Origin of the sequence: Parapedobacter koreensis (genome assembly GCF_900109365.1) — a bacterium.
GTDB lineage: Bacteria > Bacteroidota > Bacteroidia > Sphingobacteriales > Sphingobacteriaceae > Parapedobacter > Parapedobacter koreensis.
This window is the reverse complement of the sequence record NZ_FNZR01000001.1, coordinates 461,374-692,059: the sequence shown is the minus strand read 5'-3', so window position 1 is coordinate 692,059 and position 230,686 is coordinate 461,374. Positions and strand designations below refer to the sequence as shown.

Here is a 230,686-nt window from a genome sequence, read left to right as displayed (position 1 = left end):
ATAATCGGTTGCTGATAAAATGTGCTGAACCGTCAGGTATAAGTGCCTGACGGTTTTTTTATGGGACGTCATCTGTCTAATGTCTAACGTCTCATGTCTCAAACTTATCTCGTATCTTTGCACCATCATGGGGACGCTATTGGACATTGGGAAAAAACCTTACAATCATTATGGTGCATACTTGCGTGCTAAGTATGATGGTAAACGTGTATTCAAGATCATCGTGGATGGTAATTTCACTTGTCCGAACCGTGACGGTAGCAAGGGGTACGGTGGATGTGCCTATTGCAATGTGGATTCGTTCACACCTGATTCGGCGCGTAAATTGCCTACTATTCGTGAACAGGTGGAAGAAGGGATTCAGCGCGCAGTAAAGGGCTATGGGGCGGAGAAATTCGTGATTTACTTCCAGCCCAATACCAATACCTATGCGCCAGCCCACTACCTCAAAGCCTTATATGATGAAGCCCTTAGCGTAGCGCCTGAACACGTGGTGGGGCTTTCGGTGGGCACGCGACCGGACTGTATCGACTTCGAAAAAGTGGCACTGCTCGAAAGCTATACCGACCGTTATGATGTGGATCTGGAGATGGGTATGGAATCCATTTATGATAGCACGTTAGCCCGGATCAATAGGGGTTGTACACATGAGGAACTGCAAAAAGCGCTCGGATTGGTCCAGCATAGCCCATTGGATATATGTGTGCATACTATTTTTGGATTCCCTTGGGAAACTAGGGAAATGATGTTGCGCTATGCTGATGAAATTAATCGGTTTCCGCAAATTAAATTCGTGAAACTACACCATCTTCATATTGTGGAAGGTTCTATCATGGGGGTGCAATACAAACGCCAGCCTTTCCATGTGTTCAGCTTGGAAGAATATACGGATTTTCTCTGCGAATTCATTCCATTGTTGCGCCCTGATATCATTATCCAGCGCTTGTTTGGGTTGGCCGACCAGGAACTGCTCATCGCCCCCAATTGGGGTAAAGGGAAGTCTGCCATCCAAACTTATATCGATAAGGAACTTGAGCGGCGTTGCGCTTATCAAGGAAGTAACTACCAAGTATAAGGGAGCTAAAAAGAAATTACGCTTCCAGAATTCCCTTCAAATCGGCCGGTGAATAGTAGATGGACTTTAGCGTTTTGCGGTCTTCTGTGCGGTATACGAGGTAATGGCCATCGGCCTGCTCGTAAAAGCACTCTACACCTTTTTGTTTGTAGTGAGCTACGGTCTCTTTGGCCTCCTGTTCGGTTTTGCAGGCCTTGCTCATGTTTGATCGCTGCACTTCGTCAAAAAGCTGGGTGAACTTATCGGCCAAACCAAATTCCAGAACCGCGCCAGATAACACATATTGGAGATCACATAATGCATCAGCAACTTCCGTAATATTCTTGTCGGCGATGGCTTCCTCAAGCTCTTTAAGCTCTTCCGCCAGCAGTGCTATCCGCAGGCCACAACGTTTTTCGTCTGGAATAGTTGGTCTGGATAATATTGGATGCTTGAATGTTTGGTGGAACTCGGCAACGGCCGTCAATGTTTTGGGATCGGTCATGTTTTAGTAGTTAGTATTGAGTACTTAGTATTGAGTACTTAGTATTGAGTAGCTGATTACTTCCTTATCTGCGGATTAGGCTCGATTCATTTGATGAAATGCTTGAGCTGAATGATTTCTTTCTCTTCCAGGTAGCGCCAGCGCCCACGGGGCAGATCTTTTTTGGTAAGATTGGCATAGACAACTCTATCCAGCTTAATAACGTCATAACCCAAATGTTCAAAAATACGTCTGACAATGCGGTTTTTTCCACTATGTATTTGAATGCCTATTTCCCGTTTACTTCCGCCCTGTACGTAGCTTACCGTATCAGGCTTGACCAATCCATCTTCTAATTCGAGGCCAAAAGTGATTTTGTTGAAGTCGCCCTGTGTCAGGTTCTTATTTAGCTCTACATTGTATAGCTTAACGACATTGTTTCGTGGATGAGATAATTTTTCGGCGAGATTGCCATCATTTGTTAACAAAAGTAGCCCCGTCGTATTGCGATCAAGCCTGCCGACTGGATATATGCGCTCTTTGGAGGCCTTACTGACGAGTTGCATTACTGTGCGTCTTTCCTGTGGATCGTCAGTGGTGGTAATGTAGTCTTTCGGCTTGTTCAACAACACATATATCATTTTTTCGCGCTTTAGGCGCTCGCCATTATAACGGATATCATCCTTGGCAGGATCTACCTTCACACCTAATTCGGTGACGACATTGTCATTTACGGTAATGACGCCGGCCTGAATCAACTCGTCGGCTTTGCGCCTGGAGCAAATACCAGCGTTGGCTATATAGCGGTTGAGCCGTATCAGCCCTTCATTTTCCGGCTCCCAATTGGATTGTTTTGGGCGAACATCTGTTCGTTCTCGGCGTTTCTTCGATGGATCATAAGGTTTATGGTTGCTAAACGAATTTTTTTTAGCTCCATAAGAAGATGGTTTCTGCCCACTCGAAAATGATTTCCGCTCACTATTTTTATGTGTCCATTGCCGATCTGAGTCGGATGACCGACCTGATTCGACGTTGTCTTCTCTGTAATCGCTTGATTTTCTTTGGAATCTTTTTTCGGTATCCGATGTGTTGCGGTCACGGTATTTTTTGTGTCCATTTGCTGTCGAAAAGCGAGTGCTTGATTTACCTGGACGTTTGGACTTGTCGTCACGACTGTTCCTGTTGTTACTAAAGGGCATGATTTTTATATAAAAATATAGACCGCAAAGATAGGCAAAAATATATGTTTAACTACCTGAAAGCTTGGTTTTTTACGCAAAAATTAGCGAAGGAAACATGTTAAATTGTGTTAAACGTCCAAGGTGTTTTGGGTAACTGTTTGTAAATTAACAGTATAATTTCTATTTTTGGCCCCAGCTTTTTGGATCAAGTAATACCATGGTATAAATTATTTGTATGCCATACATTACAGAAAAGGTTATAAATGATAAAAAAACAACTGCTCTGTTTTAGTGCAGTTTTATTATTGGTGTTAATTTCAAAGTTATACGCTTATCGTATAGCAACCAATATCGAAACATCTGCACTATCACAAGACCCCTTATCCCAGGGAGTAATGTTGCAAGAAGATATAGCCAATATCCGCAACACTCCGTACTTTGCATCATTAAATTTTGCTGATGAAAACCTGCCTTTAGGCGACCAGCAAATCGAACGCAAGATGATGCGTTACCTTAAAGAATATTCATACACGAAACGGCGGTCGCATCTGTTGCACAATAGGGCGTTGAGCGCATTGCCCAAAGTCGCCGCTATTTTACGTGAATATGGAATTCCTGAGGATTTTAAATATATCCCTTTGGTCGAAAGCGGCTTGGTTGATGGTACCACTTCACACCGTGGTGCATCGGGCTACTGGCAGTTCATGCCGAGCACGGCACGGGCCTTTGGATTGCGTGTGGATGCCAACGTGGATGATCGGCACCATATTGAGAAGTCGACGATAGCTGCGGCCAAATACATTAAGGCGTTATATCATGAGTTTAATAGCTGGACGCTGGTCGCTGCTGCTTTTAACATTGGTGAAGGGAATCTTCGACGAGCTATTGACAAACAGCACGAAGACAACTATTTTCGGCTAAAGCTCAATAGAGAGACGGGAAGCTATGTCTACAAGCTTATTTCTGTCAAGGAGATCATTGAGAACCCGGTTGCATTCGGTTATCGTAAACAAAATCACTTATTGGCCGATGCTATGACCGGCACATGGGAACCAAATGCATTATAATAAATAATGGAGCAGGCGTCTTTACCTGAGATCTACGATTTCCATCCCTGGATAATCACCTTGTTTAAAAGTAAACTTTTCTGAAACAATTGGTATATTGGCCTTTGTGTTTTTGATGGTGTAGCTGTATTTAACTCCGCCTTTATCAAAAATGGTTGCATCATGAATCAAGCTGCTTGCTTTATTGATACGCAGTTTAATCTTGAAATAAGGTGTGCTGGCATCTTCAGGTGAAAGCTCCACTACCTCCAGCTGGGTGTTGCCTAGTCGTTCATCCGGTGCAGATACATATTTATATCCTTCATTGTAGAACGAAAAAATATTAATCGGAGAGATGGATGCCGAAGTATGGTCAACTTCGGTTACTTGGACTTCTTGTGCTTCCTTAAGCACCATCCATTGGTTCTTTCCGTCACTGATGACATCTTGACTGGTTGTGGTGATGTGGTATTTGCCTGTGGAGGCCTCCATATAAATGGTGCCTGATTCGGTATAACTATTCGTTTGCTGCGGCTGCTGCACGGCCAGGGTAAAATCGGCCTGAAGTGTTTTATACCCTTCATAGGTTTTGCTTACCTTATTGAGCAAAGATTTTGCCGCAGCATCTGTTTGGCCATAGCTTGGTATGGTCCCAATTATAGTTAGCGACAAGAACAATGTATGCGTGGCATATGTCAACCTATTCATTTCCTACTCTTCTTTTTTTAATCCATCCAAAAACTGTTCCAATGAATATTCATCCGGGAATAATACTTCCCGGGCTTTGCTCCCTTCGAATGGACCTACTATACCCGAAGCCTCCAATTGGTCAATTATCCTGCCAGCCCGGTTGTAACCGAGTTTTAGTTTACGCTGGATAAGCGAAGTGGATCCCTGTTGATGCAAGACAACCAGACGGGCCGCATCTTCAAACATTGGGTCGCGATCGCGCATGTCAAAATCTGCGGTACCACTCTCTCCATCTTCACCCACATATTCCGGTAAAAGAAGGGCTGATGGATAGCCACGTTGATTGCCTATAAAGTCAGATATTTCTTCTACTTCAGGCGTATCTACAAAGGCACATTGTATCCGTATCAAATCACTTCCCGTAGCCAACAGCATATCTCCACGTCCGATTAATTGATCAGCGCCGCCAGAATCAAGGATAGTACGCGAATCTACTTTGGAAAGCACTCTAAAGGCTAAACGAGCGGGGAAGTTTGCCTTAATGGTGCCTGTAATGATATTCACGGACGGACGTTGCGTGGCAATGACCAGGTGAATACCGACAGCGCGGGCCAGCTGTGCCAGCCGGGCAATGGGCGTTTCCACTTCCTTGCCGGCAGTCATCATCAGGTCGGCAAACTCGTCGATTATAAGCACGATAAAGGGAAGATACCGATGCCCTTCTTCTGGATTGAGGCGACGGTTGATAAATTTGGCATTGTACTCTTTGAGGTTGCGCACTTGGGCATTTTTCAGCAAATCGTATCGTGCATCCATTTCGATGCATAGCGAGTTAAGCGTATTGATGACCTTCTTCGTGTCGGTAATAATCGCGTCTTCCTCCCCGGGTAACTTGGCCAAAAAATGCCGTTCGATTTTTTTGAACAATGACAACTCCACTTTTTTGGGATCCACGAGCACGAATTTAAGCTCAGCGGGATGTTTTTTGTAAAGTAGCGACGTGAGGATTGCGTTAATACCCACAGATTTTCCTTGACCCGTAGCCCCGGCGACTAATAAGTGAGGCATTTTGGCTAGATCAGCGATGTAGACCTCGTTGGAAATGGTACGGCCCAATGCGATAGGTAAATCCATATCTGTGTGCTGGAATTTTTCTGTAGCCAGCACCGAACGCATGGATACCATCTCGGGATGACTATTTGGCACTTCGATGCCGATGGTGCCTTTCCCGGGCATAGGAGCAATAATACGGATGCCTAATGCCGCCAAGCTCAATGCAATATCGTCTTCCAGGTTTTTGATTTTGGAGATGCGCACCCCCGGTTTGGGAATAATCTCATAAAGCGTGACCGTAGGGCCGATGGTTGCTTTGATCTTGGCTATTTCAATGTTGTAATTGCCGAGTGTCTCTACAATTTTATCTTTATTGGCTTCGAGCTCGTGGTTGTTGACCGTGATTTTGCCAGAACCGTAATCACGGAGCAGATCAAGGGTAGGATACTGGTAACCCGATAGATCTAATTTCGGGTCGTATTGCCCAACCCTTTCAACCAGTTCATCTGCAGTGCTTGGTTTCTCTTCCTTGATAGCGGAAACCATCAAGGGCGGCGTTATGAGTTCATTCTTGGGCTTTTCCTGGGGCCTTTCCACAGCGAAATCGAGTGTTTCGTTAGATTCGTGCTGCATTGTTTTCGGAGGGACGGTCAACTGTTGTGAAAGTTTTTCCGTCGTTTCTGGTTCCGAAACGGTTTTTAATCGGTTTGTAGTCGCTTCGTTTGCAGCAATGCCTTTGTTTTTATTGAGGCTGAATTCGACCGGATCAATCCGATACTCCGATTCATGGACGTATCGCTCACCTTGCAGGTGATTGGCCGAGTCTTTTTCTTGGTCATCATCAACAGTTGGGTTTCGGTTGCTGCTTAATTTAAAGTCAATGTTGAAAAAGACAATCAGAAGAGTAAGTATGGTGAAAAGAAGCAACCCGGCTACTCCCGGTGTTCCAATCTGTGCTTCAAGCAGCCGGTTAGACCAAAACCCAAATTCGCCCTCCAGAAAATGTGGATAGTCACTGACGAATCCATGGATAAAACCCAATGCTACGGAGATAAGAACCAATGCGCATGATGTGTAGAGTAAAAGTTTCCAAGTGGCAACGATCTTGATCTTGAATAAAAGCCTATATCCAATTGTAAACAGTAGGGCTACAAAAAGGAAAGAGGCTATTCCAAACCATTTGTAGATAAATTGGTGGGCAAGCAAAGCCCCGAATTTGCCCATCCAGTTTTGTATAACTGGAGGTTCGATGCCTGCAATGGCGAGTTCCTCTCGGGTTTTAAACAAGGTGTGCCATCCGCCATTGGCGGCCGAAACGTAGCTTTGATCTTCTTTCCAGGTAAAGAGATACGAAATGAAAGCGATGAGGAAATATACAGATAATATCAGTAGAAATAACCCTGTAATCTTTATCGCTTTGCTGCCAAATGCGCGACCGGAAGGAACATTTGACTTTGGTTTTCGCCCGTTTTTCTTCCGCGGGGAAGAGCCGCCTTCCGTATCATGCTGTATATTCTTTCTGAATGAATTCCCTTTTCCAGCCATCTAAAACACGCATTTTTTCTTGAGACAAACTTACGGATTTTTTATAGATAATTGATTGTGCCAATGGTGGGCGAGATTTCTCCAATTTTTTTGATGAGATGTAGCATTCTTTAGGATACGTTCGTTTTTATCATTGTTGGGTAACAATAACGATGCCTGAAGTAAACTTGTATAGGAATTACGAAAATTGAATGAAACGATTTGAAAAATTAAAGAGCAGCCGATTGCTTCTTTTTGGAATTTTTGTGGGGGGTATGATGACGTTGGCCAGCTGCCTTAAGGATGATGAGCAGGGAAGCTATCAGATTTCGGCAGTGCGCGCGTTAAATGCGGTACCTGGGTCGGCATCGCTGGATATCGGGTTGGATGGTAAGCAGCTCAACTTTGATAATGCAAGCGGGGAGGATGAAGACTTTGCTTTCGGAGATACCTTAGCCTATAAAAACGCCTGGCCAGGAAACCGGTGGGTAACAGTATTTAATCCGGCAGATTACCCCAATGCAGAACCATTGGCTCAAGGGACAGTCTATTTCACACCCGGTAGGTTCTATTCGCTGTATGTCGTAGGATACGACGAAGATACCGAACTAATGGCAACCGAAGATAATTTGTCGGCGCCGGGCGCAGGAAAAGCTAAAATTCGGTTTATAAACTTGAGTCCCAATGCCCCGTCACTGGATTTTCGCGTGGATGATGCGGATACACTAATCGCCAGTAATAAGGCGTTTAAAGAAGTAGCGGACTTCTCTGCTATCGACGCTGAGGAAACCTATATATTCAACATCATCGAACATAGTAGCGGCAATGTCGTGCACACATTTGAATTTACGCCAAAGCAGGATATGATATATACCATATGGGTCAAGGGGTTGTTTGAAAATACAGGTGATGATGCCCTGGACTTTGGCCATGATATCATTACCCACTAGCATAGGACATTTTATTCTCCATAAAGTTTAGGTTGATTGAAATCCGTCGATAGGCGGATGCCGCTCCCTCCCCGGGAGCGGTTTTTTTTTGCCGCTTGGTATTGTTACTCAACGATGAGCAGGTAATAATTCTTTTTTCCCCGTTGGACAATCAGGTATTTGTCGTTGATGAGGTTTTCCGCGTGGAAATCTTGTTCGCTATTCGCAATTTTAGTCCTATTAATGGATACGCCCCCACCTTGTATCATTTTACGTGCTTCTCCTTTAGACGGGAAAATTGAGGAGTTGACTGCCAATAGATCCAAGACATTTATTCCGGCAGCCAGTGATTCTTTATGGATACGAAACTGGGGTACACCATCAAAGACATCCAGTATGGCCGAATGGGTCAGTTCCTTTAAGAAGTCCAAGGAGCCATTCCCGAAGAGAAACTCCGACGTTTTTAACGCAGTTTCGTAGTCTGATGCAGAATGTGTGCGGATAGTGATGTCTTTGGCAAGCGCCTTTTGCACGATGCGGAGGTGAGGCGCGGCGTCATGTTCAGCGATGATGGCGGTGATTTCCGCTTTGGATTTTAGGGTAAAAATCTTAATCCAAGTTTTTGCATCTTCATCGCTGGCATTGAGCCAGAATTGGTAGTATTTGTAAGGAGAGGTTTTATTGGCGTCCAGCCACACAGCACCGCTTTCAGTCTTCCCGAACTTATTGCCATCAGCCTTTTTTATAAGCTGGGTCGTAAGGGCGTAGGCCGTGCCTCCGTCTTTGCGGCGGATGAGTTCGGTACCTGTAACGATATTACCCCATTGATCTGAACCTCCCATTTGCAGGATACAACGCTGGTTTTTCCATAGGTAGTAAAAGTCATAGCCCTGTACCAACTGGTAAGTGAATTCGGTAAATGACATGCCACTTTCTCCATCAAGCCGTTTTTTGACGGAATCTTTGGCCATCATGTAATTAACTGTAATATGTTTGCCCACATCACGGATGAAATCCAGGAAGCGGAAGTCTTTAAACCAGTCATAATTGTTGACCATGGTGGCGCCATGGCGAGGGTCTGAGAAATCCAGGAATTTTTCCAGCTGATTTTTAAGGCAAGATATGTTGTGGTTTAATGTTTCCTCATCCAACAGATTGCGCTCTGCGGACTTCCCCGAAGGGTCTCCTACCATACCTGTTGCACCTCCAACCAAGGCAACCGGCCTGTGGCCTGCCTGCTGGAAATGTATCAACGTCATGATCTGGGTAAGGTGACCTACGTGCAACGAATCACCCGTGGGATCGAAACCGATATATCCGGCTGTTTTCTCTTTGAGTAATTGCTCTTCTGTACCAGGCATGATATCATGCAACATGCCCCTCCAACGTAATTCCTCAACAAAACTCATCGTTTTAACTTGTAATAAAGCGTAATTAATAATGGTGGCAAAGATAGTAGAATATGCCGTAATTGTTGCCAGAATTCGTTATCTTGGCACAATAAGTGTTCAACAATTTGCAAATCGGCAGGATGAATTTCCTCTCACATTATTATTTCGAGCGGTATAGCCATGACCCTGAATTGGTGCTGGGGAGTGTATTGCCCGATTTAATTAAAAATGCCGACCGGAACATTAACATATGGCCCCAAAAATATGAAGATCGCTTCGGCAATAACCCCAAACTCCAAAGTATTTACCACGGTTGGATGCGGCATATAGATACCGATCGGTATTTTCATAACTCCTCGTTTTTCTATAGCCATACCCACGCACTTAAGATTTTGCTTGCACCAACTGTTGACGGTACGCCGATTAGGCCTTCTTTCTTGTCACATATTGGTCTTGAACTGCTATTGGATCATCTATTGCTTCGCAATAATTGGGTGCATGAGTCAGATTTTTATGCATATTTAGCTGCCATAGATTATGAAATGGCCGATCGGTTTTTGAGATTATGTGACGTCAATGATACCGAATTTTTTTTTGTGTATTTTAGTGGCTTCATGCGTACCCAATATATTCAGGGCTATTGGGAAATTGGAGAAATTGCCTCAGCTATGGTCAATATATGCCGTCGTTTATGGGATGTGCGGGCCGAGGATGTGCATATGGAAAGGATAGTGGAGGTGATTAGTGAGTATACGGCCAAACTGGATGGAAATTTTCATCCGATTTTCGACGAAATCCGGTCTAAGCTTTTATAAATCGTTTAGCTATTTTGCAAAATAATCGGGTAAAACCCTACTATCCTAATTTTTTTTTATAAGTTTGGCCGGTTGTTGACCAACCAGGCCGCAATTGGTTATCCGTATATGGCAAACAGACTTTTTCGCAAAAAAACCGTAGCACATATTTTAAGTTCGGCCCAATCCGCCAAATCCGGTGAGCTTGAAAAAGTGCTGGGTGTACGTGATCTGGTATCATTGGGAATAGCTGCTATTGTTGGAGCTGGGATTTTCAGCACGATAGGGTTAGCTAGCTTCAACGGCGGGCCAGCAGTTTCGTTGTTGTTCGTGTTTGTTGCTGTTGCGTGCGTATTTACTGCATTGTCCTATGCGCAATTTGCCAGCACGGTGCCTGTGTCTGGCAGTGCTTACACGTATGCGTATGTAGCGTTTGGTGAATTGTTTGCTTGGATTATCGGCTGGGCGCTTATTTTGGAATATGCGGTATCCAATATGGTGGTGGCTATTTCGTGGTCACAGTATTTTGTAAGCATGCTCGAAGGATTTGGCATCCATTTGCCAGGGTGGCTTACCATGGCGCCTGCTTATGCTTCAGAAGCGTACGTGAAATTACAGGAGCAAGGGATTGAATCATTGACTAAAGTAGAGCAAACCGCTGCCTTGGCTTATGAACACGCTCCACGAATAGGAGATATCCCACTCATATTTGACTTACCTGCCGGACTGATTACTTTCTTGGTGACTTGGCTGGTTTACATTGGGATAAAAGAGTCCAGGACAGCAAGTAACATCATGGTCGCCATTAAAATAGGCGTCATCTTATTTGTGATTTTTGGAGGTGTTTTTTTCGTGAAACCCGAAAACTGGACGCCCTTTGCCCCTAATGGCGTTGAGGGTGTCTTAAGCGGTGTGGCAGCTGTATTCTTTGCTTTTATTGGATTTGACTCGATATCTACTACGGCGGAGGAATGCAGGAATCCGCAACGGGACTTACCTAGGGCGATGATATTATGCCTGCTGATTTGCGCGGTATTGTATATCTTGATTACACTGGTATTGACCGGTATGGTAAACTATACGGAATTGAACGTAAAAGATCCATTGGCCTTCGTCTTTGAGTATGTAGGAGTAGACTATATGGCAGGGATTGTATCGGTCACTTCTGTGGTAGCGATCACCAGCGCACTATTGGTTTTCCAACTTGCGCAACCCCGGATATGGATGACGATGAGCCGTGATGGGTTGCTTTGGAAACGATTTGCCAAAATACATCCAACCTATAAAACGCCTTCTTTTGCTACCATCATCACCGGATTTATGGTAGCTATACCTGCGCTGTTTTTTAAGATGGATTTCTTTGTCGATTTGACAAGCGTCGGTACATTTTTCGCCTTTATCTTAGTATGCGCCGGGGTATTGTACATGGATTATTCCGGTATTTCCAATCAATCCAGGTTCAGGGTTCCTTATATTAATGGACGGTACCTCATCACTTTGGGATTACTGATAGCCATATTTGGTATTTATTATTATGGGACGGATATCATTGAAGAATGGCGGCAATTGACATGGCTGGATATTCTGGAACACAAGTTACTTATCGTTATTTTTTGGTTGGTTTGGGGAATATTGTGTGTCATGGGCTATATTTATCGGTTTTCGTTGCTGCCTGTGGCGGGAATCCTTGTAAACCTATACCTAATGTCGCAACTCGGTGCCAGTAATTGGTTTATTTTTCTTGTATGGTTAGGAATCGGCCTCTTAGTTTATTTTGGTTACGGCTATAAGCATTCTAAACTCAACAAGGACGAGAGCGCGGCCAAATAGCATCAGCTAATTTTTTTCATTTTCTAAAAACAAGTTTCAATTTCTTTTGTTAGGCCTATTGAATAACGTTTTTCGGAAGCGTTTTCTAATAACAACGACCTTAATAGCTAAACGTGTTAAAAATTGTTAAATCAATGAAAAAGTTATACTTTTATCTGTGTGCATTGGGCACTTTATTCTACCTTTGTACCACGTGAGGTGGGTAGTTAAGTGATTTTAAACTTAAATTAAAACTACACGTCTCTCGAATCAGATACTATATGAGGAAGTTTTTACACCACATAGTCATTATGTTAGCAATAGGTTCCGCAGCATTTGTTGGGAATGCGGGTGCTGCACTGGCATCTACGGCTATGGCGGATACAAGCCGTGTGGTGAAAGCCAGTGAAGTGAAGACAAGCACTGCTGTAGAGCTTTCCACAGAGAAACGTGTACAGCGTTCTTTTTTCTCGTCGTTTAGGAATTTCTTTCCGTTTCGGAATGTTACCCAAGATGATAAAGTATTGAGCGGTGTAAAAGTTTTCCCGAATCCCATTGTTGATCAAATTAGCCTTTCATACCGCTTGGGCAAACAAAGTTCGGTGTCTATTAAAGTCATGGACGCATTGGGCAATGAAGTAATGACGTTGTTCAGTCAGGAGTTGGATGCCGGGCCCCAAAGCCATGTTTTTGAAACCAATAACAAACTGACTAACGGATTTTATTTTATCCGGGTGTCAGCGGGGAGCGAAACCGTTGTGAAACGGATCTCCGTATTATAGGATTTGGGATTATTCAGGGTTTACCCACCGACCGTCTCCACATATAATTTCAATGAGTTCGTCAAGCGCATTGGTTGAACTGACATTGCGTTTTACCACTTCTTTACCCCGATATAGGGTGACTTTGCCTGGCCCGGCACCCACGTATCCATAATCTGCATCAGCCATTTCGCCGGGGCCGTTCACAATGCATCCCATAATACCTATCTTAAGTCCTTTGAGGTGATTAGTACGGCTCCGTATCATTTGGGTGGTTTCCTGTAGGTCAAACAACGTACGGCCACAACTTGGGCAGGAGATGTATTCAGTTTTAGAAATACGTGAACGCGTAGCTTGCAAAATGGCAAAGGATGCGGATACCAATTTGTCAACGGGAATACTTGGTGCATCTATCCAGATACCATCCCCCATGCCGTCGATAAGTAGCCCGCCCATGTCGGTAGCAGCATATAATTGCAGTTTGGATACCGGTTCTTCAGGATTCATAAGGTCATTTTGCGGACCGGTGAATTCCTCGACTGGATATTGGCGGCGGATGATGACGGGGTTTTCGAGACCCAACTCAGCTAATAAGGAAAAAAACAAACGCTGATCAGCCATGCCATGCAGTTCGTTGGTCTCCAGCACGAAAACGATAGTACTATCCAATGGTAAGGCCTCGAAGCGTGACGTGCTTAGATCTGCACGACATATCCGTACCAGATTGATTTGCGTGTCTCGTAAATTAGCTTCGACAAATTCGGCCAGTGTATATACCGGGTGGATGTTTGTTTTGTCGTTGATACCTACCCAAATCCGGTAATCATAGAGCTGTTTAAGGTTGCCGGGCATGGCAAAAGAGGGTAGCTTATCAGCGAGGTAAACAAAATCTACGGATTGCTCACCCATGTGATACTTGTCAAGCAAGATATCGTACTTGTATCCAACATCCGTGAGTATAGCTGGATCTTTCAGGTTTTTGCCAGAAATATCAACAACTACCCGGGGAACCAATGAACCACCAATGAATGTGTTGACTTCAGTTGATACATGGGCGGTAGGTGCTGGAGAATAAGGATATTGTCCAAGGGATGATGATTCCTGATCGTAGGCCGCTGCTTGCCGGGTTTTATAGCGATTTACTAAAGCTATAGCCACGGGGGCTTCAAATTCAGGTTCTTCGGTAAGGGACACGCGTACGGTATCTCCCAAGCCATCTTCGAGTAGTGTGCCGATGCCTACAGCAGATTTAATGCGTCCATCCTCACCATCCCCTGCCTCGGTGACACCAAGGTGCAACGGGTAGTTCATCCCCTCGGCTACCATCTTCTCTACCAGTAATCGATACGCACGTACCATAACCTGCGGATTGCTGGATTTCATGGAAATGACGAGGTTATAATAGTGCAGATCTTCACAAATACGGATAAATTCCAAGGCCGATTCCACCATGCCTTCTGGGGTATCGCCATAGTGGCTCATGATGCGATCCGAAAGTGAACCATGATTTGTGCCAATGCGCATTGCGGTACCGTACTCCTTACAGATTTTTACCAGCGGCGCAAATTTGGTGTATATGCGTTCTAATTCAGCTTGGTAAGCTATCTGCGTATAACTAAGCTGGTCGAATTTTTTCTTGTCCGCATAGTTGCCGGGGTTGATGCGCACTTTCTCTACGATGCGGGCCGCAACCTCGGCGGCATTAGGTGTAAAATGAATATCGGCCACCAAAGGCACGGTGTATCCCCGCTTACGCAGTTCTTTCTTGATTTCAGCAAGATTATGGGCTTCTTTAACGCTAGGCGCAGTAATGCGTACATATTCGCATCCCGCTTCTACCATACGGATCGTTTGCTCCACAGAACCGATGGTATCCATGGTATCTACGGTAGTCATGCTTTGGATGCGAATGGGATTGCTGCCACCCATGGGCACGCTACCGATAGTGACCTCGCGTGTATGCCACCTTGAATATTCCGTCAGCGAATTGCAATAGCCTCCCGGCAGTGTATTTCCGATTTTCATGTCCATCATGGAATGCAAAGTTAGGTATAAATTGCAAGAATTGTGGAACCTACGATTTCAAATCAACCGGTCTTTAATGACCAACGTACCCGCAATCTTGTCGTGCAGGCATTGCTGTCTGCGGTCGAGGAACCCAATAAAAAAGCCGATACCGAGCGTCAATACTCCTATCAGCTTTGCCAGGTTGCGCAACAGGGCTTTGCCATAGCCAATCGGACGCCCCTGCTCATCCGTCACTTTGATGCCGATAAGCATCTTGCCGATGGAGGCATGCTTTTTAGAGCCTTCCATGGCGACACATAATATGAATTTGAATACGGGAACGAGTGCTAACCCGGCTAACAATACAGGGACGCTTTCCTGTGCATTTGGTGCACCCCCCAGGTATACCGCAGCCAGTACAGCATACATGCAGAGCGCAGTAAAATAATCGATACCCGTGGATAGCATCCGCATATCCAATGAAGCGAAATATTGAGGTTGCGCGATTTGATGTGTCACACCAAGGAGCCTGGACAGTTCAGCAAGTTCACGGAGTTCTTTAAACTCCGAATAGCCAGCAGGTTTTACAAAGTCGGTTGGGCGAAGGTTCATGCCCTGTAATTCCGCCAAGGTAAATGGCCCTTGTGGCTTCCCTTGAATGACAACTTCATATCGGTCGGAAGACGTATCCACGGGGTCAGTAACGCTTAACCGTAAAGGAACTCAGTCCACCTTGTAGGTCTATCCTGAATTTATTATTGGCTTGTTCATAGCCTTCCGTGATATAGGAACCATCGCCTTGTTTGATAAAGCCCGGGAAATCACGCGAAGAAAGCCCTGACTTTGCGACGATTCGGCAGGCCGCAGCACTCGGTATTTCGATTTCGATGCTGGAGACGCCCGATGATGCCGAGATTGTCGTTTCTTCTAATGGCATACCCAATTTGGCCTCGACAGATGCCGCGCCGCCTTTGAACCTAAGGTTAGCTACCTTATATTCCGTCAGGTCAAATTCTGCCGAACCGGCACCCATTTCGAGATCAATATCCCATACCGGATTGCGATTGAGGCTGATTTTGGCCCAGTTTTCGTCGCCATCGATATTCCAGGTACCTTTTTTGTTGTCCTGCATTTTAAATGTAAGCTCCGCGCTGGATCCTTTTGTAGTGGTTTCCAATTGATGGGCACCGATGGTGCTGGTGGCTTGAGCGCTGAAGAGCTGATCGGTTAGGCCTTTAATTTCATATTCCACGGCACCACCTCGGATACGAAGACGAGCGGTGGTAACGGAACTGTCGTATTCATGCGTAAAGGTTCCCTCTGATTTTTCACGACGCACCCTATCGTTGCTATCCGAAGACGTTCTCCGTTCAATACGCCAATCCCTATTGTTGAATGCCCACCAATCGCTGCGTGGATGAAAAGTGCCTCGATAGGCAAGGAAGGCCAAAGCAGCCACGGTAACCACGATAGAGACCGCATTGCCAATACCCTGCTTCGGTACGAGCAGGTTGACACCGATAATAATAAGGATGATTGGCCACATGCTGAAGACAGAACGCCAGTAGAAGTCGATAACATTCAAGTTATCTAATAATAAGACTCCTCCCACAAACAACAGGATGAGCCCCCAACACAATTTTTCTTTGTTCATAACCTTAGCTTATTTGGTATAAGAATGCGCAGATTCGTCATCATCGGTTGGTGATTCGGATTGCTGCTCATTTCCATTTTCTTGTTCATAGGGGAATGTGGAGGTTTTCTTGCTATTAAAAGCACTGAAAATGCTACCTAACCCCATAAGGATAAGCAATACGGGCCAATAGCGGGCAAAATCGCGCCAATGGATGATATCTAGTTGGTGTAGCAGAAAAAATAAGCCCACCACCAAAAGAATTAGACCAGCTATATACCGGTCTTTTGAAGGACTTGCCGATGCACTGGTTTTATCCATTGGATTCCAAGCATAGGCGTTGGTATAATCAACTGCTGTGTTGGGGGCTTCGGGACTCTCTGGTGCCCGGTAATTTACGTCGAATGGATCTTGAGGCAAGGAGAATACTTTCACGGGCAAGACAATCCACAATATAATGTAAACAATCGGCCCCAACAAACCGATACCGATATAACCCGAAAAGAAAACGCTGATGACAAAGACAAGCCTGAACCATGTCTTGTCTACGGCAAAATATGCACCCAAGCCCGCACAAACACCTGCAATAGCACCCTCGTGCGGTATCCGTTGAAGTTTCTTATCCATCGTTATACTATTTAAATGTTACCAAATTTTGGTGTTACCACGATTTCATCTACGTTGGCACCTGGACTCATCTGGAGACAGGTAGCGATTGCGTCAGCGATATCCGTCGGTAGCACAAATCGATCCGCAGGAACTGTTGTGCCTTCCCATGAGGATGTCAACGTTGAACCGGGGATGACTTCGGTTACCTTTACACCATATGGCCCTAATGCTTCCCGCAGTATATGGGTTAGACCCATCACCGCATATTTTGTTACAGTATAGGTGGCCGCGGATGCTACAGGCTTTCTACTGGCGATCGAGCTGATATTAAAGATATGGCCCTTTCGATTTTTTTGCATATTCCGGCCTACGATACGCGATAGTAAGTGCGGAGTATGATAGTTGACATGCATCTGCATCTCAAAATCTTCCGTTGATTCGTCGAATAACGATACAGGTCGGAATATACCCGCATTATTGATGAGGATAGTTAAATCCGGAGCGACACGGTCAATCCATTCGGTGAGTTGCTCAAGCTGAGTGCCGTCAGCAAAATCGCACGCCAAATATTGCACCTGGATATTGGGATAGTCGTTTTCCAATGTTGCTTTAAGCGCCCCAAGCGCTTGGCCGTCCCGGGCGGAAAGCAGTAAATGGCAGCCAAGGCTGGCGAGTTTTTCAGCGATAGCGAGCCCCATGCCTTTCGTGGCACCTGTGATTAAGGCCTTTTGATTGACAAGCGTAGACATATGTTGTGTTTCTATAATGTCAAAGTTAAGAAGTTTATTAGCGAGATGGCCAAACAATGGATTGCTTATTTTCGTTCATATTCGTAAAATGGGTATCTTTAGCCGGAGCTTTATACCCTATTTGGACTACGCATAGCTTATTATATGTTTTTTACTTATTTTGGACAATACTTGCTGCTACTGAAGTCGGTCTTTAGACGGCCTGAAAAATGGCGGATTTATTGGAAAGAGATTATCCATGAAATGAATGAAATCGGTGTTGGATCACTCGGATTGATAGCCATCATTTCTACGTTTGTGGGAGCTGTAATGACGATGCAGATTGCTTTTCAACTGGTGTCTGACTTGATTCCTACGTCGGTCATCGGACAAATCAATCGTGATTCAAGTATTTTGGAATTAAGTCCCACCATCACCGCTCTGGTACTTGCGGGAAAAGTGGGATCGGCTATTTCCTCGCAGATCGGCTCCATGCGTGTTACCGAACAAATTGATGCGCTTGAAATCATGGGCATCAATGCACCGGGCTATCTCATTCTTCCCAAAATACTAGCTGGTATCACCATGATTCCGATATTGGTGGTCGTGTCCATTTTCCTTGCATTGACGGGGGGGCTAGCGGGTGGTGCACTGTCCGGTGCAGTCACTCCAGCGGATTATATAAGTGGTATCACAGACGGGTTTATCGGCTATACGGTGGCCGTGGCCTTGGTTAAAGCATTCGTGTTTGGATTTGTCATTACTTCGGTATCTGCATTTAAAGGATTTTATGTGCGGGGTGGGGCGTTGGAAGTGGGGCAGGCCAGTACCCGGGGAGTGGTCATCAGTTGTATTTCCATCCTGGTCATGGATTATATTGTCACCGCCTTGATGCTTTAACAATTTTTTCTGTTGATGTCGTATGATTGAAGTTCAGCATATTCATAAATCGTTTGGAGACAACCATGTTTTGAGGGGCATTGACGCCCAGTTTGAAGCAGGAAAAATCAGCTTGATAATCGGTGGTTCGGGTTCGGGTAAGAGTACGCTATTGAAATGCATGGTGGGATTGCACAACCCGGAACAAGGGAAGGTACTTTATCAGGGGGAAGACTTCACACGCATGAATTTTGAAGATCGCATTCCTATCCGAAAAGAAATCGGCATGCTGTTTCAAAATTCTGCTTTGTTTGATTCGATGACCGTGGAGCAGAATATTATCTTCCCTTTGGAGATGTTTACCGATATGAGCCGAAGCGAGAAGGTAGACCGGGCAAACTTCTGCTTGGAGCGTGTAAACCTCGCTGGCCGAAATAAGTTGTATCCCGCTGAACTTTCGGGAGGTATGAAAAAACGCGTGGGGATTGCACGCGCTATCAGCATGAGCCCAAAATATCTTTTTGTGGACGAGCCCAATTCCGGACTTGATCCCGAGACAGCGATTCTCATCGATGAGCTGATATCAGAACTCACGGAAGAATACCAATGCACGACTGTGGTGGTGACACACGATATGAACTCCGTGATGGGGATCGGGGATTATATTCTTTTCTTGTATAAAGGCCAAAAATGGTGGGAAGGCTCCAATAAAGAAATTGCCCATTCCGATGTCCAAGAGTTGAATAATTTTGTTTTTGCCAGTCCATTCATGAAAGTCGCCAAGGAGCGTTTTTAATCCTTATCTTTGCCACAAAGCATTTTTATCTTGACAAACGGCAATATCCAACTCCTGACCCCGCAGTATTGGGAAGATTATGAACTTATTGACTGCGGTGATTTCGAAAAACTCGAACGCTTTGGCAATATCGTATTAATACGACCGGAACCCCAAGCCGTGTGGCCCAAAGGATTGCCGGAAGTGGAATGGGTTCGCCGCCACGACATCCGTTTTAAAGGTCGTTCGGCCACCAGCGGAGATTGGATTAAAAAGAAGCCCCAATTGCCCGATCGTTGGCATATCGAATACAGCAATCCAATCATCACTATCAAGCTACGCCTTGGGCTTACATCGTTTAAGCACGTGGGGGTTTTCCCCGAGCAGGCGGTCAATTGGGACTACATCTCGGAGACCATCAAGTCGTTTAACACGGCACAACCGAAGGTACTGAACCTGTTTGCCTATACGGGGGGGGCTTCTTTGGTAGCCCGCGCTGCGGGGGCAGACGTTACCCACGTAGATTCCATCAAACAAGTGGTCACTTGGGCAAACGAAAACCAGGAACTCTCAAGATTATCAGGCATCCGCTGGGTAGTAGAAGACGCCTTAAAGTTTGTAAAGCGCGAGCTGAAGCGCGGCAACCGCTATCACGGTATCATTCTTGACCCCCCAGCCTATGGGCATGGACCCAAGGGGGAGAAGTGGAAGCTGGAAGATCACATCGCTGAAATGATGCGCGATGTGGTTCAGTTGCTGGACCCTCGCGAACATTTTCTGATGCTAAACACCTACTCGCTGGGCTTCTCGTCTGTAATTGTAGAAAACCTGATTAAGTCAGCCATGCCCAATGTGCAAAACCTGGAAACAGGTGAGTTATTTTTGCAAGCCACTGCGGGGAGTAAGCTACCCTTAGGTGTTTTTGGCAAGTTTAGCAAGCACGAAAAGCGGGGTAAGTGATTTCAATCGCATATCGCATCTTCTTTTAGCTGGATGGCTGAAAACTGCAATTTGGCTTTTTCAAGGTGGAGCATCGTATTTTGTGAAAATATAGCGGTGATGCCGTTGGCATAGTTACACAACTGTTCGTAATAGGCAATCCCTTCATTCAGCTGGGCCTTGAATCGTGCTACATACTGCTCCTTTTTATCGGTTATGCTATGGCAATTATCTTCAACGAATTTTTTAATGTGCTGGACATATAGATTTAATTCATTGATGAATAAATTGGGGCGTTGGGGGACGTGTTCCAACAGGTTTTTGCGGCCATAAATATGACCAATCATTTCTTCTAATGTGTATGTTCGATTGAACCAGGCAAGATTCGGCCCTGGACATATGGCCACAGCACCGTTTTCCTTCGCTTTAAGCAAATGGTTTTTGATATACGCACTTGCTGCAAGTCCTTCACAAAGGCAAGTCTTTTCCGTTATCTTGTTCAACTGGCGAAGGTATTCATCAAGGGGTAGCCCCATGGCTTTTAGCTGTTTTATTTTTTTGTTCTGATACTGCCTTGATGCTGTACATATCGGCTGGTTAGTAAATTCGGTATTGGAAACCAAGTATTTTTTCGTGCAAGGACTGCCTGGACGGTCAATGGCTATGCGCTCGATGCGTTGTTGTTCGGCAGCGCTTTTCCTGAAATTGTTGAATGGGATGCCTAGCGGAGAGGCACCGCTGACATAAAAATCTTCATGGTCTGCATTGGCTAGCTTGTTTAGTGTATCGTCATCCACCGTTGTTGCTTCCGGTACGAGGAGGAAAGGGCTACCCCATCCGGTGCCGTCCAGTTGGTAATAGTGGATAAGGAAATTGTGTTCTTCAGCCGTGCCGATGCCTCCTTGTACCGTGAAACGCGTCCGCGGTATGCTGTCACTTTTTTTCCCCAACGCTGCGATGCTTTTGGTATATAGTTCTGCCAGTTCGCCGAGGAGCAATTCCTTTTTTGTCTTAAATTCTTCCAGTATCGGGCCTAAGAGGAACCCTTCGGTGGCAAAAGCGTGGCCACCACAGTTAAGCCCAGACTCTATGCGGAATTCAGATACCCAAAGCCCTTTCTTGGCAAGGAATTTGGCTTGTATCAGTGCGGATCGGTAATCACTTACTTTAAGGATAATCCGTTTTTTCAGCTTGCCGTCCCTGTCGGGCATGAAATCGATAAATTCGCCGAGATAGGTATAGAGCCTCGGATTCATCCCGGCGGAAAGCACGATTGAAGTTTGGAGCTTGCTATTCGCTGCTCCCCGCAAGGCTGCCAAAGCATCGGTATATTTTTCATCGAGTGGAAGTCCATTGTTCCCAAAGTTCAATTTGTCTACCTTAGCCATGATATTGACATCTACCGACCCGGGTTTGATATGCATACGCAATGTCTCCTGCAGCTGTCTTTTTTTCTCTTCGTCATGTTCCTCCAGCATAGACTTGTAGAGCTCCTTGAGTTTGGAATGCTCAGGCAACCACTCAAAATATCGTTGGATATCCGTGCCGGCCTCGAAAGGCTGGTGTTTTAATTCATTTGTACGCACCGCTACCAACTCATCGATCAAATCGAGGTATGCCGTAATGCGCAGTGCGCGGCAATCGGGTGTTTTTTTGTTGATGGCTGTATAAGATATTCCCGCTTGTTGGCAGTGAAATTGCCTCATTCGTTCGATAAGCTCATCGTCCACGATGGAAACGACAGAAGAAATACCATAATGAGCCACTTTAAGCGGGGTATCAATAGAAAAAGCTAATCCCAATACGGGAATATGAAAAGAATGCGTCATGTACATAGTCTATACAACAGCAAAGTACATGATATTCTGCTTGCTTTTCCGTAATCAGGGTAATGGAAAAATGTGACAGGCGTTATTTTTTTATTCGAATACCACCGTTTTGTTGCCCGTAATGATCACCCGATCTTCGATAATGAGAGCAAGCGCTTTGCTTAATACCGACTTTTCTACTTCTTTCCCCGCCCTTATCATATCCTTTACGGTATGGCTATGATTGACAGGTTTGATGTCCTGCGCGATGATGGGCCCCTCATCCAGATCATTTGTCACGAAATGGGCCGTTGCGCCGATAAGTTTGACACCTCGGGCATGGGCTTGCTTATAGGGGTTTGCTCCAATAAATGCCGGGAGGAAGGAATGGTGGATGTTGATAATCCGTCCGGGATATCGAATGACAAACTCAGGCGAGAGGACACGCATGAACTTGGCCAGCACAACATAATCAGGTTGGTAAAGTTCAAGTGTATCCGCGATTTCGGCTTCAAACTGTTCCTTGCTTTTCCCTTCGTGGCTTACATGGTGGAAGGGGATGTTGAAACGTTTGGTAAACGTGCTTAAATCGTCGTAATTGCCGACCACGCAGCAAATTTCTGCGCCCAGGGTATCAAAGAAATGACGGATAATGATGTCGCCGAGGCAATGGTGCTCTTTAGTCACCAATACCGCGAGTTTTTTTTGCTGGGGTGGGTTTACCGTCACGATAGCCCCTTCCGGCAGTGCGTGGGTCAAGTCTTCGGCCAGCTGTTCGCTGCTTTTGGCCTTACCGGCACACACGATGCGCACATAAAACCGGTTGGCGGCTTCATCTACATATTCGCGCATCGTCACAATGTTGAGCCGATGCCCAGCCACCGTATTGGCGATAAGTGCCACCAAACCGACGGCGTCACGGCACTGGATGAGAATGAGGGTTTGGTTTGTCATTTGCTTTTCAGGCCACCAGTTCCGTTGCTGCTGCTTTTTGTTCCTCGGCAATATCCACCTCTATGCGCAGGTTATTTACAATATGTTTCTGCCTGTCGGGAGTATTCTTTCCCATGTAATATTCAAGCAATTGGATGATCTTTTGGTCTTTGGAGAGGATTACCGGATCCAGGCGCATATCCTTGCCGATGAATAGTCCAAACTCTTCTGGCGAGATCTCGCCTAAGCCCTTGAAACGGGTAATTTCCGGCTTACCACCCAATTTCAGGATGGCGCGCTGGCGCTCTTCATCGCTGTAGCAATAGATGGTTTCTTTCTTGTTGCGTACCCGGAATAAAGGGGTCTGCAGGATAGACACATGTCCGGCCTTGACCAGATCCGGGAAAAATTGGAGGAAAAACGTCATCAGTAACAGACGGATGTGCATGCCATCCACATCGGCATCGGTGGCGATGACAATGTTGTTGTATCGCAGGCCGTCTAATCCATCTTCAATATTGAGCGCGTGTTGCAAGAGGTTGAATTCCTCGTTTTCGTACACGACTTTTTTGGTGAGGCCAAAGGCATTGAGCGGCTTACCCTTGAGGCTGAATACCGCTTGCGTCTGTACGTCACGCGATTTGGTAATGGATCCACTGGCTGAATCGCCCTCAGTGATGAATAAGGTGGTCTCCTGCGCCAGTTCGTGCTTGTCGCCGTAATGAATTTTACAGTCCCGCAATTTGCGATTGTGCAAAGACGCTTTCTTTGCCCGCTCATTGGCCAGTTTTTTGATGCCCGCGATATCTTTGCGTTCGCGTTCCGATTGCAGGATACGTTTCAGCAGTGCATCAGCGGTATCGGGCGATTTATGCAGGTAATCATCAAGCGCTTTTTTGACGAAGTCGTTGATGAAGGTGCGCACGGTCGGCCCTTCGGGCCCCATGTTCTGCGAACCAAGTTTGGTCTTGGTCTGCGACTCAAATACAGGCTCCTGTACCTTCACGGCGATGGCACCGATAATCGACGCGCGGATATCAGAGGCCTCAAAATCTTTTTTGTAAAACTCACGGATAGTTTTTACCACCGCTTCACGGAATGCCGCTTGGTGGGTACCGCCCTGTGTGGTATGCTGCCCATTGACGAAAGAATAATATTCTTCGCCGTATTGCTGGCCGTGCGTGAGGGCTATTTCGATATCGTCTCCCCTGAGATGCATGATGGGGTAACGCATGGATTCAGCGTCGATATTGCGTTCAAGTAAATCTTTAAGGCCATTCTCCGAGACAAACTTCTGTCCATTGAAATTGATGGTCAATCCCGAATTGAGGAAAACATAATTCCAAATCATGTTTTCTACAAATTCCAACCTATAGTGGTAGTGCCTGAAGATGCTATCATCCGGATAGAAGGTTACCGCGGTACCATTGCGCTGGGTAGTGGTTTTTTCCTCATCCTTTAATAACTCGCCTTTGCTGAATTCGGCAATGCGGGTTTTTCCGTCACGGTAGGACTGCACCGTAAATGACGAGGAAAGCGCATTGACAGCTTTTGTGCCCACCCCATTGAGACCTACGGATTTTTGGAAGGCTTTGCTATCATATTTGCCGCCCGTATTGATCTTTGATACCACATCCACCACGGAACCAATAGGAATCCCACGGCCATAATCCCGTACAGTTACTTTGTATTCATTCACGGATATCTCAATGGTTCGCCCAGCCCCCATTACAAATTCATCAATGGAGTTATCTACCACTTCCTTGAGCAATACGTAGATGCCATCGTCATAGGCCGAGCCATCGCCCAGCTTACCGATGTACATGCCGGGCCGTAGTCGGATATGTTCCTTCCAGTCCAGCGAACGTATGCTGTCTTCGTTATATGCTGTCATGAGTTCGTACTTCGTACTTAGTTATTCGTATGTTCAAAGATTACGCAGTGCAATAATACGTAATTTTGTTTTATTCCACCATGACCAACTGCTTCCGAACTCATCATTGATCGCCAGCTACCCGCACCCGTATTCCTTCGCTATGGCTACTGAATGCCGGTGCATACATGCATTGTATCGTGCTAATGCCGTTGGAGAAGTCGCCCGCCTGAGACACAAATACAGGATATTCAAATACATAAGTGCCTTTGCGGAGGTAGTTGAAGAAAAAGTTAGTTGCCGCATCGCGGGTGCTTTCATAGTATCCCAATCCACCTTGGTATCGGTATCCGCTCAGCACGTTGACGGGTTCAAAACATGCTGCCCGCATGTCTTTTAAATGAACATATTCCATGTCACGATCCACATGTAGTTCGATGCGTACGTTCACTTTATCACCCACGTGCAGCGTGTTGGCCGCGTTGATTTCTTCCAACACCGGGCCGTTGTCCGTATTCCGTTCAATATAAAGTTGCTTGCGCAAGCTCAACGGTGTCTCGGCTGCGGTAATTTTATCGAGATCCTCAAAGTATTGCCAATATACCGCGCCCCAGGCTACGCCTTCGTTGGTCGCCTTATCTACTGTTATGGAGATATTGCCCATTTCAGGGGTTATCACGTCGCCGTCGAAACGCTTCTTAAAATATCCGGTGCCCGCTTCGGTTTTCACATCCGTGGTGCGGATCGTTTCCTTGCCAAGCGTGATGGTCACCGTAGGCTCATTTATCAGCCAATCACTTCCTTGCAACAGCAATGCGTAGATGGCGTCAGCCGTTGCTTTGGTGGTATTCCAATGCTGTGTTTGCTTTTGTTTGAGTAGCCATACCTTGAGGTCATCCACAACCCGGGTATCGTTTCCCACTTCGGCAAAAGCTTCAATAAGTAGCGCCTGGGCTTCTATTGGTGCTTCATACCACCAATACCCCTGGGGCATGGATTTCCAATACATCCCCAATTCGGGGCTGTTAATCGCGGTCTCACGGAGGGATGTGATGATTTCGGCAGCAGCCTTATTGTTGCCACGACGATTTAGTGCAAGCGCCAGTTGGCCTTTCAGATAAGGGTTGAATTGCGGCCAATGATTGGTGGCTTGTGATACATAATAATCATACGCCGCTTGGGTTTCGGCGGGAATGGCAATATCCCGTGTCAGGCTGCGTAAATAGAGTTGCTGGATTTGAATGGAGCTGATTTGTTGGGTTTCCAATTCAGCTTTGCTTTTGACCAATAGATCGTAGTTGGCTTTAAGCTCGTGGTCAAGGTAGCCCATCGCTTTCACGAGTATCCCTTCAGCCACCTCCGATTGCGCAGCCGCTATACCGAGGTGCTGTAGGCGGGCGATGCCTGTCGCGATATACTGTGTAATGTAGCGGTCGCTCAGCATACCTCGGAACCACGGAAAGCTACCGTCGGGCAGTTGCATTTCGGCTAACTTGGCCAGGTTTTGCTGAAGGCCCAAGGCCAATTTATGGCTATCGAACAGCCGAGCAATGCGCCGCTTTTGCTCACTTTCATCTTTGGCCTCCATGACCCAAGGCGTCTCTTCAAGCAAAGCTGATTTTAGTTCTTGGTTTTTCTCCAGGTTGGATAAAAGGGCTGTTGTATCGCTCCCTTTCCATTGGTCAAAGATAGCCTTCACGCGCGGTGCCTGTGCTATGATGTGTGCCGCCAAGGCATTGGCATAAAAGCGGTTGTATACTTGTTCAGCACATTCATACGGATAATCCATCAAATAAGGGAGCGCCTGCACGGCGTACCAAGCCGGATTAGCTGTAAATTCCACGGTCAGCGCATGGTTTATGCGCGTACTGCTTGTCGTCTGTGCCAGCTTTTCCAGTTCAAAGGCCTTACGTTCATTGCCGCGGGTGGGCATCGGCAGTGTTTCGGTCACCAACATTCGATTGGTAATCACAGGCAAGGTGTTTTCCTCCCCGTCGGTGAAATTGCCTGCCCTTGCCGTGATGCGTACCACTATTGGGTTGAAATGGGTTGTTGGTATGTGGAGCGTCCAAGCTGCGGTCGTGCTTTGGTTGGCGTTTGCTGCAAAATCCCTTGACGAAATCTCCTTGACTAAGCCCCTTACCGGTTGTAATGTAGTGGCATCCAAAAGCTCCAAGTTGGCCGTACCTTTGAGGTTCGTTGTACCGATGTTGCTGATTTTAGCGCTGATACGGACGGTATCGCCCTGGCGGACAAAGCGGGGCAAGTTAGGCATTACCATCAACTCTTTTTGGGTTTTCACGCTGCCTTCGAGGTAACCGGTTTTCCAATCCGGTGTATGGGCAAAAGCCATGAACTTCCATTCGGTAAGTGCCTCCGGCATGGTAAACTGAAGTGACACGTTGCCCTCGGCATCGGTTTGCAGTTGCGGGAAAAAGAAAGCGGTTTCCTGAAGGTTCGTGCGTAACGGAATATTTTCAAGCTGTTCGGGATCATCCTGCATTACCTTTCCGCCACTCGCGGAGTCTTCGTAGCCGGAGATCTGTTCTTCATCTTCCATTGCCTTTGATGCAAAGGCATCCGTTGCCTCCAAGCGTTCGGCTTGCGGTGCAGCCGTTCCATAGGCATTAGCCACCCCGCGTATCATTATTCTCCCGCCAACTGGATAAATCAAGCGGGCTAATTCGTCGAGTTCGTCATAGCGCTTGTCATAACCAGCAGGCGGTGGAGCTTGGAGACTGTTTAGCCAATTGTAGCCTACAGACTGCCCGAATCCCGAACTGCCATTCCAATAATTTGTTAAAAAAGTTGTCTCCGTCAATGCATTCCAATGCCATTGGTGATGATTCAGTGCATCAAGTGACGCATCGTAAAGTCCGGCCAGCAACTCTGCAGCTACTTGTTCTTTTTTTGCCCCCTTGATGGTTAGCCGCCATTCTTCGGCATCACCCGGGAGTAGTTTGTCACGATGGGTCGCCCATTCCAGTTGGAGATCCCTGTCTGACCAAGGCACCATGATATGCTGCGATGTGGTGTACACGCGATTGTTGTATACATACAACCATGAGAAAGCTATTCCACCCCGATCTTGTTCCACAATCGCACGATTGACGAGCCGTGAGGTGGAGAAAGCCGTAAATTCCTGAGCCGTGTCAGTATTGGTTTCCAATACATAGGTGCTGTCGCTACCTGTCTTTATCATCAGCTGCAGCGACTCTCCCGGTTCCAGCGACGTCTTATTGTTATACACCAGCAAATTGGCTTGCGGTCTGGCTCGTCCGGCGGTATCAACGGCATAGACATATTTCTTTTCGGTAATGACGTTGCCCTGTGGATCCTGTGTAGTCAACTCAATGACGTGCCAGCCTTCCTGCTTCCACACCTTCGCAGGCACTATTACTTCGTTGGTCTTTTCCGTATTTATTGAAGCCGACCACAGCATGTCTTCCGGAGCCCATTGGAGGTGATCCGCTTCATCGTTGTACTCATCGTCGGGAAACGCTGTACGAAATTCCGCTTCGCTCATGAGGTGCTGGTCGGGTTTCTCCCACAATCGTTTCCTGTACAGTCTTCCGGGAAACCGGAGTGGGCGGATAGCTATGGCAACCGTTGCCGGGGTAGCTGTACCATTGAGGTTTTGGGTATGCACGAGCAATCGTTGCTGCTGGTGTAAGTTCAGTTGCTCATCAATTGAAGCCATCAGTTGCAGGGAGCGGTAGCCCGCACTGATGGCTATGGAATTACGTTGGGTTTCGCCGTTGATGTCCGTGATGTCCGCATATACCGTATAGGTGAATACCGGTAACGTTTCTGGGTTGAGCTGCCTGTCGGGTATTGTACTGAAAGACACATCAAAAGTGCCCTCAGCGTCGGTAGTTAACGTTCCGCTGGCAATTTCCATTTCAGGTGAATGAGGTTGTCCCCACCGATAAAATGCCCAGAAATATGGAAACCGCGCACGTCGTACCACCCGGTACCGAACTTCAGCCCCATCGATCGTGTTACCAGCATACGCTTGTGCCTTGCCGCTTACCGTGACCTCCTTGCCGAGGGCGATATTGGTCTTCAGCGTGTCAAACACGACCTGAAACTTTGGTCGTCGGTATTCTTCCATGACAAAGTAGACCGATCCTTGGTCATTACCTAGGCGCATCTGGCCGGTAAGGCCATTTTCAGGGGCGACAAATTGGCCTGAAAATGAACCGTATTCATTCGTGGTGACAACCAATTTTGTCACCTCTTGTCCGTTTACATCATAAAGGGTTACCGTGTCCTGTTGATTTGGCAATACGTTGGATGCCTTGCTCAGGGGGTTGTATTCCACCAATATTCCCTTGAAGTAAATGGGTTGTCCGGGGCGGTAAATAGCACGATCAGTAAAGAAAAAAGCGTGCTTACGATTTTCGGGTTGCTTGTCGTCGCTATTAATGGGATAATAGTGACCAGGTAATTGGAGCGAATCTCCGTGATGGATGAGGGTGATTCGCGTTACCCGAGTATAGTTTGAGCCGTATATTGCGGCCTGTTTTGCCCCCTCATTGCGTATTGCCGCTTTGCCATCTTCGTCCGTCGTGGTTTCTCCTAGTTTTATGTGCTGATAGTCTTTTTGCCCGGCGTTCCAGACACTTGCCCAATAGATAACCTTGGCACCACGCAGCGGCATGCCTGATTTGCGGTGCAAGGCAAACAGCCAATGACCGTTTTTGCCCGTGTTCGTCACCATGCTCAACGAGGAGACTTGAAATGGCGTAGCATGTAAGATGTTTTTGTCCGCTTGCAATTCCGGGGCTGCTGAAGCCACCAACAGGTATGAACCTACGGGGAGCGAGTCGATTTTCAACTCGGCACGGTGTTCATAATGGTCATCGGCAGCCGGCAATGTTTGCTCCCACGTGCGTAGCGGCTGGGTTTGGCGTATTTTGGTTTGCTCCGCTTCACTCGGCCTGAGCCGTTGAGCATCTATTGGTGAAGAGATTTTGAATAAGCTCAGGTATATTTTGTTGAGATTCCGGTACGTTACCAGGGCCTTGCTGTTTTCCCGAGGCAGTACGACTTCTTCTGTTTGTAGGCTCAACGATTGGCTAGTAAGCTCATGGCGTAGCCTAGCGGCATTCGCTGCCCCTTCGGAGTGGGGGAAACGGGAGATCAGCGCATCCAACCGCTCTTTCAACAGGCGGAGATCTACCTTTTCGTCGCCTTGGTTAAATCGGTGATCATATAACCACTGGATAATTGCGAAGGAAACCTGCGCAGCGGCAGGCGTATTCGAATAGCGTTGTTCCAATCTAGTCAACCCACGCAGGTATAAACTGTCTTTTTCAGGATGTACAGCATACCGGTGCACAAAAGCAAGCCGTTGCAGATCGGCATCAATGAGCGCGTCCGGTTGTTCATCATGGAGGTGGAAGGCAAGTACCTGTTGGTAGGTATGCAATGCCCGGAAATGCAGGGCCTCCGGTTGTGCAGGATTCACCTTTACATCGGCAAAAAGTTCTACGGGCTCAAACCATAAGGTACCGCTGATTTCGAATTGATAAGCCGGGCGGACAATGTCCTTTTCATCATTTTCGAAAAAGGCGATGGCACGGAAGGCAAGGAAGTCATACAATGTGGGGCGTAGCTGGCGGGTGTTTTCACCTTCGGCGATGAGGGGAATGTAATGCTCCACGGGTATGGCCTTGAGTGGTTCACTGTCTAAGATCGACGCTTGATAGAGCGCACTTGCTTTGGCGATGAAGGCGCCTGCATCCCACATAGCAATGTCTGCTGGAGGCACTCCAGCTACTGGTGTACGGCCAAGGATGGTCCAGCGATTACGTTGGTAATACTGCCAGTAGAGTTCGGCGTTGATGCTTTGCCAAATTGCTTTTTCAGGCCCTTCACTCACTTGGATGACCGAATCGATTCGTTGGATGTTGTGAATAGTAGCGTTTTCTTGAATACGTTCATCCACTCCCATTAGGAAGAGCTGCGCCTTAATCGTGTGAGCCCTGTTGCCATCTTTCTGTGCAGCAGCCAATACCGATCGTGCAATCACGGCGGCTGATTCCGGCCGCCCTTTTTCCATCAGGGTGTCTACCTGCTGCCATTGCTGTTTGAATGGGTCGTCTTTGTGTGGATGCTGGGCTGAAGCAACCGCAGCGGAAAACAATAGCAATGATAAGAATGCATTACGAATCATGGTGTTAGAATTAAAGTCCCTCAATGGTTTTACAAACTTAGTGAAATAGCATGTACGCTGTAATGACGCATTGTTGTACACAGATGCTACAAGCATGCCAAATCCATAAGTTTTTGAGATTTTTCTATTCTAACAATGTCACAGCCGCTCGATTGTCCGACGTGTTGCGATCCGCTTTGGGGCTTGTACGCCATTATCGTAGGTTTTGGATAGTTGGGAGATGGTTAGTTGCCTGTGCTTTTTCGATTTTAGGTATCACCATGACTATCAATGGTCACAGTGGTTTTTGTAAAGGTAAGAAGAAAAACGATTTACCCAAGATTTTTGACAAGATTGGCATAAATAATCCATACATTCGCCCTTATTTAATTTTATTTTTAGATTACCCATGCAAGAAGGTGTAGTAAAATTCTTCAATGAGACCAAAGGTTTCGGATTTATCACCCCAATAGGAGGCGGTGAAGATGTTTTCGTTCATGTATCTGGTCTGATTGACAAGATCCGCGAAAAGGATGATGTGTCTTTTGAAATCGCAAAAGGTAAAAAAGGCCTCAATGCGGTGAATGTCAGGCTCATCTAACAGAAAGTCAATTCGATTGGTTTTTGTTGAAGCTGCCCCTTGAGGCAGCTTTTTTTATGGTGTCTGCTTATGGCTATTTCAGCGGTATCCATTATCTTTATTCTCATGAAACTAAGATATGTTGCCGCGATTGCGCTATCGCTGTCATCTATGGTTACGCTAGAAGCCTGCTATCAGCAAGCTGGTGACCAACAGATCGTCACGGCTCAGGATACTTCCTGGGCACTGCCCGATTGGGCTTTCGGAGGCTTTGAACGCCCAGCGGGTATAAATCCGGTAATCTCACCGATAGCTGCTTCCCTTTTCAAAGATCCGATGACTGATACCCTCGTCGCCTGGGAATCAAATGATACATTCAATCCCGCAGCCACTGTAATAGACGGCCAGATCGTCGTGTTGTACCGAGCCGAAGACAAATCCGGCGTGCGTATCGGCCACCGCACATCCCGGCTTGGCTATGCCGTGAGTAATGACGGATTTTATTTCGAACGTCAAAGCACACCGGTCTTTTACCCCGCTGACGACAATCAGAAAGCTTATGAATGGCCGGGCGGGACAGAAGACCCCCGTATCGCGCAGACCATAGACGGTATGTATGTCATGTTTTATACCCAATGGAACAGGGAGATCCCACGATTGGGAGTCGCTACTTCCCACGATTTGGTTACTTGGGAAAAACATGGGTCTATCTTCAAGGGCAACAACACTTACCCGGCAATCTTCAATACCCCACATAAATCGGCCGCTATCCTTACCAAGGTCGTGGATGGACGCCAGGTCATCACGAAGATTAATGGCAAATACTGGCTGTATTGGGGAGAACATGGTGTATATGGCGCGACTTCCGATGATCTAATCAAATGGGATCCGGTGGTCGATGAAAACGGCCAACTGAAAGCCTTCATTTCACCACGGAAAGGATATTTCGACAGCAGCCTGACTGAATGTGGCCCTCCGGCAATCCTCACTGACAAGGGGATTGTACTGCTTTACAACGGCAAGAACGACCCCGAGAAAGGTGATCGGCGTTTTAACAAAGGCACTTATAGCGCCGGCCAGGTGCTCTTCGATAGCAACGATCCCGGCAAAGTTATCGACCGCTTGGATGCACCATTTCTCCGTCCGATGGAATCTTTCGAAAAAAGTGGGCAATATGTTGATGGTACGGTATTTATTGAAGGACTGGTCTACTATGGCAATAAGTGGTTTTTGTATTATGGTTGTGCAGATTCACGGGTGGCGGTAGCAGTCTATGATCCTGCCAACCCGGCTGCACCGGATCCCTTACCGTTTGATATCGAATAAATTTTGTATTATTGAAGACCAAATGAATGATGAACTATGAATCGTAGATCGGCAGTACGTACGTTACTGTACATTGCTGGGGGTACACTGGTACTTCCTGCGTGTTTCCATGAGTCACGCAAGGCCACCATCGCTTTGGCCAACCTCTCGGTAACGGAAGCCGACGAAGCGTTGTTGGAGGAGCTGGTCGAAACACTGGTTCCAGCCACAGATACTGCGGGAGGAAAAGAATTGCTCTTACATCTTTTCGTACTGAAGATGATAGATGATTGCCACAGCCCTGAAGACCAACAAGCATTTACTAAGGGATTAGCGACGTTTTCAAGTTGGTCACAAAAGGAACTGGGGAGATCGTTTGCCGAGGCGGGCATAGACGAACGCACGGCGTTGCTCGGGAAAGCGCCGGACAGCGGGGATAGTAATCTCGTACAGTTTTATGGCCTGGTTAAACGTAGAACCATCCAAGGTTATATGAATTCTCAGTACGTGATGACCAACTTGGTAAAATATGAGCTGGTACCCGGTAGATATAACGGCTATTTCCCGGTATAAGACAGCCTAACTAACTAAACAACTAAAATACACATGGCTAATATCGCAGTAGATAGTGTGAAGGATCGGACATTTGATGCCATTGTCATCGGATCCGGTGCAAGCGGCGGGTGGGCTGCTAAGGAATTTACAGAGAAAGGCTTGAAAACACTGGTGTTGGAGCGGGGGCGTGATGTTGTGCACGTGAAGGATTATCCCACGACCAACCTCTATCCCTATGAGTTGGAACATCGAGGGGAAATGACCTTTCAGGATAGGCAGTTGAACCCGATAGCCAATCGTTGTTATGCCTATCGTGAAGATTCAGCGCATTTTTTCGTGAAAGACGAAGAGCATCCCTATATACAAGATAAAGAATTTGATTGGCTAAGAGGATATCAGGTGGGGGGAAAATCGTTGCTTTGGGCCCGCCAAACACAACGATGGAGCGCGTACGATTTTGAAGGCCCCGCTCGTGACGGGTTTGCAGTGGATTGGCCGATACGCTACAACGATATTGCTCCTTGGTATAGCTATGTGGAGCGTTTTGTGGGCATTTCGGGCAATCGGGACGGCGTGGCCACACTACCGGATGGCGAATTTTTGCCCGCATACCCGCTCAACGCAGCAGAAGACCATTTCCGGAAAGCCGTGGATAACCATTATAAAGGGCGCCATGTGATCAGCGCTCGGTGTGCCCATCTTTCGCAGCCACAGCCAATCCATATTCAGCAAGGCCGGGTGCAATGCCAAAATCGCACCCTGTGCCAGCGCGGGTGCCCTTTTGGGGGATATTTTAGCAGCAATTCATCCACCTTACCTTGGGCGCAGAAAACTGGTAACCTTACGTTAAGACCCTTTTCGGTTGTGCATTCCATCTTGTACGACAAGGATACGGGCAAGGCTACCGGCGTGAAAATAGTGGATACCAATAGCAAAGAAGAGCTGGAGTTTTATGCTAAAGTCATTTTCGTAAATGCTTCGACCCTAAATACCAATTTGATTTTGCTAAACTCTACCTCTGAACGTTTCCCCAATGGATTGGGGAATGACAATGGGTTATTAGGCAAATATGTTGCATTTCACAACTATACAGCGCGTATCAGTGCTGAATATGACGGGCTGCTGCAATATAAAACGGATGGTCGTAATCCCGCTGGTGGGGGTTATATACCAAATTTCAGAAACGTTGATCGGCAGGAAACGGATTTCTTACGCGGATGGGCGGCAGCTTTTGGTGCCAGCAGACAAGAAATGCGGGATACCAACGGTGTCGGTACAGGCCTTAAAGAGGGCCTATTGACGCCAACACTCAGCAATTGGAGGGTTCATTCGCACATGATGGCCGAAACCATTCCCAAGGAAAGCAACCAAGTTTGGCTAGATAGTGACAAGAAGGACGCTTGGGGCGTCCCGATGCTGCATATTTCTGTAGCATATGATGACAGTGATTGGCAACGCCGCCAGGACTACTATGATCGAATGACTGAAATGTATGAGACAGCCGGTTTCACAAACATCCAAACTATGGATGACAATCGCCGGCCCGGCAACGATATCCATGAAATGGGCGGTGTACGTATGGGCCATGATCCGAAAACCTCGCTGGTCAATAAATGGCATCAATTGCACCTGTGCAAAAACGTCTATGTGACTGACGGTGCTTGCATGACTTCTACAGCCACACAAAATCCTACGCTTACCTATATGGCCTTTACAGCACGCGCGGTGGATCATGCCGTAAATGAGTTAAAAAAAGGTGATTTGTAAAAATATTTAACTGTAAAACAGGTATTTGTGTGTTTTGTAAAATAAAGTATACTATTTTAGTATACTTTATTTTATATTTGTATCATGAAAGCAAAAACACTGAAAATGAATAAATCTGTTGCGATCAGCTATATGTCGATGTGTAGCATGGATCATTGAAGGTGCTTTAAGAAATACACTAGCATGAATGTAAAAGCCCCTTCACGTAATGAAGGGGTTTTTTTGTATCAATAGTCTCTTCTCATATCATATAGGTTTATAATTGGTTAGCAAAGCGGACTCCTGCCCATCAGGAGTTCCGCTTTATCTTGAGAAGGCTATTTGTTCAGGAGGTGTCGGCTAAAATAAAATAAGGAAAAGTCATGCGGATATTGCATCTTTGGCTATCGGTGTCGGTGATGCGTTACCCGTTAATTTTACTGCTAAATATGGAGCGAATGCTACTTTTGCGAAAGGTTTTATGGTCTGTAATACTGTTTGTTGGAAGCATTGTGATAAGCTATGCGCAGACGTACAGGGATAGCGTACTCATGCTGCGGCAAGACAAGATGGCGGGCTTTTTGAAGGAACCATCCACACCGTTGAACGAAGCGGATACCCCATATCTCCATTATTACGAGCCAGACAGCACCTATCGGATACGTGCAAGCGTGGAGCTCCTTCATGACGAGCAGCCGTTTAGGATGCCTACTTCCGATGGCACCAGCAAAGCCTATGTGCGGTATGGTAAAGCTCGTTTCCAGCTCCACGGTGAGCCTGTTGAATTGACGTTGTACCGAAGCGCGGATTTGTTTGTCAGTCCTATTTATCGTAATCATTTGTTTTTGCCCTTTACAGACATGACCAACGGTAGTGATACGTATGGCGGTGGGCGATACTTGGATTTGTCGGTGGCCGATATCCGGGATGGCCATATCCTTATCGATTTTAATGACGCTTACAACCCTTATTGTGCATATAGCAGCGGCTACCGTTGCCCGGTACCGCCAAAAGCGAATAATTTGTCCATCGCTATCCCAGCGGGAGAAAAAAAATATACCGGCCCCATGAAACAGCGACCACGCCCGAATGTCCCGCCTAAGCCCCTGACGGAAGCGGAACGGAACTTGATTCGTTCAGGAGACACTACGCAACTGCTACGCGTCATCCAGGATACGGTGCCGGATGAAACGCGGATACTCAAAAGCCTATCGGAAGATATCGATCCCAAGGATGCACTTTTGCCGCTACTGGCTCAGCGGATGTACCTCGCGGTAACGGATTCAACCCATCCAGGTGTGGGTATCGCTGCACCGCAGGTGGGTATCAATCGCAACCTGATTTGGGTGCAGCGTTTTGATAAAGCTGGCGAACCACTGGAGTTATACGTGAACCCAAAAATCACATGGCGCTCTAAATTGTTGCGTAAAGGCGTGGAAGGCTGCCTTTCCATACCGGATACTATGGGGCAGGTATTGCGCAATTACACCATCCGTCTTACCTATCAGGACACTGATGGGGAAGAGCATGAGGAAATGGTTGAAGGCTTTACAGCTGTTATCTTTCAGCATGAAACCGATCATCTTTACGGTATCCTTTTTACCGACCGCTTAGCCGAGCAGGCAGCCGGAACCTACCAGCTCATCAATGGGGAAGTGGATTTGTATCTGGAGAAGCGTTTAAGACGGCAATAGTCTTCGATAAATGAAAGAGATAATAGTCATTGTTGTTTTGATTGGGGCATCATTTGTTCGCTGTATGTCACACCAGCAGCAATCAGCACGCAAACCACCTAATATTGTATTTATCTTGGCCGATGATCTTGGCTACGGCGATCTTGGCTGTTATGGCCAGCATAAGATACATACACCCTACATCGACCGACTTGCTACCGAAGGCATGCGATTTACGCAATTCTATGCTGGGACTGCGGTATGCGCCCCATCTCGGTCGGCATTGCTTACCGGTCAGCATACGGGCCATACGTATGTACGGGGCAATAAAGAGATTCAACCAGAGGGGCAGGAGCCGTTGGCAGACTCTGTACAGACATTTGCCCAGCTGCTACAATCGGTCGGATATGCAACTGGGGCTTTTGGGAAGTGGGGATTGGGTATGGTAGGGACCAGCGGCGATCCGATTCGTAAAGGCTTCGACGAATTCTTTGGCTACAACTGCCAGCGCCAGTCACACCGGTATTATCCCACTCATTTGTGGCATAATGCCGAAAAAGTGGTGCTGGAAGGTAATGACCTGTCGCAGAAGAAACACTATGCACCGGCTATTATTCAAGAAAAAGCATTGGCTTTTATCGAGGACAATAAAGACAATCCTTTTTTCCTGTTCATTCCCACCGTCTTGCCCCATGCCGAACTACAAGGGCCGGAAGATGAACATTACAAGCGGTATGAGCATGCGTTTGGAGAAACCCCGTATAAAGGCAATGGCTACGGGTCGGATGCCACGGTAGGCGGGTATGCTTCCGTGTCTAAGCCCCGCGCTACTTTTGCAGCAATGGTATCGCGTTTAGACGCGTATGTCGGTGAGGTGCTGGACCAATTGGATAAGCTGGGCCTATCGGATAATACGATAATTATTTTCGCCAGCGACAATGGACCACATCGTGAAGGTGGTGCCGACCCGCAATTTTTCAATAGCTCCGGCGGCTTACGTGGTGTCAAACGTGATCTCTACGAGGGTGGCATTCGCACACCGTTTATCGTAAGGTGGCCGGGGAAGGTAGCTGCAGGCAGCATTTCAGACCACCTCGGCGCGTTTTGGGATATCATGCCTACGTTGGTGGAAATTACCGCCGCTCCACAACCCCGTTATACGGACGGACTGTCATTCGTGCCCACATTGCTGGGGCGTAGCGGCCAACGGCAACATCCCTATCTGTATTGGGAATTTCATGAAGATGGAGGTCGGCAGGCCGTACGCATGGGGCGCTGGAAAGGTGTGCGATTGCAGGCAAAGAAAAGTGCCGATGCGCCCATTGAACTTTATGATCTTTCCACCGATGTTATTGAGCGCTACGACATCGCAGATAAGCATCCTGATGTCGTAACGCTACTCAGGCAGGCAATGGATGAAGCCCATCAAGAAAATTCAATATTCCCATTTTATTATCAAGGATCGGAAGTCTACTGACAAACCTTACCGTCCGAAGTCGTCCTGAACCCGTACGATATCTTCTTCGTCCGACGGATTGTCGGCATCGGTATGCTGCCATATTTCAGCAAGCACGCCCCATTCATCAAGCCCTACAAGGCGATGGCGTTCTCCCTGGTTGAGCCGGATGACGTCCCCGGGGTTCAGGATTTGCAACTCATGTTCCTCATCCGTATCACTGGTCACCACACCGACGATGCCGCGTACCACTTGCCAGATTTCCGCGCGGCGGTGATGATATTGCCAGGAAAGGCGTTTCCCGGGAGCCACAACGAGGATTTTGGGGCTGAGTTTGCCGGATATCTTAAGTTCCTGCACATCAAGCCCATTGAAGTAAGTGTTGGCAAACGCTTGGGCCTGCGATTCTTCAATTACAAAGAAACCACCCCAAGGGCGGGTTTGGTCCTGTTGCACGATTTGGAATCCTTGGCCGGTGAGAATTCCTGCTATTTCGTCAAAAAGTTCTTCCTTTGTTTGGTAAGTCATTGGTTTTTTTATTTGAATCGGCTAATATAATAGAAACCTGACAGGTTTTCAAAACCCTATTCGGTTTTAAGCGTTTTTGTTTTCTCACTAAATTCACATCCGCAGCCTTTCGAACAGCCTTTGCTTCCGCTTAGCGAACGCCTTGTCCGCCGAATCAGGTAAACCAATGCCACTAAAAATAACGCGCCGACCGCCAAGTATTGAATCGTAATTGCATCCATCGCTTATTTCAAAAGTTGATATGCTACCAAAGCTGCAAGGTACGCAAATCCGGTCATAAATGTCAATTGTATCAACGTCCATTTCCAGGAATTTGTCTCTTTCCTGACAATAGCGATGGTGCTCATACATTGCATGGCAAATGCATAAAACAACAGCAGGGAGATGCCCGAAGCAAAATTGTATGCTGGGCGATTCGTGTTGGGGTTGATTTCGCTGGCCATACGCTCACGGATGGTCAGCTCATCATCGGTGCCACCCAGGCTGTAGACAGTCGCCATCGTGCTGACGAATACCTCCCGTGCTGCAAAAGAGGATATCAGTCCGATGCCCATCTTCCAATCATAACCCAAGGGCGCAATTGCCGGTTCGATGAACCGTCCCATTGTGCCAAGAAAAGAATATTCCAATTGCTGTGACTGCACTTCATTTTCAAGTGCTTCACCGTCAAGTTCCGGATGTTCCATGTGTACGACATCCGCCGCATTAGTAAATCGTTCGCCTACGCCAAAAGATCCCAATACCCATAAGATGATGCTGATAGCCAAAATGATTTTCCCTGCCCCCAATACGAAACCCATGGTTTTATCCCATACGTTTAATAGCACGTTTCGTATCACGGGGTATTTATAGGTGGGCATTTCAAGGATTAGAAAACTCTTGTAGTTGGTTTTCATCAATTGCTTCAGTATCCAAGCACTTCCCAAGGCTGCCAATATGCCCAATACATACATACCAAAGAGGACAAGCCCCTGTAAATCCAATCCCACGAAACGTTCCTGGGGGATAACCAAGCCAATGATGACGATGTAAATAGGGAGCCGTGCGGAGCAGGTCATAAACGGCGTGACCAATATCGTGATCAATCGCTCTTTATCGTTTTCGATGGTACGGGCAGACATGACGGCGGGAATGGCACATGCTGCACCCGACATGAGGGGCACAGCGCTTTTTCCACTGAGCCCGAAGGGGCGCAACCACCGATCCATCAGGTAGACCACCCGGCTCATGTAGCCCGATTCTTCCATGAGCGAGATGAATACAAATAAGATGGCAATCTGGGGAATGAAGATGACAATGCCACCGATGCCAGTAATGATGCCATCTGTCAGCAATCCGTTGATGGGACCATCCGGCAATCGTTCGCCTGCACTGGCCGCTAGCCACGTAAAGGTACTGTCGATGGCGTCCATAAAAGGGCCTGACCACGTATAGATGGCTTGAAAAATCAGCATCAGCAAAGCGAAAAACATGATGTATCCCCAAAATGGATGGATCAGCAGGTTGTCCAGGCGTGTCGTAAAACTTTCCCGCTTTTTGGCTGGATCTTTCACTACGTTGGCCAACTGGCGGTCTAGCATATTATGCCTCGCCATCGTCTCATGTATCTGTAGCCGATGATAATTGATGTGGTGCTCCCCCCGGATGGCTGTGATTTTGGCAGCTAACGCCGGATCTAAATGTTTGCTATGCTTCTGAGATAAGTACAGCCATGCGATGTAATCGTTGGTATATCCAAGCTGCTCCTTCACCTGTTGGGTAATGGCGGCATATTCCTCCGGTATACTGAATGACGGTGTATACCCATTGGGCTTGTCTTGCAGGGCGGCTTTCAGGGCGTCGATGCCCTTGCCTGAGCGTGCATCCGTAAGCACTACTTTGGTTGATAGTGTTTTTTCCAGCTGGCTTACATCAATGGAGATTCCCGCACGCTCGGCCGCATCGATCATGTTAATCACAAAAATGGCAGGCAACCCCATCTCCCGTATCTGCTGGTAGAGCAAGGCCGAACGTTTCAAGTTGAATGGATCGCCTATCACGACTACCAGTTCAGGATGGTTGGGGTTATTTTTATTGGCGAGTACCTCATAGACGATTTCCTCATCCAAGGACGATGGATGGATGCCATATGCCCCGGGCAGATCGATAAGTTGGTATTTGGTATGCTGATAAGTAAAGCTCCCCGTTTTCTTCTCCACCGTGATACCCGGGTAGTTGCCCACTTTTTGGCGTAGCCCGGTCAGTTTATTGAACACCGTGGATTTACCTACATTGGGGTTTCCCACCAAGGCGATTTTGATCTCGGTCATAGTTTATGATAGGGATTCGATTAAAATAAGGTCTGCCTCGGAACGGCGCAATGCGATGGCATTGGGGTTGTCCTGGATATGGATACAAACAGGCCCGTTGAATGGTAACTGCTGCTTCATCGTCAGCACCACCCCAGGCAAAAGCCCCATTTCATAGATTTTGATGGGCACTTCACCTGCAAGGTACCCAGTGATGGTCGCCATCTCTCCTTTTCTTAAATGATTAATGGATTTGTGCTGTGACATTACATGGATGTTTGCTAATCGTTGCCAAAGGTACTAATTATAATGAATCTAAACATTAGGAAATTGCTTTAGCGAGCAGTGGCAGCAGATATGGAAAAAAATAGTACTTTTGTTTGTTTACCTGCTGTTCTGAGATTGACAGCTAAACCTCCTTCAGCGTTATGGCCGAATTAGATGTGCAAAATACGGCGTTTATGCAAGCGGTATCGTTTGTAAACCAGACCAACCGCAACATCTTCCTCACCGGTAAAGCCGGTACAGGAAAAACGACGTTTCTGAAATACATCCGGCAGCATAGTTACAAGAAAATGGCTGTGGCGGCACCCACGGGCGTAGCGGCGATGAATGCGGGTGGCACTACATTGCATTCCTTATTTTGGTTGCCTTTTGGAATGTATATCGAAGACTATGCACTGGCATGGAATGATGACGATAGCCATATCTACAACCGCCGCCGTCTATTCGGCAAGGTGAAACTCACCAAGCAGCGGCGTGCCCTGCTGCAGGAAATTGATTTGTTGGTCATTGATGAAGTGTCCATGCTGCGCGCTGATACGTTGGATGCCATTGATGCTATCCTGAAATCGGTACGGCGCGATGCACGTCCTTTCGGCGGATTACAGGTATTATTTATCGGAGATATGTACCAGTTGCCACCCGTGGTAAAAGAGCGGGAGCGAGAAGTCATGAATCACCATTATCCGACCCCATTTTTCTTTGATGCCAAGGTGCTGCGTGAATACCCCCCGCTGCTGTTGGAACTGAAGAAAATATACCGTCAAAGTGAGCAGACATTTATAGACATCCTCAACGATATTCGCAACAACTGCTGCTCTACGGAACAATTGGAATTGCTTAATACCTATTACAACCCTGATTTCGTACCGGCTAAAGACGAACCCTATATTACACTCACCACCCACAACCACCGGGCTGATGCGATCAATCGGCGGGAACTGGAGGCTCTTCCAGGTAAAACGACGGCACTGAAGGCCAAGGTGTCAAACGATTTTCCCGAAAGCTTATACCCGGTAGAGGTCGAACTGGAGTTGAAAGTCGGCGCACAGGTGATGTTTATCCGTAATGACAGTGGCGACGAACGCCGCTATTATAATGGCAAAATCGGTTATGTCAAGCACATTGATGAATCGGGTGATGCGTTGATTGTCGATTTCACGGATGGTGGTGAGGCCGTTGAAGTGAAGCGCGAGGCGTGGGAAAACATTCGGTACCGTTATGACAAGGTGGAAGATAAAATCGAAGAAGAAGTGTTGGGCACCTTCGCGCAATTCCCTTTGCGGCTGGCCTGGGCGATTACCATCCATAAAAGCCAGGGGCTTACGTTTGATAAGGCCATTATCGATGCAGGTGGCTCTTTTGCTGCTGGGCAAGTGTATGTGGCCCTGAGTCGCCTGCGCACGCTTGATGGGTTGGTATTATATTCCCGCATTCCAGCGCACAGCATCCGTACCGATCAGCAGGTAGCCCTTTTTTCGAGCAATATGCTTGCAGAAGAGGATGTGCCTGCCCTGTTAGAGGCCTCACAGCGCAATTATATCGGGCATATGCTCCTCCAAGCGTTTAAATGGGACACCGTGGTCGAAACATTGGCAACATTGAGTACGGATTTGACTACCCGTAATATCGCTGATCAGGCCGAAGCCATGCACGTTGTGCAAGCGTTGTTCCGTACCTGTGAAAATTTGCGGGACGTGGCCAACAAATTCAGAAACCAATTAGATGGATTGCTCAATAAGCAAACGCATCCCGATTACGTCCGGATACACGAACGTACCACGAAAGCCGTAGCTTGGTTTTTACCTCAGATAGATGCCGAATTGGTTACAGTACTTGAAGTGCACCTGACCATGTGGGCGATAAAAAAACGCACCAAGAAGTATGTGGAAGCGCTGAAAGAATCGTTGGTAGCTATAAAGCGCAAGCGGGAGCAATTGCGGCAATGCGCCACCATTGCCGAGGCGCTGGTCAAGGGGGATGCCCTGCAAGCGATCGTGACCAAAGCAGACGGGCTGGCCGCCATTGCGCTAGATCCATCCGAAATACCCGGCACGTCCGCAGCCCCAAAAGCAAAAAAGGGCGAAACGAAACGCATTAGTTTTGAGCTCTTCCAGTCCGGCAAATCCATAGGCGAAATTTCCACTGAGCGGGGGCTCACCAGCGGTACCGTCATCGGCCATCTGCTCGAATTCATCGGCAACGGTGTTGAGGCCACCCAACTGGTGGATGCCGCTAAATTGGAAACCATCTTGGACACCTTGCGAAAAAATCCGGGTAAACCTTCATCAGCAATTAAATCCATCTTAGGCCCCGACGTCGAATACCACGAAATCCGAGTTGCCCAAGCCTCCATAAAAAAATAAAAAGCCGAAAACGCCTAAGTCTTAACAAAAGGCAGTGCGATTATTGCATAGATTTCTGTATCTTTAGTGCCTTTTTCAGATACCACAGTTGTTAGATGCAGCAAGTCGATACTACACAGTCTTACGAATTGGTCTATTCCCTTTGCGAACACCCCTATCTGGGTTACCTGATAGAGCCGCATGTGGTACAGCTCAATCCCAATGGTGGGTATTCATTGACACACCGGCGGGTATTCAGCAACACATCAGCAGACTACGCCGATGTATTAGATGAAACCGATCATAAGCTTATTAAATTGCTGGAAGAGGTAGAGCAAACCAATATTATTAAGCGCTATCATAAAAAACCTGTCAGGCCGGTCGATTTTTTCGCTAAGGTGTTTAACCAAAAATTTTTCGAGTACATCCGGCCCAAAATTGAACGTCGGCTGCTACAGGCGCTGGAACTGCTCAAAAACAAACCGTTGTTTTTGATGAGTAAGGATGGATATGCTGCCGAACAGCGACTTGAAATCGCTCCCCAAGCAGCTTCTGTGTTGTTTCACTTCCGGCGTAATGGCGAAGAAACCCGCTATTTTCCTACCCTTAAGTATGAAGGCCATCGCATCGAATTTATGTATAAAGACGCACAGGTGGTCATCAACCAGCAAGCTTGGCTCTTGCTAGAAAACGTGTTGTATCATTTTGATCAACCATTGGAGGGGAAGAAGCTGTCGCCATTTATGCAAAAGCGATACATCTCCGTGGCACGGGTGACAGAGCACAAGTATTTTGAAACCTTTGTTCGCGGATTGATTGAAAAGCACCATGTATATGCGGAAGGGTTTGCCATTGAAACACACCAGCACAACGCGGCTCCCGTCATCAAATTGCTTTACGTTGAAAATGGTACTTCGCAATTGCAATTGAATTTCCGTTACGGTCCTTACCTTTTTACGTCCGGTGGCGAAAATAAGGTGACAGTACGGATGCAGTATGATGAAGCCACAGACCAGTACACCTTCCATCGCATCAAGCGTTCGCTGCAATGGGAAGAAAACCGGTTGCAGGAGCTATTGGGCATGGGCTTGCAGAAGACCAGTACGCTTTTCAGTGATCTTGAGCCCGAGCTGAATGGCGCAGGCACAGTGTCTGCGATGGACTGGCTGCGTGACAACAATGAAGAACTTCATCGCTTGGGCTATGAAATCGTACAGGAAGACCCCAACAAGCGGTTTTTCTTTGGCCGTACGGAGTTGGATCTGTCTGTCAATGAAAGCAACGATTGGTTTGATGTGCAGGCTATTGCCCGGTTCGGTCAGTATGAAATACCATTTACCCAGCTGCGTAACCATATCCTGAACAATGTCAAGGAGTTCATGCTGCCAAATGGCGAGGTGGCCACTATTCCCGAAGAGTGGTTTGCGCGTTACAATCAACTGTTCCATTTCTCGGAAGACAAAAAGAGCATTCGGCTAAGTAAATATCACGTAGGGTTGCTTAGCGATATTTCCGAACATACCGCGTTGACGATGGACCGCAGACTGGCCCAATTAGCAGGGTTTGAAACCATAGCAGATGTCGATGAACCCCGGCAATTCAAAGGCTCTTTGCGACCCTATCAGCGGGCTGGATACAATTGGTTCCACTTCTTGCAGCAATATCGGTTTGGGGGTTGCCTTGCCGATGATATGGGGTTGGGAAAGACCATTCAGACATTGGCCTTCCTTCAGAAGCAGAAAGAGGAGGTAGAACATATAGCGGGACCATCCACCTCCCTCATTGTCATGCCTACTTCACTGGTATACAACTGGCAAAACGAAGCGGACAAATTTGTGCCTGATCTACGCATTTTGGTGCATACCGGTATAAATCGGCATAAAGATGCCGCGGGATTTGAAAATTACGACCTCATCATTACTACATACGGCATCGTCCGCAGCGATGAAGAGCTGCTGAGCGCATTTTATTTCAACTACATCATTCTTGACGAAAGCCAAATCATCAAGAATCCCACATCCAAATCGTTTAAGGCCGTGAAAAGCCTCAAAAGTAAGCACCGGCTGGTGCTTAGCGGTACGCCCGTGGAAAATTCCGTAGCTGATTTATGGTCGCAGATGTCTTTTCTCAACCCCGGTTTGCTGGGGAGCTATCATTATTTCCAGCAGGAGTTTGTGCAGCCCATCGAAAAGAAAAAGGACGAGGAAAAGGCCAGGCGTCTGCAAGCCATCATCAAGCCGTTTGTCCTGCGGCGTACCAAGAGCCAGGTAGCCACAGAGCTGCCGCCCAAATCGGAGCAGGTTTTTTATTGCGCCATGGGGGAGGAACAAGCGGAGCGTTATGAACGGATAAAATCAGAATACCGCAATGCGATATTGGAGAATCTCGGTGACGAAAAGACTAAAACCCCTCAAATTACCTTATTGCAGGGGCTGACCAAGTTACGGCAGCTGGCCAATCACCCCCGAATGGTAGACAGTGCCTTCAAAGGTGAATCTGGCAAGTTCGAGAGCGTTATTCATACGCTTGAAAGTGTACTACGGCGTGGCAATAAAGTGCTGGTATTTTCGCAGTTCGTGAAGCAATTGGTGATTTTCAAGCAATATTTCGATAAACACAGCATCGGCTATGCCTACTTGGATGGGGCTACCAAAAATCGCGAAGAAGTAGTCAAGCAGTTCCGGGAAAACGAAGACACCCGATTGTTTCTCATTTCCATCAAAGCAGGGGGGGTGGGGCTGAATCTCGTGGAGGCAGACTATGTGTTTATCCTTGATCCATGGTGGAACCCAGCGGTAGAGCAGCAAGCCATTGATCGCACGCACCGCATCGGGCAGACACGTAATGTGTTCATCTACAAATTCATCACCAAGGATACGGTCGAAGAAAAGATACTGGCCTTGCAAAACCGTAAAAAAACCATTGCCGATGCGCTTATCACCACGGAGGAAAGCTTCATCAAGTCACTTACCCAGGACGATATCAAGGAATTACTTGGGTAAAAGCCTCTAGCCCTTTTTTCATCCGCGCTACAGTCTCTTCACGTCCCAGCAGCGCGGCAATGTCAAATACATGTGGCCCGAACTTACCACCCACCAGCATGATGCGGAAGGGTAGCATCAGTTCACCCATCTTCATACCAGAGGCATTGATGGCCAGCTTATAGAAGCTCTCCAGCTCGACGCTGTGCCAAGGGTCGAAATCTTCTAGCTTAGCTATCATGTCTGTGAAGAATGCAGTCTTTTCGGTACTCCACTTGGGTTGTACAGCAGGTAGGTCATAACCCTCGGGGCGCTTAAAGAAATAAGACGCTTGCTCCCAGAAATCAGAGGTGTAAGTGAGCCGCTCTTTCACCAGTGCCAGTATGGCCAGGAGGTATTGCTCATTGGTGTCATGGATGCCGTTGGCCACCAATATCCCATAGAGTCCTGGCAGCAAGGCGCTATCATCACTCCGTTTGATCCATTCGTGGTTAAACCATTTGGCCTTCTCAAAATCGAATTTGGCACCGGCCTTGCTGATGCGGTCTATTGAAAACTTCGCTACCAGCTCATCAAGGGTGAAGATTTCCTGGTCGGTGCCGTCATTCCAGCCCAGCAAAGCTAGCATGTTTACAAAGGCTTCGGGCAAGAAGCCCATTTCGCGGAATCCCTTGGTAAGGTCGCCAGTTTTGGGATCATGCCAATTCATCGCGTACACTGGAAAGCCCAATCGATCGCCATCGCGTTTGCTAAGCTTGCCATTGCCGTCAGGCTTGAGGATGAGTGGCAGGTGTGCCCACCGTGGCATGGCATTGCGCCAGCCGAGGTATTCCCACAGGAGGATGTGTACAGGTGCAGAGGGCAGCCATTCCTCACCACGGAAGGCATGGGTAATGGCCATGAGGTAATCGTCCACCACTACTGCAAGATGATAGGTGGGCATGCCATCGGCTTTGAGCAGTACTTTATCGTCTACCAACGACGAGTCAAAGCTCACCATCCCACGGATGAGGTCTTCGAAGCCTATGGTTTCACCAACGGGCATTTTAATGCGGATCACGTGGGGATGACCCTCGGCAAGCAACTGCTCCGTTTCGGAGGCAGGTAAGTTCAGTGAGTTGCGCAATTGTAGCCGGTTTTCGTGGCTGTACTTGAAGTTTGCTTGTGCAGTGCGTTGGATGTCAAGTTCTTCTGTGGTATCGAAGGCATAGTACGCATAGCCATTGGCTACGAGCTGCTCCGCATATTTCCGATAGTTAGCTTTACGCTCACTCTGGCGGTAGGGGCCGTATTGGCCACGATGAATGGGGCTTTCATCCGGCTCGATGCTGCACCAGCGGAGGCAATCTTGGATGTATTCCTCAGCACCGGGTACAAAGCGGGTCTGGTCAGTATCCTCGATGCGCAGCACGAATGTACCGCCATGTTGCTTGGCAAACAAGTAGTTGAATAATGCCGTGCGTACACCGCCTAAATGCAATCCCCCTGTAGGGCTTGGTGCGAATCGCACCCTTACGTTCCTGTCCTGATCCATGGGGCAAAGATAAAAAATGCGGCACCGAAACTACCATTTAAGGTAGAATTATGTATTTTGGCGGTGGCTATAAAATTATCAAGGATGACAAAACAGGAGAACATAACGGCAGAAGGATGAACCTCACTCCTTACCAATACAACCAGCAGCGGTGGAAATTCGCTTTGCTGATATTTGCGGCCCTTATTGCGGGGGCTTCGCTGCTGTACACCAATTATTTGGTGAGAAACCTTTCCAAGTCTGAGCGGACTAAGGCCGAGGTATGGGCGATGAGTACCCGAAATATCATTACCATGCCCGACTTGGATGACGAGGCCATTACGTTTATTTTTGCCGTGCGTGATAGCCTTTCCTTACCTGCCATCATTGCCGATGCGCGCGACAGTATTATCTACTGGCGTGATTTGGATTCGACAAGAACCATTGAATTGGAGGAAAATGGCAATGCAGACTTGCTGTATGATCCGGCATATTTTAAAAGGCAGTTGACTATTATGAAGGAAAGCCATCCGCCGATTATCATTGATCTTCCTGTTGGGGGGCAGTGGTTTGTGTATTATAAAGATTCACTGTTGCTAAACCAACTGCGCTTTTTTCCTTATGTCCAACTTTCGTTGATTGCGATATTCTTGGGTATCGCGTATACGGTATTCAATTCCATCCGCAAGTCCGAGCAAAATTTGGTATGGGTGGGGATGGCCAAGGAAGCCGCCCACCAACTGGGTACACCTATCTCCTCGCTCATGGCATGGCTGGAATTGGTGCGTGCTAAGTTTTATGCAGAGAATGACCCGCTGCTCACCGAAATGGAGAGCGACGTGAAGCGGCTGGAAGTTGTGGCCGACCGATTTTCTAAAATCGGCTCAGCTCCTGTACTGCAAAGCCAGGCTGTGTATAAGGTAGTAGTCGATTTCGTCAATTATTTCAAGGTACGGACAAGCGATAAGATTATTTTTAATGTCTCCGGTGATACTAAGGTGGAAGCCATGTTGAATGTGCCGTTATTTGACTGGGTGCTGGAAAATTTATTGAAAAATGCAGCGAATGCCATTGAGTCTGCCGGTAGGATAGACATCGTTGTTTCGGAGAATATTGCAAAAGAGCAAATTTTTATAGACATTAGTGATACGGGAAAAGGAATCCCCCGCACCAAATTTGATGCAGTCTTCCAGCCGGGCTTTACGACCAGGAAACGAGGATGGGGGCTTGGATTAAGCCTTACCAAGCGGATGATCGAATACCATAAGGGACAGATTTTTGTGAAGGAATCAGAGATAGACAAAGGAACCACATTTAGAATTGTATTACCAAGTAGCCAAACGTATGAACCCGCTGAAATCTGATGAATATCCGGCAATCTATTCCGCCTACATAGAGACCGTCACCGGAGATGTGCTTAAACTGCTCAATGAACAAATCAAGACATTCCCGGCATTTCTGGCCAGCATTCCCACTGAAAAATCCGAATATGCTTATGCCGAGGGGAAATGGACCGTCAAGGAAGTCGTGGGCCACGTTATCGATACAGAGCGTATTATGGCTTACCGGGCCTTGCGGTTTGCGCGTAATGATACGAAAGAACTGATTGGTTTTGAACCGGAAGACTTTGTGGCTAATGCGCGATTTAACGAGCGATCGCTGAAAAGCCTTTCAGACGAATTCGTCTTGGTGCGGAAATCAAACCTGGCGCTTTTCAAGCGGTTGAATGACCATGAGCTGATGCGCAAGGGGATAGCGTCTGAGCGGCTTATCAGCGTGCGGGCTTTTATGTATATTATTGCTGGCCACCTCAATCACCACCGCAATGTCATCCGTGAGCGGTATCTTGGTGAGTGATGGATGATTCAAACGATTGCTCCTCAACTGGGGATCCGGTTCGCTTCGCTGCCGTCTCCAAGGTTTCGTCTGCAACCGCTTGAATCGATGGGATTGTTTGGAATGGTGGTGGGTGATTCAAGCGATTACTCCTCAACTGGATCCGGTTCGCTTCGCTGCCGTCTCCAAGGTTTCGCCTGAGACCGCTTGGAGAATAGCATATATTTTAAACGATTAAAAAAAAATAAAGAATTTTAAAAAAACCTTTTTGCAAATCTTTTGTAATTATAGTATCTACGAAACCATTTCCATGGTTTTATGATACGGTTTAGGTGTAGGAAATGCCCTGATAACTTCAGGGCGTTTCCTATTTTTACCCCTCCGAAAGTTAATCAACCGTTTGCATAATCTTTTTTGTTCCAATTATAGATTTAATTTCATAGTCTTGTAAGAACGAAACATTAACTCCGCCCCCAACATGAGTATCAATGCTACTGCCCCTAAATCAACCACTGGACCGATGGTCATTATTGGTATTCTTTTTTTCATTTTCGGCTTCGTTACGTGGATCAATGGCCCGCTGATCACGTTTGTAAAACTGGCATTTAGTCTAGATACTTATGCCAAAGCATTCATGGTCACGACGGCATTTTATATGGCTTATTTCTTTTTGGCATTGCCCTCTTCCTGGATACTGGAACGCACCGGCATGAAAAAAGGCATGGCGCTGGGGTTGCTCGTGATGGCTGTGGGCGCCTTTATTTTCGGTACTTATGCTACCCAACGTAATTACAACATATCCCTTGCCGGCTTATTCGTTATCGGTTCGGGGTTGTCATTGTTGCAGACCGCGTCAAATCCCTATATCAGCATTTTAGGGCCTATTGAGACAGCCGCACGCCGCATTAGCATCATGGGAATATGCAACAAGCTCGCCGGTATCTTGAGCCCTATTGTCATTAGCACTTTGGTATTCAAAGATGTACGCGATTTGGACAAGCGCGTTGCCGAGGCTGGATCACATGATGCTGCTGAAGCCATCCTCAATGAGTTTGCATCCAAGATATATGCTCCCTATATGGTGATGGCACTCATTTTAGTGGCATTGGCAATCTGGGTAGCCAAGTCGGCTTTGCCGGAGATAAATGCTTCCGAGATAAATGCCGAGCCTGTGGGTGATACATCGTTGGCTAGCGAAAAGACCAGTGTGCTCCAGTTTCCGCATTTATTGCTGGGGGCGCTTTGTATCTTCCTGTATGTAGGGGTGGAAGTGATGGCAGGAGATGCCATCGGAGCCTATGCACAGGGATTCAATATCCCACCGGAAGAGACTACCATTTATACTTCCTTTACGCTTGGGGCGATGTTGGTGGGCTATGTTGTTGGTTTGTTTACCATACCGAAAATCATGAGCCAAGGGCAAGCATTGAGGCTATCCGCCATACTGGGAATTTTCTTCACGGTAGGGGCGTATCTGACTACCGGTTACACCTCCGTGGCCTTTGTGGCTCTTTTAGGGCTGTCAAATGCGTTGATGTGGCCGGCTATATGGCCGCTGGCCATCGCTGGGTTGGGCAAGTTTACCGAAAAAGGCGCTGCACTTTTGGTCATGGGGATTGCTGGAGGGGCAGTCATCCCACAGCTATTTGCCACGTTGAAAGATAGCTACGATTTTCAGTTAATTTTTTTGGTATTAATGGGTATATGCTACCTCTATATTCTTTATTATGCCAAATCCGGCCACAAAACTGGAAAAAAACAAACTGCTGCTAATTAATCAATCTGTCTTGACGACATTTGTGCCTGATTTTCCTGCGCCACGTTCAAACACGGCACAGGAAAACAGGACTTTGTGAAATAACACCTTTAAAACGCAGGGAGTATCGACGTATTATACCTGAATTGTAATATTTAGGTAATGTTGGGTTTTTGTCGATGGGTTGATTTGCCACTCGGGGATATTTCTTAATTTCGAGCCATTGTAAACAAACAACAAGCAGTATGAAGAAACGACTATTTACATCGGCAATCCTTGCCGTTGCGGTTGCCATAAGTTGGCAGCCAGCAAAAGCCCAGCTGAAATTGCCCCCTGCCAGCAGTGCCCAAACCATTACACAGGGGCTTGGCATCGGTACGGTGACGCTCACCTACAGCCGTCCCAATATGAATGGCCGGAAAATATTCGGCGGGTTAGAACCTTATGATACAGTATGGCGTACGGGAGCTAATAATATTCCGTCGCTTACGTTCGATAGTGAGGTGACCATTGCAGGCAATAAGGTAGCCCCTGGTACTTATGGGTTGCTTACGATACCGGGTACCGATGAATGGACGGTGATTTTTACAAAAAACAGCCAGCAGTGGGGAGCGTATTCGTACAAACAAGAAGAAGATTTGTTCCGGTTCAAAGTCAGCCCTAAGCAGCTGGACGAATCGGTAGAAACCTTTATCATGACGTTTTCCGACGTGACGGCTCAAAGCACTAAACTGAATATAGCTTGGGAAAACACACAAATCGGCTTCGATTTGACGGTGGATCAGGACGCTGAAATCATGGCTTCCATTGATGAAGCAATGAAGGGCGAACGGAAGCCCTATATGCAGGCTGCACAATATTATTACGCCAATAATAAGGATATCCAAAAAGCCCTGGAGTGGATGAATGAAGCTGATAAAGCGCCTAATCCAGCTCCCTATATCAAATACTGGAAAGCACGTATTCAGCTCAAGGCTGGAGATAAAAAGGGCGCCGCTGCTACCGCTACCGAAGGCATTGCGATTGCCAAACAGCAAAACAATCCGGAATATGTCCGGCTGAATGGCCAGGTATTGGCCGAGACCCAGCAATAATACCCAAAATCCGGTCTGCCCCAAGCGGACCGGATTTTTTTCATATCAAGTAGGCCTATAGATTGGCATTTAACAGCTCTTCCAACTCTTCATGGCTGATATTCATGTTTACATTGCCATCCTTGGCAAACGAGATTTCCCCGGTTTCTTCCGACACGACCACTGCGATTGCATCACTTACTTCCGTCACGCCAATGGCTGCGCGGTGCCGCAAACCAAAATGGAGCGGTAAATCTTCACTGTCAGAAAGCGGTAACACGCAACTGGCCGTCATGATTTTAAAATCCACAATGACCACTGCCCCGTCGTGCAACGGACTATTCTTCTGGAAAATGCTCTCCAATAACCGTTTGGATAGCTGGGCTTCCAGGTATTCGCCACTTGTTTGATAGTACTCTTCATCATAGTATTTGGCAAATACCATCAAGGCCCCGGTATAGGATTTGGATAGGCTCCTACAAGCATCGATGATGGGTTTGAGACGCGAATGGTTGTCCTGTTTTGCAGCTTTTTTGCTCACAAAGATAGACCAAAGGAAGTTTTTCCGCTTTACGGAGATGTTTTTGCCGATATGGATGAGGAAACGCCGGATTTCCTGCTGGAAGACGACGACCAACGCCAGCGATCCCACACTGATGAACCCGCCGAAAATCTCCGTAAGCAGATGCATATTGAATTGCTTGACAAGGACATAGATGACATATATCAGGCCCAGACCGATGAGGATGTTGACCGCAATGGTGCCCCGTATAAGGCTGTAGATATAGTAAAGGATGACAGCTACGAGAAAGATGTCAATAATATCTAATAACCGAAAGCTAAAGTCGAAATTCTCCATAATTCCCGCAATTTAGGAAATTTATACCTTTGTAAAAAACAATCTCCATGGCAAGACTTTCTGTCAATATCAACAAAATCGCCACACTTCGCAATTCGCGGGGGGGCAACAATCCAGATGTGCTCCAGGCAGCTTTGGCGTGCGAGCGGTTCGGTGCGCAGGGCATCACCGTACATCCACGGCCCGACGAGCGGCACATCCGGTATCAAGATGTGTACGATTTAAAGGCGAATATCCAGACCGAACTAAATATCGAGGGCAATAGTGAAGAGGAGAAGTTCGTCCGCCTCGTACTGGATAGCCAGCCAGCCCAAGTGACACTGGTGCCCGATGCTGCCGGACAGATTACCTCCAATCACGGGTGGGATACCATCAAACATCAAGCTTATTTACAGGATATTTGTGCCTTATTCAAAGGCGAGGGAATCCGTGTCTCCATCTTCTTGGACGCTGATCCGAGGATGGTGGAAGCCGCTGCCCGAACCGGTACGGACCGTGTGGAATTATACACGGAGTCCTATGCGCAGGAGTATCACCACGATCGTGAACGTGCCATAGCGCCCTACATCGCTGCTGCGGAAGTAGCGCAGCAGGCAGGCCTGGGACTCAATGCAGGGCATGACCTCGATTTGCACAATCTCCGGTATTTCAGCCAACATATACCGGGGCTACTGGAGGTGAGCATTGGCCATGCTTTGATAGCCGATGCGCTATATCTGGGGTTGGAAGAGACTATTAAGCGGTATTTGGCATTGGCCACTATTTAATCCCCATAAAAATGCGGTTCCATCGGATCTTGCTCAGGAAGGTGCCATCTTCATCCCAGCTCAGCCATACAAACAGCGCTTTGCCTACGATATGGTCTTCGGGCACAAAACCCCAGCTGCGTGCATCCTCGGAGTTGTGGCGGTTGTCGCCCATCATCCAGTAGTAGTTCATTTTGAAGGTATAGCTATCGGCCTTGCTGCCATTGAGGTAGACGCCATCTGCGCGGCTTTCCAGTTCATTGCCTTCATATACCCGGATAGCACGCTCATAGAGCGGCATGGTGAGGCTATCAAGGGTTATCGTCCAACCCCTTTTAGGCACGATGATCGGCCCGAAGTTGTCGATGTTCCAATGGTACAGCGGATTATTCGGGAATACACCAGGTTCCGCCGTATCACGGTGCCTGATGTTGGGTACGATGCGGGTTACGTTAGCCCAGCCTTTCACTTCCTCATAAGCTTTGTCAGTAAGGAAAAGCTGGTAAGGTTCCCGCGCATACGGATTGGATTCGATACGCATGTCCAGCAGGCGTTGTGGGTTCAACCCGGTGCCATCGGTGTATACGTAATAATCCAATTGACCGTTGGGGGGCACAAATCCCTTTTCGCCATTGACATAGAGAAGCGCTTCGCGCAGCGAAATGGTATCGCCAGGAACGCCCACCGCGCGCTTAATGTAATTTTCGCGCTTATCTATCGGTCTGCTGAAAGGAGGATCGGCCTCCATGGGATAGTTGAATACCACCACATCGTTCCGTTTAATCTCTTGGAAGCCCGGCAGCCGCTTATATCCGATCTTCACGCCTTCCCAATACGCCTTCCCGCCAATAAGCGGCATGGTATGGTGTGCAAAGGGAAATGCGATGGGCGTCATGGGTATCCGGGGACCGTAATTCAGCTTGCTCACAAAGAGGAAATCGCCTACTAACAGGCTTTTCTCCATGGAGCCCGTGGGAATCATATAAGCCTCGATGAGGAAGCCCCGTATAAGCGTCGCAGCCACCACGGCAAATACGATAGCGTCTGCCCATTCACGGGCAACGGATTTTTTATATGGATATTTTTCCCTAAACTCCGGCGAAGTGGATTTGCCCAGGTAGACTACCTTAGGATCATTGCCCCACCAGGGCAATACCACAAAAGGGAGTAGCACGGTGGCCGCGTATTCCCAAAACCGGCGTTTACCGAAAGCTTTCACCAAATCGAGGTACAACCCGAAAAAAATGAAAATATTCACGATGGGGATGAGTAGCAAAGCAATCCACCACGCTGGACGTCCGGTAATGTGCTTGGCGATAATAAATTCTCTATAAACCGGTATGAGGGATTCCCAGCCCGCGTGACCAGCTTTGGCAAAAAGTTTCCACAGGCCAAAATGAATGAGGACAAGAATGATTGCAAAAACGATATATCCCATATAATAGGTTTTTGTTTAAAATATGTTTGTCAGCTATATTACACGTGCCCGCCAAAGTTAAACATTTCGGTCACTTGGTAAAACCCGGTTTTGCCCTCAAGCCATTCGGCAGCGATCACTGCACCCAAGGCAAATCCAGCACGGCTATGTGCAGTATGTTTGAATTCAATCTGATCGACCTCAGAACTATACAACACCGTATGTGTGCCGGGCACGTCTTCGATACGGTGGCTTTCAATGAGCAATTGATGGGGTTTTGGAATAGATTCTTCACCCTCACCGATGAGGTTGTTTATCCATTCCGTTTTGGAATCGGTGTGTTCGATGATGCCTTCTGCTATCGTGATAGCCGTACCGCTGGGGGCATCCAGCTTTTGGGTATGGTGGATCTCTTCTACCTGTACATCATATTGCTGGTATGGGTTCATTGCAGTGGCCAACAGTTCGTTGATATAAAAAAACACATTTACTCCAATACTGAAGTTAGAGCCGTACAGCAACGTTTTGTTACCAGCTATGCATCTTTTTTTTACCGCTTCAAGCTGATTATACCAACCGGTAGTGCCTACCACAAGAGGTACATTCGCTTCAAAGCACAAATCGATATTAGCTACAGCGGCTTCAGGCCTACTGAAGTCAATGGTCATATCAGCACCTGCTAAATCTGTGGCGTCGATGCTTTCCCGATTACTTTCATCCACGATGAGGTGGATTTGATGGCCACGTTGCAGGGCAAATTTTTCGATAAGTTGCCCCATTTTACCATATCCGAGTAATGCAATGTTCATGTAAGTAAATCGCTAATTCGCAAACTTAGCATAAAATGTGAATCATTTTTAGTGGAACCTGATTTTTTTTAAAATCTAAATCCCACCTTAAAGCCGATGGCATAGGGGCGGTTCTGATAGGCCAGTGATGTGGCTGGCTGTTGCAGCAGTGTAGGAGAAATGTTGATGCCCAAATCATCGCTTATATCCCAGCGGTGTTTGAGCATGGAAGTGACGTAGGCCTCCACGGCTTGTATGCCCCACCATCCCACAGTCACCAAGATCGTGAGGTCGCGGCTACGTCGGTAATAGTCCATGCCGGCAATTAAGCGATCGGTGGCTTGGCTGCCGGCCTCAAGGTATGGGAAATTCGTATTGGGTGGAATGGCATGATTGTTATTCAACCGGTACTGCGCCTCGCTGCGATACGTTCGATAGTATCGATTGTTAAACTCAAATACGAGCACCGCACTTACGAAACCGCCATAAATCACAGGTACCTTGAGCCACCACCAGCCGCCGTTGGTAATCTGCCCCCAACCGGGTACCTTGAGCGACTGCTTCCATGGCCGTACGGACATGGCTTCCAGTGCCAGCCGTGCAGAATCTTTAAATATCGTTTGTTTCTCTTCTTGGGCTTCCCGTTCGAGCCGTTCCCGTTGCCGCCGCTCCCGGCGGGTTTCGGTAGCCCGCGCGCCAGCGGTATCTATAGCAAGGGAGTCCACCTTTTTGGGGATGGTATCCCTACGCAAACTATCAAGCTCCTGGGCTTGTAGGCTGCCCATAACCCCAAGAGCCAATAGGAAGATAATGAGCAATCGGTTCATCACCAATCTAATAATTCAAGGATCCTGTTGAGATCATCTTCCGAATGGAACGGGATTTCAATAGCGCCATCACCTTTTTTGCCTGAAACTTTCAGTTTCACCCGCGTGGCAAATTTGGAAGCCAGGTCATCTTCCACCTTCTGGTATTGGAAAGACAAGGCCGGTGTTTTGTCCCGTTTGTCAGTTTGCCTATTGGTATATTGTTGGATATCCCGTACCAGTTCTTCGGTTTTCCTTACAGATAGTCCCTTCTTGACAATTTCACGGAAAATATAGAGTTGCTTGTCGATTTCGGATACGTTGATCAGCGCCCGGGCATGTCCCATGCTTAATTGCCCGTCGCGTATGGCCGCCTGTATGACGGGCGGCAGTTTCAACAGGCGCAGGTAGTTGGTCACCGTTGAGCGGTTTTTACTTACCCGATCGCCAAGTTCTTCCTGTTTGAGATTGCATTCCTCAATCATCCGCTGGAAACTCAGCGCTACCTCAATGGCATTGAGGTTTTCACGCTGGATATTTTCAATGAGCGCCATTTCCAGCATCTGCTGGTCATTAGCCGTACGGATGTAAGCCGGTATCTCGGTCAATCCCGCCAATTTTGCTGCCCGCAACCGCCGTTCACCACTAATCAGCTGGTAGGTGTCGCCTTCGGCCTGCCTTACCGTGATGGGCTGTATAAGCCCTTGCAGTTTGATGGAATCCGCCAGTTCGCGTAGTGCTTCTTCATCAAAATCCGTACGTGGCTGGAAGGGGTTGATGGCGATTTTAGAAACGCTTACTGCACTGATTGTGCCCGGAGCTTTCCGTGAGGAAGGTACTTCCGTGACGCTGTTTTCAGATGGCCGCTTGATTACCTCTTCCGAATCGTCGAGCAACGCACTTAATCCCTTACCCAATCCTATTTTCCGTTGTTGTGCTGCCATGTTGTATTATACGCTTACTTGTTCTTTTTCTTCTTTATTGAGGTTGTTTTTCTCAAGGATTTCACGGGCCAGATTCAGGTAGTTGATAGCGCCTTTGCTGTTGGCATCATGCATGATCACGGAGATGCCGAAACTTGGCGCTTCGCTGAGCCGCGTATTGCGCTGGATGATGGTATCAAAGACCAATTCGTGGAAATGCGTCTTCACTTCTTCTACCACTTGGTTAGATAGCCGGAGGCGAACGTCATACATGGTCAATAAGATGCCTTCGATTTCCAATGCGGTATTTAGTCGGTTTTGCACGATTTTGATGGTATTGAGCAATTTACCTAATCCTTCAAGGGCGAAGTACTCGCACTGCACCGGAATAATCACCGAGTCGGAGGCCGATAGCGCATTGATGGTGATGAGCCCGAGGGAAGGTGAGCAATCGATTACGATAAAATCATATTCATCTTTCACTTGGCTCAGAATGCCCCGCATTTTGTATTCCCGTTCATGCAGGTTGATCATTTCGATCTCGGCGCCGACCAAATCAATGTGCGCAGGCAAGAGATCGAGGTTCGGCGTATCCGTATGCTGGATAGCCTCATGCGGATCGAGATCATTAATCAAGCATTCATAGACGCTGGCTTTAATCGCACGTGGGTCAAATCCGATTCCGGAGGTCGAGTTGGCTTGCGGGTCGGCATCTACCAACAAGGTTTTGTATTCCAGCACAGCTAAACTGGCCGCAAGGTTGATGGAGGTAGTCGTTTTACCTACTCCCCCTTTTTGATTGGCTATTGAAATGATTTTACCCATGGGTGATGAAAAATTTCATTAATTTGTACTTTTAAGCTTTTCAGCCATGCTAAATACAAGGGGCTAAGATACGCTTTTTAATTTAATCCATTATGATTACCATTATATCCGGGACAAACCGCCCTCATAGTAATACGTTTAAGCTTTCCAGTTATTATCAACATCAGCTCCTGAAGAAAGGAGTACCGGCCCATATCCTCTCGTTAACGGATTTATCAGTAGACTTTATATCGGCTGATATGTACAAAACCCGGAGCGATGCTTTCCTCCCGTATCAAGAACGTATCAATGCTACGGAGAAATTCATTTTTGTAATCCCCGAGTACAATGGAAGCTTTCCGGGGATTTTGAAAACCTTTGTGGATGCTTGCAAGTTTCCCGATAGTTTTTTTAATAAGAAAGCCGCATTGGTGGGGCTCTCCAGCGGTAAATATGGCAACATCCGGGGGGTAGACCATTTTACGGGTGTCTGCCATTACGTACGGCTACATGTATTGCCGTTGCGCATCCACATCCCTCATATTTTTAATGAATTTGACACCGAAGGCAACTTGTACAAGGAAGATACTGTACGGTTTACCAATGAGCAGATTGAAGAGTTTATTAGGTTTTAGCCGGTGCCGCCGGCGGCAAGCCCACGGAACCGGCTAAAAATCCTATTTCAATTCTTCATCGCTGATTTCGCCGTTGATGACCACTTCTTTGGTCACGGCTTTCAGGGGCATGGGTACCATCTGGTTCACGACGGTAATGGTTTCTGGCAACTGGATACCGTCATAAGTAGCATAGTTGTCCACGGTAGTTTCGCCTGAAAGTGGGCTTTCTGTCTTCAATTTGAGGCCGGTCGCTACGCTGAAATATTCCGTGGACGTATTGCCGCCCTGGGTTACCTTCACCTTGTAAGCATCCTCATCATTCACCTTGGAAATTCCATCCAACTCCAGCTGAGCACCTTTTTCTTGATAGGAAAGTTCGGGGAAGATTTCCAGCAATGCTTGGTAGGCTGCTGCTGCCTCAGCGGGAAGCTCCTGTAATTGCCCTTGGGCGGATACCGTTACCTTGTCTTTGGTGACACGCACGTTGGACAATACCTGAGCGCCAAGCTTGGTGTTTTGTACGGCGATGCCTTTGGTCTTATCCACCAGCTGTTCGATGGTAATGGCCATTCCCTGTATTTCCGCTTCACTTATTAGCCGGATGCTGTTTACGGCCGCCAGCTTTTCACGGCCGCCTATGGCCTCGATGTATTTTTCAATGACACCTTCGGCCGTGACGCTCGCATCGGTAATGGCTACTTTTACTTCCGGATCGCCGGTGACGGTATAAAACTGCACGTCACCAAAGGCACCCATCTTGTCCGCAAAATCATCCGCTTTACCCACAATAGTGATTTGCAGGCCACTGTTGCGCACATATTTAGCAGCAATATCATTGATTTGGGCCAAGGTAATGCCATCCATGTTTTTGAGGTAGTTTTTATAGTAGTCTTTTGGCAGCTTCTGCAACTCGGTATTGATGGCAAAGCTGGCAATCGTAGAAGGCTGCTCCAATGACCGGCCGAAGCTGCCGGCGAGGGCTGCCTTTGCAAGGTCAAGCTCCTCCTGGGTGATGGTTTTTTCGCGTAGCCTGTCCAGTTCATGAATAAACTCCCGGGTAGCGCTGTCGGTCACCGAGTTGCGCACGGAAGCGCTGGTATTGAGTGTAGCCACCAGCTTGTCTGGCGTAATGCCGCCATAAGCGCCATAAGTGTATCCTTTATCTTCCCGAAGGTTGAGAAACAGGCGTCCGGACGAACCGCCACCAAGCACGCGGCTTACCACATTGACGGCGATGACATCCGGGTTATTGGGTTTCAAATCAAGCGGATAGCCCACGTTGATGACCGATTGGGCACTTGCCGATCGGTTTGCCACCACGACCTTATTGCCTTGTAGTGGCTGCGGAGCCGACCACTCGTGCTTGGGTACGTCTCCCTTTTGCCAGCCAGCGAAATACTGGCCCACCAGTTCTTTGGCTTCAGCCGCCGTGATGTCACCCACGATGGCTAAGTAGGCCACATTGGGTTTGAAATAGGTACTGTAATAATTTCTGAAATCGGCCACTTGCAGGTTTTCTACCGTCTTTTCCGTTTCAGTTTCCCCATAGGGATGATCTTTGCCATACATAGCCGCATTCCGTACAACGCCGATGATGCTATTGGGATCATCTTTGGCAGCCGCCAGCGATGAGATCAGTTGTTTTTTCAGCTTGTCGAGCTCCGATTGAGGAAATACGGGGTTGAACAATACATCGGCAAACAGTTCAAGCAACTGGCCGTTGTACTTTTTCAATGAAGATGCACTTGCCGAGGTAGAAGAAGCGCTGATGCGTGCACCGATACGGTCAATGGCCTCATCGAGTTCATCTTTGCTGCGCGTGGCCGTGCCGCCCATGAGCATGTCGCCAGCGAGGGAGGTGAGCCCTGCTTTATCGCCTTCCAGGATGGGGTCGCGGTCGATCACGAGTGAATACGTCACCCGTGGCAGCTTGTGGTTTTCCACGACGAACACCTTCAAGCCATTGTCCAATGTAAAGGTGGCCGGATCGCCGATGTTGATTTGCGGAGCCGGGCCCGGTTCGGGGTACTTGCTACGGTCTACCTGTGCGAAAGCTGTGGTGCAGGTGCCGGCCAAGGCCAATAGATATATGCTGATTTTCTTCATGTTGTTGATTTCGTTAGCTTGAAAATAAGCGGTTACTGTTTCGGTTCTTCAGATTTCGGTAAATAGCGCAAGACCACGCGGCCTTCTCTGGCCAGGTATTGCTGCGCTACCCGTTGAATATCTTCACGTGTCACCTTGTTGTACTTCTCCATTTCATGGTTTACCTCGTCGGCATCGCCGAAGAAGGTTTTCGCCTCGGCAAGGCTTTCCGCTATCCCGGCCACGGATGCATGGCGGCTCACCACGGCGTTTTCCACCTGCGCTTGCAGTTTCTGAAAATCACTTTCCGATATGCCGTTGGCGATGACTTTTTCGATCTGCTCGTCAAGCGCCTGTTGCAACGTGTCTGCCGATATCCCCATATTGGCGATGGCATAGGTCAGCAGCACACCACCGTCTTCGAGGTCAAGCGGGAATGCCGCTACGCCTATGGCTTTCTGCTGCTTATCCACTACCTCTTTGGTCAGCAGTGAGCTGTTCCCTCCGGTGAGGTAAGTAGAGAGCATGCTCAGCGCATAAGAGTCCTGGTGTTTTTTTTGTGGCAGGTTGTACGCCAGGATGACGGCAGGCAGCTGGATATTGTCGTACACGACGTCGCTTATTTCCTGTGTGCGCTTGGGTTCCGTTATATTCGGCCGGTTGATGGTGCCGGTGCCAACCGGTATTTCGGAGAAATATTCGCGTACCCAAGTTTCCGCTTGGTTGTAGTCAATGTCGCCAGCAATGGAAAGAACGGCATTGTTGGGTACATAGTATGTCCGGTAAAACTGCATAAATTCATCCAGTGTAGCCGCATCCAAGTGTTCCATTGAACCGATGACCGTCCAGTTGTAAGGATGTACCTGATGGGTGCGTTTAAACGTTTCCATCAAGATAGTGCCGTACGGACGGTTGTCGTAGGACTGCCTTTTTTCCTCTTTTACTACGTTGCGCTGGGTTTCTACACCTACGGTGTCAATCTTGGCATGTAGCATCCGCTCACTTTCCATGTAGAGCGCTGTTTCGAGATAATTTGCCGGTACCACTTCATGATAGTAGGTGATATCATTTGAAGTATAAGCATTGAGCGTGCCACCAATGGACTCGATTTTTTTCATGTATTCGCCGCGTCCGATATTTTCGGTACCCTCGAACAGCAAGTGTTCAAAGAAATGCGCAAATCCCGTCCGTTCGGGATTTTCGTTTTTTGAGCCCACATGGTACATCACCGATACGGCCACAATAGGCGTTGTATTGTCTTGGTGCATCAGTACGGTGAGGCCATTATCGAGCTTGAATTCCTTGAATTCAATGCGGTTCTGGGCATCTGCAATGACTCCATTGCAAAGCAACAGGCCGACAAACGCGGTAATGGATAGCGTTTTCTTCATATGTGATATTTTTGGTTAAAAGAACTTAAGCGTCGACTAAACGTTATGCAAGTTTACTATTATTGGATGAAAAAGCAGGCTTATTGTTACACTTTTGCATAACCACAGGTTTTAAACGCTGGGTTTCAGTTGGCTATTTGCTGATGTCTTCAATATCCCTCACTTATCAGCTCATGGTTGATAAATGCGCCTGCCGTGGTGCCCCCAGCGACGGCTGATGCCACACTGCGCATCTTGGTGACGTTATCACCGGCAGCATAAATCCCCGGTACCGTAGTTTTTTGGAAACCATCTACCTTGACATGTCCGGACTCCAGTAATTCACAGCCCAGTTGTTCCAGCAAGGGACAGTGCTGCACGAACGGGACAGCGGCATACAATGCCGTCAGGGCAAATTTGTTGCCATCTGCCAATACGATATGGTTCAGGTGACCCGCTGTGTGCACGACTTGTTGTAGCGGGGCGGTCACGATGGCAATATCCATGGCTGCGAGTTGCTTGGCGTGGTCGTCTGAAATGGTGGGCTCGCCATTGGTAAATACGGTGAGTTGCTTAGTCCAGTTGGCTATCAAGCGGCTTTTTTCGAAGGCCATTTCGCCATTGGCCAATAAGCCGGTGGGTTCATTGCGATACTCATAGCCATGGCAGTAGGGGCAATGTATCACCGATATGCCCCAGCACGCAGCAAAGCCATCGATTGCAGGCAATTGGTCTTTGATGCCGGTAGCGAATAGTACTTTTTTAGCTATTATCCGTGTTCCCGCAGCCGTTTCAATTCGGAAATCCAGGTTTTCGCCGGAGACATCGATTGCCTCGTCCTGTATAATTTGTACCGTTGGATAGGCGAGCACTTGTTCGCGGCCAAGTGTGGCAATGCCAGCCGGTGTATTGCCATCTTGGGTAAGGAAATTGTGGGAGTGGGGTGTCTGCGCGTTGCAGGGCTTACCGCCGTCAATGATGAGCACCCGGCGTATGGATCGGCCCAGTGCCATGCCGGCGGCGAGGCCTGCGTAGCTGCCGCCAACGATTACTACGTCAAAGTTTGTTTGCTGTTGCATATGAGGATAACTATAAATGTCTCGAAAATGAGACATGGTGTTATAAAATTTTTTAAATGCCGATGCCCCTGCTAAACGAAAACCAAGCAAATTGCTTTTGGTTCATTTTGGCCACTGCTCCCGCATGATCAGCCTTTACAGCGGTATTGACCACGCCACTGAAAAAACAGTACACCCATTCGGCAGTGACGTGCTTGCTGACGATTGCTTGGTCTTGTAGGTGTACAACGAATTGTAGGAAACGGCGGTACATAGCTTCATAAGCCGCACAGTCGTCATTGGTGCTGTGGTGGTCGTGTGTATCGCTATTATGCAATTTATGAAAGAAGGCATACTTCGCTCCGCAATCTATTGCAGCATACAATAGCTGTTCCAACCGGGACAAGGAGTCGCCCGGATTATCGAGGGCGGCGGCCATGGCTTCGCTGCACCGCTTGCGGATGTCTTTGCTGCAAGCGGTAAGCAATTCACTGCGATCTTTAAAATAGCGATGGAGTGTCCGCCGTGTCACCAGCGCCTTTTCGGCGACTTTTTCCAATGGAGCCGACTGGTCGTCATTGAATACGGCGATGGCAGTGTCTACAATTCGTTGTTTCGTGTCTTGTATCATAAATAATGGCACAAGAATAGGATTAATTTCTCAGAAATGTGACATTGGGGTGTCATAAACCAATCCACCCCAATTGCTCATACACGCCCAATAGATCTTCGCTGAACCATGCCTCGGCAATTTTGCCGCCAGCGATACGGTAAAGGCCCATGCCATGCCATTTGGCGAATTTGTTGGTGGGTGGTATGCCGTTAAACGAACCCACATTCCATCCGCTATTGGTAAAATACAGGGTCACCTTGTCGCCATTTGGTACAATATCCAGGATTTCCAGGTGCATATCCTTGAATGCACCACCGATACTGGCCTTGAGTGAAGCTTTATATGCATCGATGCCATTGAGGGTAGTTTCACTGTAATGCCACTTCATGTCTTTAGTCCATAGTTCATCTACTTTTTCGATATTCCCTTCATTGATTACTTCCGCGACGAAGGTTTTTACAAGAGCTATATTGGCCAGCTGTTCATTCGTTTGGGCGATTTTTTTTGTATTCAACGAGCGGAACAGGAAATCAATGGCGGATTTCCGGGCGGCTATGGCCTCGGGAATGGTTTTATATACGGTGAACGCATGCCACATCCCTTCGGCAACGTCCAACTGGGCAGGTACGTCGGCCGCCTTCAGTTTCCAGTACAAGCGTGATGAATTGCTTAAAAATAGATCGCGGGTAGATGTGTTGATGATGGTCGCCGGAAAATCGGACGTATAGGTTCCATAAACCGGTGACAGCAAGGGATTTTTCAATCTCGGATCGCTTTTGTCTTTAATGCCGGTAAATGGGGGGATGTACAGCTTGTCGCCTTGGTTTTTCAATCCCAGTAGATCCCTGCCGTCGTTTGCCACGTACGAATCGCCCACGCCCGATACATCCAAGCTTGGGGATAACAGTGCAATGGAATTAATCATCGGCAGGCTTTCTTCTTTGGCTTTCAGTAGCATACCCATCATATGCCCACATCCCGAAGAGGTGCTATAACCCACGATCTTGTTCGGATCATACTGACCTACGAGGTATTTATAGACGGAGAGGGCTTCATTCAGCGCTGTAGGGAATTTAGCTTCCGGCGCGAGCGTATAGTCAAGGGAATAAGTTTTCAAACCCAGCTCATGCGCCATGAGCAACCCGGTCTGGTCGGTGGCTGAGCCCATGACATAGCCGCCACCATGGATATAATAGGCGATCTTATCGCGATTTTCCGGTTTGAGGGTTTGGGGTGTAATCACGTGTACCTTCACGCCGTCAATAAGTGTGTCGGTAATGGTGGGCTTAAGCTCATCCATGTTTTGCGCCAATTGCACCTTTTCTAACTGGGCAAACTGGTTGCGGATTTTCAAAATCATGTTATCCGACGGATTGATTAAAGGGATGCGAATGTCTTTAAACGTCTTTAAGGTATCTACGGCAGCTTGGCTCATGGAAGCCTGCTGGCTCTCGGTCATCGGAAATTTGCTTGCACAACCGGTTGTGAATAGGGCGGCGAATAATGATGCCGAAAAAAGTGATCGCGTTTTCATCGTTTTGTGATTTAATTTTAACTGCTCAATCATTTGCATGCAAAACTATCGCACTCAAGGCCACTGGATTTTTGTGAGGAGTTCAATTCCGTTTGCTCAAAAGTCCAGCTTGGTCTATCAAGGGATTTCCGATAAACAAAAAAATTGCTTATTCTTGAACAACTGCCGAATGCTAATGGAGAAAGCAACGGCAGGCATTGAATGGATTTGTTTTTGAAAGGAAATAGACGATGTACCAATCGCGTAGGGAGGACTATATTGAGCGGCTGATTAAACGCTTTTTCGAGGCACTTGAACGGGTTAAAGGGAAGAATAGCCAAGCCTTGGATGATGCCTTGCCCGATGTGCAAGATGAAATGGCCGCGCTTTATGAGGAATACTTTGGTACCAAACGTCAAGGCATCCTCCAACAGCCCGTGCAAAACCTCCCTGAAATTGTCGCGACGTTGGAGCCTCATCAACTCAGGCCGTTGGCCCTATTGCTGTACCATGATGCCATGCGGCAATCCTCCGGCGAAGAAAAATGGATGCTTTTGGCGCGATCGAAAGCGCTTTTAATGCAAGGGCATGCGGCAACCGGTCAAATTGACTTCGAAGACGTTCAGCTATTGAGCCACATTGAGCAGGAACTGGCTGACTGGTGATAATTTTTATAACATTTTTGTGAAAAGAAGGTGTGAACTGGCAATCTTTACTTAATTTTAGTGGCAGAAATTAAGAACGACACCAAATCGACAAGACTTTTTATGAATAAGATTGCTTCGCCTGCTGCCTTGGGCAGTATTATGTTGTCAACCATCGCCGTTTTCGCTCAAACCTATGACGATCCACAAATCAAGGCCAAGGCCACGGCTATCCATGCCTCAGCATTGACACTCGATACGCATTGTGACCTGCCGATGCTCATGCATTCACGGCCGGATTTTGACGTGGCCGAAGAACATAATCCCCGCGCTTCCGGATCCCGGGTAGACTTCCCGCGAATAAAAAAGGGGGGTATGGACGCCATGTTTTTTGCCGTATACCTGGGTCAGGGAGCCCGTACACCCGAAGGCAACGCCGGTGCCAAGAAACTCGCACTGGAGCTTTTTGACATTGTGCATCACATTGCGGATGACCACCCCAATATCGCCGGACTGGCTACTACGCCCGAGGAAGCGATGGCGTTGAAAAAAGCAGGTAAGTTCTCGGTGTTCACCGCAGTGGAAAATGGATGGGCCATCGGCAACGACCTGTCGCTCCTGAAAACGTATTATGACCTCGGCGCCCGGTACATGACGCTATGTCACACCAGCAATAATGACATCTGTGATTCATCAACTGACGCGAAAGGGCCGGAGCACGATGGGCTTAGCCCCTTCGGTGTTGAGGTGGTCAAGGAAATGAACCGGCTGGGTATGATCGTGGATGTATCGCATACGTCCGATGGCACCGTATGGGATTGCCTCGAACTTTCGGCTGCACCGATCGTGGCCACACACAGCTCGGCAAGGGCGTTGTTTAATCATCCGCGCAACCTGACAGATGACCAGATCAAGGCGATAGCAGCTAAAGGCGGGGTGATTCAGATGAATATGCTCAGCGGTTACCTGAAAGCAGGTGACCCCAAGCGGGCTAAAGCCATGCAGGCACTTCGTGAGAAGTATCCAAGGGGTGCTGACCTCACTGAAGCGCAGCAACAAGCGAGGGCTGCGGAAATGCAGGAACTCAACAAACAATTCCCGGAACAGCCGGCTACCTTGCAGATGGTGGTGGATCATATCGACCACATCGTGAAACTCGTGGGTGTGGATTATGTAGGAATTGGCCCTGACTTGGACGGTGGCGGTGGTGTCACGGGTATGTACGATGTAAGCGAAATGGGCAATATTACCTATGAGCTGGTCAAACGTGGTTACAGCGAGGAAGACATTAAAAAAATATGGAGCGGCAATTTTTTCCGTGTGATGAAGGAGGCCCAGCGCGTAGCTGCGGAGTTGAACAGGGGGTAACCCACTTCGTAAGAATCTGTTATGTTCCCGACCCGGCAAGGTCATCGGATGGCATTGAAAGGATTGCTGAACGATAAATATCCAACAGCAGGGTTTTGTTCCGTTTGGCGGTGTAAAGCTGCTCATACGTAAGCCGAGCACCATTGCCAATACGTTGCCTGGATGCATCATCCATAGCAAGCCACTGCCCCATCTTTTGGCGCAAGGCTTGTGCGTCACCGACTGGAAAGCTAACCCCATTTTGTCCTTCGTATACCATGGACTGCATGGCTCCCAAATCGCTGGCGATGACAGGCGTGCCCGTAGCGAAGGCTTCCAGTAGCGTGATGGGCATGCCCTCGTACCAAATCGAGGGAAAAACGAGGGCTGTGCAACTGGCCAGCTGGCTATCGATGGCTGCCCGTCCTAGCGCGCCAAGGTAGGTAATGTTAGCATGTTTTCCCGCGGTATCCCTGATTTTATCCCGTAGGGGACCATTGCCTGCAATCCGTAGCTGGAAATCCGTACCCTTGAATGCCTCCAGCAATACCGAGATGCCTTTTTCTTCTGTAAGGCGACCGATGAATAGCATGTGTTTTTCCCGTGGTTGTGTCGCTTGGTGGACGTCTGCCACGAAATTCGGTTTTACCATGAATTTTTCCGCAGGTATCCCGAGGGATGAATCGACAAATAATTGTCGAGCGAAATCCGTCAATGCGATGTAACGATCGACCAGTTGCCAGGTGCCTATTTTTTTATGTAGCCAGGTGGTGGTAGCCAGCCAAAATGTTTTGAACATGGAATGGCTGTGTACACCCAAGCGGACGGCTCTCCAAGGATATTGTGCACGTATACTTGCGGTAAACAGCTTTCCGTTGTAAAATAGGGTGGCCGAAGGGCAGAGTAGGCGGTAATTGTGCAACGTCATCACGACCGGGATGCCCATCCGTTTGGCCGCGCGGATGGCAATAGGGCCAATGGCATAGTGTAGGTTATGGATGTGGACAACGTCGGGTTGATGCTGCCGTATTGCCTGTCTTATCCGTCGTGCGGCCCATATGTTCCATGGCGACCATAAAGTCTGCCATACTCCCTGCCACCCTTTTCGGTTGTCGAACGTGATCGATGAAACGGTTTCCGTGGAAGCCAATAAACTCCGTTCCTGCTCGAAAACCACATCCTCGCCGCCGGGATCCTGATAGTGGTTGTGTATGATGAGTATGCGCATGGGGCAACCGTAAAGTAGGCAAAGCTACGAAATGTGCAGGCGTTATTGCGTTTTAAGGTAAAATCCTTATCTTTAAAGCATCATCTAGGCACGATTGTCAAACATAACCATTACCTATGGAAAGAAAATGTTTGGATTGCGGGGAGCTGCTTGCTGGCCGCGCAGATAAAAAATTCTGCGATGATGCTTGCCGCAGCAACTACAACAACAGGCGTAACGCCGAAGAAAATAGCTATCTCCGAAAAGTGAATGGCATCCTGAAACGCAACCGAAGAATCCTCGAAACCCTCAATCCCGAGGGAAAGGTAAAAGTGAGGTGGAAAACGCTGGTTAAAGAAGGATTTAATTTTGATTACATCACCGATATGTACGAGACAGGTAAAGGCCACCAATACCGCTTTTGCTACGAATACGGCTACCTGTTGTTAGATAGCGATGAGGTATTGCTGGTGAAGCGGTCGGGTTGAAAATGGACGAGAAGGATTCACGCAAACATTGGATTGATTCCCTATCTTTGCCGGATGGAGCGGAATACCTTTTCGGATTTCAAGTTCAACAGGCAAATCCTGAATGCGATTGAGGAAGCGGGGTACACCACGCCAACTCCTATTCAGCAAAAGGCCATTCCTCCGGCGCTGGCCGGGCAGGACGTGATGGGTATTGCGCAGACCGGTACGGGCAAAACTGCGGCTTTCGTGCTGCCTATCCTGATGAAGCTCAATTACGCCCAGGGCAACGATGCACGGGCGCTTATCCTTTCGCCGACACGCGAACTGGCCATGCAAATTGAAGAAAACATCCGTTTATTTGCAAAATACACGGATCTGCGTACGGTGGTACTCTATGGTGGCCTCGGCCCCAAGACGCAAATCGCCACACTGGAACAGGGTGTAGATATCATCGTGGCTACACCGGGTCGGTTTCTCGACCTGTATCTAGCTGGGCATATCGTCACCAAATCACTGAAGGTACTCGTGATGGATGAGGCCGATAAGATGATGGATATGGGTTTCATCAGCAAGCTGCACCGGATATTGGAGGTGGTACCCCGTAAACGGCAAAACCTGCTCTTCTCGGCGACCATGAGTGAGCTGGTACATAAGATCGCAGGTGACTTTCTGGCATTCCCTACCATCGTGGAAGTGAGTGAGCAGGCTACACCTGCACAGACGGTAAGGCAAATGCTGTATTATGTGCCCAACCTCAAGACCAAAATCAATTTGCTGCAATATTTGCTCAAAGATGATGATACTTTGCACCGGCTCATCGTGTTTTGCAAAACCAAGATGGTGGCAGACAATGTATTCAGCTTTGTCGAACGAAAGTATGGTACGGAGAATGTCAGGGTAATCCATGCCAATAAAGGACAAAACACGCGCATAAATTCCATCAACGCATTTAAGGAAGGGGATATCCGGATATTGGTCGCCACGGACGTGGCAGCGCGTGGACTGGACGTGAGCAATGTGAGCCACGTCATCAATTTTGACGTACCCATCGTCATTGAGGATTATGTACACCGTATAGGCCGTACGGGCAGGGCATTCCAAACAGGGGATGCCATCACCTTCTGCAATCCTGCAGAAGCGTATTATATCGATAAAATCGAAAAATTAATCCGCCAACAGATTCCGGTATCCGATATCCCCGAAGGGGTCGCGATAGCAGAAACCGGGTTTGACGAACGGCAAGCCATCGCACGGGAGATTGATGCGCAGAAACGTAAGGACAATCCGGATTTCAAAGGAGCTTTCCACGAAAAAAAGGCTGCCAAGCAAAACGTTGGCAAACAAAAAAAAACCGGCCAATTCCAGCGGGTTGCAAAACGAGGGGGAAATGCAGGCAAACCGAAGCCGAGCTGGAAAAAACGATGAGATCACTGCGGATTACACCACTGAATATCGCGTCGGCGTTACTGATGACTTGGTTGCTATGGCAGCTAGTTGCCGGCGAAATTGGTATGGGTACCATTGGTTGGTTTTTGTTACTTTTGCTGATATTGGTGGCAGCCGACCAGTTTTTTAGGTTGATGCTGCGCAGCATCAAACGAGTGTGGATGGCCGAGAGTGTGTTTGTGGTATTTGTGGTGCTGGCGATTTGGATAATGAATGTATGGTAAGGTATGGAACGCGGATAACGCTAAACTAAAACTAAGCATGAAAAAAGCAGAAATAAAACTGACTATTGAACTGGACGACAACAACGTGCCGGATAATATTAACTGGGAATCGACCGATGGCGAAAATAAGGAAGCCCTGCCGGCCAAAGCCATGTTTCTCGCCTTATGGGATCATCACTATAAAAACTCGTTGCGTATCGATCTATGGACAAAGGATATGCCATTGGATGAGATGAAACGCTTTTTCTATGAAACCTTGCAAACATTGGGCGATACCTTCATCCGTGCTGCAGGAGAGGATGCGGTGGCAAAAGCGGTCATCGGCGATTTGCGCGACTATTGTGACCATTTTGCCGAAAAGATGGAAGTGACGCAAAAGCAAAACTAAGCATGAACTACTTTATCGTAAAATCAGAACCGTTCAAATACAGCTGGCAACAATTCCTCAAGGACAAGCAAACCTTTTGGGACGGTGTGCGCAACTATCAGGCACGCAACAATTTGCAAGCTATGAAAGCAGGCGATTTGGTGTTGTTTTACCACAGCAATGAGGGCAAGGAAGTAGTAGGCATTGCCAAAGTGGTGAAGGAGCACTACCAAGATCCTACTACAACCGATGAACGTTGGGTGGTAGTGGATTTGGCACCCGTGGAAACCCTGAAGAAACCCATCACGCTTGAAACGATCAAAGCAGATTCGTTGCTCCAAAACATAGCGTTGGTGCGCCAGGGGCGACTGTCGGTAATGCCGCTCGCACGGGAGGAATTTGACCGTATCGTACAACTCGCGAATGAATAACGTTTATTGTAAATCATTAACCATGTATCACCGTATGTTACAAGCTACGCTTACGCCAGCATTGGTTGCTGCACTCACGGCAGCATTGTCCTTGAACACCTGCTGCACGTATGCACAAGCACAAAATGTGCCCGGCAAAGAACTCATTGGACGCTGGGATATTACCATTGATCGAAACGGTAAGCCTGCGCCTTCGTGGCTGGAGGTCAAGTTATCCGGAAATCATACGCTGGTAGGCAGTTTCGTAAGTACAGAGGGCAGTGCCCGACCGGTTTCGGAAGTGGTGATTGAAAACGGCGCATTTTCGTTCAGCATTCCACCGCAGTGGGAACAGGGAGGTGGCGATCTGGTGGTATCGGGTAGGCTCGTCGGCCCAGGAATTGAAGGTACCGTCACAAAACCCGATGGCAAATCCTACTCATGGGAAGGCGTAAAAGCACCTTATCTGGTGCGTTCGGCCGAACCGGTATGGGCCAATCCTATTGAATTATTTAATGGTAAAGACCTGAACGGATGGAGGGCCCTTGGTGAAAACCAATGGGTCGTACGCGATGGGATATTGACCAGCCCACGCTCGGGATCCAACCTGATTTCCGAGGCCAAATTCACCGACTTCAAACTGCACGTCGAGTTCAGGTACCCTGCGGGAAGCAACAGCGGAATATACCTGCGTGGGCGCCATGAAGTGCAGATTATGGATACCCCGAAAGATGAACATCCTTCCAATGTGCTTTATGGAGGCGTCTACGGGTTCCTTACGCCCAGTGAAATTGCTGCTAAAAGCCCCGGTGAATGGCAGGCCTTTGACATTACGTTGGTGGGCCGGATGGTCACTATCGTAGCCAATGGCAAGACCGTAATAGCCAACCAAGAGATTCCAGGCATTACTGGCGGTGCATTGGATAGCAACGAAGGCGATCCGGGGCCTATCTACATCCAAGGCGACCACGGTCCCGTGGAATTCAGGAAAATCACCATCACGCCCGCGAAATAAAACATTTTCCGGCTGTCTTTGTTGGATACTCAAAAAGCAAACCGTATGGCAAAGACAGTTGGAATTATCTTAATCGTTGTTGGTGCACTCATGCTGGTATGGACCGGCTTTTCGTTTACCCGCGAGGAAAAAGTGGTGGATATCGGCTCTCTGGAGGTTACCGCCGATAAAGAGGAGCAGGTCAACTGGCCTCCTTACGTGGGGGGAATCATTCTGGTAGCTGGTGTAGTCCTGCTGCTTGTCCCGCGGAGAAGATAAGGATAGCAGCTATCTGGCTGATAACTTAGTCTTTTACTACTTCCTTAAATAGCTGTTGAAGTTCTTTTGCGTCTTTTGGCTTCAGCTTCCCGGCCAATATCAACCGGAGTTCGCGGCGCTGGAGCGCTTCATTGTACAATTTTTTTTCATCATCCGTTTCGGGCACCAATTGGGGTACGGTGATTGTCCGGCCATTTTGGTCAATGGCTACAAACGTGTAAAAAGCTTCGTTTGACCGTATTTTGGTGCCGGATGGAATATTCTGTGCCCACACCACGAGACGTACCTCTACAGACGTATTGAATGCGCGGGTGACCTTGGCTTCGATACTGATGACGTCACCCAGTTTTACCGGATGCTTGAAGGACACATTATCCACGGATGCCGTCACCACGATGCGGTTGCAATGCTTTTGGGCGGAAATGGCGGCGGCGATGTCCATCCAATGGAGCAGGCGGCCGCCCATGAGGTTATTCAGTGTATTGGTGTCATTAGGGAGCACCAATTCATTCATAACGGTGAAGGATTCGTGGGCAAACTTCTGAGTCATGCTGCAAAAATGAGATTATTTTTTGTTTTTTAGTTGCCGATCCACCAACGCTAGTCCCTCTGAAAAACTGTGGGGCTCATATCCCAGCACGGTGCGGGCCTTATCCAATAGGAAGCCCGTCCGTTTAGGCCGAGGTGCGGCTTGGTTCAATGTATCGGAGCTCACCTCGCCAATCAGGGATTTATCAAGGCCCCAGTAATCGGCCACTGCTGCCACCAGTTCATGGATGGCGAACATGTCTTTGCCGGAAATGTGGTAGATGCCTTCGGCTCCCTTCGTGGCGGCGAGGATACAGGCCTCCGCCAAATCCTCTGCCAATGTAGGCGTACGCCATTGATCATTCACCACCTTGAGCGGCTGCCCTTTTTCCAGTGCGCCTTTGGCCCACAATACGATATTACTCCGGCTCATATCGGCCACCACGCCATATACCAGTATGGTACGCAGGATGGCCCATTTGCAACTCGACTGTTGGATGATATGCTCGGCGTCCAGCTTGCTTTGGCCATACAGGCTCAACGGGCGCGGTATATCATCCTCCGCGTAAGGACCGTCTTCGCCGTCAAAGATAAAGTCAGTAGATAGGTGGATAAAATGGATGCCGAATTCTTCGCTCAATGAAACCAGTTGAGCCACGGCGACCACATTTAACTGGTGGCAACCTTCGGGGTCATGTTCGCAAGTGTCTACGTTGGTCATTGCTGCCGTGTTGATGATGACTTCCGGCCTGTATTCGGCAATGACATCCCGAAGCCGCGACTCGTCGAGGATATCCAGGTCGATATACCGATAACCTTCCTTTGTGGGATGGCGGTTTTCGCCCCTGGAGGTGGCTATCAGTTCAATGGCCGCACCAGGAAGTGCCAAATCCGTAATTTTTTGGCCTAGCAAGCCATTGCTTCCCGTGACGAGGATTTTTTTTGTATGTAAAGGTGAGCCAGCAATCATATCCGTTTGTCAAAAAGTTGCGCGCCCAAAGATAAGATACTTTTGCGCTATATAAGCCTAAAACTGGCGTTAGTTGCGGAGTGGGTGGCGTACGCCAGTATGCGTCATCTGGACGGGCATGATGTAGCCGTCTTCGTCAAAGTGCATTTCGTCCACACAGGTCACCCGTTCGTTAGCGCCTTTCTTATCCAATGGGCGGCGATGGTATACGATATACCATTGGTCATTGCCGGGTACCTGAATGACGGAGTGGTGGCCCGCACCGGTAGCGATTTCGGGATCTTGCTCCAGGATGGTGGCGACCCGCTTAAACGGGCCGAAAGGGGAGTCCGCGATAGCGTACGCTACTTTATAGTGGGGGCCGCCCCAGCCGCCTTCGGACCACATGAAGTAATAGTTGCCATTCCGCATGAACATGAACGGCCCTTCTACATAGCTTTCAGGGGTCACTTCTTTGTAGATCTCGCCATCGTCGAAAGGCACTAAGCCGGTGAAGTCGTCATTCAGCCGGACGATGTTGCAATGCCGCCATCCGCCGTAATACATATAATAGGTGCCGTCTTTGTCTTTGAATACAAACTGGTCGATGGGCTGTGCGCCATTTACGATGTCATTGATGAGCGGCTTACCCAGTAGGTCTTTGAATGGCCCCTCGGGCCTGTCAGCTACGGCTACCCCAATGCCGCCGACCTGCCCTTCGTGTACGTCATTGGCCGCAAAGAAGAAATAGTATTTGCCGTCTTTTTCCAGCACGCCGGGAGCCCACATGGCCCGCTTGGCCCATTTGACTTCCGCCGTATCGATGATGCGCGGATGCTTGGTCCAGTTGACGAGATCCGGAGAAGAAAAGGCATCGAAGAAGACTTGCTCTTCATAAGGGGCAGAATAGGTAGGGTATACCCAAAACCGATCGCCATAGACGATGCCTTCCGGATCGGCGTACCAGCCGGGAATGATGGGATTTTGCTGGGCAAACAGGGGTTGCGTAAGGCCGGCTATACAAAGCCATGCAAGGGACAGGGTGCAGTATGTACGAAATGTATTCATCGGATATCCGGGTTTGTTTGGCGCTAAAATACATTTTGATTTAGAATTTTGAACAGCCGCAGGGCAAATAAAATATGTTAATGTTCTGCTTCCCAACCGCGATAGCGGGTTTAGCGCCGATATCATAATAATCACATTTTTCTTTTTTTGTTTTTTTCGTAATGCGTAAAGCATAACTTTGGGAACAAAAGGAGATATATATGCAAGACAAATCCGATATAGGCGTCATTGGTATCGCTGTGATGGGGGAAAACCTCATTCTCAATATGGAAAGCAAAGGCTTTCATGTGACGGCTTACAACCGTACAGTGGATAAAGTAGAACGTTTTGTCAATGGCCGGGCAAAAGGCAAAAACATTTATGGGGCCACCTCCATCGAGGATTTAATCGGCTCACTTAAAACACCCCGCAAAATCATGCTGATGGTCAAAGCGGGAAAGCCTGTTGATGACTTCATCGAATTACTGATTCCCCATTTGGAGCCGGGCGACATCATCATTGATGGGGGAAATTCCCATTTCCCGGATACGGAACGCCGCACCAAGTATGTGGAGAGCAAGGGGCTATTATACATCGGTACCGGTGTGTCCGGTGGCGAAGAAGGAGCGCTCTTGGGACCTTCCATTATGCCGGGCGGATCGGCCGCAGCATGGCCGGCCATTAAACCAATTTTCCAGGCCATCGCCGCTAAAGTGGCTGACGGTACGCCCTGCTGCGATTGGGTGGGCATTGGTGGTGCCGGGCATTTTGTCAAGATGGTACACAACGGCATCGAATATGGCGATATGCAGCTTATCAATGAAACATACCACATCATGAAAGAGGTGCTGGGCATGACACCCGACGAGATGCACGAAGTGTTTAAAGAATGGAATGAAGGGGAGTTGGATAGCTACCTGATTGAAATTACGCGGGACATCCTGGCGTTCAAGGATGAGGACGGCTTGCCGTTGGTAGACAAAATCCTCGATACCGCCGGACAGAAGGGAACGGGCAAATGGACGGGTACGGTAGCGCTCGACTTGGGCGTGCCCCTCACGCTGATCGCCGAATCGGTCTTTGCCCGGTGTTTATCGGCACTGAAAGACGAGCGTGTGGCCGCTTCTAACGTGCTACACGGGCCTACGCCGTCGTTTGATGGTGACAGGCAGGCGTTCATCAATGACCTACGCGATGCCCTGTATGCTGCCAAGGTGATTTCCTATGCACAGGGCTTCCAGATGATGGCTGTAGCGGCCAAAGAATATGGCTGGGAGCTCAACTATGGAAGTATCGCCTTGATGTGGCGTGAAGGCTGCATCATCCGCTCGGCATTCCTTGGTAAAATCAAGGAAGCGTTTGATAAAAATCCCGCCTTGCCCAATTTGATATTGGATGATTTCTTTAAGGAGAAAATACAAGCCGCCCAAAGTGGATGGCGGAAAGTGGTGGCGTCGGCGATTACCAATGGTATTCCTGTGCCGTGTATCAGTGCTGGATTGATTTACTACGATGGGTACCGCTGCGAACGGCTGCCGGCCAACTTGCTGCAAGCTCAACGGGATTATTTCGGTGCGCATACCTACGAACGGGTGGATAAGCCCCGGGGGGAATTCTTCCATACGAACTGGACAGGTAGGGGCGGAGAGACATCTTCCACCACCTATGATGTGTAAAACGGGTAATTATATTGCCATTAATAGTAAGCGCGCGTCAAGTTATTCTTGCCGCGCGCTTGATCAATCCTCCACCACTTCGCTATTATAGCTTTCTGGCTCGACGACTTCTTCCTTAAAATAACGTTTTTGGTAAAGCAGGATAAGCGCTACACCTACGGTAATCGCAGAATCGGCAATGTTAAATACTGGTCGGAAAAACAAAAAATCGTCGCCGCCCCATAGCGGCAACCACGTAGGAAATGTTCCAGAGATGATGGGGAAATATAACATGTCCACTACCTTGCCGTGGAGCAAGCTGGAATAGCCACCCCCGGCAGGGAAAAGCTTAGCGGTCTCAAACCAAGTGCTTTCGCTGAAAATCAGGCCATAAAACGTCGAATCGATGATATTGCCCATTGCTCCGGAAAATATCAATGCTACATTGAGAATGAAACCCCGATGGTATTTATGCTTGATCATGTAATGCAAGCCATATCCTATTCCGATAACCGCTGCTATGCGAAACAGGGATAAGGCCAATTTACCGGATTCACCGCCAAATTCGAGGCCGAAGGCCATGCCATTATTCTCGGTAAAGTGAATGATAAACCAATTACCCAAAATTTTGTATTCTTGTCCAAGGGACATATTGAGCTTAATCCAAAATTTGGAAAGCTGGTCTATCAGCAGTACTGAAGCGATCAGTATAAGGGGTTTGGTATAGCCTTTCATAGTTTTAGCTGTCGGCCAATCAGCTTTCAGCTATCAACCATCCAGCCTATTCAATAAAGCCGGAAGCCGATAGCTGAAAGCCGATAGCTGGTTCTAATATTGTTTCAACTTGGCTTCCATGCTCAATGTCGTATGCGGTACGGCACGAAGGCGTTCCTTTTGGATGAGCTTGCCGGTTTCACGGCAAATGCCGTAGGTTTTGTTTTCAATGCGTACCAATGCAGCTTCTAAGTTGTCGATGAATTTTTTCTGCCGGGCAGCCAATTGGTTGGTCTGCTCTTTCTCCAACGTGGCAGAGCCATCTTCTAGGGTCTTGAATGTTCCTGCCGTATCGTCAGTTCCATTGGCGTTGCTAGCGTTCAACGATTTGGTCAAGGCTGACAGTTCCTCTTTGGCTACACGGAGTTTTTCCAAAATAATTTCCTTAAACTCTTGCAACTCTGCATCACTATACCGTGTTTTTTCGCTGTTATTTGCCATATTTTTACACTTTTTCAATTAAAACGTTCAATTCCCTTTCCGCAATTTCTATAGTGTCACCGTTGACAAGGGTATCCTCAAATATCAAAGAGTCTGCCAATATCTCGGTGCGAATATAAGATAAATTAACCGTTGCGGCTTCGGTAATATCCGGTATATTGGTCAAACTCACGTTAATCCGATCCGTTACCTCAAACCCACGTTCTTTACGGAGATTCTGGATGCGATTGACTAATTCGCGGGAAATGCCTTCATTTTTCAGTTCCGGTGTGATGTGGATATCCAGGGCCACTGTGAGTTTACCAAGATTAGCTACCTGCCATCCGGCCACATCCTCAGCAATGATTTCGACATCGGTGAGCTGAATGGTGTATGGTGTGTTGCGTATTGCGATTTGACCGTCATGTTCCAATACGGCAATATCTTCCGGCGTGAATGCTTGGATAGCCGTCGCCACGGACTTCATGTCTTTACCCACTTTCGGACCCAGGGTTTTGAAATTGGGCTTGATTCGCTTTTTGATGATGCCTGAGGTGTCTGTGATAAACTCGACTTCTTTGATATTCGTTTCAGAAAGGACAAGATCTTTTACCTTTTCGACCTGTTGCCGGAAATCCTCGTCCAATACGGGAAGTAAGATTTTGTTGAGCGGTTGCCTTACGTTGATGCCGGTCTTCTTGCGCAGCGAGAGTGTGAGCGATGAAATATCCTGTGCTAGGGCCATACGCTCTTCCAACGCTTTGTCTACCAGATCCGCATGGTATGCCGGGAAATCAGCCAAATGAACCGATTCGGCTTGTTCTTTGCCTGTGGCATTGTTCAGATCCAAATACAACCTATCGCTGAAGAACGGTGCGATGGGTGACATCAGCTTCGCAATCGTATTAAGGCAGGTATAGAGCGTTTGATAAGCCGAGATTTTATCCTCGGTATATTCACCTTTCCAGAAGCGCCTACGGCACAGCCTGACATACCAGTTGCTCAGGTGTTCGTCTACAAACGTCTGTATTGCGCGGGCAGCCTTCGTAGGCTCGAAATCCGCATAGTAGCCGTCTACCTCTTTGGTGAGGCTGTTGAGCAGCGAGCTAATCCAGCGATCTATCTCGGGCCGTGAAGCCAGAGGTAGGTCAGCCTCTTGATAGGCAAACTTGTCGATGTTAGCATACAGCGCAAAAAACGCATACGTATTGTACAGCGTCCCGAAGAATTTGCGGCGCACCTCATCCAGCCCTTCCTCATTGAACTTGAGGTTGTCCCAGGGGGACGCATTGCTGATCATGTACCAGCGCGTGGCATCGGCGCTGTATTTTTCAATGGTGGTAAACGGATCTACGGCATTGCCCAAACGCTTGGACATCTTGTTTCCGTTTTTGTCCAGGACCAAGCCATTGGAGACCACGTTTTTGAAAGCCACGGAATGCCTCAGCATGGTGGAGATGGCATGCAGCGTGAAAAACCACCCACGTGTCTGGTCCACTCCCTCGGCAATGAAATCGGCCGGATAAGCTCCTTCAAAACCGGTTTTGAATGGTGTGTCGCTGCCGACAGCCAACTTTTTGTGATCCAACCCCCATTGCGCAAACGGCATGGCACCGCTATCAAACCAGACGTCGATGAGATCCGGCTCGCGGTAGAGCTTCTGTCCGGCGTCGGATACCAGTACGATGTCATCTACATAAGGTCGGTGCAAATCCAATTCATCAGTGCCGAATTTATGCAGGTATTCCTGTAGCTTCGTTTTTTCTTCGTCGTTGAGCGTGCCCGAAGCGAGGCTGCTTTCGATACGCGCTTTCAACTCCTCGATAGAACCGATGCAGATTTCTTCGTTTTCATCTTCGCTGCGCCAAATCGGTAGGGGAGTTCCCCAGAAGCGTGAACGCGAGAGGTTCCAGTCCACCAGGTTTTCCAGCCAGTTGCCGAAGCGGCCTGTACCCGTGGCTTCTGGTTTCCAATTGATTGTTTTGTTGAGGGCTACCAGCTCATCTTTCATTGCCGTGGTGCGGATAAACCAGCTGTCCAGCGGGTAATAAAGTATCGGCTTGTCCGTGCGCCAGCAATGCGGATAGCTGTGTTCGTATCGTTTGACCTCGAAGGCCTTGTTTTCTTCTTTCAGTTTGATGGCGATGAGCACGTCGGTGGGCTTGAACCCCTCGGCCGCGCGCTCCGCGTCGCTGTAATATTCTTCTTTGACAAAACGGCCGCCAAATTCGCCAATTTCCTTGACGAAGCGCCCACGTTTGTCTACAATGGGTACTTCCTTGCCGTTTTCATCTTTCACGAAGACGCCCGGCACGTCGTTTTCTTTGCTCACTCGGAAGTCATCGGCACCGAAGGTGGCTGATGAGTGCACGATGCCCGTACCGTCTTCAATGGTCACGAAATCACCCGCGATGACACGGAAAGCATGCTGTTCCAGTTCTTCATTGGTGACATAGGGCAGGAGTTGGTGGTACCGAAGATTGAGCAATTCGGAGCCTGAAAATTCAGTACGGATTTCCCAAGGGATGATTTTGTCGCCTTGGTTATAATCTTTTAGTGAGATAGCTTGCCCTTCAGGCTTGAAATACCTTCCTATCAGTTCTTTCGCCAATACTACGCTGACCGGCTCGAATGTGTATGGGTTGAAGGTGCGTACTTTGACGTAGCGAATATCCTTACCCACAACCAAGGCACTGTTAGCAGGCAATGTCCAAGGGGTGGTGGTCCAGGCGAGGATGGCGGTATCTTCATTTTCATCTTCGAAGAGCGCTGCCATAGCAGGATGTACTTGGTCTTTCTTGATGCGGAACTCGGCTACGACGGTCGTGTCTTTTACCGGCCGGTAAGTACCGGGTTGGTTGAGTTCATGTGAGCTAAGCCCCGTGCCTGCGGCAGGAGAATAAGGCTGGATGGTATATCCCTTATACAGCAGCCCTTTTTTATGAAATTCTTTCAATATCCACCACAGCGTTTCGATATATTCATTTTTGTAGGTGATGTATGGGTTTTCCAGATCGACCCAATACCCCATTTTTTCGGTGAGGTCATTCCATACATCGGTGTATTTCATCACTTCCCGACGGCAAGCTGCATTGTAATCGGCCACGGATAGGGTTTTGCCGATATCCTCTTTGGTGATGCCAAGGGTTTTTTCCACGGCAAGCTCAATGGGCAGGCCATGGGTGTCCCAGCCTCCTTTGCGTTTTACCTGATAACCTTTGAGGGTCTTGTAGCGGCAGAAAATGTCCTTAATAGCCCGTGCCATGACGTGATGAATGCCCGGCATGCCATTGGCAGACGGGGGGCCTTCATAGAACGTGTAGGGCTTGCTTGCTGGACGTTGCGTGATGCTTTTTTCAAAGATGTTTTCCGCTTGCCAACGGGCTAATATATCCTTGCCGATTTCGGGTAAATTGAGTTGCTTATATTCCTTGTACATCAATTGTTTGTATTCAAAAAATGAGGATGCAAAGATAGCGAATTAGTACGAAAGGAAAAAGGAAAGGTTTGATTCAGGCGGTTGCTCCTCAACTGGAATCGGTTCGCTTTGCTCCCAATTCCTAGGTTTCGTCTGCAACAGCCTGAATCGCTGGTGGAAAGGAATGGAGGGGAAGGTTTGTTCTCGATGATTACTCCTCGGGATACCTTTAAATACAGCACATAGACAGCTGGGTTACCGATTAGATACCGTTGCATTACCCTGTAGGTAAGGAAAGAGTAAGGAAAGGGTAAAGAAATGGTAAGGAAAGGGTAAGCGAGGGGTAAGGAAGAGGTAAAGGAAAGGTAAGAAACAGGTAAAAAACCGCTAATCAAAGGGTAAACCCTTTAAAAACAGCAAAGCAGTGAATGCAATGGGTTGCTAAGACGATATTACGCCGAGAACGATGACCCGCAGCCACAGGTGCTGGTTGCATTCGGGTTGTTGAACGTGAAGCCTCGGGCATCCAAGCCATTCCGAAAATCGACCTCCATGCCGGCAAGATACAAGCCATGCGCCTTATTCATGAAAATGCGTATTCCCTCAATGTTGTACTCGGAATCGCCCTCTTTCTTTTGGTCGAAACCCAAAATGTAATTCATGCCGGCACAACCACCGCCTTCAACACCTACTCGCAATCCGAAATCATCCGAGATTTCCTGTTGCTCTTTCAACTTCTTAAGCTCCTTGATAGCGCCCGGTGTCAAGGTCAATGGTGCCGTGGGTGAAAGTGTTGCTGTGCTCATCTGCTTATGATAAATTAAATTCAAAATCATACAAAAATACATAAAATTCTCCACTTTTGCAGGGCGACGTGGATTTTGACGTTCTATAAACAAATGATACTTAATGGACATTACATTATTTTTTATCGATCTGATGAAATACATCCTGGCAGGATGCGCTGTTGCGGGCGTAGCAAGTTGGATGTTCTGGACCAAGTACAACAGCTATATTTTCAGGCTGAAATCCTTGGAGGCCAGGCATGCGGCAAGGCAAGAAATACAGCCTTTACGGCTACAGGCTTATGAGCGGCTGGTGTTGTTTGTCGAACGTATCAACCCTTCAAACATGCTATTGCGGATGCATGCCCCAGGGCTAAGTGTCGAGGATTTCCAGCACCTATTAGTCAATGAAATACGTGCGGAATACGAGCACAACATCACCCAGCAACTCTATGTGAGCACCACCGCATGGGCCATTGCCAAACAGCTCAAGGACAATACGGTCGCACTCATCCGCAATGCCGGGGCAGGCTTGCCGGCAACAGCCAGTGCGAAGGAATTCAGCACGGTTGTGCTTGGCCACATTAGCGTATTGGATGAAAACCCATATGACTTGGCACTGAAAACCATCAAAAGTGAGTTGGAAGGTTGAATATTGTATTCAAGTTTATATCTTTGCGCAACTTTTTAACATTCAATTCTTTGTATCATAATGAGAAGGGACGAAACCATTTTTAATTTAATCAACCAAGAGCTCGCACGCCAGGAAGAAGGTATTGAACTCATTGCATCGGAAAACTTCGTGAGTAAACAGGTGATGGAGGCCGCAGGCTCGGTGCTGACCAATAAGTATGCCGAAGGCCTGCCTGGAAAGCGTTACTATGGCGGTTGCGAGATCGTCGACGAGGTGGAGACTATCGCCATTGAACGTGCAAAGCAGCTCTTCAACGCCGAATGGGTGAATGTGCAGCCACATTCCGGTGCACAGGCCAATGCTGCCGTGTTTCTGGCGCTGTTGCAGCCTGGCGACAAGATTTTGGGTTTCGATCTCTCCCACGGTGGACACCTTACACACGGCTCCCCTGTTAATTTTTCAGGAAAGCTTTACCAACCTTTGTTTTACGGCGTAGATAAAGAAACCGGCTTGATAGCTTATAAACAATTGGAAGAAATTGCATTGCAGGAAAAGCCGAAAGTGATCATCTGTGGTGCCTCGGCTTATTCCCGGGATTGGGATTATGCCTTCATACGCCAGGTGGCTGATGAAATCGGTGCGCTGGTGGTGGCCGATATTTCGCATCCGGCCGGACTTATAGCCCGTGGGCTGCTGAATGATCCGCTTCCGCACTGCCATGTGGTGACTACCACTACCCATAAAACCCTCCGTGGCCCCCGTGGTGGGCTGATTATGGTGGGCAAGGATTTCGAAAATCCCTGGGGCATCAAAACACCTAAGGGCGAAATCCGCAGTATCACCTCCTTGCTGGATCTGGCGGTATTTCCCGGCACACAAGGAGGGCCTTTGGAGCATATTATTGCCGCGAAAGCCATTGCATTCGGCGAAGCACTCAGCGAAGAATACATGGAATACATCATCCAGGTGAAGAAAAATGCAGCCACCTTGGCGAAAGTATTTGTAGATAAGGGGTATAACATCATTTCTGGTGGTACCGATAACCACCTCATGCTGATAGACCTCCGCAATAAAGGTATTAGTGGCAAGGCCGCAGAAGTGGCATTGGGCAAGGCAGGCATTACCATCAATAAAAACATGGTTCCGTTTGATGACAAGTCCCCGTTTGTAACTTCCGGTATCCGCTTAGGTACAGCAGCTATCACCACACGCGGGCTTAAAGAAGATCGGATGGTTGAAATAGCCGAAATGATCGATGTAGCACTGATCAAGCATGATGATGATACTGCTTTGGGCAAAATCCACAACAAAGTGAAAATGCTGATGGCTGAGTATCCGTTGTATAAGTAAGCAAGTAATTCTGATATCCGAAAGGCGCTGCTTCCAGAGGTGGCGCCTTTTTTATGTGGAAGAAATAATTAGCCTATGGCGAAAACAGCCGGGTAATGTCGTCCTTTTTCTTCCGGGCAATGGGTACTTGGCTACCGTCTTCCATGGTGATGTACCCGCCATCGGTTTTTACATACGATGATATTTTGTTGCGGTTGATTAAATGTGATTGATGTGTGCGGATAAACCCTTGGGGTTCCAGTAGCTCGTGATATTCCTTGAGTGTCTTGCAAACCAGAAAATGAGCGCCATGATGTAGGTAGAAATGGGTGTAGTTGCCTTCTGCTTCCAGGCGGATAATGTGTTGTATACGGATAAATTCGATTTTGTCAGACAGTGGTAGTGCAATACGCTTTTCGTTTGGCTGCCTATCCATGTTGGCTACCAATTCCTTGAGACGTAGGTTTTCCTGCTTGCGTGTCACGTATGCTTTTGCCTTTTCCACGGCCTTCATCAGTTCGACAATGTGGATCGGTTTGAGGAGGTAATCCACTGCACACGCCTTAGCAGCTTGAATGCCATATTGATCGTATGCCGTCACGAAAACCACTTCGAAATCATGGCTGCCATTGAGGGACTGCAATAGGTCGAACCCGGTACCATCTGGCAGTTCGATGTCGAGGAAAAGCAGTTCGGGTTGCAATCGATTCGCCGCCAGCAATGCTTCTGTTACCGATGCCGCTTCGCCTTCAATAGCCACATCGGGACAATAGGTGGTCAGCAGATTACGGAGGTTCTGCCTACCAGAGGCTTCATCATCCACGATAATACTACGCAATGCCATGTTAATCCATCATCAGCGTGATCGTTGCTGTTGCTCCTCCGATCTTGCCATTTTCTATGCGGTTTTGGAGGGTCAAATTAGTATTTTTTTCCGTATTATTAAAATTTCGGACACGTTCTTCCACCAGTTTCAACCCCATACCATTGCCTTGGCGGTACACTTGCCCCTCAACGGGCAGTCCGGTGCCGTTGTCGGCGACCGTGACGGTCAACCCACAATTGGTGTGTTCAATAGCGATGGTAAGGCATGCTTTTCGCCGTTTTTGGGCGAAACCATGGACGATACTATTCTCCACCAAGGGCTGGATGATCATGCTGGGTATCTCAATAAGTTCAGGACTGACGTCGTCCGGTACGTGAATCCGGTATGTAAAATCAAAGCGGAGTTGTTCGAGCCGACAATAATGCTCCACGGCTTCGAGTTCGTCTGACAAGGATACCCCTGGTTTTTCTGAATTGTTAAGTACGCCGCGTAGTAGCGAGGCAAATTCCGCAAGATAAATATTGGCATCCCGGAAGCGGTTTTCGGTGATAAGGGATTGTATTGAATTGAGTGCATTGAAGATAAAATGTGGATTCATCTGCGATCGTAGGGCCTTGATCTCCAGTTGCTGGATGCGGTGTTTCATCGCTTCCCTTTTCTTCAATGCCTGTGTGCGCCGTCTGTTGGTCACGCCGATAACCAATGTAGTGAGCAGGATGGACACGAATGTCCATCCTGCTATTTTCCTAAACTCAGCTGTTTGTGCTTTGGTAAACCGATGAGCTTTCCTGGCTTTGTCCAGCAGTTCTTCTAACTTTACTGGATAACTGTTAGTCCCGGGATAACTGATAGTTTGCATCGTTGGGACTACATCATTGGTCCTTCGATAGGTGGGTTGCAGATTCCCGGCCACAACCCTTAACCAGGGATCGAGGACAAACCACTTGGATGAATATCCGGATGTGCCAATGGGACCGATGTCTTTTGGATGGTGAGCCAGTTCCAGTAATTCCACGTTAGGAATACCTTGGAAAAGGCTATCATGGAGCACGCTGGGGACATCGGGTTGTTGGCGGATTTGTGCAATGACAAATTGTACATCACTGTTCGTTTTGTCCTTGATGAAAGCTGCATAGGCAGCAAGTTCAGTAGGAACAAAGAATTCGCTAACGATCAGACACAGGGGTTTGCCTTTGTATCGGCTGAGCTCGACGGATGAACCATCCAGCAACGGCAACGCCAGCAGGGACGCTGAAATACCGGGCTCCCATTGTTCGTTCCAAGCCCATTCACGTTTGAGGTTATTGGTCATGGCCGAGTCTTGGCAGTTTTTCATGAAGTCTTCATAATAGGGTTTGATGCGCTGGTTGGTGTGCCAATCACTACCACTGATAGCCCGTTTCAAAAAGGTATGCAATGTTTTGTATTGGGTGTGACCGCTGGACGTGGCGATGATAAATGGAAAAACCCTCAAAAAGTCATCGTCCCATATTGGGGCCACGCCAATACGGGCCTGATAATATTGCACCAGCCAAGTATGGTAATCCGGACGGATGATGGTATTGGCATCGCCACTGGAGGCTTCCATGGTGTCGATGTCTGTAAAGAAATCCTTCGGGAAATCGGAAAACGGTACTTGGGCATCTTGGTGGCTTTTGTAGTGGACGGTGCTCAAAAACTGGAGCTTGGACGTAGCCAACGCAAAGGCCCATTCCCTTCGGTAGTAATTGATGGCATCCGGTGACGCGTTGTCAAGGTAGTTTTCAAACAGCTGCTGTGCCTTCCGATTCTCCTCTTGTATGAAGGCATGGAATGCGTCGGTATCCTTCTGGCGCATCACGGTGGATAGCTTGCCGCTTCCCCATCCGCTTTGTTCCATGAGCAATTCGCCGATGCGTTGTGCCAATTCGCTGTTTTGGGCGGCGTTGCCAGCAAACGCGTAGGTGTCAGCCATATCCCTGGCATCGGTTGTAAGGGTCAGCGTGTCGCCTGGCGAAAGGAAGATCGTGAGTGCTTGGTCCCCATACAGAAAGAATAGGGATGTTGCGGTTTCCAAGTGCACCGATTCCTCGAACGAACCGCCTTCACCCATGGTCTGGGGAGTCAATACGCGGTGTTCGGTGCCTGAAAACTTATATGGGGTAGCTATAGGTGTTGCAACGGTATGATGTTTTATGTTTCCCTTGATTGTCGCATTGCCGGGTATGTCAAACGAAGCAGCTACCATCACCAAATTCAGTCCGGAAGAAGTCTTGATGAGCGAAGGCACCCGACTGTCGATAAGCCGGAAGAGGTGGCATTGGATATCTTCGGTGAAGCCGATATCTTCTTTGAGAAATGCGCCTTGCTGTCGGCTGTCTTGTATACGGGCTGTTACTTCCGTTTCGTCCGGCAGGTGGAACGTCTTGGCGGCTTCTTTTCCTTGCGGTATGGTCATGAGGTTGACCAACAAGGCGAGCATATCATCCCGAAAAGTTTCGGTGATGATACGGACCTTTGTGCCGAAGTCAGTAATCTTGCCGGTCTGGCCAAGTTGCGTAGTGTGAGGGGCACCGTCGCGTTGAAGTTGGATAGTACCATCTGGTGTCAACTCAAGCAGGTAAGTAGGCAACGTATCGAGTGATGTTTTTCCTTGTTCGTATAAGGGATAAAAGGAATCATAGCCACTTTTGGGGAAAGGCCTGGTCTGTTGTGTAGCCGCCATTTCGTGTCGGTAACGGATGAGTTGGATACCATAAATTTGATGGCCATTTGTGGCCGTCTGCTGTAGCGTAAACCGCAGCCAATAGATGGATTTTTGCCGCGTATCCTTATTGACTTGGTGCAAGCGGCGGTTGTATTCGGGAGTTAAATCCACATCGGCCCTCATTACGAACCAATCACCTTTTTGAAGGTTGAATAAAGATTTGCCGTCTTGAGCTGCAACGTGGTTGAAAATGGTGCTAGCACCCAGCAGCAACAAAAATTTTAATTTCAATATCATAATACCATATGTTGATTTCCTGCAAAACAGCAAAAAAACAAAGGATGAAACGGCCTTCATTTAGCAAACGAACGGTCTGACTAAATAATTGGCCGCATTGGATGAACATCACAAGGGAAGTAAAGATATAAAAACCCGGATAATGAGCGGATGGTTGTTACAAATATGCTGGTTTATCACCCCAGTTGATGAAAATTCAACAAAAGCTTTGAAGTTCTGAAAATTTTGCTTTTTTTTGGCTTTACTAACGAAACCATTAATAAGGAGAACCGCTATAGGAGATACGACTACAAAAGAAAAAGTTACTTATTTGTTGAAAATAGTAAAAAGTGAAGGTAGCGTATTATGAAGCTTGAACAACGAACAGATCAGGAACTCATCCGTCTGTATGTGTCTGGTGATGAGATGGGATTGGAGGTTTTGATAGATCGGTATAAATCTAAAATCTACACATCCATTTACTTACTGGTGAAGGATGAATACTTAGCGGAAGATATTTTCCAGGACACATTTATCAAAGTAATCAATACCCTTAGAAGCGGTCGCTATAACGAAGAAGGTAAGTTCCTGCCGTGGGTGATGCGCATCGCGCACAACTTAGTGATTGACTATTACCGGAAGGAACGCCGCACACCTGTGGTGGTCACCAGTGAGGGGTTTGATATTTTTGATGTACTGCATTTTGCGGACGAAAGCGCGGAAACCCGGATGATTCGCGAACAGACCTACAAAGATTTAAGGAAAATGATCCAATTGCTTCCCGATGATCAAAAAGAAGTGCTCATCATGCGCCATTATGGCGAAATGAGCTTCAAGGAAATCGCGGATGTAACGCAGGTAAGTATCAATACAGCGCTGGGTAGGATGCGTTATGCGCTGAACAACTTGCGCAAGATGATGTATGGAAAGGAATTGGCCTTGAAAATCGGATGATTTCAGGCAAATAATTTCCCTTGGATAAACGGCGGGAGCAAACCCAAGAAATCAAATTTTCGAACGACGGCATAGCGGGATTGGATACCTGCTGCGCGTTTTAATAACACCATGTTGTTTGCCCTGAATGTATCATGGTAGCGTGTCCTTTTCCAAATGGGCCATATTATTTCATGCTGAGCAGGCGTGAGGTTGCGTGCAATCGTTATATGAGGTTTGGCAGCAAAATATGGGGCAAGATGTTTGGCTCCACTCAACAAAGGCCGGAGTTCTTGTTTATGGGTGGCTACGAGTTGAAGGATTGGATCGGCTGATTTGACATCGATGAATAAGGTATGTCCGAAACTACCGAAATTTTGCAGCTCAACCTCAAAAGGCTGTATTGAATTGGCAAGCTGCTGAAGCTTTTGGACGATACGTTGCTCTACGTGTTCATGTTGAAGAAACCTCATTAGTGTAATGTGGCCTCTTGAAACAATCGCATTGTGATAACGATGATTTTTTATAAAATATCGCTTAAACGCTTGTATTTGTTTTTGCGCTTGATCAATGGGCTCGATAATCAGCAGATACTCCTGTAAATGGTATCCTAAAGGATAAGGAAGTTCGGTAACCATGATGTCTAATATTTTTAGTAAAAATAATAACTTAGTTTTGTTTGGCCAAACAATCTCTAATTTTTACTAAAAATATTAACAAATGTTTATACGCGTTTTTTCAAGGAGATGGTCTGTTGAGTCTGGGATACCACTGTAATGGTTGTTGACGTGAACGTTAGCGCGGTCGTATCATAGTTGTTTTTTACAAAACGTGCGACCAATGAGAATGCGGCGGCCATGATACCTTGGCCCCGATAGGAGGGGGTAATGGAACCTTCAACGACTAAGCTATCGTCCCGTTTGTTGCCATAACGTAATGCGCAATCGCCGATAATGGTATCGGGGCAGCTCCCTAAGCGGATAGTCCATACCATCTCACAGGCTGAGACAATACGTTGGGTGAAACTTTCAGGCGTATCCTCCGGTTGGATAGGATGATTCTGAAAATGTTCATCACCCGTGGCTTCCCTATGCAAGCCAAAGAATGCCTTAACATCAGTATGGGTCAATACCTTTAACACTACACCGTTGCCGGAAAGCACGTGGTGATCGTCGCTGCTTTCGATGCGGACGGAGTTAAGGATTTGTATTATCCTATCGACAATAAACAGCATTTGTGCAGTAGTTTATTCATTGTACAAACATAAGGGGTGGGTTCGTGGATAAAAATGGGTAGATATGACAATATACGGGGGTAGATGCGACAACCTGAGGTCATCAGGGATAATAAAGACACCCCATTGGCGGCAGGCCCCGACTGGCGTCGAGAACCTGCGCCTGGGTTCTGCACACATAGAATTTTAAATACGTTTAATAATACAATTCCAATAGCCTAAACTATCGGTTTGTCAATAAATGGCATGCGGCCTTATGCTTTTGGTTCTTTTGATGCGCTAAAGATAATTATTTAAAATTATTTTTCCTAATTTTTTGTCTTAAATCAGTTAAAAAATCACTTAGATGGATTTTTTTTGGGTATTGTCCGTGTAATGCTATAAAGTTAGCAAGTCGCGCGTTGTATTTGCCATCGCATCTCCTTACCTTAGCCGGACAAAATCACATGCAGTATGAGTCATATTGAAACGGATTTAATCCATTCAGGGAAGGCCTTTAATGAAACCCGTTCAGTCATTCCCCCCATATATCAAACCGCCACCTATTTTGCTGATGACAATCCGGAGGAATACCTTAAGACGGCTACAATGGCACGCCATCCTTATTTTTACCATCGCCATGGCAATCCGGTAAGCAGCCAGACTGCAGAACTGGTGGCCAAGTTGGAAGGCACAGAAGCTGCCCTGCTGACGGCTACTGGAATGGCCGCTGTCAGCACCGCTGTATTATCCGTAGTGAAAGCAGGTGATCACGTGGTAGCGCAGCAATCGCACTATTCGGCGGCAAGTGTATTGCTGAAAGAAGTGTTGCCACAATTCGGCATCGAAGTGTCTTATTTTGATCAGGGGGATAATGCCTCGCTTGAAGCTGCCATACAGCACAATACCACGCTGATTTACCTTGAAACGCCTTCCAATCCCAATCTGGCCATCACGGATCTGGCCTATGTGGGTGCGGTGGCAAGGAAAAAGGGCATTACTACGGTTTGTGACAATACATTTGCAAGTCCCATCAACCAACGGCCCGGCGATTTTGGCATTGATATCATTGTGCACAGTGCTACCAAGTACTTAGGTGGTCACAGTGATTTGACCGCAGGCGTTATCTGTGGCACATTGGAGGCGGTGAATAAGGCATGGAAGAAATTGCTTTCATTGGGCGGTTCCTTAGCGCCTTTTGATGCTTGGCTGTTGTTGCGGGGATTGCGCACGCTGTCACTTCGTGTCAACCAAATCAATACAAATGCATTGGCGCTCGCCCAATGGTTTGAAGCCCATCCACTTATCAGGCGTGTACTTTACTGCGGCCTGCCCTCGCACCCGCAGTATGAATTAGCCCGGCGACAAATGAAAGGCTTCACGGGAATGCTTTGCGTGGAAATAGCGGGCCAGGATGAGCAGGAGCAATTCGCCCGTGCGCAAACGGTATTAAATAACCTACGGCTCTTTGCCAATGCGGCAAGCCTGGGTGGCGTAGAATCCCTTGTGGTGCATCCGGCAAGCATGTGGGGCATGCACCACTCGCCGGAGCAAAAACTGAAGGCAGGCATCAATGATGGTATGTTGCGCATCTCGGTAGGCATTGAGCATGTGGAAGATTTGATTGGGGATTTTGAGCAAGCGCTGAATAAAATATGAGATTTGAGATAAAAGATCGGATCCGACGCTTCCCTGTTTAATGCCTGTTGTCTAATATCTCAAAAATCCTTATTTTAGCACGCCATGACTAAACACAAGATACTTTCATTCGGGGAATTGCTATTGAGGTTGAGCTCATCGGGATCTTCATTTTTGGGGGAAAACAGCCAGGTGGTGGTTTTCCCGGGTGGTTCTGAAGCCAACGTAGCGGCATCATTAGGGCAGTTGGGCATTGCGTGTAGCTACCTGAGCCGAGTACCGGACAATGAACTGGCTTGGCAGGCGTTATCTGCCCTGAAAGATCTCGGTGTCGATGTATCGACTACATTGTTCGAAGGGGATCGGCTGGGTCTCTATTTTTTATTGTCCGCTAACGGCCTCAGTAAGGGTGACGTGGTGTATGACAGAAAATATTCAACCTTTAGCCAATTGCAGCCCGGAGAAATCGATTGGGAAACGATGCTGGCAGATTATACTTGGCTGCATTGGAGTGCCCTCACTCCTGCATTGAGTGCGCCATTGGCGGCTGTTTGCCAGGAAGCGCTGGAAGTGGCATATCGCAAGGGGTTGGTCGTATCTGTTGACCTTAACTACCGCAATAAGTTGTGGAACTACGGGCAGCAACCCATTGAGGTTATGCCGTCGTTGCTTCAGTATTGTGACGTCGTGATGGGCAACATTTGGGCCGCGAATAAAATGGTGGGTAGCTCCGTACTGGAAACGCTGACGAGGGATACCCCTTCTGAAGTGTATTTTGAACATGCCAAGGACTCCGCCCAGGAGGTGTTCGAACTGTTGCCCCGATGCAAGCACGTTGCTTATACCTTCCGCTTCATGGACTCGGCAACGCACAACCTGCTGTATGGTACGTACCATACACGGGAAGCGGACTACATCTCATCCATCAATGAAACAAACAACGTGGTCGATCGTATCGGCAGCGGCGATGCCTTCATGGCTGGCTTGATTTATGCGTTGGTGAATGATAAAGATGGGCAGGATATCATTGATACAGCCACGGCAGCGGGATTTAAGAAATTGTTTGTCAAAGGCGACTTTGGCAATGGTAACCTGTAGGGAGGGCTGGTAGCCCGAAAGTCTCGTATCTCATATCTTAATACAAATGAAACCTGCATGAATTGCCAATCAAAAAAGAACATGAATAATTCATGCAAGCTTCATCGCCGATAAAAACAAATTATTCTGATGAAAAATACACTCAAACATATTCTCAGCTATCCGGTGCTGCCGGTATATTACAACGATGATATCCAGACCTGTACGGAAGTGGTGAACGCCTGCTACCAAGGGGGGATCCGTGTTTTTGAGTTTGTAAACCGGGGTGATAATGCGCCGGAAAATTTTTCAAAACTGCTCGCTTACCAGCGTGAGTATTGGCCAGATTTACTGCTCGGCATCGGTACGATCAAGACTGCGGCCATGGCTACCGCTTACATTGAAATGGGGGCTACGTTTATCGTTAGCCCTGTTGTCAAGGCCGAAATCGCCGAAGTGACGCTAGACCGGGATATCCTTTGGGTACCGGGCTGTATGACGCCGACAGAAATCAGCTTAGCTGAAGATCTGGGGGCCCCATTGGTGAAACTTTTCCCCGGCGACACCCTGGGTACCGGATTTCTCAAAGGGATTAGGCCATTGTTCCCTGCCATGCGGTTTATGCCAACAGGCGGTGTGAATCCGACAGCGGAGAGCATTTCCGGGTGGTTTGAGGCGGGTGTGAGTGCCGTGGGATTGGGGTCGAAGCTGTTTGCTAAGCCGACAGATGCCGTAGGCTATGATTGGTTGGTACAACGAAGCCGTGAGCTGATGGGTTGGGTAGGCAAGCACTTTTAATTTACGCCTTATTTATTGATCTGGCTGGGCAGAATCCCATATTTCTTTTTGAAAGCTGCACTGAAATGGTGCGTGTTTTTATAACCCACTTCGTAAGCCACATCGTTTACCATCCGTTTCTCGTCCGCCAATAGTTGCCAGGCCTTTTCCATACGGATATTATATAGATATCCAAATACCGTGGTGCCTAATACTTGTTTAAATCCTTTTTTCAGCTTGAAATCATTAAGACCGACTTTGTGGGCCAGTTCCAATATGGAATAGGGTTTACGGATATTCTGCTCGATGAGTTGCTGGGCGAGGTGGATGCTTTTCATGTCATTTTTTGGGAGGGAGGTAAGCTGTCGTGCGATGATCGGGCATTGCCGTGCTAATAAAAGGGCTACCAGTTCGAGGGTTTTAGCCTCCATAAATATGCGCTTAACGGCCCCAGCGTACTGGCAGGCCACCAGCGAATTGAGTATGATTTGCATGGCAGGTATGAGTTCAATGATCGGTACACCGCTGGGTGGTGAACCCTGGTTTTTCATGAGGATCAACCGCCCATAAGACGCTTCCGTTAATCGGACACATACGATTTTTGCCGGTTCCAAAAGCCCTATTTCCACGGCGTAAGTCGGGAATGCAAGGAAAGTGCCTTGTTGAGCATTCAACGCAAAATCTCTTCCCTGTTGGCCAGGTATCCGGCCACTGATGCTGCCCTCCATACAGCACATCAGCGTATATACAGGTACGTCGGCTTGAATCTTTACGTTTGAAGGCGCTGCTTGGAGTAGGTCTGTCTCCATGATATGCATGCCTTCAAACCAATATTCTGCCAGCCTAATCTCGCCTGTCGCTCCGCTAAAGCGAGTATCAGACTCCTGCAAGCCTCTTTCGGAAGCAAAGTTTGCCGGATATTCTTTTTCGAATAAAACGCTATTGTTATTAAGGTCGATGATGTTTACCTGCATGAGAAAATCCGTTAGACGTTTATTTTAATCCTTATGGCGTTAACGCATAGCTTGGATATGCCGCAAATTTGCGCAATTATTTTGAATAAGTCTAAATAGAGTATTAATTTAATATTAAATGATTAAAAAAATATGGAACAAAATGACATTTGCTTAAGAAGACAGTTGAAAAAATGGTTTTTGTCTTGCGTTTTAGTAGCATTTATGCTTGCACAAGGTATTGCACAAACGGGTTCCGGAACCATCAGGGGGCAAATCCTGACAGCAGATGGAAACCCGGTACCCTACGTCAGCCTTACCTTGGAGGGAACCGGGAAAAAGGCCAGTACCGACAATGATGGCCGGTACGAATTTACCGGGTTATCTGCTGGGAACTACACGGTGGTGGTATCGTCCGTTGGCTACCGGACGGCAGAAAAGTCGGTCGCGCTCAACGGTGATGACCGATTAACGGTCGATTTTATGATAACGGCTGCAAATACGCAGCTACAGGAAGTAGAAATCACGGGCCGTAAAGAGAGTTCATATAAAAATACCTCGACATTCTCCGGAACCCGGACGGAAACACCCATCAAGTTGGTCCCCCAAGCAATCAGCTATGTGACCAAGGAAGTCATCCTAGACAGGCAGGGATTTAAAAACAACGAGGTCGTTAAGAACATCAGTGGCGTAAACCAGAGCTCGTACAACAATAATGGCTTCGTTGTTCGGGGATTTGCTACCAGCAACCGGCTCATCAACGGGTTGCGGATGGGGAGTTCCGGATGGAACCAGTCGTCATTGCCCAATATGGAGCGTATCGAAGTCATCAAAGGCCCTGCCTCGGCTTTATATGCCAATACCAGCCCTGGTGGAACGATTAACTCTGTAACCAAAAAACCATTGGATGAAGCCCGGAAATCTGTGAATTTTGCCACAGGTAGCTATAATACCTACCGCATTACTACCGATTTCACTGGACCCATGAATGACACGAAGACACTCTTGTACAGGCTCAACCTGGCTTATCAGAATGCAGGGTCTTTCCGCATCCTGCAAGATGCACAGGATATGGTCATTGCTCCTTCCGTATCGTTCATTCCCGACGATAAAACGATGGTAAATTTTGATATTGTTTATTCGGGTACCAATGGCCGCTTGGATCGCGGGCAAGCGATATTCGGTGCCACGGCGGGAACAAACCTCAATTCTACGCCCATTTCATTTGCCATTGGAAAAGAAAGCGATTACCAGAAAGAGTATCATTTATATTCTACACTCTCCTTGCAGCGGAAAATTACGGACTACCTTTCATTCAATGCCTCCTACATGAAATACCTGTATAATGAGAACCTGGAGGAACACCGTACATCAAACCGTTATGCGGTAGACGCCGATGGCGTAGAAATACCGACATTGATGGAGATGCAGACGATACACCGGGTAGGCAAGAATTATACAGACAATCTCAACCTCTACATCAATACAAATTTCAATACGGGATCCCTGGAACATAAAGTCGTGGTGGGTTATGACCACATTTCGGCGGTATCACCGGTTGGAAATTCCAATTACAACGCCGGAGGCTACCTGAACGCGGAAGGGACGGGGGTCATATCGGGCGCTTACAGACCTGAAAATAGGGATCGGTACCTGATACGAGACAATATGCCGGTGCCAAATGTCCCTCACTTTAACCTGGAGAATCCGGATTATTCGATTACCGACATCGCGAATTACGTCAACGTCAGTTCACCATCGGCCCCAACGCGGTATTACCTCAACGGCTTCTATATTCAAGAACAGATCAAATGGGGGAAATTCAATGCGTTGATTGCCCTTCGGCAGGAATATTATTCCGATATGTTGAATTATGAAATGGCGGATGAAGAGCGGGTTGAGCAAAACGCACTGCTTCCGAGATTCGGGCTCGTTTATACACCGATAGAGCCGATCAGCGTATATGCTACCTACACCGAAGGCTATCAGCCGCAATCAGCCGGTACCATTGGTGATCCGCAACGATTTGGCGGGCCGTTTGATCCGCTGATCAGCAACATGGTTGAAGGTGGGGTAAAAACGGAATTCCTGCAAAAACGGTTAGTGATGAATCTGGCGATTTATCAGATTATCCAGAACAATGTATTAGTGAATGCCGGAGCAGCGGACAATCCTGATCTGCTGAGGCCGATAGGCCAAGAACGTGCACGTGGCGTAGAATTGGACGTGTATGGGCAAATCAATGCCAATTTGAGTGTTACCGCCAATTTTGCGTACAATAAAGCCTTGATCACGGAGAGCGACAATCCTGAAGAGGTAGGCCAAGTGTTCCCCAACGCCCCGGTTACACAGGGTGGTTTTTGGGCAAAATATGTATTTTCTAACCGGGCGTTGAACGGATTGGGATTCGGTTTGGGCAGCAATTTCGCGGGCGAGCGCTTTGGTAGCGGTGCAAACAGGCTGCGTTTGCCTCCTTATATGGTTGTGGATGCCGCCGCATATTACAGCGTTGATAAGTTCCGCCTGTCGTTTAACCTCAACAACGTATTTAACAAAGAACACTGGATTGGTGGATTTGATTACAATCGTTTGTTTCCGGGTACCCCAAGGAATTTTCTCGTAGGTGTTGGTTATACTTTTTAACGTGCAATGGACAACACGCGAACCAAATCGGTTAAGACGAATAAAGGTGAGGGTAAACTGATTTGGAAGATCCACCACTGGTCTGGTTTCTATACGGGGATCGTTATTGCCGTCCTCTGTATTACCGGATCAGTGGCGGTTTTTATCCCGGAGATCGACTACATTATCCAGCGGATGCACTATTCAGCAGCTTCTTCGCCTGCAAAAAAGTGGCATTTTGATCAATCAGTAGTCTCATTGACCCACCAGTATCCAGATTACCAGTCGTTGCGGATTGAATTTCCAGAAAAGCCCGGCTATGCCGGGATTGTTCATTTAACCGTCAAGGCAAACACGGCTGAAGATCGATTTGCCTTTTTCGTCGATATGGGCAAAGATAAGATCTTGGGAAGACGAAATCACCAGAATTCAATTGCCAACTACCTTCGGCAAATCCATGTCCGGCTATACGAGGGCAACTGGGGGCGGTATTTTGTCGGATTTGGCGGAGTTGCGTTTGTCATTGTCACGATCACCGGATTGATGATTTACGGTAATTTCATGAAACGGCAGCAGTATCCGCAAATCCGGAACGGCAAAGGATTACGGCTGGTGATGGCAGACTGGCACAAACTGCTGGGAATAAGTTCCCTTGCCTTCAACTTGATGATCGCGTTGACTGGAGCCTGGCTTGGCTTGCAAGGCTGGTTTAAGGTCAAAAACCCTTCCCAATACCAGGCTGCGGCGGTGATGAGCGGTGAAGCGGATGCGCAAACGACCGTAAATTGGGAAGAAGTACTGGGCACTACGGCACGTTATTTTCCAGATTTAGTGCCCTTATCTGCCGTATCTTCAACCGATGGTTCGGGCACGGTTACGATTTCAGGAAACATCAAGGGATTGATCTACGAACGGGCAATCAACAGATTGACTCTTTCCAAATTCGGATTGCAGCCTGTTTTTAAATATGATATCCGTGAAAAACCATTTTGGCACAAATTCTTCTTCGTGCAAGAAGCGTTGCACTTCGGTGATTACGGAGGGCTCGGCTTAAAAATAACTTATGCATTACTTGGATTGGTGTCGGCATTTTTGTCGATCAGCGGTTTTGTAGTTTATTTTTATCGTACAGCGAAGAAATCAAACCGAAAATCAGCGCCATTGAAAATTACATTCATCTATTCGGTTATCATCTTGCTTGTACTGGTGATAGCGGCATTGGTCAGTACGCTGATTGGTTATTCAACCGCAGCGCTCATGATGGCTGTGGTCATTGATGGGGGCTTGGTCGGCATCGTTCTGTACGGGCTAATCCGATTCTTGAGGAGAAAGTTTTGTTTACCTAAACCTGTTATTGGATGAATCATCACAAGCTTGTTGAGCATTATCTAATTCCGACGGTATTGTTTTGCCTTAACATCGCGTTCGTCCACGCAATTTATAGGCTTGCCACCCGGCCGATGTTAGTGGATTTCGAAATCATCGTGTGCCTGTTTGCTGTATTGTTGCTGTGTGTCGCGTTGTATACCAAGACAAGGTGGCTCCTTATTGGTTCATCCGTATTTTACCTATTCCTATTACTGTTGGTGATTAACTAATATGGGATAATTCGCGGATGAGCCGGCGGTAGTCTGTATTGACAACCTGGATGACGGCTATCGTGATAATAACGGCCGCCGAAATGAGCAGCGACATTCCGAACGTACCCATAAACCCGATTAGGGTACGGGCCGTATCATAAAAAGAGTTTGCTCCGGTGAAAAAATCATACAGGGAAGGCAAGCCAATAAAGGCAGCGTAGAATAAACTTAGGGGCCTTCCCATGAGGTTAAACATGGTTTGGTTTACCAACGATGCTTTTCGTCGGCTACGAATCGTCCGGAAGTACCGGTTTTGCATGCCCAACAACGCAAAGTATGCGAATGGTAGAAGCAACACCATCAATGTCGCTGCATAGGCCCAATAAAGGTTTGGCTTTAACACACTAAGGGCAAAATAGCTGATGAAAAACACCCCTATCGGTATGGCGGCCTTCCAACTGGCGAAGTAAGCAATGAAATGGGATTTCATCACCGAACGCAATTCACTATTTATTAATGCAATTCGCTCTTCTGTCATCCGTGCAATACCCTTGTGGCTGCCGATATCGTGGTCCATTGTCTCCTGAAACAGGGAAAGAATGGGACGGTTGTCACCGGACCGGCATTTATGTTCGCAGGCTGAAACCAAGTGATCATAGATTTCATTGTATAGTTCAGCGTATTTTATACGGTATATTTTCAAACGTTTGGCAATCCATTTCTGTTCGTAAGGCATTAATGTACGCATGATACGGATGGTTTAAGGTTTAGTACCAGTTGCAATTTTTCAATAAATGTGGCAGCTTCGCTCATCTTTTCCTTTACCTCGCCCTTGCCTTGGATAGACAGCGCATAGTATTTGCGCACCCGGCCATCCACCAATTCCGTGCTGGTTTCCAGCAAGCCATCGGCTTCCAGCTTGTGCAGTGCCGGATACAGTGCTCCCTCAGTAAGTTTAAATTCGCCACTACTCAATTCCTTCACCTTTTGGGTGATTTCATAACCGTACATTTTATCGTGGTCTTCCAGCAGCTTCAGAATGATGGTCTGAAGCGTGCCCTTCAATAGTTTTGCTGAGCTCATGATGCAAATATATAATTTCCTGACATGCATAAGAAAATTATGTATATAAAAGATGGAAAATTCCTTATGATTAATGGGGGATTAAGATTTTTTTAACATGTAAATGCTATCTTTACGAATCTTGATTATAAACACTTATCCCATAGAAGGATACGGTTAACCACTTTATAAACTTAACAGATCGCAGTAATGAAAAGAAACACATTTATTAAAAACATGGCTTTGGGGGCTGCCGCTTTTACCATACTACCAAGGCATGTATTGGGAGGCAAGGGTTTTTTGGCACCGAGCGACCGGATGACGTTGGGGTATATCGGTGTCGGCAAACAAGCAATGGGCCTGTTGGGCAATATCAATCGTTGCCCTGAAACGCTTGTATTGGCAGCGAGTGATGTGGACGCTAAAAAACTGGCTCGTTTTGTGGAACGTGCGACCGAGGCCAACGACAAGAAAGTAGCAACATCCGTAACGGCCTATGCCCAATACCGCGATCTGCTGGGGCGAAAGGATATTGATGCCGTGGTGGTAGCGACGCCCGATCACTGGCATGCGCAAATCTGTATCGATGCAGCGAAAATGGGTAAAGATATTTATTGCGAGAAGCCTTTGGCACTGACCATTGCCGAAGGACGGGCGATGGTCAGCGCTGTCAGAAAATATAACCGGGTATTACAGACCGGCAGTATGCAGCGCTCATGGAAACCTTTCCGTCATGCCTGCGAATTGATTACGAATGGCTATATCGGTGATATCAGAGAAATAAATGTATCCGTCGGTGGGCCAGTGCGACAATGTGATTTGCCGTCCCAACCCGTGCCGGATTACCTGGACTGGAATGCTTGGATTGGACCATCGCTTTATCGCGGGTATCACCCCGTGTTGGCTCCTCCTATTGAAAATGACAAAGATTGGGCTGGCTGGCGGAACTACCGTAATTTCGGTGGCGGATATGTGACCGATTGGGGGGCGCACATGTTTGATATTGTGCAGTGGGCCTTGGGTATGGATGAATCAGGCCCGGTGTCTTTCCATGCCCCCCAAGATCCACTGGCACAGGAAGGGGCTTCATTCCAATATGCCAATGGCATAACGGTGTACCATAAGCAGTGGGGGCCGGGCAATGCCATACAATTCATCGGTACCGAGGGAACCATCGAAGTATCCCGGGAGTTTTTACGGTCAACGCCAACTTCATTGGTGGAACAAACGCTCAAACCTACGGACAAGCGGCTTTACCAAAGTGACAACCATTACCAGGATTGGATAGATGCCATTAAGAAGAGGAGCCGTCCGGTTGCTGATGTGGAGATTGGCCACCGCACTGCGTCAGTATGCAATGCGGTGAATATTGTGTATGAGTTGCAGGCTGACGTAAAGTGGGACCCGAAGAAAGAAGTATTTGACCATGCTGCGGCAAATCAAATGGTATCGCGCCCTTATCGGGTACCGTGGAATTTTAATGATTTTTAGGGAAGAAAATGCGTTGATTAATTCTTTGTTAAGCTTTTTTTAATGGGAGCGCCTATTTTAGCAGCACTTAATTATAAACACAAATATGGTAATCCTATTGAAATTAAAAGTTTATCTTTTTATAGGTCTGTTTTGCCTCAGTGGACTGGGCACAATGGCACAAGTAAAAGTGGCATGCGTCGGTGCCAGCATTACCGGGGGGCATGGCATCACAAATCCAAGTGAACGAGCCTATCCCGGGCAATTGCAAGCCTTATTGGGCAGGCGTTACCAAGTAACTAATTTTGGCGTTGGGGGCACCACCCTGCTCCGTAAAGGAGATTCGCCATATTGGAACACCCAGGCTTACCGGGATGCGCTGGCGCTCAACCCGAATTTGGTTTTTATTGATTTGGGGGGTAATGACTCAAAGGCGATCAACCGACCGCACTATGATGAATTGATCGACGACTGCCGCGAAATGGTACAGTCGTTTAGGCGCTTGCCGTCGCAGCCACGAGTCATACTGATGCTTCCTTTTAAATCGTTTGAAACCGATACCAACCAGATATGGGATAAGGTGATTGTGGAAGACATCATTCCAGCTATGCAGCAGGTTGCCTTGGAAGAGGATGTTGAAGTGCTGGACATGCATTCCTTGCTCATTGATAGGTCCGATCTGTATATAGACAAGATCCACCCCGGTGAAGAAGCCGCAAGCATCATTGCTAAGCGACTGTTTCAGCAAGCAACTCAGGAAGGTGATGGTGCTTATGATCTTTTCGAGCACCTTGAACGCCCGTATACCACCTCTTCCTTTTATGGCTATACAACTGCTGAATTCTCATTGAACGGACGGGCTTGTAAAGTGGTGCAACCTAAACGGACGGCCAATGACAGACCCTGGGTGTGGCGGGCCCGCTTTTGGGGGCACGAACCGCAGGCCGATATTGCATTGCTGGAACGTGGTTTCCATATCGCCTATTGCGACGCCGCCGAATTATTGGGAAACCCAGAGGCTATTGCACTGTGGGACGAATTTCATGCGATCCTATACAATGCTGGATTGAACCGTAAGGCCGCTTTTGAAGGGATGAGCCGTGGGGGCGTGTATGCGTTGAACTGGGCAGCGGCGAATCCAGAAAAGGTGGCTGGTGTATATATTGACAATCCATTGCTTGATATGCGTGCTTACGCTAAGCAGGGACGCCCACTTACGGCAGACATCCGCAAGGCTTATGGACTGGAGACCGACCAAGCGCTTGATCAGTTTACCGGAAGCCCGATGGACAACATTGAAGACATCGTACGTGGAGGCTACCCCATCCTTGTCCTCTGCGCAGACGAGGATGAGGCGGTAGATCCGGAGACACAGACGCTGGCTTTTGAAAAAAAGGTGAAGGCACAGGGGGGTGACATCACCGTGATGATGAAACGTGGTTTCAAACACCATCCGCATAGTTTCCCAAATCCCGCACCTATTGTTGATTTTATCGTAAAAGCCGTGGAGCAGACTTCCCCAGCCAGTTCACGTACCGGTGATATCCGGTCCGAGTGGCTGGATCGGGCGTCGTTTTCTGGTGCTGGTGAGCGCCCATCGGGGCGCAACATACTATGGTATAAACAATCCGCAAAAGTATGGGAAGAGGCGCTACCTATCGGCAATGGCCGGTTAGGTGGCATGGTATTCGGTGGTGTGGCCGATGAACGGATTCAGTTGAATGAAAGTTCCCTATGGGATGGCTATGCACTGGATCCAAATAACCCGGAGTCACTGGAGACATTGCCCGAAGTACGGCGCTTGTTATTTGAAGACAAAAACAATGAAGCCGTGAAGTTGGCGGAGCAAACGATGATGGGGCGTCCACAAGGTGTCAAGCCCTATCAATCACTTGCTGAATTGTGGTTTGATACGCCACACCTTAACGCAGAATCCTATACGCGGAGCCTCGATTTGACCACAGGTGTGGTCACCGTGCGCTATAAACACGATGGCGTCTGGTATACTCGTGAAAGCTTTGCCTCATCCGAACATAATGCCATCATCGTACGGTTTACAGCAAGCGACGGTGGGAAAATCAGCAATTCATTCACCTTGCGGCGCCAGCAAGATACTGAAACAATGCCACATCCCACCGATGCATCGTCGTTGTTGCTGAAAGGCAGGCTTCCCATTAAAGACGGTGACGGAAATGCCCGCGGTCTTCGCTTTGCCACACAAATAAAAGCCGTGACCACGGGGGGGCATGTCCAGGTTCATAACCACGTCCTATCGGTGGAAGGTGCCGATACCCTGACGTTGTACATCGCCGGTGCAACAAATTATCCCGGTCTTGAACATATCAGTGACGGTATGCTCGATTTCCCCGGTATTCCGGAGGAAAGTTGTGCCAACATCATAGCCCATGCGATGGGCCAATCGTATGAAGCCGTGAAGGCGGCCCATATCCGGGAACATCAGCATTACTACAACCGTGTGCAGTTTGAATTGGGCGCACAAGATGAGAAGGCCCGGGAATTGGCGACAGACGAATTGCTGGAAGATGCAAGGAAAGCAGGCCAGCCCCACCCATCTTTGGTCGAAACGTTTTTTCAATACGGGCGTTACCTATTGATCGCGAGTTCGCGACCAGGCACGATGCCTGCCAACCTACAAGGATTGTGGGCGTGGCAGATGAATCCACCCTGGAATGCAGATTATCATACCAACATCAACCTCCAAATGAACTATTGGCCTGCGGAGATTACGAACCTATCGGAAACGCATTTGCCGTTGTTTGATCTGACGGAGGCCTTGGTAAAACCGGGCCAACGTACCGCAAAGGTATTATATGGCGCCGATGGCTGGGTAGTACACCACCTGACGGACGCATGGGGATTCACGGCACCCGCAGACGGGCCACAAGGTATCTGGCCCGTAGGGGCTGCTTGGTTGGCCCAACACCCTTGGGAACACTACTGCTATACATTGGATACCGCATTCCTGCGGCAGCGGGCTTATCCACTGATGAAAGGAGCGGCTGAATTTATCCTTGATTTCTTGGTAGAAGCCCCTCCAAGGACACCTGTAGCCGGGAAGTTGGTGACTAATCCGTCCTATTCACCGGAAAATGCGTTCGTGTTGCCGAATGGAGAACACTCCGTCTTTACGTACGGTGCTACCATGGATCTGGAAATTATCCATGATTTGTTGACCAACTGTATTGCCGCTGCGAAAATTCTGGATATTGATAAAACCTTCCGGGATACGTGCTTGAAAACACTCTCCCGCTTGGCACCCATCCGCATCAGCGAAGCCACCGGCCGGGTCATGGAATGGGTAGAAGATTATCAGGAAGTGGAACCGCATCACCGGCATACTTCCCATTTGTTTGCACTCCATCCCGGCAATCAGATATCGGTGACCGGAACCCCCGAGCTTGCGGAAGCAGCCAAAAAGACGCTGATCGCACGGGGAGATGATGGTACCGGTTGGGGATTGGCGTGGAAAATCAACATGTGGAACCGCTTGCATGATGGCGACCATGCGTTCAAGCTGTTGGGTGTGCTCTTGCGTGAGAAGACGTTGCCCAACCTGTTTGACAATCATCCACCGTTCCAGATTGACGGCAACTTCGGTGCTACGGCGGCCATTGCCGAGATGCTGGTGCAGAGCCATGTACCGCTTAAAGACGGCCAGTTTGAGGTGCACTTGCTGCCTTCGTTGCCAACAGTACTTATGCAAGGCTCCATCAAAGGGCTGCGCGCACGCGGTGGTTTTGTCATTGACCTTACATGGGAAGCCGGTAAATTGAAAGAAGCACGTGTCTTGGCAGAAAAAGGGGGACGACTAACCCTGCGATTGGGCAATGAGAAAGCCACTTTTAAAACCAAGGCCGGACAAATTTTATTGATAAGTGGCGATTTAAAACAAGTCAACTAATATACTGTCGATCAAGGCCTATCTTGGAAAGTGGGCGGCAAGAGTGCTGTCCATTTTCTACAACTAAATAGTTGGTTAGAACCCCATTGGCCCGGCGATCCTTAAGACAAGCAATGTAAACTAACTAAACAATCATTTTATGACAAAATTAAATATAGCAACGTTAGTAGGCTTATCCACGCTCTTAGCGTTGTCTTCCTGCCACAGGCGTGGCGGGACTTTGCAGCGGGATGAGTATGGCCGCATTATCGTAGACACGGTCCCTTCGGGGGCATACCTATCGCCGGAAGAGAGCATGGAACGGATTTACCTGCAGCCGGGGTATCGGTTGGAGCTGGTGGCGAGTGAGCCGATGATCCATGAACCCGTCGCTATTGCCTGGGATGGCAATGGACGGATGTTCGTCGCGGAGATGAACACGTACATGCAGGACGTGAACGGTACGGGCGAGATGACACCGGTTTGTTCGATAAAGCGGCTGGAAGATACAGATGGGGATGGCCGGATGGACAAGTCGGTGGTATTCATCGACAGCTTGGTGCTGCCACGGATGATATTGACATTGGACGATAGGTTGCTCGTCGCCGAGACATTTGACAACAGTATTTATAGTTACAGGGATAGCGACGGTGATGGTGTGGCTGACGAAAAGGAAGTCGTTTTTCAAAACGACCGGCCAAACACAAACAATCTGGAACACCAGCGAAGTGGCTTAGTGTGGAACCTGGACAACCGGATTTACGTGACGGTCGAGAATGTACGGTATCGATATGCCGACGGAAAGTTGGTTGCTGAGCAGCTGGAAGAAAGTCCGGGCGGTCAATGGGGATTGGCTAATGACGATTATGGCCGGCTGTATTTTTCAGCGGCTGGTGCTGAAATCCCTGCACTGGGCTTCCAGCAAAACCCATATTACGGACGCTTGGATTTCAATGACCAGTACGATGACGAGTTCAAGGCGGTATGGCCGGTGATTTCCACGCCCGATGTGCAAGGAGGGCTGAACAGGCTCCGCCCGGATAGTACGTTGAACCATTTCACGGCATGCACGGGACAGTCGGTTTTCCGGGGGACTTCATTGCCCGAGGACATGAAGGGAGACTTGTTTATCTGCGAGCCTGTGGGCAGGCTGATTAGGCGCGCTAAGGTGACGAATACCGGGGGGAAGATTACATTGACAAACGTATACGATCATGAGGAATTCATCGCATCGTCGGACATGAATTTCCGGCCGGTGAATACACAGACAGGCCCTGATGGCAATATGTATATCGTGGATATGTACCGGGGTATCATCCAGGAGAGCGAATGGACGAAAGACGGAAGCTTCCTTCGGCCGAAGATCCTGGATCGGGGCTTGGATAAGAACATCGGGAGGGGCCGAATCTACCGGTTGGTTTACGAAGGGATGGAGCGGGATATGACCCAACCAAAAATGCTTGACGAATCTCCGGCACAGCTTGTCCATCACCTTGGGCATGCGAATGGCTGGTGGCGCGAGAATGCACAGAAGCTGCTGGTATTGAGGGGAGACACATCGGTAGCACCGGCACTTAGGGATATGGCTGTTTCGTCACCCGAGCCGCTGGCACGTATCCATGCGCTGTGGACATTGGAAGGCCTTGGCGTTTTGGATGGTGCTACGCTTCTAACGGCGTTGAAAGACAGCGATGCACAGGTGCGGAGGACCGCAGTGTGGATAGGTGATGGATCGGAATGGGAAAGCGATGGAGGGCTCTTTGAAGCATTGGCTGCACTTGAAGAAGATCCAGATCCTGAAGTGCGCTTCCAATTGGCGTTGAATATGCGATTTGATGGCTCGGAGCGAGCAAAGGCGCTTATTGACCATTTGGTGCAGCGCTATCCGGACGACATGTTGGCCGCATCCCAGGAGAAATATGCTTCGCTGTTGGTTGAGCGTGCGCAGGCAGAAAAAGAGGCAGCATTGCTTGCAATAGCCGACCGCAAGCTTGTTGCCCGTGGAGCTACTATTTTCAAGGAATTCTGTTCGTCGTGCCACGGATTTGACGGCAAGGGCATGAGCATTGGCGGGAGTGGGTCGGCGGCCCCTTCGCTGGCTTCAAATCCTGACGTAAACGGAGATCCGGATAAGCTGGTCAAGATTCTGCTTCATGGACTTACTGGGCCCATAAATGGCAAAACGTATACCAACATGATGCCTCCACTGGGAGCTAATGACGATGCGTACATCGCAGCAGTAATCAGCTACATCCGCAATGACCTGGGTAATAAAGCATCTGTTGTTCGCGAAAGGAGGGTAAAACGCATACGGGAGCAGACGGCCGACAGGACCAAGCCCTGGACCAAGGAAGAATTGGACAACTAAGGATAAAGCGAATTGACTGCTATCGTGGCATATCCATAATATTATACCGCATATTGGTTTAAATTGCCTATTTTTGAATGGCGAATGCAATTGACCAATCCATACACTAAACTTTCATTTGTTTGGTGTATGGATTGGTTATTGATATATTGCAATTCATAAATCTATAATAAGGCATTGAGATCGTGGACTCTTCATATTATTCTGTGGTGCATCGTAGGGTGTATATGCGTATCTCCACTAGTTGTTAATGCACAGTATGGGTTGGGTTTTGCCAGCCATGAAACGGTGTCGGATCAGCGAACGGGATTGGACTTAAGCAGCGATGGACAAATCTGTTTTGATGATGATATCGAACTGTCATTTGATCTCTCCTTTGTGCCGAACCGGTCGGATTATTTTGGTTATGTTGTACGGATCATCGTAAATGATCAAACTAACATCGATTTGCTGTATGACCGGCTTGATAATGTTGAGAAACATTTTAAAATTGTAATGGGTGAGAAATTCTCCAACATTGCATTTAATATCGATTCCAACACTTTGTTCAATGAATGGGTACCAATAACCATCAAATTGGACGCACAATCGAAACAGGTCATCGTGACCTGTGGCGACAAGGTTTTCCATGAACAGTTGACCATTGATCCACGGGGTTGCGTGAAAGTATTGTTCGGATACAACAACTATAAGGAGTTTAAGACCACCGACGTACCTGCGATGAAAATCCGGGATATACAAGTCCGGCAAGGCGATCGCTTGGCCCACCATTGGCCGTTGGATGAAGAAGAGGGTACGGAAATCGATGATGCAGTGAAGGGAATGACCGCCATGGTCAGAAACCCGCAATGGATTAGGCGATCGCACTATGAGTGGGGATTGCTTCAGGACATCACGGTGGGCGGACGAGCAAGTGCGGCTTTTGATCCCCAGACAGAAAGTGTATTCATCGTGGGCAGGGACTCGCTGCTACGAATCCACGTACCAACGGGACAACGCCATGTTTTCAAATACGCTTCCGGTCCCTTGTTGTTAGTGAACGGTAACCAATCTTTTTTCGATACGGCACACAATCAACTGTTGAATATATGTATCGATCAGCGCATTGTTTCTGTGTTTGATTTTGCTTCACTGAGTTGGTCCGAAAATTTTAACTACCCCGGAGTAGGTACAAGCTACCTTCATTTCAATAAGTTTTATTCACCAGCAGACAGTAGCTTGTATTTTATCGGGGGATATGGACATTTTTTGTTCAAAAACGAAATTCATCGATACAGCTTGAATGGTACATGGCACAATATTGAGGCAACGGGTGATCCGTTGATTCCACGGTACCTCGCTGCCTTGGGAGCCACCCCAAACGGAGCGTATATTATCGGTGGCTATGGAAGCGTCTCGGGCCAGCAAATGCTCAACCCACGCAACTTGTATGATTTACAATTTTTTGATGTTAAAAGTCGAACATTCTCAAAAAAATATGAACTTGAACCCGGCGAGGACGATTTTGTATGGGCCAATTCGTTGGTCATCGATGAAGCCACCAATCAATATTATGGATTGATATTCCCAAAGCACCAATATAACGCCAATTTGCAATTGGTTGCCGGTTCGCTGACCCAGCCTGAATTAAAAAAACTTGGGGGTGCGATTCCTTATTTGTTTCATGATATTCGTTCCTTCTCGGATTTATATTATTGCCCAGATAGCAAACGGTTTGCGGCTGTGACGCTGTACTATGACGATATAGACGTCACCACAGCCAAGATCTATTCCTTATACAGTCCGCCACTACCATATAACACGGCGAAGAACAGCCCGCAAAATGAATGGTTGACCCGAAATATGGCCTACCTCGGACTTGGGTTGGGAGTAGTGGTGTTGGTAGGATTATACGTATTGAGACGCAAAAAGGATCCGAAGGATACGGCTCCGCCTATCGATTCCCAGTCGCCTATTGTGCGACCTAAGGAAGAGCAGATGCGTTCCTCCGCACCTATCGAAAAACAGCAATATAAGAGCAGTATATTTCTCTTCGGCGGTGATTTGCAATTGTTTGATACCGGAGGAACAGACATCACACGCAGTTTCACCCCGCTTATCAAAGAGCTGTTTTTGGTGGTATTGCTGCATACTATCCGTTGGGGGCGGGGTATCAGTTCTGAAAAATTGACCGAACAATTTTGGTTTGACAAATCTACCGAAAGCGCCCGTAATAACCGTTCGGTCAACATTGCTAAAATCAATACCATATTAGAGCGAATGGGACGCGCGAAAATTTCCAAAGAGACGGGCTATTGGCGATTTGATGCCGATGATGATATTTATATTGACTATAAGAATTATTTAGCCATCGTTACCAACAAGGATGCATTGGATAAGGAGCGTATCAAGGAGTTGTCGGTCATTGTGCAGCGGGGTGGTTTCCTTTCCGAAACGGATTATGAATGGTTGGACTCGTTTAAGGCAGAGGCTTCCATCCAAGTGATCAATACCTACATGCGTTTCGCGGAAAGTGTACAGATTGCCGAAGACCCAGAGTTCATGGTCGAGCTTGCCAATTATATTTTCTATTTTGATCCGGTGCATGAGGAGGCCATGACGATTAAATGCAAGGCACTGGCTTATATGGGCAATCACTCACTGGCTACCCAGACGTTTGAAAATTTCTGCAATGAATATCGTCAGATTTACGGCGAGGAGTTTGGCAAAGATTATAAGAAGGTACTTTCATAGGTACAGCAGCGATTTTTATAAATAAAGGCCCGCTTAATGACCCGCAATTAAGCTTTTGTTAATACTTTGTTATCGGGTCAGCCGTACTCTTGAAAAGTTTTTTGCGACAATAATCGCATAACACCAATTTATAACCATTAACCATTATGGATTCTAAAAACAAAGCAACACTAGCTAATCGCCGTGACATGCTCAAAATGCTTGGTATGGGTTCGGCCGCAGGTATGTTCGGTTTATTGGGGGGAATGTCTACTTCCAAGGCCAAGACATTGGACAAAGAAACGCCCCAATATGCAAAGGGAGCAGCTCCGGTAACCATTACGAAAGTACGGGCAATTACCACCGCTCCAGGAGGGAACAACCTGGTCATCGTGAAAGTAGAAACGTCCGAACCGGGACTTTATGGATTAGGTTGTGCCACTTATACACAGCGGGCCGCCGTTGTGATCCCAGCCATTGACACCTATCTGAATGAATTTTGCCAGGGCAGGGACGTAGACAACATTGAAGACATGTGGCAATCGGCCTATGTCAGTTCCTATTGGCGTAATGGTCCGGTATTGAACAATGCCTTGTCGGGATTGGATCAGGCACTGTGGGATATCAAAGGCAAACGTGCTCAAGTACCGGTACATCAATTGTTGGGCGGGAAGACGCGCTTTGCTATCGATACCTATGCGCATGCCAGTGGGCGCGACTTTGAGGAGGTATGCGAGAGTGTGGCCCGGTATATCGAGCGGGGATTCAGGCATATTCGCATCCAACAGGGTGGATACGGTGGCGTGGGACTGAATCAGGACTTCGTGCCGGATTTCCAGAAAGCTGGCTATGGCAAGCCTGGAGACGAATTTATGGACCAGCGTACTTACCTCAAGAATACGCCCAAAATGTTTGAGGCGGTCAGGAAACGCTTCGGAGAGGACATCGAGCTGCTGCATGATGTCCACGAACGGGTTGAACCGATAGATGCCATTAACATGATTAAGCGGTTGGAGGAATATCGGCCGTTTTTCATTGAAGATCCGTTTTCGCCGGAAAATATGGGCTGGTTTAAAAAATTGCGAGCGGCGACAACCGTCCCGCTGGCCATGGGTGAGTTGTTTAACAACATCAATGAGTTCAGGGATTACATGGCTAATCAGCTTTTTGATTTTATCCGCATCCATATTTCACAAATCGGGGGTATTACACCGGCCATGAAGGTGGCAAGGTTGGGCGAGTGGTTCAATGTCCGCACGGCTTGGCACGGACCGGGCGACACCTCTCCGGTGGGGCATTCCGCCAATAACAACATCAATATTGCCGTTTGGAACTTCGGCATCCAGGAATCCCAGTTTTTTAATGAACGGGTACACGAAGTATTTCCCGGCACGCCTACCATTGAAAACGGGTATTTCAAAGTCAATGAAACGCCCGGCCTGGGCATAGACATCAATGAAAAAGAAGCAGCGAAATATCCGATAGGGACTAAATCAAAATGGACCATTCGCAAATATGATGGTACCATTATACGGCCATAAATCGATGTTGCCTGATGACGAGGATAAGATGTTGCAGTTATTTGTTGATTGCAGGGCTGGGGTACATGTCCTGCGTAGAGCGAGGGACTTATTCGTATGAAACGGGGACGGACTGGCCGGTCTATGGTGGGAATAAAGCAGGTAATCGGTATTCGCCACTCAACCAAATCAATACCAGCAATGTGGACCAACTGGAGGTGGCATGGATGTTCAATGCTGCTGAAGAACCGGAGCCGGGCAAGCAACCACGGGCGTTGCAGATCCAATGCCAGCCTATCGTTGTAAACGGCATCCTGTATGGTACAACACCGGCCCTAAAATTGTTCGCTTTGGATGCGGGTAGTGGTGAATTGCTGTGGAAATTCGAACCACCTGAAAGCAGGATCCATGTCAGTAGGGGAGTCGCTTATTGGGAACGGGGCAACGACAAGCGGATCCTGTATACGGTTGGTCCGAGCTTGTATGCTATTGATGCGATCAGCGGTGAACGCGTCGCAAGTTTCGGAGAGCAGGGGGTGGTCAATTTATATGCAGGCATCGGAGACGGGTTGGAAAAAGAGGTAGCCGGACTATCCATAAATGCCACCAGTCCGGGTGTGATCCATGAAGATATTTATATTGTGGGTTCGGCAGTATCGGAGAGCGGTAATGCGGCTCCCGGCCATGTTCGCGCATTTGATGTGAACACCGGCGAGCTGCGTTGGGTGTTCCATACCATCCCGCATCCGGGTGAGGCAGGCTACGATACCTGGCCGGATAGCGCCTATCAAAAGATAGGAGGGGCCAACAGCTGGGCAGGCATGGTCCTGGACGAAAAGCGCGGGATGGTGTATTTCGGTACCGGTTCTCCGGCATCGGATTTCTATGGGGGCGATAGGAAAGGCAGCAACCTGTTTGCCAATTGCGTGGTGGCACTCCATGCAGAGACGGGAAAATTGGCCTGGCATTACCAAACCATACACCATGACCTATGGGATCGTGACATATCCTGCCAGCCCAACTTGGTTACGGTGAATCATCAAGGGAAAAAAGTAGATGCAGTGGCCCAGGCTACAAAGGATGGGGTATTGTATTTGCTGGATCGGGATAAGGGGACACCGCTATTCCCTGTAGAAGAAAGGGCGGTGCCCACCAATGGATTACCCGGGGAATATCCGTATCCTACACAAAAGTTTCCGCTTAAGCCACAGCCTTTTTCAAGGCAAGCCTTTACGGAAGCGGACATTACCGACATCTCGCCGGAGTCACACGCTTACATTAAAGAACAATACTTGAAATACCACTCGGATCATAAATTTTCACTGCCGAATACAGCGGGAACACTGCTGTTTGGGTACAGTGGCGGAGCCGAATGGGGCGGGAATGCCGCTGATCCGGAGGGCGTACTGTACGTGAATGCAAACGACGATCCATGGATACTTCAAATGATAGACACCGTAGCGTTGAATAAGGAGACGGCGCTATTATCCAGGGGAAACGCGCTTTATGCCATCAACTGTGCGTCTTGCCACGGAGGCGATCGGAAGGGAAATGGACTGGAATTTCCCAGCCTCGCAGATGTCGGCAATCGAATGTCCGCGGCCCAGCTGAAACAGGTGGTCACAGCGGGTACCGGAAGGATGCCTTCCTTCCAGCATTTGACGGAGGATGATCGGGACGCTATTGTCGATTACCTGCTCAATCCAAGAGCCATAGCAACACCGTCGGCAGGCAACCAGCAAAGTGGCGGGCAGCAAGCCAGCAAACCACCGTCTTTTGGTTTCAAACCCCTGTATGTAAAAAAAGTGTGGGAACGGCTAACCGACCAAGATGGCTACCCCGGAGTGAAGCCACCATGGGGCACATTAAACGCGATCGATTTGAACACCGGCGAATACCGATGGCGGGTACCGCTTGGGGAGTTTCCCGAATTGACGGCAAAGGGCGTGCCCATCACCGGTACTGAAAGCTATGGGGGGCCGATTGTAACAGCTGGGGGGCTACTTTTCATTGCAGCGACAAGGGATGAACGGATCCGGGCTTTCGATAAAAAAACGGGTAACCTATTGTGGGAATACCAGCTACCTGCGGGTGGATTTGCTACTCCGATTACGTATGAGGTGGCGGGCAAGCAGTATGTGGTGATTGCAGCGGGCGGAGCAAGGGGGGCTAAACTGGGAGGAAATTATGTGGCATTTGCACTTAAATAATTGCATCTTTATCCTGATGAAGATACCTGGCTTGTTAGCGTTGATGATAGGGGCACTGCCTGTGGTTGCAAATCCGGACGATCGCCCTTTTCCGCACGTTGAAATAACCAACGGACTGGTAACGGCAACACTTTATTTACCCGATCCAAATGAAGGGTACTACAGGGGGACAAGGTTTGATTGGTCGGGGGTAATTCCAGTGCTTGAATATGCCGGGCACCAATACCATGGCGAGTGGTTTGCCACACATGACCCGTTGGGACACGATGGCATTGTCGGCCCAGTCGAGGAGTTTGAGCCCCTGGGATTTGAACAAGCGCAGGCCGGCGATCAATTTGTCAAGATTGGCGTGGGAAACTTGGTGCGGCCAGATGAAAGAGCTTATCTTTTCCACAGACGGTATACCCTGGCAGACCCGGGGGAATGGCATGTCGAAACCGGTGAACAGCAAGTGTCGTTTACGCACGTACTTAAAAACTCGGACTACCCCTATGTATACAGCAAAATCGTCAGCCTACCAACCGGGGAAGCCAGAATGGTATTGACACATACGTTGAAAAACACCGGTGACGAGGTGATTGAAACACGGGTCTATAACCATAATTTCTTCGTGATCGACAACGAGCACACGGGACCGGGTTACCGCGTAAAGATTCCGGGAGACACCTTGTCTCCGCAAGGAGCCAAAGGATTGGGGGACGTTGTTGGTCTGGAAGGCAATGAAATTGTTTTTTTAAGGGAATTGCAACAAGGCGAACAAGCCTACTTTCCTGATTTGGCTGACGGGCGATTAGTTGACTATGCGCTTGAAGTGCAAAATACCAAAAGTGGTGCCAGCGTGAAAATAAGTGGAGACAAGCCCATTGCCAAAATGGTTTTCTGGTCGTCTCCAACAACCGTTTGCCCAGAACCTTATATTGATGTGCGGGTTGAACCCGGACAAACATTCGGCTGGACAATAACATACGAATACCATCATTAATTATAAATTTAAATCTATAGCATTATGAAAAAAGCATTAATCGTATTGACAGCCGTAGTGATAACTACCAGTTGTAACCAGCAGACGGATAAAACCAATGAGAGCGGCCCAACAGAGGCTACAGTGGCTGCGGCCGTGGCATCCTTCCGGGAAGTGATGCTGAATCCAAACCAGGAAGTATTTGAAGAACTATTAGACGAATCCTTGACGTACGGGCACTCCAACGGCTTGATTGAAGACCAAGCCACCTGTATTGCTTCCATGGTAAGCGGCAAGTTTAAATTTACAAGCCTGGAGTTTTCGGCACAGACGATTAATGTAATAGGCAATACCGCTATTGTCAGGCACGAACTATTCGGCCATACCGCCGATGAGGGAAAAGAACCGGGGACAACCAACCTGAAAGTATTGCAGGTATGGATCCAAAAAGAAGGCAAATTGCGGTTGGTAGCCCGTCAGGCGGTCAAGATTTAAAAAGAGACACGGATGAGTAGCTTAGCGCAATCAAGGTGGTATCGCATTATACCGATTGTTTTCATTACCTATAGCTTGGCGTATCTCGACCGGGCCAATTTCGGCTTTGCCGCTGCAGGCGGCATGGCCGACGATCTGAACATCACGCCGGGGATGTCCTCCCTCTTGGGCTCACTTTTTTTTCTGGGCTATTTTTTCTTTCAAATCCCGGGTGCCCATTATGCCGCGCATAAAAGTGCAAAGAAACTCATTTTCTGGTCGTTGATATTATGGGGGGGCTTTGCAACGGCCACCGGAATGGTCAATAATGTATCCGCATTGATTTTTATCCGGTTTATGTTGGGCGTGGTGGAAAGTGCAGTGATGCCTGCCATGCTGATCCTATTGAGCCAGTGGTTTACCAAACAGGAACGTTCCCGGGCGAATACCTTTTTGATATTGGGCAATCCGGCAACTGTACTTTGGATGTCGGTGTTGTCGGGTTACCTGGTTGACTCACTAGGCTGGCGTTGGATGTTTATCCTCCAAGGCCTTCCCGCCCTCGTGTGGGCATTGATTTGGTGGAAGATGATTGATGAGAAGCCCAAAGACGCTACTTGGTTGACCGAAATGGAGAAAGACGCCGTGGAAAAACAACTAAGGGAAGAACAGCAAGGCATCAAAGCGGTAAAAAATTATGCAGAGGCGTTTCGTTCAAAGTCAGTGATTTTACTGTGTTTGCAGTACCTGCTTTGGAGCCTTGGCCTATATGGCTTTGTCATGTGGCTTCCTTCCATTATCAAAGCGGCACCCAACATGGATATCGTGACTACCGGATGGTTGTCGGCGGTACCTTATATCCTGGCGATTATCGCCATGCTGGCCGCCTCTCATTATTCGGATAAAACACTAAACCGGAAAATTTTCATTTGGCCGTTCCTGCTCATTGGTGCTGTGGCATTTTACGGCTCATACCTGCTTGGAACGAGCAATTTTTGGCTGTCCTTCACCTTGCTGGTGGTCGCAGGAGGTGCAATGTATGCACCCTATGGGCCTTTCTTTGCTGTAATCACAGAAATTTTACCACGAAATGTAGCAGGCGGCGCGTTAGGATTAATAAACAGCATGGGTGCATTAGGCTCTTTTGGTGGTGCGTATATCGTGGGCTATCTGAATGGCGCTACCGGTGGTTTTGGGGCATCTTATATCTTGATGTCGGTCGCCCTGCTATCTTCAGCCATCCTGACGGTAATCGTCGTGAAGCGAACCTAACAGGTTAACAACAAAGTTACGTTGATTGAATTGTTATTTATGCTGTTGGTAATGAGTTTTTTGTGTTTATGCTGACTATCAATTCAACGTTGTTAATGCTTTGTTAATGCTTTATTATGCCTTCCAGCTTAATCTTGACATCGAATTTTGAGCGACCAATTGTATAAATTTTGATTCTCTAATAAAGCACGAGTGTCTTGATAGCGTTAGTAGATTGGCTTGACTAAATCGATTTAACAAGGGGAAGCCTATAAACCAATTATAACTATTGAAGATAATCATGTTTAGGATTACGGTTTTTTCAACCTTTTTGTTTGCTATGATATGCTGTGGATGCTCGAATGACAATACACGGTATAAGGAATGGAATGACTATGGGGGTGGGCCTGACCACTCGAAATATGTCGACTACCAAGAGTTTACCAAAGATAATGTCGATCAATTGGAAGTCGCTTTTGTATACCCCACCGATGACAATGTAAATTATCGGTTCAACCCGGTCATTGTGGACGGTGTGATGTATGTGCTGGCCAAAAATAATTCGTTGGTTGCCATCGACGCTGTCACGGGAAAGGAACTGTGGATACATGCCAATTTGCGGGGAATTATCCAACGGGGCGTTAATTTTTGGCAAAGCAAGGATAAGAAAGAAAAGCGGCTGTTGATTTGCCTCAATAATACCTTGCAAGCAATTGATGCCAATACGGGCAAATCCATTACGACTTTTGGCAATGGCGGGTATGTAGACCTTAAGCAGGGGTTGGATCGCGACCCGGCTACATTTGGTCGAGCGACATCGACCACTCCGGGGAAGGTATTTGAGGATTTGATTCTGCTGGGGTCTGCTCCCGGCGAAAACCTGTTTTCAGGTCCCGGCCACCTCCGCGCTTATAATGTCATCACCGGTGAGTTGGTCTGGGTGTTCCATACCATTCCGCATCCCGGTGAATACGGCTATGATACCTGGCCTGAGGAAGCTTATAAATATGTGGGCGGTACCAATACGTGGGGTGAAATTTCTGTCGATGCGGATCGCGGCATTGCCTATTTTCCCATCGGCTCCCCGACATATGACTACGATGGCGCAGATAGGCCGGGGAGCAACTTATTTGGTAATTGTATTTTGGCATTGGACGCACGAACGGGCAAACGGCTGTGGCATTTCCAGACCGTCCATCATGATATCTGGGATTATGACCTGACAGCGGCTCCGCAGTTAATTACCGTCAACCACGATGGAAAAAAAATAGATGCAGTGGCCATTGCTTCCAAACACGGCTTTCTTTTCGTATTTGATCGGGTTAGCGGCGAACCGTTATGGCCGATAGAAGAACGGCCCGTACCAGCCAGCGATATGCCCGATGAACAGGCTTGGCCTACGCAGCCATTTCCGACCGTTGTGCCGCCATTCAATCGGCAAATCGTGACCGTCGATGACATCAATCCCTATTTTTCTCAAGAAGATAAAACAAAATGGACAGCACGCGTGGCTGCGGCAAAGAATGGCTTGTTCCAACCGCTTTCGGCCAGTTATGAAATCGTGACCAATCCGGGCGCAGTGGGCGGAGCGAACTTCGGCAATACCGCAGCAGATCCTCAAAAGGGCATTGTGTATGTGCAGACACAGGAGCTGGCCGATTTTTACAGCCTTAAAAAACGCGAACCTGCTCCGCCGCGGAGTGCCGGTGGTTTTGGTGGCGGGCGCAATCCGGTTGTTTCTCCTGAAAGATTGGCGCAAGGAAAGGTGTTGTATGCACAGCATTGCCAAACATGCCATGGCGAAAACCGGGCGGGCATCAATGGATTGGGAACAACACTGGTGAACTTAAGCACACGCGTGAACACGGAAGCCTTTAAAGGCATCATGGCCGTTGGCAAAGGGCGGATGCCCGGTTTCCCACACCTGACGGAAACGGAGATTGCTGATATCTATGCATACCTGACTCCCGAAGCGCAACGTGGCCCCGGAAACCAGGGGGGCGAAGCAGACCTGCCGGAGGGCCCCGTAGTTGCATCAGGCGGTGTCCCCGTTGATTTACCATCATTAGGCGGGCGTATGTCCGACTATCCCAGCGAATACACCGGGCCAAGGGTTGAATATGTCGAAACCAATAACTGGGGCCTGGGGGTACCAAACCTGCTCACGCCTCCTTGGTCGCTTATCGTTGCCTATGACTTAAACGAAGGCAAGATCAAATGGAAGATACCCCTTGGAAACGATGACAGCATACCCGGCAGTAGCGACTTGAGCATGCCCAACGGTTCGCAGGGCAAGGGAATGGTTGTCACCTCAACAGGCTTGCTTTTTTCCACTTGCTTGGACGGTCGAGTATATGCTTACGATACGGATGATGGGCGTATATTATGGTCTACTGACTTGGGCAGGAACAATCCAGGCGGCCTTCCCGCCATGTACGAAGTGGACGGTAAACAATATCTGGTGGTATGCTCCGTCGGTAGCCTGAAAGATAAATCGAAAGATGAAGCTGGTGTGCCTAAAGGGTATATCGTCTATGCGTTGCCCAAAAAAGGTAATTGAGTTAGGAAGGGGAATACGGAATCAATACATGAATGATGGATAGAAAAACATTTATTTTCAAAACTGGTGGAATCGTATTATCCGCATGGGTGGCACCTGCCTTGGGCAAGATCCAATTGCCCAACGACAAGATGGAACGCATTGCGCTCGGCACGCTGCTGTTTCGGTATCGTTTTGAACGTACCAAGCCCAAGGAATGGGATACGATTAAGAACGAACTGACCTTGCTGGATGTGCCCGAATACCATCGCGATAAATTCGGTATAAGCAAAATAGAGTTTTGGAACGAACATTTTGAGTCATTGGAGCCCGACTACTTGGCCAGGCTACGTGATAAAATCAAATCTGCTAAGACCACGTTGCTTAATGTGCAGATAGATCGGATTGCTTATAATTTGGCTGCTACCGATGAAGGCGAACGGCAGCAGAGCATCACGGATGTAAAAGCCTGGATAGATGCAGCTTCTTTTCTTGGTGCGGAGTGTGTGCGGATCAATCCCGGTTCGCCCAAAGGTTCGGTAGCAAAAAGCATCGAATCGTTGAAGGAACTGAATGGTTATGCTAAACGTAAAAACCTGACCATCATTACGGCCAACCACTTCGGAATAGAGATGGACGCCGATAAACATGTGCAAATCGTCAAGGGGTCGGGGGTATATACGGAGCCGGACTTTGGCAATTATATTCCCCAGTATACCACGGAAGTCATGATGGAATCCCTGGCTAAGATATTGCCTTATGCTCATATTGTTTCCGCTAAAATGGTGGATTTTAATGACCGAATGGATCACGTCTCGTATGATTTTGACAAATGTATCCAACTGGCTGAGCAGGCTGGATTTAAAGGCACGTATATGATTGCCCAATGGAGTGGCAAATTCCAGGATATTGACTACGATGAAGTAGCCAAATGGGGTATCGAACACGTAAAAAACAATATAAAATAATATTTCCTAATGAAAAGGATGCTTAACATCGTAATAACCATGGTTTGTGCTATCCAGCTATCCTGGGGACAGATGGCGGGTGAAACCAATGGACGGGGGCTTAGTTTTGTGCCCGATTACCAGTTTAAGGGCTCCAGTTTGACGGGTTGGAACGCCTTGGGAACGGCCGAATGGCAGGCCGTGGATGGTGAGCTGGTAGGCAAGGGGCACGATACATCGGCCGTAGGTTGGTTGATGCTCGACCGATCGTTTCAGGATGTGACCATCAATACATTGGTCAAGATTAACGGCGATGGAGAAGCGGGTGTGCTATTCCGTGCAGAGCAAACCGAATCGGGTATGAAGGGAGTGCTGGTGTCGTTGAAAACGGACGAAGCTGCTGCATACGGGGTGGAGATAGATGCGCAAGGCAGGGAGAAGAGCCGTACGCTTTTACGGCGTGCTGGTGGCATGATGCGGGTAGCTCCACCACCTGATCCCAATGAACGGAACACAGCCAACGGTCAAGGGGGCGGTGGTGGCCAACGGAATGCAGGTGGGCAGTTGGGACCGGTGTTGCCTATTCCGCGCCCGGAAACGGCTTTTCAGGCCAACGAATGGAATCAATTGGAATGTGTGTTGGACATGAATATCTTGCGGGGATTCATCAACGACGGCAATGGCCCTGGTGGTGCAGCGGATGCGGAATTTGGGAATTTTGGGCCGATAGCATTATATGTGAAAGGCGATGTCGAGGTGCGGTATAAGGATTTTAAGTATAAAGATCTGGCACTTCGGTCTACACCTAAGGAGCAGACATCATCGCGGTTTGCCGTACAGCAGTTGAGCGATATGTATTATTCGTTCAGTTCGGCTGCTGCGGATTTCAACCGGGATGGCATAATGGATGTGGTAGCGGGCCCCCACATTTACTATGGGCCGGATTACACGACATATCGTGAGGTTTTCCAAGGCGTCACGTACAATCCTTCCCAGCAATTTTCCGAGGTGAATTGCCAATATGCGTACGATTTCAATGGCGACGGTTGGACGGATGTATTTTCGGCTGCACCATTTGGCAGGCTATACCTCAATCCCAAAGGTGAATCGCGTCGCTGGGATATGCACGCGGTTATTCCCGGCAACATCAATTCTGAGGTAACGGTATTTACTGATCTTGACGGCGATGGCCGCCCTGAAATTATATACGGGACCAGTGGAGACCGCTTGCTGAAATATGCGAAGTTTGACCCCGCGGATCCCACCAAACCGTGGAAAGCCTATTTGGTTTCTGATACAGGATATTACACGGCCCATGGTTTTGGCGTAGGGGATATCAATGGTGATGGCCGACCGGATATCACCAATCCCAACGGTTGGTGGGAGCAGCCCGCACAGCTTGAAGCGAACTCCACATGGACATACCATCCTGTAGCTTTTGGACGGTACGGCCATCGTGGCGGTGGAATGGGCGGTAGCATCATGGCGGTGTACGATGTCAATGGCGATGGCTACAATGATGTCGTAACCAGTCTCAACGCCCATGGCTTTGGTTTAGCCTGGTACGAACAACAACGTGACGAAGCAGGCGAGATAACGTTCCAGCGCCACCTGATCATGGACGATTATTCGACCGACAACGCGGGGGGCGTTACATTTTCGCAGCTGCATGGTACGACGTTCGCCGATATTGACGGCGATGGCATATCGGACTTCATCGCCGGAAAGCGGTATTGGTCGCACCTGGATACGCATCTCGACCCCGATCCGAACGGGGCGGCAGTATTGTATTGCTTCCGCACGGTCCGTGATACCCGTGCGCCGGGCGGGGCGCGGTTCGAACCGGAGTTGGTGCATAATCGTTCGGGTGCCGGATCGGATCTATTAGCTGTGGATTTAAACGGTGACGGCAAGCTGGAAATTGTCTCATCTACAAATCGGGGTACATTTATTTTTTGGAATAAAAGTGTTGATTAATAGCTTGTTGTGTGAGTTGTGGTTATTTTAAGATCGTTGTTAATCTTTTGTTAATTATTTGTTATTGGCAATCGTGTAATCTTGAAACGATATTAGAAGCTGTAGTAACCAACGCGTACAATTATAAATTTTTGATCCAATATTGTTTATCGCTGACACGCATCGGAGCCGCTTGATGAAACGGTATCTGAACAGGATGAACGAATGAAAATTTAATTTAAAACCAATAATGATGATGAAAATAATAACCAATGATGGCCCGTCACCGAAATAGTCTTTTTTAAACGCAAAAGCTATTTGGGCGTAACAACGCGGGGATGGAAATCAGCCCGAATATTACCGAATCAATTATTATTTATTATTAACTAATTATCTATTTTGTGATGAAAAAATTAATGTTATTAATGCTGGGTGGAGCTATGGTTGCTACATCCGCAGTTGCAAAAGAACCACAAACACAAACAGCGGCAAAACCAGACGAAACTGCGCTAAACAAAGCGTATGATGAAAAAATGGATGCTGCAGCCTTAGCTAACGGTACGTTATGGGGCATCAGCAACTTAAGTGTTGGTGTATATATAACTGCCATCAATACGTCTACCAGTCAAACCTATAATCTGGTCGTACCGGCAAACAGTACTGGTGCTCCCAGTGTATCGTTACCCACCGGCACGTATGACATATCCGTCAGTACGAGTAGTGTGTTTGCCAATATTTATATATCTGATGATGATGATTCGTATACCGTTAATAATGTTTACTATCACACCTTCTACAACATCACCATTAGCAATATCGCTGCAACAGTAGTAGCCGTATCTTATCCATAACTAATTAACTATAAAACCATATTGAATTTCTGAAAATGAAAATAATCAATAATGATCCGCCCCCCACTTGATGTTGCGCCCAGCGATGCAAGACTTATCTGGGTGAATCAAGCACAATGGATCGGTGCTCAGACACTACCTAATCAGCAATTATTAACCAATTATTTATTGTGGGATGAAAAAACTAACATACCTTATTTTATTAATTATGCTCGCTCCGTTATATGGCCTCGCGCAGACACGGACCATTCAGGGGCGGGTTACTGATGCGCAAACTGGCGAAGCATTGGCCGGCGTGAGCGTTACAGCCAATACCGCCACCGGGCAAGAACGGGCCACGTCAACGGATGACGAAGGCGCATACCGTATCGAGGTTTCCGCCGAAGCAACAACACTTGTTTTTCAATACGTGGGTAAAGCTACCCTGACCGAACAAATTGGAAGCAGGACTTCCATCACTGTTCAATTGGAAGACGACGCGAGCGAACTTGACGAAGTGATCGTTACGGGATATGCTACGACGACAAAGGCAACATTAACCGGAGCGGTGTCATCCATTAGTGGCCAAGACATGGTCCGTACAAAAAACGAAAATGTGGTAAACATGCTGACCGGTAAAGTACCCGGCTTGCGTGTTCAACAGCGAAGCAGCGCGCCGGGCGATTACAGTACGCGTCTCGATATCCGTGGGATGGGTGATCCGTTGGTGGTGGTGGATGGTATTCCCCGCGACAAAGATTATTTTTCACGGATGAGCGGAGATGAAATTGAGAGCGTATCGGTTTTGAAAGACGGTACTGCGGCGATTTACGGTTTGCGTGCTGCCAACGGGGTCATTTTGGTAACCACCAAAAGCGGCGGAGACATGGGTGGAAAGGTAGACATTACGTTCAGCACCAACACTTCCCTGCAACAGTTTTTGAATGTTCCTGAAACAACCAATGCCATTGACTATTTTACGTTAAGAAACGAGAGAAACTGGCAGGATTTCGGGGGCAACTACATGGTGCGCCGCAATCCCCTTGTACCCGAGGAACAATTCCAACCTTACCTGGACGGCACATTGACCTCCTACGACTGGATGGATAAGGTATTTAAGAAAACCACGCCGCAATCCCAACATAACCTGAGTGTAAATGGAGGCAGTGACAAAATACGGTATTTCTTTAACCTCGGTTATTCAAAGCAATCCGGTTCTTATCGAAGCGACGATTACAATTCCGATCGTTGGAACATGCGTTCGAATATTGATGCACAGATTACCAAACGGTTGAAAGCCCGGGTATCCCTCGGCGGCATCATGCTCAATACCACGAAGCCGAATGGCGTCGATTGGACGGCTTATAAAAACACATGGCTGACCCGCCCGAATGCGCCTTTCTATGCGAACGACAACCCGCAGTATCCCAATGGTGATCCTCAGGTGCTGAACGAAAGTGTGAACCCGATGGTACAGACCGATGCCGATTACGTAGGGTACAACCTCAATAAGGATCGCCGGTTCAACGGAACGTTCCAGCTGGAATATCAGATTCCGGGAGTGGATGGCCTATCTGCAAAAGGATCGTATGATTACGCGGTTAGTTTACCCGATTACCATAACTACCACCGTGTGTTCACCGTCTATCAGTATAATCGGGATAGCGATACCTATTCGCCCATTCAAAAAGGTACACCGGCCACGGTCACCCGGGGGGTCAACATTAACAACAATACCAACATGCAGTTAGGTCTGTTTTACAACAAGTCTTTTGGCTTGCATAACTTTAACAACTTCCTGCTTTACGAAGAAACCTACAGCAATTGGGATAGCTTCAGTGCGTTCCGGGAAATGCACGTCGATTCGGAATACCTGTTTGCAGGAGCAGACGCCAATCAGCGTGCGCAGGGCGGCGGTGTGGGTGACCGTTCCAGCAAATCGATGGTGGGCCAGATCGATTATAACTATGCGTCTAAGTACATGTTCGCCTTCAAATTCCGGTACGATGGATCGTCCCGCTTCCCCGAAGGAAAGCGTTTCGGATTCTTCCCGTCGGTTTCAGGCGCTTGGCGCGTCAGCCAGGAGAATTTCATGAAAGACAATGTGGACTTCGTGAATGAATTGAAGATCCGCGCTTCGTACGGAGAGATGGGTGACGATAATGCAGCTGGTAACTATCCGCCGACACTGGGTTACAACCTTGACCCCAACGCGGTTGGATGGGTGTTTGGTGGCGGTCTTCAAGGAGGGGTTACCACGCAACCCATCCCGAATCCCAATTTAACATGGTATCACATCAAATCGTATAATGTTGGCTTGGATGTAGGTTTCCTGCAGAACAAACTGAATGCTACGTTAGACGTGTTCCAGCGTGATCGTTCGGGGCTGCTGGCCACCAGCGGTGCAGTGATTCCGGCGACCGTAGGGGCCAATTTGCCACAGGAAAACCTCAATGGCGACCGAAACTTCGGGTATGAGGTTTCGCTGGACTACCGCAGCCGGGTCAACGAATTTTATTACAACGTAGGCGGCCAGATTTCTGCCACCAGAATAAAAAGAACTGATTGGCTCGAAACGCCAGCCAACAATTCATATGATTATTGGCGGAACCGCACCGCAGGCCGTTACACTAATATCTGGTGGGGAACGGAATCGGGCGGCATGTTCACCAATTATGAGGACATCCGCAACTTCTCCGTCCCTCAGGGACAGGGCGCGCTGCCGGGCGACTGGTACCTGAACGACTGGAACGAAGACGGAGTCATTAACGATCAGGACAATCACCCCATCGCCTCCATCGGGTTGCCGCTTTTCAATTACGGCCTTTCGTTGGGTGCTTCGTGGAGGGGGATCGATCTTGCGCTCGATTTTCAGGGGGTACATGGTGTCTTCGTGAAGTACAACGAGCTGCTGGTTGAGGCGTTACCCTTCGGCGAACAAAATACGCTGTCGTTTTTCATGGACCGCTGGCGTCCGGTTGATCCGAACGCCGATTATTTTGACGCAAGCACAGAATGGATCCCCGGATTTTTCCCGGTTACCGGTCACGATGGTCGCCGCACCGGAACGAACGGGATTCAGAATGCAGCATATATACGGCTGAAAACCACCGAATTGGGGTACACATTGCCTGATCGTTGGGTATCGAAAGCAGGGGTAAAGAACCTGCGGATTTATTTCAGCGGATACAACCTGCTGACGTTTACGGGGCTTGATCACATGGATCCGGAACGTCCGGGTCAACGGATCAACAACGAACCCGGGGTGGGTGATGTTGACTTGTACAATTATCCGAACAATAAAACGTACACGTTTGGTGCAAGCATTAAATTCTAAAATTATGAAGATGAAAAAGAGATTGTTAGCATATATCGCACTGTTAGGTGCGCTCGTATTCTCCCAATGCCGGCAATTGGATTTGGAGCCGAAAGGGATCATGGGTGAGCCGGAACTTTTCGGAACCGAATACGGCGTAAAGATGTACTTCACCGGGCTTTACAATTGGCTGCCCATTGAAGATTTTCAGTATTACGCGAACGACGGCTACCGTAAAAACGACTGGGCTACGGAGAAAAACAGCCAGGGTGCCATGAGCGGCGAGTATTTCAATACTTGGATCAGTGTCGATAACGATGGGTTCGGCTACTGGCCGTACGACCGCATCCGCGAAGTGAATAACTTTATCCAAAGTTTCCCGAATTATAAAGACAAGTTCCCCGACGAGACGTTTAATAAGTTGTTGGGCGAAGCCCATTTCCTACGGGCTTATTTCTATTTCGGCATGGCGAAGCGTTACGGCGGGGTTCCGATCGTAACCGAAGTCCAGGATCCGCTGGCAGGTCCTGAGGTATTGAACGTGTCACGTAATACGGAGTACGATACATGGAAATTCATTCACGACGACCTGCAATTTGCAATTGATAACATGTCCGACGATACTAAGGAAACCGGCCGTGCCAATAAATACGTAGCCGCCGCCTTGATGTCTCGCGCGATGTTATACGCCGGTTCCGTTGCAAAATATACCGAATCACTGGGATTTAAGGCCACTGAACTTGCTACCCAGCAAGGCTTGGCAGGCATGGAACCTTCACAGGCAAATGAGTTCTTCGAGTATGCGGTGGCAGCCGGGAAATTGATTGAAACGGGTCCTTTTTCCCTGTATAACAAACATGCAGACAAGGCAACAAATTTTGCCAGCCTGTTCCTTGACGCCAGTTCGCCGGAAACCATCTTTGTCAAAGAATACAATAGGAATTCGCCGCGTGGCAACGCGTTGCAGCATAATTACGACGCGTTGATGTCTCCGGCACCCGATATGTCCTCCTTTGTCGGTGCAGAAAGCTTCGTGCCACTCGACTTCATGGAATTGTACGACATGCCGGCCTACACCAACCCAGACGGAACCCCCGTTCGCTTTGACAGCCGCGGTGACATCCGCGATGGAATGGAACCCCGGGCGCTCGGCACCATGTACCTGGACGGGGATGAGTTGCGGGGAAAGACGTTCAGCATCCAGCGGGGCATCTACCGGACATTCGACGGTGTTGCCACTGATATCCAACGTGGTGTGAATTCGGCACCGATCAACAGCAACGGCAACCGCATTTTGGGCGGTAAGGGCTGGACTACAGAAATCAACGGCGTGACCTATACCATTACCGGTGCACATGGGAATTTCGAGGATCAAGGCGGCGAGAATAATGCGTTCGGGTCGGCGTTTATCCGCAAGTACATCAATCCCGACATGCCGACCGCTGATGTCCGGGACTGGAGAAGTGATCAGTCTTGGGTGGTGTTCCGTTTGGGTGAGGTTTACCTGAATACCGCGGAGGCGCTGTATGAATTGGGTCGACGCGAGGAAGCCTTTGATTACATCGAGAAGATCCGTGAACGGGCAGGCGCCAAGGTGGTTCGCCCGGCCATTGACATGACGATGACGAACATCGGTTCCATCAACAAGGCTAACTACACGTATTCCCTTGAGAAATCGCTGCAGTTTATCCGCGACGAGCGCCAGCGCGAACTATATGCTGAAAACCACTGGTGGTGGGACATCCGCCGCTGGCGGACGGCCGACCAGATCCTGAACAATTTCCGACAACGGCTACTGAGCTGTTATTATGTGGCCGACGAAGGGAAATACATTTACCTTGACGAAGACAACCGGTTTAACCGCCAATGGAATGCCTCCAAGAGTTGTTATTATGAACCGATTCCCTGGGGTGAAATTGGCAAGAACAATAACTTGCTGCCACAGAATCCGCTTTATTAATTAACGTGTTGATACAAGTATTATGAAGAAGTTAATCATCTATTCAATTTTAGGCGTAATGCTATTGTCGGTTACCTCGTGTTACAAGACCGACAACTGGGATGCTCCGAGTGCACGTATCCACGGACGTGTCATTGATTCGTACACCGGGGAAAACCTGCTTTCCTCTCAAAATGACTGGAGTATCCGTATCTGGGAACGAAGCTGGACGGCCTCGGAGCCGACCAACCAAAATTTGCCGGTGAAGCAGGATGGTTCCTATAACAACAGTAAACTGTTTGCCGGAACCTACGACATGCTTCCCTACGGAGGTCCGTTCTGGCCGGTTACGGATACCGTAAAAAACGTTACCCTGAACGGAACTACGGAGCAGGATTTCACCGTAACGCCGTACCTGCAATTGCTCGATTTTGAAACGTCACTGGACGGACTGAACCTGACGCTGAAATGCCGCCTGCGGGCGCCGATTCGGACGGGATTGCCGAATCTCGTTGAGATCAAGCCATTCCTGAGCCTCACGACGTTTTGCGGTGCAGGTGCGAATAGTAACATTGACATTGGTGAGTATTCCAACAAACGGATACAAATCAACAAATCTTGGCAAGACGAGGTGGGTGATTCCGAAACCAGTAATGTGTATACCATCGGCCCATTGCCGGTAAAAGCGGGGTATACGTATTACGTCCGTTTGGGGGCTAACGTGAACGATGCAAATCGGAAATATAACTATACGGAGATCGTTAAAGTAGACGTTCCCCGATAATCCGCTTTGGCTAGATGAATACACCTAAAGATTACCACTTGGCAGTGTTAAGGTCATTTGATCACCCTGAATGGAGTGGTAATCGATGGGATAGTTGGTAAGTTTTATGGTTGTTCATCACGACACAGTGGTGAACAACCATTTTAGTTATTAGACGTCATGAAGAACGAACGAACCCAATGTAGCATGAATTGGAAAGGACTGGTTACGGCGGCCGGGATTGCTATTATCAGCTTTTCCCATATTTTTGCACAAAATAAAGAAAACCCCATCATTCGGCATATGTATACCGCCGATCCCTCAGCAAGAGTGTGGGACGATGGCCGGTTATATATTTATGCCTCACATGATATCGCACCTCCACGCGGTTGCGATTTGATGGATCAGTACCATGTCTTTTCTACGGACGACATGGTGAATTGGACCGATCACGGCGAGATATTGCGGGCAAGTGATGTTCCCTGGGGACGTAAGGACGGTGGATTTATGTGGGCCCCCGACTGCGTGTACAAGGATGGGACATACTACTTCTATTTTCCGCACCCGAGCGGCGATGACTGGAACAAGACATGGAAAATAGGCATTGCTACCAGCAAAAATCCGGCAAAGGATTTTAAGGTACAAGGATATTTGGAAGACGTGGATGCGTTGATCGACCCACATGTCTTCATCGATGATGACGGACAGGCTTATTTTTACCAAGGCGGTGGTGGTATGTGCAAAGGAGGAAAATTAAAAGACAATATGGTGGAAATCGACGGCACATTGACCGTCATGGAAGGATTGGAAGATTTCCATGAAGCGACGTGGATACATAAATATAACGGCAAGTATTACCTGTCCTATTCCGATAACCACGATGACAATTGGAACGATGGGGTAAAAGGGGATAACCGCATGCGGTATGCGGTCAGCGATAACCCGTTGGGTCCATGGAAATCCATGGGTATTTATATGGAACCGACCAATAGCTACACCAATCACGGTTCCATTGTGGAATACAAGGGGCAATGGTATGCATTCTACCATAATAGTGAGCTGTCACAAGCAAACGGAGAATTTAACGACTGGCTGCGGTCTGTCTGCGTGGATAAACTGTTTTACAATGCGGATGGTACGATCCAGAAAGTTAAACAAACCAGCCTGATAGCAAAATAGTCGGAAAGATTAAAATATCAATTATTTTCCAATTATGATGGTCGTTCGATACAACAGATTTTTCAACCTTGCCCTTCTTGTTTGTTCATTTTTTTTATGGATTGCCTGTTCAAAAGACAACAATCCGGTTAAAGATCCCGACGATGAGCCCGAAGAAGTTCCCGAAGCTGTTTACGATGAAACGGGATGTTTATACACGTCCTATACCGGATTAGTCATGGCAGGATATCAAGGATGGTTTGCTGCGGAAGGAGATGGTTCCAACAGGGGTTGGTACCATTATCAGGGGCCGAACAACACGTTTCAGCCCGGCATTACCAACGTTGATTTTTGGCCGGACATCGCTGAATACACAAAAACCTATAAATCCCCCTTCCAATATGCAGATGGCTCGGATGCCTACCTATACAGCCCTTATGACGAAGAGAGTGTAGACCTACATTTCAAATGGATGAAGGAATACGGATTGGACGGTGTGCATATGCAACGGTTTGTGGGGGAGATCAAACCGTCCAATGTGGCGGGTAAAAGACATTTTAACCAAGTACTGGCCAATGCCCTGAAAGCAGCAAAAAAATACGAACGGGCTATCAGCGTGATGTATGATTTAAGCGGTTCCAATAGTGAAGATGTGGCCTATTTGGAGGAGGATTGGAACGAATTGCAACAAGAGTTTGATTTGTTTGACAATTTTGAACACCCCACCTACCTTCGGCACAATGGAAAACCCCTTGTGACGATATGGGGGGTGGGATTCAATGACAACCGGCAATATTCCATCAGTGATGTAAGCCGATTGGTCGACCGCTTGAAAGGGCCATCTAATAAGGTATCCATTATGCTCGGAGTACCCTACTATTGGCGGGAGTTGAAAAACGACACTGAAAATAACGCTGCATTGCATGAACTAATCAGAAAGGTAGATATTATCATGCCGTGGGCGGTGGGGCGATATGACAACGATAGCTACAACAATACCGCAGGTACGATGGTAGCAGATGTAATATGGTGTAGGCAAAACGGTATAGATTACGTGCCTTTGGTGTTCCCCGGATTCAGCTGGGGCAACATGCACAACGATCCTTCGCTATATAATGCTATTCCCCGATTGAAAGGTGATTTTCTGTGGAAGCAAGTGGCAGGGGCCAAGCAAGCGGGGGCGTCGTCGCTATACGTAGCCATGTTTGACGAAATAGACGAGGGTACCGCCATTTTTAAATGTGCACGCGAAAATGAAGTGCCACTAAATGGGCACTTGCAGTTTATGGGTATCGAGCAAGACTTAGAAACGGATCATTACCTGTGGCTTACAGGACAGGCGGCCAATTGGTTTCATGGAGAATCAGGCTATGGCTCAAGCAAACCGAACCGGTAATTTTGCATGTAAAGAATATGTATAATAAAATGATATGATAGCCAATAGAAGAAGAACTAATAAGAAAACAAGCACGTTGATTTCCTATATCTGCTTATTTGCCACAGCGGGGCTGACTGGCTGCGGTCAAGCAGATCCGACTGACAAGTCACCCGTAGATTATGTAAATCCCTATATGGGCAATATCAGTCACCTATTGGTGCCAACTTATCCTACTGTCCACCTTCCAAACAGCTTTTTACGCGTTTATCCAGAGCGCCGTGATTATACGGGCGATCGACTAAATGGTCTGCCGCTTATCGTCACCAGCCACAGGGGTAGTTCGGCTTTCAACCTAAGCCCTTTTCAAGGCGAGGAGGCTGAATTGCGCCCCGTCATTTCCTACAGCTATGACAACGAAGCGATTAAACCTTATGCTTATTCCGTGTATTTGGATGAGCAACAGGTAGCTGTTTCCTTTGCTCCCTCACACCAGTCTGCACTGTACCAGTTGGATTTCGAGCAAGACAAACCGGTATTCTTATCCATCAATTCAAGAAACGGAGCGCTGAAATGGGACGGTAAGGCCCTATCTGGTCATCAGGATATCGGCAACCATACGAATGTATATATTTACCTGGAGCCGGAAGTTGCACCCAGCGACGCAACGGTGCTGCGTGATGGAAAGTTGGTTGAAGGGACAACAGCGGAAGGACGGAATGCTTGTTTGGTACTTCAATTTGGTGAGGGTACAAAACAGTTGCGCTTGAGGTATGGCATTTCGTTCATCGACGAAGCGCAGGCCCGTGAGAATGTAGTCCGCGAAATAAAAGATTACGATGTTGCCGCATTGCAGGATGCCGGTAGAAAAATTTGGAATGAAGCGCTGGGCAAAATCGATGTGTCCGGAGGGAACGACGATGATAAAGTGGTTTTTTATACGTCGCTGTATCGGACGTTTGAACGGCCCGTAAAAATATCCGAAGACGGCCGGTATTTCAGCGCATTTGACGGACAGGTACATGATGACAACGGTACCCCTTTTTATACGGATGATTGGATTTGGGATGCCTATCGGGCGCATCACCCGCTAAACGTATTGATCGACGCGGAGAAGGAAGAGCACATCCTCCATTCTTTCGTGACGATGGCCGAGCAAATGGATCAGTTTTGGCTGCCCACGTTCCCCGAAATTAACGGGGATAGCCGACGGATGAATTCCAACCACGGAGTCGCAACGTTACTGGACGCCCATGTAAAAGGGCTGGACGGTTTTGATCTGGAGAAGGCCTATCAGGCAGCTAAAGGCGCGATTACGGAGAAAACATTGGCACCATGGTCCGGTGCACCTGCAGGGGAACTTGATGCGTTTTTCAAAACACATGGTTATATCCCGGCGTTGCGGGACGGAGAGCAAGAAACCATTCCTGAAGTCAATGGCTTCGAAAGAAGGCAGCCTGTAGCGGTGACATTAGGTACATCCTATGATATATGGTGCCTGGCGCAATTGGCCAAAGCACTTGGAAAAAATGAAGAATACGAATTTTTCCTCAAACAGTCCTTCAATTACCGGAACCTGTTCCATCCGGAAACTCATTTTTTCCACCCTAAAGATGCAAACGGTGAATTTATCGAGCCGTTTGACTATGTGTTTTCCGGCGGGCTCGGCGCGCGTGGATCCTATGGGGAAAACAACGCATGGGTTTACCGGTGGGACGTGCAGCATAATATCCCTGATCTCATCCAATTGATGGGTGGCAATGACGCTTTTGTAAAGAACTTGGATGACATGTTCAACCGCCCGTTGGGTAAATCAAAGTCTGAATTTTATGCCCAACTGCCAGACCATACCGGGAATGTCGGCCAGTTTTCGATGGCCAATGAGCCATCGCTCCATATTCCATACCTGTATAATTACGCTGGCCAGCCCTGGAAGACACAGAAACGTATCCGAACGCTGCTTAAGCAATGGTTTCGCAACGACGTCATGGGGGTTCCAGGTGATGAGGATGGGGGTGGCATGTCAGCCTTTGTTGTGTTCTCGAAATTAGGATTTTACCCGGTTACGCCGGGTACACCGATGTATTCCATTGGAAGTCCTGTATTTGAGCATGCACGAATCAATCTCCCCAACGGAAAGACGTTTGAGGTGATTGCCCGGAATACTTCTGACACCAACAAATACATCCAAAGCGCTAAATTGAATGGCGAGGTATTGGATGCGCCTTGGTTGTCGCATGAAGACTTGATCAATGGCGGAACACTGGAATTGGAGATGGGTGACAAAGCCAATGAATCGTGGGGTATCGCAGCACCAAAAGGATAGTGTAAATCATGACAATGAGTAGATTATTACGGATACCGATTATCGCCTGCTTGCTATTGCTGTCGATGCACGGATACACGTACGCGTCATACGCATCAAAAATGGACACGGATTCGTCTTACTACTTCGCCGATGGCATTATATCCCAGCAAGTGCTGGCGAATTACTTGAGCAGGAGCATTACACAGGCCGAATTAATAGCCAGCGAAGGCTGCTACAACGACGGTCCTTATCCAAACAAGGAGGATGATATCCGGATGCTGAAAAATATCGGTGCAAAATTCATTGGTCGGTCCGTTTATTCTTGGGGCAAGGAGCATTTCTTCCTGATGCCTTCCTTCTGGGCGAATGCGAAGGCTGCTATTGATGCTTTCCATGCGTATGACAGCACGGTGGTTTTCCAGGCTGCGGTTTTTGAAATCGTCACCGAGAACGTGGAAGATATTCCCGTGCCGGTGTGGGTGTTCGAAGCTTTTGGTCTCCCGGTAGAACAACGGAATTTTGTTTATCAAGCGATGCTTAATAAAGAAGGCCGTTTGGTAGACCACTGGCGCAAGGGAAGCAGCGTACCGGATATTACCCAAATGGAAACGAAATTGTTTTTCTATTACCTGGCATGCAGGTACATGGAAATTGGGATAGAAGCCATCCATTTCGGACAGGCACAGCTGATGGCAATGGCTGGTCGTGAAGCCGGTTTTGCGGCTTGGAAAGAATTGTTGGATAAGGTTCGGTTATCGGCCTTGACCGTCGCCCGTAGGGGTACGGTCATTTGCGATTCCCACCTGCCCAACGGTGGCATGGTCGTGGATGGAAAGTTGCTCTTTGACTATGTCTCCTTTCCGCTCCGTTTGAAGGAAATCATCGATGAGCCGCAAAAAGTCGAACTGGAAGTAGGTTACTACGATGGCATTTACCAAAAGACGATGGGAGGGATTACGCCAAGTGGATGGTCTTGTGAACGTAGTCTGTACTTGGTTGAATTTGACAATTTCGGTATCAGCAAACATCGTGACGAACCCAACTGGAAAGATCATTACGCTTGGGGATACGATGAGATCACCTGGTTTTCAAAACAACCGGAGGACTATCGGAATGAATTTCTCCATTATGCCCACCAATGGGTTCGGCAAACTGACCCCTACGGTTTCTTGCAAATGCCGGGAAGCCGAATCATTACCGGGGCCGAAACAAACCGATACCGGGCGAATACCCAAGGCCCGAATTGCCCAATGGGCAAAAACCAGGAAAACACCATTAAAGCCATCTGGGGGAAAACGAATTAATTAACCATCAGATCCATGAAACACACACGTTCCGTATTAGTTATGCTCTTATTGGCAGCCGTGATGCTGTCAACCGCGCAGGCACAAATGAAGAGTATCCAGGAGTTTGGCGTACTGCCTACCAATGAGGCCTCCGTGAATGCAAAAAACCTGCAGAAAGCGATAGACTGGGCAACTCGCAGTGGTGCCGCCCTGTATATCGAACCGGTTGAGGTTCCTTACCCCATTGACGGCGGCATTATCTTGAAAAAAAATGTCTCGTTGGTAGGGGCTAATGGGCCTACGCCAAGAGGCACCCGCCATCCAGAAGCCAAACGGCCAGTGGGCAGCGTCTTCAATATTACCGACGACAGCAAACCGTTTATCGTGGTGGAATCTGGTACACGTATCGAAGGCATCCAGTTTTGGTACTCAAAGCAGGAGCTGGAAGACCCGGCTAAGGTCATTCCTTATCCGCCGACGATCCAGCTGAATAAAATGGCGTTTACGCAAGGGGTGAAATTAGCTGACTTGACATTTTATGGCGAATACGTGGCCATGGACTTCAATGCCGATCCCAAGTTTAAGTGTGAGTTGATCCTCATTGAGCACTGCTATGGCTATCCGCTGAGTGGCGAATTTATTCGTATCGATTATTGCTACGATATCCCACGGTTTCTGCATTGCCATGTCAATCCGGCCATCATGCGCGAAATCGGATATCGTTTTTCAAAGGCAGTCATCGACTCGGTAGTGGATCGCAAAACATTCGCTTATAGCGTCAACCATACGGATAATGCCCAATTAATGGATGTATTTACGTTCGCCACGTGGGGCGGCATCCATCTCGGGAGCGAAAGCTATGGTCAGTTGACCAACTTCAACCTGGACTGCGTTGCCGTGGGTATTTATAAAGAAGGTTCGAATACCAAAAACCGGAATTGGCAGATTGCTCAGGGCTCCATTATCGCCAATGCCGGAAATACACTGGAAGAAACCCGTCCCATTATCATTGAAGGCCAAGGACATACCGCGATTTCGAATGTGGAAGCATTTTCCGGTGGTAACGGTGCACTCACCAACTTGGAGAAGTCGTACGATTTCCTTTGGGTGAAGGGGGATAAGCGGCTTACCATTTCACTTTTCGGATGCCGGATGCGCAATTATACGGCAGCGGATCCGCTGACCGTGGATAATCCGAACGCCGTCATACAGGCGGTTGCATGCGTAGATCATGCCGAGGAACTATACAACCGTATCATTCAACCTACTAAATGAACATCATGAAAAGCATAAGTCATATCATTAGCGCATTGGTTTTGTTGCTTACGGGCCAAAACTTAGTTGCCCAGGGCGGAAACAATGTGAAACCCGTTTATGCCTCCTACACCGGGCTTGTAATGGCCGGTTACCAAGGATGGTTTGCGGCCGAAGGCGATGGCTCCAATCGGGGATGGTACCATTATCGGGGTCGGGGAGGCGTGTTCGCGCCGGGGAGCACCAATGTGGATTTTTGGCCGGATATCAGGGAATATACCAAGACGTATAAGTCACCCTTTAAGTTTGCCGATGGCCGGGATGCCTACTTGTACAGCCCTTACGACGAAGAAAGCGTGGACCTTCACTTCAAATGGATGAAAGAATACGGCATCGATGGGGTGCATATGCAACGTTTCGTGGGTGAAATCAAAAACCCATCCGGGAAAAGGCATTTCAACAAAGTACTTGAAAATGCATTGAAGGCTGCAAAAAAATACGGCAGGGCTATCAGTGTAATGTACGATCTCAGTGGTTGCCGCAGTGAAGATATTGCACTGGTTGAGGCGGATTGGAAGGAGCTTGTACAGACCTTTAAATTGACGGATCCGGCGGTCAATCCGACCTACCTATGGCATCGGGGAAAGCCCATGATGACCATCTGGGGCGTGGGATTCAACGACCGGAGGCGCTATACTATCGCTGATGTGGATAAGTTGGTCGACCGGCTGAAAACACCTGAGCACAACGTCTCCATCATGCTTGGTGTACCCTACTATTGGAGCACCTTGGGCAACGATACCGAGCCCTCGACTGCGTTGCATGATCTCATCAAGAAAGCGGATATCGCAATGCCTTGGGCTGTTGGGCGTTATAACAGCAAGACATTCAAGCCTTCGGTGGTCGCTGGCGATGTCGCTTGGTGTGCGGCCAACGGTGTTGACTACGTGCCGCTGGTTTTTGCTGGTTTCAGCTGGGGCAACATGCACCAAGATCCCAAGATATACCACCAGATACCACGCCTGAAAGGCGACTTTTTCTGGCAGCAGGTGGCCGCGGCCAAGCAAGCGGGAGCCAAGTCATTGTACATCGCGATGTTTGATGAGATTGATGAAGGTACGGCTATCTTCAAAGCCGCCAATGAGAAAGATACGCCGCTCAATGGCGATGGAGGACTCCGGTTTATTGGTATTGAAGATGATCTGCCCACCGATCATTACCTCTGGCTTGCAGGCCAAGCTGCGGCGTGGATTCGTGGGGAAGGAGCGTATAACGAATCAAGACCCCAACGGAAATAATGGCTGGGGATGGAGCGGAACTAACCTGTGTTGATTAACTTAATAAATGATGAAGATTCAAGGACGTCGTAGATTTTTAAAGGACATGCAGAAAGTAGCCGTAGGCGCTCTGTTATTACCGTCGTTGGCGAAAGCGGGCATCTCCGAGGGGCTTAGCTTAGCCAAGATCAAGCAGGTAGGACTCCAATTGTATTCGGTGCGGGGGGAAATGCTGGCCGATCCGATAGGCACGTTGAAGCAACTCGCTGCATTTGGCTTTACCGATATTGAATCTGCTGCGGAGCCGGGAAAAGGAGCCTTTTATGGATTAGCACCCAAGGAAATCAAGCAGATTTGCCAGGATCTGGGTATGACGGTACGCAGCGGGCACGTGTCGCTGGATGATCAATGGCAACAAAGTATGGAAGATGCGGTAGAAGCGGGGCAGGAATACTTAATTTGCCGTTCGTTGCCAAACGAGGGTAAAACCGCGGACAACTACAAGCGGGCTGCCGAATTATTCAATAAAGCCGGAGAAGCGTGCAAGAAACACCGGCTTATCTTTGGCTATCATAACCATAGTGTTGAATTCCAACAGGAAAATGGGCAGGTACTGTATGACCTCCTACTGGAACACACCGATTCCGATCTGGTGACCATGGAGTTGGATTTGGGGTGGATGGTGGCCACCGGCAACGATCCACTGGATTATTTTAGAAGATATAAGGGTAGGTTCGGGCTTTGGCACCTTAAAGATATGGACGGTCGCCGCAGCGTCGAATTGGGCAAGGGCGACCTTGATATCGTCAATCTGATCAAAAACGGAAAACAAGCCGGGATGAACCACCTCTTTATCGAGCAGGAGCAGTTTGCGGGATCGACTCCCATGGAGAGCATGGAACGCAACGTAAAATATGTGAAAGGACTTACATTCTGAATGCCCCAATGAGCGTCTTGAGATTGTCAAGACCGGGGAGATAGCAGAGCTTACCCTTCCTCTGTCTTTGATACCGGCTGTTCAAACATCAGCCGGCTTTTTGTCGTTATAATTTTTGACATAACCGTTAAACACGATATGGATTTTTTGGCTAACTTGAGCCGCCTTAAATTTGGATACCAAATTAGGGCGGCAAGTACTAAGTAATCGATATACTGTATGACGATGAAGGTAGGCGTAGCGGCAGACCATGCCGGTTTTGAACAGAAAAACCAGTTGATAGCCAAACTTATTGGTGCAGGGTATGAGGTGCAGGATTATGGCGCGTTAGCGGTTGATCCAGCAGATGATTATCCGGATATCATCGTGCCCTTGGCGCGTGCCGTGGCGAATAAAGAAGTAGAAAGGGGCATAGCGGTCTGCGGAAGCGGCGTAGGCGTATCCATTGCGGCCAATAAAATACCGGGCATACGCGCAGCATTGATTACCGATACCTATTCTGCCCATCAAGGTGTGGAACATGATGATATGAACCTGCTCTGTGTAGGGGGGCGGGTCATCGGGCCCATGCTAATTTGGGAAGTGGCGAACGCATTCCTTCAGGCAAGCTATGATGGTGGGGAGCGTTTTGAGCGGCGATTGCAGAAAGTGCTTGCATTGGAGAGACAGGCACTGATAGGGATGAAACCATAAACCGGCCTGCGGATAGCCGGCAATACTACTATTAAAACACATTGAACAAATGAAATCAGGCAGAAAATTAGCCCCCACCATCATCGTCATCTTTGGTGGCACGGGCGACCTTACCAAAAGGAAGTTGATCCCCGCGTTTTACAACTTGCATATAGACGGCTGGATGCCCGAAAAGTTTGCCATTATCGGCCTCGGCAGGACAAAACTTACGGATGATGAGTATAAAGATCACCTGTATGAGGGCTTGGTGGAATTTTCCCGGAAGGGGAAACCCGACGATGGTCAGTGGCAACAATTTAATGCCGCTATTTCTTATTTTGAGTCCAACATCAACGATACCGTGGCCTATCAGGGGTTGGCTGCCAAGCTGGACGCGCTTGACCAAGCATGGGGACTCCGCGCTAATCGGTTGTTTTATTTATCTGTCGCACCACAGTTTATCGAAGCGACAACGGTGAATATCAGTAAATATGGATTGGCGAATATACCCGCATCCGATCGGATTATTATTGAAAAACCTTTCGGGTACAACAAACAAACGGCCGTAGCACTCAACAATTTGCTGGGACAGACGTTCCAAGAGGATCAGATTTATCGCATCGATCATTACCTTGGCAAGGAGACCGTCCAGAATATCCTGGCATTTCGCTTTGCCAATGCGCTCTTCGAGCCCCTATGGAACCGCAATTACATCGATTATATCCAAATTACGGTAGCCGAGCAAGTAGGCGTGGAAGATCGGGGGAGCTACTATGAGCATTCGGGAGCATTACGGGATATGATACAAAACCACCTCCTGCAGGTGCTGTGCATGATTGCTATGGAAGCGCCTATTTCCTTCCAAGCGGAGGAAATACGTAACCGTAAGGTAGACGTGATGCGGGCCATCCGGCGACTGCGGCCCGAGGAGGTGCACAAATATGCCGTGCGGGGTCAATATGGTGCCGGCTGGATTAATGGTAAGAAAGTGCCCGGCTATCGGGAAGAAGGGGGGGTAGATCACGACTCCAATACCGAGACGTATGCGGCCGTGCAACTGTATATCGACAATTGGCGGTGGCAGGGCGTGCCCATTTACCTGCGTACAGGCAAACGGATGCAGGAAAAGACCTCCTCCATTACGATTCAGTTCAGACCGGTGCCCCACTCTACCTTTTCGCCAAGCCAAGCGGGCAACTTGATGCCAAACCGATTAACCATCAATATCCAACCTTCGATGGATATCAGGCTGCGCTTCACGGCAAAGAAACAGGGGCTGGAAATGAGCCTCAATCCTGCGGAAATGGTGTTTAACTATGACACTTGCTCCACACAGACACCGGAGGCTTACGAAACGCTATTGCTGGATGCCATGCGCGGTGATGCTACCCTGTTCATGCGGTCTGACCAAGTAGAAGAGGCATGGGATGTGATCACCCCGATACTGGAAGCATGGGAAAGCCGGGATTCGCTGGACTTCCCCAATTATGCTGCTGGCACTTGGGGACCGGAAAGTTCGGAAGCACTGATTGCAAGACAAGGACATGTCTGGGCAATAAACCTACATAGTTAAAATATGATTAAGCGATTCAATGATTTGCAACAGCTCAATGTAGAAGCTGCTGCACTATTTATACAAGCGGCAAATGATGCCATTACCCAAAATGGGTACTTCACCGTGGCGTTGACCGGAGGATCCTCACCAATTGGGTTGTACCAACTGCTGGCCCAAGCACCCTATCGTGATCAGGTGCAATGGGAAAATGTGTATGTGTTTTGGGGCGACGAGCGATGGGTGCCACTGGATGATGAGCGAAGCAATGCACGAATGGCATTGACGACCTTGCTCAAGCACGTTCCTGTCCCCGAAGAACAAGTTTTTCCGATGTGGGCTGACGGGGTATCGCCCCAGGAGTTTGCCCGGGAATACGAGCAGACGCTGAGGCTTCATCTTCAGCCGGATGGTTGCTTTGATCTGATATTGTTGGGAATGGGGCCAGATGGCCATACGGCATCGTGGTTTCCCCATACCGATGTACTGCATGAACGCAATAAGTGGGTAGCAGCATATTACCTTGATGCGCAGGACATGTACCGCATTACACTCACGGTGCCGATAGTCAATCGGGCATCCCATGTAGCGGTCATTGCTTATGGTGCTAATAAGGCCGATGCATTATATGAAGTGTTGAAGGGTGCTCCTAATATTGAGCATTACCCTGCACAGCTTCTCGATAGGGCTGACGAACAGATTACGTGGTTCGTGGATGAGGCCGCCGCCAGTCGGGTTTAATCCAATTTGTTATTTTGCTAAAAATGAATACTTTTGACAAAGTAATCAGATAGGTAATATGGCAAAATCAAAAATTGCAGATAGTGATGTAATCGCTTATCTTCAGGAACGCAAGCAGTCTCTACAGGAAGAATTGAGCAAAATTGATGCCGCACTGACTTTTTTTGGAACGGATGAAAAGGCGATCGAGAAAAAGGGCAAAAAGAAAGATAAAAAGAAAAAACTGAAAAAGGCTATCCGGAAAAAGGTAGCTAAAGCGATGCTTCCCAAATCGGAGGCTACACCGGAGGCCATTGCTGTAATTGCCGCAACTGCGGAAAAATTGGAAAAACGTCCGGCACGCCGTGGTAGGCCCTCAGCAGTTACGACGCCACCCATCGTCATCGTACCTGAATTGCCGAAAATACCTGCAAAGAAGGTTCGATCGCCGCGTACTACCAAAAGCAAAGTGGCTGTCGCGTCTGCATCAACGGCATCCACGGTGCCTGCTTCCTTTGATCCGGCTGCTACCATGGACGAAAAAATCCGTTATGCATTGGGGCAGAGAAACAACAGTACCAAAGCGGAACTGATAGACTACCTTGACGACTTGGAGCCAAGCTACGGCCTCACGAAACTTAAAAGGGTGGCCGCCTTCCGATTGAATCATTTGTTGAAAACCGGACAGATAAGCGGGCAGGATAGCGGTGACGGTTTCCGTTATACCATTTGATGCAACCGTACAGTTCCTTAATTTTCCTTTTAATCACCTTCGGTAAGTGTAGCCAGGAAGCTTACCACATCTCGGATTTCACGGGTTGAAAGCACGCCCTTCATGTCGATCATACTGGATGGCGAAAAGGTCTTTTTCGCAACTTCGGTTAATGGAATCACGTGATCCGGCCCCTGCCATTCTTTGATTTTGATGCTGGTATTCGTTTCTTCCACAAAAATGCCGGTAGTGGTTTTGCCATCCTTTAACTCAAGGGTGATCATGCCATATCCCGATGCCAGGCGGGCACTCGGGTTAATGAGCGATTCCAGCAACTGTTCGCGGGATAAGCGTTTCCCTACGCCATTCAGTCGTGGACCAGCGTTTCCTCCACGGTCATCATACGCATGGCACTTCATGCATTGCGCTTGCGCATGCTGGAAAAAGATCCGCCCGCCGCGTTCGGGATTGCCACCGTGCAACGCGCTGGCATAGGAAGCCATCAATTCGTCAGGGGCCGATTGGCTACTGATGGCTTTGTAGCGTGCAATCAAGGATTCGGCATGCGTACTGTCTATCGCTTCACCCAATTCCAAATAGACGTCAGGGTTTAAGCGGCCATTTTCCATGTTGTCCAGCAAGTTGTTGAACAGTGGAGCGGCATTTTCAAGGGGCATTTTGCCAAGCGTGATAATGGCAGCTTGTTTTTCTTCCGTGGTTTTGGTAGCGATGACATCTGCCAGTAGGTTGACCATCACCGACTGCGGAATGGCCATGTTTTCCAGCAGGTCAAGCCCGGCGACACGTACGGATTTTTCGCGATCGGCGAGGGCCAGTTTAATAGCTTGTTCCTGTTGCGGGTCTTCCAGCGCAATGAGTGCTTGCAGGCATGCTACCCGCATCGCGGCATCCTTGCTTTGCTTCAGACCGGCCAACAACACAGCTGATGCCTGTTTGATGCCCAGTTTATTGACAGCCTTAGCCGCGCTCAACTGCACGGAAAGATCCCGATCGGCAAGTAAGATGATCAGGGATCCTGCGGTCTGGTTTTTCAATTCGGCCACATCGCGCGCAACGGCACCTCGGTAACGGCCGTCTACGCGGTCTATCACTGATGGTTTTGCCCAGGTGCTCAATGCCTCTATAGCTTCTGAACGCATCGCAGTCGGATGGCCACTGCGCTCCGCGTAGCGGATGAGGTTTTGTAAGTTGGCCGGTTTGCCTACCCGTAGATTGGCGTTGATTATTCGGCGAACCAACGCTTCATTGGTAAAGGGGGTTTTATTCAGCAGGTCGGCCAGCGCAGGCAGTGCATCTTCGATGGACAGGTCGTCATTAATGGCGCGAGCTGCTTCCGTGACCACAAATTCATCTTGATCCTGCAGGAAGCGTGTGATATCAGGATGCCCCATGCGCCGCAAGGTGACGACTGCGGCAATGCGGAGTGCCCGTGAGGAACTGTTGGCCAGGGCAGCTACAGGTTCGGCTTTGCCGATACGCGCCAACGCGAGCGTACCCGCATGTCGTAAGTAAGCATCTTCATCGTTATTGCCTTCCAATAGCGTGATGATCGGCGTAATGGCTGGCTCATATTGGATCCGTCCCAATGCTTCTGCCGCAAAAAACCGAACCCTGCTATTCGCATCAGCGAGGAGCGGAATGAGGACAGCACCGGCATCCGGATAGCGGATGTCACCCAACCATTTGGCGGCTTGGGCCCGTATTTCGGCATCGTTATCTTTCAGTAATGGAAGCAACACGGCTGCCTGCTGTTGGTCTTGCCGGGCCAATTGACCGATACCCCAGATGGCATGTATCCGGGCCAGTTGGTGGTCAGCTTGGCCGAGCACTTGCTGGAAAATTTGCAGTCCTTTTTTGCCGTGCTTGACCAGGGCAAACTGTGCCTTTTGCCGAATGCGCATATCTTCATGCCGCAGTAATTTGCCCAGCTCGGTATCTTCCTTTTTTCCAAAGCCGGCAGCCAGCAGTGTTTTTACTTCTTGGCGGATGGCTTGGTTGGCAGTGTCTTCGTGATCCATCTTCCAGATGCGGCCGTAATCATGTGTGCCCCACCCGTCGATCCAGTCGGCCACATACAAAGCGCCGTCAGGCCCGAAATCCAGCCCGGTAGCGAGTATGCCTCCCAGGACCTTTTTATGGTCGCCCAATTCAAACGTAGCTCCTTTGGGGTTCAGTTTGAAGCTGTGGATGCCTGAGTTTGAGGGATTGCCCACAAATTCCGCCACAAAGAAGGTGTTTTTATAAGCAGGGCTCAGCGCAGTGCCTGGATTATAGACCAAACCCGTAGGTCCGCTTACAAAGTTGCTGATACAAGGCGTGATATAGGCCGCCTGCCCCTCAAAGCGGGGCAAATATAGCTGTTCATCCATCCATACTTTATAACTGTTGTTGTCCGGATCACTGTATTTGCCATATTGCCAGTTACTGCGCCAACCGGCATCCGAACCGTTCACGATATAAACCAGGCGTTCTTTCTCGCCGGGGTGATCGCCGTCGTTGTCTTCACTGATGATATTGCCGTATTCATCGAATACAAATTGATGGGTATTGCGGAGGCCATAAGCAAAAACCTCAAAATCGCTGCCATCGGGATTGGAGCGTGCAATGACACCACAGTTGGGATATTCCCATTTTTGGCCGTCAGGCCCCGTGCCATTGAAGCCAATATCACCGATTTGCCAGTATAGGCGGCCATCGGGCCCCATTTTTACGCCAGACATGCCATGCCCGCTGAAACCGATGTGGATACCATATCCGTGAGAAATGGACGTTTTCTCATCGGGAATGCCATCGCCGTTTTTATCCGTCATTCGCCACAAATCCGGAGCCACCGCAATATACAGGTTGTCCCCGTCTGCAAAAATGCCGCCTGCTACGTCGGTCACCTCCTCATGAAAATCATCGACTACCAGTTGCGATCGATCGGCTACCCCATCGCCCGATATATCTTCGATGCGGTATACCTTTTCTTTCTGGACGGTGAGATCGCGCCAATCATGCGAGCCATCACCGTTCAGGTCCGCCAGCCAGGTGTTGCGAGCGCTGTTTTCCGGAGATAATTCGCGGCGGAGGAAATCCTGCCTGTCCTCCACCGTTTGCAGGCTAATGGAGGGTATTTCCCAATCACGGTGCCCGCGAATGTCAAATTCAGAGTTTTTCTGTCGGTCTGTGGTTGTATAGAACAGCCTTCCCTGATCATCAATGTCAATCGTAACAGGTGAAATGACCAACGAATCAATACCCCACAATTTCAGGGTGAAACCACTATCGAGCGCAACATGAATGCGTTCTTCAAGAGTGGCCGCCAGTTGGGCTGTTTCGGCAGGATCCATTTCTTTGACGGGCAGATCGGCCATCTTATTCCGGCAGCTCCACACGGAGGTGAGGACAATCAAGGCAATAATGGTCTTGTTCATAACAATTGCGGGCTAACAATTCATTAGTTAGTGTTGTTAAATATAGTAAGGATTGTGCAATGTGCCAAACACTGTGGATAATGGGTGACCACGTTTTGCCATTCTCCCGAAATGGAATATCTTTGTCCGCTATAACGGTCAGATGAAAGAAGACATTCTAATCCAGATTGGAAATCAAATCAGGGAGCGGAGAAAGAATAAGGGCATTACCGTACAGGAGCTTGCAGAACGGGCATCTGTCAGTAAAGGGTTGATTTCCCAAATCGAAAATAGCCGGGCCGTCCCATCGTTAATGGTATTGATCGAAATTATCCGGGCATTGGATGTCGATCTAAATGTATTTTTCAAGGAAATCGATGCGGAAAAATTGACCAAGACTATCCTGGTAAAACGAAGCGACGAATACGATTCCTTTGAAAAAGAGCAAGCGTTGGGCTTCCGCTATCACCGGATATTTACAAAAAATATTGACAAATCCACCGTAGACATTGTGTTGCTCGAATTGGAGCCCGATGCGAGCCGCCCGATGGTAGAAACCGAAGCCTTTGAGTATAAATATCTGCTTTCGGGTAAAATTGAATACCAATTTGAGCAGGAGATCATCCGGTTGAGTACCGGAGACTCTATGCTGTTTGACGGTCGTATACCCCATACGCCCCGCAATGTGGGAGCGGACAAAGCAATTATGCTCGTTGTCTATTTCTTTGAAGACTAATTAATGTTCGTTTTCTGTTCAATTTAATGATTATTTAATTTTCCGTACGGAATGCCTTAATAAACTTTGTTTAGTATTGCTTAACTTTTTGGATAAGCAGGGTTAAACAAATGGCATCGATCAACTCATTTTCAAGTGCGGAAGGCGATTTAAATCATTCCGAATTTCGGAAGCATTGGAGCCAGGCGCAAGACGAACAGACGAAAGCTGTACTTTCGCGGGATGCAAAAGTATTTTTGCACCAATCGCTATCTACACCGTGTTTGGATGCTTTAGCATCCAGTGATGGGGCGTTTGTGGCCAACCTCCAAGGAAAAACCTATGTTGATTTCCACGGAAACAACGTACACCAATTAGGCTATCACAATCCATACATTATCCAGCGGGTAAAAGACCAGTTGGATGCGTTAGCATTTTGCCCCCGCCGATTTACCAACCTGCCAGCTATCGAACTGGCCGAGCGGTTAACGGCACTTACGAACGGCCAATTGACGCGGGTACTCTTCGCGCCTGGGGGTACATCGGCCATCAGTATGGCACTGAAACTGGCGCGCATCGCTACCGGTAAATATAAAACGATATCCATGTATGATTCGTTCCATGGCGCTTCGATGGATAGTATTTCGGTAGGCGGTGAATATGTATTCCACCAGGGGCTTGGGCCACTGCTGGTGGGTAGCGTGCATGTGCCACCGGTAGATAATTACAGGAGGATGTGGCATTCACCATCCCTGCAACAGGGGGATATGGCTTATGCAGACTATATCGAATATATTATTGAAAAGGAGGGTGATATCGGGGCCATACTGGCCGAAACCATACGAAGTACAACCGTACATGTACCCTCCCGTGCGTATTGGCAGCGCATTCGGGAGCTATGCGATAAGCACGGTGTATTGCTCATATTAGATGAGATTCCTACCGCATTAGGTCGCACGGGAAAAGCATTGGTTTACGAGCATTATGGCATTGTTCCGGATATCGTGGTATTAGGCAAGGGCCTCGGAGCAGGCATTGCCCCCATGGCCGCGATGTTGTGCAAAGAGTCGCTAAACGTAGCCGGGCATGTATCCCTCGGGCATTTTACCCATGAAAAAAACCCGCTTGGTGCAGCTGCGGCGTTAGCAGCGTTGGCCTACATGGACGAATATCACATCCTTGACCATGTAGGTGTCCTTTCGGAAATCCTAAGCCAGCGCCTGCAACGTATGAAGGCCAACTATGGTGAGGTAGGAGACGTCCGGGGTGTCGGATTTTTATGGGGGGTAGAACTGGTACAGGACAAAGACAGTAAAATACCCCATCCGGTATTAGCTGAACAGGTTTTATACCGCTGTCTTGAAAAGGGACTGAGCCTGAAAGTATCCGGAGGCAATGTGCTTTCGCTCTATCCGCCGCTGATCATCACCGAGCCGCAATTGCAAGAAGCATTGAATGTGCTTGAAGAAGCCATTCGGGATAGTATCCAATCATCAACTTAACCAAATGGAAAGGAGGTACGTTTTATAGGCAATCTGTAAAAATCACACCACTAAACGATAGTATCATGCAGACAAACCGGGCCCAAATCGACCAAATCCAAACCCGGAATGCTGCACAATTAAAGGAATAATTATTTGGCGCAATATATGAAAATGCAGCAAAAATTACTTGCAAACTTATTGGAATGTACCATTCGCCCCTTGCTGGTGCTGATGGTCGTCACTGTTGGCTTTGCGTATGCATCGGCCAGCTATCAATCAATCGAAACCACGGGAACAATAGTGGATCAGGAAGGCATAGGCCTTGCTGGCGTAACCATCAACGTGAAAGGGACCAATCGGACAACGGTCACCGGGGCAGCTGGCACTTATCGGATAAGTCTTTCATCGGGGCAAGACGTATTGGTATTTAGTGCTGTGGGATACCAAACGCAGGAGGTTCCTGTCAATGGTCGGAACCGTATTGACATCGTAATGGATGCCGATGTGCGTGGACTTGAAGAGGTCGTGGTAACCGCCTTGGGTATCTCTCGGCAGTCCAAATCACTCGGCTATGCCGCGCAGGAAGTAAAAGGGGAAGAATTGACCCAGGTGCGGACATCCAATTTTGTGGATGGCCTGGCCGGAAAAGTGGCTGGGGTTACCATTGTAGGCAGCCCCTCCGGTATCGGCGGATCATCGCGGATAACCATCCGGGGGGACAAATCGCTTAATATCAATGCTAATCAGCCGTTATTTGTCATTGATGGTGTACCGATTACGAATGACCTGTTCGGGTCTTCGGGAAGAAATTTTCAGGAAACCGACTACGGCAATGGTGCCGGGCTGGTCAATCCGGATGATGTGGAATCGGTCTCTGTGTTGAAAGGTGCCAACGCATCAGCGTTGTATGGTTCACGTGCGGCAAATGGTGTTGTACTGATCACCACCAAATCGGGACGTGGACAACGTGGCATCGGCATCAGCGTAAATTCAAGCGTGACCTTTGATAATGCGCTGGTACTGCCCGAATTTCAAAACCGGTATGGTCAAGGCATCAATGGTGAGTTTAGTTTTGAGGACGGAGCCGGTGCAGGCCTGAATGATGGGGTGGATGAAAGCTGGGGGCCGCCGCTGGATGGGAGGCCGATTAGGCAATTTGATTCACCGACCTCAAATGGCTATCGGGGCGGGGACATCAACTTGGTAGATGATGGCCAGATAGGGAGCGCTGCGGATTTGGCAGCCCGTGGAGAGATTACGCCCACACCTTGGGTAGCTCGTCCGGACAACATCAAGAATTTTTATGAAACCGGAGCAACCTATATCAATAACGTGGCATTATCGGGATCCAATGAAAAAGGCGACTTCCGGTTTTCCTATACCAACTTTGACCAAACAGGTATCGTACCTAATACCGATCTGCAACGCAATACGTTTTCACTAAATGCGGGGTATAATTTGACGGACAAACTGGATGTGCGGGTATCGACCAACTATGTGAAGAGCAACAGCGATAACCGGCCAAACCTTACATACGGTACCGAAAATATCAACTATTTGCTGTATGGTTGGTTGGGCCGGCAGGTAGATCTGGAGCCGAAGAAATCGATCTGGATGATAGGCAGGGAAGACATTGCACAGTTCAACTCCAATTATAACTACCACGATAACCCGTACTTCAACCTTGGCATCAATACCAATAGCGTAAATGACAACCGGCTATATGGCAATGTGACGCTCAACTACCGGTTTAACGATTGGTTGAAAGCGTTTGCCCGTATCGGTACGGACTATACCGATCAATTGCGCAACAGACGCAGGGCATTCAGCACCCAGCGGTTTCCATTCGGTACGTACCGCGAAGCCCGGATTGCCAATGAGGAGCGCAATATGGACTTCCTCCTGACGTTTTCAAAACCTCTCGGGGCGATAAACTTGTCTGTCAATGCCGGTGGAAGCCAGCGCGACGTCCGGGGCAACTCCATTGACGTGAGTGCTCCCCAATTAATCATTCCCGGTATATTTTCATTGGGCAATGCCCGCGTGGCGTTGGTGTCCGAACAATCCAATGTGCGGAAAAAGGTAAACAGCTTCTACGGCTCGGCGCAGCTTGACTATAAGGACTTTCTCTTTTTGGAACTGACTGCGCGCAACGACTGGGCCAGCTCGCTGACCGTTCCGATGGGGGTGACGGCTACAGCTACGTCTACCAATTCCTACTTTTATCCATCTGCTTCATTGAGCGTAGTGTTTAATGGCTTTGTCACTTTGCCCAGCTGGTGGTCCTATGCCAAGCTGCGTACAGGTTTTGCGCAGGTGGGCAACGATACCGACCCCTATTCGTTTGCACAGCCCTATAATACCCTCGATCCTTTTGGCGCTTATCGTGCATTCTCGGAATCAGGGCGCCTGCCGAACTTCAATTTGAAGCCCGAAATCAGTGCATCGTATGAGGTCGGTACCGAACTCCGTTTCTTGGACAGCCGAATTAGCCTGGACTTTACGTATTACACCATCACGACGCGCAACCAGATTTTGACCAATGTACCCCTTACGGAAGCCAGCGGCTACACCAGCATGGTGTTGAATGCCGGGGAAATCCGCAACTGGGGCTATGAAGCCATGTTGAATACCGTGCCCGTACGGTCGGCAAATGGCTTCCAATGGGATTTGAATTTTAATTTTTCGGCTAACCGCAGCAAGGTGTTGGAATTGGCTCCTGACATGGGTATACGCAATTATCAGATGGCAGGGCGCTATGTATCCATTGAAGCCCGCGAAGGCGGACGCATGGGGGATATGTACGGATTGGGATATCGTCGAGTAGACGATACCAATAGTCCGTACTACGGCGAAATCATTTTTAATAATGACGGGAAGCCCTTGCCTACCGAAAATATTGTAAAACTTGGTAATTACAATCCCGACTGGCTATTGGGTGTGCGCAATGGGTTTGCCTGGAAAGGCGTAAACCTGGGCGTATTGTTCGATATCCGGTATGGCGGTGAAGTGTACTCCCATACGCAGGTGATAGGGCGTGAGACCGGCTCAATCATTGAAACCCTTGAAGGCCGTGCCGATGGCTATGACTTGAATGTGGAAGGTAATGGTGTAATCGGCAAAGGCGTTGTCCAAAATGAGGATGGATCCTATTCACCCAATGACGTGAAGCTGCCTGCCCGGGAATGGCACACTTCCTATACCCTTGGCAGAAGCCTGCTGGAAGGAGCGATCTTTGATGCTTCCTACATCAAATTGCGGGAAATCAGCGTCGGATATACGTTGCCTACACGCCTCATGGGTAGGCTGCCATTCCGTGATGTGCGCCTATCGGTGATTGGTCGCAACTTAGCGGTGTGGTCTGATGTACCCCACATCGACCCCGAAACGTCGGCCATGAGCGGTGGCACGATTGTACCGGGTGTAGAGGATATGGCCATGCCCTCTGCCAGAAGCTGGGGATTTAGTTTGAATTTCAGGTTATAATTACTAATGGCTTAAAAATCAACGATCATGAGACGTAAAATCCTATTGTTCGGCATCATGGCACTGCTTGTTTCGGTGTCATCATGCGATAATAATTTCGAGACGATCAACGAAAATCCCTATGCGATACTGAACGTCACACCGGATCTGCTCCTTCCTACCGTCATCCGGGGCTCGGTAAACCGCGTGATGGACGATGGCTGGTCCATCGGGAATATCGTCATCCAACAGACGGCCAAAATCCAGTTTGTCAATGAAGACCGCTACATCTGGGGCGATCGGTCTGGTCTATGGAGTAGCCTGTACGGTGTATTGCGGGATGTCAACAACCTTTATACCTTGAGCGATGCCTCTGGTTTCAACAACTACAAAGGTGTGTCATTGGTGATGAAGTCCTGGATTTTTTCGCTGCTGACCGATGCCTATGGCGATGTGCCTTATTCAGAAGCGATTAAGGGCAAGTCAGACGCTATCCTCACGCCAGTGTACGATCCTCAGGAACAAATTTATGAAGGTCTAATGGCCGATTTGGCTACTGCTAATGAATTGCTGGGCTCAACGGAAGAGGCGATAAATGGAGATATTCTCTTCGGCGGCGATGTGCAAGCCTGGAAGAAATTGGCCAATTCCCTGCGCCTACGGTATTTGATGCGTATTTCGAATCGGACAGACGTATCCACGGCAATGCGCAGCATCGTGGATAATCCCGGGCAATACCCGATTTTTGAAAGCAATGCTGACAATGCCACGTTGGAATACCTGGCCGAGGCACCCAACCAATTCCCCTTGCACACCACGCGTGTAGGTTCATTTGACGAATTTCGGTTGAGTAAGAACCTTGGCGATAAACTGCTGGCATTTCAGGATCCACGCATTGCGGTATTTGCACGGCACACGGCGGCAAGTGCCGGTACGTCCAATCCCGTATATGTAGGTATCCCCAATGGGTTGAGCGACGTGGATGCCTTCAACTACAACGGTGGCGTGCAGAATGTTTCGCGCTTGGGAAGTTTGTATTTCGAGGATGCCATTACGGCCCGTGGAAGGGAGGTAGCAAGGGGTTATGTCATGGCCTATCCTGAACTACAATTTATACTGGCCGAAGCGGCGCAGAAAGGACTGATTGCGGGTGATGCAGCAGCCTACTACCGCGATGGCATCACGGCAGCTTTTGAATATGTCGATACACCCATGCCCGCAGACTACCTGTCGCGCAGCGGTGTCGCTTTCCAAGCGGATAGGGCATTAGAACTCATCGGCACACAAAAGTGGATCGGCTTATTTTTCACTGGACTGGAGGCCTGGTTTGATTGGCGGAGGACGGATTATCCCGAAGTACTTGCTGGGCCGTCTAATCAAAACAGCGACCGCGTACCCGTACGGTATGCTTATCCATTGTCAGAGCAATCGCGCAATGGGGCCAACCGGGAGGCAGCGGTAAGCAGGCAAGGGGCTGACGATATCAATACCAAAGTTTGGTGGGATAATTAATTGCCAAACAGTACGGATATGATAAAATCCATTTCAAAAAAGCAGGGCATTGTGCTCATCATCATGATGTCCTGCCTTTTCCACCTCCATGCACAGCAACCTAACCACATAGTGGGGGATTGGTGGTTTTGGCCCGATTACACATTGGGCGAACGGGCAAAAAATACAAAAGATTACCAATGGCAGTATCCCCGTATGTTTTCACCGGCCGTTGTACAGGAAACGCTCCCATACCGCTTTCTTGATGTACACCCAACCGACAGGATTTCAAATATCCTGCCGGCTGGGTATATAACCGGACAAGCGTTTACCGTGGAGCTTTGGATGATAAACCACGTCAACCACCCTGTAGGGGCAGCCGTATTGATGCATCAACAACAATCGTCTACAGAATTATCGTGGCTGATGGGTTATTACCACAATCAATTGGTATTTTCAATTAGCCCGGAAAAGCCGGACACCGCAAGGGAGGCATCAACCATCAGCTACACACTTGAAAAACGGGGATGGAAAGGTCGTTGGTTGCATGTGGTAGGTACTTGCGATGGGCGACACCTTCGTCTTTTTGTCAACGGGGAATTGGTTGAAGAGCGTAGTGGCATGGCTTCTCCTCCACGTGGAGGCAACGATTTGGAAATCGCAGCTTATACGAAGCAGGAGCCGTACATGCAACTGGGCGATTTGGTGAAAAATGTGCGTCTACTGGATCATGCACTTAATCAAAACGAAATAACGGCTCGGTTCAGCCTGTTGCAAAACATGGTTGAAAACGGCAAGTTATTGCCTGATCAATTTCATTTCAACGCCGGACCTTACTTGAATGATGTCACGCAGGAAAGCATACAACTGGTGTGGGAAACTGATCGGCCGGCACGGGCTGTCGTTCGCTATGGGGAGACACTGCCGTTGATGGATAGCCTCGTACTGGCACCGCAAGCGGGCGAACGGCATGAGGGCATGGTAAGCAGCCACATCCGCAAAGCGAAATTAGACAAGTTGAAAGCGGGGACGCCGTACTTTTATGAAATTGAAGCCATAGATGCCGCTGGAGATACCATCCGATCGGGCATCTGCACATTCGGTACGGCTAAGCCTGCCGATACGCCCTATGCATTTGCGATTATCGGCGATACGGAAGGGCGGCCCCATATCAACAACCGGATTGCTCAGCTGGTATGGGATGAACGTCCGGATTTCGGCCTCCACCTGGGTGATATCACCGATGGAGGCGATAAGGACAATAAGTACGAATGGAATTACGAGTATTTCACCGGGATGGGGCAACTGGTGGAACGGCTTCCGTTTTTCACGGTACCCGGCAACGGTGAGGGCGATCTGTATTGGCACCTTCGGTACCATGCCTTGCCCGACACCCAAGCCTATTACCATTTTTCTTATGGCAATGCGGATTTTTTCATGCTGGATAGCAACAAGCCCGAAGAATTTGCACCCGGAGGCAAGCAATACCAGTGGCTGGAAGAAAAGCTGAAAGCTTCTACCGCACGGTGGAAATTTGTTGCCCATCATCATGCGGTATATTCGGCCGATGAGGATGACTACGGCAACTCGTGGAAAGAGAAGGCAGCCTTGGGTGATACTCACATACAAGAGATTGTGCCGCTATATGAAAAGTATGGCGTGGACATGGTATTTTATGGCCACCTTCATACCTATCAGCGGACATTCCCGCTGAAGGGCGGCCAAGCCGACAAGCAAGGCGTCATCTATATTCAGGCCGGCGGAGCAGGGGGCAACCTTGAAGATTTCACGCCCACGCGCGCCTGGTATAACGCAAAAACCTACCGGGGCCATCATTATTGCACCATACACATCATGGGCGATGAACTGAACTTTAAGATGTACGATGTGGATGGGCGGTTGCGTGATTACCTGGATAGGCATAAATCGGAGGATTGATGAGCGGACAAGGGACTTTCAAATCGGAGGCATCGCGGGAACAGGGCGACATCAATACCGGCGAATGGCGAAAAAATTATGTGAATGGGTTGGGTAAGGATACCCTGCGGTGGATTATGGAAGATGCAGACGTCTTCTTGCACCAAGCGCTTTCTACCCCGGTCATGAATGTATTGGCAAAAACCGAAGGCGAATACCTCTACGACTTACAGGGTAGGCGCTACCTCGACCTGCATGGTAATGGTGTGCATAATGCAGGTTTTTCAAATGCGTATGTCATCAATGCCGTTATCCATCAATTGCAGGAGAAGCTGGCTTTTACGCCAAGGCGGTATACCAATATTCCAACGATTCAATTGGCGAAAAAATTGATTGGCATCTCGCCCGGAGGTCTTTCGCGCGTCCTGTTTTGTCCCGGGGGCTCTGAAGCCATCGAAATGGCCATCATGCTGGCCAAACAAGTGACCGGACGTTGGAAGACCATCTCTTACTGGGATTCCTACCATGGTAATGGTTTTCAGGCATCCAGCGTTGGCGGGGAGGAACATTTCGCTTCCGGAAACGGGCCGATGGTTCCGGGAGCCTTCCATGTTGAATTTCCCAATTATTACCGCAATCCATGGGGATTGCAGGATGAAGAGGCCATTGATGAGCAATATATCCGCCAACTGGAGGTGATCATCCAACGCAACCCGGACATTGCAGCCTTGGTCGCCGAGCCGATATCGGCCACGCCGGTTGTGCCTTCACGCCATTATTGGGAACGGGTGAGGGCTATCTGTGACCAACACGGTATTGTGTTGATTTTTGACGAAATCATCGAAGGTTTGGGACGGACGGGCAAATGGTTTGCCTGCGAGCATTATGTGACGCCTGATATACTGGTACTCGGAAAGTCCCTCGGTGGCGGCTTGCTTCCTTTTGCAGGCATTGTTGCCAAAGAACAATTTAATGTAGTGCAACACCGCTCCATTGGCCATTACACCCATGAGAAAAATCCGCTTTGTGCAGCCGCCGGACTGGCGGCCATCCAGTTTATCGAACAGGAAGGATTGGTACGGCACGCAGCGAATATGGGCGTATACTTGATGGAACAATTGAAGATATTGAAAGCACGGTTTCCCGTGATAGGCCATGTAGCCGGAAAAGGCTTGCACATCGGCATCGACCTCGTGAGCAACCCGGCAACGAAGGAACGTGCCATGGATTATGCCGAATGGGCGATGTATGAAAGCCTCAAGCGCGGGGTGGCATTCAAGATCATTGAAGGAAACGTCATCACCATCCGTCCGGCATTGACCATCAGCCAATCCCAATGTGATGAGGTGGTGAGCGTACTGGCTGAAGTATTTTCGGTGGCGGATAAACAATAAATACGTAAATAAATAACAGCTAAATGGATATCGCATTAATCGTTTTTGATATAGCGGGTACGACCGTAAAAGACGACAACAAAGTGGGTGAGGCTTTTCGGGCTACGTTGGAGAAATTCGGGTACCACGTTCCCTTGGAACAAATAAACCCCTACATGGGTTATGAAAAACATGAAGCCATTAAGGAAATTCTGAAAACTCACCAAAATGGTGGCGCTACAATTGATGATGCACATATCTCGGCCATCCATCGGTCTTTCGTAGGTCGGATGATCCGGTATTATGAAACGTCGGATGAAATCGAGGCACTGCCTCATGTAGAAGAAACCTTTACGGTACTCCACCAAAAGGGGGTGAAAATAGCTATCAATACCGGTTTTTCGCGCAATATTGCGGACGTCATTGTCGAAAAACTCGGATGGTACGAAAGCGAACTTGTCGATTATGTAATCGCATCGGATGAGGTACCACGGGGAAGACCCTATCCCGATATGATCCGCCAATTGATGGCAAAAGCTGGGGTAACCGATCCGTTGAAGGTAGCTAAAGTAGGTGATACAGAAGTTGATATCAATGAAGGGAGAAACGCGGGTTGCAAATACATAATTGGCATCACTACTGGTGCATATGCGCGCGAAGAACTGCAAAAACACCATCCCACCCATATCGTAGACGATATTCGTGAAGTGGTGGATATCATCGAAAAGCAATAAGATCATGCAACTTCTTACCCTTCGGCGGCAATTGGCTCAGATGCCGTTTCTATACATGACCCTTATTACTGCGCTGGCCGCTTTCGGATGTTATACCAGCATGTATGCCTTCCGTAAGGCATTTACAGCGGGCACATTTGAGGAAATGCCTGTTTGGGGGATAGACTACAAAGTGTGGCTGGTCATTGCACAGGTATTCGGCTACATGCTCAGCAAATTTTACGGGATCAGGTTCATCGCCGAGCTGGGCTACCAAAAGCGGGGGTACAAAATTCTGTCACTGATAGGCCTTGCGTGGCTGGCCTTGTTGGGGTTTGCACTGATTCCGGCTCCTTATAACATCGTGTGCTTGTTTATCAATGGGTTGCCTTTAGGTGTAATTTGGGGATTGGTATTTTCGTATCTCGAAGGGCGGCGCACCACGGAATTTTTGGGTGCGGTGATGAGTGTAAGCCTTGTGTTTGCTTCGGGCTTCGTCAAGACGGTGGCGCGCACCTTGATGGACCGTATTGAGGTCAGCGAGTATTGGATGCCCTTCTATACCGGATTGTTATTTGTGATCCCGTTGGTCTGCTGCACGGCGTTGCTGGAAGCTGTTCCGCCACCGGACACGCGGGATAAGGCCTTGCGGACAGTAAGAGAACCGATGGGATCCCACGAACGGCGGGCTTTCCTCAAACGTTATTTGCCGGGCTTGTTGCTCACCATATTTACCTATTTGTTATTTACCATCATCCGCGATGTGCGGGATAATTTTGAAGTGGAAATCTGGTCGGATATCGGTGTAACAGGTGCAACTATCTATGCCCAGACGGACTCGGCCATTGCATTGGCCGTGCTCGTCATGATGGGATTGCTTATCTTTGTGAAGGATAACCTCAAGGCCTTCACGTTGATTCATTTGATGATCATCCTGGGCTGTGTGCTTGCTGGAATATCGACCTGGTTGTTTCAACACGGACAACTGGGGAGTATCGCGTGGATGAGTGTCGCTGGATTGGGGTTATACATGGTCTATATCCCTTACAACGCCATCTTTTTTGAACGGCTATTGGCAAGTTTCCAGCATCGCGGTAACATCGGTTTTGTGATGTACGTGGCTGATGCCATTGGTTACTTGGGCAGCGTGGCTGTATTGGTGGTTCGTGAATGGGGTTTTGTACATTTGAGCTGGGGGGCCTTTTTCCAGCAAGCGGTGATGATAGCGGCAATATTGGGGGGAGTTTGCGTAAGTCTATCGCTGTTGTATTTCAGGCAGAAGCGAGCCCGTCAGCAGGGCAACCAAGAGCAAGCATCATTGGAAGGAACAATTAGGTATTCAGGGATATGAACATTGGAACACAAAAGAACGCTGCCGTTATCGGAGCAGGTATCGTAGGATTGGCCACGGCTAAGGTATTGTCTGAAAAAGGCTATCGGGTGACCGTATATGAGCGGCATGCCAAGGCTGTGGGAGCATCGGTACGCAATTTTGGTATGGTATGGCCGGTAGGCCAGCCTGCTGGTGATGCTTACCAATGGGCCATCCGTTCGCGTGATACCTGGAAGACTATTGGCGCGAAAGCGGGTATATGGCATGAGCAAGTTGGCTCCTTGCACTTGGCCTACCGGGAAACCGAGCTGGCGGTAATGGAGGATTACGTTGCCCTATATGGCAATGAACGGGATTGTGCCATGCTGACTCCCGAACAGGTAGCGCAGCAATCCACTGCCGCCCATCTTACCGGGTTAAAAGGGGCGCTATGGAGCGCTGAGGAATTGATTGTGGATCCGCGGGAAGCCATTGCTAAAATTGCGGCGTACTTGGAAGAACAGCGGGGAGTCGTATTTAAGTGGAATACCGCCGTTAGCCGCATTGTGGAATCGGCCGTATATACAGCGGCTGGTGACATCCAGCGTGCGGATTTGATTGTGGTGTGCAGTGGTGCCGATTTTGAGACCTTGTATCCCGAGCTTTATGCCGCATCGCCCGTCACCAAATGCAAACTCCAAATGATGCGCCTGGTGGCGCAACCCGGCAATTGGCGAATAGGCCCATCCTTATGCGGCGGATTGTCCTTACTCCATTACGGCTCATTCCAGGCAGCATCGTCCATATCGGTCTTCCGCGAATGGGCTGAAAGGGAAATGCCTGAATATTTAAAATGGGGCATACATGTGATGGTATCGCAGCAGGGTAATGGTGAATTGACTATTGGCGATTCACATGAATATGGCCTTTGTCCGGATCCGTTCGATAGGCAAGTTATCAATACATTGATTTTAAATTATCTATCTCATTTTACGCAGTTTAAAGATTACCAACTGCTGGAATCTTGGAATGGCGTGTATGCCAAGATGACCAATGGTAGCAATCACTTGCTGCTCCGTCCTGAAGAAAATCTAATCATCCTGAATGCCCTGGGTGGAGCAGGAATGACGTTGTCTTTTGGGCTGGCGGAGCATGTGTTTAACTAAAATATACAACTATGGAATCAAGAAGATCATTTTTAAAAAAAGCCTCATTGCTTGCTGGAGCTGCGGCGGCGGTAAATGTATTACCACCATCCATCCAACGGGCGTTGGCCATCAATGCTGCGGCGGGGAGTACGTATTTGGATGCCGAGCACGTCGTTTTCCTGATGCAGGAAAACCGGTCATTCGACCACTGCTATGGTACATTGCGAGGTGTCCGTGGTTTCAATGACCCCCGGGCCATCACCCTGCCCGATGGCCTACCGGTATGGGTACAAACCAATGCGCAGGGGGAGCGTTATACCCCTTTCCGCTTGGATATCAAAAACACCAAAGCCACTTGGATGGGATCCTTGCCCCACGGCTGGCGGGATATGGTGCATGCCCGCAACGGGGGCAAGCTGGACACTTGGCTGGAAGCCAAGAAGGCCGGGAATCCGGAATACCGGCATATGCCGTTGACCATGGGGTACTATGATCGGGAAGATATTCCATTCTATTATGCGTTCGCAGATGCATTCACGGTATGCGACCAGCACTTCTGCTCATCACTCACCGGTACCAGTGCCAACCGATCGTATTTCTGGGCAGGCACTATCCGCGAAGAACCCCGCAATGGCGACTCAATAGCCCACGTCGATAATGGACAAATCAACTACAAAGACGTTAGTTGGAAGACTTATCCCGAGCGGTTGCAGGAAGCCGGTATTCCCTGGAAGGTATATCAAAATGAACTGAGCCTACCCGTGGGGTTTGAGGGAGAGGAAGAAGATTGGTTGGCCAACTTTACGGATAACAACCTGGAATTCCACAAGCAATACCATGTGCGTTTCCATCCAGCCCACCGGAAATATATGGAAAAACGTGCCGAACAACTCAAGAATGAAATAGCAGCGAATACGGCAGATACAGAAGCCTTAGCTGAAAAACAAAAACAATTGGCCCGCCTACAGGCGGATTTGGAGCAGTACACTGCCGCTAATTTCGATGCGCTGCCCGCATTGGAACGTGAAATCCATCGGCGGGCTTTCGTGACCAATACCGCCGATCCGGATTATGGCAGCTTGGAAACCATCCAGTATACGGATGACGAAGGGGAAAAGACCGTGCAGGTGCCAAAAGGCGACATCTTCCATCAATTCAGGAAGGATGTGTCGGAAGGGACATTGCCGACAGTCTCTTGGTTGGTTGCTCCATGTAATTTCTCCGATCATCCCGGCGCGCCTTGGTATGGCGCGTGGTATGTCTCAGAGGCGCTGGACATCCTGACCCAAAATCCAGAAGTATGGAAAAAGACTATTTTCATCTTGACATATGACGAAAACGATGGTTATTTTGACCATATCCCACCTTTTGTGCCACCGCTTACCGGCAGGATGGAGCAAGGAGCCGTGGCCAGTGGGGTGGACACATCGGACGAATACGTGACTGCCGCACAGGAAAAGATGCGCACAGGCAATCCGGAGGCGACGTTGGATAGCCCCATCGGACTGGGATTCCGGGTACCCTTGGTGGTCGCCTCGCCATGGAGCAAAGGTGGCTGGGTCAATTCGGAAGTGTTTGATCACACCTCTACATTGCAGTTCCTGGAACATTTTCTGGAGAAAAAAACGGGTAAGAAGATACAAGAGCCCAATATCAGTGGCTGGCGAAGGTTAGTGTGCGGTGACTTGACGTCTGTGTTCCGACCAGTGGAATCTACCATACAACCGGAATTGGAGGCCGTCGGACGCAACGCCTATGTGGAGCGTATATACTCTGCCAAGACAAAAGGACTACCCGGCAACTACCGGCTGTTTGATCCTGCGGCGCCCCTATGGCCCCAGCAGGAAACAGGCACTAAACCCGCTTGTGCCATACCTTATCACCTTGCGGTTACCGCTGGTTTGGACAAGGCGAAGGAAAGCTTAATGCTGCAATTTATAGCGGAGGACGACCTGCCCAAAACGAAGGTCATCGGTGTGCCTTTCCGGGTACATACCCTCGTTCCCTATTCACAAGATGCAACACCCGGAAGGACGTGGGATTTCGCTGTACGAGAGGCAGAGCCACTCACCTATGCTTGGCCACTACATAATTTTGCAGCAGGCACCTATCACGTGCAAGTACATGGCCCCAATGGGTTTTTTAGTGAATTTAAGGGAGATAAGCATGATCCCCGACTGCAAGTATTGGTTGCGCCGGATACCAAAGGTGGCCGGTTAGGCATCACGTGTATCACGGGAGAACAGTTGCAGGTAACGGTAAAAGACCGATCATACAAGGGACCGGAGAAAAGCTTCCTGGCCGGTACGGGCGAACCCCTGTGGCTGGATCTCACGGCTTCCGGCAGCTGGTACGATGTATCGGTACAGGTGGCGGGCTACCCCAATTACATGCAACGTTTTGCTGGCCATGTAGAAACCGGGAAACCCAGTATTACCGATCCACTAATGGGCAGTGTGGTATAGATATAACAATTTGATAATACGCGCGGCTGAACAGTAGGCCGTTTTTTTGAATAATTTTGATGCCGAAATAGGTACGCTTAGGCATTTATGACGGCGATCACGAAGAATACGTTCACAGAGTTGGAAGAAGTGGCTGAAATGGCCAATGGCAATATAAACGCTTTCAATCAACTGTATGAACGGTACCATAGGCGCGTCTACACCAACATCCTGAAGATGGTCAAGATTCCCGAATATGCGGAAGAGATTCTTCAGGATGTTTTTGTTTCGTTATGGCAAAACCGATTCAACATGCGTACAGGCCAGTCGGTAGGTGGGTGGTTATTTGTGGTGAGCTTCAATAAGTCATTGACCTTTCTGAAACGCCGATTGAAGGAGTCCATTGAATTTGTGGCGGCATATCCCTTCGAAATTGCCGAACAGGATGATACCGCGATGGAAGAAACTTATCGCTTGCAGATGGATCTGCTGGAAGAAGCGGTAGATGGCCTGCCGAAACGGAAGCGGGAAGTATTCAAACTGTGCAGGTATGAAGGCAAGTCAAAGGAAGCTGTCGCGGAGCAATTGGGCATATCACCTAAGTCAGTCAAAGATTACCTCAAACAATCCAATAAAGCCATTAAGGAATATATATCCATGCACTATCCCTATGCTGGTGAAGCGAGTCTGCTGTTGATTTGGCTGTGTATGTGATATTAATAATTAATTCATGATTTTTTAACAACCGCAGGCATCCCCTTTTGGATGCCTGTGTGGTATTTATGAGTGAATATGGACAACATTCGCAAAGCAATCGCCGCGTTTTGGCAGGGAAAGACCACGAAAGAAGAGCAACAGCAGTTGTTGTCGGATTTGACAACCCGGCAAAGCGAACTGAAATCGGATTTGGCGAAGGAATTTGTCGGCGATAAAGCGGATGAACGTATGGCGCTAAGTAAGGAAAGGACAGCTGAATTGTTGCATCGTATTCATGAAAGGCTCGAACACCCCGAACAGCCGGTGCCTATGCGTTGGTGGAAAACCAAATGGACGGCAGCGGCAGCGGTTATCCTGTTGAGCAGTATCTCATGGTATGTGCTGGATATCACAGGCCGGACGAAAGAACACGCAACTACTTACGCGGCAGTTATTCCTCACAAATTATCCAATGCGGGTGAAGACACGTTGCATTTTCGAATGCCGGATGGTTCCATTATTACATTATCGCCCCGAAGTACGGTGTCTTACACCACTGAATACGGCGTCACGAACAGGGAGTTGATATTGGAAGGCGAGGCCAAATTTACAGTAGTACGCGATACGACACGGCCCTTTATTGTATCAGCCAACGGCTATACCACAACGGCATTGGGCACAGCATTCATCGTGAACGCCCGGCAAGAGCGGAAAACGCTGGTACGGCTCATTACCGGTAAAGTGGTGGTACGGTCTACGGCTGCAAGTTTATTTGCCATGGAAGACACGTTTCTCTTGCCAGGAGATGAAGTCCAAATCAGTGGTGTAGACGGTGCGATAGCGGTAAAACGTAAACCAAAAGTACCACGGACGTTGCGTGCACCCGTCAAACAGCCGAAGCCTACAGCCCTGCGTGATACAACGGTATTCCTGCAGTTCGAACAGACACCATTAGCAACCGTGTTTGACCGCATTGCTTCCCAGTTGAAGACACGTATTGCGGTTGTCGGCGCCAACTTGGACGGACTGTCTTTCACGGGCAGCTTTGAAGCAACGGACTCGCTGGATGTGATTCTTTCCGTCATCTGTCAAATGAACGATTTGACCCATGAATACCAAACCGATCAGGTTGTTATCCGGAAAAAAGAAGAAGAAACCCAATAAACACGTATGCAATTACGCAATTTAACTTAAAGAATATGGAACAAAACAGACTAATTTCAAATTTCCGGTGGTGGGCGATGATGCTGGTGCTATTCGCTTCCATGCAGGTAAAGGCCCAGCAAGGAGGGCAGGTTCGTGGAACAGTCATGGACAACAGCGGCATGCCGCTAAGTGGGGTCACTGTGATAGCTTTTGGAACCGAAGGTGCCCAGGCTGCGGCCACGGCCACGAATAATGATGGTATGTTCGTATTGCAAGGGCTGCAAACCGGTGCCAACTACACCATCCGTTTCAACTTGATTGGTTATGAAACGCATGAGATGGCTGATTTCTTGGTAAGGCCGGGCGACAACAACTCGATTTTGGTACGGATGGCCGAACGGACATCGGCTCTGGATGAAGTGGTGGTGATCGGCTATGGCGAGCAACAACGGGAAGACTTGACCACTGCTGTTGCATCACTGCCTAATGTCGCTACAAACGTGGCGCGGCCACTGACCAATGTGTCCGATATCTTACAAGGAAACATGGCTGGTGTGACGGTTGTTTCGGCGGGCGGTGACCCATCTTCTTCGCCGCGCGTTTTGATACGCGGTATGGGTACATTAGGCAGCGAACAGCCACTCTATGTGGTGGATGGCGTGCCGTATTATGGCGGTCCTATTAATCCCAATGATATCGAGCGTGTAGATGTCTTGAAAGATGCTGCTTCGGCGGCAATATATGGTGCGCAAGCGGCCTCCGGCGTCATCGTGATTACCACCAAGAGTGGACAAATCGGCAAACCGAGGTTTGCAGCAGACCTCTATCAAGGGTGGCATCAGGCCAGCAACCTGCCGTCGGCGCTCAATGCAGCGCAATACGCAAAGGCTTATGTCGATGCATCCGCCCATGCCGGCGTAGTGCCTGCTGATGGCCATAATGCGGAGCTAAATCCTTGGGGACAAATAACACGCACTAACTGGATGGACGAGATCTTCCAGACAGGATCCATCACCAATCTTAACCTGCAAGTGTCTGGGGGTACTGAAAATGCGCGATACAGCTCATCTTTCGGTTATCACGATAAAGATGGTTTGCTCGTAAACACCAACTACAAGCGCTTTGCTTACCGGCTGAAGTCTGAATTTGACTTATCCGACCGTATTACGGTGGGCCAGAATTTTTACGTCAACCAGACGCAATCACGGGGTATCAATACATCCAGTAGTTATAGCGGCGCCATCATCAATGCCATCTACATGAATCCCGCTGCGCCGGTATATGATGAAAATGGACAATTCCACGGTACGGTGCCCTTTGATTTGGCTCAATTTTCAGCGGCCTATGGCGATACCTACAACCCAGTTGCCTTGTTAAGGAGGCCAACGATTACCAATCCAACATTGAATTTAAATGGCAATGTGTTTGGAAAACTGGAAATCATCGATGGATTGACGTTCAAATCGAACTTTGCCATTGATTTGAACCGCTATTCGTACAAACGGTTTGATCCCATTGCGCCTGAAATCGGCCGCCCAAGCAATGTAAATTACTTGAATCAAACCGAGTCGCGAACCGATAGGTGGATATGGGATCAGCAATTGAACTATAATAAACGATTTGGCCGCCATGGGTTGGACGTACTGGCCGTGTATTCGGCACAGAAAACCGCCTATGAATCGTTTAGCGTAGAAGCCCGGGGTTTCGAACGAGAAGACGATTGGTACCAATACATTGGCAACGCGGGCTCAACGCCCAACTTGCCAACAAGCGGCGTGTTTGAAGATGCACTGACATCGGCCATTGGTCGGATCAGCTATGATTTTGACGATCGCTATTTCTTGAGTGCCAGTGTCCGGCAGGATCGCACGTCGCGATTGGCTAAGGAAAACCAATCGGATGTTTTCCCAGCGGTATCTGGTGCGTGGAAAATATCGTCTGAGCCCTTTTTTGATCTTTCTGCGGTCAACCTGCTGAAAGCGCGGGCTTCTTGGGGACAGATTGGCAACATCCAGTCGGTTGGTTATTACGCCTACAATGTGCCATTATCTACCGGGACTTCCACACCGCTTGGAAATCCCGGGCAATTGGTGCGGCATTTTGCACTGACCCAGCAATCTAACCCCAACCTGTTATGGGAAACATCGGAGACCCTCAATATCGGCTTGGATATCACGTTGTTTAATCAATTGGATATCACGGCAGACTATTACACCAAAAAAACCTTGGGCCTGATACAGACCAATGATGCCGATCCGCATGTCGGAGTGAATAGCGGACCGACGATGAATGTCGGCGACGTATCGAATAAAGGAGTTGAATTTACGGCAGGCTATCACGGCCAATTTGGTAATTGGAAATTGGCGGCAACCGGTAATTTGCAATTCAACCGCAACGAACTGCTGAATCTGGACGGCTATTCCAATGACTTTATCCAACACGGCGACAATGTGCGTAGCGTGTTGCTTCCCTATCGCTCTGAACCAGGGCAACCTTTGTATTCTTACTATTTGATTCCATCAGCAGGTATCTTCAATTCGGAAGAAGAAATACAAAACTACCAGCAGGGTGGCCAATTGATACAACCCAATGCCCGGCCCGGCGACCTGAAATTTGTAGATAGCAATGGCGATGGGCAAATCAATGACGAAGACCGGGTGTTCATGGGCAGTGCCATTCCGGACTTTACCTATGGCTTTTCGCTACAGCTCGAATATAAAAATTTCGACTTCAGCATGCTCACGTATGGTATAGCCGGCGTCAAGCTTTTCAATGGCTACAAATACACCGCCTACAATGCCGGGTTGCAGGGATATAACTTGGACAGCCGCGTGTTGGATGCTTGGCGTCCCGATAATACCGATGCAAATATCCCCGTGCTTTCCCGACAAGATCCCAATGGCAATTTTGGCACAGCGTCAGATTGGTATTTGGAAAGCGGTGACTATTTCAGGATAAAGAATATTGCATTAGGTTATACATTGCCAAACAGCCTGCTGGCAAAAATCGGTTCCCAGCTGCGGTCACGGATTTACATTTCCGCCGAAAACCCATGGACGATTACTTCGTATTCAGGTATCGATCCGGAAGTGGGTTCGGTAGGACTGGACGTGGGCAACTACCCCTTACCAAAAACGTACACGGTAGGATTGAGTGTTAATTTCTAAAAAAGAAAAATTGAAGAGATCATGAAAAAAATATCCATCAATAGGGTGATAGGTGCACTACTTGTGATGTTTGCCGCGCAATCTTGTTCTGAAAGTTTCACAGACTTGACACCCAAGGGAAGTGTGACATCCGGCAACTACTGGCGAACCGAATCCGATGCAATTTTTGCTTCCAATGGTTTGTATGAACATTGGGGCGATGACGACATGTTTGGTCGCGGTGTGTTTTGGTTGGTCAATGCATCTGATGATATGGTGACCGGACGGACAGATGCCGGTTCGGCTGCGGTGCGGGACTTTGTCGCCACGGGCGGGGAAAGCCGCATTAATGGGATGTATAAAAAGTTTTACCAGATTATCCAGCGCGCCAACAGCATCCTGCTGAACGTGCCGGAAATGACGATAGATGAAGAAGTGAAACGTCGGGTATTGGGCCAAGCCCATTTCATGCGCGCCTATGCTTATTTCTACCTAACACAGTATTACGGTGATCACCGGGCAGGTTTGCCAATTGTCACCGAAGCGAACATGAATGAAGCCCGGTTTACCCGCCCGGCTCATGTGAGTGAAAATTATCAACAGATGGAGCAGGACCTACTCGCCGCAGCTGAATTGTTGCCATTGGTCACCGCTTATGGAGCGAATGATCTGGGACGTGCGCACAAAGATGCTGCTTATGCCTACTTGACAAAGATGTATATGCATTGGGCACGTTACGATGCCAATAAGTGGGCAGAAGTGGTGCGGTACGCCGATATGGTCACCAACTCCGGATCGGGGCGTGCCCTCATCAATACTGGTAACCCACAAGAGGATTTCGCGAGTGTATTCTACGTGGAAAACAACTTCTCTTCTGAGTATATTTTCTCCGTGGTATCAACCAACGTACGCGGTTGTATCCTGCCTGCCGTCTTATTTGAAAATACCGGATATGGCCTGTACAACGGCTGGGGATATTTCCACCCTACGCTGGAATTATATAACCACTTTGAAGCAGGAGATGCCCGTAAGAAGGCGACCATCTTGGAATTTGGCGATACGTTTACGTTATTCGGCAATGAAAGGCAGTACTATTCGTCCAATTCGTGGACCGGTTTTCAGTTCAACAAATACATGCAACCTTTCCGGTTCCCGCAGGAAGTCCACCTTAACCCAAATGGAGACTATCCTACGTCCAACCTGAGTGTGCCGTTGGTGAGGTATGCAGATATCTTGCTGATGAAGGCCGAAGCGCTAATCATGCAGAACCAAAATGCCGATGGGTTGATCAACCAAATCCGGAGTCGTGCCGGCCTTCCATCCATCAGCGGAGCTACGTTGGCCGACCTCAAACGGGAAAGACGGTCTGAATTTGCCGCAGAATATACCGATCGCCATGTCGATTTGGTGCGATGGGGTGATGCAGAGGAAGCGTATAGCAAGCCAGCCACGGGTAGGCAACATACCAGCAAGGATAACCCCAATTCACCCTATACCGTTACAGAAGTATGGCCTGCCCGGAATTTTAATCCGGCTATCCACCACGTGTGGCCGATCCCGCCAGCAGATATCAGCAATTCGGGAATCAGCCAGAATGAAGGGTGGTAAATGTAGGGATTTCGCTTTTACGGTTTTGGCCACGTTGCTCCACGGCTGGATCCGAGCGCGCTTCGCTGCCGTCTCCTAGGCCGTGTCTGCAACGCACCCAAAACCATTGGACGAACTTCCGCCAACGCAGCATTTGGGTGCGCACGAGCAACCTTGGGGGATGAGCGGAGCGAGTCTTCCAGTTGCGGTGTGTACCCAAATGCACTAAGGACTCCATCAAAATCTTTAAAAGCGAAATCCCTGGTGGTAAATGCGTAAAGCCATGCTTTCTTACATAAAGGAAGCATGGCTTTTGTATGTTAGCCAAGCATACGCATTAATATGCCCGAATTAACACTTCAGCAGGAATATTCAGCTTTTCTTTCAATTTACGTATCATCGTTAAACTTAATTTTCGCTTACCGGAAAGAATTTCCGATTTACGGGAACGTGCACCAATATGTCGGACAATTCAGCTTCGGACATATTCGTTTGCTCCAATCTGAACCTAATGGCTTCCAGCGGATTGGGTGGAGGAACAGGATAGTGTTCGTTCTCATACACCTTTATCAGAATGGAAAGAATTTCCAGTTCGTCGGATGTTTTGGAATCCGGCTTACTATCTTTTTGCATCAATGTATAGACCCTTGCAAGGGCATCTTCATACTGTTGTTCATTTTTTTTTGGCTTTAACATGACTTACTGTTTTAGCATCGACTTTATCGTATTCTTTATGTGTATCGAACCAAACAACAAATACAATTTTTAGCCGGTATTCGATATCTACTAGCAATCGGTAGGTGTTTCCATGGATATTGAACACTACCTGTTTATCCGTCAATACAGAAGCATTCCGGTATTGTGCTTTTAATTCATTAGGGTTGTCCCATGCTGCAACCCCAGCTTCTTCATACCACGACAATAATGCCTGTTCTGCTTGCGGGTATTCCTCCCAGTATTCTTTTAATTTCTTTACTGCTATTACCCGCATGTGCAAAATATATAAAAATGTTACCAATTTGGTTACAATTCGAACTAAAATATTGCGGATACTCACCTATCAACCAACACTACCTATGAAAACGCGGGGATACCTACATCGCAGATCTACCGGTAGCGGTGGCGAAAGCTTTGCAAAATTAACCCCCACTTAACATTCGCATCGTAGCTTTGCTTCCGACACGATGGAAGCTATAGACACCCTATTAATCGGCCGTCTGCGTCAAGGGGATGCCCATGCGTATACGGTGCTGTTTGAGCGTTATTGGAAATTCCTGTATGCCGTAGCTTACCGGCGTTTGCAGGATGAGGAGTTGGCGCAAGATATCGTGCAGGAGGTGTTTATGCAAGTGTGGGATAAACGGGAGAAACTTACGCTAACACCAGCGTATATCGAATACTACTTACTCAAGGCCGTCAAAAATAGGATTATCAATCACTATACGTCTCAACGAGTAAAAGCCGAAGTCTTGGAACGTGTCATGCACCGGATGGAAACCGTGGTGGCGGAATCGGCTTATCAGCCCAGCCGATACCTCGAATTGGAGCGTTTTCTCGACGAGCAGGTAGAACTATTGCCTGATACCATGCGGGCGGTTTTCTTGATGCGGAGCGACAATCTTTCTATTCAGGAGATAGCAAAAAAAATGCATATTGCCGAGCAGACCGTGAAGAATAACCTCACCGAAGCCTCCCACCGGCTACGTAGGTCGCTGCTCAAAAAATTCTCGGATGAAGAATTTGCCGGGCTGGTCATCATCGTGACGATATTAACAAACAATTAACGTATTCTTCTCGTAAAATTAAGGTACTCAAAGCCACTCCGCTTGTATTCCCTATAAATAGACAAGGAAACAAGTACAACACAAGTGGATAAAAAACAATTCAGGCAACTGTTGCGAGACTACCTTCAGGGCAAGCTAACCAAGACCCGAAGTAGGCAAGTAGATGAATGGTTTGACGCATTCGGATATGACGAGGATATTGAACCGCTTCGCGACGAAGAAAAAGCCAATCGCATCCACGAATCGCTTGCAAGTCGGCTTGAAGCCTATACGAAATCTCCTAAACCGGTAAAACGGCTTTTTTATGGTTGGCTGCCTAGAATAGCTGCGGTTGCGTTGTTGGCTCTATTGGCCGCTTGGTGGGTATGGCGCCTGCAAGGGCCACAGGAATCTTCCACAAAATTAAACGTAGCCTACGAACACCTATCGTTTGACACGGTGCGCGTCGGTACAGGCAGAATGAAGCGTATCGAACTGCCCGATCAATCGGTGGTATGGTTGAATGCCAATACACAGCTCCGGTACGCCAAACAGACCTTTGCGCAGCATCGCGAACTGTTTATCGATCGGGGTGAAGCTTTTTTTGAAGTAACCAGAAACCCGGAAAATCCGTTTACGGTGCGTGCTGAGGCGGTGGCAACCAAAGTATTAGGTACCTCCTTCAACGTGAAAAGCTACCCCGAACTGGACTATGTGAGCGTACAGGTAAAGACCGGAAAAGTCTCGGTTTCTGCGCAAAATGGTAGGCTGCTTGATACAGTTGCGGCAGGTCATGGGTTGAAATATCGAAAAGAAGAGCAAGCGTTTGAGGTGGAAGACAGGTTTGCAACCGATGCGGGAAGTTGGATGGAAGGCCGGACACTACTGGACAATGCGACGTTTGCCGAATTGGCTTTGGTCATGCAAAACCGCTTTGGTATACGGTTACAGACGCAATTGCCAGCGGCGACTCATTTTCGATACACCATGACCATACTGCAACAGCATCCGCTGGATGAAACCATGCGGCTGATATGTGATGTTCACCAAACAAATTATAGGAGGCAAGGCGATGAAATAACGATATACTAACCACCAGCCATAAAAAAGGGGGCAAGCGCCCCCATAATGTTTGCCGCCAGTCAACCGACCGCTAAATCATGAGACTGGCCACAAGGAATCCGAATTAATTAACTTAATCGAATGTACAAATATATGAATATAAGTGATAAGCTATTCCAGTTCATGATGAGAACATTTTTAATCATGGCTTCTTTCCTCACTTGCACGCAGTTGCTTTGGGCTTCTTATACCAGCGCCCAAGGGATGCAAGACAAGATTAGCATCAGCTTCAATACCGAGCGGCTTTCTGATGCATTGCTGAAATTAAGCAGAACGTTGTCCGTACAAATGGCTTACGATGCGACGGCATTGAAGCTTGCTGACCATACGGTACACGCAAAACGTTTCACGGACACGGAAGCGGAGAAAGTGCTCCACTATCTGCTGACCAACACAGGGATTACCTACATGGAAAGTGACGCCGGCGTAGTCTTGATGACAAACGCCACCGTGCAACAAATGGGGCAGATCAGTGGCCGGATAACGGACAGCAACAACGAGCCCTTAGCCGGAGCGACCGTCCGGGTGGTTGAATTGGGCCGCAATGTGGTTTCCAACGCGGACGGTTATTTTTCCATCAACGTCCGGACGGGCACCTATACAGTAGAGGTGACATACCTCGCCTATGGTAAAACAAGCAAAGCCGGTATTGCGGTCAGCAATAATCAAACAACCACGGTGGATTTCACGTTGCAGGCGTCTTCCGACGAGCTGAATGAGGTGGTGGTGACCGCCTTGGGTATCAAGCGCGAAGAGCGATCGCTGGGTTATGCGGTGGGAAAAGTGGACGGCCAAGAACTCAACCGGGTAGTCAATGAAAACGTGCTGAGCGGCATCGCGGGCAAGGTACCCGGTGTATCCATCAGCTCCACGGGAGCTACCGGATCTTCCATTAGCATGGTGATCCGTGGAGCAACATCCTTGAGCAATGACAACCAACCCCTTTTTGTGGTAGATGGCGTGCCCTTGGCAAGTACGTTGAACAACATTACCCAAATCGGAACAGACAATCGGGTGGATTACGGTAATGCCATTTCCAGCCTCAACCCAGATGATATTGAAAGCATCTCCATCTTGAAAGGACCGAGTGCTGCAGCCCTATATGGGTCGCGTGCGGGTAATGGCGTGGTATTGATTACCACGAAATCAGGCAGCGCGGTAGACCGCATGACGGTATCGGTAAATAGCAACACCGTATTTGATATGCCGTATAAATACCTGGATATGCACCATAAATTCGCAACAGGTGTCATCCCCTTTACGCCTGACAATAATCCTTATCCGGGCGGTATTCTGGAAATTGACGAAGGTTCTGCTGCAGGTGTCGGACCTGAGTTGGACAAGGGGTATACAGCCATCCAATGGAATAGCCCCCGGGATGAAAACGGCAACCTGATTCCTACTGAATTGGTATCGCACCCCGATAATGTGAAGAACTTTGTGCAAACCGGTATTACGACCACCAACGGCATCTCCATTGCAAACAGCAATGATCGCATGGACTACCGGATATCGTATGCCAACATGAGCAATCGAGGTATCATCCCTAATGCTGATTTGTTCCGTAACTCCATCAACCTTAATTCCACACTGAAAGTGCATCCTGATTTCAAGCTGAGCACGCAGTTGGATTTCAGCAGGAACAATTCGAATAACCGTCCGGCATCCAACCGTGGTACGAACCCCTTGCAGGCGGCTTATGCAGTATCACCGCACATCGATATCCGTGATCTGCGTGGGTATTGGGCCGAAGGCCAAGAAGGCATCCAACAATTATCACAGGCACCGGGTAGCTACAACAATCCCTACTTCATGGCTTATGAGGTAAACAACAGTTTTGTGCGCGATCGGGTGTTTGGAAATGTGCGGGCGGATTGGCAGATTACACCCGAACTGAACGTCATGGCACGCTATGCGCTGGACTTGTACCAGGAAGAGCGCGAATCAAAGGTGCCCTATAGCTATACGGATGACCCACGGGGTGCTTACGGTGTCATCAACCTGCGGCGCCAGGAGCAAAACATTGATTTTTTGGCTACCTATGCCAAACAATTGAATCGTGTCAGCCTGTCGGCTTCGGTAGGTGGCAATACCCGTTACCAACGCAATCGCGACGTCAGTAACGCAACAAAAAATGGTTCAGGGCTGACCATACCCGGCTTGTATACACTGTCCAACATTGCACCTTCTGGTCTGCAATTTGGTAGTTACCTCGCTGAAAAAGCGGTGAATAGCGTGTATGGTATGGTTAATCTGGGATTCAATGACTGGATTTATCTCGACCTTACCGCACGTAACGATTGGTCGAGTACGTTGCCCGAAAACAACCGTTCATATTTTTATCCTTCTGCCTCGTTGAGTTTACTGCTCAATGATGTCTTCCGCTTGCCTACACAGGTCAACTTGCTGAAGCTGCGTGGCGGTGTGGCACAGGCGGGGAACGATGCGGCCCCCTACAACCTGCTCAATACGTTGGCCAATGCCGGAGCGTGGGGGGATATCATTCGGCTGAGCAAGTCGGGTAGCTTGTTACTTCCGGATTTAAAGCCTGAAATTGCAACTTCGTATGAAGGGGGCATTGACGTAGGTTTGTGGAACAACCGGCTGCGGCTGGAAGCCACCTATTACCGGATGGACAATGAAAACCAAATCATTCCGACTAAGCTTCCCGGGTCGAGCGGATTCACATCGAAGAATATCAACGCTGGTTTACTGACCAGCAAGGGGATTGAAATAGGGTTGGGTGGCACACCCGTCCGCACGGACGCTTGGCGTTGGGATGTCAACTTGAACTGGTCGCGCAACCGCACGCGTATCATGGAATTGTCTGACGGACTGGATTTTTATGAATTGTGGAACGAAGGCCGGGGTGGAGCACGTACGTATGTCGGCGAAGAGATTGGTGACATGTATGATTCCAAGCTCGTGACCGTCGAGGATCCCAACTCGCCCTATTATGGTTATCCCATTCTGGATGAAAATGGCTCTTGGCAAGCCATCCGCATCAACAATACCAAAAACAAAATAGGCAATTTCAACCCCGATTTCGTCATGGGTGTTCAATCGACATTGACCTATAAGCAATTTTCGTTAGGCTTCTCCTTGGATATGCGATTCGGAGGGGATTTTATGTCCCAAACGTACCGCTATGGAGAGTCTGACCTCAAGTCGCAGCGCTTTCTGGATCAATTGATCAATCCCAACGGGTTAACCGGAGAGGCGCTCAAAAATTACCTGATTGAAAATGATCTGATCGTGGTGCGCGGCAACCGCTTCAATATCGTGGGTGGTCCTACAGCTGAATACGGTGGCTACCCGTTTGAATACGGTGGCAAAGTATATCCCTACGCCGTATTCAACCCCGGAGTAATCGCCCAATACAACGATAATGGGGAAATCATCGGTTATACGGAAAACTTGGGCGGCGCAGACACCAAATATATCCCCTATGGCGATAATTATCCATGGGACTTTATGCAAGCGGCCACATTTGATGCATCCTATATCAAGCTGCGGGAAATATCGCTGGGTTATGATCTGCCTACGAAATTTGTCAATAGGCTGGGAATCAGCAATGCCAACATCGCGGTGTATAGCCGCAACATTATCCTGTGGACGAAAGCCAAAATCGGTGTTGACCCCGAAATGGCATTCCAACAGGAAAGCGGTGCCCAAGCAGGAAGCCAGTTTAAACAGGGCATCGAGCGGTACAACGTCACCCCTTGGGTCATTCCGGTAGGGTTCAAATTGGGGGTTAACTTTTAAAGGATATACGAAATGAACGCAACGACGATAAAAAAACAACTAACGAGGAGCTTTAAAGCCATGGGGCTAATTGTCTGCTCGGTACTCCTGTGGGGTTCGTGCAAAGACATGACGGAGCTGAACATTAATCCAAATGGGGTGGGTGAGGAAGCCGTGAATCCCAACTTGATTATGCCGACGGTGCTTTCCGAGGCGGCGAGGATATACCTCGACTTGGGCTACCAGGTTACTGCGGGTATCATGCAGCACACCCAAAAAGATGCTTGGTTCAGCGATCACAACGATTATGATTGGACGGGCAGCCAAAGTTGGAATGCTTATTATGATGTGCTGCGCAACAACGAATTGCTGTATAAACGCGCCCAAGAAGAAGGCATGGAATTTCATCAAGGTGTGTCATTGGTGATGAAATCGTTTATGTTTGGGGCCATTACCGACCTGTGGGGCGACGCACCCTATACGTACGCGTTGAAAGGCGAGCTGGGAGGCAATGAAAACCTGCTCCCACAGTTTGACGAACAAGAAACCATCTACCGGGGTATCATTGCCGATTTGGAACAGGCCAGCAGCCTGCTGTCAAAATCCGCCAGTGAGTATGAAGGCATCGTGGCCGATGTAGACGTGTATTATCAGGGCTCACCTGACAGCTGGCGTCGATTTGCCAACTCGCTGCTCCTGCGCTATTACCTACGCGTTTCTGAAAAATTGCCCGATTTTTCAAAAGAAGGAATTGAACGGATTGCAAACAATCCGGCACAATACCCGTTGATCCTGACATCTTCGGCGGATGCAACTATGTCATTTCCGGGCAGGACGGCTGCGGATTCTTGGCCCGATAATACGGTTATCGATGATACCGGTGGCAGCAACTTCCGGCGGCGTAAAATGTGCGCCACACTGGTCGATCGGTTGCAGGAGTTGGCCGATCCCCGGTTAGCCATATGGGCTGCCAAGGTAGAGATACCGTTGGTCGTGAGCGATGAATTTCCAGCAGGTACGGATGAAATCGTAGATGGCAAGCGGCATGTATCGCCCGACGTGGTGGGCAATGCCGTGGTAGATACCGATCCCGAGTACGTGGGGCTGCCACCCAGCTTTTCGGCATTGCCTTCGGCATATAACCTTAATCCTACTCCGGGACAGACATCGTTCAACCCACACGTATCATTCGTGAATGATATTTATACGGCAACGTCAGGGCCATTGCTCAAAGCACGTTTGCTATCGGCTGCAGAAGTCAATTTCATTCTCGCCGAAGCTGCGCTGAAAGGATGGAATGTCGGGAGCGCATCGACCTACTATGAAAATGGTGTAAAAGCCTCGTTAGAAGCGTGGACCGTAGGCGGCCAATATGCGGACTACATCACCCATGATGATGTTGCGTATGCAGGCACGGTGGCACAGGTGATCGAGCAAAAATGGGTAGCCAGCTGGACCGCTACGGCCGAGGCGTGGTTTGACTACCGCCGTACGGGATACCCTGCACTCATTGCTGGTCCCGCAGCGCTGCGTTCTGTGTTGCCGGTACGGTTTTACTACATGCAAGATGAACTGAACATCAATCGGGCGAATGCCGAGCAAGCATTGCAGCGCTTGGAGAAAACAGCATATTCCCAAGCCGATAATGAAAACAGCGCTTGGTCTAAGCCGTGGTTGCTCCAAGGTACCGGTAAACCTTGGTAGATACAATACGATAAAAAAGAATGGAACGAACACATCACAATAATCAATCTATCCGGATGGTCGCCTTGGCGGCCATCCTTTCCTTCACGACAGCACTCCTTTTTGCACAAATCCCGGTAACGCCGGAAACGGCATTGAAACATTATGTGGATAAACCGGATGCGACGTTTCGATGGGAAGTCAAGGATTCAGTAGCCAACTCGTCGGAAACCGTATATCAGTTGTTGCTGGTCTCCCAGACGTGGAAGGATACGGTATGGACGCACCAGCTTTCCGTCGTGGTGCCGAGTCGTGTGGAGCGCGACGGCGCGCTGTTATTTATTACGGGGGGCGCGGTGCGGGAAGGCCTGCCGCGTTGGAATAGTAACCCCGAAGATAAGCAGCTTGCCGCCATGCGGATGATCGCTGCGGACAACCATGCGGTGGTAGCCCTGCTGCGGCAAACGCCCAATCAGCCGCTGTATGGCGGGCGTACGGAAGATGAGCTTATTTCCATGACGTTGCATCGGTATAAACAGGACAAAGACTATGAATGGCCATTGCTCTTTCCGATGGTGAAGAGCGCGGTGAGGGCGATGGATGCCGTACAGGATTTTACGGCCAAGCGACTGAACGAACCGATAACGAAATTCATCATTTCCGGGGCTTCTAAACGGGGGTGGACCACTTGGCTCACCGCGGCGGCTGATGATCGGGTAGCCGCCATAGCGCCCATGGTTATCGATGTGCTCAACATGCCCGTCAGTCTGCAATATCAAATTGAAACTTGGGGCGACTATAGCGTGCAGATTCAGGATTATGTGCAGTTAGGCATCCCCCAAAGTGCAACCACGCCAGGCGGACAAGAAATCACCACAATGGTCGATCCATATGCTTACCGTAAGACACTCACCATGCCCAAGCTGCTGTTTATGGGAACCAATGACCCTTATTGGGTCGTAGACAATGTGAAAAATTATTTGGATAGCATACCTGGCGAAAACAGGCTCCATTATGTGCCGAATGCGGGGCATGATCTGGGCGATGGCCAACAAGCGATGCGCGCGTTGAGTGCCTTCGTGGGAACGATGTTGAATAACCTGCCGTATCCGGAATCCGACTGGACGTTGAAGCCAAGACACCGCAAGGCAAAACTCCACGTGGACGCTACTCCGGGACAGTTATTGGATGTCGTGGTGTGGACAGCTACGTCTACCGACAAAGATTTTCGGGATGAGCAATGGACAAGCTCATCTTTGGGTATCCACGGAAAATCCGCTATCAAGATTACCTTATCGGCACCGTCGGAAGGGTACCAAGCATATTATGTAGACCTGAAATACAAAAGCCCTGTAGGTGGCGAGTATACACAGAGTACGCGGGTATTCGTGCTGGATAAACAAGGCGTGTTATAAGATAAAGCACATTAAATTTTTCACCATGATAAAAAGACTCATAAAACCGTTGGCAAAGCTGGCGTTGGCGTTAGTAGTTGGAGGTGTTTGGCTGCCCTGTGCATGGGCACAGGAATTCGCACCAAGCGCATACCCCGACCGGGTGATACTCACGTGGTCGGCTGATCCGACAACCACCCAAACGGTTACCTGGCGGACAGACGTATCCGTCACTGGAGCCAAGGCACAGGTACGATTGGAGGAGGGGACACCCGACTTGGAAACCGGTGCCATGGAATACCCTGCGGAAACGCGTACGTTCGTCGGAAAAGAAGGCCGCGAAGACCGCTACCACCATGTGACGTTTGTAGGACTGCAACCTGCTAAGGTATATGCCTATCGCGTAGGTGATGGTACCCATTGGAGCGAGTGGTTCCAGTTCCAGACTGCGGCGACTGGTTCCGAGCCTTTCTCGTTCATCTATCTCGGTGACGCACAAAATGATATCAAATCGAAATGGTCACGGACCATTCGCCAGGCGTTCCGCCAGCAGCCCGACGCACGGTTTATCATTCATACGGGTGATCTGATCAATCGGGCGAATACGGATGCTGAGTGGGGTGAATGGCACGATGGAGCCGGCTTCATCCACTCGATGATCCCAGCGCTGCCCGTCCCCGGCAACCATGAATATTTCCGGGACACACAGGAAAAGCCCATGCTAGACCCTCATTGGGCAGCCCAGTTTACACTGCCTGATAATGGCCCGATGGGGCATCAGGAGTCCGTCTATTACATGGATTACCAGGATGTGCGATTAATAGGCCTTAATTCGCAGCAGATGGGTGTAGAAGAAGGCTCCTTTGCCACCCAAGTGGCATGGCTCGAAAAGCTGTTGCAGGACAATCCGCAACGATGGACCATCGTGTTTTTCCATCACCCGATATATTCAACCTCCAAAAACAGGAGTGACGACAGTCCAGAGGCAAGGGCACGCCTTAAGGCGCTGTTCGACCAACACGGGGTAGACCTTGTATTCCAGGGCCATGATCATACCTATGCCCGAGGCAAAGGACCAAATGCTACGTCTTCAGGCCCGGTGTATGTACTATCCGTGGCCGGACCAAAAATGTATAAATCCGATTCCGAACGCTGGATGGACGTGTCAATGGTGGATACCCAACTCTATCAAACGATACAGGTATCCAAGGACAAGTTGCAATACCAAGCGTATGACGTATCGGGAAAACTGGTAGATTCATTTGAATTGACCAAATAATCACAAGATGAACAAATTCAGCTATTTTTATTTCGTGGCATTGGCCCTGCTGGTGTTCCCGGGCAGCGCCATTGCGCAGCAATCGCGTACAGATTCCATATTGACTGTCTTTCATACACAGCCTCAAACGGTACTCGTAGCCTCCCATCGTGGAGCGCACCACCACTTCCCGGAAAATTCGTTGGCCGCCATGGGTGCCGCCATCAAGGCCGGTGCGCATATTCTGGAGCTCGATGTGCGGGAGACACAAGACGCTGAGCTGGTGGTATTGCATGACAAGACGGTGGATCGTACGACCAATGGGCGTGGCGAGCTGGCTTCCATGACCTATTCGCAGGTGCAGCAATTGGTGTTGACCCACCAAGGAAAGCCTACCGAACACCGCGTACCTACGTTCAGGGAGGCACTGCTTCGGTGTAAAGATTCCATCTTGGTGGATATCGATTTTAAAGCGGATACGTATGAAGCAGCCAAAAAGGTATGCCAGTTGGTGGCCGAGCTGGGCATGGAAGAACAAGTGCTTTTTTTCCTATATGACTATCAAGAAATGCCCCGCCTGCATGCGTTGAATCCCCATATCAAAATCATGCCGAGGGCATATAATCCAGCGGATTTGGAAGCCATACTGGCGATGGGTATTGCGCCTGTCGTTCATATCGATGATAGCTACTACGACCCACAGGTGCTGGATCCACTGGTCAAAAAAGGAATCCGCATATGGGCCAATACCCTCGGAAAGGTTGATCAGCGGAAAGGCTATACCTCCTTTTTTAAGGAGCTGGCACTGGTCAACATCGTCCAGACGGATGAACCGGAAACGTTGGTGGGTTATCTCCGGAAAAACAACCCACATAATTAATTGACTTATGCCTCAAGACAAAAGGTACCGCTCACATCGGGTCACCATGGTGGCCATATCGGTGTTGTTATGCATAGGATGTAAACCGCAGGCAAACGATCGCTCCATTGCCGACACCATGGACGGCATCGTTACGCGGTTGTACGCGCAGTTAGATGCTGATAGACTGGATACTATCGGAGCGTCCTTCATCCTGAATTTCATTACGCAAGAAGAGCGCGAAGCATTGGCGACGAACTACTGGCAGTTTAAGGTGAATGTGCCCGTTGTGATATCCTTGATGCGTGACACGGCGCAATCCCAGCTTCCCTTTTGGTTAGAACCATCGGGTTTCCAAAAGACGGCCCTGACAGTTCGCAATGATTCCTATACTTACGAGGTCTGGCAGAAGAACTTTCCAGCTGGTGAAGTTAAGCTCGGTATCAATGGTTTTGATAAGCACAGGCCGGTATATTTTGTGAGTGTAGCGCCGCAGGATGCCGCCGCAGATTTGGTACTTGAACCGATTTTCCCGGTAGCACAGCATATCGACACGCTGGGTATTGGCTCGTTTACCTATCACGATTGGGACGGGCTCACGCTGACGGATGTGCCGGAGTCCCTGCGCGGTCAACTCCTACTGACCACTATCCGGGGCCGTGCACGCGAAGCGCACCTTATCCATGCGTATCGAAAAACGGCATTTCCCGCCCATGATGTGGCGGATCAACTCACATTGACATTAGGCGAAGACCCATCATCCACCATGACGGTACAATGGCGGACGGATACGACCATTAAAAACACTTGGATATCTTATTGGCTGGAGGGGCATGCGGATACGGCCGAGCTATATGCGGACGTTGGCAGGTTGGAAGATCGCTTGTTGATAAACGACCGTTATAACCAACGGTTCATCGCAAGGTTGACCAAGCTAGCGCCAGGTAGTAAGTATCACTATCAAGTCCGGGGCGAACGTGGCCCATTATCCAGTGTATATACATTTACTACCGAACCGGTTTCTTCAGGTTTTTCGTTCAATTGGTTTGGCGATATCCACAATGACTCCATCGCAGGCCTCGTTATCCAGCAGGCTTTTGAACGTGATTCCGCTGCGTCATTCAGTTTATGTTCGGGTGATTTGGTGAATACAGGCTTACACCGTGACGACTGGGATCGGTTTTTCCATTATCCAGGGGATGTGTTTGCACGGCAACCACTCATGGCAGTGCCTGGAAACCACGATAGCCAGGATGGCCTTGGTGCGTCGATGTTCCATTCGCTATTGGATTACCCACCCAACGGGCCGGTAGATTTCGCCCCGAGCGGACTGTCGTATTTCTTCCGTTATCAAAATGCCTTGTTTGTCATGGTAGACGCTGCAAGCTTTTCGCTTGAGGAACAAGCTACCTGGCTGGTCGAAACCTTAGCTTCGTCCCAAGCCGACTGGAAATTTGTGGTCGTTCACTTCCCGCCCTTTAACGAGGTGGAACCTTATCCAGAGATGGTCAGTAGGTGGGTGCCCTTATTGGAAGAACAGGGCGTTGACCTCGTGCTTAGTGGCCATTTCCATTATTATTTACGAGCACATCCCCTGAAAGCGGGCAAAAAAGATAAAGCAGGAATCACATACCTGCAATCTGCGACCGTCAGGGGTGGCGAAGTGCGTGAAGACAGCCAGCCGCAGCCGTTCGTAGCAAAGCGTGTCGTGAGCGGAAATTTCTACCAGCACTTCCGCATCGATGGAAAGCAGTTGGAATATACATGTTATGACGCTGACCATTCGGAGCGGGACAGGTTGGTCGTAAAAAAGTAGGGCTTTTGAAGGAATAAAAGCTGTTTCACTTCGTAGGTAGTGGTTAGCTTCATCATTGGTTAATAGTAGATTAATGCGATAATAATAGCTTTGTAAAAAGCTAACACTATGCGTTATATTTTTACGGTCATTCTCACATTACTTCTCCTTCCCACGGCTTATCGGATTTCTTATGCCCAGCAAGGTAGCCTTTCAGGCAAGGTAGTGGATGAAGCAGGAATTCCTTTGGTTGGTGCTACCGTTTCGTTGGAGACCACCAATTTCCACGTCACTACGCAAGCAGATGGCACGTTTCTTCTGGTTCAGGTGCCGCCAGCCACCTATCGGCTGACCATTACATTTCAGGGGCGTGTTGGTTATTCCCAATCCGTGGAAATCGGTGGAGGAAATGTAGTGCTCGATGAAATACGACTCCAGCAAAGCCAGATAGCATTGGGTGAAGTGGTGGTGAGCACGCAGCGCCGTACACAGACTAGCATCGAGGTGCCCGTGACCGTGAGTGCGTTGTCCGGTGCCGCGCTCAGTCGGCTTAATATGCGCCAAATGGATGAGATGGCGACATTTATTCCCGGAATGGAGGTACAGTTGCAAAGCCCGAATAATCCGGGTTACGTCATTCGGGGTATTACCTCAGATGACGGTGATTCGCGTACGCAGCCGCGTATTTCCATTTTCCAGGATGGGATTTCCATTTCGCGTTCGCGGGCATCGGTGGTCGAGTTGTTTGACATCGAACGCGTGGAAGTGGCTAAAGGGCCGCAGGGTACGCTGTTTGGTCGTGGTGCCCAAATCGGAGCGCTGCACATCATCCAGAATAAAGCCCAAGATAGATTCGGAGCTGAGGTAAGCGGGGGATATGGCGCATACAGCCATCGGTTTGTCAATGGTTACATCAATACACCCATCGCTGTGGGTAAGCTGGCCAATCGATTGGCGTTTAATTATGAAGGACGGAATGGATTTATCGGCAACCTTTCCGGTGGGCGGCTCAACGGGAAGGAAGTCATTGCTTTGCGCAACAGCACTCGCCTGTGGGGCGGCGCAAATACAACGGCCGACCTTATCCTGAATTATCAATATGACAATTATCCAGGCACAAGCTTCAAAAGCAAGCGTTTTGCCCCAGCAGGAGGGGATACTGATCCCAATACATTTGCCGATCTGGAGCAGGGTGAAGATCTCTACATCAAACGGCATGTGGGCGGGGCTACCTTATTGGTAGACCATCGCTTGGACAATGTCTGGAGACTTTCCTCCCTTTCCGGTTTCAGAGCTTTTGACAGCGACGAATCCTTTGATGCTGATGGTACGCCAGCCCAATTGCTATGGCTCTCCGAAATCGCCAAAGGAACGCAATATAGCCAAGAGTTTCGATTTACCTATGAAAATAATAGCCGGTTTTCGGGATTCCTCGGAGCCGGTTATTTTTACGAAAACTCTTCACAGAATGTGCCCATGCGGGTGAATGAGCAAGTGCTTTATCCGGCTTATATAGCACCAATATTAAGTGGCCAGCTGTCTGGACAAGTGAGCCAACTGGGCGCATCCCTGGGGTTGCCAGAAGCGCACGTGCAAGCACTTGCGGGACAAATACAGCAGCTTTTTCATACCGATCCCGTCATTGCCAATGGACAGCCGCAGCCCGTGGAAAATTTACCCAACTTGCAGCCATTAGCGCTGGGGTTGGTCAGTCAGCTTATGCCAGGTGGCCTACCTTCTGGCATCACATGGCAACAACTGCTCCAGTCGGGTATGCTGCCTCCCGGCGTATTACCCGCCGAATTAATTACATTGGTCACCCTGTTGGATGGTAGTCCCATTAATCGTGCACATACCGAGTCGTATACTACTTATGGAAGAAACCAAGCTGTTGAACTATTTGCAGACGGCACGTTCGATCTGACCGAACAATTGAAACTAACTGCAGGTCTTCGCGGCACCTACGAGACCCAACGAGGAGGGTACCGGGCTGATGCCGCTTCACCGCCAAGTGTATTTGGGATGATCGCCAATGGCGGCTCACCCAATTTGTTGAACCCTGTATCCGATGGTACGATTTACGCGAGCAAAAATTACTATTCGTACGTGGGTCGATTGGCGTTGAACTACCTGTTTGGCCGTAATAACGTGTATGGCAGCATATCAAGGGGCAGAAGGCCGGGAGTTATTTCGATATTCCCCACGGAAACGACCTACTTAAGACCCGAGGTGGTGTGGAGTTATGAAGTAGGATTGAAAGGCTTAGTAGCCAATGGTAAATTAGGGTACGAACTGAGCACCTATTATTACGATTGGTCGAATTTCCAAACCCTATCGTTACAGCAAGTACCCGGAAGCATTGCACCGCAATTGCTGGCCGATGATGGAGGCAAGGCCCACAGCTTCGGCATCGAAAGCGGCTTGCGGTATTTCATCACACCCACGGTCAACATCTTCGGCAACTATGCATATATCGATGGCAAATTCAATGATACCGATGAAAACGGCAATCCACAGGAGTATGCTGGCAATCGTTTCCGGTTGACACCCGATCACAGCTTTGCCTTCGGATTAGACGCAGATGTACCACTCAATGGCCGTTCGTCAGTATACCTGCGGCCTTCGTATTCTTATAAGTCCGGCGTATATTTTGAGGATGATAACCGGAAAGATCTGTATCAGGAAGGCTACGGATTGACCAACTTCACAGCCGGTTACCGGTTTGTGGCGAACCGTATCCACTATGAAGTGGGGGCTTATGGCAAGAACATTTTTGATACCCATTATATGATTGATGCAGGAAATAGCGGAGACACTATTGGTTTTCCTACCTATATTGGTGGCAGCAGGAGTATTGTCGGCGCACAGGTCAGGATAACGTTCTAAGCATTTTGGCAGAATCCTTTCAGGCCAATCTGTGTTATCCAAGTTTCCAGTGACAACGCATTCGGTAGATACGCTTGCTGCAGTAACCTCAGCCCCCGTTTTATTACCGTGCTTTTTATTTGAATCGACTGGCGCAAGTAGCCAAGTTGTTGATACAAGGTAGGGAAGTAATCGTCATCAACGTGCATTTGGAAGCGTTTGATCGGGATACGCGCGAGCAACATACCGATGCGGTGCTGCAATTGTACCAGCGCTACAGTGAGCGATATCCGACCATGATGGTAGGCGACTTCAACAGCAGCCCGGATGAGGCCGATCCGACAATCAGCAGGATACTACGGGAAAATTTGGGTACACTTGAATTGGTCGCAGGCCGTGTAGTCACGGAGGCTGGTCAGATTTCCGATCACTTGCCCGTATGGGCGGTTTTCCGGTTTACGCGGCGTTGAATGCCATACGACTTTACCATAAGTTGTCATAAAAATTACCATTGATTTTCTTTCATTTAACAATCTGTTAGTATCCTAACCCTACATTCGCGGTGGATTACGAATATCACATGGCAAATCATTTTAGAAGTAGGAGTATTGTTGCGTTTTATACCACATATCCCGCTTTCACTGTCGCTGTCCTGCTATTTGCACTGTCAAGTATAGCGTTGTCGATTTTCATTTCGCAAAGCGAGCAGTTTTTATTGGTAAACCAGCTGCATCATCCGGTAGCGGATGCCGCATTTCAATACATTACCTACGGCGGGGATGGCCTGTTGATGGTATTGTTGACGGTAATCCTTTTATTCGTGCGCTTCAAGTATGTGATATATGCAATTACCTGTTTTATATTGACTGGACTTCTGGCGCAAGGTATAAAGCGAACCTTGGGATTTCCGAGGCCCGCCAAGTTTTTTGAAGGTGTTCATGATCTCCACATACCACCGGACTATACGGTCCATTTCCACAATAGTTTTCCGTCTGGACATACCACGACGGCGTTTGCGATGATGGCCATGCTATATTACCTCTTTCCCAATCAACGAAATTCACCATTCTTGTTTGTAATGGCCCTGCTTGTCGGATATTCACGGATATATTTGGCCCAGCATTTTCCACAGGATGTCTTTGCTGGTGCGCTGATCGGTAGTTCAATGACATTTCTTTTGCTAGGATGGTTTGATAGCAGCACGCTGTTCAAAGCAGATTGGGCCAATAGGAGGTTGCATATATCGGTTGCCATACGCCCCAACCCCAAACAACAATCGGACGGTTATTCCTCATTATCCTAGCTAGTTAACTTTGTTGTCCGGTTGGGGGTTGGTGCTGATTATATTCATCCTGGCGTAATGCTGGATTAATACGGTGAGTATAGCTTTGTAGAAAGCTACGCATCATGGAGCCATTGATCACCAAGGGGGCATTCGCTAAGGCAACTGGAATCCATCGGTTGCCGTTGCCGGGTATTGACAGCTTGTTGATGTCGTTGATGCAACTTGATCGTTTCAATACAGAGTTCAACAAGGTACGCCACTTGCAGGGAATGGAATTTGTGGATGGCGTACTTGAATTGTTAGGTATCCACATCAGCATTGACCCTTCAGATTTGGAAAGGATACCGAAAACGGGGCCTTTCATTGCCCTGGCTAATCATCCTTACGGTGGCATTGAAGGGCTGATATTGCTCAAGATACTCTGCGCGGCGAGGCCAGAGACCAAAGTGATGGCCAATTTTCTGTTGCAGCATATTCCCAATCTAAACAGCTATTTCATTGGAATCAATCCATTTCATGAAGAAGCACATCTTTCCAATATCGCTGGGATAAGGCAAGCCTTGGCATCGGTAAAGCAGGGAATCCCTGTGGCGATGTTCCCGGCGGGCGAAGTGTCAGCCTACCAACCGGCATTGCAGCAGGTCACGGACAAGCGCTGGCACCCAGTTGTCGGAAAACTGCTTGCCAAAGCCGGGGTGCCCATCGTTCCCATTTATTTCCACGGGCATAATGGGCTGCTGTTTAATCTGCTAGGATTGCTGCATCCGAAATTGCGGACGGCCAGGTTAGCGGTAGAGCTGTTCAACAAAAATGGCCATGAGGTAAAACTTCGGATCGGTACGGCAATTAGTCCAGAAAAAGTCGCTAAAGGAAAACAGCAACCAAGGGAGCTGCTTGAATATGCAAGGGCCCGTACCTATGCGTTGGGGATGGATATGCCCAAAACCAAATGGGAATGGCTGGAACGGGGAAGATTCATGCTGCCGAAAAAACCTGAAGATATCGTTCCGGCGGTAGCTATTGCCGACTTGGAGCAGGAACTTGCCGAATTGCACGAAAATCGAATATTGACTATTGGTTATTTTGATGTGTTCTTAGCGGAAGCCCAGCAGATGCCCCAGCTGATCCGCGAAATCGGCAGGCTACGTGAGCTGACCTTTCGTGGGGTAGGCGAAGGGAGTAACCGCTCCATTGATTTAGATGTTTTTGACCTGTACTATCGGCACTTGTTTATCTGGGATAAGCGCGAATCCAAAGTGGTGGGAGCGTATCGTGTAGGAATGGGAGAAGAGCTGCTATACGGTCAGGGGAAGCGGGGATTCTACCTTTCGCAACTATTCAAAATGGATAAGGCTATCACGCCTGTGCTGAAAGAAAGCATGGAATTGGGCCGTAGCTGGATACGGGAAGAATACCAGCAAACGGCCATGCCTCTATATCTACTCTGGAAAGGCATCGCCTGGTGCTTGGAAAAATACCCGCAATACCGTTACCTCATTGGACCGGTAAGCATCAGTGGGGATTTTTCACGGTTTTCTCGGTCGGTGATCGTCGAGTTTATCCGGCGCAACTGTTATGACGAGCAGCTCGCTGACCTTATACGCCCACGGAAACGATTCAAGCCCAGCCTGATGAAGATGAATCTGGAAGCATTGTTGGACGACCCGACGTCCCTCGCCGCATTGGAACGGTTGGTCATGGATATCGAGAAACCTAACCGACGTTTTCCGGTACTTTTGCGACACTACCTGAGCCTGAAAGCCAAAATCATCGCGTTTAATGTAGATCCCAAATTCAACCATTGTTTGGATGGGTTTTTAGTATTTGACCGGCAGCAATTGGATGAAACCATGGAGCGGCGGTTTTTCGGCAATCGTTCCTGACAAACTACCCCCTTTCTCCTGCCATCTTCCGTGTGCGATGCGGAGCCCATCCGGGACGTATCCGGGAAATCCTTAGATCCGCCCCGCATACGGCACGTATCCAGCCCGCATTATGGCAGAACAACGGCAGGAAAAAGCGAGAAGGAAGGAGGGAGAAGTTAAGGTGCCGTAGGCAGGCAAGTCGGTATCCGGGCAACTGAGCAAAATTAATGTTAGCGTAATATAAGCTGGTTATCTTTGCTTGTATGCGCATCAAGGCAGCTATCACGGAGTCCGAATTGCTCACCGGTATCAGGAATGATGTGCCCGGTATGTTTGAGGAACTCTTCAATACCCATTGGGAAGCGCTATACCGCCAAGCGTACCATCGTCTGCACGACCAAAGTGGCGCTGAGGATCTCGTACAGGACATCTTTACCGATATTTGGGAACGGCGGCACTCACTTGTGATTACTACTTCGTTTCAGGCGTATTTGCGTGCTGCATTAAAGTACCACCTTATCAAACGGGCGAGCAAAGCTGATTTGCAACAAAAGGCCATGGAGCATTTGCTGCACCGGATGGAAACCATCGAAGTTTCTGTAATGGATATAATGGCGGCTGGCGAAATCAGCCGTACACTGAATGAGGCTGTCCAGCGATTTCCCGAAAACATGCGCCGGATTTTTCTGATGCGGGCAGAGGATTTTACGGTCGCTGAAATTGCAACAGCGCTTGGATTATCCGAGCAAACGGTCAAAAACAATACAACAGACGCCTTGCGTCGCCTGCGGGTAGTATTGGCCCAAAAACACCCCGATATTCCACCCTCTTTCTACCTGGTATTGCTTTTTATCCTTAGCTAAGGACTCATCAGTCAGTCTATTTTTCAACCGTTATCCGTGGAGAAAGTCAATTTCCAAGAACCCGCCCTGTGCATTGGCGGGGGCAACAAACTGTGGGATGCCATTGACGACATCCAGCGACGGTGAATGGATATGCCCTGTAAGGATACCCACCAAGTTGGGCGTTTCAAATACCTTGCGGTGAAAATCCATTGTCACGGAAGTATGTCCACCTTTCCGCCAACGCTCCCGCCGTTCCGTTTGGTAGCCATCATCTGACTGTGCCCCCCATTCGGGATGCCCGCAGCCGAAATTTATGGACCTTCCGGCAACGTATAAGGGAATGTGCATGACTAATACGATGGGTAAATCGGTGCGCGTGTATTGCTCGAAAAAAGTAAGTTGTTCTGGTAAAATCTCGTAGACGGAATTGTCAACCACCAAGAAGCGAATTCCGTTGACATCCTGATAGGATATAGCGGGATTCTTGCCATGAAACAGTTTTTTCAGTCGTTTATCGGTCCATTCCCGCCGCAAATCCATTGACGACCCTTCCATTCCCTCGTAATGCCAATCGTGATTGCCTGTGGTGTATATATAGGGAATACCGGTTGAGTTCAGTTTATCCAGTGCCCATTCAATGGCCGCTTCGGAAGGATAACTGAAAATGTCACCGCCCAACACCAACAAATCGCTCTCGTTTTCGGCTGCATAGCGCAGGGTTTGTTCAAAAGATGTCATGGGATCGGTCGGCTCACCGGTTTGGAAATGCCGGGTACGATGGTAAGCCCCAGCCATCCGATCGCTGTACCGCTGATAAGGAATTTCCCGGTCGTCATGTTGCCAAAGGTGTGTGTCGGACAAGAAAATAACTTTCGTAGCGCGAGCAAAGGCTTCGCTATTGTACCTGATTTCATTCCCTGTAAGCGAAAACGTAAAGGGCAACGGTGTTGTATTTCGTTTGGCAAGCGTGGGAAGCATAAGGGAACCCAATGCCGCCGTGGCGATAAATTGTCGTCGTTCCATGGTTTAAATTTACTTAAATGATGCGATAACAGGGTAGTGGTCCGAAATTTCATGTGTATACCGATTGCTTACCATTTCGGCCCGGGTACAACGGTCAGCGAGTGCAGCATTGACCCAAATGAAATCGATGCGACAAGGCCCACCATAGTAGGTGTCCTTTCCCTGGAAGCTTTTTGTAGGAAACGAGGGCGTAAAGCCCTCGTTCATTAATGCATAGGTATCGCTGAAACCCGCAGCAGCTAATGCATCGGTAACTCGATAATCTATTTTGCCGTCCCGTAGATTAAATACATAATCATGGTTGCTTTCCATTTCGAGCGCTTTTTTTAGCCGCTCAGCAGTGTCATAGCGCTGGCTGTCAGCGTGGGACACTGCGTTGAAATCGCCCATTACCAAAATGGGTTCACGCTGCGGGAGAGCTGCTGCCCGCTGGAGAATACGCTGTATTTCTTCATGCCTTTTATTGGAATTGTGGGGAGATAGGTGTAGCGCAAAAACATGATAGCCATTGACTTTGGCGTAAATGTATCCGTGATGCATATCTTTTACCACGCGTTCCACATCGGTAATTGGGTATTTTGACGTGATGCCGACGGGAAATCCATCCTCTTTTAAGATGACGGAGTAATGATGGCCATAGCGGCGGGCAAGTTCGCTTAACGACTGTTGGGTAAATCCGTTAAGCTCCTCAAAGGATACAATGTCGGGATGCTCGCTTTGCAGCCATTCGACGCATTGTTCCAGTAAGGTCGGATTTTCTCGGAAACCCAGTAAAACGTTATAGGCCACAACGGTTAGTTTTTGTTCCTGTTGCGCATTACAGGCCGGATTCATTGCTATAAAGAAACCCAGCATCAATAACAACGTGCCATATAATGGCTTTTTCATCTTATTCATTTCAAAATTCGACATGGTCAAAAATAAATTCCTGGTCCGGTTCGGTTTTGTACGCATCGAGATAAGGCGAATAGGTTTTCACCGTAATCGTTTTCCGCTTGATATCGAAGGAGACCAAGCGGAGAAATCCATTCCCCCCATTTTCCGAATTATCGACTCCCGTTTGGTAATTGGCCAGCATTTGATAAACCTTGTTGCCGTGTTCGCCCGTGCTTACCAGTTTACCGGTACCGTCGCCTAACACATGGCCATTGAACACGAATCGCATATTGGCATGGCGTTTCACCAATTTATCCCAGATTTCTTGGCCATCATTCACCGTATCTTCCCCGGCGGTTTTGCCAACGCCATAATTCCGGGCTAACCATTGGTGATGCCGTTCGGCGCTCATGTGGGTGTCGTCATTGTACAGGTAGGCGTGGGTAAGCAGAATCACCCGGTGCTTGGGGTGATCGCTTACAATTTTGTTGGCCCATTCCAATACCGAGTTTCTTGGCCCGAATTCGAGGGAGACCACCAGCCATTTTATGCCCCCTACATTGAATGTATACCAGGTATTGTCCATTTCACCTACCGCGTAAGCGCCACCAAAACCGTTCATCCGCGAATACTTGTCATAAGGGAAATATTGGTTGAACTTGTCAGTATTCCGTACATCTGCACTGCCATCGGTACCGATATCGTGATTGCCCATACAAAGTACGTACGGAACCTGTCCATCCAGCTTGGTCATCGCTTTTTGTGCCACTTGCCATTGATCATCCCAATTCCGGGTGGTGATATCGCCTTCGTGCAGTACGAAGGCGATTTGGTCCCGATGTTTGTAGATCCAGTCGGTTTGCGAATAGAATATTTCGGGATAATACCGGGAATATACCTGTGTATCCGGCATGACAGCGATATTGAATGCCTTTTGTGTTGAGCAGGAAACACTCAGTAAAAGGATTGCGAATAAATTAATACCCTTCATTTTGTGTTAGATTTTTGTTATTCAGGATTTCGGATTCCGGTATCGGGAACAGCAATTCGCGGCTGCTTAGTGTAGGTCCATAGACAAATTGGTGTCCAACGAACTCATCAAAGCGACCTGTACGGAGGTTATACACCTTGCGTAGCCGGGCCATATCGAACCAAGTCTTGTTTTCGTAACAGAGCTCATGCCAGCGTTCGCGCCATACCGCCTCGCGGAAATCCTCGGTGCTCAGTCCGGACAAGTCAGCCAGATTTGCCCGTTTTCGAATTTGATTTAACGCTTGGTATGCCAGTGCCGTTGGTCCGCTGACTTCATTTTCAGCCTCTGCATACGTCAGCAATACTTCTGCAAAGCGAATCAATGGCCAGTTCAATCCTGAGATGTTGCCGGAAACATTGGCGTTGTCATCAAACCATTTATAAATATAGGGAGCGCCAAATTCAATGATTTGCGAGCGATCACTTGCTGCACCGTAGCTGGTATAGAAAAACTGCTTTTCTTCGGCTCGCCTGTCCCCGTCTTCATAGCTTTCGACAAATTCAATGACGGGATAAAGCATACCGTATCCCTCTATATTGGAAATAGGCGCATTAAAAGGGATAAGAATCAGTTGCAACCCGTTATGGTTCGCCACGTTTTGGTCGAATTGTGTCATGAAAATATGTTCACCCTGGTTTTCGCTCCCTTCCATCCGCAGGGAGTCATAGGATTGGAACAGGTGATGCATGTTGGCATCAACAACCTCCTTGGCTTTATCACGGGCTAAGGTATAATATGCCGTGCCCAAGTTGAGCGGATACCCGGCCATGGTTAAATATACATCGGCGAGCAGCGATTGCACAGCACCCAACGACACCCGCCCTGCTATACTGGTATATGGCAATCCGGCGGTTTCGGCAGTTTGCAGATCGCTGACGATCAGTTGATAGACATCGTTGATCGGCGCTCGTAATGGCATAAAATTGTCAGAACCCAGGTCTACGGGTTCCAGAATGAGAGGCACCTCGCCAAAAAGCCGCACTAAGTTATAGTAGTAATACGCCCGCAGGAACCGTGCTTCCCCGAGCAGTCGGTTTTTCAATCCTTCATCCATCGTTATGTCCGGTATTTTCTGAATGGCGATATTTGCATTGGCAATTCCCCGGTAATGGCTATTCCAATAGCTTGCTCCGTACGGGTTGTTGGGATCAAATTCCAGGTTCCGGAAGGTGAGGTTGTTTTGCGCTGAACCCAGTGCTGTGGTATTTCCCAATCCGGATGCAAACTCGGTCATGAGCCAAGCAGCTCCGGAATTACTACCGCCTCTTATTTGCCTAAGATCGACGTAGATAGCATCCACCGCGCTTTGGGCATGTTCTGGTTTTGTGTAGTAGTTTTGGGAAGTAAAATTGCTCGGGTCGCTCTGTGTCAGGAAATCTTCACAGGCAACCAAGCTCAACAAAGCGAAAGCAAAGGTCGCTTTCTTTATTATCCAATTGAATACGTGCATGGCAAAAAAATTATAAGGTGATATTCAAACCCAATACAAACAATCGTGGCTTCGGGTAGTCTCCGTAGGAGGCCCGTCCTCGGCTAAACTCTTCGGAGAAGGATGACACTTCAGGATCATATCCCGGATAATCACTGATGAGGAAGAAATTCTGTGTAGCCGCGTAAACCCGCAAGGATTGGATATGCCGTGCTGAAATCCACCTGCTTGGAAAATTATAGCCAAGCATGAGGTTTCTCCCCCGGATAAACGATCCGTCTTTTAATCGGTGGGTGTCGTTTTTCGTGTCATATCCCACGGCCAATGGTTTGGATTGCGCAATTACGGTATGCTGATTTTCGGGTGTCCAGGCATTTTTGACTGACCGAAGCATGTTGTTGTATGCGCCCGTACGATCTTCCAGGACAGCCATCATCTCCCACATCACTTTGTTGCCGTACTGGAACTGGATGTCCAAGGAAAGGTCAAAATTCCCGTAGGTCAAGGTATTGACGAAGGAGCCGTATCCATCCGGCAGCCCTTTGCCGAGAATCACCTGATCATCTGTCGTGATAGCCCCATCACCGTTGGTGTCTTGGAATTTAATGTCCCCCGGACGGCGGTTATAGCGCGCTGCTTCATCAGCCTCATCGTTACTCCAAGTTCCTAATCGAACGAACCCCAGGAAAGAATTGACCGGCAATCCCTCGCGGATAATGCTTCCGGTGCTGCTACCTGCGGCAGTTCCCAATAAAATATCGGCACCATCGTGCAGCTTAAGTACCTCATTTCGATTCAATGACCAATTGAGATCCGTCCGCCATGAAAATGAAGCACGCTGTACGGGATAAGCGGATAGCGCTAATTCCAATCCCTTGTTACCCATGTTCCCGATATTTTGATAGACGGTGGCGAATCCTGAAGAACGAGGTACTGGTCTGTTCAACAGCATATCTGTGGAAACTCGTCGGTATAGGTCCATTTCAACGTTTAGCCGATTATTAAACAAGCTGAGTTCAATGCCGATATCAAACTGTTTGTTGGTTTCCCATTTCAGATCGGAATTGGCCAATCCGGAGAGCCCGATACCTACCGCCCGGCTATTGCCGAAAACGGCGGCATAAGAACCTAAGCCAGCTTCATACTGGTAGTTGGCGATTTCCGAATTACCGGTAAGGCCATAGCTCGTCCGTAGCTTAAGGTTGGAAATGGTACGATGGTCTTTCAGAAAGTTTTCTTCGGAGACCATCCAGCCCAGGGCCACCGACGGAAAGAAACCATAACGATGGCTTTTCCCGAATTTCGAGGAACCGTCGAATCGGCCGGTAGCAGTCAGCAAATACTTGTCATGCAGCGAATAATTCACACGCCCGAAAAAGGAAGCCATGCTGTATTTACTGGCCGACGAACCTGACGGGCGGGGATTACTGCCGGTTCCTAAGTTGTTGTACTGATAGTAGTCATCCAGAAATCCCCAGGTTGTGGAATTGTTGGAAAATCGGTTGGAAGTCAATAACGATTGGCCCAGGATGGCATCCAGCCGATGAGCTTCACCGAAGGTGTTTTGATAATTGAGCAAATTTTCGAACTGCCAGGTTTCAGCGGTTAATGCACTTAGCGAGGCAATCCCTCCCTGCGTCTCCGATAGTTTGGGTACATCTTTCCCTGCATAATTTTTCATTTCCTGGCGAATACTGTTGGTGGCCACCATGGTTTTCCAGTACAGTTTGGGCGTGAAATGCACCATCGCATAGATGTTGCCTAAGATGTCTTGCGTCCCCCTTAGGCGGTTGTCTTCGGCGGCGTATTGCTGCTGGTTGGGGCTTTCTACGCCGGGATAAATTTCGGTATCGGCCCATGTGCCGTCAGGATATTTGACAGGCATGATGGGGATATTTTGGAAAATGCTTCGTAATGTCCAGCCTTCCAGCAGTCGTTCCCGTTGTTTATTATAGTTGATTCCTCCTCCTGCGGTCAACCATGGTTTTAGTTTTGACTCAAAACTGAAGCGGGCGGAATAGCGATCGAGCCAGGATCCTTTGACGGCACCATCTTCATCACGATAAGTCAGGAACAATCCGAACGTAGTGTTTTGATCACCTCCGGTAAAAGAGAGGTTGTGGTTTTGGGTGACGGTGGTTTGGAAAGCTTCATCTTGCCAATCCGTATCGTATAATGGGGCCAGTGATTCGTCGAACAATTCCGGATTGCCGAGGGTATTCCCGATGACGAATCGCCTCCGTTTCACCAATGGGTCTTCATATTGCCCCCGGCCAAAACCCGTCGGGTCAAATTTTTCGGCATTCTGGTAAGCAATATCTTCGACGGTTAGAAACTCATCTGCGTTCATGAGATCCAATCTGCGTGTTACGTCACCGAAGCTGGTATATCCCTGATAAGCGACATGTCCACCATCTCTGCTGCCCTTTTTAGTGGTAATCAAGACTACACCATTCGCCCCCCTTGCTCCGTAAATTGCCGTTGCGGAAGCGTCTTTCAGCACTTCGATGGATTCGATATTTGACGGATCGATGAAGTTAATGGAATGGGTACTTCCTGCCAACCGCTCTACGTTGAGCATGACACCATCTACCACATATAACGGATCGTTTGTGTTGCTTACAGAGGTAGCACCCCGAATTTGGATGCGCGGCGTGCCACCGGGCTGTCCCGAATTGACGGAAACATCCACACCCGGTATCCGGCCTGATAATGCCTGTTCAACATTGGTGACTGCATATTTTTCGAGTGTTTCCCCCCTGACTGAACCTACGGCACCCGTGATATCTGATTTGCGTTGTACACCGTATCCAACGACAACAACTTCGTCCAGATCACCCACAGCTTCCGCTAAAACAATGTCAAGCGAGATTTCCTGATCGTCTTCGACGGTGACCTGTCGCCGTACCTGCTGGTAAGACAAGTAGCTGATTTCAAGGGTGTATGTGCCGCGTCGCACGTTGATGCTAAACTTACCTTCCGCATCTGCGCTGTAGCTGCGGCCGGTCTCGGCGATACGGATGGTAGCACCTGCAAGGGGCACATGATTTTCATCGGTAATACGCCCAATAAGCCGTCCCGGGGCTTGGATTTTATACAACATGATCGTACCTGATTGTTCTTCAAATCCAATGTGGTTATTTTCAAACAGGAAATTTAGGATGTCGTATACGCGTTCATGCCTAAAATGGACATCCTGAACAATGATTCTCTCCAAGTCAAGGTGATCGGTAAAAGCAAAATTAACGCTGGTTTTTTGTTCAATGTCTCGAAGAACCGTATAAGCATCGGTATGATTATATGACAAATCCAAACGTTTGTTTAATACTTGTCCAGAAGTGTTTTCTGCCAGCAGCAACTGGCTTGCTAAAACAACGGCAATCATAATAATTCCTGTGATGCGCATAAGTTGTCGCCATAGTGGTATTGCTGAGTTCATTTGTTTACTGTGAAACCCAATATGGATTATCGGATCGTCCAATATTTACCTATATTTGGGCGTGGTTATTACTGTGTTAATGACTGCGTTTGGCAGTAGCGCAGCGACCAAACTACCGCTACTACCCTAAAATTTAATGCACAGGTGCTACTGAATTGGCATCTGTGTTTTTTTTAATAAATCACGAAATCTCCATTAGCCTCCTTTCTAAAATCTTTATTTAAAATCTTGCAAAGCATAGTTGCTGTTTTTTCCGCTGAATGGGCTGCTTGCATGGTTAGGTTGAAACGACTAGTGATTACACGGTTGTCCATGGTTTTTAACTGCACCCCGTATAGGTTAAAAAAGTGTCGTGAAAGTTCGGCGAAATCGGCTTTGTCTAACACGGCATTCCCCTTCCGCCAAGCCTCATATCCTGTAGACTCCAATCGATGGATAGTCGACGTTTGTAACTCCTTATCATAGCTCAGTTGCTGCCCGATACGCAATTCGGATAATGGCTTTCCAGCAGTATCGGCCACGAGTACTTTGCCTGTTGCCACGGATACTTTGATGTTGGAAAGATCCGCATAGGATTGGATATTGAACGAAGTTCCCAGCACATTGACGGTGATGCCGTCGGTCAGTACCTTAAATGGAGCTAACGTGTCCCTTTTCACCTCAAAGAAAGCCTCGCCAGTTAAGCTTAGCAGGCGGGTAGGGTTGCCGTAATTGCTGGCTACCTGCAAAGTAGAATTGGCATTGAGCCAAACAAGTGTGCTATCCGGCAGGACAATCCGCTTAAGCTGTTTGCTCCCTGTCGTGATTGTGCTCAAGAAGGTTGGTGAGGCCGATCGCTGCCCGTCGCGTGTTGGGTATGCTACATTTACGACATAAAGCAATACAGAAATACCCATTACGAGCGCTATCCCGGCGGCAATTCGTAACCAAGTCCTTTGATACCGTATCTTACGTGGCCTATGGGTTGACATGCCAGCCCACAGGCGAGCTTTCAGCGCTTCCTTTTGTTCTGCGGTTTGGATATTCGGAATGGCTACCGGGGGCTGACCCAAGTGTGCGTACCACGTATCAACGACATAGCGTTCGGCATCGGTTGCAGTACCCTCCTGGTATTTTTTCAATAAACGTTGAAAAGTTTTCTGATCCACTTTTATCTGTGTAGTAACGCCTATATAGTGCATGATAACAACAGGAAGTACTTCAATAATAGAATACCAAATGATTAATTTTTTGTTAACAAGAGGGGCTTTAAAAGATGTCAATGGCCTTAATAATTTGTTCTTTTTAATTTCGCTTTTAATAAATATCCAATGCTATACTTTGCTTTCGTGAAGACAGCAAAGCAAGGGAGTACACAAATCGATGTGCCAGCATCAGATGAAAAGCTTTTTGAGCAGTTACATGAGGCATCCTGGTCAGTCTTGTTTCAGATCGCTTGTAAGAAATTGGGCGACCGGGACGAAGCTTATGACCTGTTGCAGGAATTGTTTTTGGAGCTTTGGAATAAACGGGATGTTTTTCCCTTACATGGCTTATCCCTCGCTTGGCTGAAAAAAAGATTGTGGTATAAGTTGATCACCTATTTCAGGACACAAGGATTCCAACAACGGCATTTGGAAAATTTCAGGCTATTCATAGAACGCGAACACCCGGTGGTTCAGCCCGATGAATCATTGGGCCAGGTGTTTGAAAGTCAATTTGAACTCATCATGGATGCCATTGCGCTCACGGTTGCACAAATGCCGGAGCGTATGCAGGAGGTTTTCCTGCTAAACCGTGAGCAACAATTCACCATCAACGAAATTGCCCTGCGCCTCGGCTTATCTCCAAATACGGTACGCAACCACCTCCACGCTGCCATGAAACGCCTTCGCAAATCCTTGGAAGCACAAAACCTATCCGCGCTTTGCATTGCCCTGCTTTGGTGGATCATATCGGGTTAGTGTTAATAAATCATTAATAATTATTCACGGAAACTTAATGTCCAAGCACTGGTATGTTTGGGCTTTTGATGCTTTAGTATAGTAGACTCAGGGACATTAGTGCAACGCAGAAACCAATGATGAAAGACGATAAGAAACTAAGGAGATTGTACCAAAAGGTGATTGAAGGAACGGCATCTCCCGATGAACAGGCATTGGTGGCAAGATGGCTTGACCAACTGGACACGGACGAAGGAATGGATAAACAGGCAGCGGAAGAATGGAAAGCACGCTCCATAGCTGAACTACGGAAGGCAATTAAGCCTCCGATACCAATCCAATCAAGGACAAGAAAATTTGTTTGGGCAGCAAGCGCAGCGGCGGTACTGTTGTTTGCCATTGCGACATTGATCATCCGTTTTTATAGCCAACAACCCATAGGAGTGGAAGCGGGTTCGCAGGTGCTTGTTTATACCGAACATAGCACCATTGCCGGACAGCGTAAATTATTGAAACTCGCTGATGGTTCGCGTGTATGGTTGGGCAATGTCAGTACGATCCGTTATCCGAAGGACTTTCAGCCAGACAAACGGGAGGTTTTTCTTGAAGGACAAGCTTTTTTTGAAGTGAGCCCGGATTCTATCAGGCCCTTTTTGGTACACACCGATGGCCTGGACGTAAGGGTGTTGGGTACCTCATTCAACGTAAAAAGCTATAGCAATGAAGGGGTGCAGACGGTTAGTGTGGCCACTGGAAAGGTATCGGTAAAGCCCACAAATGATAGGCAGGAATGGATGCTGGAAAAAGGCCAGCAGGTTAGCTATCATTCGGCAACAAAAAAGGGTGTCATGCAAGAGACTGATCTATCGGAGGCACTGAATTGGAAAGATGGAGAATTGATTTTCAGGGATATGCCGTTGGAAGAAATTGCGATGCAGCTCGAACGTTGGTATGGCGTGACGATAACGATTGCATCCCCGTCGGTCAATAACCGACAGCTGTCCTTATCGGTAAAGGACGAACCCTTGCAAGCAGTGCTCAAGATGCTTTCACTGGCCGGAGACTTCCACTTTGAAATACGTGGAAACCACGTGAAGATATGGAAATAGATCATTAGGTAATGAAGCAAAAGAAAGGAGGAATAGGATGCAGTCATAACGTACATAACGACGACAACATATCCAGTATTTGACAAACGAAAAAAATAGAGCGGAAGCTTCTCACCACCCCGCCCTATGTGTTTTCAAAACCCGTTTTACGAAAATGAATTTTAAAACAATGAACAATATTAGAAATAAAAATGCAATAAAAAGAATTTGTGATATGTCACGATTACTGTTTTTGCTTGTGGTGATATCCTGTACAGTTACGGGCGTCATTTTAGCATCAGATGTGCTGTCACAAAATTTACGTAAGATCGATGTGACCCTCGGTCAACAGGTCAAAAAACAAGAGAAACTTGGCGACATTTTTCGGGAACTGGAACAACAAACTGGATTCCGGTTTTACTACGAACAGGAAGTTGCAAACCTACCCAACAGCGGTCTGGCTATCGGGCGTAAAGTCAATTTATATGATTTGTTGGAACTGCTCGCTGCTACCTTCCAGTTAAAAATTACACAAAACAGCAACATCATTGCCGTAGCGAAAGATCCCCAGCAAATTGCCGGAAGGATTACCGGACACATTACGGACAATCAGGGCCAACCGTTAAGCGGAGCGAACATCAGGATCGTAGAAGTAAACCGGAGTGTCAGCGCGGATGAGCAGGGTAATTACACCATCAGCCTACGAGCGGGAACCTATACCGTAGAGGTCAGCTATGTGGCCCATGGTACCCAACGCCGGGAAGCGGTCGTGCCCGAAAACGGACAAGCCGTCTTAGATTTTTCACTAACCGCGGGTGAGGAGGCACTCGGTGAGGTCGTCGTGGTGGGTTACGGAACACAACGAAAAGAAAACCTGACGGGTGCAGTGTCTTCCATATCCTCCAAACGGATCGCTGAAGGCAATTTTACAAATGCAGCCACGCTGATGCAAGGACGATTCCCCGGCCTGCAGATCGTGCAGAATTCAGGCGCGCCGGGCGCGGAAGGTACAAACCTCCGGATCCGGGGGTATGGGACTTTTAGTGGAGCTGGCGTGAGCCCATTGGTGATCATCGATGGCGTGGCCGGTGGCGACATCAACGCGATCAATCCCGAAAATATCGAAAGCATGTCGGTATTGAAGGATGCCGCTTCGGCAGCAATTTACGGTGCAAGGGCTGCGAATGGAGTGATTCTGATCCAGACAAAAACGGGTAGAGAAACCGATAGATTGAGATTTAACTACAACGGCTTCACGGCGATACATCAGGCGACCCAATTGCCCGATCTGATTTGGAATTCTGTTGAGTATATGGAGCTGTGGAACGAGGCAATCGCAAACTTCAACAGTGGCGGCACGCCCTATACGGAAGAGCAGATTAATCTTTACCGAAATCCATCGGATCCCAAGCAATACCCCAATGTCAACTGGCTGGATGAATTGATCAAACCCCGCAGCGTGAATAACCATTCGATTACAGCCAGCGGGCAGAGCGGCACTACCAATTACTACATAGCGCTGGCCTATCTCAACCAGCCGGGCACGTTTAATGGGTATCATATGGAACGGACCAATGTGCAGGTGAATATGGATTCCAAACTAAATAAGTACTTGGAAATCGGCACGAAGGCAGCGATCATTTTCAAAGACAGGGACTACCCAAGCGGTGATAGCAACGGGGATGGCGTGGATCCTTTGTTGTCAACGCTGGCGCAGCGACCGACTTACGCACCGCAATTGCCAGACGGCAGTGGACGGTACACGCTGAATGCATTCCCCAACGAAATCAACAACAAAAATATGTTGTTGGTTTCCACGGAAAACCTCTTTAATACGGTCAACCGCGAGTACCAGCTCCAAGGGTACTTGAAAGTGAATGTAAATCCCTACCTCAATCTGATGGGTACCGCGGCCGTTTCCGGTTCTTTTGATGAATCAAAGGGCATGAACGACAGGACGCCGCTCTATAGTTTCACCACGGGCGAAGAGGTGGGTGTATTCGGCAATAACAACCTTACCCAATCCCGATCGAACTATAACCAAACGACCGTCAACTCCTACCTGAATTTTGATCGTACGTTCGGCACACATCAAGTTCGTTTGGTTGCCGGAAGCAGTTTGGAGACGTATAAGCAAAGTGTTTTGGGTGCCGCGCGGACGGAGTTTGTAACCAGTGCGCTGGAAGAGCTCGATGCCGGACCCCTCGATAACCAGACAAACTACGGCAACACCCAGGAGTGGGCACTGCTGTCTTATTTCGGGCGTGCCTCCTATAATTTTGACGAGCGTTATCTGTTGGAAGTCAACGCACGGTATGACGGTTCTTCGCGTTTTGCGAAGGAAAACAGGTGGGGCTTTTTCCCCTCTTTTTCTGCTGGTTGGCGGCTTTCTAATGAAGCTTTTTTCAAGGCCGATTGGGTGGATGAATTGAAACTTCGTGGGTCATGGGGCAGGTTGGGCAACCAACAGATCAGCAACTACCCCTATCAGGCGCTATTGACCCTCGCAGGCAGTTACCCGTTTACCAACACGCTTTCTTCGGGCGTACGGCAAAATCGGCTGAATAACCGGGACATCTCTTGGGAAACCACTACGATTACCGATTTCGGGTTGGACGCTACGTTATTCAAGGGGCGCCTGAATATCGTTTTTGATTATTTCAACAAGCGGACCACGGATATCCTAAGGAACGCCGATATTCCGTTGGAGGTCGGATTGGCGGCACCGCTCATCAACGATGGCATCGTAGAAAACAAAGGGTTTGAGCTGGGCATCAATACCCGTGGCCGGCTCGTGGACGAACTCACCTTTGACCTTGGTGCATTTGTGTCGACTTACCGCAACAAGTTGGTTCGGTATGGATCCACCACCTTTGGCGACTCATACATCAACCAGGAAGGCCATCCGTTGCAGACCTATTACCTATGGGAAGTGGAGGGCATCTTCCAATCGCAAGATGAGATCGCCAATTCGGCTACGCAGGCGAACCAGCCGAAGCCCGGGGACTTGAAGTATAAGGACCAAAATGGCGATAATGTGATCAATTCCGCAGACCGTGTATACATGGACGGCAAGCACCCGGATTTTGATTATTCGATAAATTTCGGCCTCAACTATAAAAACTTCTCGCTCAGTTCCCTGTGGTATGGGTTGGAAGGCCGCAAGTTTTATACCGGACAATGGGGCTTTGAGCCATTCCGTCAGGGGTCGCCCCCACCCGCGGAATGGCGGAATCGGTGGACGCCTGAAAACCCCAGTACCACCATGCCCCGTATTTATCCGACCGGTGACAAAGCACTGTCCGAACGCTCGGATTTTTTCCTGGAAGACGCTTCATATTTCCGGCTGCGGAGCCTCGATCTGTCATATAGCGTACCCTCACGTGCGATCGGCAAAATCGGTATAAATTCGTTGGTTATCTACCTGTCGGGACAGAATCTATTCACTTGGACCCCCTTCAACAAGTTTGACCCCGAGCGGGTGGATGATTCGGTCAGAGGCGGGGTACGCTATCCGCAGAATAAGGTATACACGTTAGGGGCTAAAATCCAATTTTAAGTTATCATTCATTGAAATCATGAAAAATTGCTTTTTTATAATTCGCAGGTGGTATTTTTTATTGTTGTGTAGCAGTTGCCTACTTAACGCATGCAGTTCGTTTTTGGATAAGGATTCCCTCACCGAGTTGTCTTCTGAAACGTTCTGGAAAGACGAAAACGATGTCAACCTCGCCTTATCGTCGGTATATGCACGGTTGCAGTATGCTGCATTATCATGGCAGGTACCCAACTTTTCGGCACTGAGTGACGAAGGGGATCGGGGACCATATGCCACGATGGCCCAAGGAATTATCGAACCCAACAATGGAAACATTCAGGGGATTTATACGGCGCTCTACCAGGCTATCGGTGATTGTAATATTTTCTTGGCCAATGTAGATCGGGTCGCGATGGATGAGACCGCCAAAAATACCTTCATCGGTGAGGTAAAGTTTATCCGTGCACTCAGTTATTTCCAGTTGAGCGAGTTTTTTGGAGGCGTGGTCATTACCGACCAGCCGTTGACGCTGGAGAATAGCAAGCTACCCCGCAGCTCCAAGGAAGAAGTGGTCAGTTTTATACTTGGCGAACTGGATGAAGCCATTAATTTGTTGCCAGACATCGCTTATAATGGCCATGCGGTTAGGGGTACTGCACAAGCGCTAAAAGGGAAAGTATTGTTGTACAATGGGAACTTCCCGGGAGCTGCGACTGCTTTGGAACAAGTCATCACAGGCGGTCACTTTGCGCTGGATCCCAATTTGAAGGATGTCTTCATTGACGGCACGCAGGAAAGCTCCCCCGAAATTTTGTTTTCGGTCCGTTTTCTGGCACCCAACAACATTCATGATGCACGTACGGGCATGGACGTATATTTCGGCACCTGGTTTTCGGTAGCCGCATTGCCCATCCAATCGTTTGTAGACAGCTTTGGTTGTATTGATGGATTGCCCACCGATGAATCGCCATTGTATCATCCGGACAGGCCTTATGAAAACCGGGATCCCCGGCTGGATTTGAGCGTGCTCTATCTTGGCAAGCCTTGGCCCGGTAAACCCGATGGGTTTGATGGATTTAGTTACGGCGTTAATTTTACACCCAATGGACTTGCCATTGAAAAGTTTCTCAATAAATCCCGGTTTCCCGCCACGGAAAACCCGGCCGAACCGAGCGACCAGGATTGGGTGGTCATCCGCTATGCAGATGTCTTGTTGATGTATGCCGAGGCACTGAACGAAGCATCTGGGCCATCTTCCACCGCATTGGAAGCGATCAATGCCGTACGGCAACGGCCGAGCACCGCGTTACCGGCGTTGGACGATGGACTTACACAAGTCCAGCTCCGCGAAGCTATCCGGCAAGAACGCAAGATAGAATTGGCGTTTGAAGGGCTTCGGTATTTTGATTTGAAACGATGGGGTACCATTGAAACAGTGCTACCTACCGTTCAGAATATTCTGGGCGACTATAAGCGCTTTTTATCGCACCAGTACCTTTGGCCTATTCCCGAAGCCGCGCGAAACAACAATTATTTATTGGAACAAAATCCGGGTTACTAAACGAATTAACTGTCACATTGTAAGTTATGAACGCATCAACTTTTTTAAGCATTGTATTTGTTTTCTGGAACGTTACCGCGTCTGCCCAAGACGTGGTGAAAGGCTTCGTCTTTGAAGACACGAATCAGAACGGCATGAAGGAACGGAGGGAAAAAGGACTTGCCGGTGTAGCCGTCAGTAATGGGCAAGAAGTGGTTTTGACCGATAATACCGGAACGTATGAACTCCCGATCGGAAACGACGATATCGTTTTCGTGATCAAACCCGCCGGTTACCAGGTTCGGCTCAATATGGCGAACCAGCCGCAATACTATTATATCCATAAGCCCAACGGTTCGCCTACCATGGAGTACAAGGGCGTAGCACCCACCGGCCCGTTGCCAAAATCGGTGGACTTTGCCTTGGTGCCGCATGCTGAAAGCGAAGACTTCCGGATGCTGGTTCTGGGCGACCCACAGGTGTTGGACCAGCGTGAACTGGGTTACTTCGAGCGCGGTATCGTGTCCGAAATCCGTAATGCCAAGGACGTGGTGATGGGAATCACATTAGGCGATCTTGTACAAAGTGACATGACCTTGTATCCCGACTATACCGCCCTGATGGCCCAAGTGGGTGTTCCTTGGTATAACGTGATCGGTAATCATGACCTGAACCAGGATGCCCTGGCCGATTCGCTGCACGATGAGACCTTCGAAGCGAACTTCGGGCCAGCAACGTATTCGTTTAATTACGGCAAAGCCCACTTCATTGTGTTGGACGATAACTTGGTGCCCGATCCGCGAGGTGGCCGTGGCCAATGGTCCGGGTATAGCCAAAAACGGCTTGATTTTATGAAGAATGATTTGGCACATGTGGCAAAGGACCAGTTGATCGTATTGATCAATCACATCCAGCTAAAACACCTTAACGACAACTCCATGCGCCTATCCGATCGGCAGCAATTGTTCGGTTTTTTTCGCGGTTATACGAATGTGTTGGCGCTGTCAGCCCATACTCACCAGCAGCAGCAATTCTTTTATGGAAAAGAAGATGGGTGGCCCAATGAGACGCCCCTCCATGAGTTTAATATTGGGGCCACGTGTGGCAACTGGAATTCAGGCCGGATTAATGAACAGGGCGTAGCGGACGCCACGGCGAGTGACGGGACGCCCCGGGGGTACGTTTACCTGAATATTTCGGGCAATCGGTATACGGCAGACTTCAAAGTTGCTGGGAAACCCACTGACTATCAAATTGGGCTTTTCCATCGGAAGGTGCTGGCAACCATTTGGTGGGAGGGGCGCGGTCATATCTACGCCAACTTTTTCATGGGCCATAAAGGCAGCAAGATGGAGTACCGTATCAATGAAGAAGACTGGCAGCCAATGCGCCACACACTGGAGCCGGATCCTGCGTATGTAGCCGAGCTGTATCGTTGGGACACTGCGGATACGCTTTTCCGTGGACGGCGCCCTACCGAGCCCGCCAACTGTTCACACCTCTGGATGGCTCCTCTCACGAACGACCGGGGCCTCGGTACCCATCGCATCCAAGTACGGGCAACGGATGATTATGGCAGGCAATTTATACAAACGAGTAGTTTCCGAATCGAAGAAGATAAATATTAGTGATTGAATAGCTTTGCTTCCGGGATGCCGACGTTTCATCATGGCAGGCCATGTATCCAAATAGCGGAATTAACGACAACTTAATACTACATTAGCGCTACCTAATCGTTGTATTTATAGCTTTGCTTCCTGAACGCCAAGGTTTCATCATGGATTCATCGGCCCAGGAGGCAAAGCTTTTCCGATTTACGGAAGAAAATTACACCAGCATCTTCAACACCTATTGGAGAAAATTGTACGCGATTGCCTATCGGCGGCTGCGCGATACGGAACTTGCCAAGGACATGGTGCAGGAGGTGTTTGTCTATTGCTGGCAGCAACGGGCGGCCATCCGGATAACCACGTCTGTGGAGGCGTATCTCCGATCGGCTTTGCAATACCAGCTTATCGCCCATTTCAGGAAGGTGGACATCAATGGCCGGGCATTTGCCTACCTGTACGAACGGATGGTGGAAGTGGAGGCGCACATGCGTGATATCCTCACCGAGCAAGATTTGACCAAGACGTTGAATAACGAATTGGCGCAGATGCCCGAAACCATGCGGGAGATTTTCAAACTTCGCATACGGGACTATACCGTGGATGAAATCGCCCAGTCGCTCAATCTGGCTGAAAAGACCGTCAGGAATAACATCTCCAAAGGACTACACCGACTACGCAATGCGGTGTCCAAAGACTTCCCCGAGGATTTTTCGGCCATCTGCCTCACGCTTTACGTTTTATTAACCTAAGCATCAAGATTTCTTAATCGATTTTACGGGGACGCATTCCCCCTTAGTACTACTCATCCTATAGAGCGGCATGGAATGCCCCATCACAACTAGTGGTCAATGGACAAAAACAAATTCAGGCACCTGATGGACGGATACCTCAAAGGAGAGCTGCCTGCGGAAGACATGGAACTCTTGCAGCGCTGGTACGACTCGTTTGGTGAATCGGAAGCCAAGGTGCCGGGACTGGAAGACGACGAAGCTTCCCAAGCGCTGCGGAACGAACTCGATGCGCGTATACAGCAGGTCATTGCCTATCCGGCGGCGGTGCCCCGCGTACATCGGCGAATGCCTTGGCAGCGGATGGCCGTCGCGGCGGTACTTATCGCAACGCTTGGCGGCGCGATTTGGTGGACACTGCATAGGCAGCAGTTGGAAAAAGAAATACAGTTGTCCGCACAGCACCTGGCTTTCCGTAAAGTGAAGACCGGGATAAGGCAGATCAAAAAACTGGTCCTGCCAGATGGCAGTGTCATCCATGTGAATGCCAATTCGGTCATCCGCATCCCGGAGCGCATGGATGGCGATACACGCGAAGTGTTTTTGGATGAGGGCGAAGCATATTTCCAGGTAGCACGGGATACATTGCGGCCGTTTGTGGTGCAGGCAGCCGATTTGCACGTGGAAGTATTAGGAACAGCATTCAACGTCAAATCATACGACTTCTTGGAGGATATCACTGTGGCGGTGACCCATGGAAAGGTGCGGGTGAGCGACACAGCACGTGTGCTACGCTACCTCACAGCAAATGAAGGGCTTACTTACCACAAAATGAACGGGCAACTGCGCATGGCCAAGAGCGTTCATACGACCGCCAACGGTTGGATAAGCGGCTTGGTGCCGTTGGAAAAAGCGAGGTTTGACGAATTGGCTTTGGCCCTATATAACTTGTACGGGGTACGGTTGAAAAGCGACGACCCACGTACCATGCGCCACCACTACAACCTGAATTTGCGGGCAGACCGTTCGTTGGAAGAAACGATGGACGTGATTTGCAGTATTCATAAAACGACTTATAGGAGGACAGGTAATGAGATAACCATATACCCATGAAAAAAAACAGGCATCAAAGTGACGCCTGTTTGGAAAATGTCTGCTATGCTTTAGCTTGAGACCCTGGCGCATAGCGGCTTAGCAATTCATTAACTACTAAGACTACAAAAATATGAATAAAAACACATTGTTCATACGGATTATCATGCGTACGACAATTTTGATTTACTCCGTGACTATCGCATTTTCGCAACTGCTGCTTGCGGAGACATCCAAGGGACAGGCTCTTGGGAAATCCTTGAATATTGCTTTTGAAAGCACGAGTTTGTATGCGGCTATTCAGCAACTCCAGCAACAAAGTAAGGTGGAGTTTGCCTTTGACGAAGAGCTGCTGAAATTGGAAAAGGTCGATGTAGATGCGGCAATATTCAAATCGGAGCCCATCGGACATATTCTCGATTACCTGCTTGCCGGTACGGAAGTTGGCTACGAAGAAAAAGCGAGAAATACGGTGGTGTTATACCGTAAACAGCAACCAGGACGGATTATCGGTCGCATCACGGATACACAGGGTGAGCCGTTGGCAGGTGCCAACATTAGCATCATAGAGCTCAATCGTCGTTACAGCACGGATAGGGAGGGTAATTTTACCATCAGCGTACAGCCCGGCTCCTATACGGTAGAAGTGACTTATATTTCCTTCGGCACACAACGCCAATCGAACGTGTCCGTACAGGAAGGCAGTAGCACAACCCTTAATTTCACCCTGACGGAAGAAGCTGGTGCATTGAATGAAGTGGTGGTGACCGCCTTGGGTGTAAAGCGCGAAAGCCGTTCATTGGGCTATGCTGTGCAGGAGATTAAGGGCAATGTAATGACCCAGGCAAGGGAAACCAATCTGGTGAATGGTTTGGCCGGAAGAATAGCCGGTGTAAACATTGTGAATGGCTCTAATAGTATTGGTGGTTCTTCCAAAATCGTTATCAGGGGTGAAACATCGCTTGCAGGAAGCAATCAACCGCTATTTGTCGTAGATGGTATTCCCATCAACAACTCAATCAGTTCTTCTTCCCAAGGCCAAAAGATCGATTATGGCAATGGTGCAGGCGAAATCAATCCGGATGATATCGAAACCATCTCCGTGCTAAAAGGCCCTACCGCAGCCGCTTTATACGGCTCAAGGGCTGGTAATGGCGTGGTACTGATTACGACAAAAAAAGGGACGTCATCGCAAGGCATTGGTATTTCTTTCAATAACACCGCTACGTTGGAAAAGGTCATGTTATTGCCGGATTACCAGAACGAATATGGTGCAGGGCGCGGGGGCGTATACAATATCGGCGACGGTGGCAGGAGCTGGGGCCCTCGGCTGGATGGCAGGGACATGGCCGTCCCGGTCAATACCGAGTTTCCGCCTAATCATGGGGAGATTGTCAAATGGGTTCCTTATCCGAATAACGTAAAGGAGTTTTACGAGACTGGCAAAACGGTGACCAATAACATAGCCCTCTCCGCAGGCAATGACAAAGGTAATTTCAGGGCTTCCTATACCCGACTTGATCAAACAGGTCTTGTGCCCAATACTGATCAAAAAAGGGATAATATTGCATTGAACACCAGCTATAACTTTACCAATAAACTCACGGTGAATGCATCTGTCAATTACATCAATATTGACAGCGATAACCGGTCGGTAATCGGTTATGGAAATGAAAGCCCGGTGTATACGTGGATATGGGAAGGCCGGCAGGTCCCTACCGATAAGATGCGGGACTATTGGTTTAAAGGATACGAAGGTACCCAGCCCTTTACGTATAACTATTCGTTCAATGACAATCCATACTTTGGCGCTTATGAAAACCTCAATGGTTTTAAGAAGGCAAGATGGATAGGAAACGTTTCCGTTAGTTACCAGTTTACGGACGAACTGAGCTTGATGGCAAGAACGGGGATCGATCAAAGCAATGAACGACGGGATACCCGCCGTTCGGTGGGAACCAATGCATACAGGCAGGGGATGTACAGGCTGGAGAAAAACGTGTTCCAGGAAAGGAACTCCGATTTCTTGCTTACCTATGCGAAGGAACTGACAAGCAACTGGAACCTGCGGGTATCAGCCGGCGGAAACCAAATGCGCCAGATACAGGAAGATAATTCGACGACTGCAGGCCAATTGAATGTACCGGGGGTTTACAACCTTGGAAACTCGCGTATACCATTGGTAGGCCAACAGTATGACTCAAAATACGCCATCAACAGCTTGTACGGTATGGGGCAGGTTTCGTACATGAATTCGCTTTTCCTCGATGTGACGGCGAGAAACGACTGGTCTAGTTCGCTCCCAGTAGCCAACAACTCCTATTTTTACCCTTCCGTGTCGCTGAGCGGCGTCTTTACGGATTTTATGAACCTCTCCTCCGATGTACTTAGCTACGGAAAACTAAGGTTGAGCTGGGCACGGGTGGGGAATGATACCCGCCCTTACCGGTTGCGGAATGTGTATGGCTACGGGACTGCTTGGTCCGGCTACCAAACGGTATCCGAACCGGCGTCCATCGCAAATGCCAAGCTGCTTCCTGAAATGCTCGATACCTACGAGTTGGGTACGGATTTGCGCTTTTTCAACAACCGGGTCGGAATAGACTTTACTTACTACAATACGGTGAGTAAAAACCAGATCATCAACTTGCCGATCAACCAGACCAGTGGCTATACTTCCCGGTTCTTAAATGCGGGAAAAATACAGAGCCGGGGATACGAAGTCATGCTGGACGTTACGCCTATTCGATCCCGCACATTCAACTGGGACATCAACATTAATTGGTCGAGCAACCGGGCAAAAGTGGTGGAACTGGTGGATGGCATCGATACCTATTCACTACCCAGCGGCCGGATCTCCAACCAGGCCCGGGTGGGTGAACGAATGGGAGACATGTACGGTAGCGTATACTTAAGGGATCCCGACGGGAACATTGTTTACATCAACGGGGATGCGCAAAACGATCCCGTCCAACAAAAGCTGGGCAACTACAATCCGGACTGGATGGCGGGCATCAACAACGCATTTAGCTACAAAGGGGTTGTAGCCAGTTTCTTAATCGATTGGAAACAAGGTGGTGAGTTTTACTCCTACATGTACGTGAGAGGAAACGAAGCTGGTCAACTGGTTGAATCACTGGCAGGCCGCGAAGAGGGAATTATCGCCGACGGCGTACGGCAAACTCCAGAGGGAACGTATGTACCCAATGACGTAAGGGTCTCTGCTGAACGTCACTTTGATGGCTATTTTAATAATGAAGCAGGTATTTTCGACGGAACTTGGATAAAATTAAGAGAGGTAAAATTGGGCTATGCCATACCTCAGAAATTACTGGGAAGATTTCCGGTAAAAGACATCACGTTTTCACTGGTAGCGCGGAACCTTGCATTGTGGACCAAAGTGCCCCATGTGGATCCGGATACTTCATCCTTGGAGGGAGACGCGGTCATTCCCGGTGTCGAAAACATGTCGCTTCCTTCCGCAAGAAGCATCGGTCTTAATCTCAGCTTTAAATTGTAATCATAGCTATTAATCGAATATATGAAAAAATTATTTTTCGTTTTCGTAGCGATCATATTGGTCAGCTGCGATAAGAATTTCGAATCCATCAATGCAAATCCAAACAACCCCGAGGTCATAAGCCCCGAATTGCTGATGGTAAACATCATCAGAAGCACCGTCAATGAACTGGCCAGTGATGGCTTTTACCGGGGCAATATTCTCATGCAATATGCGGCTGAAATACGCGAGCCGGGTATTGATCGCTACCAGGTAGGTTCAATGAACGTATGGAGCAATGGGTATGCTACGCTACGGAATGTACAAAACCTGTATGATGTGGCGTCGGAGCGAGGTTTTAATAACTATATGGGCGTCGCACTGGTGATGCGGGCATTTTTGTTCTCCCGGATGACCGATTGCTACGGTGCGCTGCCATACAGTGAGGCGCTGAAAGCGAAGGATCCGGATGCGCCGATTTATACGCCCCGTTTTGATCCGCAGGAAGCGGTTTACCAAGGGTTGATTGACGAACTTAAGCAGGCCAATGAATTATTGGCGGTAAATGGGGGCGAGCTTATTCAAAACGATATCCTATTCAACGGAGACGTGCTGAAATGGAAAAAATTTGCAAATTCCCTACGGTTGCGGTTGTTGCTCAGGCGGTCGGCCAGGGTCAATCCATCCGCAGATATGCAGGAAATGCTGAATGACCCGGCAAAATTTCCCCTCATGGAAAACCTTGCCGATAATGTGGCGCTTGAATATGTAGAGGCCCCCAATCTTTTCCCGATTACCAGCGAACGCGGTGGCTTCTTTCTGCAACGTCGGATATCCAAGACATTTGCAGATAAACTCAACACCCTGAAAGATCCCCGGCTGGGAATATTCGCAAATCCAACAGACGAATCGGTAGAAGCGGGTTCGCCGGCATATGCCGGTGTGCGCAATGGCGAGGAAGATTCGAATCTGTCAAGCGATATCGATGCCAAAGTATCTTCAGTAGGGATAATTTATTACAATGGGCAGCAGGTTCCGGTTCCGGCACAGGGTATCGTCATGTTATTGTCCGAATTGAAATTTATCCTGGCTGAAAGTGCCGTAAAAGGATATATCAATGGAGATGCGAAGACGTATTACGAAGAGGGTATAAAAGCGTCCATGGAGTATTACAAAAGCGTATCCGGTGTGACTATTGAAGCTACGCCCGAATACCTGAACCAGCCTGGGGTTGCTTATACCCCTGCCAATGCACTGGAGTTGATAGGGACGCAGCGTTGGATAGGCCTATTTTTTAACGATTACCAAGCTTGGCATGAATGGAAACGTACCGGGTTCCCCGTGCTGACACCTTCCATCGTAAACAGCAACAATGATCGCATTCCCGTCAGGTTCCTTTATCCGAGCGACTTGCAGGTAACCAATAGGGAGAGCTATGAAGCCGCTGTAGCTGCTCAGGGGCCAGACAATATCAATACACCTGTTTGGTGGGATGTGGATTGACAATTAAAAACAGTGAAGTCTTATTAGTGTAAACGAAGAAAGAAATGAATTATCGCCCTATTAGCCAGACAATCTGCCTGCTATGCAGCTTGTTTGTTTTTCAATATACGCTTGTTCAAGCACAGCCGCGCTTTACCGGCAAACCGTTTGCTACCCGTTCGGAAGTCATTGCCCAGCAGGGGATGGCCGCAACCAGCCATCCCCTGGCCACGCAAGCGGCAATAGACATCCTGAAAAAAGAGGGTACGGCCATGGATGCGGCCATCGCAGCCAATGCGGTGCTCGGCGTGGTGGAGCCTACCGGCAATGGAATAGGCGGGGATATTTTTGCCATCGTCTGGGATGCCAAAACCCAAAAGCTGTACGGATTTAATGGCAGCGGACGCTCGCCCTATAACCTTACCCTGGACGTATTCAACCAATTAGGTCTTAAGGGGATACCGTCTTCCGGCGCACTGGCGGTGTCGGTGCCCGGATGTGTCGACGGCTGGTATGCGCTGAATGGCCGCTTCGGCAAATTGCCGATGAAAGAACTGCTCCAACCGGCGATTCACTACGCTAAAGCGGGTTATCCGGTTACCGAAGTCATCGCTGCTGCATGGCGGGGGTATGCTCGTTCCCTGCAACGGTTTGAAAATTTTAAAAAGACCTATATGCCCAACGGCCGTACGCCAGAAAAAGGTGAAATTTTCCGCAACCCTGATCTTGCCGCTACGCTGACCAAAATAGCAGAAGGTGGCAGGGACGCCTTTTACAAGGGGGAAATTGCCAAGATAATTGCCACTACCGTGCAGCGGGAAGGTGGGTACATCTCCGAAAAAGACCTGGCCGACCACCATTCGGATTGGGTTGATCCTGTATCGACCAATTACCGGGGATACGACATTTGGGAACTGCCACCTAATGGCCAAGGGATGACGACACTACAGATGCTCAACATCTTGGAAGGTTATGACATTAAGGCCATGGGTTTCGGAAGCGCGGAATACCTGCACCACCTGATCGAAGCCAAGAAACTGGCGTATGAGGACCGGGCTGTTTATTACGCGGATCCGGACTTTGCCGACATTCCGGTGGAAGGATTATTATCCAAGGAATATGCTGCCGAGCGCCGTGCCCTGATCGATCCCGACCGGGCAAGCCGGGAATACAAACCGGGTATGCCTGAGGGGAAGAACACCATTTACCTGACCGTAGCGGATAAGGAGGGAAACATGGTGTCGCTGATTCAAAGTAATTACTCGGGTATGGGTGGAGGTATCGTGCCGGACGGATTGGGTTTCAGCCTGCAGAACCGGGGGACATCTTTCAATTTGGAAGAAGGGCATTTTAATACCTATGCGCCGCATAAACGGCCTTTCCATACCATCATTCCGGGTTTTATCACCAAAGAAGGTAAACCTTACATGAGCTTTGGCGTAATGGGGGGAGATTTCCAGCCACAGGGCCACGTACAGGTATTGATCAATATGATTGATTTTGGCATGAACATCCAGGAGGCTGGCGATGCACCACGTGTAAGTCATTCGGGGTCCTCGGGCCCCGACGGTGGTATAATGGACAACGGCGGGAGCGTGTCGCTGGAAGGAGGCTTTACCCAAGAAGCCATACTCGGTCTTGCGAGAAAAGGGCATCGGATCAACCTTAGTACCGGAGGCCATGGAGGCTACCAGGCCATCCGCTACGATGCCGAACATCAGGTATATTATGGTGCTTCCGAAAGCAGGAAAGACGGGCAGGCTGCCGGATATTAGGCGGTACTGACATTTTTTACTCAATGACGATAACAGGCCATCTCCATCTCTTTTACGCTTGGAGATGGCCTTTTTTAACAAATTCATAACATCCTGTACCTGATTTAGTTGCATTGCTCCACTAACTTTGCAATGTGGAAAACTTCATTGATCGAGAATTGATTGTCCGCATCCGACATTCGGACGAAGAAGCGTTTTACCTGTTTTGCAATCGGCATTGGAAGTCACTCTATATACCCTTGCTGATGGAGACAGGTAACAAGGATAAAGCGTTTGAACGGGTAAAGGGGTTATTTGCAGAAGTTTGGGACAAGCGGAGGCAGCTACCCGACATGAAGACGACGGTGGAGGAATACATTGTTGCCCATGGACTGGGCAAACAGCACAAAGGTAATATCGGGTGGAATATCCTTCATATCATCGACGAAGTAACATTACACGTAAAGAAATTATCAGGCTTGTTGGGTGTTCTTCTTAACGATAAGCATTTACGATACAAATGACAAAGAGCAAACTAACGGGTCAACGCGGAACGGTAACAAACACATGGCCAGACGGTAAAGAAGAACTGCAGCTTGCTCACCAACTGCTTGTTGGGCTTCGGTATCATATTCAGACCCAATATCTACTGTCGTCGCGCAAGGCCAAACAACGCATCATCATAGGAATTGCCGTGATTGCAACATTGCTTACAGCCCTTGTTGCCATACTACGGTAAACCAGTATCCAGAAAATATAACGTTGCCTTAATACTGCTTTGGTATTTTTGTCGCACAGTATGATGCTGATGACGGAAGAAGCATTAATTGATGCGTTAAGAACGGGCATTCCAAAGGCCTACGAGCTGCTGTATGATCGGTATTGGCAAATGTTGTACAAAAAAACGTATAGCCGTGTTGCAGATGAAGACGTGGCCAAAGACATTGTACAAAATGTCTTCATCAGTGTATGGCAAAAGCGTGAAAGTTTACTCATCCGGACTTCGCTGGAACAATTTCTATTGGGAGCAGTAAAGTTCCAAGTGCTGAATCATTTCAGATCCGAACGTGTAAAACAACACGTCATTGATCAGGCCGTAGCCAAAATGGAACCATTCACCACGGACGACCACGACCGAGTTTCGCGTGATGTATTGGAAGCCACCTTGGACAATGCGTTGCATGGTATGCCCGAAAATATGAAGCAGTCTTTTTTGCTTCGGTGTGACAATTTGAGCATCAAAGAAATCGCTGAAAAACTGGGTCTGGCTGAACAGACCGTATCCAATAACCTTTCTGAAGCCGTCCAGCGGCTAAAGAAGAAAGTGTCCCACCAACAGCATGGCGAATTTTTAATCGGCCTCTCGCTCTTTCTGAGCCTAATTAACCATTAATTCATAAACAATTAATATAAAATCAAAGTAGGTTTGGCGGTCTTGGGTTACTCCCTATTAAAGGACATGTAATCTTGGACAGCGAAAAATTCAAACAATTACTGCACCGTTACTTGAACGGTACGGCAAGTGATGCCGAGAAAGAAGTCATTGATGCTTGGTATGAATCCTACCGTGAATTGGACGATTCCGAAGTGTTTGGTAGCAATGCGAGCGAATCCCGGATAGCTTCGCAGATGCGGAAACAACTCGCTGGATACTGGGGAACTACACGGAAGATTGTTTTTAGCAAGTATTTGGCCTATGCTGCGGCGGTACTCATGTTGGTCAGCATAGCGTGGCTCGTGTACCGTTGGCAAAGCAATGACGGCACAGGTGGCGTCCGTCAGGAGTCAGTTGCGCCAAGCACAGCATATCGCGAGATATCCACTGCTGTCAGGCAGGTGAAGAAGATTGAGTTGCCCGATAGTTCCACCGTATGGGTAAATGCGTTGAGTCGGTTGCGCATTCCCGAATCGTTTGGAAACCAGCGTCGGGAACTGTATCTCGATGAGGGGGAGGCCTTTTTCGAGGTAGCTCCCAATCCAGATAAACCCTTCGTGGTGCATAGCCGTGATATTGCCATCAAGGTGGTGGGTACAGCCTTTGATATCAGCAACTACGAGCGGCTAAACCGGATTTTGGTGAATGTAGCGCATGGTAAAGTGCAAGTGACTGACACCGGCAAATACGGGCTTGTTCATGAGCTGACGGCTGACCAACAGCTGGCGTACAATACGCTTACCGGTGAACACACGATGAAGACATCTGCAACTGGGGAGGCCGCTACTTGGCGGGAAGGCAAGATCGCATTGAAGAACGCTTCCTTTGAAGAAGTTGCCCTGGCCATGTACAATGTCTATGGCATTGAATTGAAACCGGCCAATAACCAAATTCGAAACCATCAATATAACCTGGTCATCCGCACGACACACCGGTTGGATGAAGCCCTGCGGATAATCTGTTCTATTCACCAAAATCAATACAGGAGGGAAAATAATGAAGTAATCATCTATTAAAAAAAAGCGGATTTGCCCAAGGACAAATCCGGGAAGGCGTACAATAATGTGATTAGCTTGGACCCTCATCCATTATCGTACAGCTACTTCATCAACAGGAGTTAATCAAGTAACTTTTTTTCAAAGGTATAAATTTGGGAGAGGATAATCCCAATTTTATCCAGCAAACTATTTAGTATGAACCATCATATACTGCATTGGCAACGAATCATGCGTATATCTATTTTAATTTACAGCATCTTTTTATCGTTTTCACAATTGTTGCTGGCGGGAAACAGCAGCGGGCAGGTGCTCCGCAGGCAGCTAAATGTATCGGTCGGCGAACAGACACTGGAGAACGCGATACAGCAATTAGCGATGACCGCGAAGATTGACTTTGCGTATGACGCACAGAGCCTGGGTATGGATGCAATACGGGTGCGCGCCAGGACATACCAAGACGAAGCGTTGGAAACGATTTTGGCAGAACTATTGGCCGGCACAGCGATCCACTATAAAGAGGAGGTTTCTGGTACGGTCACCCTTTATAAATTACAACAACCGGGCAGGATAGCAGGCCGGGTCACTGATGTCCGGGGCGAGCCATTGGCTGGAGCATCGGTGAGGGTCACCCAGCTGAACCGTACGTATTCAACAGACAGCGAAGGGACTTTTTCGATTCCTGCACAGGCCGGCGTATACACGGTGGAGGTGACCTATATTGCTTACGGTACACAACGCAGGGAAGTGACGCTCCAAGCCGGGCAGCAGGTGGATGTCGCGTTTGTCATGCGGGAGGCGGAAGGTGCGTTGAGTGAAGTGGTCGTGGTGGGCTACGGTACGCAGAAGAAGGCCACGTTGACTGGAGCCATCACCGTTGCCGATATGGATAAATTAGCCAACCGCCCGATTACCACCACATCGCAGGCGCTACAGGGTTTAAATGGGCTATACGTGAATCAAAACACGGGCCAGCCCGGGAATGACCAAGCCACGATACGCATCCGTGGGGTGGGAACGCTCAACAATAATGATCCATTGGTATTGGTAGATGGTATTTCCTATCCACTGATAGACGTCAACCCGAATGAAATAGAAAGTATATCCGTCTTGAAAGATGCTGCTTCAACAGCTGTGTATGGCTCATGTGCTGCCAACGGCGTTATCCTCATCACCACTAAATCGGGCAAAAGAAGCGGAGGTTATAAGGTGGATTACAACAACTATTTCGGGGTAGAAGAGGCCATCCAATTGCCGGATGTGGAATTCGACCCCATTAAATTCATGCGCTACAAGAACATCGCGCTTGCCAATGAAGGCAAGGCTCCCGAATATACGGATGCGGAGATTGCGGAATACGAAGCGGGGATACCCAACGATCCCAATGGCTATATGTATCCGCGTACCAATCCGTACGATATTGCCCTGAAAAATGGATTTATGCATGAGCATAACGTTACCGTATCAGGAGGTGGGGATAAACATAACCTGGCATTGACGCTTGGCGCACTCAACCAGGATGGGATTTTGAGATACGACAAATCAAAAGCCAGCAAATATTCGATAAGCCTGAACGGCAAGGTCGATGTGACGGATTTTCTTTCCATCGGTGGTAAACTGTCGGGGATTTATCGCAAGTATGACGAACCGCAAATCACCATGACCAGTTACTGGGATCAAGCGATGTTCCGTACGGTTCCCATTTATCCCATTTTGATCGAAGACGGACGATATGGCAACACGTGGTTGCGTTCTACGGGTTTGAATAGCTGGGCAAATCCGTTAGCGCGACTGAAGGAGGGAAGCCGTGATTATGTACGGACACGGGTCTTGGGGAATGTTTTCGCTGATTTAAAGCTGCCCCTTAACATCACCTATCGTGTCAACCTTGCGGCGAATACATACGACTATATCCAACACGTGTTTCAGCCTTACCTGGAGAATGTCAACCCTAAAACAGGCTCCCCATTCATCGCTTCGAACACAACAAGGGGTTATCGCCGGTATGAAAAGGAAATCAACCTGACGGGCTATCATACCTTGGACTGGCATGCCAGCATTGTCGGGAAGCACAACATTGCGGCATTGCTGGGAAACAGTGTCGAAACCTTTTCGTGGGAATATTTCAATGCCCAAAAAGACGGCTCAATGGATAATCAACTGACGGATATCGATGTTTTTCTGACCAATCCAACCGTCGCAGGCAATAGTACCCGATCCGCACTGTTGTCGTATTTCGGACGGATAAACTATAATTTCGATGAGAAGTACCTGCTGGAGGCCAACTTCCGCTATGACGGTTCTTCCCGTTTTGCCAAGGAGCACCGCTGGGGGCTGTTTCCCTCTTTTTCCGTGGGATGGCGGATAGACAAAGAATCCTTCATGCAGGATGTAGCATGGATAGATGGCTTGAAACCCCGCTTCTCCTGGGGTAAAATCGGCAATCAGGAAATCGCGCTTTGGAGCTATGTCAATTCAGTCGGTTTGAGTCAAAACTATTCCTTTGGAAATACCGAGTCCATTGGGGCCGCAGCTACCGCCATGGCCGATCCGGATCTAAGCTGGGAAACCACGACCATGTCCAATATTGGGGTTGATATCTCGTTGTTCAAGGGACGAGTAAGTGCTACTTTAGAATGGTACAACAAAGACGCAGATGGCGTTCTGCGCCCCGTTAACTATGCTTCGCAGGTCGGAAATATGGCAGGCCCTACGACCAACGTGGGATCCGTGAACAATAAGGGTATCGAAGTGATCTTAAATTACCGAGATACAAAAGGCACCGTGTCTTACGAAATCGGGGGCAGCTTTGCCTACAACAAAAACCGGGTAACCAACCTGGATGGGCAGCAACTGATCGCTGGGCGTTACATTACAGAGGAAGGATCTCCCATACAATCTTATTACATTTATGAAGCCGAAGGAATTTTCCAATCCGAGGAAGAGATTGCCAACCACGCTTTTCAAAACGCGGCAACCCGGGTGGGATTCCTGAAATACAAAGACCAGAACGGGGATAATGTAATTAACGCAGACGACAGGACAGTTGTCCATGGTGTCGTGCCGGAATACACGTATTCATTTAATCTGGGCGCGGGATATAAAGGTTTCCAACTGCTGGCCTTTTTCCAGGGTGTCGGTAAGGTATTTACCTATCCACAATCCAACCTGGCCTATCCGTATTACAACGGTGCGGGCGTGACGAAAGAATGGTTGACGGATTCGTGGACACCTGAAAACCCGAATGCCGGCTTGCCCATTCTGACCACAAGCACCGGAAATACGTTGAATTTTGAGAACTCGACATTTTGGTTGCAAAATGCGGCTTACCTGCGACTAAAGAACCTGCAAGTGAGTTACACCATTCCTGCACGCTTGGCTCAGAAGATGTCCATGAAAGCGATAAGAGTTTTTGCCAATGGGCAGAACCTGCTCACGTTTACAGATATGAAAATCACCGATCCGGAAAAAAACCTGACCCAGGATAACATATTTGCTTATCCGCAGGTGAAAACGTATTCCGCGGGAATCAATGTTACTTTTTAAATAGACCGATAAGATGAAGAAATATAGTTTGTTGTTGATCACCATATATACTGTTTTTTTAACAGGTTGTGAGGACTTACTGGATACGAATCCCGAAAACAGGTATACAGAAGAGACGTTTTGGCAAACGGAAACGCACGCGGATGCAGGGCTGACGGCCTGTTATCAGACGTTGCGCAAGGAAGGCATCTACGGTGGTGGGAGCTGGGCTACCCCACTTTGGGAGGATACGGCTACGCCCAATGCCACGGACTACAACAGTGCATCCGGTTTTTTTCGCATAGCTGAAGGTATACATGATGCGTCAAACAGCGGCATTATTAATAACCGGTGGGCACACGCCTATGAAGGCATAGGCCGATGCAATACGTACTTGGCAAGGGTCGGGAATATTCCGATGGATGAGACCAAGAAAAACCAGGGAATCGCGGAAGCAAAATTCCTCCGGGCCCTTTTTTACAGCCTGCTGATCAATTATTATGGCGACGCCCCACTTATTTTGGATCCACCTGTTAAGGAACATAATACATTGCCCCGCACCCCCAAGGATCAGATCTTTGCGCAGATCATCAACGATCTGGACGAAGCTGCCGAGGTACTGGGCGTAGATGCAACGGAAACGGGAAGAGCTACCAAGGGCGCATGCTATGCGCTTAAAGCCAGGCAATACCTCTACCATGGCTACTATGCAGAGGCTGCTGCCGCTGCCCAACAGGTGATGGATCTGAAAAAGTACAGTATATTTCCTGATTATCGCGGACTATTCATGCCCGAAAACGAGAACAATAGCGAGGTTATCTTTGATGTGCAGTACCTCTTTCCGAATTACTGCCATTCGTTCGACTTGATTCGTCGCCAATACGATACCAGCGCACCTTTGCGGGATCTCATAGATGCTTACCTGATGGATGACGGTACTGCTATCACGACCTCTGCAAGATACGATGCGGATCAATATTGGGAAAACCGGGATCCGCGTTTTCGGATGACACTGGTATGGCCGGGCTCCCAGTATCGGGGAACGACGGTGACTAATACAACATTTGCGCAGACCGGCTATACCTACAAGAAGTACAGTATCTATGACGAAGACAACGCGTATAATAATGTCATCAAAAATGGCAGCCAATCGGATATCAATTACATCGTATTACGTTATGCCGATGTATTGCTAATGTATGCCGAAGCGAAAACCGAACTGGGACAGCTTGACGAAAGTGTATATGAGGCTATTAACGCCGTACGGGGCAGGGACAATGTCCATATGCCGGCAATACAACACACTGATCCCTCAGACGCTGCCAACTATGTGGGCATGACAGACCAGGCCAAGATGCGGGAAATCATCCGGTTGGAGAGACGGATTGAATTTGCTGGGGAAGGCTACTATTACATGGATATCATCAGATGGCGAACCGCAGAAGTAGTGATGAATGCTCCGATCTATAAACATGATTATACGCAAAAACTGGTAAGAACGTTTGATAAAGAGCGGGATTACCTTTGGCCGGTGCCTGCGTACGAAATGCAGGAAAATCCTGCCCTGGCACCCAACAATCCGAATTGGTAAGTTTTACAACGATGAAAGTTCATGCAAGCTTTATTGCCGTTAAAAAACAATTTATTCTAATGGAAAAAATACGTTTCATAATCTTTTTCGTCGGTTTGCTTAGCCATTCCTCCCTTACAGCCGGTAACTTCCTCAACATGGGAAGTTACCGGGGTGACGATTTTGTATTGCATGCGGGCGACATCGTTGCCTGCGGAGACGATCAGGTCATCATCCTTAGCGGCGATGCGGCTGGTAAAAATGCCGTGGAATATCGATGGAGTTGGCGGGCAAGCGAGTCGAAGGATCAGCTGCCTGCAGCCTATCAACCCTTGTTGGCTACATTGGATGATTGCAAACCGGTTGACAATAACACCAAGTTGCTCATTACTTCCTCAAGCGGTGCAACGGTGCTACTGGACATCGCATCCAAGAAGGTGCTTTTTTATGCCAAAACACCCATGGCGCATTCGGCAGATCTGCTGCCCAATAATCGCATTGCAGTAGCCAATTCAACGCATGCACTTGGCAACAGCTTGGAAATTTATGAGGTAGGAAAGAACGAACAGGTCATCTATAAAGACAGCCTGTATTCGGGACATGGAGTGGTTTGGGATGCGTCCAGTAAACAATTGCTGGCCCTTGGCTTTAATGACCTACGGGTGTATGAGTTGGTGGATTGGTCATCTGAAAAGCCAACCTTGAGGCTGGTGAAATCGCATAAATTGCCAAACGAAGGAGGGCACGATTTGAGTAAGGTGGATGAGTCCCGTTTTCTGGTGACCACCCACCATGGCGTGTGGCTCTTCAACAACACCGGCGAGGGCTTATTTGAGCCTTTCGCTCCCCTGGCAGACCGTGTAAACGTGAAATCGGCGTATTACCAATCGGATACCGGCAAACTGGTGTTTACCATTGCAGAACAAAGCTGGTGGACATTTAACATTTATGGTGAAAACCCAATGTTCACGCTTCATATTCCATCTGTTAAGTTATATAAGGTGAGGGTGGCACCTTGATTGAATCTTGGATTAAGGGTATGGGGCGCCTGCCCCATACCCTTAGTTTTACTAATAAAACTTAACCAATTCATAACACATCATCTGCTATCGATATCCTGTCTTTGGATTAGTTTTGCCCATCGTCATGGAAGTCGTTGCTAAAAACTGGGATAACAAACAACTGGTTGAACATTTAGTGGAAGGCGATCAGCTTGCTTTTGAATTTGTTGTACGTCAGTATTCCGGTGATTTGCTGCAACGGGCTTTCCAATGGACAAAGGATCAGCATCAGGCAGCAGATTTGGTACAGGATGTATTGCTTGACCTGTGGGAACGTCATAGCAACTTGCAGGTGACTGCCTCGCTACAAGGTTACCTCTACAGCATGCTGAAACACCGGTTTCTCCGGCTGGTGTCCCGCAGTAACTTACATGAGCAAGCAATGAGCCATTTGTTGCAACGGATGGATCAATTGCAAAGCTCCATCTTGGATGTGATGGCCGCTTCGGATCTCCAACAGACATTGTCAGCGGTCGTTGATCGGTTGCCGGAAAACATGCGCAAGATATTCGTTCTCCGTAATGAAGACTACACCTTGCGGGAAATTGCGCAGGCGCTTGGACTTGCCGAACAAACGGTAAAAAGTTACCATTCCGAATTAAATCGCCGGATCAAGGAAGCGATACTGGCCAAGCATCCCGATATCAGCCATTCCCTTTTGGTACTTATCATTGCCAAGTTAATGGAAAATTAACGATTTAATCGCAAATATTCAATATACTTTTTGGGCTCCCATGTCTCTTTCCTGTGTAAAGCGACAGTATAGTGAAATCCTCCAGACTCAAAGAATTAATCAGACGCTACCAGAGCGGCAAGGCCTCACCTGCCGAACGGTATATCGTAGACCGTTGGCTTGAATCATTCCAACAGGACGATGGAAACGGCGCTGGCGTTGAAGAAACCGGATACCTGACGTCGTTTCAGCAAACGGTGCTCGACCGTGCCTTTGCTACTGGAAAGCCTTCGGTAAAACATCGTCCTCATTGGGCGAGATGGGCAGCAGCGGCACTGTTGTTAAGTGTGGTGTCCATGTCGCTATGGTTTTATACGCAGCAGTCTGGAGCGGGGGGCGCTCAGGTGCCGGAGGGGATAACACAAACAGTGTCTACGGGCATCAGGCAGGTGAAACGTTTAATGCTGCCAGACAGCACCATTGTATTCCTCAATGCCAATACCTCCTTGGAAGTGGCCGCTGACTTTGGAACGCATGAACGGGTGGTGAAATTGGTGGGCGAGGCTTATTTTGAAGTGCAACGAGACACACTGAAACCGTTTAAAGTACAGACAGATGGTCTGGAGGTGAAAGTATTGGGTACCCTATTTAATGTGAATGCTTATCAAACGCTCGATGACATCCAGGTGGCAGTGAATGCCGGCAAGGTGCAGGTGTCCGACCAAAACCAGGTGCTTGCGTTGCTACATGCGGAGGAAGGGTTGACCTACAACCGGCAAACAGCCAGCTTTCAACGATCGCAGCTTTCATCAACGAAAGCGTCTTCTTGGAGGGAGGGCGTTAGTGTACTGGCAGAAGCCAGCTTCGCTATGCTAGCGCAGGTGCTGCACAACTATTATGGAATAGAACTACTAAGTACCGATAACAAGGTGCGTTCAACAGCCTACAATTTCACGGTGCGATCCACCCGGACACTGGAGCAGACCATGGTGCAATTGTGCGAAATGTTAACCAAAAAATACAGAAAGGAGGGCAATCGGATCATCATCTACTGATATAAAAAACCAGGGCCGCAAAGTGCGGCACCTGCTTGATAAAAGGTGAGCAGTAATTAGCTTGGAACCCTTATACTGCTCTCCCGTGTTAGTAAACAATTAACATTCACCAACCCCCAAAAATAAGGAATATCCTTGAGTATGGGGAATTAATATCCATTTGAATATGAACTTTTTACTGCAATGGCAGTGGTATATGAAAATTACAGCGATACTCTATTTCGTTTTGGCTACCACCACCTCGCTCTTACAGGCTTCTCCAAGTCACGGGCAGGTATTAAAAAAGCGGGTTACGGTAAGCTATCAAGGCACCACCCTTCACGATGTCATCAAAGATTTACAACGGCAAGCGAATGTGGATTTTGGTTTCACTAAAGATCTGAAACTGGATGAAGTTACCGTGAAAAATGTCCGTTTTGATGACAAATCATTGCGCGAGGTATTGGCGTCGTTGCTTGAACCGAATGACTTGGTATTCAATGAGGTAGCTGGAGCTATCGTGTTGTCGCACAAGCAGCAACCCGGCCGTCTTGTCGGCCGAATCACCGATGAGCGGGGCGAACCGCTCGCCGGAGCCAGTATCCGGATTGTGGAACTCAACCGCAGTTTCAGCACGGATGGAGAAGGGAATTTCACCATTAGTTTGCAACCTGGCATCTATTCCGTGGAGGTAAACTATATCTCCTACCAACGGCAAACTAAACAGGGCGTCAAGGTGGAGGAAAGTAGTACCGTGACTGCGGATTTCGTCTTGCAGGAGTCTTTGGACGCGCTGGACGAAGTGGTGGTAACCGCCCTGGGCATCTCACGGCAGGAAAAATCGCTCGGCTATTCCGTCGGCAAAGTAGCCGGCGATCAATTGGTAAGAGTGCCTCAGGAGAATGTACTGAACGCACTTTCCGGAAAAGTATCGGGCGTAACGATCAACCAGACCGGTCCCACAGGTTCTTCCGTAAGTATGGTTATCCGGGGCGGAACTTCCCTCGCCGGAGATAATCAGCCATTGTTTGTGATCGACGGTATTCCCGTGTCAAGTACATTGAATAATGTCGGTCAATTCGGGTCGGGAAACCCGGTTGACTACGGTAATGCCATTTCCGACCTGAACCCGGAAGATATTGAAAGTATGACGATACTGAAGGGGCCGAGTGCAGCCGCCCTGTACGGTTCGCGAGCCGCCAGTGGCGTTGTGGTGGTTACCACTAAATCCGGGAAGAACGCAAAAGGACTTCGGGTGGATGTCAGCACCAATACCGTATTCGACATTCCATACAAATTTTACAGGAAGCAAAATTTATTTGCCCCTGGAACCCGACCGATCACGCAGGACGATGTCCCCGAGGGTACGATCCTGGATCTACCGGCGAGTGTCACTACCGGAATGGGAATACCTTTGGATAAAGGCATTTTTGCCACCCAGTGGCGCAGGCCGGAATACACCGATGAACCCCTTCTCCCGACCGAGGTGGTCGGCCATCCGGATAACTTCAGGAATTTTGTGAATACCGGTTTAACCACGACCAACTCCTTATCCCTCAGCAATGGCAACGAAAGGATGAACTACCGCGTGGGGGTTACCAATATGACCAACCAAGGCATTATTCCCGGTACCGACTTGAACAGAAATAACTTCTCCGCAGCCGGACAATTCAAAGGAGGGAGGAATTTCACATTCTCGACGAATATCAACTACACGCAATCCTGGGCAGACAACAGACCGGCAGGGAATCGGGGCACCAATGTGCTGCAATATGCGATGCAAATGCCTAATAATCTCGACATAAGGGAGTTCGAAAACTACTGGGTTACGGGTAAAGAAGGTCAAGAGCTTGTTCGTCTTTATGACGGATGGGATAATCCCTATTTTCTGGCCTATGAGGTCAAAAACGCTTTCCGCCGCGACCGAGTTTATGGAAATTTGATAGCGGAGTATCAAATTCTGCCGAAATTGAGTGCCATGGCGCGTATGACGATGGATAGTTTTTTTGAACGACGCGAAACCAAAATCCCGGTAGGTTACTCCGGTGAGCCTAATAACGGTGCTTATGGTCTGGGCAATATTACAAACTATGAGCGCAACTTCGATTTTTTGATCAAATGGGACGATCGCGTGGGCGATTTCGCTTATACGCTTTCAGCGGGGGGTAACGAGATGTATACCAAGGGTACCGACATATCCAATTCGTCGACACCCGGCAGAGGATTGATATCTCCGAATGTGTTTACCATCAAAAATATCGCGCCTGAAAACCTCCTGTATAGCAGTGCCTGGTCGCAAAAAGCTATCCAGAGCCTGTATGCGTTCGCCAACCTGGGATGGAAAGATAGGGTGTACCTGGATTTGACAGCGCGTAACGACTGGAGCAGTACGCTTCCCAAGAACAACCGATCCTATTTTTATCCTTCGGCGTCGTTGAGTTTATTGGTCGATCAGCTGATCGATTTGGGCCCCCGGGTATCCTTGATTAAGTTGAGAGGCGGCTGGGCGCAAGTGGGTAATGATACGTCACCTTATCAGTTGCTTGCGACGTACAACGCACTGGAACCCTGGGGTACCACAACGCGCTATGCCAAATCAGGCACGATGCTGGTGCCCAACCTGAAACCGGAATTGGCGACATCAATCGAATTCGGAACGGATTTAGCGTTTTTCCAGAACCGCCTGCGGTTTGAAGGCACCTATTTCGTGGTGGATAATGAAAACCAGATCGTACAAAATCAGCCTATTCCCAGTTCGAGCGGTTTCAGTACCACCAATCTCAATATGGGTCTGGTGCAGAGCAAAGGATGGGAGTTTACCCTCGGAGGTACGCCCATCCAAACAGCTGGTTGGAGGTGGGATGTCAACGTTAATATGACAAGAACCCGTACGGTGCTTAAAGAACTTGCCCCCGGAATCACCAGATTACCGATTTGGAACGAAGCTTCGGCAGGCTCTGCATCGTGGGTTAACGTCGGCGAGCAGATTGGAAACATTTACTCCCCCAAGGAGGTGAGAGTAACCGACCCGACCTCCGAATATTATGGATATCCGATCCTGAACTCCCAGGGCCGTTGGACGAGTGTGTCGAGAGAAGTGGCCAATTATCGATCGGGGAATTTCAACCCCGATTTCATACTTGGTGCCAATTCTGTCGTATCGTACAAAAACTTTGCGTTGAACTTTACGCTCGACTGGAGATACGGCGGCGAATTCTTTTCGGATACCGAACGTCGTATACGGAATAACGGTGCATCTCCCCGCGCTTACGAAAGAGAAACCATAGATGCCGGAGGCCGCACGGGCAAAGCGCTCAGCGACTGGTTGAAAGCCAATGACCACTTATTTACGGATGACGGTCTGATCAGGTATGTGGGAGGACCCACTCGCGAGATGGGCGGATACCATGCTGTCGACGGTATTGCTTGGGATGGAACGTTCGCTCCGGGTGTATTGGAACAAAGAGATGCAGATGGTAATCTTATCGGGTATATCGAACACCTGGGCGAGGGAAGTGAAACCATATGGGGTGTTTTCAGACAATACGATACCTCCTGGAATTTCCCTCAGGCAAGCATACTTCCTGCCGATTTTATCAAGCTCCGAGAAGTGTCCCTGACGTATAATATCCCGCCGAGCGCGTTGGAAAAATTAAAGATCAAGGGGTTGGCTGTCTCCGTTTTCAGCCGAAACATTATGCTTTGGACAAAGGCCAAGGTAAACATAGACCCCGAAAGGGCGTTCGTGCCCACTACCGAGGGCGAAGGCAGGAGAGGTATCCAGATGAGACAGGGAACGGAGGAGTTCAACATCGAACCCTGGGTAATGCCGATGGGCGTAAAATTAAACGTAACCTTTTAACACTTTACTTGGTTGACAATGAAAGCATACGGTATCATATTAATGTTTTTAATAGGTCTTTTCATCACATCGTGCAAAGACCTCGATGAGATGAACATCGACCCCAACGGGATTGCCCCTTCGATCGCAAATCCCAGCCATCTATTGCCGACAGTGATAAGCAGAAGCGGCATTGCAGTCACAAATTTAGGATTCGGTGATATTTCCGGCGTGATGCAACACACCCAAAAAGACGGCTGGTCGGGTGGTCATAATGATTTTGGATGGCAAAGTTCAAGCCATAACGGAGTTTGGCAAAGCCTCTACCAGAACCTCAGTGATTCCAAAGAAATGTTGCATAAGGCGGAAGAAACGAACAATGACTTTTTCAGAGGAACGGCCCTGGTCATGATG

171 protein-coding genes (1 of these 171 cut by a window edge) are annotated in these 230,686 nt (G+C 48.5%); 117 read left to right on the top strand and 54 right to left on the bottom strand.

Annotated features, from left to right (window positions below; translation table 11 throughout):
- Positions 1-127: 127 nt before the first annotated feature.
- Positions 128-1,075 (top strand): tRNA modification radical SAM protein MnmL/YtqA, encoded by a 948-nt coding sequence (locus tag BMW65_RS02835; RefSeq protein WP_090602586.1) that lies wholly within the window; start codon positions 128-130, stop codon positions 1,073-1,075.
- A 16-nt stretch (positions 1,076-1,091) separates the two neighbouring features.
- On the opposite strand, the gene BMW65_RS02830 is transcribed toward BMW65_RS02835, so the two are convergent.
- Complete coding sequence (locus BMW65_RS02830) at positions 1,092-1,559, bottom strand: pyrophosphohydrolase domain-containing protein (RefSeq protein ID WP_090602584.1); 468 nt, start codon at positions 1,557-1,559, stop codon at positions 1,092-1,094.
- A gap of 86 nt (positions 1,560-1,645) precedes the next feature.
- On the bottom strand, positions 1,646-2,737 hold the full coding sequence (locus tag BMW65_RS02825; protein ID WP_090602583.1) for a pseudouridine synthase: 1,092 nt from the start codon (positions 2,735-2,737) through the stop codon (positions 1,646-1,648).
- A gap of 245 nt (positions 2,738-2,982) precedes the next feature.
- Here BMW65_RS02825 and BMW65_RS02820 point away from each other — a divergent pair, with 245 nt between their 5' ends.
- Positions 2,983-3,786 carry a lytic transglycosylase domain-containing protein gene (locus BMW65_RS02820; RefSeq protein WP_245747470.1) on the top strand — a complete coding sequence of 268 codons (804 nt, stop codon included), beginning with the start codon at positions 2,983-2,985 and terminating at the stop codon, positions 3,784-3,786.
- A gap of 21 nt (positions 3,787-3,807) precedes the next feature.
- Here BMW65_RS02820 and BMW65_RS02815 read toward each other — a convergent pair whose 3' ends face one another.
- Both BMW65_RS02815 and BMW65_RS02810 read right to left on the bottom strand, forming a co-directional pair.
- Positions 3,808-4,473, bottom strand: a complete 666-nt coding sequence (locus BMW65_RS02815; RefSeq protein ID WP_090602581.1) for an outer membrane lipoprotein periplasmic chaperone LolA1 — start codon at positions 4,471-4,473, stop codon at positions 3,808-3,810.
- A 3-nt stretch (positions 4,474-4,476) separates the two neighbouring features.
- Positions 4,477-7,053 (bottom strand): FtsK/SpoIIIE family DNA translocase, encoded by a 2,577-nt coding sequence (locus BMW65_RS02810; RefSeq protein ID WP_090602579.1) that lies wholly within the window; start codon positions 7,051-7,053, stop codon positions 4,477-4,479.
- A gap of 191 nt (positions 7,054-7,244) precedes the next feature.
- On the opposite strand from BMW65_RS02810, the gene BMW65_RS02805 reads away from it, so the two are divergent.
- Positions 7,245-7,982, top strand: coding sequence for a DUF4397 domain-containing protein (locus BMW65_RS02805; protein WP_090602578.1), 738 nt, complete (start codon positions 7,245-7,247; stop codon positions 7,980-7,982).
- Between the two features lie 104 nt (positions 7,983-8,086).
- Here BMW65_RS02805 and tyrS read toward each other — a convergent pair whose 3' ends face one another.
- A complete protein-coding gene (tyrS, locus tag BMW65_RS02800) occupies positions 8,087-9,370 on the bottom strand; it encodes a tyrosine--tRNA ligase (protein ID WP_090602576.1) in 1,284 nt (427 codons plus the stop codon).
- A 122-nt stretch (positions 9,371-9,492) separates the two neighbouring features.
- Between tyrS and BMW65_RS02795 the strand changes: the two genes are divergently transcribed.
- From BMW65_RS02795 to BMW65_RS02785, 3 genes are all read left to right on the top strand, one after another.
- Positions 9,493-10,167, top strand: coding sequence for a hypothetical protein (locus BMW65_RS02795; RefSeq protein WP_143053777.1), 675 nt, complete (start codon positions 9,493-9,495; stop codon positions 10,165-10,167).
- A gap of 108 nt (positions 10,168-10,275) precedes the next feature.
- On the top strand, positions 10,276-11,976 hold the full coding sequence (locus BMW65_RS02790) for an amino acid permease (protein WP_090602972.1): 1,701 nt from the start codon (positions 10,276-10,278) through the stop codon (positions 11,974-11,976).
- Between the two features lie 290 nt (positions 11,977-12,266).
- A complete protein-coding gene (locus BMW65_RS02785) occupies positions 12,267-12,737 on the top strand; it encodes a T9SS type A sorting domain-containing protein (RefSeq protein WP_177180971.1) in 471 nt (156 codons plus the stop codon).
- Positions 12,738-12,746: 9 nt separating this feature from the next.
- Here BMW65_RS02785 and ispG read toward each other — a convergent pair whose 3' ends face one another.
- The 5 genes from ispG to BMW65_RS02760 are packed head-to-tail and all read right to left on the bottom strand — an operon-like array spanning position 12,747 to position 17,714.
- Positions 12,747-14,747 (bottom strand): (E)-4-hydroxy-3-methylbut-2-enyl-diphosphate synthase, encoded by a 2,001-nt coding sequence (gene ispG / locus BMW65_RS02780; RefSeq protein WP_394332198.1) that lies wholly within the window; start codon positions 14,745-14,747, stop codon positions 12,747-12,749.
- A gap of 51 nt (positions 14,748-14,798) precedes the next feature.
- The gene (locus BMW65_RS02775; RefSeq protein WP_090602570.1) at positions 14,799-15,416 is read right to left on the bottom strand and encodes an RDD family protein; all 618 of its coding nucleotides are present in this window, start codon (positions 15,414-15,416) and stop codon (positions 14,799-14,801) included.
- Positions 15,417-15,420: 4 nt separating this feature from the next.
- Complete coding sequence (locus tag BMW65_RS02770) at positions 15,421-16,377, bottom strand: LiaI-LiaF-like domain-containing protein (RefSeq protein ID WP_090602568.1); 957 nt, start codon at positions 16,375-16,377, stop codon at positions 15,421-15,423.
- A gap of 9 nt (positions 16,378-16,386) precedes the next feature.
- Positions 16,387-16,983, bottom strand: coding sequence for a PspC domain-containing protein (locus BMW65_RS02765; RefSeq protein WP_090602567.1), 597 nt, complete (start codon positions 16,981-16,983; stop codon positions 16,387-16,389).
- 11 nt (positions 16,984-16,994) lie between these two features.
- Entirely contained in the window at positions 16,995-17,714 is a 720-nt protein-coding gene (locus BMW65_RS02760; RefSeq protein WP_090602565.1) for an SDR family NAD(P)-dependent oxidoreductase, read from the bottom strand.
- A 144-nt stretch (positions 17,715-17,858) separates the two neighbouring features.
- On the opposite strand from BMW65_RS02760, the gene BMW65_RS02755 reads away from it, so the two are divergent.
- From BMW65_RS02755 to BMW65_RS02745, 3 genes are read left to right on the top strand one after another with little or no spacing between them, the layout of a single operon-like run.
- Positions 17,859-18,593 (top strand): MlaE family ABC transporter permease, encoded by a 735-nt coding sequence (locus BMW65_RS02755; RefSeq protein ID WP_090602564.1) that lies wholly within the window; start codon positions 17,859-17,861, stop codon positions 18,591-18,593.
- A gap of 22 nt (positions 18,594-18,615) precedes the next feature.
- Positions 18,616-19,368, top strand: a complete 753-nt coding sequence (locus BMW65_RS02750; protein ID WP_090602562.1) for an ABC transporter ATP-binding protein — start codon at positions 18,616-18,618, stop codon at positions 19,366-19,368.
- 27 nt (positions 19,369-19,395) lie between these two features.
- Positions 19,396-20,307, top strand: a complete 912-nt coding sequence (locus tag BMW65_RS02745; protein WP_394332197.1) for a class I SAM-dependent methyltransferase — start codon at positions 19,396-19,398, stop codon at positions 20,305-20,307.
- Positions 20,308-20,309: 2 nt separating this feature from the next.
- On the opposite strand, the gene BMW65_RS02740 is transcribed toward BMW65_RS02745, so the two are convergent.
- The 4 genes from BMW65_RS02740 to BMW65_RS02725 all read right to left on the bottom strand — a co-directional run bounded on the left by BMW65_RS02740 (position 20,310) and on the right by BMW65_RS02725 (position 31,081).
- Positions 20,310-22,115, bottom strand: a complete 1,806-nt coding sequence (locus BMW65_RS02740; protein WP_090602560.1) for a hypothetical protein — start codon at positions 22,113-22,115, stop codon at positions 20,310-20,312.
- A gap of 90 nt (positions 22,116-22,205) precedes the next feature.
- Positions 22,206-23,048: a formyltetrahydrofolate deformylase gene (gene purU / locus BMW65_RS02735; protein WP_090602969.1), complete on the bottom strand. Its 843-nt coding sequence runs from the start codon at positions 23,046-23,048 to the stop codon at positions 22,206-22,208.
- A 7-nt stretch (positions 23,049-23,055) separates the two neighbouring features.
- Entirely contained in the window at positions 23,056-24,921 is a 1,866-nt protein-coding gene (locus BMW65_RS02730) for a DNA topoisomerase IV subunit B (protein ID WP_090602559.1), read from the bottom strand.
- Positions 24,922-25,024: 103 nt separating this feature from the next.
- Positions 25,025-31,081 (bottom strand): alpha-2-macroglobulin family protein, encoded by a 6,057-nt coding sequence (locus tag BMW65_RS02725; RefSeq protein ID WP_177180970.1) that lies wholly within the window; start codon positions 31,079-31,081, stop codon positions 25,025-25,027.
- 388 nt (positions 31,082-31,469) lie between these two features.
- On the opposite strand from BMW65_RS02725, the gene BMW65_RS02720 reads away from it, so the two are divergent.
- The 6 genes from BMW65_RS02720 (at position 31,470) to BMW65_RS02695 (ending at position 38,396) form a co-directional block, all read left to right on the top strand.
- Positions 31,470-31,661: a cold-shock protein gene (locus BMW65_RS02720; protein WP_090602555.1), complete on the top strand. Its 192-nt coding sequence runs from the start codon at positions 31,470-31,472 to the stop codon at positions 31,659-31,661.
- A 105-nt stretch (positions 31,662-31,766) separates the two neighbouring features.
- A complete protein-coding gene (locus BMW65_RS02715; RefSeq protein WP_177180969.1) occupies positions 31,767-32,966 on the top strand; it encodes a glycoside hydrolase family 130 protein in 1,200 nt (399 codons plus the stop codon).
- A 36-nt stretch (positions 32,967-33,002) separates the two neighbouring features.
- Positions 33,003-33,518 carry a gluconate 2-dehydrogenase subunit 3 family protein gene (locus BMW65_RS02710; protein ID WP_090602554.1) on the top strand — a complete coding sequence of 172 codons (516 nt, stop codon included), beginning with the start codon at positions 33,003-33,005 and terminating at the stop codon, positions 33,516-33,518.
- Positions 33,519-33,551: 33 nt separating this feature from the next.
- On the top strand, positions 33,552-35,267 hold the full coding sequence (locus BMW65_RS02705) for a GMC oxidoreductase (RefSeq protein WP_090602552.1): 1,716 nt from the start codon (positions 33,552-33,554) through the stop codon (positions 35,265-35,267).
- A 428-nt stretch (positions 35,268-35,695) separates the two neighbouring features.
- Positions 35,696-36,940 carry a peptide deformylase gene (gene def / locus BMW65_RS02700; RefSeq protein WP_090602965.1) on the top strand — a complete coding sequence of 415 codons (1,245 nt, stop codon included), beginning with the start codon at positions 35,696-35,698 and terminating at the stop codon, positions 36,938-36,940.
- Between the two features lie 10 nt (positions 36,941-36,950).
- The gene (locus BMW65_RS02695) at positions 36,951-38,396 is read left to right on the top strand and encodes an arylsulfatase (protein WP_090602551.1); all 1,446 of its coding nucleotides are present in this window, start codon (positions 36,951-36,953) and stop codon (positions 38,394-38,396) included.
- Positions 38,397-38,402: 6 nt separating this feature from the next.
- Here the strand turns inward: BMW65_RS02695 and BMW65_RS02690 are convergent, their stop codons facing one another.
- From BMW65_RS02690 to BMW65_RS02680, 3 genes are all read right to left on the bottom strand, one after another.
- Entirely contained in the window at positions 38,403-38,903 is a 501-nt protein-coding gene (locus tag BMW65_RS02690; RefSeq protein WP_090602549.1) for a cupin domain-containing protein, read from the bottom strand.
- Between the two features lie 224 nt (positions 38,904-39,127).
- Positions 39,128-41,212 (bottom strand): ferrous iron transport protein B, encoded by a 2,085-nt coding sequence (feoB, locus tag BMW65_RS02685; protein WP_090602547.1) that lies wholly within the window; start codon positions 41,210-41,212, stop codon positions 39,128-39,130.
- Positions 41,213-41,215: 3 nt separating this feature from the next.
- Positions 41,216-41,458, bottom strand: a complete 243-nt coding sequence (locus tag BMW65_RS02680; RefSeq protein ID WP_090602546.1) for a FeoA family protein — start codon at positions 41,456-41,458, stop codon at positions 41,216-41,218.
- Positions 41,459-41,619: 161 nt separating this feature from the next.
- Between BMW65_RS02680 and BMW65_RS24750 the strand changes: the two genes are divergently transcribed.
- The gene (locus tag BMW65_RS24750; protein WP_090602545.1) at positions 41,620-43,839 is read left to right on the top strand and encodes a helix-turn-helix domain-containing protein; all 2,220 of its coding nucleotides are present in this window, start codon (positions 41,620-41,622) and stop codon (positions 43,837-43,839) included.
- 95 nt (positions 43,840-43,934) lie between these two features.
- On the top strand, positions 43,935-46,820 hold the full coding sequence (locus BMW65_RS02670; protein WP_090602543.1) for a DEAD/DEAH box helicase: 2,886 nt from the start codon (positions 43,935-43,937) through the stop codon (positions 46,818-46,820).
- Here BMW65_RS02670 and gltX read toward each other — a convergent pair.
- Positions 46,801-48,333 (bottom strand): glutamate--tRNA ligase, encoded by a 1,533-nt coding sequence (gltX, locus tag BMW65_RS02665; protein ID WP_090602542.1) that lies wholly within the window; start codon positions 48,331-48,333, stop codon positions 46,801-46,803. The two genes, BMW65_RS02670 and gltX, sit on opposite strands and share 20 nt — an antisense overlap.
- A 116-nt stretch (positions 48,334-48,449) precedes the next feature.
- Here gltX and BMW65_RS02660 point away from each other — a divergent pair, with 116 nt between their 5' ends.
- From BMW65_RS02660 to BMW65_RS02645, 4 genes are all read left to right on the top strand, one after another.
- Positions 48,450-49,676: a sensor histidine kinase gene (locus tag BMW65_RS02660; RefSeq protein ID WP_090602964.1), complete on the top strand. Its 1,227-nt coding sequence runs from the start codon at positions 48,450-48,452 to the stop codon at positions 49,674-49,676.
- Positions 49,657-50,169, top strand: a complete 513-nt coding sequence (locus BMW65_RS02655; RefSeq protein WP_090602540.1) for a DinB family protein — start codon at positions 49,657-49,659, stop codon at positions 50,167-50,169. The genes BMW65_RS02660 and BMW65_RS02655 overlap by 20 nt, the downstream gene beginning before the upstream one ends.
- A 457-nt stretch (positions 50,170-50,626) precedes the next feature.
- Positions 50,627-51,925, top strand: coding sequence for a sugar MFS transporter (locus BMW65_RS02650; RefSeq protein WP_090602539.1), 1,299 nt, complete (start codon positions 50,627-50,629; stop codon positions 51,923-51,925).
- Positions 51,926-52,149: 224 nt separating this feature from the next.
- A complete protein-coding gene (locus tag BMW65_RS02645) occupies positions 52,150-52,998 on the top strand; it encodes a DUF2911 domain-containing protein (RefSeq protein ID WP_090602537.1) in 849 nt (282 codons plus the stop codon).
- A gap of 55 nt (positions 52,999-53,053) precedes the next feature.
- Here the strand turns inward: BMW65_RS02645 and cdaA are convergent, their stop codons facing one another.
- Positions 53,054-53,836: a diadenylate cyclase CdaA gene (gene cdaA, locus BMW65_RS02640; protein ID WP_090602536.1), complete on the bottom strand. Its 783-nt coding sequence runs from the start codon at positions 53,834-53,836 to the stop codon at positions 53,054-53,056.
- Positions 53,837-53,883: 47 nt separating this feature from the next.
- Here cdaA and BMW65_RS02635 point away from each other — a divergent pair, with 47 nt between their 5' ends.
- Entirely contained in the window at positions 53,884-54,603 is a 720-nt protein-coding gene (locus BMW65_RS02635; protein ID WP_090602535.1) for a pyridoxine 5'-phosphate synthase, read from the top strand.
- On the opposite strand, the gene lepB is transcribed toward BMW65_RS02635, so the two are convergent.
- From lepB to BMW65_RS02610, 5 genes are all read right to left on the bottom strand, one after another.
- A complete protein-coding gene (gene lepB, locus BMW65_RS02630) occupies positions 54,596-56,020 on the bottom strand; it encodes a signal peptidase I (RefSeq protein ID WP_090602533.1) in 1,425 nt (474 codons plus the stop codon). The two genes, BMW65_RS02635 and lepB, sit on opposite strands and share 8 nt — an antisense overlap.
- Before the next feature lie 38 nt (positions 56,021-56,058).
- On the bottom strand, positions 56,059-56,808 hold the full coding sequence (gene dapB / locus BMW65_RS02625; protein WP_090602531.1) for a 4-hydroxy-tetrahydrodipicolinate reductase: 750 nt from the start codon (positions 56,806-56,808) through the stop codon (positions 56,059-56,061).
- A gap of 68 nt (positions 56,809-56,876) precedes the next feature.
- Positions 56,877-57,614 (bottom strand): DUF5683 domain-containing protein, encoded by a 738-nt coding sequence (locus tag BMW65_RS02620; RefSeq protein WP_090602529.1) that lies wholly within the window; start codon positions 57,612-57,614, stop codon positions 56,877-56,879.
- Positions 57,614-58,537, bottom strand: a complete 924-nt coding sequence (locus tag BMW65_RS02615; protein ID WP_090602528.1) for a ParB/RepB/Spo0J family partition protein — start codon at positions 58,535-58,537, stop codon at positions 57,614-57,616. The genes BMW65_RS02620 and BMW65_RS02615 overlap by 1 nt, the downstream gene beginning before the upstream one ends.
- A 6-nt stretch (positions 58,538-58,543) precedes the next feature.
- Positions 58,544-59,341 (bottom strand): ParA family protein, encoded by a 798-nt coding sequence (locus BMW65_RS02610; RefSeq protein WP_090602526.1) that lies wholly within the window; start codon positions 59,339-59,341, stop codon positions 58,544-58,546.
- Positions 59,342-59,433: 92 nt separating this feature from the next.
- Here BMW65_RS02610 and BMW65_RS02605 point away from each other — a divergent pair, with 92 nt between their 5' ends.
- Positions 59,434-59,955: an NADPH-dependent FMN reductase gene (locus BMW65_RS02605; RefSeq protein ID WP_090602525.1), complete on the top strand. Its 522-nt coding sequence runs from the start codon at positions 59,434-59,436 to the stop codon at positions 59,953-59,955.
- Between the two features lie 42 nt (positions 59,956-59,997).
- On the opposite strand, the gene BMW65_RS02600 is transcribed toward BMW65_RS02605, so the two are convergent.
- The 5 genes from BMW65_RS02600 to BMW65_RS02580 all read right to left on the bottom strand — a co-directional run bounded on the left by BMW65_RS02600 (position 59,998) and on the right by BMW65_RS02580 (position 66,597).
- Complete coding sequence (locus tag BMW65_RS02600; RefSeq protein WP_090602523.1) at positions 59,998-62,043, bottom strand: M16 family metallopeptidase; 2,046 nt, start codon at positions 62,041-62,043, stop codon at positions 59,998-60,000.
- A gap of 32 nt (positions 62,044-62,075) precedes the next feature.
- A complete protein-coding gene (locus BMW65_RS02595) occupies positions 62,076-63,413 on the bottom strand; it encodes a M16 family metallopeptidase (RefSeq protein ID WP_090602521.1) in 1,338 nt (445 codons plus the stop codon).
- Between the two features lie 149 nt (positions 63,414-63,562).
- Entirely contained in the window at positions 63,563-64,471 is a 909-nt protein-coding gene (locus BMW65_RS02590) for an NAD(P)/FAD-dependent oxidoreductase (RefSeq protein WP_090602520.1), read from the bottom strand.
- Between the two features lie 52 nt (positions 64,472-64,523).
- Positions 64,524-65,081: a TetR/AcrR family transcriptional regulator gene (locus BMW65_RS02585; protein WP_090602518.1), complete on the bottom strand. Its 558-nt coding sequence runs from the start codon at positions 65,079-65,081 to the stop codon at positions 64,524-64,526.
- A 52-nt stretch (positions 65,082-65,133) separates the two neighbouring features.
- Positions 65,134-66,597, bottom strand: a complete 1,464-nt coding sequence (locus BMW65_RS02580; RefSeq protein WP_177180967.1) for an alpha/beta hydrolase fold domain-containing protein — start codon at positions 66,595-66,597, stop codon at positions 65,134-65,136.
- Positions 66,598-66,827: 230 nt separating this feature from the next.
- On the opposite strand from BMW65_RS02580, the gene BMW65_RS02570 reads away from it, so the two are divergent.
- Together BMW65_RS02570 and BMW65_RS02565 are read left to right on the top strand one after the other, a co-directional pair.
- The gene (locus BMW65_RS02570) at positions 66,828-67,241 is read left to right on the top strand and encodes a hypothetical protein (RefSeq protein WP_090602514.1); all 414 of its coding nucleotides are present in this window, start codon (positions 66,828-66,830) and stop codon (positions 67,239-67,241) included.
- A 102-nt stretch (positions 67,242-67,343) separates the two neighbouring features.
- A complete protein-coding gene (locus BMW65_RS02565; protein ID WP_218145325.1) occupies positions 67,344-68,588 on the top strand; it encodes a dipeptidase in 1,245 nt (414 codons plus the stop codon).
- 19 nt (positions 68,589-68,607) lie between these two features.
- Here BMW65_RS02565 and BMW65_RS02560 read toward each other — a convergent pair whose 3' ends face one another.
- Positions 68,608-69,795 carry a glycosyltransferase family 4 protein gene (locus tag BMW65_RS02560; protein ID WP_090602511.1) on the bottom strand — a complete coding sequence of 396 codons (1,188 nt, stop codon included), beginning with the start codon at positions 69,793-69,795 and terminating at the stop codon, positions 68,608-68,610.
- Positions 69,796-69,911: 116 nt separating this feature from the next.
- Between BMW65_RS02560 and BMW65_RS02555 the strand changes: the two genes are divergently transcribed.
- From BMW65_RS02555 to BMW65_RS02525, 7 genes are read left to right on the top strand one after another with little or no spacing between them, the layout of a single operon-like run.
- Positions 69,912-70,262, top strand: coding sequence for a hypothetical protein (locus tag BMW65_RS02555; RefSeq protein ID WP_090602509.1), 351 nt, complete (start codon positions 69,912-69,914; stop codon positions 70,260-70,262).
- 54 nt (positions 70,263-70,316) lie between these two features.
- A complete protein-coding gene (locus tag BMW65_RS02550; protein WP_090602508.1) occupies positions 70,317-71,669 on the top strand; it encodes a DEAD/DEAH box helicase in 1,353 nt (450 codons plus the stop codon).
- Complete coding sequence (locus BMW65_RS02545) at positions 71,666-71,914, top strand: hypothetical protein (protein ID WP_143053776.1); 249 nt, start codon at positions 71,666-71,668, stop codon at positions 71,912-71,914. Before BMW65_RS02550 ends, BMW65_RS02545 begins: the two co-directional genes overlap by 4 nt.
- 37 nt (positions 71,915-71,951) lie before the next feature.
- A complete protein-coding gene (gene gldC, locus BMW65_RS02540; protein ID WP_090602962.1) occupies positions 71,952-72,302 on the top strand; it encodes a gliding motility protein GldC in 351 nt (116 codons plus the stop codon).
- Between the two features lie 2 nt (positions 72,303-72,304).
- Positions 72,305-72,712, top strand: coding sequence for an EVE domain-containing protein (locus BMW65_RS02535; RefSeq protein WP_090602505.1), 408 nt, complete (start codon positions 72,305-72,307; stop codon positions 72,710-72,712).
- Between the two features lie 22 nt (positions 72,713-72,734).
- The gene (locus BMW65_RS02530) at positions 72,735-73,706 is read left to right on the top strand and encodes a 3-keto-disaccharide hydrolase (RefSeq protein ID WP_245747467.1); all 972 of its coding nucleotides are present in this window, start codon (positions 72,735-72,737) and stop codon (positions 73,704-73,706) included.
- Positions 73,707-73,751: 45 nt separating this feature from the next.
- Positions 73,752-73,964: a hypothetical protein gene (locus tag BMW65_RS02525; RefSeq protein WP_090602502.1), complete on the top strand. Its 213-nt coding sequence runs from the start codon at positions 73,752-73,754 to the stop codon at positions 73,962-73,964.
- A gap of 25 nt (positions 73,965-73,989) precedes the next feature.
- Here BMW65_RS02525 and BMW65_RS02520 read toward each other — a convergent pair whose 3' ends face one another.
- From BMW65_RS02520 to BMW65_RS02510, 3 genes are all read right to left on the bottom strand, one after another.
- A complete protein-coding gene (locus BMW65_RS02520) occupies positions 73,990-74,514 on the bottom strand; it encodes an acyl-CoA thioesterase (protein WP_090602500.1) in 525 nt (174 codons plus the stop codon).
- A gap of 15 nt (positions 74,515-74,529) precedes the next feature.
- Positions 74,530-75,462, bottom strand: coding sequence for an SDR family oxidoreductase (locus tag BMW65_RS02515; RefSeq protein WP_090602498.1), 933 nt, complete (start codon positions 75,460-75,462; stop codon positions 74,530-74,532).
- Between the two features lie 69 nt (positions 75,463-75,531).
- A complete protein-coding gene (locus BMW65_RS02510) occupies positions 75,532-76,509 on the bottom strand; it encodes a glycoside hydrolase family 43 protein (protein ID WP_090602960.1) in 978 nt (325 codons plus the stop codon).
- Between the two features lie 200 nt (positions 76,510-76,709).
- Here BMW65_RS02510 and gnd point away from each other — a divergent pair, with 200 nt between their 5' ends.
- Entirely contained in the window at positions 76,710-78,164 is a 1,455-nt protein-coding gene (gene gnd / locus BMW65_RS02505) for a decarboxylating NADP(+)-dependent phosphogluconate dehydrogenase (protein WP_090602496.1), read from the top strand.
- Between the two features lie 63 nt (positions 78,165-78,227).
- Here gnd and BMW65_RS02500 read toward each other — a convergent pair whose 3' ends face one another.
- The 4 genes from BMW65_RS02500 to BMW65_RS02485 all read right to left on the bottom strand — a co-directional run bounded on the left by BMW65_RS02500 (position 78,228) and on the right by BMW65_RS02485 (position 83,561).
- On the bottom strand, positions 78,228-78,878 hold the full coding sequence (locus tag BMW65_RS02500; RefSeq protein ID WP_090602494.1) for a lipoprotein signal peptidase: 651 nt from the start codon (positions 78,876-78,878) through the stop codon (positions 78,228-78,230).
- Positions 78,879-78,971: 93 nt separating this feature from the next.
- Positions 78,972-79,358, bottom strand: a complete 387-nt coding sequence (locus BMW65_RS02495) for a TraR/DksA family transcriptional regulator (RefSeq protein WP_079715021.1) — start codon at positions 79,356-79,358, stop codon at positions 78,972-78,974.
- Positions 79,359-79,362: 4 nt separating this feature from the next.
- Complete coding sequence (ileS, locus tag BMW65_RS02490; RefSeq protein WP_090602493.1) at positions 79,363-82,776, bottom strand: isoleucine--tRNA ligase; 3,414 nt, start codon at positions 82,774-82,776, stop codon at positions 79,363-79,365.
- Between the two features lie 431 nt (positions 82,777-83,207).
- Complete coding sequence (locus BMW65_RS02485) at positions 83,208-83,561, bottom strand: HesB/IscA family protein (protein ID WP_090602491.1); 354 nt, start codon at positions 83,559-83,561, stop codon at positions 83,208-83,210.
- Positions 83,562-83,664: 103 nt separating this feature from the next.
- On the opposite strand from BMW65_RS02485, the gene BMW65_RS02480 reads away from it, so the two are divergent.
- The gene (locus tag BMW65_RS02480) at positions 83,665-84,192 is read left to right on the top strand and encodes a DUF7935 family protein (protein WP_090602489.1); all 528 of its coding nucleotides are present in this window, start codon (positions 83,665-83,667) and stop codon (positions 84,190-84,192) included.
- Positions 84,193-84,252: 60 nt separating this feature from the next.
- Positions 84,253-85,524, top strand: a complete 1,272-nt coding sequence (gene glyA, locus BMW65_RS02475; protein WP_090602487.1) for a serine hydroxymethyltransferase — start codon at positions 84,253-84,255, stop codon at positions 85,522-85,524.
- Positions 85,525-85,597: 73 nt separating this feature from the next.
- Here glyA and BMW65_RS02470 read toward each other — a convergent pair whose 3' ends face one another.
- Both BMW65_RS02470 and BMW65_RS02465 read right to left on the bottom strand, forming a co-directional pair.
- Positions 85,598-86,347: a LytR/AlgR family response regulator transcription factor gene (locus BMW65_RS02470; protein ID WP_177180966.1), complete on the bottom strand. Its 750-nt coding sequence runs from the start codon at positions 86,345-86,347 to the stop codon at positions 85,598-85,600.
- Between the two features lies 1 nt (position 86,348).
- A complete protein-coding gene (locus tag BMW65_RS02465) occupies positions 86,349-89,312 on the bottom strand; it encodes a sensor histidine kinase (RefSeq protein ID WP_177180965.1) in 2,964 nt (987 codons plus the stop codon).
- A gap of 345 nt (positions 89,313-89,657) precedes the next feature.
- Here BMW65_RS02465 and BMW65_RS02460 point away from each other — a divergent pair, with 345 nt between their 5' ends.
- Complete coding sequence (locus BMW65_RS02460) at positions 89,658-90,245, top strand: RNA polymerase sigma factor (protein ID WP_090602482.1); 588 nt, start codon at positions 89,658-89,660, stop codon at positions 90,243-90,245.
- A gap of 2 nt (positions 90,246-90,247) precedes the next feature.
- On the opposite strand, the gene BMW65_RS02455 is transcribed toward BMW65_RS02460, so the two are convergent.
- Together BMW65_RS02455 and BMW65_RS02450 are read right to left on the bottom strand one after the other, a co-directional pair.
- Positions 90,248-90,862 (bottom strand): 2'-5' RNA ligase family protein, encoded by a 615-nt coding sequence (locus tag BMW65_RS02455; RefSeq protein ID WP_090602481.1) that lies wholly within the window; start codon positions 90,860-90,862, stop codon positions 90,248-90,250.
- A gap of 86 nt (positions 90,863-90,948) precedes the next feature.
- Positions 90,949-91,458, bottom strand: coding sequence for a GNAT family N-acetyltransferase (locus tag BMW65_RS02450; protein WP_090602479.1), 510 nt, complete (start codon positions 91,456-91,458; stop codon positions 90,949-90,951).
- A gap of 453 nt (positions 91,459-91,911) precedes the next feature.
- On the opposite strand from BMW65_RS02450, the gene BMW65_RS02445 reads away from it, so the two are divergent.
- The 3 genes from BMW65_RS02445 (at position 91,912) to BMW65_RS02435 (ending at position 94,950) form a co-directional block, all read left to right on the top strand.
- Complete coding sequence (locus tag BMW65_RS02445) at positions 91,912-93,096, top strand: trans-sulfuration enzyme family protein (RefSeq protein ID WP_090602477.1); 1,185 nt, start codon at positions 91,912-91,914, stop codon at positions 93,094-93,096.
- An 84-nt stretch (positions 93,097-93,180) separates the two neighbouring features.
- Positions 93,181-94,173, top strand: a complete 993-nt coding sequence (locus BMW65_RS02440) for a sugar kinase (protein ID WP_090602475.1) — start codon at positions 93,181-93,183, stop codon at positions 94,171-94,173.
- Positions 94,174-94,302: 129 nt separating this feature from the next.
- Positions 94,303-94,950 carry a beta/alpha barrel domain-containing protein gene (locus BMW65_RS02435; RefSeq protein WP_090602474.1) on the top strand — a complete coding sequence of 216 codons (648 nt, stop codon included), beginning with the start codon at positions 94,303-94,305 and terminating at the stop codon, positions 94,948-94,950.
- 8 nt (positions 94,951-94,958) lie between these two features.
- On the opposite strand, the gene BMW65_RS02430 is transcribed toward BMW65_RS02435, so the two are convergent.
- Positions 94,959-95,903, bottom strand: a complete 945-nt coding sequence (locus BMW65_RS02430; RefSeq protein WP_090602472.1) for a helix-turn-helix transcriptional regulator — start codon at positions 95,901-95,903, stop codon at positions 94,959-94,961.
- Positions 95,904-96,107: 204 nt separating this feature from the next.
- On the opposite strand from BMW65_RS02430, the gene BMW65_RS02425 reads away from it, so the two are divergent.
- Genes BMW65_RS02425 through BMW65_RS02415 form a run of 3 tightly spaced genes read left to right on the top strand, consistent with a single transcriptional unit; the run spans position 96,108 to position 100,102 of the window.
- Positions 96,108-98,525: a TonB-dependent receptor gene (locus tag BMW65_RS02425; protein WP_090602471.1), complete on the top strand. Its 2,418-nt coding sequence runs from the start codon at positions 96,108-96,110 to the stop codon at positions 98,523-98,525.
- 6 nt (positions 98,526-98,531) lie between these two features.
- Complete coding sequence (locus BMW65_RS02420) at positions 98,532-99,866, top strand: PepSY-associated TM helix domain-containing protein (RefSeq protein ID WP_090602470.1); 1,335 nt, start codon at positions 98,532-98,534, stop codon at positions 99,864-99,866.
- Complete coding sequence (locus BMW65_RS02415; protein WP_090602468.1) at positions 99,863-100,102, top strand: hypothetical protein; 240 nt, start codon at positions 99,863-99,865, stop codon at positions 100,100-100,102. The genes BMW65_RS02420 and BMW65_RS02415 overlap by 4 nt, the downstream gene beginning before the upstream one ends.
- On the opposite strand, the gene BMW65_RS02410 is transcribed toward BMW65_RS02415, so the two are convergent.
- Positions 100,095-100,832 (bottom strand): hypothetical protein, encoded by a 738-nt coding sequence (locus BMW65_RS02410; RefSeq protein ID WP_090602467.1) that lies wholly within the window; start codon positions 100,830-100,832, stop codon positions 100,095-100,097. The two genes, BMW65_RS02415 and BMW65_RS02410, sit on opposite strands and share 8 nt — an antisense overlap.
- Positions 100,820-101,167 carry a PadR family transcriptional regulator gene (locus BMW65_RS02405; protein WP_090602465.1) on the bottom strand — a complete coding sequence of 116 codons (348 nt, stop codon included), beginning with the start codon at positions 101,165-101,167 and terminating at the stop codon, positions 100,820-100,822. Before BMW65_RS02405 ends, BMW65_RS02410 begins: the two co-directional genes overlap by 13 nt.
- A gap of 189 nt (positions 101,168-101,356) precedes the next feature.
- Between BMW65_RS02405 and BMW65_RS02400 the strand changes: the two genes are divergently transcribed.
- The 27 genes from BMW65_RS02400 to BMW65_RS02270 all read left to right on the top strand — a co-directional run bounded on the left by BMW65_RS02400 (position 101,357) and on the right by BMW65_RS02270 (position 143,575).
- Positions 101,357-102,637, top strand: coding sequence for a Gfo/Idh/MocA family protein (locus tag BMW65_RS02400; protein ID WP_090602464.1), 1,281 nt, complete (start codon positions 101,357-101,359; stop codon positions 102,635-102,637).
- Between the two features lie 154 nt (positions 102,638-102,791).
- On the top strand, positions 102,792-106,538 hold the full coding sequence (locus tag BMW65_RS02395) for a glycosyl hydrolase family 95 catalytic domain-containing protein (RefSeq protein ID WP_177180964.1): 3,747 nt from the start codon (positions 102,792-102,794) through the stop codon (positions 106,536-106,538).
- A gap of 139 nt (positions 106,539-106,677) precedes the next feature.
- Positions 106,678-108,885 (top strand): DUF7133 domain-containing protein, encoded by a 2,208-nt coding sequence (locus BMW65_RS02390; RefSeq protein ID WP_090602460.1) that lies wholly within the window; start codon positions 106,678-106,680, stop codon positions 108,883-108,885.
- 288 nt (positions 108,886-109,173) lie between these two features.
- Positions 109,174-111,618 (top strand): Kelch repeat-containing protein, encoded by a 2,445-nt coding sequence (locus BMW65_RS02385; protein WP_177180963.1) that lies wholly within the window; start codon positions 109,174-109,176, stop codon positions 111,616-111,618.
- A 146-nt stretch (positions 111,619-111,764) separates the two neighbouring features.
- Positions 111,765-113,138: an enolase C-terminal domain-like protein gene (locus BMW65_RS02380; RefSeq protein ID WP_090602456.1), complete on the top strand. Its 1,374-nt coding sequence runs from the start codon at positions 111,765-111,767 to the stop codon at positions 113,136-113,138.
- 14 nt (positions 113,139-113,152) lie between these two features.
- A complete protein-coding gene (locus BMW65_RS02375) occupies positions 113,153-115,327 on the top strand; it encodes an outer membrane protein assembly factor BamB family protein (RefSeq protein WP_090602455.1) in 2,175 nt (724 codons plus the stop codon).
- Between the two features lie 16 nt (positions 115,328-115,343).
- Positions 115,344-116,309 carry a hypothetical protein gene (locus BMW65_RS02370; protein ID WP_177180962.1) on the top strand — a complete coding sequence of 322 codons (966 nt, stop codon included), beginning with the start codon at positions 115,344-115,346 and terminating at the stop codon, positions 116,307-116,309.
- Positions 116,310-116,333: 24 nt separating this feature from the next.
- A complete protein-coding gene (locus BMW65_RS02365; RefSeq protein ID WP_090602453.1) occupies positions 116,334-116,783 on the top strand; it encodes a nuclear transport factor 2 family protein in 450 nt (149 codons plus the stop codon).
- Positions 116,784-116,795: 12 nt separating this feature from the next.
- The gene (locus tag BMW65_RS02360) at positions 116,796-118,034 is read left to right on the top strand and encodes an MFS transporter (protein WP_090602452.1); all 1,239 of its coding nucleotides are present in this window, start codon (positions 116,796-116,798) and stop codon (positions 118,032-118,034) included.
- Between the two features lie 280 nt (positions 118,035-118,314).
- On the top strand, positions 118,315-120,573 hold the full coding sequence (locus BMW65_RS02355; protein ID WP_090602450.1) for an outer membrane protein assembly factor BamB family protein: 2,259 nt from the start codon (positions 118,315-118,317) through the stop codon (positions 120,571-120,573).
- 32 nt (positions 120,574-120,605) lie between these two features.
- Positions 120,606-121,520: a sugar phosphate isomerase/epimerase family protein gene (locus BMW65_RS02350; protein ID WP_090602449.1), complete on the top strand. Its 915-nt coding sequence runs from the start codon at positions 120,606-120,608 to the stop codon at positions 121,518-121,520.
- A gap of 9 nt (positions 121,521-121,529) precedes the next feature.
- Positions 121,530-123,476: an FG-GAP-like repeat-containing protein gene (locus tag BMW65_RS02345; protein WP_090602447.1), complete on the top strand. Its 1,947-nt coding sequence runs from the start codon at positions 121,530-121,532 to the stop codon at positions 123,474-123,476.
- 383 nt (positions 123,477-123,859) lie between these two features.
- Positions 123,860-124,306, top strand: coding sequence for a hypothetical protein (locus BMW65_RS02340; protein WP_143053775.1), 447 nt, complete (start codon positions 123,860-123,862; stop codon positions 124,304-124,306).
- A gap of 175 nt (positions 124,307-124,481) precedes the next feature.
- Positions 124,482-127,622, top strand: a complete 3,141-nt coding sequence (locus tag BMW65_RS02335; protein WP_090602444.1) for a SusC/RagA family TonB-linked outer membrane protein — start codon at positions 124,482-124,484, stop codon at positions 127,620-127,622.
- Between the two features lie 10 nt (positions 127,623-127,632).
- Positions 127,633-129,561: a RagB/SusD family nutrient uptake outer membrane protein gene (locus BMW65_RS02330; RefSeq protein WP_177180961.1), complete on the top strand. Its 1,929-nt coding sequence runs from the start codon at positions 127,633-127,635 to the stop codon at positions 129,559-129,561.
- A gap of 22 nt (positions 129,562-129,583) precedes the next feature.
- Positions 129,584-130,324 carry a DUF3823 domain-containing protein gene (locus tag BMW65_RS02325; protein WP_090602441.1) on the top strand — a complete coding sequence of 247 codons (741 nt, stop codon included), beginning with the start codon at positions 129,584-129,586 and terminating at the stop codon, positions 130,322-130,324.
- Between the two features lie 159 nt (positions 130,325-130,483).
- The gene (locus BMW65_RS02320) at positions 130,484-131,482 is read left to right on the top strand and encodes a family 43 glycosylhydrolase (protein WP_090602440.1); all 999 of its coding nucleotides are present in this window, start codon (positions 130,484-130,486) and stop codon (positions 131,480-131,482) included.
- A 34-nt stretch (positions 131,483-131,516) separates the two neighbouring features.
- Positions 131,517-132,857: a glycoside hydrolase family 99 protein gene (locus BMW65_RS02315; protein WP_218145324.1), complete on the top strand. Its 1,341-nt coding sequence runs from the start codon at positions 131,517-131,519 to the stop codon at positions 132,855-132,857.
- A gap of 34 nt (positions 132,858-132,891) precedes the next feature.
- A complete protein-coding gene (locus BMW65_RS02310) occupies positions 132,892-135,162 on the top strand; it encodes a GH92 family glycosyl hydrolase (protein WP_090602438.1) in 2,271 nt (756 codons plus the stop codon).
- Positions 135,163-135,176: 14 nt separating this feature from the next.
- Positions 135,177-136,448 carry a hypothetical protein gene (locus tag BMW65_RS02305; protein WP_218145323.1) on the top strand — a complete coding sequence of 424 codons (1,272 nt, stop codon included), beginning with the start codon at positions 135,177-135,179 and terminating at the stop codon, positions 136,446-136,448.
- A gap of 15 nt (positions 136,449-136,463) precedes the next feature.
- Positions 136,464-137,705 (top strand): hypothetical protein, encoded by a 1,242-nt coding sequence (locus tag BMW65_RS02300; RefSeq protein WP_143053774.1) that lies wholly within the window; start codon positions 136,464-136,466, stop codon positions 137,703-137,705.
- A gap of 5 nt (positions 137,706-137,710) precedes the next feature.
- Complete coding sequence (locus BMW65_RS02295; protein WP_090602954.1) at positions 137,711-138,982, top strand: glycoside hydrolase family 99 protein; 1,272 nt, start codon at positions 137,711-137,713, stop codon at positions 138,980-138,982.
- An 85-nt stretch (positions 138,983-139,067) separates the two neighbouring features.
- Complete coding sequence (locus BMW65_RS02290; protein ID WP_090602434.1) at positions 139,068-139,898, top strand: sugar phosphate isomerase/epimerase family protein; 831 nt, start codon at positions 139,068-139,070, stop codon at positions 139,896-139,898.
- Between the two features lie 219 nt (positions 139,899-140,117).
- Positions 140,118-140,591, top strand: coding sequence for an RpiB/LacA/LacB family sugar-phosphate isomerase (locus tag BMW65_RS02285; RefSeq protein WP_245747453.1), 474 nt, complete (start codon positions 140,118-140,120; stop codon positions 140,589-140,591).
- A gap of 49 nt (positions 140,592-140,640) precedes the next feature.
- Positions 140,641-142,143, top strand: coding sequence for a glucose-6-phosphate dehydrogenase (gene zwf / locus BMW65_RS02280; protein ID WP_090602433.1), 1,503 nt, complete (start codon positions 140,641-140,643; stop codon positions 142,141-142,143).
- A gap of 3 nt (positions 142,144-142,146) precedes the next feature.
- Positions 142,147-142,863 carry a 6-phosphogluconolactonase gene (gene pgl, locus BMW65_RS02275; protein ID WP_090602431.1) on the top strand — a complete coding sequence of 239 codons (717 nt, stop codon included), beginning with the start codon at positions 142,147-142,149 and terminating at the stop codon, positions 142,861-142,863.
- A gap of 58 nt (positions 142,864-142,921) precedes the next feature.
- A complete protein-coding gene (locus tag BMW65_RS02270) occupies positions 142,922-143,575 on the top strand; it encodes a hypothetical protein (RefSeq protein WP_090602429.1) in 654 nt (217 codons plus the stop codon).
- Positions 143,576-143,604: 29 nt separating this feature from the next.
- On the opposite strand, the gene BMW65_RS02265 is transcribed toward BMW65_RS02270, so the two are convergent.
- Complete coding sequence (locus BMW65_RS02265) at positions 143,605-146,991, bottom strand: HEAT repeat domain-containing protein (RefSeq protein ID WP_090602428.1); 3,387 nt, start codon at positions 146,989-146,991, stop codon at positions 143,605-143,607.
- Between the two features lie 142 nt (positions 146,992-147,133).
- Between BMW65_RS02265 and BMW65_RS02260 the strand changes: the two genes are divergently transcribed.
- The 14 genes from BMW65_RS02260 to BMW65_RS02195 all read left to right on the top strand — a co-directional run bounded on the left by BMW65_RS02260 (position 147,134) and on the right by BMW65_RS02195 (position 169,628).
- Positions 147,134-147,706, top strand: a complete 573-nt coding sequence (locus BMW65_RS02260; protein ID WP_090602426.1) for a helix-turn-helix domain-containing protein — start codon at positions 147,134-147,136, stop codon at positions 147,704-147,706.
- A 110-nt stretch (positions 147,707-147,816) separates the two neighbouring features.
- A complete protein-coding gene (gene pbfA, locus BMW65_RS02255) occupies positions 147,817-149,187 on the top strand; it encodes a (R)-1-hydroxy-2-aminoethylphosphonate ammonia-lyase (RefSeq protein WP_090602424.1) in 1,371 nt (456 codons plus the stop codon).
- A 153-nt stretch (positions 149,188-149,340) separates the two neighbouring features.
- A complete protein-coding gene (locus BMW65_RS02250) occupies positions 149,341-152,655 on the top strand; it encodes a SusC/RagA family TonB-linked outer membrane protein (protein WP_245747452.1) in 3,315 nt (1,104 codons plus the stop codon).
- Between the two features lie 27 nt (positions 152,656-152,682).
- The gene (locus tag BMW65_RS02245; protein ID WP_090602421.1) at positions 152,683-154,146 is read left to right on the top strand and encodes a SusD/RagB family nutrient-binding outer membrane lipoprotein; all 1,464 of its coding nucleotides are present in this window, start codon (positions 152,683-152,685) and stop codon (positions 154,144-154,146) included.
- An 18-nt stretch (positions 154,147-154,164) separates the two neighbouring features.
- On the top strand, positions 154,165-156,063 hold the full coding sequence (locus BMW65_RS02240) for a metallophosphoesterase (RefSeq protein WP_090602420.1): 1,899 nt from the start codon (positions 154,165-154,167) through the stop codon (positions 156,061-156,063).
- A complete protein-coding gene (gene pbfA / locus BMW65_RS02235; RefSeq protein ID WP_090602418.1) occupies positions 156,063-157,436 on the top strand; it encodes a (R)-1-hydroxy-2-aminoethylphosphonate ammonia-lyase in 1,374 nt (457 codons plus the stop codon). The genes BMW65_RS02240 and pbfA (BMW65_RS02235) overlap by 1 nt, the downstream gene beginning before the upstream one ends.
- A gap of 23 nt (positions 157,437-157,459) precedes the next feature.
- Positions 157,460-158,149, top strand: a complete 690-nt coding sequence (locus tag BMW65_RS02230; protein WP_090602416.1) for an HAD-IA family hydrolase — start codon at positions 157,460-157,462, stop codon at positions 158,147-158,149.
- A gap of 4 nt (positions 158,150-158,153) precedes the next feature.
- The gene (locus BMW65_RS02225; RefSeq protein ID WP_177180960.1) at positions 158,154-159,479 is read left to right on the top strand and encodes a DUF5690 family protein; all 1,326 of its coding nucleotides are present in this window, start codon (positions 158,154-158,156) and stop codon (positions 159,477-159,479) included.
- Complete coding sequence (locus BMW65_RS02220) at positions 159,476-160,606, top strand: TIGR03364 family FAD-dependent oxidoreductase (protein ID WP_090602415.1); 1,131 nt, start codon at positions 159,476-159,478, stop codon at positions 160,604-160,606. Before BMW65_RS02225 ends, BMW65_RS02220 begins: the two co-directional genes overlap by 4 nt.
- A gap of 11 nt (positions 160,607-160,617) precedes the next feature.
- Positions 160,618-163,053, top strand: coding sequence for a phosphocholine-specific phospholipase C (locus BMW65_RS02215; RefSeq protein WP_090602413.1), 2,436 nt, complete (start codon positions 160,618-160,620; stop codon positions 163,051-163,053).
- 87 nt (positions 163,054-163,140) lie between these two features.
- Complete coding sequence (locus BMW65_RS02210; RefSeq protein ID WP_090602412.1) at positions 163,141-163,746, top strand: RNA polymerase sigma factor; 606 nt, start codon at positions 163,141-163,143, stop codon at positions 163,744-163,746.
- A 78-nt stretch (positions 163,747-163,824) separates the two neighbouring features.
- A complete protein-coding gene (locus tag BMW65_RS02205) occupies positions 163,825-164,892 on the top strand; it encodes a FecR family protein (RefSeq protein ID WP_090602410.1) in 1,068 nt (355 codons plus the stop codon).
- 35 nt (positions 164,893-164,927) lie between these two features.
- Entirely contained in the window at positions 164,928-168,041 is a 3,114-nt protein-coding gene (locus tag BMW65_RS02200; protein ID WP_218145322.1) for a SusC/RagA family TonB-linked outer membrane protein, read from the top strand.
- Positions 168,042-168,062: 21 nt separating this feature from the next.
- Entirely contained in the window at positions 168,063-169,628 is a 1,566-nt protein-coding gene (locus BMW65_RS02195; RefSeq protein ID WP_090602407.1) for a RagB/SusD family nutrient uptake outer membrane protein, read from the top strand.
- Here BMW65_RS02195 and BMW65_RS23810 read toward each other — a convergent pair.
- The 3 genes from BMW65_RS23810 to BMW65_RS02185 all read right to left on the bottom strand — a co-directional run bounded on the left by BMW65_RS23810 (position 169,606) and on the right by BMW65_RS02185 (position 170,598).
- On the bottom strand, positions 169,606-169,848 hold the full coding sequence (locus BMW65_RS23810) for a hypothetical protein (protein ID WP_177180959.1): 243 nt from the start codon (positions 169,846-169,848) through the stop codon (positions 169,606-169,608). The two genes, BMW65_RS02195 and BMW65_RS23810, sit on opposite strands and share 23 nt — an antisense overlap.
- A gap of 167 nt (positions 169,849-170,015) precedes the next feature.
- Positions 170,016-170,303, bottom strand: a complete 288-nt coding sequence (locus tag BMW65_RS02190) for a helix-turn-helix domain-containing protein (RefSeq protein ID WP_245747451.1) — start codon at positions 170,301-170,303, stop codon at positions 170,016-170,018.
- On the bottom strand, positions 170,281-170,598 hold the full coding sequence (locus tag BMW65_RS02185) for a type II toxin-antitoxin system HigB family toxin (RefSeq protein WP_090602406.1): 318 nt from the start codon (positions 170,596-170,598) through the stop codon (positions 170,281-170,283). Before BMW65_RS02185 ends, BMW65_RS02190 begins: the two co-directional genes overlap by 23 nt.
- A 193-nt stretch (positions 170,599-170,791) precedes the next feature.
- Here BMW65_RS02185 and BMW65_RS02180 point away from each other — a divergent pair, with 193 nt between their 5' ends.
- The 13 genes from BMW65_RS02180 to BMW65_RS02120 all read left to right on the top strand — a co-directional run bounded on the left by BMW65_RS02180 (position 170,792) and on the right by BMW65_RS02120 (position 190,103).
- Positions 170,792-171,391 (top strand): RNA polymerase sigma factor, encoded by a 600-nt coding sequence (locus BMW65_RS02180; RefSeq protein ID WP_090602404.1) that lies wholly within the window; start codon positions 170,792-170,794, stop codon positions 171,389-171,391.
- Between the two features lie 84 nt (positions 171,392-171,475).
- On the top strand, positions 171,476-172,462 hold the full coding sequence (locus BMW65_RS02175) for a FecR family protein (RefSeq protein WP_090602403.1): 987 nt from the start codon (positions 171,476-171,478) through the stop codon (positions 172,460-172,462).
- Positions 172,463-172,615: 153 nt separating this feature from the next.
- On the top strand, positions 172,616-176,257 hold the full coding sequence (locus BMW65_RS02170; RefSeq protein ID WP_245747450.1) for a SusC/RagA family TonB-linked outer membrane protein: 3,642 nt from the start codon (positions 172,616-172,618) through the stop codon (positions 176,255-176,257).
- A 12-nt stretch (positions 176,258-176,269) separates the two neighbouring features.
- Complete coding sequence (locus tag BMW65_RS02165; RefSeq protein ID WP_245747449.1) at positions 176,270-177,940, top strand: SusD/RagB family nutrient-binding outer membrane lipoprotein; 1,671 nt, start codon at positions 176,270-176,272, stop codon at positions 177,938-177,940.
- Between the two features lie 20 nt (positions 177,941-177,960).
- Positions 177,961-179,334 carry a PhoPQ-activated pathogenicity-related family protein gene (locus tag BMW65_RS02160; protein WP_218145321.1) on the top strand — a complete coding sequence of 458 codons (1,374 nt, stop codon included), beginning with the start codon at positions 177,961-177,963 and terminating at the stop codon, positions 179,332-179,334.
- A gap of 25 nt (positions 179,335-179,359) precedes the next feature.
- Entirely contained in the window at positions 179,360-180,592 is a 1,233-nt protein-coding gene (locus BMW65_RS02155) for a purple acid phosphatase family protein (protein ID WP_090602399.1), read from the top strand.
- Positions 180,593-180,599: 7 nt separating this feature from the next.
- Positions 180,600-181,451 (top strand): glycerophosphodiester phosphodiesterase family protein, encoded by an 852-nt coding sequence (locus BMW65_RS02150; RefSeq protein ID WP_090602398.1) that lies wholly within the window; start codon positions 180,600-180,602, stop codon positions 181,449-181,451.
- A 7-nt stretch (positions 181,452-181,458) separates the two neighbouring features.
- Positions 181,459-183,246: a purple acid phosphatase family protein gene (locus BMW65_RS02145; RefSeq protein WP_090602396.1), complete on the top strand. Its 1,788-nt coding sequence runs from the start codon at positions 181,459-181,461 to the stop codon at positions 183,244-183,246.
- 108 nt (positions 183,247-183,354) lie between these two features.
- Positions 183,355-186,111 carry a TonB-dependent receptor gene (locus BMW65_RS02140; protein WP_090602394.1) on the top strand — a complete coding sequence of 919 codons (2,757 nt, stop codon included), beginning with the start codon at positions 183,355-183,357 and terminating at the stop codon, positions 186,109-186,111.
- 119 nt (positions 186,112-186,230) lie between these two features.
- On the top strand, positions 186,231-186,560 hold the full coding sequence (locus BMW65_RS02135; RefSeq protein WP_090602393.1) for an endonuclease/exonuclease/phosphatase family protein: 330 nt from the start codon (positions 186,231-186,233) through the stop codon (positions 186,558-186,560).
- Between the two features lie 110 nt (positions 186,561-186,670).
- Positions 186,671-187,393, top strand: a complete 723-nt coding sequence (locus BMW65_RS02130; protein ID WP_090602392.1) for a phosphatase PAP2 family protein — start codon at positions 186,671-186,673, stop codon at positions 187,391-187,393.
- Between the two features lie 104 nt (positions 187,394-187,497).
- Positions 187,498-189,258 (top strand): lysophospholipid acyltransferase family protein, encoded by a 1,761-nt coding sequence (locus BMW65_RS02125; RefSeq protein ID WP_090602391.1) that lies wholly within the window; start codon positions 187,498-187,500, stop codon positions 189,256-189,258.
- Between the two features lie 245 nt (positions 189,259-189,503).
- Entirely contained in the window at positions 189,504-190,103 is a 600-nt protein-coding gene (locus tag BMW65_RS02120; protein WP_090602389.1) for an RNA polymerase sigma factor, read from the top strand.
- A gap of 30 nt (positions 190,104-190,133) precedes the next feature.
- Here BMW65_RS02120 and BMW65_RS02115 read toward each other — a convergent pair whose 3' ends face one another.
- The 6 genes from BMW65_RS02115 to BMW65_RS02090 all read right to left on the bottom strand — a co-directional run bounded on the left by BMW65_RS02115 (position 190,134) and on the right by BMW65_RS02090 (position 199,033).
- Positions 190,134-191,108: a metallophosphoesterase family protein gene (locus BMW65_RS02115; RefSeq protein ID WP_090602388.1), complete on the bottom strand. Its 975-nt coding sequence runs from the start codon at positions 191,106-191,108 to the stop codon at positions 190,134-190,136.
- 9 nt (positions 191,109-191,117) lie between these two features.
- Positions 191,118-191,996 (bottom strand): endonuclease/exonuclease/phosphatase family protein, encoded by an 879-nt coding sequence (locus BMW65_RS02110; RefSeq protein ID WP_177180958.1) that lies wholly within the window; start codon positions 191,994-191,996, stop codon positions 191,118-191,120.
- A 10-nt stretch (positions 191,997-192,006) separates the two neighbouring features.
- Positions 192,007-192,975, bottom strand: coding sequence for a metallophosphoesterase (locus BMW65_RS02105; protein ID WP_218145320.1), 969 nt, complete (start codon positions 192,973-192,975; stop codon positions 192,007-192,009).
- Complete coding sequence (locus BMW65_RS02100; RefSeq protein WP_090602383.1) at positions 192,962-194,467, bottom strand: RagB/SusD family nutrient uptake outer membrane protein; 1,506 nt, start codon at positions 194,465-194,467, stop codon at positions 192,962-192,964. The genes BMW65_RS02105 and BMW65_RS02100 overlap by 14 nt, the downstream gene beginning before the upstream one ends.
- A gap of 10 nt (positions 194,468-194,477) precedes the next feature.
- Complete coding sequence (locus BMW65_RS02095) at positions 194,478-197,885, bottom strand: SusC/RagA family TonB-linked outer membrane protein (RefSeq protein WP_090602381.1); 3,408 nt, start codon at positions 197,883-197,885, stop codon at positions 194,478-194,480.
- 173 nt (positions 197,886-198,058) lie between these two features.
- Positions 198,059-199,033: a FecR family protein gene (locus tag BMW65_RS02090; RefSeq protein ID WP_177180957.1), complete on the bottom strand. Its 975-nt coding sequence runs from the start codon at positions 199,031-199,033 to the stop codon at positions 198,059-198,061.
- 180 nt (positions 199,034-199,213) lie between these two features.
- Here BMW65_RS02090 and BMW65_RS02085 point away from each other — a divergent pair, with 180 nt between their 5' ends.
- The 21 genes from BMW65_RS02085 to BMW65_RS01985 all read left to right on the top strand — a co-directional run.
- Positions 199,214-199,828, top strand: coding sequence for an RNA polymerase sigma factor (locus tag BMW65_RS02085; protein WP_177180956.1), 615 nt, complete (start codon positions 199,214-199,216; stop codon positions 199,826-199,828).
- Between the two features lie 116 nt (positions 199,829-199,944).
- Complete coding sequence (locus BMW65_RS02080) at positions 199,945-200,916, top strand: FecR family protein (protein WP_090602377.1); 972 nt, start codon at positions 199,945-199,947, stop codon at positions 200,914-200,916.
- Positions 200,917-201,130: 214 nt separating this feature from the next.
- Positions 201,131-204,454: a SusC/RagA family TonB-linked outer membrane protein gene (locus BMW65_RS02075; RefSeq protein WP_177180955.1), complete on the top strand. Its 3,324-nt coding sequence runs from the start codon at positions 201,131-201,133 to the stop codon at positions 204,452-204,454.
- A gap of 103 nt (positions 204,455-204,557) precedes the next feature.
- Positions 204,558-205,994: a RagB/SusD family nutrient uptake outer membrane protein gene (locus tag BMW65_RS02070; protein WP_177180954.1), complete on the top strand. Its 1,437-nt coding sequence runs from the start codon at positions 204,558-204,560 to the stop codon at positions 205,992-205,994.
- A 26-nt stretch (positions 205,995-206,020) separates the two neighbouring features.
- A complete protein-coding gene (locus BMW65_RS02065) occupies positions 206,021-207,601 on the top strand; it encodes a calcineurin-like phosphoesterase C-terminal domain-containing protein (RefSeq protein ID WP_090602372.1) in 1,581 nt (526 codons plus the stop codon).
- A 149-nt stretch (positions 207,602-207,750) separates the two neighbouring features.
- Positions 207,751-208,332 carry an RNA polymerase sigma factor gene (locus BMW65_RS02060; RefSeq protein WP_090602371.1) on the top strand — a complete coding sequence of 194 codons (582 nt, stop codon included), beginning with the start codon at positions 207,751-207,753 and terminating at the stop codon, positions 208,330-208,332.
- Between the two features lie 99 nt (positions 208,333-208,431).
- Positions 208,432-209,424 (top strand): FecR family protein, encoded by a 993-nt coding sequence (locus BMW65_RS02055; protein ID WP_090602369.1) that lies wholly within the window; start codon positions 208,432-208,434, stop codon positions 209,422-209,424.
- Positions 209,425-209,536: 112 nt separating this feature from the next.
- Positions 209,537-212,923, top strand: coding sequence for a SusC/RagA family TonB-linked outer membrane protein (locus BMW65_RS02050; RefSeq protein ID WP_218145319.1), 3,387 nt, complete (start codon positions 209,537-209,539; stop codon positions 212,921-212,923).
- A gap of 21 nt (positions 212,924-212,944) precedes the next feature.
- On the top strand, positions 212,945-214,405 hold the full coding sequence (locus BMW65_RS02045) for a SusD/RagB family nutrient-binding outer membrane lipoprotein (RefSeq protein WP_090602368.1): 1,461 nt from the start codon (positions 212,945-212,947) through the stop codon (positions 214,403-214,405).
- 44 nt (positions 214,406-214,449) lie between these two features.
- Positions 214,450-216,159, top strand: coding sequence for a gamma-glutamyltransferase (gene ggt / locus BMW65_RS02040; RefSeq protein WP_090602366.1), 1,710 nt, complete (start codon positions 214,450-214,452; stop codon positions 216,157-216,159).
- A 134-nt stretch (positions 216,160-216,293) separates the two neighbouring features.
- A complete protein-coding gene (locus BMW65_RS02035; RefSeq protein ID WP_090602364.1) occupies positions 216,294-216,662 on the top strand; it encodes a hypothetical protein in 369 nt (122 codons plus the stop codon).
- Positions 216,659-216,877: a hypothetical protein gene (locus tag BMW65_RS02030; RefSeq protein ID WP_090602363.1), complete on the top strand. Its 219-nt coding sequence runs from the start codon at positions 216,659-216,661 to the stop codon at positions 216,875-216,877. Before BMW65_RS02035 ends, BMW65_RS02030 begins: the two co-directional genes overlap by 4 nt.
- Positions 216,878-216,937: 60 nt before the next feature.
- Positions 216,938-217,531 carry an RNA polymerase sigma factor gene (locus BMW65_RS02025; RefSeq protein ID WP_090602361.1) on the top strand — a complete coding sequence of 198 codons (594 nt, stop codon included), beginning with the start codon at positions 216,938-216,940 and terminating at the stop codon, positions 217,529-217,531.
- Positions 217,532-217,605: 74 nt separating this feature from the next.
- Positions 217,606-218,589, top strand: coding sequence for a FecR family protein (locus BMW65_RS02020; RefSeq protein ID WP_090602359.1), 984 nt, complete (start codon positions 217,606-217,608; stop codon positions 218,587-218,589).
- Between the two features lie 177 nt (positions 218,590-218,766).
- The gene (locus tag BMW65_RS02015) at positions 218,767-222,114 is read left to right on the top strand and encodes a SusC/RagA family TonB-linked outer membrane protein (RefSeq protein WP_090602357.1); all 3,348 of its coding nucleotides are present in this window, start codon (positions 218,767-218,769) and stop codon (positions 222,112-222,114) included.
- Between the two features lie 13 nt (positions 222,115-222,127).
- Positions 222,128-223,684, top strand: coding sequence for a RagB/SusD family nutrient uptake outer membrane protein (locus BMW65_RS02010; protein ID WP_090602356.1), 1,557 nt, complete (start codon positions 222,128-222,130; stop codon positions 223,682-223,684).
- Positions 223,685-223,743: 59 nt separating this feature from the next.
- Positions 223,744-224,682 (top strand): DUF6528 family protein, encoded by a 939-nt coding sequence (locus BMW65_RS02005; protein ID WP_090602354.1) that lies wholly within the window; start codon positions 223,744-223,746, stop codon positions 224,680-224,682.
- Positions 224,683-224,809: 127 nt separating this feature from the next.
- Complete coding sequence (locus BMW65_RS02000) at positions 224,810-225,418, top strand: RNA polymerase sigma factor (protein ID WP_090602353.1); 609 nt, start codon at positions 224,810-224,812, stop codon at positions 225,416-225,418.
- Between the two features lie 71 nt (positions 225,419-225,489).
- Positions 225,490-226,452 (top strand): FecR family protein, encoded by a 963-nt coding sequence (locus tag BMW65_RS01995; RefSeq protein WP_090602351.1) that lies wholly within the window; start codon positions 225,490-225,492, stop codon positions 226,450-226,452.
- Between the two features lie 166 nt (positions 226,453-226,618).
- Entirely contained in the window at positions 226,619-230,293 is a 3,675-nt protein-coding gene (locus tag BMW65_RS01990; protein WP_090602350.1) for a SusC/RagA family TonB-linked outer membrane protein, read from the top strand.
- 18 nt (positions 230,294-230,311) lie between these two features.
- Positions 230,312-230,686: the 5' portion of a SusD/RagB family nutrient-binding outer membrane lipoprotein gene (locus BMW65_RS01985; RefSeq protein WP_090602348.1), read on the top strand. The gene runs 1,347 nt beyond the window's last position; only the first 375 of its 1,722 coding nucleotides appear in the window; it begins with the start codon at positions 230,312-230,314; its stop codon lies beyond the right edge, outside the window.

Excerpts from the sequence above, each read along its gene's own strand:
- BMW65_RS02825 (WP_090602583.1), bottom strand. The coding sequence starts at position 2,737 with ATGCCCTTTAGTAACAACAGGAACAGTCGTGACGACAAGTCCAAACGT.
- BMW65_RS02325 (WP_090602441.1), top strand. The coding sequence starts at position 129,584 with ATGAAGAAGTTAATCATCTATTCAATTTTAGGCGTAATGCTATTGTCG.
- BMW65_RS02360 (WP_090602452.1), top strand. The coding sequence starts at position 116,796 with ATGAGTAGCTTAGCGCAATCAAGGTGGTATCGCATTATACCGATTGTT.
- BMW65_RS02600 (WP_090602523.1), bottom strand. The coding sequence starts at position 62,043 with ATGAAGAAAATCAGCATATATCTATTGGCCTTGGCCGGCACCTGCACC.
- BMW65_RS02100 (WP_090602383.1), bottom strand. The coding sequence starts at position 194,467 with ATGCACGTATTCAATTGGATAATAAAGAAAGCGACCTTTGCTTTCGCT.
- BMW65_RS02160 (WP_218145321.1), top strand. The coding sequence starts at position 177,961 with ATGGAACGAACACATCACAATAATCAATCTATCCGGATGGTCGCCTTG.
- BMW65_RS02795 (WP_143053777.1), top strand. The coding sequence starts at position 9,493 with ATGAATTTCCTCTCACATTATTATTTCGAGCGGTATAGCCATGACCCT.
- BMW65_RS02695 (WP_090602551.1), top strand. The coding sequence starts at position 36,951 with ATGAAAGAGATAATAGTCATTGTTGTTTTGATTGGGGCATCATTTGTT.
- cdaA (WP_090602536.1), bottom strand. The coding sequence starts at position 53,836 with ATGGAGAATTTCGACTTTAGCTTTCGGTTATTAGATATTATTGACATC.
- BMW65_RS02610 (WP_090602526.1), bottom strand. The coding sequence starts at position 59,341 with ATGGGTAAAATCATTTCAATAGCCAATCAAAAAGGGGGAGTAGGTAAA.
- BMW65_RS02750 (WP_090602562.1), top strand. The coding sequence starts at position 18,616 with ATGATTGAAGTTCAGCATATTCATAAATCGTTTGGAGACAACCATGTT.
- BMW65_RS02465 (WP_177180965.1), bottom strand. The coding sequence starts at position 89,312 with ATGATATTGAAATTAAAATTTTTGTTGCTGCTGGGTGCTAGCACCATT.
- BMW65_RS02380 (WP_090602456.1), top strand. The coding sequence starts at position 111,765 with ATGGATTCTAAAAACAAAGCAACACTAGCTAATCGCCGTGACATGCTC.
- BMW65_RS02455 (WP_090602481.1), bottom strand. The coding sequence starts at position 90,862 with ATGGTTACCGAACTTCCTTATCCTTTAGGATACCATTTACAGGAGTAT.
- BMW65_RS02835 (WP_090602586.1), top strand. The coding sequence starts at position 128 with ATGGGGACGCTATTGGACATTGGGAAAAAACCTTACAATCATTATGGT.
- BMW65_RS02620 (WP_090602529.1), bottom strand. The coding sequence starts at position 57,614 with ATGAACCGATTGCTCATTATCTTCCTATTGGCTCTTGGGGTTATGGGC.
- BMW65_RS02290 (WP_090602434.1), top strand. The coding sequence starts at position 139,068 with ATGCAGAAAGTAGCCGTAGGCGCTCTGTTATTACCGTCGTTGGCGAAA.
- BMW65_RS02435 (WP_090602474.1), top strand. The coding sequence starts at position 94,303 with ATGAAAAATACACTCAAACATATTCTCAGCTATCCGGTGCTGCCGGTA.
- BMW65_RS02230 (WP_090602416.1), top strand. The coding sequence starts at position 157,460 with ATGGATATCGCATTAATCGTTTTTGATATAGCGGGTACGACCGTAAAA.
- BMW65_RS02420 (WP_090602470.1), top strand. The coding sequence starts at position 98,532 with ATGGACAACACGCGAACCAAATCGGTTAAGACGAATAAAGGTGAGGGT.
- BMW65_RS02405 (WP_090602465.1), bottom strand. The coding sequence starts at position 101,167 with ATGAGCTCAGCAAAACTATTGAAGGGCACGCTTCAGACCATCATTCTG.
- BMW65_RS02510 (WP_090602960.1), bottom strand. The coding sequence starts at position 76,509 with ATGAATACATTTCGTACATACTGCACCCTGTCCCTTGCATGGCTTTGT.
- BMW65_RS02140 (WP_090602394.1), top strand. The coding sequence starts at position 183,355 with ATGCGTTATATTTTTACGGTCATTCTCACATTACTTCTCCTTCCCACG.
- BMW65_RS02710 (WP_090602554.1), top strand. The coding sequence starts at position 33,003 with ATGAATCGTAGATCGGCAGTACGTACGTTACTGTACATTGCTGGGGGT.
- BMW65_RS02565 (WP_218145325.1), top strand. The coding sequence starts at position 67,344 with ATGAATAAGATTGCTTCGCCTGCTGCCTTGGGCAGTATTATGTTGTCA.
- BMW65_RS02730 (WP_090602559.1), bottom strand. The coding sequence starts at position 24,921 with ATGACAGCATATAACGAAGACAGCATACGTTCGCTGGACTGGAAGGAA.
- BMW65_RS02170 (WP_245747450.1), top strand. The coding sequence starts at position 172,616 with ATGATGAGAACATTTTTAATCATGGCTTCTTTCCTCACTTGCACGCAG.
- BMW65_RS02655 (WP_090602540.1), top strand. The coding sequence starts at position 49,657 with ATGAACCCGCTGAAATCTGATGAATATCCGGCAATCTATTCCGCCTAC.
- BMW65_RS02680 (WP_090602546.1), bottom strand. The coding sequence starts at position 41,458 with ATGTCACAGCACAAATCCATTAATCATTTAAGAAAAGGAGAGATGGCG.
- BMW65_RS02650 (WP_090602539.1), top strand. The coding sequence starts at position 50,627 with ATGAGTATCAATGCTACTGCCCCTAAATCAACCACTGGACCGATGGTC.
- BMW65_RS02105 (WP_218145320.1), bottom strand. The coding sequence starts at position 192,975 with ATGAAGGGTATTAATTTATTCGCAATCCTTTTACTGAGTGTTTCCTGC.
- BMW65_RS02060 (WP_090602371.1), top strand. The coding sequence starts at position 207,751 with ATGGATTCATCGGCCCAGGAGGCAAAGCTTTTCCGATTTACGGAAGAA.
- BMW65_RS02570 (WP_090602514.1), top strand. The coding sequence starts at position 66,828 with ATGTACCAATCGCGTAGGGAGGACTATATTGAGCGGCTGATTAAACGC.
- BMW65_RS02395 (WP_177180964.1), top strand. The coding sequence starts at position 102,792 with ATGGCACAAGTAAAAGTGGCATGCGTCGGTGCCAGCATTACCGGGGGG.
- BMW65_RS02055 (WP_090602369.1), top strand. The coding sequence starts at position 208,432 with ATGGACAAAAACAAATTCAGGCACCTGATGGACGGATACCTCAAAGGA.
- BMW65_RS02260 (WP_090602426.1), top strand. The coding sequence starts at position 147,134 with ATGAAAGAAGACATTCTAATCCAGATTGGAAATCAAATCAGGGAGCGG.
- BMW65_RS02120 (WP_090602389.1), top strand. The coding sequence starts at position 189,504 with ATGCGCATCAAGGCAGCTATCACGGAGTCCGAATTGCTCACCGGTATC.
- BMW65_RS02760 (WP_090602565.1), bottom strand. The coding sequence starts at position 17,714 with ATGTCTACGCTTGTCAATCAAAAGGCCTTAATCACAGGTGCCACGAAA.
- BMW65_RS02355 (WP_090602450.1), top strand. The coding sequence starts at position 118,315 with ATGTTTAGGATTACGGTTTTTTCAACCTTTTTGTTTGCTATGATATGC.
- BMW65_RS02460 (WP_090602482.1), top strand. The coding sequence starts at position 89,658 with ATGAAGCTTGAACAACGAACAGATCAGGAACTCATCCGTCTGTATGTG.
- BMW65_RS02285 (WP_245747453.1), top strand. The coding sequence starts at position 140,118 with ATGACGATGAAGGTAGGCGTAGCGGCAGACCATGCCGGTTTTGAACAG.
- BMW65_RS02240 (WP_090602420.1), top strand. The coding sequence starts at position 154,165 with ATGATAAAATCCATTTCAAAAAAGCAGGGCATTGTGCTCATCATCATG.
- BMW65_RS02225 (WP_177180960.1), top strand. The coding sequence starts at position 158,154 with ATGCAACTTCTTACCCTTCGGCGGCAATTGGCTCAGATGCCGTTTCTA.
- BMW65_RS02180 (WP_090602404.1), top strand. The coding sequence starts at position 170,792 with ATGGAAGCTATAGACACCCTATTAATCGGCCGTCTGCGTCAAGGGGAT.
- BMW65_RS02030 (WP_090602363.1), top strand. The coding sequence starts at position 216,659 with ATGACAAAGAGCAAACTAACGGGTCAACGCGGAACGGTAACAAACACA.
- BMW65_RS02350 (WP_090602449.1), top strand. The coding sequence starts at position 120,606 with ATGATGGATAGAAAAACATTTATTTTCAAAACTGGTGGAATCGTATTA.
- BMW65_RS02595 (WP_090602521.1), bottom strand. The coding sequence starts at position 63,413 with ATGAAGAAAACGCTATCCATTACCGCGTTTGTCGGCCTGTTGCTTTGC.
- BMW65_RS02815 (WP_090602581.1), bottom strand. The coding sequence starts at position 4,473 with ATGAATAGGTTGACATATGCCACGCATACATTGTTCTTGTCGCTAACT.
- BMW65_RS02220 (WP_090602415.1), top strand. The coding sequence starts at position 159,476 with ATGAACATTGGAACACAAAAGAACGCTGCCGTTATCGGAGCAGGTATC.
- BMW65_RS02245 (WP_090602421.1), top strand. The coding sequence starts at position 152,683 with ATGAGACGTAAAATCCTATTGTTCGGCATCATGGCACTGCTTGTTTCG.
- gltX (WP_090602542.1), bottom strand. The coding sequence starts at position 48,333 with ATGGATCAGGACAGGAACGTAAGGGTGCGATTCGCACCAAGCCCTACA.
- BMW65_RS02375 (WP_090602455.1), top strand. The coding sequence starts at position 113,153 with ATGACGAGGATAAGATGTTGCAGTTATTTGTTGATTGCAGGGCTGGGG.
- BMW65_RS02755 (WP_090602564.1), top strand. The coding sequence starts at position 17,859 with ATGTTTTTTACTTATTTTGGACAATACTTGCTGCTACTGAAGTCGGTC.
- BMW65_RS02145 (WP_090602396.1), top strand. The coding sequence starts at position 181,459 with ATGCCTCAAGACAAAAGGTACCGCTCACATCGGGTCACCATGGTGGCC.
- BMW65_RS02480 (WP_090602489.1), top strand. The coding sequence starts at position 83,665 with ATGGACATTACATTATTTTTTATCGATCTGATGAAATACATCCTGGCA.
- BMW65_RS02155 (WP_090602399.1), top strand. The coding sequence starts at position 179,360 with ATGATAAAAAGACTCATAAAACCGTTGGCAAAGCTGGCGTTGGCGTTA.
- ileS (WP_090602493.1), bottom strand. The coding sequence starts at position 82,776 with ATGTACAAGGAATATAAGCAACTCAATTTACCCGAAATCGGCAAGGAT.
- BMW65_RS02485 (WP_090602491.1), bottom strand. The coding sequence starts at position 83,561 with ATGAGCACAGCAACACTTTCACCCACGGCACCATTGACCTTGACACCG.
- BMW65_RS02545 (WP_143053776.1), top strand. The coding sequence starts at position 71,666 with ATGAGATCACTGCGGATTACACCACTGAATATCGCGTCGGCGTTACTG.
- BMW65_RS02810 (WP_090602579.1), bottom strand. The coding sequence starts at position 7,053 with ATGGCTGGAAAAGGGAATTCATTCAGAAAGAATATACAGCATGATACG.
- BMW65_RS02715 (WP_177180969.1), top strand. The coding sequence starts at position 31,767 with ATGAAACTAAGATATGTTGCCGCGATTGCGCTATCGCTGTCATCTATG.
- BMW65_RS02265 (WP_090602428.1), bottom strand. The coding sequence starts at position 146,991 with ATGAACAAGACCATTATTGCCTTGATTGTCCTCACCTCCGTGTGGAGC.
- def (WP_090602965.1), top strand. The coding sequence starts at position 35,696 with ATGGAGCGAATGCTACTTTTGCGAAAGGTTTTATGGTCTGTAATACTG.
- BMW65_RS02010 (WP_090602356.1), top strand. The coding sequence starts at position 222,128 with ATGAAGAAATATAGTTTGTTGTTGATCACCATATATACTGTTTTTTTA.
- pbfA (WP_090602418.1), top strand. The coding sequence starts at position 156,063 with ATGAGCGGACAAGGGACTTTCAAATCGGAGGCATCGCGGGAACAGGGC.
- BMW65_RS02305 (WP_218145323.1), top strand. The coding sequence starts at position 135,177 with ATGAGTAGATTATTACGGATACCGATTATCGCCTGCTTGCTATTGCTG.
- dapB (WP_090602531.1), bottom strand. The coding sequence starts at position 56,808 with ATGAACATTGCATTACTCGGATATGGTAAAATGGGGCAACTTATCGAA.
- BMW65_RS02005 (WP_090602354.1), top strand. The coding sequence starts at position 223,744 with ATGGAAAAAATACGTTTCATAATCTTTTTCGTCGGTTTGCTTAGCCAT.
- BMW65_RS02765 (WP_090602567.1), bottom strand. The coding sequence starts at position 16,983 with ATGGATAAGAAACTTCAACGGATACCGCACGAGGGTGCTATTGCAGGT.
- BMW65_RS02050 (WP_218145319.1), top strand. The coding sequence starts at position 209,537 with ATGAATAAAAACACATTGTTCATACGGATTATCATGCGTACGACAATT.
- BMW65_RS02450 (WP_090602479.1), bottom strand. The coding sequence starts at position 91,458 with ATGCTGTTTATTGTCGATAGGATAATACAAATCCTTAACTCCGTCCGC.
- BMW65_RS02520 (WP_090602500.1), bottom strand. The coding sequence starts at position 74,514 with ATGACTCAGAAGTTTGCCCACGAATCCTTCACCGTTATGAATGAATTG.
- gnd (WP_090602496.1), top strand. The coding sequence starts at position 76,710 with ATGCAAGACAAATCCGATATAGGCGTCATTGGTATCGCTGTGATGGGG.
- BMW65_RS02410 (WP_090602467.1), bottom strand. The coding sequence starts at position 100,832 with ATGCGTACATTAATGCCTTACGAACAGAAATGGATTGCCAAACGTTTG.
- BMW65_RS02785 (WP_177180971.1), top strand. The coding sequence starts at position 12,267 with ATGTTAGCAATAGGTTCCGCAGCATTTGTTGGGAATGCGGGTGCTGCA.
- BMW65_RS02185 (WP_090602406.1), bottom strand. The coding sequence starts at position 170,598 with ATGCGGGTAATAGCAGTAAAGAAATTAAAAGAATACTGGGAGGAATAC.
- BMW65_RS02075 (WP_177180955.1), top strand. The coding sequence starts at position 201,131 with ATGTCACGATTACTGTTTTTGCTTGTGGTGATATCCTGTACAGTTACG.
- BMW65_RS02130 (WP_090602392.1), top strand. The coding sequence starts at position 186,671 with ATGGCAAATCATTTTAGAAGTAGGAGTATTGTTGCGTTTTATACCACA.
- BMW65_RS02635 (WP_090602535.1), top strand. The coding sequence starts at position 53,884 with ATGGCAAGACTTTCTGTCAATATCAACAAAATCGCCACACTTCGCAAT.
- BMW65_RS02370 (WP_177180962.1), top strand. The coding sequence starts at position 115,344 with ATGAAGATACCTGGCTTGTTAGCGTTGATGATAGGGGCACTGCCTGTG.
- BMW65_RS02295 (WP_090602954.1), top strand. The coding sequence starts at position 137,711 with ATGAAAAGCATAAGTCATATCATTAGCGCATTGGTTTTGTTGCTTACG.
- BMW65_RS02495 (WP_079715021.1), bottom strand. The coding sequence starts at position 79,358 with ATGGCAAATAACAGCGAAAAAACACGGTATAGTGATGCAGAGTTGCAA.
- BMW65_RS02205 (WP_090602410.1), top strand. The coding sequence starts at position 163,825 with ATGGACAACATTCGCAAAGCAATCGCCGCGTTTTGGCAGGGAAAGACC.
- BMW65_RS02585 (WP_090602518.1), bottom strand. The coding sequence starts at position 65,081 with ATGATACAAGACACGAAACAACGAATTGTAGACACTGCCATCGCCGTA.
- BMW65_RS02210 (WP_090602412.1), top strand. The coding sequence starts at position 163,141 with ATGACGGCGATCACGAAGAATACGTTCACAGAGTTGGAAGAAGTGGCT.
- BMW65_RS02690 (WP_090602549.1), bottom strand. The coding sequence starts at position 38,903 with ATGACTTACCAAACAAAGGAAGAACTTTTTGACGAAATAGCAGGAATT.
- BMW65_RS02440 (WP_090602475.1), top strand. The coding sequence starts at position 93,181 with ATGACTAAACACAAGATACTTTCATTCGGGGAATTGCTATTGAGGTTG.
- BMW65_RS02425 (WP_090602471.1), top strand. The coding sequence starts at position 96,108 with ATGCTTGCACAAGGTATTGCACAAACGGGTTCCGGAACCATCAGGGGG.
- BMW65_RS02195 (WP_090602407.1), top strand. The coding sequence starts at position 168,063 with ATGAAAAAAATATCCATCAATAGGGTGATAGGTGCACTACTTGTGATG.
- BMW65_RS02015 (WP_090602357.1), top strand. The coding sequence starts at position 218,767 with ATGAACCATCATATACTGCATTGGCAACGAATCATGCGTATATCTATT.
- BMW65_RS02725 (WP_177180970.1), bottom strand. The coding sequence starts at position 31,081 with ATGATTCGTAATGCATTCTTATCATTGCTATTGTTTTCCGCTGCGGTT.
- BMW65_RS02580 (WP_177180967.1), bottom strand. The coding sequence starts at position 66,597 with ATGAAAACGCGATCACTTTTTTCGGCATCATTATTCGCCGCCCTATTC.
- BMW65_RS02550 (WP_090602508.1), top strand. The coding sequence starts at position 70,317 with ATGGAGCGGAATACCTTTTCGGATTTCAAGTTCAACAGGCAAATCCTG.
- gldC (WP_090602962.1), top strand. The coding sequence starts at position 71,952 with ATGAAAAAAGCAGAAATAAAACTGACTATTGAACTGGACGACAACAAC.
- lepB (WP_090602533.1), bottom strand. The coding sequence starts at position 56,020 with ATGGGATATATCGTTTTTGCAATCATTCTTGTCCTCATTCATTTTGGC.
- zwf (WP_090602433.1), top strand. The coding sequence starts at position 140,641 with ATGAAATCAGGCAGAAAATTAGCCCCCACCATCATCGTCATCTTTGGT.
- BMW65_RS02310 (WP_090602438.1), top strand. The coding sequence starts at position 132,892 with ATGATAGCCAATAGAAGAAGAACTAATAAGAAAACAAGCACGTTGATT.
- BMW65_RS02150 (WP_090602398.1), top strand. The coding sequence starts at position 180,600 with ATGAACAAATTCAGCTATTTTTATTTCGTGGCATTGGCCCTGCTGGTG.
- BMW65_RS02340 (WP_143053775.1), top strand. The coding sequence starts at position 123,860 with ATGAAAAAATTAATGTTATTAATGCTGGGTGGAGCTATGGTTGCTACA.
- BMW65_RS02400 (WP_090602464.1), top strand. The coding sequence starts at position 101,357 with ATGAAAAGAAACACATTTATTAAAAACATGGCTTTGGGGGCTGCCGCT.
- BMW65_RS02535 (WP_090602505.1), top strand. The coding sequence starts at position 72,305 with ATGAACTACTTTATCGTAAAATCAGAACCGTTCAAATACAGCTGGCAA.
- pgl (WP_090602431.1), top strand. The coding sequence starts at position 142,147 with ATGATTAAGCGATTCAATGATTTGCAACAGCTCAATGTAGAAGCTGCT.
- BMW65_RS02830 (WP_090602584.1), bottom strand. The coding sequence starts at position 1,559 with ATGACCGATCCCAAAACATTGACGGCCGTTGCCGAGTTCCACCAAACA.
- BMW65_RS02820 (WP_245747470.1), top strand. The coding sequence starts at position 2,983 with ATGATAAAAAAACAACTGCTCTGTTTTAGTGCAGTTTTATTATTGGTG.
- BMW65_RS02045 (WP_090602368.1), top strand. The coding sequence starts at position 212,945 with ATGAAAAAATTATTTTTCGTTTTCGTAGCGATCATATTGGTCAGCTGC.
- BMW65_RS02110 (WP_177180958.1), bottom strand. The coding sequence starts at position 191,996 with ATGAAAAAGCCATTATATGGCACGTTGTTATTGATGCTGGGTTTCTTT.
- BMW65_RS02560 (WP_090602511.1), bottom strand. The coding sequence starts at position 69,795 with ATGCGCATACTCATCATACACAACCACTATCAGGATCCCGGCGGCGAG.
- BMW65_RS02470 (WP_177180966.1), bottom strand. The coding sequence starts at position 86,347 with ATGGCATTGCGTAGTATTATCGTGGATGATGAAGCCTCTGGTAGGCAG.
- BMW65_RS02670 (WP_090602543.1), top strand. The coding sequence starts at position 43,935 with ATGCAGCAAGTCGATACTACACAGTCTTACGAATTGGTCTATTCCCTT.
- BMW65_RS02335 (WP_090602444.1), top strand. The coding sequence starts at position 124,482 with ATGAAAAAACTAACATACCTTATTTTATTAATTATGCTCGCTCCGTTA.
- BMW65_RS02590 (WP_090602520.1), bottom strand. The coding sequence starts at position 64,471 with ATGCAACAGCAAACAAACTTTGACGTAGTAATCGTTGGCGGCAGCTAC.
- BMW65_RS02065 (WP_090602372.1), top strand. The coding sequence starts at position 206,021 with ATGAACGCATCAACTTTTTTAAGCATTGTATTTGTTTTCTGGAACGTT.
- BMW65_RS02500 (WP_090602494.1), bottom strand. The coding sequence starts at position 78,878 with ATGAAAGGCTATACCAAACCCCTTATACTGATCGCTTCAGTACTGCTG.
- BMW65_RS02525 (WP_090602502.1), top strand. The coding sequence starts at position 73,752 with ATGGCAAAGACAGTTGGAATTATCTTAATCGTTGTTGGTGCACTCATG.
- BMW65_RS02415 (WP_090602468.1), top strand. The coding sequence starts at position 99,863 with ATGAATCATCACAAGCTTGTTGAGCATTATCTAATTCCGACGGTATTG.
- BMW65_RS02805 (WP_090602578.1), top strand. The coding sequence starts at position 7,245 with ATGAAACGATTTGAAAAATTAAAGAGCAGCCGATTGCTTCTTTTTGGA.
- BMW65_RS02320 (WP_090602440.1), top strand. The coding sequence starts at position 130,484 with ATGAAGAACGAACGAACCCAATGTAGCATGAATTGGAAAGGACTGGTT.
- BMW65_RS02270 (WP_090602429.1), top strand. The coding sequence starts at position 142,922 with ATGGCAAAATCAAAAATTGCAGATAGTGATGTAATCGCTTATCTTCAG.
- BMW65_RS02165 (WP_245747449.1), top strand. The coding sequence starts at position 176,270 with ATGAACGCAACGACGATAAAAAAACAACTAACGAGGAGCTTTAAAGCC.
- BMW65_RS02300 (WP_143053774.1), top strand. The coding sequence starts at position 136,464 with ATGAAACACACACGTTCCGTATTAGTTATGCTCTTATTGGCAGCCGTG.
- tyrS (WP_090602576.1), bottom strand. The coding sequence starts at position 9,370 with ATGAGTTTTGTTGAGGAATTACGTTGGAGGGGCATGTTGCATGATATC.
- BMW65_RS02605 (WP_090602525.1), top strand. The coding sequence starts at position 59,434 with ATGATTACCATTATATCCGGGACAAACCGCCCTCATAGTAATACGTTT.
- BMW65_RS02190 (WP_245747451.1), bottom strand. The coding sequence starts at position 170,303 with ATGTTAAAGCCAAAAAAAAATGAACAACAGTATGAAGATGCCCTTGCA.
- BMW65_RS02095 (WP_090602381.1), bottom strand. The coding sequence starts at position 197,885 with ATGAACTCAGCAATACCACTATGGCGACAACTTATGCGCATCACAGGA.
- BMW65_RS02250 (WP_245747452.1), top strand. The coding sequence starts at position 149,341 with ATGCAGCAAAAATTACTTGCAAACTTATTGGAATGTACCATTCGCCCC.
- pbfA (WP_090602424.1), top strand. The coding sequence starts at position 147,817 with ATGGCATCGATCAACTCATTTTCAAGTGCGGAAGGCGATTTAAATCAT.
- BMW65_RS02530 (WP_245747467.1), top strand. The coding sequence starts at position 72,735 with ATGTATCACCGTATGTTACAAGCTACGCTTACGCCAGCATTGGTTGCT.
- BMW65_RS02705 (WP_090602552.1), top strand. The coding sequence starts at position 33,552 with ATGGCTAATATCGCAGTAGATAGTGTGAAGGATCGGACATTTGATGCC.
- BMW65_RS02790 (WP_090602972.1), top strand. The coding sequence starts at position 10,276 with ATGGCAAACAGACTTTTTCGCAAAAAAACCGTAGCACATATTTTAAGT.
- BMW65_RS02215 (WP_090602413.1), top strand. The coding sequence starts at position 160,618 with ATGGAATCAAGAAGATCATTTTTAAAAAAAGCCTCATTGCTTGCTGGA.
- BMW65_RS01990 (WP_090602350.1), top strand. The coding sequence starts at position 226,619 with ATGAACTTTTTACTGCAATGGCAGTGGTATATGAAAATTACAGCGATA.
- BMW65_RS02200 (WP_218145322.1), top strand. The coding sequence starts at position 164,928 with ATGGAACAAAACAGACTAATTTCAAATTTCCGGTGGTGGGCGATGATG.
- BMW65_RS02660 (WP_090602964.1), top strand. The coding sequence starts at position 48,450 with ATGAACCTCACTCCTTACCAATACAACCAGCAGCGGTGGAAATTCGCT.
- BMW65_RS24750 (WP_090602545.1), top strand. The coding sequence starts at position 41,620 with ATGGCCGAATTAGATGTGCAAAATACGGCGTTTATGCAAGCGGTATCG.
- BMW65_RS02330 (WP_177180961.1), top strand. The coding sequence starts at position 127,633 with ATGAAAAAGAGATTGTTAGCATATATCGCACTGTTAGGTGCGCTCGTA.
- BMW65_RS02645 (WP_090602537.1), top strand. The coding sequence starts at position 52,150 with ATGAAGAAACGACTATTTACATCGGCAATCCTTGCCGTTGCGGTTGCC.
- feoB (WP_090602547.1), bottom strand. The coding sequence starts at position 41,212 with ATGACCGAGATCAAAATCGCCTTGGTGGGAAACCCCAATGTAGGTAAA.
- BMW65_RS02000 (WP_090602353.1), top strand. The coding sequence starts at position 224,810 with ATGGAAGTCGTTGCTAAAAACTGGGATAACAAACAACTGGTTGAACAT.
- BMW65_RS02615 (WP_090602528.1), bottom strand. The coding sequence starts at position 58,537 with ATGGCAGCACAACAACGGAAAATAGGATTGGGTAAGGGATTAAGTGCG.
- BMW65_RS02345 (WP_090602447.1), top strand. The coding sequence starts at position 121,530 with ATGAAAAGGATGCTTAACATCGTAATAACCATGGTTTGTGCTATCCAG.
- BMW65_RS02430 (WP_090602472.1), bottom strand. The coding sequence starts at position 95,903 with ATGCAGGTAAACATCATCGACCTTAATAACAATAGCGTTTTATTCGAA.
- BMW65_RS02365 (WP_090602453.1), top strand. The coding sequence starts at position 116,334 with ATGAAAAAAGCATTAATCGTATTGACAGCCGTAGTGATAACTACCAGT.
- BMW65_RS02515 (WP_090602498.1), bottom strand. The coding sequence starts at position 75,462 with ATGATTGCTGGCTCACCTTTACATACAAAAAAAATCCTCGTCACGGGA.
- BMW65_RS02770 (WP_090602568.1), bottom strand. The coding sequence starts at position 16,377 with ATGAACAAAGAAAAATTGTGTTGGGGGCTCATCCTGTTGTTTGTGGGA.
- BMW65_RS02115 (WP_090602388.1), bottom strand. The coding sequence starts at position 191,108 with ATGGAACGACGACAATTTATCGCCACGGCGGCATTGGGTTCCCTTATG.
- ggt (WP_090602366.1), top strand. The coding sequence starts at position 214,450 with ATGAATTATCGCCCTATTAGCCAGACAATCTGCCTGCTATGCAGCTTG.
- BMW65_RS02315 (WP_218145324.1), top strand. The coding sequence starts at position 131,517 with ATGATGGTCGTTCGATACAACAGATTTTTCAACCTTGCCCTTCTTGTT.
- BMW65_RS02740 (WP_090602560.1), bottom strand. The coding sequence starts at position 22,115 with ATGACGCATTCTTTTCATATTCCCGTATTGGGATTAGCTTTTTCTATT.
- BMW65_RS02390 (WP_090602460.1), top strand. The coding sequence starts at position 106,678 with ATGACAAAATTAAATATAGCAACGTTAGTAGGCTTATCCACGCTCTTA.
- BMW65_RS02445 (WP_090602477.1), top strand. The coding sequence starts at position 91,912 with ATGAGTCATATTGAAACGGATTTAATCCATTCAGGGAAGGCCTTTAAT.
- BMW65_RS02720 (WP_090602555.1), top strand. The coding sequence starts at position 31,470 with ATGCAAGAAGGTGTAGTAAAATTCTTCAATGAGACCAAAGGTTTCGGA.
- BMW65_RS02555 (WP_090602509.1), top strand. The coding sequence starts at position 69,912 with ATGGAAAGAAAATGTTTGGATTGCGGGGAGCTGCTTGCTGGCCGCGCA.
- BMW65_RS02080 (WP_090602377.1), top strand. The coding sequence starts at position 199,945 with ATGATGAAAGACGATAAGAAACTAAGGAGATTGTACCAAAAGGTGATT.
- BMW65_RS02025 (WP_090602361.1), top strand. The coding sequence starts at position 216,938 with ATGATGCTGATGACGGAAGAAGCATTAATTGATGCGTTAAGAACGGGC.
- ispG (WP_394332198.1), bottom strand. The coding sequence starts at position 14,747 with ATGGACATGAAAATCGGAAATACACTGCCGGGAGGCTATTGCAATTCG.
- BMW65_RS02125 (WP_090602391.1), top strand. The coding sequence starts at position 187,498 with ATGGAGCCATTGATCACCAAGGGGGCATTCGCTAAGGCAACTGGAATC.
- purU (WP_090602969.1), bottom strand. The coding sequence starts at position 23,048 with ATGACAAACCAAACCCTCATTCTCATCCAGTGCCGTGACGCCGTCGGT.
- glyA (WP_090602487.1), top strand. The coding sequence starts at position 84,253 with ATGAGAAGGGACGAAACCATTTTTAATTTAATCAACCAAGAGCTCGCA.